The sequence below is a fragment of the Haloferax sp. DFSO52 genome, from assembly GCF_048158745.1.
Lineage (GTDB): Archaea > Halobacteriota > Halobacteria > Halobacteriales > Haloferacaceae > Haloferax.
The window spans coordinates 497201-724520 of the sequence record NZ_JBLOPB010000001.1; the positions used below are offsets into that span (position 1 = coordinate 497201).

At 59.4% G+C, this 227320-nt stretch carries 214 protein-coding genes, 8 tRNA genes and 2 pseudogenes (2 of these 224 cut by a window edge); 109 read left to right on the forward strand and 115 right to left on the reverse strand.

Going from position 1 to position 227320, the window contains the following annotated elements; translation table 11 throughout:
• Nucleotides 1-122, forward strand: partial view of a DUF99 family protein gene (locus tag ACK3SC_RS02620; protein ID WP_416838569.1) — the 3' portion only. It extends 520 nt beyond the left edge of the window; only the last 122 of its 642 coding nucleotides appear in the window; its start codon lies beyond the left edge, outside the window; its stop codon occupies nt 120-122.
• A 24-nt stretch (nt 123-146) separates the two neighbouring features.
• Entirely contained in the window at nt 147-743 is a 597-nt protein-coding gene (locus ACK3SC_RS02625; RefSeq protein ID WP_416838570.1) for a uracil-DNA glycosylase, read from the forward strand.
• Nucleotides 744-906: 163 nt separating this feature from the next.
• On the opposite strand, the gene phnE is transcribed toward ACK3SC_RS02625, so the two are convergent.
• The 3 genes from phnE to phnD form a co-directional block, all read right to left on the reverse strand.
• On the reverse strand, nt 907-1830 hold the full coding sequence (gene phnE, locus ACK3SC_RS02630; protein ID WP_416839928.1) for a phosphonate ABC transporter, permease protein PhnE: 924 nt from the start codon (nt 1828-1830) through the stop codon (nt 907-909).
• A 62-nt stretch (nt 1831-1892) separates the two neighbouring features.
• Nucleotides 1893-2648, reverse strand: coding sequence for a phosphonate ABC transporter ATP-binding protein (locus ACK3SC_RS02635; protein ID WP_416838571.1), 756 nt, complete (start codon nt 2646-2648; stop codon nt 1893-1895).
• Between the two features lie 85 nt (nt 2649-2733).
• Nucleotides 2734-3696 (reverse strand): phosphate/phosphite/phosphonate ABC transporter substrate-binding protein, encoded by a 963-nt coding sequence (gene phnD / locus ACK3SC_RS02640; protein ID WP_416838572.1) that lies wholly within the window; start codon nt 3694-3696, stop codon nt 2734-2736.
• A 185-nt stretch (nt 3697-3881) separates the two neighbouring features.
• Here phnD and hisH point away from each other — a divergent pair, with 185 nt between their 5' ends.
• From hisH to ACK3SC_RS02670, 6 genes are all read left to right on the forward strand, one after another.
• Nucleotides 3882-4541, forward strand: a complete 660-nt coding sequence (gene hisH / locus ACK3SC_RS02645) for an imidazole glycerol phosphate synthase subunit HisH (RefSeq protein WP_416838573.1) — start codon at nt 3882-3884, stop codon at nt 4539-4541.
• An 81-nt stretch (nt 4542-4622) separates the two neighbouring features.
• Nucleotides 4623-5429: a prephenate dehydratase gene (gene pheA / locus ACK3SC_RS02650; RefSeq protein WP_416838574.1), complete on the forward strand. Its 807-nt coding sequence runs from the start codon at nt 4623-4625 to the stop codon at nt 5427-5429.
• Nucleotides 5430-5540: 111 nt separating this feature from the next.
• Nucleotides 5541-5951, forward strand: coding sequence for an archaeal heat shock protein Hsp14 (gene hsp14 / locus ACK3SC_RS02655; protein WP_416838575.1), 411 nt, complete (start codon nt 5541-5543; stop codon nt 5949-5951).
• 115 nt (nt 5952-6066) lie between these two features.
• Nucleotides 6067-6513 carry an Hsp20/alpha crystallin family protein gene (locus ACK3SC_RS02660; RefSeq protein ID WP_416838576.1) on the forward strand — a complete coding sequence of 149 codons (447 nt, stop codon included), beginning with the start codon at nt 6067-6069 and terminating at the stop codon, nt 6511-6513.
• A gap of 191 nt (nt 6514-6704) precedes the next feature.
• Complete coding sequence (gene leuS, locus ACK3SC_RS02665) at nt 6705-9581, forward strand: leucine--tRNA ligase (RefSeq protein ID WP_416838577.1); 2877 nt, start codon at nt 6705-6707, stop codon at nt 9579-9581.
• 56 nt (nt 9582-9637) lie between these two features.
• On the forward strand, nt 9638-9856 hold the full coding sequence (locus tag ACK3SC_RS02670; protein WP_416838578.1) for a hypothetical protein: 219 nt from the start codon (nt 9638-9640) through the stop codon (nt 9854-9856).
• A gap of 46 nt (nt 9857-9902) precedes the next feature.
• Here ACK3SC_RS02670 and ACK3SC_RS02675 read toward each other — a convergent pair whose 3' ends face one another.
• From ACK3SC_RS02675 to citZ, 14 genes are all read right to left on the reverse strand, one after another.
• On the reverse strand, nt 9903-10901 hold the full coding sequence (locus ACK3SC_RS02675) for an ornithine cyclodeaminase family protein (RefSeq protein ID WP_416838579.1): 999 nt from the start codon (nt 10899-10901) through the stop codon (nt 9903-9905).
• 132 nt (nt 10902-11033) lie between these two features.
• Nucleotides 11034-11927, reverse strand: a complete 894-nt coding sequence (locus ACK3SC_RS02680) for a hypothetical protein (protein ID WP_416838580.1) — start codon at nt 11925-11927, stop codon at nt 11034-11036.
• Nucleotides 11928-12032: 105 nt separating this feature from the next.
• On the reverse strand, nt 12033-13670 hold the full coding sequence (thsB, locus tag ACK3SC_RS02685; RefSeq protein WP_416839929.1) for a thermosome subunit beta: 1638 nt from the start codon (nt 13668-13670) through the stop codon (nt 12033-12035).
• A 215-nt stretch (nt 13671-13885) separates the two neighbouring features.
• Nucleotides 13886-14278: a hypothetical protein gene (locus ACK3SC_RS02690; RefSeq protein WP_416838581.1), complete on the reverse strand. Its 393-nt coding sequence runs from the start codon at nt 14276-14278 to the stop codon at nt 13886-13888.
• A gap of 66 nt (nt 14279-14344) precedes the next feature.
• Entirely contained in the window at nt 14345-14515 is a 171-nt protein-coding gene (locus ACK3SC_RS02695; RefSeq protein ID WP_416838582.1) for a hypothetical protein, read from the reverse strand.
• Between the two features lie 377 nt (nt 14516-14892).
• Nucleotides 14893-15477, reverse strand: a complete 585-nt coding sequence (locus ACK3SC_RS02700) for a YdeI/OmpD-associated family protein (protein WP_416838583.1) — start codon at nt 15475-15477, stop codon at nt 14893-14895.
• 484 nt (nt 15478-15961) lie between these two features.
• A tRNA-Ser gene (locus ACK3SC_RS02705) sits at nt 15962-16042 on the reverse strand.
• Nucleotides 16043-16075: 33 nt separating this feature from the next.
• Entirely contained in the window at nt 16076-16282 is a 207-nt protein-coding gene (locus tag ACK3SC_RS02710) for a hypothetical protein (RefSeq protein WP_416838584.1), read from the reverse strand.
• Nucleotides 16279-16665, reverse strand: coding sequence for a RidA family protein (locus tag ACK3SC_RS02715; protein WP_416838585.1), 387 nt, complete (start codon nt 16663-16665; stop codon nt 16279-16281). Before ACK3SC_RS02715 ends, ACK3SC_RS02710 begins: the two co-directional genes overlap by 4 nt.
• A gap of 116 nt (nt 16666-16781) precedes the next feature.
• Nucleotides 16782-16988, reverse strand: a complete 207-nt coding sequence (locus ACK3SC_RS02720) for a hypothetical protein (protein WP_416838586.1) — start codon at nt 16986-16988, stop codon at nt 16782-16784.
• A gap of 23 nt (nt 16989-17011) precedes the next feature.
• Nucleotides 17012-18010 carry a cytochrome d ubiquinol oxidase subunit II gene (locus ACK3SC_RS02725; RefSeq protein WP_416838587.1) on the reverse strand — a complete coding sequence of 333 codons (999 nt, stop codon included), beginning with the start codon at nt 18008-18010 and terminating at the stop codon, nt 17012-17014.
• Nucleotides 18003-19424, reverse strand: a complete 1422-nt coding sequence (locus tag ACK3SC_RS02730) for a cytochrome ubiquinol oxidase subunit I (RefSeq protein ID WP_416838588.1) — start codon at nt 19422-19424, stop codon at nt 18003-18005. Before ACK3SC_RS02730 ends, ACK3SC_RS02725 begins: the two co-directional genes overlap by 8 nt.
• 202 nt (nt 19425-19626) lie before the next feature.
• Entirely contained in the window at nt 19627-20838 is a 1212-nt protein-coding gene (ilvA, locus tag ACK3SC_RS02735) for a threonine ammonia-lyase (RefSeq protein WP_416838589.1), read from the reverse strand.
• Between the two features lie 450 nt (nt 20839-21288).
• Nucleotides 21289-22428: a citrate synthase gene (gene citZ / locus ACK3SC_RS02740; protein WP_416838590.1), complete on the reverse strand. Its 1140-nt coding sequence runs from the start codon at nt 22426-22428 to the stop codon at nt 21289-21291.
• Nucleotides 22429-22726: 298 nt separating this feature from the next.
• On the opposite strand from citZ, the gene ACK3SC_RS02745 reads away from it, so the two are divergent.
• A complete protein-coding gene (locus tag ACK3SC_RS02745) occupies nt 22727-23935 on the forward strand; it encodes a potassium channel family protein (RefSeq protein ID WP_416838591.1) in 1209 nt (402 codons plus the stop codon).
• Here ACK3SC_RS02745 and ACK3SC_RS02750 read toward each other — a convergent pair whose 3' ends face one another.
• Nucleotides 23936-24226: a hypothetical protein gene (locus ACK3SC_RS02750; protein WP_416838592.1), complete on the reverse strand. Its 291-nt coding sequence runs from the start codon at nt 24224-24226 to the stop codon at nt 23936-23938.
• Between the two features lie 124 nt (nt 24227-24350).
• On the opposite strand from ACK3SC_RS02750, the gene ACK3SC_RS02755 reads away from it, so the two are divergent.
• The 3 genes from ACK3SC_RS02755 (at nt 24351) to ACK3SC_RS02765 (ending at nt 26708) form a co-directional block, all read left to right on the forward strand.
• On the forward strand, nt 24351-25307 hold the full coding sequence (locus tag ACK3SC_RS02755; protein ID WP_416838593.1) for a succinylglutamate desuccinylase/aspartoacylase family protein: 957 nt from the start codon (nt 24351-24353) through the stop codon (nt 25305-25307).
• A 6-nt stretch (nt 25308-25313) separates the two neighbouring features.
• A complete protein-coding gene (locus tag ACK3SC_RS02760; RefSeq protein WP_416838594.1) occupies nt 25314-26414 on the forward strand; it encodes a threonine synthase in 1101 nt (366 codons plus the stop codon).
• 90 nt (nt 26415-26504) lie between these two features.
• Nucleotides 26505-26708 (forward strand): hypothetical protein, encoded by a 204-nt coding sequence (locus tag ACK3SC_RS02765; RefSeq protein WP_416838595.1) that lies wholly within the window; start codon nt 26505-26507, stop codon nt 26706-26708.
• A gap of 33 nt (nt 26709-26741) precedes the next feature.
• Here ACK3SC_RS02765 and ACK3SC_RS02770 read toward each other — a convergent pair whose 3' ends face one another.
• The 3 genes from ACK3SC_RS02770 to ACK3SC_RS02780 form a co-directional block, all read right to left on the reverse strand.
• Nucleotides 26742-27476 carry a protein-L-isoaspartate O-methyltransferase family protein gene (locus ACK3SC_RS02770; protein ID WP_416838596.1) on the reverse strand — a complete coding sequence of 245 codons (735 nt, stop codon included), beginning with the start codon at nt 27474-27476 and terminating at the stop codon, nt 26742-26744.
• A gap of 21 nt (nt 27477-27497) precedes the next feature.
• Entirely contained in the window at nt 27498-28436 is a 939-nt protein-coding gene (locus tag ACK3SC_RS02775; RefSeq protein ID WP_416838597.1) for a class I SAM-dependent methyltransferase, read from the reverse strand.
• 66 nt (nt 28437-28502) lie between these two features.
• Nucleotides 28503-29159, reverse strand: coding sequence for an HVO_0476 family zinc finger protein (locus ACK3SC_RS02780; RefSeq protein ID WP_416838598.1), 657 nt, complete (start codon nt 29157-29159; stop codon nt 28503-28505).
• A gap of 129 nt (nt 29160-29288) precedes the next feature.
• Here ACK3SC_RS02780 and ACK3SC_RS02785 point away from each other — a divergent pair, with 129 nt between their 5' ends.
• Both ACK3SC_RS02785 and ACK3SC_RS02790 read left to right on the forward strand, forming a co-directional pair.
• Nucleotides 29289-30563, forward strand: a complete 1275-nt coding sequence (locus ACK3SC_RS02785; RefSeq protein WP_416838599.1) for a PQQ-binding-like beta-propeller repeat protein — start codon at nt 29289-29291, stop codon at nt 30561-30563.
• 57 nt (nt 30564-30620) lie between these two features.
• Nucleotides 30621-31352, forward strand: coding sequence for a hypothetical protein (locus tag ACK3SC_RS02790; RefSeq protein ID WP_416838600.1), 732 nt, complete (start codon nt 30621-30623; stop codon nt 31350-31352).
• A 42-nt stretch (nt 31353-31394) separates the two neighbouring features.
• Here the strand turns inward: ACK3SC_RS02790 and ACK3SC_RS02795 are convergent, their stop codons facing one another.
• Nucleotides 31395-32354 carry an aminopeptidase gene (locus tag ACK3SC_RS02795; protein ID WP_416838601.1) on the reverse strand — a complete coding sequence of 320 codons (960 nt, stop codon included), beginning with the start codon at nt 32352-32354 and terminating at the stop codon, nt 31395-31397.
• Between the two features lie 201 nt (nt 32355-32555).
• On the opposite strand from ACK3SC_RS02795, the gene ACK3SC_RS02800 reads away from it, so the two are divergent.
• Entirely contained in the window at nt 32556-33623 is a 1068-nt protein-coding gene (locus ACK3SC_RS02800; protein WP_416838602.1) for a type II glyceraldehyde-3-phosphate dehydrogenase, read from the forward strand.
• 146 nt (nt 33624-33769) lie between these two features.
• On the opposite strand, the gene ACK3SC_RS02805 is transcribed toward ACK3SC_RS02800, so the two are convergent.
• From ACK3SC_RS02805 to gap, 4 genes are all read right to left on the reverse strand, one after another.
• Nucleotides 33770-34258, reverse strand: a complete 489-nt coding sequence (locus ACK3SC_RS02805; RefSeq protein WP_416838603.1) for a metallophosphoesterase — start codon at nt 34256-34258, stop codon at nt 33770-33772.
• Nucleotides 34259-34346: 88 nt separating this feature from the next.
• Nucleotides 34347-35528 carry a thiolase family protein gene (locus tag ACK3SC_RS02810; protein WP_416838604.1) on the reverse strand — a complete coding sequence of 394 codons (1182 nt, stop codon included), beginning with the start codon at nt 35526-35528 and terminating at the stop codon, nt 34347-34349.
• 58 nt (nt 35529-35586) lie between these two features.
• Nucleotides 35587-36792: a phosphoglycerate kinase gene (locus ACK3SC_RS02815; protein ID WP_416838605.1), complete on the reverse strand. Its 1206-nt coding sequence runs from the start codon at nt 36790-36792 to the stop codon at nt 35587-35589.
• A gap of 135 nt (nt 36793-36927) precedes the next feature.
• Entirely contained in the window at nt 36928-37980 is a 1053-nt protein-coding gene (gap, locus tag ACK3SC_RS02820) for a type I glyceraldehyde-3-phosphate dehydrogenase (RefSeq protein ID WP_416838606.1), read from the reverse strand.
• A gap of 349 nt (nt 37981-38329) precedes the next feature.
• On the opposite strand from gap, the gene ACK3SC_RS02825 reads away from it, so the two are divergent.
• Entirely contained in the window at nt 38330-38692 is a 363-nt protein-coding gene (locus ACK3SC_RS02825; protein ID WP_416838607.1) for an Hsp20/alpha crystallin family protein, read from the forward strand.
• Between the two features lie 21 nt (nt 38693-38713).
• On the opposite strand, the gene ACK3SC_RS02830 is transcribed toward ACK3SC_RS02825, so the two are convergent.
• Both ACK3SC_RS02830 and ACK3SC_RS02835 read right to left on the reverse strand, forming a co-directional pair.
• Nucleotides 38714-39586 (reverse strand): ATP-grasp domain-containing protein, encoded by an 873-nt coding sequence (locus ACK3SC_RS02830; RefSeq protein ID WP_416838608.1) that lies wholly within the window; start codon nt 39584-39586, stop codon nt 38714-38716.
• A gap of 132 nt (nt 39587-39718) precedes the next feature.
• Nucleotides 39719-40249, reverse strand: a complete 531-nt coding sequence (locus tag ACK3SC_RS02835; protein WP_416838609.1) for a 50S ribosomal protein L16 — start codon at nt 40247-40249, stop codon at nt 39719-39721.
• A gap of 253 nt (nt 40250-40502) precedes the next feature.
• On the opposite strand from ACK3SC_RS02835, the gene ACK3SC_RS02840 reads away from it, so the two are divergent.
• Complete coding sequence (locus ACK3SC_RS02840) at nt 40503-41153, forward strand: type 1 glutamine amidotransferase (RefSeq protein WP_416838610.1); 651 nt, start codon at nt 40503-40505, stop codon at nt 41151-41153.
• A 45-nt stretch (nt 41154-41198) separates the two neighbouring features.
• Here the strand turns inward: ACK3SC_RS02840 and nucS are convergent, their stop codons facing one another.
• Entirely contained in the window at nt 41199-42017 is an 819-nt protein-coding gene (gene nucS, locus ACK3SC_RS02845; protein WP_416838611.1) for an endonuclease NucS, read from the reverse strand.
• Between the two features lie 107 nt (nt 42018-42124).
• On the opposite strand from nucS, the gene ACK3SC_RS02850 reads away from it, so the two are divergent.
• The 9 genes and pseudogenes from ACK3SC_RS02850 (at nt 42125) to ACK3SC_RS02890 (ending at nt 47931) form a co-directional block, all read left to right on the forward strand.
• Nucleotides 42125-42577, forward strand: a complete 453-nt coding sequence (locus tag ACK3SC_RS02850) for a pyridoxamine 5'-phosphate oxidase family protein (protein WP_416838612.1) — start codon at nt 42125-42127, stop codon at nt 42575-42577.
• Nucleotides 42578-42670: 93 nt separating this feature from the next.
• A complete protein-coding gene (locus ACK3SC_RS02855; protein WP_416838613.1) occupies nt 42671-43882 on the forward strand; it encodes an MFS transporter in 1212 nt (403 codons plus the stop codon).
• Between the two features lie 131 nt (nt 43883-44013).
• Nucleotides 44014-44855 (forward strand): annotated as a pseudogene (locus ACK3SC_RS02860) (DUF5995 family protein).
• Between the two features lie 184 nt (nt 44856-45039).
• A complete protein-coding gene (locus ACK3SC_RS02865) occupies nt 45040-45423 on the forward strand; it encodes a helix-turn-helix domain-containing protein (protein WP_416838614.1) in 384 nt (127 codons plus the stop codon).
• Between the two features lie 5 nt (nt 45424-45428).
• A complete protein-coding gene (locus ACK3SC_RS02870) occupies nt 45429-45635 on the forward strand; it encodes a hypothetical protein (protein WP_416838615.1) in 207 nt (68 codons plus the stop codon).
• A 354-nt stretch (nt 45636-45989) separates the two neighbouring features.
• Nucleotides 45990-46136 carry a hypothetical protein gene (locus tag ACK3SC_RS02875; protein WP_416838616.1) on the forward strand — a complete coding sequence of 49 codons (147 nt, stop codon included), beginning with the start codon at nt 45990-45992 and terminating at the stop codon, nt 46134-46136.
• A gap of 104 nt (nt 46137-46240) precedes the next feature.
• Nucleotides 46241-46702, forward strand: coding sequence for a pyridoxamine 5'-phosphate oxidase family protein (locus ACK3SC_RS02880; RefSeq protein WP_416838617.1), 462 nt, complete (start codon nt 46241-46243; stop codon nt 46700-46702).
• Nucleotides 46703-46801: 99 nt separating this feature from the next.
• Nucleotides 46802-47443, forward strand: a complete 642-nt coding sequence (locus ACK3SC_RS02885; protein WP_416838618.1) for a helix-turn-helix domain-containing protein — start codon at nt 46802-46804, stop codon at nt 47441-47443.
• A 92-nt stretch (nt 47444-47535) separates the two neighbouring features.
• A complete protein-coding gene (locus ACK3SC_RS02890; protein ID WP_416838619.1) occupies nt 47536-47931 on the forward strand; it encodes a helix-turn-helix domain-containing protein in 396 nt (131 codons plus the stop codon).
• Nucleotides 47932-48265: 334 nt separating this feature from the next.
• On the opposite strand, the gene ACK3SC_RS02895 is transcribed toward ACK3SC_RS02890, so the two are convergent.
• From ACK3SC_RS02895 to ACK3SC_RS02910, 4 genes are all read right to left on the reverse strand, one after another.
• Nucleotides 48266-48339, reverse strand: a tRNA-Phe gene (locus ACK3SC_RS02895).
• A gap of 154 nt (nt 48340-48493) precedes the next feature.
• Entirely contained in the window at nt 48494-48688 is a 195-nt protein-coding gene (locus ACK3SC_RS02900) for a cold-shock protein (RefSeq protein WP_151110584.1), read from the reverse strand.
• 161 nt (nt 48689-48849) lie between these two features.
• Nucleotides 48850-49044 carry a cold-shock protein gene (locus tag ACK3SC_RS02905; protein ID WP_004057907.1) on the reverse strand — a complete coding sequence of 65 codons (195 nt, stop codon included), beginning with the start codon at nt 49042-49044 and terminating at the stop codon, nt 48850-48852.
• A gap of 213 nt (nt 49045-49257) precedes the next feature.
• A complete protein-coding gene (locus ACK3SC_RS02910) occupies nt 49258-50550 on the reverse strand; it encodes a hypothetical protein (protein ID WP_416838620.1) in 1293 nt (430 codons plus the stop codon).
• Between the two features lie 267 nt (nt 50551-50817).
• Between ACK3SC_RS02910 and ACK3SC_RS02915 the strand changes: the two genes are divergently transcribed.
• Nucleotides 50818-53145, forward strand: a complete 2328-nt coding sequence (locus ACK3SC_RS02915; protein WP_416838621.1) for an aminotransferase class III-fold pyridoxal phosphate-dependent enzyme — start codon at nt 50818-50820, stop codon at nt 53143-53145.
• 196 nt (nt 53146-53341) lie between these two features.
• Here the strand turns inward: ACK3SC_RS02915 and ACK3SC_RS02920 are convergent.
• The 4 genes from ACK3SC_RS02920 to ACK3SC_RS02935 form a co-directional block, all read right to left on the reverse strand.
• Nucleotides 53342-53415: transfer RNA gene (locus ACK3SC_RS02920), tRNA-Phe, on the reverse strand.
• A gap of 61 nt (nt 53416-53476) precedes the next feature.
• Nucleotides 53477-54157 carry a hypothetical protein gene (locus tag ACK3SC_RS02925; protein WP_416838622.1) on the reverse strand — a complete coding sequence of 227 codons (681 nt, stop codon included), beginning with the start codon at nt 54155-54157 and terminating at the stop codon, nt 53477-53479.
• Nucleotides 54158-54201: 44 nt separating this feature from the next.
• Nucleotides 54202-54597 carry a VanZ family protein gene (locus tag ACK3SC_RS02930; protein WP_416838623.1) on the reverse strand — a complete coding sequence of 132 codons (396 nt, stop codon included), beginning with the start codon at nt 54595-54597 and terminating at the stop codon, nt 54202-54204.
• A gap of 204 nt (nt 54598-54801) precedes the next feature.
• Nucleotides 54802-54875, reverse strand: a tRNA-Val gene (locus tag ACK3SC_RS02935).
• A gap of 94 nt (nt 54876-54969) precedes the next feature.
• Between ACK3SC_RS02935 and ACK3SC_RS02940 the strand changes: the two genes are divergently transcribed.
• From ACK3SC_RS02940 to ACK3SC_RS02960, 5 genes are all read left to right on the forward strand, one after another.
• The gene (locus ACK3SC_RS02940) at nt 54970-55467 is read left to right on the forward strand and encodes a DUF192 domain-containing protein (protein ID WP_416838624.1); all 498 of its coding nucleotides are present in this window, start codon (nt 54970-54972) and stop codon (nt 55465-55467) included.
• 40 nt (nt 55468-55507) lie between these two features.
• Nucleotides 55508-55777 (forward strand): hypothetical protein, encoded by a 270-nt coding sequence (locus tag ACK3SC_RS02945; RefSeq protein ID WP_416838625.1) that lies wholly within the window; start codon nt 55508-55510, stop codon nt 55775-55777.
• Between the two features lie 427 nt (nt 55778-56204).
• Nucleotides 56205-56591: a DUF6713 family protein gene (locus tag ACK3SC_RS02950; protein WP_416838626.1), complete on the forward strand. Its 387-nt coding sequence runs from the start codon at nt 56205-56207 to the stop codon at nt 56589-56591.
• A gap of 68 nt (nt 56592-56659) precedes the next feature.
• Nucleotides 56660-58597, forward strand: coding sequence for an ABC transporter ATP-binding protein (locus ACK3SC_RS02955; protein WP_416838627.1), 1938 nt, complete (start codon nt 56660-56662; stop codon nt 58595-58597).
• Nucleotides 58598-58690: 93 nt separating this feature from the next.
• Nucleotides 58691-59413, forward strand: coding sequence for a creatininase family protein (locus tag ACK3SC_RS02960; RefSeq protein ID WP_416838628.1), 723 nt, complete (start codon nt 58691-58693; stop codon nt 59411-59413).
• Between the two features lie 63 nt (nt 59414-59476).
• Here ACK3SC_RS02960 and ACK3SC_RS02965 read toward each other — a convergent pair whose 3' ends face one another.
• The 3 genes from ACK3SC_RS02965 to ACK3SC_RS02975 all read right to left on the reverse strand — a co-directional run bounded on the left by ACK3SC_RS02965 (nt 59477) and on the right by ACK3SC_RS02975 (nt 60832).
• A complete protein-coding gene (locus ACK3SC_RS02965) occupies nt 59477-59944 on the reverse strand; it encodes a DUF5790 family protein (protein ID WP_416838629.1) in 468 nt (155 codons plus the stop codon).
• 88 nt (nt 59945-60032) lie between these two features.
• The gene (locus ACK3SC_RS02970; RefSeq protein WP_416838630.1) at nt 60033-60494 is read right to left on the reverse strand and encodes an NUDIX domain-containing protein; all 462 of its coding nucleotides are present in this window, start codon (nt 60492-60494) and stop codon (nt 60033-60035) included.
• Nucleotides 60491-60832 (reverse strand): dihydroneopterin aldolase family protein, encoded by a 342-nt coding sequence (locus ACK3SC_RS02975; protein WP_416838631.1) that lies wholly within the window; start codon nt 60830-60832, stop codon nt 60491-60493. The genes ACK3SC_RS02970 and ACK3SC_RS02975 overlap by 4 nt, the downstream gene beginning before the upstream one ends.
• Before the next feature lie 100 nt (nt 60833-60932).
• Between ACK3SC_RS02975 and azf the strand changes: the two genes are divergently transcribed.
• Nucleotides 60933-61721, forward strand: coding sequence for an NAD-dependent glucose-6-phosphate dehydrogenase (gene azf, locus ACK3SC_RS02980; protein ID WP_416838632.1), 789 nt, complete (start codon nt 60933-60935; stop codon nt 61719-61721).
• A 12-nt stretch (nt 61722-61733) separates the two neighbouring features.
• Here azf and ACK3SC_RS02985 read toward each other — a convergent pair whose 3' ends face one another.
• Nucleotides 61734-62351, reverse strand: a complete 618-nt coding sequence (locus ACK3SC_RS02985) for a DUF309 domain-containing protein (RefSeq protein WP_416838633.1) — start codon at nt 62349-62351, stop codon at nt 61734-61736.
• A gap of 805 nt (nt 62352-63156) precedes the next feature.
• Nucleotides 63157-63229 (reverse strand) — tRNA-Arg (locus ACK3SC_RS02990).
• A 181-nt stretch (nt 63230-63410) separates the two neighbouring features.
• On the opposite strand from ACK3SC_RS02990, the gene ACK3SC_RS02995 reads away from it, so the two are divergent.
• The 4 genes from ACK3SC_RS02995 to ACK3SC_RS03010 all read left to right on the forward strand — a co-directional run bounded on the left by ACK3SC_RS02995 (nt 63411) and on the right by ACK3SC_RS03010 (nt 67171).
• On the forward strand, nt 63411-63905 hold the full coding sequence (locus tag ACK3SC_RS02995; RefSeq protein ID WP_416838634.1) for a hypothetical protein: 495 nt from the start codon (nt 63411-63413) through the stop codon (nt 63903-63905).
• A 206-nt stretch (nt 63906-64111) separates the two neighbouring features.
• The gene (locus ACK3SC_RS03000) at nt 64112-65563 is read left to right on the forward strand and encodes a single-stranded DNA binding protein (RefSeq protein ID WP_416838635.1); all 1452 of its coding nucleotides are present in this window, start codon (nt 64112-64114) and stop codon (nt 65561-65563) included.
• 163 nt (nt 65564-65726) lie between these two features.
• A complete protein-coding gene (locus ACK3SC_RS03005) occupies nt 65727-66158 on the forward strand; it encodes a histone (protein WP_416838636.1) in 432 nt (143 codons plus the stop codon).
• A complete protein-coding gene (locus ACK3SC_RS03010; protein ID WP_416838637.1) occupies nt 66158-67171 on the forward strand; it encodes a histone deacetylase family protein in 1014 nt (337 codons plus the stop codon). Before ACK3SC_RS03005 ends, ACK3SC_RS03010 begins: the two co-directional genes overlap by 1 nt.
• Here ACK3SC_RS03010 and cca read toward each other — a convergent pair.
• A complete protein-coding gene (cca, locus tag ACK3SC_RS03015; protein ID WP_416838638.1) occupies nt 67150-68511 on the reverse strand; it encodes a CCA tRNA nucleotidyltransferase in 1362 nt (453 codons plus the stop codon). The two genes, ACK3SC_RS03010 and cca, sit on opposite strands and share 22 nt — an antisense overlap.
• Before the next feature lie 136 nt (nt 68512-68647).
• Here cca and ACK3SC_RS03020 point away from each other — a divergent pair.
• Nucleotides 68648-68751: transfer RNA gene (locus ACK3SC_RS03020), tRNA-Asn, on the forward strand.
• Between the two features lie 78 nt (nt 68752-68829).
• Here ACK3SC_RS03020 and ACK3SC_RS03025 read toward each other — a convergent pair.
• Nucleotides 68830-69126: a DUF6360 family protein gene (locus ACK3SC_RS03025; RefSeq protein WP_416838639.1), complete on the reverse strand. Its 297-nt coding sequence runs from the start codon at nt 69124-69126 to the stop codon at nt 68830-68832.
• 1 nt (nt 69127) lies between these two features.
• On the reverse strand, nt 69128-70891 hold the full coding sequence (locus ACK3SC_RS03030; protein ID WP_416838640.1) for a nitrite/sulfite reductase: 1764 nt from the start codon (nt 70889-70891) through the stop codon (nt 69128-69130).
• Nucleotides 70892-71387: 496 nt separating this feature from the next.
• Here ACK3SC_RS03030 and nasA (ACK3SC_RS03035) point away from each other — a divergent pair, with 496 nt between their 5' ends.
• The 7 genes from nasA (ACK3SC_RS03035) (at nt 71388) to ACK3SC_RS03065 (ending at nt 81240) form a co-directional block, all read left to right on the forward strand.
• The gene (nasA, locus tag ACK3SC_RS03035; RefSeq protein WP_416838641.1) at nt 71388-73502 is read left to right on the forward strand and encodes an assimilatory nitrate reductase NasA; all 2115 of its coding nucleotides are present in this window, start codon (nt 71388-71390) and stop codon (nt 73500-73502) included.
• Nucleotides 73503-73682: 180 nt separating this feature from the next.
• Nucleotides 73683-75776 (forward strand): assimilatory nitrate reductase NasA, encoded by a 2094-nt coding sequence (gene nasA / locus ACK3SC_RS03040; protein WP_416838642.1) that lies wholly within the window; start codon nt 73683-73685, stop codon nt 75774-75776.
• 498 nt (nt 75777-76274) lie between these two features.
• Nucleotides 76275-77573, forward strand: coding sequence for an MFS transporter (locus ACK3SC_RS03045; protein WP_416839930.1), 1299 nt, complete (start codon nt 76275-76277; stop codon nt 77571-77573).
• A 135-nt stretch (nt 77574-77708) separates the two neighbouring features.
• Nucleotides 77709-77783: transfer RNA gene (locus ACK3SC_RS03050), tRNA-Ile, on the forward strand.
• Between the two features lie 134 nt (nt 77784-77917).
• Complete coding sequence (locus tag ACK3SC_RS03055; protein WP_416838643.1) at nt 77918-78490, forward strand: class I SAM-dependent methyltransferase; 573 nt, start codon at nt 77918-77920, stop codon at nt 78488-78490.
• A gap of 196 nt (nt 78491-78686) precedes the next feature.
• Nucleotides 78687-79421 carry a DUF4396 domain-containing protein gene (locus tag ACK3SC_RS03060; protein WP_416838644.1) on the forward strand — a complete coding sequence of 245 codons (735 nt, stop codon included), beginning with the start codon at nt 78687-78689 and terminating at the stop codon, nt 79419-79421.
• Nucleotides 79422-79854: 433 nt separating this feature from the next.
• Nucleotides 79855-81240: an FAD-binding oxidoreductase gene (locus tag ACK3SC_RS03065; RefSeq protein ID WP_416838645.1), complete on the forward strand. Its 1386-nt coding sequence runs from the start codon at nt 79855-79857 to the stop codon at nt 81238-81240.
• Nucleotides 81241-81434: 194 nt separating this feature from the next.
• Here the strand turns inward: ACK3SC_RS03065 and ACK3SC_RS03070 are convergent, their stop codons facing one another.
• The gene (locus tag ACK3SC_RS03070; protein WP_416838646.1) at nt 81435-83456 is read right to left on the reverse strand and encodes a PA domain-containing protein; all 2022 of its coding nucleotides are present in this window, start codon (nt 83454-83456) and stop codon (nt 81435-81437) included.
• 395 nt (nt 83457-83851) lie between these two features.
• Here ACK3SC_RS03070 and ACK3SC_RS03075 point away from each other — a divergent pair, with 395 nt between their 5' ends.
• From ACK3SC_RS03075 to ACK3SC_RS03085, 3 genes are read left to right on the forward strand one after another with little or no spacing between them, the layout of a single operon-like run.
• Nucleotides 83852-85120 carry a multicopper oxidase domain-containing protein gene (locus tag ACK3SC_RS03075; RefSeq protein ID WP_416838647.1) on the forward strand — a complete coding sequence of 423 codons (1269 nt, stop codon included), beginning with the start codon at nt 83852-83854 and terminating at the stop codon, nt 85118-85120.
• Entirely contained in the window at nt 85121-86356 is a 1236-nt protein-coding gene (locus ACK3SC_RS03080; RefSeq protein ID WP_416838648.1) for a ZIP family metal transporter, read from the forward strand.
• Nucleotides 86357-86385: 29 nt separating this feature from the next.
• Nucleotides 86386-86796, forward strand: coding sequence for a plastocyanin/azurin family copper-binding protein (locus ACK3SC_RS03085; protein ID WP_416838649.1), 411 nt, complete (start codon nt 86386-86388; stop codon nt 86794-86796).
• 56 nt (nt 86797-86852) lie between these two features.
• Here ACK3SC_RS03085 and ACK3SC_RS03090 read toward each other — a convergent pair whose 3' ends face one another.
• Nucleotides 86853-87506: a PHP domain-containing protein gene (locus tag ACK3SC_RS03090; RefSeq protein ID WP_416838650.1), complete on the reverse strand. Its 654-nt coding sequence runs from the start codon at nt 87504-87506 to the stop codon at nt 86853-86855.
• Between the two features lie 100 nt (nt 87507-87606).
• On the opposite strand from ACK3SC_RS03090, the gene ACK3SC_RS03095 reads away from it, so the two are divergent.
• Both ACK3SC_RS03095 and ACK3SC_RS03100 read left to right on the forward strand, forming a co-directional pair.
• On the forward strand, nt 87607-88530 hold the full coding sequence (locus tag ACK3SC_RS03095) for a diacylglycerol/lipid kinase family protein (RefSeq protein WP_416838651.1): 924 nt from the start codon (nt 87607-87609) through the stop codon (nt 88528-88530).
• 221 nt (nt 88531-88751) lie between these two features.
• Nucleotides 88752-89924 (forward strand): M48 family metallopeptidase, encoded by a 1173-nt coding sequence (locus tag ACK3SC_RS03100; protein ID WP_416838652.1) that lies wholly within the window; start codon nt 88752-88754, stop codon nt 89922-89924.
• An 8-nt stretch (nt 89925-89932) separates the two neighbouring features.
• Here the strand turns inward: ACK3SC_RS03100 and ACK3SC_RS03105 are convergent, their stop codons facing one another.
• The 5 genes from ACK3SC_RS03105 to ACK3SC_RS03125 all read right to left on the reverse strand — a co-directional run bounded on the left by ACK3SC_RS03105 (nt 89933) and on the right by ACK3SC_RS03125 (nt 95575).
• Nucleotides 89933-90358 (reverse strand): DUF6069 family protein, encoded by a 426-nt coding sequence (locus tag ACK3SC_RS03105; protein WP_416838653.1) that lies wholly within the window; start codon nt 90356-90358, stop codon nt 89933-89935.
• A 114-nt stretch (nt 90359-90472) separates the two neighbouring features.
• Nucleotides 90473-93253, reverse strand: coding sequence for an aconitate hydratase AcnA (acnA, locus tag ACK3SC_RS03110; RefSeq protein WP_416838654.1), 2781 nt, complete (start codon nt 93251-93253; stop codon nt 90473-90475).
• 187 nt (nt 93254-93440) lie between these two features.
• Nucleotides 93441-93626: a hypothetical protein gene (locus ACK3SC_RS03115; RefSeq protein WP_416838656.1), complete on the reverse strand. Its 186-nt coding sequence runs from the start codon at nt 93624-93626 to the stop codon at nt 93441-93443.
• Nucleotides 93627-93638: 12 nt separating this feature from the next.
• Nucleotides 93639-94058, reverse strand: a complete 420-nt coding sequence (locus tag ACK3SC_RS03120; protein ID WP_416838657.1) for a hypothetical protein — start codon at nt 94056-94058, stop codon at nt 93639-93641.
• Nucleotides 94059-94147: 89 nt separating this feature from the next.
• Nucleotides 94148-95575 (reverse strand): RtcB family protein, encoded by a 1428-nt coding sequence (locus tag ACK3SC_RS03125; RefSeq protein ID WP_416838658.1) that lies wholly within the window; start codon nt 95573-95575, stop codon nt 94148-94150.
• Nucleotides 95576-95684: 109 nt separating this feature from the next.
• On the opposite strand from ACK3SC_RS03125, the gene ACK3SC_RS03130 reads away from it, so the two are divergent.
• Nucleotides 95685-96917 (forward strand): CBS domain-containing protein, encoded by a 1233-nt coding sequence (locus tag ACK3SC_RS03130; RefSeq protein WP_416838659.1) that lies wholly within the window; start codon nt 95685-95687, stop codon nt 96915-96917.
• Between the two features lie 21 nt (nt 96918-96938).
• Nucleotides 96939-98183: a lysylphosphatidylglycerol synthase transmembrane domain-containing protein gene (locus ACK3SC_RS03135; protein ID WP_416838660.1), complete on the forward strand. Its 1245-nt coding sequence runs from the start codon at nt 96939-96941 to the stop codon at nt 98181-98183.
• Between the two features lie 3 nt (nt 98184-98186).
• Here the strand turns inward: ACK3SC_RS03135 and ACK3SC_RS03140 are convergent, their stop codons facing one another.
• Nucleotides 98187-98447: a glutaredoxin family protein gene (locus ACK3SC_RS03140; RefSeq protein WP_416838661.1), complete on the reverse strand. Its 261-nt coding sequence runs from the start codon at nt 98445-98447 to the stop codon at nt 98187-98189.
• A 1-nt stretch (nt 98448) separates the two neighbouring features.
• Nucleotides 98449-98874, reverse strand: a complete 426-nt coding sequence (locus tag ACK3SC_RS03145) for a CopG family ribbon-helix-helix protein (protein ID WP_416838662.1) — start codon at nt 98872-98874, stop codon at nt 98449-98451.
• 245 nt (nt 98875-99119) lie between these two features.
• On the opposite strand from ACK3SC_RS03145, the gene ACK3SC_RS03150 reads away from it, so the two are divergent.
• Both ACK3SC_RS03150 and ACK3SC_RS03155 read left to right on the forward strand, forming a co-directional pair.
• On the forward strand, nt 99120-99617 hold the full coding sequence (locus tag ACK3SC_RS03150) for an ArsR family transcriptional regulator (RefSeq protein ID WP_416838663.1): 498 nt from the start codon (nt 99120-99122) through the stop codon (nt 99615-99617).
• Nucleotides 99618-99724: 107 nt separating this feature from the next.
• Nucleotides 99725-100693 (forward strand): C-terminal binding protein, encoded by a 969-nt coding sequence (locus ACK3SC_RS03155; RefSeq protein ID WP_416838664.1) that lies wholly within the window; start codon nt 99725-99727, stop codon nt 100691-100693.
• A 247-nt stretch (nt 100694-100940) separates the two neighbouring features.
• Here the strand turns inward: ACK3SC_RS03155 and ACK3SC_RS03160 are convergent, their stop codons facing one another.
• The 6 genes from ACK3SC_RS03160 to mutS all read right to left on the reverse strand — a co-directional run bounded on the left by ACK3SC_RS03160 (nt 100941) and on the right by mutS (nt 109317).
• Nucleotides 100941-101612: a DUF6663 family protein gene (locus tag ACK3SC_RS03160; protein WP_416838665.1), complete on the reverse strand. Its 672-nt coding sequence runs from the start codon at nt 101610-101612 to the stop codon at nt 100941-100943.
• Between the two features lie 118 nt (nt 101613-101730).
• Nucleotides 101731-102927, reverse strand: a complete 1197-nt coding sequence (locus tag ACK3SC_RS03165) for a PGF-CTERM sorting domain-containing protein (protein WP_416838666.1) — start codon at nt 102925-102927, stop codon at nt 101731-101733.
• A 133-nt stretch (nt 102928-103060) separates the two neighbouring features.
• On the reverse strand, nt 103061-104017 hold the full coding sequence (gene kdgK1, locus ACK3SC_RS03170; protein WP_416838667.1) for a bifunctional 2-dehydro-3-deoxygluconokinase/2-dehydro-3-deoxygalactonokinase: 957 nt from the start codon (nt 104015-104017) through the stop codon (nt 103061-103063).
• Nucleotides 104018-104143: 126 nt separating this feature from the next.
• Nucleotides 104144-104446, reverse strand: a complete 303-nt coding sequence (locus tag ACK3SC_RS03175) for a hypothetical protein (RefSeq protein WP_416838668.1) — start codon at nt 104444-104446, stop codon at nt 104144-104146.
• 27 nt (nt 104447-104473) lie between these two features.
• Nucleotides 104474-106597: a DNA mismatch repair endonuclease MutL gene (mutL, locus tag ACK3SC_RS03180; RefSeq protein ID WP_416838669.1), complete on the reverse strand. Its 2124-nt coding sequence runs from the start codon at nt 106595-106597 to the stop codon at nt 104474-104476.
• Complete coding sequence (mutS, locus tag ACK3SC_RS03185) at nt 106594-109317, reverse strand: DNA mismatch repair protein MutS (protein WP_416838670.1); 2724 nt, start codon at nt 109315-109317, stop codon at nt 106594-106596. The genes mutL and mutS overlap by 4 nt, the downstream gene beginning before the upstream one ends.
• A 281-nt stretch (nt 109318-109598) precedes the next feature.
• On the opposite strand from mutS, the gene ACK3SC_RS03190 reads away from it, so the two are divergent.
• The gene (locus ACK3SC_RS03190; RefSeq protein ID WP_416838671.1) at nt 109599-111296 is read left to right on the forward strand and encodes a methyl-accepting chemotaxis protein; all 1698 of its coding nucleotides are present in this window, start codon (nt 109599-109601) and stop codon (nt 111294-111296) included.
• Nucleotides 111297-111369: 73 nt separating this feature from the next.
• On the opposite strand, the gene ubaA is transcribed toward ACK3SC_RS03190, so the two are convergent.
• Nucleotides 111370-112182, reverse strand: coding sequence for an SAMP-activating enzyme E1 (ubaA, locus tag ACK3SC_RS03195; RefSeq protein ID WP_416838672.1), 813 nt, complete (start codon nt 112180-112182; stop codon nt 111370-111372).
• Nucleotides 112183-112331: 149 nt separating this feature from the next.
• On the opposite strand from ubaA, the gene ACK3SC_RS03200 reads away from it, so the two are divergent.
• Nucleotides 112332-112682, forward strand: a complete 351-nt coding sequence (locus tag ACK3SC_RS03200; protein WP_416839931.1) for a rhodanese-like domain-containing protein — start codon at nt 112332-112334, stop codon at nt 112680-112682.
• 44 nt (nt 112683-112726) lie between these two features.
• Here the strand turns inward: ACK3SC_RS03200 and ACK3SC_RS03205 are convergent, their stop codons facing one another.
• Together ACK3SC_RS03205 and ACK3SC_RS03210 are read right to left on the reverse strand one after the other, a co-directional pair.
• Nucleotides 112727-112960 carry a hypothetical protein gene (locus ACK3SC_RS03205; RefSeq protein ID WP_416838673.1) on the reverse strand — a complete coding sequence of 78 codons (234 nt, stop codon included), beginning with the start codon at nt 112958-112960 and terminating at the stop codon, nt 112727-112729.
• A 163-nt stretch (nt 112961-113123) separates the two neighbouring features.
• The gene (locus ACK3SC_RS03210; RefSeq protein WP_416838674.1) at nt 113124-113714 is read right to left on the reverse strand and encodes a 50S ribosomal protein L15e; all 591 of its coding nucleotides are present in this window, start codon (nt 113712-113714) and stop codon (nt 113124-113126) included.
• Nucleotides 113715-114161: 447 nt separating this feature from the next.
• Here ACK3SC_RS03210 and ACK3SC_RS03215 point away from each other — a divergent pair, with 447 nt between their 5' ends.
• Both ACK3SC_RS03215 and ACK3SC_RS03220 read left to right on the forward strand, forming a co-directional pair.
• A complete protein-coding gene (locus ACK3SC_RS03215) occupies nt 114162-114314 on the forward strand; it encodes a hypothetical protein (RefSeq protein ID WP_416838675.1) in 153 nt (50 codons plus the stop codon).
• A gap of 102 nt (nt 114315-114416) precedes the next feature.
• Nucleotides 114417-115610 carry a lycopene cyclase domain-containing protein gene (locus ACK3SC_RS03220; RefSeq protein WP_416838676.1) on the forward strand — a complete coding sequence of 398 codons (1194 nt, stop codon included), beginning with the start codon at nt 114417-114419 and terminating at the stop codon, nt 115608-115610.
• A 23-nt stretch (nt 115611-115633) separates the two neighbouring features.
• On the opposite strand, the gene ACK3SC_RS03225 is transcribed toward ACK3SC_RS03220, so the two are convergent.
• Entirely contained in the window at nt 115634-117892 is a 2259-nt protein-coding gene (locus tag ACK3SC_RS03225; protein WP_416838677.1) for a methyl-accepting chemotaxis protein, read from the reverse strand.
• Between the two features lie 195 nt (nt 117893-118087).
• On the opposite strand from ACK3SC_RS03225, the gene ACK3SC_RS03230 reads away from it, so the two are divergent.
• Nucleotides 118088-118948, forward strand: coding sequence for a YihY/virulence factor BrkB family protein (locus tag ACK3SC_RS03230; protein ID WP_416838678.1), 861 nt, complete (start codon nt 118088-118090; stop codon nt 118946-118948).
• Nucleotides 118949-119007: 59 nt separating this feature from the next.
• Here the strand turns inward: ACK3SC_RS03230 and ACK3SC_RS03235 are convergent, their stop codons facing one another.
• The 3 genes from ACK3SC_RS03235 to ACK3SC_RS03245 form a co-directional block, all read right to left on the reverse strand.
• Entirely contained in the window at nt 119008-119214 is a 207-nt protein-coding gene (locus tag ACK3SC_RS03235; protein ID WP_416838679.1) for a DUF1328 domain-containing protein, read from the reverse strand.
• A gap of 209 nt (nt 119215-119423) precedes the next feature.
• Entirely contained in the window at nt 119424-120278 is an 855-nt protein-coding gene (locus ACK3SC_RS03240) for a DUF502 domain-containing protein (protein ID WP_416838680.1), read from the reverse strand.
• Between the two features lie 9 nt (nt 120279-120287).
• Nucleotides 120288-120488 carry a hypothetical protein gene (locus tag ACK3SC_RS03245; RefSeq protein ID WP_416838681.1) on the reverse strand — a complete coding sequence of 67 codons (201 nt, stop codon included), beginning with the start codon at nt 120486-120488 and terminating at the stop codon, nt 120288-120290.
• A gap of 146 nt (nt 120489-120634) precedes the next feature.
• On the opposite strand from ACK3SC_RS03245, the gene ACK3SC_RS03250 reads away from it, so the two are divergent.
• Nucleotides 120635-121306: a helix-turn-helix domain-containing protein gene (locus tag ACK3SC_RS03250; RefSeq protein ID WP_416838682.1), complete on the forward strand. Its 672-nt coding sequence runs from the start codon at nt 120635-120637 to the stop codon at nt 121304-121306.
• A 270-nt stretch (nt 121307-121576) separates the two neighbouring features.
• On the opposite strand, the gene ACK3SC_RS03255 is transcribed toward ACK3SC_RS03250, so the two are convergent.
• Nucleotides 121577-122482, reverse strand: coding sequence for a serine/threonine-protein kinase RIO2 (locus tag ACK3SC_RS03255; protein ID WP_416838683.1), 906 nt, complete (start codon nt 122480-122482; stop codon nt 121577-121579).
• Nucleotides 122483-122751: 269 nt separating this feature from the next.
• Between ACK3SC_RS03255 and ACK3SC_RS03260 the strand changes: the two genes are divergently transcribed.
• The 3 genes from ACK3SC_RS03260 to ACK3SC_RS03270 all read left to right on the forward strand — a co-directional run bounded on the left by ACK3SC_RS03260 (nt 122752) and on the right by ACK3SC_RS03270 (nt 126409).
• Nucleotides 122752-123528, forward strand: coding sequence for a winged helix-turn-helix transcriptional regulator (locus tag ACK3SC_RS03260; protein ID WP_416838684.1), 777 nt, complete (start codon nt 122752-122754; stop codon nt 123526-123528).
• Nucleotides 123529-123691: 163 nt separating this feature from the next.
• A complete protein-coding gene (locus ACK3SC_RS03265; protein ID WP_416838685.1) occupies nt 123692-124147 on the forward strand; it encodes a universal stress protein in 456 nt (151 codons plus the stop codon).
• Nucleotides 124148-126409 (forward strand): amino acid permease, encoded by a 2262-nt coding sequence (locus tag ACK3SC_RS03270; protein ID WP_416838686.1) that lies wholly within the window; start codon nt 124148-124150, stop codon nt 126407-126409.
• Nucleotides 126410-126435: 26 nt separating this feature from the next.
• On the opposite strand, the gene ACK3SC_RS03275 is transcribed toward ACK3SC_RS03270, so the two are convergent.
• Nucleotides 126436-127083, reverse strand: a complete 648-nt coding sequence (locus ACK3SC_RS03275) for a VOC family protein (RefSeq protein ID WP_416838687.1) — start codon at nt 127081-127083, stop codon at nt 126436-126438.
• 125 nt (nt 127084-127208) lie between these two features.
• Between ACK3SC_RS03275 and ACK3SC_RS03280 the strand changes: the two genes are divergently transcribed.
• The 3 genes from ACK3SC_RS03280 to ACK3SC_RS03290 all read left to right on the forward strand — a co-directional run bounded on the left by ACK3SC_RS03280 (nt 127209) and on the right by ACK3SC_RS03290 (nt 129908).
• Entirely contained in the window at nt 127209-128030 is an 822-nt protein-coding gene (locus ACK3SC_RS03280; RefSeq protein WP_416838688.1) for a lipoate--protein ligase family protein, read from the forward strand.
• A gap of 79 nt (nt 128031-128109) precedes the next feature.
• The gene (locus ACK3SC_RS03285) at nt 128110-128991 is read left to right on the forward strand and encodes a deoxyribonuclease IV (protein ID WP_416838689.1); all 882 of its coding nucleotides are present in this window, start codon (nt 128110-128112) and stop codon (nt 128989-128991) included.
• Between the two features lie 116 nt (nt 128992-129107).
• Nucleotides 129108-129908 carry a class I SAM-dependent methyltransferase gene (locus ACK3SC_RS03290; RefSeq protein ID WP_416838690.1) on the forward strand — a complete coding sequence of 267 codons (801 nt, stop codon included), beginning with the start codon at nt 129108-129110 and terminating at the stop codon, nt 129906-129908.
• 80 nt (nt 129909-129988) lie between these two features.
• Here ACK3SC_RS03290 and ACK3SC_RS03295 read toward each other — a convergent pair whose 3' ends face one another.
• Nucleotides 129989-130204: a zinc ribbon domain-containing protein gene (locus ACK3SC_RS03295; protein WP_416838691.1), complete on the reverse strand. Its 216-nt coding sequence runs from the start codon at nt 130202-130204 to the stop codon at nt 129989-129991.
• A 74-nt stretch (nt 130205-130278) separates the two neighbouring features.
• On the opposite strand from ACK3SC_RS03295, the gene ACK3SC_RS03300 reads away from it, so the two are divergent.
• Nucleotides 130279-130461, forward strand: coding sequence for a hypothetical protein (locus tag ACK3SC_RS03300; RefSeq protein ID WP_416838692.1), 183 nt, complete (start codon nt 130279-130281; stop codon nt 130459-130461).
• Nucleotides 130462-130463: 2 nt separating this feature from the next.
• Here ACK3SC_RS03300 and ACK3SC_RS03305 read toward each other — a convergent pair whose 3' ends face one another.
• Nucleotides 130464-131108 (reverse strand): hypothetical protein, encoded by a 645-nt coding sequence (locus ACK3SC_RS03305; RefSeq protein WP_416838693.1) that lies wholly within the window; start codon nt 131106-131108, stop codon nt 130464-130466.
• A 101-nt stretch (nt 131109-131209) separates the two neighbouring features.
• Between ACK3SC_RS03305 and ncsA the strand changes: the two genes are divergently transcribed.
• Nucleotides 131210-132175: a tRNA 2-thiolation protein NcsA gene (gene ncsA / locus ACK3SC_RS03310; RefSeq protein WP_416838694.1), complete on the forward strand. Its 966-nt coding sequence runs from the start codon at nt 131210-131212 to the stop codon at nt 132173-132175.
• Nucleotides 132176-132403: 228 nt separating this feature from the next.
• Here the strand turns inward: ncsA and ftsZ are convergent, their stop codons facing one another.
• The 3 genes from ftsZ to ACK3SC_RS03325 all read right to left on the reverse strand — a co-directional run bounded on the left by ftsZ (nt 132404) and on the right by ACK3SC_RS03325 (nt 134584).
• Nucleotides 132404-133591: a cell division protein FtsZ gene (ftsZ, locus tag ACK3SC_RS03315; RefSeq protein WP_416838695.1), complete on the reverse strand. Its 1188-nt coding sequence runs from the start codon at nt 133589-133591 to the stop codon at nt 132404-132406.
• A gap of 3 nt (nt 133592-133594) precedes the next feature.
• A complete protein-coding gene (locus ACK3SC_RS03320; protein WP_004970382.1) occupies nt 133595-133780 on the reverse strand; it encodes a ribbon-helix-helix domain-containing protein in 186 nt (61 codons plus the stop codon).
• 216 nt (nt 133781-133996) lie between these two features.
• Nucleotides 133997-134584 (reverse strand): double zinc ribbon domain-containing protein, encoded by a 588-nt coding sequence (locus ACK3SC_RS03325; RefSeq protein WP_416838696.1) that lies wholly within the window; start codon nt 134582-134584, stop codon nt 133997-133999.
• A gap of 115 nt (nt 134585-134699) precedes the next feature.
• Between ACK3SC_RS03325 and ACK3SC_RS03330 the strand changes: the two genes are divergently transcribed.
• Both ACK3SC_RS03330 and ACK3SC_RS03335 read left to right on the forward strand, forming a co-directional pair.
• Nucleotides 134700-134773, forward strand: a tRNA-Tyr gene (locus ACK3SC_RS03330).
• Between the two features lie 227 nt (nt 134774-135000).
• The gene (locus ACK3SC_RS03335; protein ID WP_416838697.1) at nt 135001-135984 is read left to right on the forward strand and encodes an aldo/keto reductase; all 984 of its coding nucleotides are present in this window, start codon (nt 135001-135003) and stop codon (nt 135982-135984) included.
• 73 nt (nt 135985-136057) lie between these two features.
• Here the strand turns inward: ACK3SC_RS03335 and ACK3SC_RS03340 are convergent, their stop codons facing one another.
• Entirely contained in the window at nt 136058-136537 is a 480-nt protein-coding gene (locus ACK3SC_RS03340; RefSeq protein ID WP_416838698.1) for a peroxiredoxin family protein, read from the reverse strand.
• A 162-nt stretch (nt 136538-136699) separates the two neighbouring features.
• On the opposite strand from ACK3SC_RS03340, the gene ACK3SC_RS03345 reads away from it, so the two are divergent.
• The 11 genes from ACK3SC_RS03345 to ACK3SC_RS03395 all read left to right on the forward strand — a co-directional run bounded on the left by ACK3SC_RS03345 (nt 136700) and on the right by ACK3SC_RS03395 (nt 146159).
• Complete coding sequence (locus ACK3SC_RS03345; RefSeq protein ID WP_416838699.1) at nt 136700-137902, forward strand: M24 family metallopeptidase; 1203 nt, start codon at nt 136700-136702, stop codon at nt 137900-137902.
• A gap of 69 nt (nt 137903-137971) precedes the next feature.
• The gene (locus ACK3SC_RS03350) at nt 137972-138607 is read left to right on the forward strand and encodes an HAD family hydrolase (protein ID WP_416838700.1); all 636 of its coding nucleotides are present in this window, start codon (nt 137972-137974) and stop codon (nt 138605-138607) included.
• Nucleotides 138598-139500 carry a CobD/CbiB family cobalamin biosynthesis protein gene (locus tag ACK3SC_RS03355; RefSeq protein WP_416838701.1) on the forward strand — a complete coding sequence of 301 codons (903 nt, stop codon included), beginning with the start codon at nt 138598-138600 and terminating at the stop codon, nt 139498-139500. The genes ACK3SC_RS03350 and ACK3SC_RS03355 overlap by 10 nt, the downstream gene beginning before the upstream one ends.
• Complete coding sequence (gene cobS / locus ACK3SC_RS03360; RefSeq protein WP_416838702.1) at nt 139491-140276, forward strand: adenosylcobinamide-GDP ribazoletransferase; 786 nt, start codon at nt 139491-139493, stop codon at nt 140274-140276. The genes ACK3SC_RS03355 and cobS overlap by 10 nt, the downstream gene beginning before the upstream one ends.
• On the forward strand, nt 140276-140899 hold the full coding sequence (locus tag ACK3SC_RS03365; RefSeq protein ID WP_416839932.1) for an NTP transferase domain-containing protein: 624 nt from the start codon (nt 140276-140278) through the stop codon (nt 140897-140899). The genes cobS and ACK3SC_RS03365 overlap by 1 nt, the downstream gene beginning before the upstream one ends.
• A complete protein-coding gene (locus tag ACK3SC_RS03370) occupies nt 140890-141891 on the forward strand; it encodes a nicotinate-nucleotide--dimethylbenzimidazole phosphoribosyltransferase (RefSeq protein WP_416838703.1) in 1002 nt (333 codons plus the stop codon). Before ACK3SC_RS03365 ends, ACK3SC_RS03370 begins: the two co-directional genes overlap by 10 nt.
• Entirely contained in the window at nt 141881-142891 is a 1011-nt protein-coding gene (gene cobD, locus ACK3SC_RS03375) for a threonine-phosphate decarboxylase CobD (protein ID WP_416838704.1), read from the forward strand. The genes ACK3SC_RS03370 and cobD overlap by 11 nt, the downstream gene beginning before the upstream one ends.
• A complete protein-coding gene (locus ACK3SC_RS03380; protein WP_416838705.1) occupies nt 142884-143639 on the forward strand; it encodes an adenosylcobinamide amidohydrolase in 756 nt (251 codons plus the stop codon). Before cobD ends, ACK3SC_RS03380 begins: the two co-directional genes overlap by 8 nt.
• Before the next feature lie 92 nt (nt 143640-143731).
• Nucleotides 143732-144745, forward strand: coding sequence for a pyridoxal phosphate-dependent aminotransferase (locus ACK3SC_RS03385; RefSeq protein ID WP_416838706.1), 1014 nt, complete (start codon nt 143732-143734; stop codon nt 144743-144745).
• 89 nt (nt 144746-144834) lie between these two features.
• Nucleotides 144835-145608: a P-loop NTPase gene (locus tag ACK3SC_RS03390; protein WP_416838707.1), complete on the forward strand. Its 774-nt coding sequence runs from the start codon at nt 144835-144837 to the stop codon at nt 145606-145608.
• Nucleotides 145605-146159, forward strand: coding sequence for a hypothetical protein (locus tag ACK3SC_RS03395; RefSeq protein WP_416838708.1), 555 nt, complete (start codon nt 145605-145607; stop codon nt 146157-146159). Before ACK3SC_RS03390 ends, ACK3SC_RS03395 begins: the two co-directional genes overlap by 4 nt.
• A 15-nt stretch (nt 146160-146174) precedes the next feature.
• Here the strand turns inward: ACK3SC_RS03395 and ACK3SC_RS03400 are convergent, their stop codons facing one another.
• The 8 genes from ACK3SC_RS03400 to ACK3SC_RS03435 all read right to left on the reverse strand — a co-directional run bounded on the left by ACK3SC_RS03400 (nt 146175) and on the right by ACK3SC_RS03435 (nt 155920).
• Nucleotides 146175-146690: a chemotaxis protein CheD gene (locus ACK3SC_RS03400; protein ID WP_416838709.1), complete on the reverse strand. Its 516-nt coding sequence runs from the start codon at nt 146688-146690 to the stop codon at nt 146175-146177.
• Complete coding sequence (locus ACK3SC_RS03405; protein WP_416838710.1) at nt 146687-147985, reverse strand: chemotaxis protein CheC; 1299 nt, start codon at nt 147983-147985, stop codon at nt 146687-146689. The genes ACK3SC_RS03400 and ACK3SC_RS03405 overlap by 4 nt, the downstream gene beginning before the upstream one ends.
• On the reverse strand, nt 147982-148626 hold the full coding sequence (locus ACK3SC_RS03410; RefSeq protein WP_416838711.1) for a chemotaxis protein CheC: 645 nt from the start codon (nt 148624-148626) through the stop codon (nt 147982-147984). Before ACK3SC_RS03410 ends, ACK3SC_RS03405 begins: the two co-directional genes overlap by 4 nt.
• Nucleotides 148627-148631: 5 nt before the next feature.
• Nucleotides 148632-152099, reverse strand: a complete 3468-nt coding sequence (locus tag ACK3SC_RS03415; protein WP_416838712.1) for an ATP-binding protein — start codon at nt 152097-152099, stop codon at nt 148632-148634.
• Nucleotides 152100-152151: 52 nt separating this feature from the next.
• A complete protein-coding gene (locus tag ACK3SC_RS03420; RefSeq protein WP_416838713.1) occupies nt 152152-152547 on the reverse strand; it encodes a response regulator in 396 nt (131 codons plus the stop codon).
• Between the two features lie 71 nt (nt 152548-152618).
• Nucleotides 152619-153119 (reverse strand): chemotaxis protein CheW, encoded by a 501-nt coding sequence (locus ACK3SC_RS03425; protein WP_416838714.1) that lies wholly within the window; start codon nt 153117-153119, stop codon nt 152619-152621.
• Nucleotides 153120-153162: 43 nt separating this feature from the next.
• Nucleotides 153163-155172, reverse strand: coding sequence for a methyl-accepting chemotaxis protein (locus tag ACK3SC_RS03430; RefSeq protein ID WP_416838715.1), 2010 nt, complete (start codon nt 155170-155172; stop codon nt 153163-153165).
• Between the two features lie 199 nt (nt 155173-155371).
• Complete coding sequence (locus ACK3SC_RS03435; protein ID WP_416838716.1) at nt 155372-155920, reverse strand: heme NO-binding domain-containing protein; 549 nt, start codon at nt 155918-155920, stop codon at nt 155372-155374.
• A 250-nt stretch (nt 155921-156170) separates the two neighbouring features.
• Between ACK3SC_RS03435 and ACK3SC_RS03440 the strand changes: the two genes are divergently transcribed.
• Together ACK3SC_RS03440 and ACK3SC_RS03445 are read left to right on the forward strand one after the other, a co-directional pair.
• Nucleotides 156171-156536, forward strand: coding sequence for a group I truncated hemoglobin (locus tag ACK3SC_RS03440; protein WP_416838717.1), 366 nt, complete (start codon nt 156171-156173; stop codon nt 156534-156536).
• Between the two features lie 448 nt (nt 156537-156984).
• Nucleotides 156985-157449 (forward strand): MaoC family dehydratase, encoded by a 465-nt coding sequence (locus tag ACK3SC_RS03445; protein WP_416838718.1) that lies wholly within the window; start codon nt 156985-156987, stop codon nt 157447-157449.
• Nucleotides 157450-157488: 39 nt separating this feature from the next.
• Here the strand turns inward: ACK3SC_RS03445 and ACK3SC_RS03450 are convergent, their stop codons facing one another.
• Both ACK3SC_RS03450 and ACK3SC_RS03455 read right to left on the reverse strand, forming a co-directional pair.
• Complete coding sequence (locus tag ACK3SC_RS03450) at nt 157489-157935, reverse strand: ester cyclase (RefSeq protein WP_416838719.1); 447 nt, start codon at nt 157933-157935, stop codon at nt 157489-157491.
• A 148-nt stretch (nt 157936-158083) separates the two neighbouring features.
• Nucleotides 158084-158263 (reverse strand): annotated as a pseudogene (locus tag ACK3SC_RS03455) (hypothetical protein); the annotation flags it as partial.
• A gap of 697 nt (nt 158264-158960) precedes the next feature.
• Between ACK3SC_RS03455 and ACK3SC_RS03460 the strand changes: the two are divergent.
• Nucleotides 158961-160202: a hypothetical protein gene (locus ACK3SC_RS03460; RefSeq protein WP_416838720.1), complete on the forward strand. Its 1242-nt coding sequence runs from the start codon at nt 158961-158963 to the stop codon at nt 160200-160202.
• A 79-nt stretch (nt 160203-160281) separates the two neighbouring features.
• Here the strand turns inward: ACK3SC_RS03460 and ACK3SC_RS03465 are convergent, their stop codons facing one another.
• Both ACK3SC_RS03465 and ACK3SC_RS03470 read right to left on the reverse strand, forming a co-directional pair.
• Nucleotides 160282-160839, reverse strand: a complete 558-nt coding sequence (locus ACK3SC_RS03465) for a hypothetical protein (protein WP_416838721.1) — start codon at nt 160837-160839, stop codon at nt 160282-160284.
• Nucleotides 160836-161294: a hypothetical protein gene (locus ACK3SC_RS03470; protein WP_416838722.1), complete on the reverse strand. Its 459-nt coding sequence runs from the start codon at nt 161292-161294 to the stop codon at nt 160836-160838. Before ACK3SC_RS03470 ends, ACK3SC_RS03465 begins: the two co-directional genes overlap by 4 nt.
• Nucleotides 161295-161864: 570 nt before the next feature.
• On the opposite strand from ACK3SC_RS03470, the gene ACK3SC_RS03475 reads away from it, so the two are divergent.
• From ACK3SC_RS03475 to ACK3SC_RS03485, 3 genes are all read left to right on the forward strand, one after another.
• Nucleotides 161865-162878, forward strand: coding sequence for a zinc-binding dehydrogenase (locus tag ACK3SC_RS03475; RefSeq protein ID WP_416838723.1), 1014 nt, complete (start codon nt 161865-161867; stop codon nt 162876-162878).
• A 290-nt stretch (nt 162879-163168) separates the two neighbouring features.
• Complete coding sequence (locus ACK3SC_RS03480) at nt 163169-163696, forward strand: ArsR family transcriptional regulator (protein ID WP_416838724.1); 528 nt, start codon at nt 163169-163171, stop codon at nt 163694-163696.
• A 2-nt stretch (nt 163697-163698) separates the two neighbouring features.
• A complete protein-coding gene (locus ACK3SC_RS03485; protein WP_416838725.1) occupies nt 163699-164139 on the forward strand; it encodes a hypothetical protein in 441 nt (146 codons plus the stop codon).
• Nucleotides 164140-164151: 12 nt separating this feature from the next.
• Here the strand turns inward: ACK3SC_RS03485 and ACK3SC_RS03490 are convergent, their stop codons facing one another.
• On the reverse strand, nt 164152-167670 hold the full coding sequence (locus tag ACK3SC_RS03490) for an ATP-binding protein (RefSeq protein ID WP_416838726.1): 3519 nt from the start codon (nt 167668-167670) through the stop codon (nt 164152-164154).
• A gap of 416 nt (nt 167671-168086) precedes the next feature.
• On the opposite strand from ACK3SC_RS03490, the gene ACK3SC_RS03495 reads away from it, so the two are divergent.
• The 6 genes from ACK3SC_RS03495 (at nt 168087) to ACK3SC_RS03520 (ending at nt 173297) form a co-directional block, all read left to right on the forward strand.
• Nucleotides 168087-169031, forward strand: a complete 945-nt coding sequence (locus ACK3SC_RS03495) for a hypothetical protein (protein WP_416838727.1) — start codon at nt 168087-168089, stop codon at nt 169029-169031.
• A 383-nt stretch (nt 169032-169414) separates the two neighbouring features.
• Nucleotides 169415-170338 (forward strand): hypothetical protein, encoded by a 924-nt coding sequence (locus tag ACK3SC_RS03500; RefSeq protein ID WP_416838728.1) that lies wholly within the window; start codon nt 169415-169417, stop codon nt 170336-170338.
• A gap of 324 nt (nt 170339-170662) precedes the next feature.
• On the forward strand, nt 170663-170845 hold the full coding sequence (locus tag ACK3SC_RS03505) for a hypothetical protein (protein WP_416838729.1): 183 nt from the start codon (nt 170663-170665) through the stop codon (nt 170843-170845).
• A 344-nt stretch (nt 170846-171189) separates the two neighbouring features.
• Nucleotides 171190-171606 (forward strand): hypothetical protein, encoded by a 417-nt coding sequence (locus ACK3SC_RS03510; RefSeq protein WP_416838730.1) that lies wholly within the window; start codon nt 171190-171192, stop codon nt 171604-171606.
• Between the two features lie 65 nt (nt 171607-171671).
• Nucleotides 171672-172481: an aldo/keto reductase gene (locus tag ACK3SC_RS03515; RefSeq protein ID WP_416838731.1), complete on the forward strand. Its 810-nt coding sequence runs from the start codon at nt 171672-171674 to the stop codon at nt 172479-172481.
• Nucleotides 172482-172856: 375 nt separating this feature from the next.
• On the forward strand, nt 172857-173297 hold the full coding sequence (locus ACK3SC_RS03520; protein WP_416838732.1) for a hypothetical protein: 441 nt from the start codon (nt 172857-172859) through the stop codon (nt 173295-173297).
• A 6-nt stretch (nt 173298-173303) separates the two neighbouring features.
• Here the strand turns inward: ACK3SC_RS03520 and ACK3SC_RS03525 are convergent, their stop codons facing one another.
• Nucleotides 173304-173615: a hypothetical protein gene (locus tag ACK3SC_RS03525; RefSeq protein ID WP_416838733.1), complete on the reverse strand. Its 312-nt coding sequence runs from the start codon at nt 173613-173615 to the stop codon at nt 173304-173306.
• A 973-nt stretch (nt 173616-174588) separates the two neighbouring features.
• Between ACK3SC_RS03525 and thsA the strand changes: the two genes are divergently transcribed.
• The 4 genes from thsA to ACK3SC_RS03545 all read left to right on the forward strand — a co-directional run bounded on the left by thsA (nt 174589) and on the right by ACK3SC_RS03545 (nt 181050).
• The gene (thsA, locus tag ACK3SC_RS03530) at nt 174589-176793 is read left to right on the forward strand and encodes a thermosome subunit alpha (RefSeq protein WP_416839933.1); all 2205 of its coding nucleotides are present in this window, start codon (nt 174589-174591) and stop codon (nt 176791-176793) included.
• A gap of 695 nt (nt 176794-177488) precedes the next feature.
• Nucleotides 177489-178337, forward strand: coding sequence for a DNA-binding protein (locus ACK3SC_RS03535; protein ID WP_416838734.1), 849 nt, complete (start codon nt 177489-177491; stop codon nt 178335-178337).
• Nucleotides 178338-178567: 230 nt separating this feature from the next.
• Nucleotides 178568-179956, forward strand: coding sequence for an ATP-binding protein (locus ACK3SC_RS03540; RefSeq protein WP_416838735.1), 1389 nt, complete (start codon nt 178568-178570; stop codon nt 179954-179956).
• Nucleotides 179957-180039: 83 nt separating this feature from the next.
• Nucleotides 180040-181050, forward strand: a complete 1011-nt coding sequence (locus ACK3SC_RS03545) for a Cdc6/Cdc18 family protein (RefSeq protein WP_416838736.1) — start codon at nt 180040-180042, stop codon at nt 181048-181050.
• A gap of 167 nt (nt 181051-181217) precedes the next feature.
• On the opposite strand, the gene ACK3SC_RS03550 is transcribed toward ACK3SC_RS03545, so the two are convergent.
• The 7 genes from ACK3SC_RS03550 to ACK3SC_RS03580 all read right to left on the reverse strand — a co-directional run bounded on the left by ACK3SC_RS03550 (nt 181218) and on the right by ACK3SC_RS03580 (nt 189814).
• The gene (locus ACK3SC_RS03550; RefSeq protein ID WP_416838737.1) at nt 181218-181646 is read right to left on the reverse strand and encodes a hypothetical protein; all 429 of its coding nucleotides are present in this window, start codon (nt 181644-181646) and stop codon (nt 181218-181220) included.
• A gap of 239 nt (nt 181647-181885) precedes the next feature.
• Nucleotides 181886-183376, reverse strand: a complete 1491-nt coding sequence (locus ACK3SC_RS03555; protein ID WP_416838738.1) for a carboxylesterase/lipase family protein — start codon at nt 183374-183376, stop codon at nt 181886-181888.
• A 418-nt stretch (nt 183377-183794) separates the two neighbouring features.
• The gene (locus ACK3SC_RS03560; protein ID WP_416838739.1) at nt 183795-184454 is read right to left on the reverse strand and encodes a trimeric intracellular cation channel family protein; all 660 of its coding nucleotides are present in this window, start codon (nt 184452-184454) and stop codon (nt 183795-183797) included.
• 16 nt (nt 184455-184470) lie between these two features.
• Complete coding sequence (locus tag ACK3SC_RS03565) at nt 184471-185643, reverse strand: C45 family autoproteolytic acyltransferase/hydolase (RefSeq protein ID WP_416838740.1); 1173 nt, start codon at nt 185641-185643, stop codon at nt 184471-184473.
• A gap of 2 nt (nt 185644-185645) precedes the next feature.
• Entirely contained in the window at nt 185646-186923 is a 1278-nt protein-coding gene (locus ACK3SC_RS03570) for a serine hydrolase domain-containing protein (RefSeq protein ID WP_416838741.1), read from the reverse strand.
• Between the two features lie 23 nt (nt 186924-186946).
• On the reverse strand, nt 186947-188161 hold the full coding sequence (locus ACK3SC_RS03575) for a C45 family autoproteolytic acyltransferase/hydolase (protein ID WP_416838742.1): 1215 nt from the start codon (nt 188159-188161) through the stop codon (nt 186947-186949).
• Nucleotides 188162-188836: 675 nt separating this feature from the next.
• Nucleotides 188837-189814 (reverse strand): NAD-dependent epimerase/dehydratase family protein, encoded by a 978-nt coding sequence (locus ACK3SC_RS03580; RefSeq protein WP_416838743.1) that lies wholly within the window; start codon nt 189812-189814, stop codon nt 188837-188839.
• Nucleotides 189815-190004: 190 nt separating this feature from the next.
• Between ACK3SC_RS03580 and ACK3SC_RS03585 the strand changes: the two genes are divergently transcribed.
• From ACK3SC_RS03585 to ACK3SC_RS03595, 3 genes are read left to right on the forward strand one after another with little or no spacing between them, the layout of a single operon-like run.
• Nucleotides 190005-190772, forward strand: a complete 768-nt coding sequence (locus ACK3SC_RS03585; RefSeq protein WP_416838744.1) for a hypothetical protein — start codon at nt 190005-190007, stop codon at nt 190770-190772.
• Nucleotides 190759-191052 (forward strand): hypothetical protein, encoded by a 294-nt coding sequence (locus ACK3SC_RS03590; protein ID WP_416838745.1) that lies wholly within the window; start codon nt 190759-190761, stop codon nt 191050-191052. Before ACK3SC_RS03585 ends, ACK3SC_RS03590 begins: the two co-directional genes overlap by 14 nt.
• Before the next feature lie 2 nt (nt 191053-191054).
• Nucleotides 191055-193175, forward strand: a complete 2121-nt coding sequence (locus ACK3SC_RS03595; protein WP_416838746.1) for a type B DNA-directed DNA polymerase — start codon at nt 191055-191057, stop codon at nt 193173-193175.
• Nucleotides 193176-193339: 164 nt separating this feature from the next.
• Here ACK3SC_RS03595 and ACK3SC_RS03600 read toward each other — a convergent pair whose 3' ends face one another.
• Together ACK3SC_RS03600 and ACK3SC_RS03605 are read right to left on the reverse strand one after the other, a co-directional pair.
• Nucleotides 193340-194548 carry a homing endonuclease associated repeat-containing protein gene (locus tag ACK3SC_RS03600; RefSeq protein ID WP_416838747.1) on the reverse strand — a complete coding sequence of 403 codons (1209 nt, stop codon included), beginning with the start codon at nt 194546-194548 and terminating at the stop codon, nt 193340-193342.
• Nucleotides 194549-195227: 679 nt separating this feature from the next.
• Complete coding sequence (locus ACK3SC_RS03605; RefSeq protein ID WP_416838748.1) at nt 195228-196190, reverse strand: DNA adenine methylase; 963 nt, start codon at nt 196188-196190, stop codon at nt 195228-195230.
• A gap of 117 nt (nt 196191-196307) precedes the next feature.
• Here ACK3SC_RS03605 and ACK3SC_RS03610 point away from each other — a divergent pair, with 117 nt between their 5' ends.
• Both ACK3SC_RS03610 and ACK3SC_RS03615 read left to right on the forward strand, forming a co-directional pair.
• The gene (locus ACK3SC_RS03610) at nt 196308-197216 is read left to right on the forward strand and encodes a DNA adenine methylase (RefSeq protein ID WP_416838749.1); all 909 of its coding nucleotides are present in this window, start codon (nt 196308-196310) and stop codon (nt 197214-197216) included.
• Between the two features lie 77 nt (nt 197217-197293).
• A complete protein-coding gene (locus ACK3SC_RS03615; protein WP_416838750.1) occupies nt 197294-198256 on the forward strand; it encodes a DpnII family type II restriction endonuclease in 963 nt (320 codons plus the stop codon).
• Nucleotides 198257-198333: 77 nt separating this feature from the next.
• Here the strand turns inward: ACK3SC_RS03615 and ACK3SC_RS03620 are convergent, their stop codons facing one another.
• Both ACK3SC_RS03620 and ACK3SC_RS03625 read right to left on the reverse strand, forming a co-directional pair.
• Nucleotides 198334-198939, reverse strand: a complete 606-nt coding sequence (locus ACK3SC_RS03620; RefSeq protein ID WP_416838751.1) for a hypothetical protein — start codon at nt 198937-198939, stop codon at nt 198334-198336.
• 79 nt (nt 198940-199018) lie between these two features.
• The gene (locus ACK3SC_RS03625) at nt 199019-199702 is read right to left on the reverse strand and encodes a hypothetical protein (protein ID WP_416838752.1); all 684 of its coding nucleotides are present in this window, start codon (nt 199700-199702) and stop codon (nt 199019-199021) included.
• Between the two features lie 212 nt (nt 199703-199914).
• On the opposite strand from ACK3SC_RS03625, the gene ACK3SC_RS03630 reads away from it, so the two are divergent.
• From ACK3SC_RS03630 to ACK3SC_RS03645, 4 genes are all read left to right on the forward strand, one after another.
• On the forward strand, nt 199915-200793 hold the full coding sequence (locus ACK3SC_RS03630; RefSeq protein ID WP_416838753.1) for a hypothetical protein: 879 nt from the start codon (nt 199915-199917) through the stop codon (nt 200791-200793).
• Nucleotides 200793-201725, forward strand: coding sequence for a hypothetical protein (locus ACK3SC_RS03635; protein ID WP_416838754.1), 933 nt, complete (start codon nt 200793-200795; stop codon nt 201723-201725). The genes ACK3SC_RS03630 and ACK3SC_RS03635 overlap by 1 nt, the downstream gene beginning before the upstream one ends.
• A gap of 120 nt (nt 201726-201845) precedes the next feature.
• The gene (locus ACK3SC_RS03640) at nt 201846-202556 is read left to right on the forward strand and encodes a CBS domain-containing protein (RefSeq protein ID WP_416838755.1); all 711 of its coding nucleotides are present in this window, start codon (nt 201846-201848) and stop codon (nt 202554-202556) included.
• A gap of 95 nt (nt 202557-202651) precedes the next feature.
• Nucleotides 202652-204076, forward strand: coding sequence for an HNH endonuclease (locus ACK3SC_RS03645; RefSeq protein WP_416838756.1), 1425 nt, complete (start codon nt 202652-202654; stop codon nt 204074-204076).
• An 869-nt stretch (nt 204077-204945) separates the two neighbouring features.
• On the opposite strand, the gene ACK3SC_RS03650 is transcribed toward ACK3SC_RS03645, so the two are convergent.
• Together ACK3SC_RS03650 and ACK3SC_RS03655 are read right to left on the reverse strand one after the other, a co-directional pair.
• Nucleotides 204946-205719, reverse strand: coding sequence for a type II restriction enzyme (locus tag ACK3SC_RS03650; protein ID WP_416838757.1), 774 nt, complete (start codon nt 205717-205719; stop codon nt 204946-204948).
• Nucleotides 205720-205779: 60 nt separating this feature from the next.
• The gene (locus tag ACK3SC_RS03655) at nt 205780-206580 is read right to left on the reverse strand and encodes a hypothetical protein (protein ID WP_416838758.1); all 801 of its coding nucleotides are present in this window, start codon (nt 206578-206580) and stop codon (nt 205780-205782) included.
• 550 nt (nt 206581-207130) lie between these two features.
• Between ACK3SC_RS03655 and ACK3SC_RS03660 the strand changes: the two genes are divergently transcribed.
• Nucleotides 207131-208099 (forward strand): hypothetical protein, encoded by a 969-nt coding sequence (locus tag ACK3SC_RS03660; RefSeq protein ID WP_416838759.1) that lies wholly within the window; start codon nt 207131-207133, stop codon nt 208097-208099.
• 89 nt (nt 208100-208188) lie between these two features.
• Here ACK3SC_RS03660 and ACK3SC_RS03665 read toward each other — a convergent pair whose 3' ends face one another.
• The 4 genes from ACK3SC_RS03665 to ACK3SC_RS03680 all read right to left on the reverse strand — a co-directional run bounded on the left by ACK3SC_RS03665 (nt 208189) and on the right by ACK3SC_RS03680 (nt 217870).
• Nucleotides 208189-211656, reverse strand: a complete 3468-nt coding sequence (locus ACK3SC_RS03665; RefSeq protein WP_416838760.1) for an ATP-binding protein — start codon at nt 211654-211656, stop codon at nt 208189-208191.
• On the reverse strand, nt 211653-212951 hold the full coding sequence (locus tag ACK3SC_RS03670; RefSeq protein WP_416838761.1) for a metallophosphoesterase family protein: 1299 nt from the start codon (nt 212949-212951) through the stop codon (nt 211653-211655). Before ACK3SC_RS03670 ends, ACK3SC_RS03665 begins: the two co-directional genes overlap by 4 nt.
• Nucleotides 212952-213081: 130 nt before the next feature.
• The gene (locus tag ACK3SC_RS03675; protein WP_416838762.1) at nt 213082-215700 is read right to left on the reverse strand and encodes a DEAD/DEAH box helicase; all 2619 of its coding nucleotides are present in this window, start codon (nt 215698-215700) and stop codon (nt 213082-213084) included.
• 1234 nt (nt 215701-216934) lie between these two features.
• On the reverse strand, nt 216935-217870 hold the full coding sequence (locus tag ACK3SC_RS03680) for a hypothetical protein (RefSeq protein WP_416838763.1): 936 nt from the start codon (nt 217868-217870) through the stop codon (nt 216935-216937).
• 141 nt (nt 217871-218011) lie between these two features.
• On the opposite strand from ACK3SC_RS03680, the gene ACK3SC_RS03685 reads away from it, so the two are divergent.
• Nucleotides 218012-218233, forward strand: coding sequence for a restriction endonuclease (locus ACK3SC_RS03685; protein ID WP_416838764.1), 222 nt, complete (start codon nt 218012-218014; stop codon nt 218231-218233).
• A 226-nt stretch (nt 218234-218459) separates the two neighbouring features.
• A complete protein-coding gene (locus ACK3SC_RS03690; protein ID WP_416838765.1) occupies nt 218460-219365 on the forward strand; it encodes a MutH/Sau3AI family endonuclease in 906 nt (301 codons plus the stop codon).
• Between the two features lie 229 nt (nt 219366-219594).
• Here ACK3SC_RS03690 and ACK3SC_RS03695 read toward each other — a convergent pair whose 3' ends face one another.
• The 9 genes from ACK3SC_RS03695 to ACK3SC_RS03735 form a co-directional block, all read right to left on the reverse strand.
• Nucleotides 219595-220092: a hypothetical protein gene (locus tag ACK3SC_RS03695; RefSeq protein ID WP_416838766.1), complete on the reverse strand. Its 498-nt coding sequence runs from the start codon at nt 220090-220092 to the stop codon at nt 219595-219597.
• Nucleotides 220093-220094: 2 nt separating this feature from the next.
• Complete coding sequence (locus ACK3SC_RS03700; RefSeq protein ID WP_416838767.1) at nt 220095-222128, reverse strand: AAA family ATPase; 2034 nt, start codon at nt 222126-222128, stop codon at nt 220095-220097.
• Between the two features lie 7 nt (nt 222129-222135).
• A complete protein-coding gene (locus ACK3SC_RS03705) occupies nt 222136-222294 on the reverse strand; it encodes a hypothetical protein (RefSeq protein WP_416838768.1) in 159 nt (52 codons plus the stop codon).
• A 118-nt stretch (nt 222295-222412) separates the two neighbouring features.
• Nucleotides 222413-223837: a DEAD/DEAH box helicase family protein gene (locus tag ACK3SC_RS03710; RefSeq protein ID WP_416838769.1), complete on the reverse strand. Its 1425-nt coding sequence runs from the start codon at nt 223835-223837 to the stop codon at nt 222413-222415.
• 76 nt (nt 223838-223913) lie between these two features.
• Nucleotides 223914-224300: a hypothetical protein gene (locus tag ACK3SC_RS03715; protein WP_416838770.1), complete on the reverse strand. Its 387-nt coding sequence runs from the start codon at nt 224298-224300 to the stop codon at nt 223914-223916.
• The gene (locus ACK3SC_RS03720) at nt 224290-224604 is read right to left on the reverse strand and encodes a hypothetical protein (RefSeq protein ID WP_416838771.1); all 315 of its coding nucleotides are present in this window, start codon (nt 224602-224604) and stop codon (nt 224290-224292) included. Before ACK3SC_RS03720 ends, ACK3SC_RS03715 begins: the two co-directional genes overlap by 11 nt.
• 189 nt (nt 224605-224793) lie before the next feature.
• Nucleotides 224794-225594: a hypothetical protein gene (locus ACK3SC_RS03725; protein ID WP_416838772.1), complete on the reverse strand. Its 801-nt coding sequence runs from the start codon at nt 225592-225594 to the stop codon at nt 224794-224796.
• A gap of 5 nt (nt 225595-225599) precedes the next feature.
• Nucleotides 225600-227093: a hypothetical protein gene (locus ACK3SC_RS03730; protein ID WP_416838773.1), complete on the reverse strand. Its 1494-nt coding sequence runs from the start codon at nt 227091-227093 to the stop codon at nt 225600-225602.
• Nucleotides 227090-227320, reverse strand: the final stretch of a protein-coding gene (locus ACK3SC_RS03735; protein ID WP_416838774.1) for a hypothetical protein. It continues 3183 nt past the right edge of the window; the window shows 231 of its 3414 coding nt (coding positions 3184-3414); its start codon lies beyond the right edge, outside the window; it ends in the stop codon at nt 227090-227092. The genes ACK3SC_RS03730 and ACK3SC_RS03735 overlap by 4 nt, the downstream gene beginning before the upstream one ends.

Genomic DNA, 227320 nt, shown 5'->3' on the forward strand with positions numbered 1-227320 from the left:
GCTGCGACGACGACGAGGCGACTCGCGTGATTCGGGCGTTCACGCCGACCGGTGGACGCCCCGAACCGCTTCGCGTCGCACGGATGGCCGCTCGTGCGGCGCGGCGCTTCGTGGGGAATTAAGCCGTCGCCGTCCTCGAAGCGGATATGGAACAGATGGAGGGCCTCTGTGTGACCGCCTGCGAGAAGTGTCCCGAACTCGTGGCCTCACGAAGTCGTATCGTCAACGGGGTCGGACCCGAGGACGCCGACCTGCTCTTTCTCGGTGAGGCACCCGGAGCGAAAGAAGACGAGGGCGGCGAGCCGTTCGTCGGTCGGTCTGGATCTGTCCTCGACGACGCACTCCGGGAGGCCGGCCTCGCCCGCGCCGACGTTCGTATCACCAACTGCGTTCGGTGTCGCCCGCCGGACAATCGCGACCCGAAGGCAGAAGAACTGTCGAACTGCCGTGGCTATCTCGCCCGCGAGTTCGAACTGGTCGACCCAAAACTGGTCGTCACGCTCGGGAAAGTCCCCTCACAGCATCTCCTCGACCGGAGCGTCGCCATCACGAACGAGTCGGGGTCCGTCGTCGATGCCCGTCTCGGCGAGTCTTCGTATCGGGTGCTGCTCTCTGTCCACCCCGCCGCGACACTGTACGACCGAGGCCAGCGCGAGGGCTTCTTCGAGACCATCGCTCGGGCCGCTGACCTCTCCGGACTCGCCGATTCGTCCGACGGGCAGTCGAGTCTCGGCGACTTCTAACTACGACGACCCTCCAAGAATTTCTAACCACGACCACCCTCCAAGAACTTCTAACCACAACCACCCTCCAAAAAAGTGCCACGCACGAGTGTGGCGTCGATTGTGGGTTCGTGATGTGGTATCGGTGACGAGTTCGTGATGTGGCGTCGGCTGCGCGTCGTGATTACTCCCAGAGGGAGCGGGCCATCCGCTGTGGGAACTCGACGACGAGTTTGAGGAAACTCGTTCCCTCTTCTTCGCCACGGATGTACGACCGGACGCGTTGACTCACGAACTCGACGGAGACGACGAGCAGGAAGATGACGAGAATCGTCGCCATCATGTTCGTGTACTTGAACAGACTGCGCTGTGTCTGCAGGATGTAGCCGATACCGCCACCGCCGATGAGACCCATCGTGACTGCAATCCGCGTGTTGATTTCGAGGATGTACATCGTCCACGCGATGAACGGGGTGAACACCTGCGAGAGCATCCCGAAGACGACGGTCTGCCGGCGGTTCGCACCGGTCGATTCGATCGCCTCGATCGGCCCGTCTTCGACTTCTTCGAGCGCGTCGGTGAACAGTCGGCCGAGGTTCCCCATCGTGTCGGTCCCGATAGCGAGGGTGGCCGTAAACGGCGAGACACCGCCGAGCGGGATGTAGATGAGTGCCCAGACGAGTGCCGGGATGGCGCGGATGACGCTCATCGTCCCACGGAAGATGAAGTTGAACGGATAGGGAGTCACTCGTTCAGACCCGAGGACGCCGAGGAGGAGCGCGCCGGGGATGCCGAGAACGGTCCCGGCGAACCCCATCGCCAGCGTGACGATGGCCGCACCGAAGAGGTTCCGTTCCTGAATGAACTGCCAGTACGAGCCAAAGTCGACGAACGGAATCACGCCGAACAGCGACGCTTGCGGGAAGAACTCTCCGAGTGCGGTTTGGAACTCTGGCCAGTAGTAGAGGATTTCGGCCAGCGAGAAGCCGACTTCGTCCAGCGCCTGGAAGAAGAAGAACCCAAAGACCAGCGAGAGGATGAACGCCATCCCCCACTTGATTCGCTTCGTAATCGTGATGTCTCGGAGTGCGCCGTCGAGTCCGCTCATCGAGGTCCCACCGTCGGCGCGAGGATTCGACGTGTCCTGTGACGACGAGCCGTCTCGGTCGCTCATACGTGGGCCTCCGTCCCTTCGCGGATGTCCTGTGTCTGTACGTCGCCGTAGATGCGGTCGATGATGTCCACTGTCAGGTCTTCACGATAGCCGTCGAAGACGAGTTCTCCGTCTCGCAAGCCGAGGAACCGTTCGCCGAACTCGCGAGCGAGGTTGACCTGATGGAGACTCGCCAGCGTCGACAGGTCTCGTTCTTTGGCTGCGCTTCGGATGTAGCCCATCACCGTCTCGGCACTCGCCGGGTCGAGACTCGCAACGGGTTCGTCGGCGAGGAGGAGATTCGGACGCTGGACGAGCGCTCGCGCGATACCGACGCGCTGTTGTTGCCCACCGCTCATGTTCCGCGTCCGCTGGTTGGCTTTGTCCAGCAGGCCGACCGTTTCGAGCGCGCTGAGTGCCTCCATCTTGTCCTGACGGGAGTGCCACCCGACGAGGCTACGGAAGAACGGGGTCCGGTGGAGTGCACCGGTGAGCGCGTTCCCGTAGGCGCTGAGTTGCCCGAGAACGTAGTGTTGCTGGAAAATCATCGCCACGTCGTTGCGCGGTCCTTTGACCGGTTCGTCGTTGATTCGAATCTCACCCGACGTGGGGTTCGTGATACCATTCAGACAACGCAATAGCGTGGACTTGCCTGCGCCGGACTGCCCGAGCAGCACGGCGAACTCGCCATCCTCGATGGTAAAGGAGACGTCGTCCAACGCTCGAACGTCGCCGAACGTTTTCGTGAGGTTACGTACTTCGATGGTACTCATAGTGTGTCGGCGGAGTTCCCGCGTTCATCCGTCGTGTGTGCGGCACCGCCAAAATGATACTGCAATGGAATTATTTGTGTGGTGATTACTGCCCGAGCGTGATGCCCAGCGAGTCGATGACGTCCTTGATCGGTTGGTAGTCTTCGACCGTGCCGGGTTCGACACCAGTGAACCAGAGCTGTTCGTCTTCACCGAGGTCCTCGTTGATGAGGTCGTCCTGCGTGACGCTCGTGAGGGCGTCCGTGAGCGACGACTTCATCCCGTCTTCGAGTTCGGAGCGCACGATTATCGGTGCACGTGGGATGGGGTCAGACGTTGCAAGCAGGTTGAGTTGTGGGTCGGCGGTTCCGAGGTCGCCGTCGTTCTCGGCGGAGATGTCGAGGAACTCCTGTGGGAACTGGTCTTTCGGGACGTGTGGGGCGACGGAGAACGCGCCGGTCCCTGCGGCCACGACTTCGTCGCGGTTGACGAGCGTCTCGCGCGCCGTCGAATGATCGGACCACTGACCGGTGAAGTCGACTGGGTCGCCGTCGGGGGCGTTGCCCGTGTCGAGTCCGGCCTGCTGGAGCATGTACAGCGGGAAGAGCGACCCACTCGTCGAGAGTCGGTCTGCGAAGGCGACGGTCTTCCCCTCCAGGTCTGCGAGTTCTTCGATGCCGCTGTCCGGCGTCGTCGTCATGAGCGAGAAGTACTTCGCCGCACCGTAGGCGACGCGGATTCCCATAACTTCGGTCACGCCTTCGTTTCCGCCCTGAATCGCAATCGTCGGCGACGAGTCCGCGAGGTCGGCCTGTCCGGACTTGAACGCCTGATAGACTGCCGCGTAGTCCGCTGCGACTTTCGACTCGACCGTCACGTCGGCCTCGCTTTCGAGGTAGCCAAACAACGGTTGGTACTGTTGTTTGATGTCGACGTCCGACTCGGACGGCGTCAGAAGGAACGTCACCGCGTCTGAACCACCGATACTGCCGATACAGCCACTCAATCCTGCCATACCCAGTGCACCGACTGCACCTGTCTTTTTGAGGAAGTCTCGCCGTGAGGACATGTTGTTCATTACGACTCTCATACAGATTGACGTTAAATCTTCCTATTATTTCCTCGATAATGGGTTCAAATATAAACTCGCCGTGCTTGCACTACGAGTTTCTATAAAAATGTTGGTCTACGTAGTGACAACGTGGGTGTCGCCGGGACGGAAACTCACTTGGCTACGCTCCTCGAAAGACGAGTATGAGCACGACACAGGCGTCCGAGGAGACCCTCGCCGACGTGGTGATGGTCGACTACGGCCTTGGAAACCTCCGAAGCGCCATGCGTGGCCTCGAACGTGCAGGCGCGAACGTCGTTATCTCCGACGACCCGGCGGATTTCGAAGATGCAGACGGCATCGTCCTCCCCGGCGTCGGTGCCTTCTCTGAAGGAATGGAGAACGCCGGACCGTTCCGTGAACCACTCGCGGAGGCCGCAGACGCAGGCACGCCGATATTCGGTATCTGTCTCGGCATGCAGATGCTTCTCACCTCGTCGGAGGAAGCAGACCACGCGGGCGAAGGAGAAGTCGAAGGCCTCGACTTCATCCCCGGTCGAAACCTCCGCTTCGACGAGGGCCAGAAGGTCCCGCACATGGGATGGAACGAACTGCACGTCCAGCGCGACCACCCGCTCGTCGAGGGCGTCGACGGCGAGTACGCCTACTTCGTCCACTCGTACTACGCCGACCCAGACGACGAGAACGCCATCGTCGCCACGACGGACTACGGCGTCGAGTTCCCTGCGGTCGTCGCCAACGAGGACGGGACGATCTTCGGGACGCAGTTCCACCCCGAGAAGTCCGGCGAAACCGGACTGACTATCCTCCGCAACTTCGTCGAGTTCTGCGCGAACAGATAGGTCGAACCTCCGTTCTCCGAGGCCGTCGTCGAATCTGCCTCCCCCGACGGCCTTTTGTCGTCTGTCTGTGAAGGAGGCGGTATGCAGGCAGTCACGCTCGGCCCGGCGGGCACGTACTCGCATCGTGCCGCCCGTGCCGTCGCCGACGACGTCGCCTTCAGAGAATCGGTCACGTCCATCGTCGACGCGGTCGCTGACGGGTCGTTCGAACGAGGCGTCGTCCCCATCGAAAACAGTATCGAAGGAAGCGTCTCCGAGAGCCTCGACGCCGTGGCGAACTCTGACGTGAGCGTCGTCCAGGAGATTGTGACGCCCATCCGCCACGCCCTCTTGGCCCAGAGTGAGGAGTTCGACACCGTCGCGAGTCACTCGCAGGCGCTCGCGCAGTGTCGGTCGTACCTGGACGAGAACTACCCCGACGTGGCGCTCGAAGCGGTGGCCAGCACGGCACGTGGTGTCGAACGCGCCCGTCAGGACGCGTCAGTTGCGGGCATCGGCCATCCAGATAACGCGGGTGACGACCTGCAAATCATCGCCGAAGACATTCAGGACCGGTCGTCGAACGCGACGCGCTTCCTGGTCGTCGCACCCGAGTCCGCACGCTCGGACGCCGGCGGGAAAACGTCGCTCGTCGTCTACCCGAACGCGAACTACCCCGGTCTGCTCCTCGAACTCCTCGAAGCGTTCGCCGAACGCGACATCAACCTCTCGCGTATCGAGTCGCGCCCGAGTGGGAACCGCCTCGGCGACTACCTCTTCCACATCGACGCCGACGCCGGACTCTACGAAGAACGCATGCAAGCCGCCGTCAACGACGTCGAAGGAATCGCCCGCAACGGATGGGTTCGCGTCCTCGGGTCGTACGATACGCGACACGTTCTGTACTGAGTCTTCGACACCGGTTTTCTGACACGAAACTGGTTTTCTGACTGTCCACTGGCCCTCACGTGTGAGAATGGCCACATGTTTCTTTGAGATGCGCGTCGAATATCGGGGTGTATGCAACGAAATCCATTCGACGAGATCGAAGACCTGTTCGACCGGATGGGCCAGTCCTTCGAGGACGCTGGCCTCGCTCGCTTCCAGGACATCTCCCTGGACATGCTCGAGACGGACGACAGTATCGAAGTCGTCGCCGACCTGCCCGGATTCGAAAAAGAGGGCCTCAACGTGAGCGTTCGCGGCCGACAACTCTCGATTGCGGCCGAGAGTGAGGGTTCGACAGATATCGACGAAGAGAACTACATCCGACACGAGCGAAGTCACCGCTCGGTCTCTCGGACGGTGACGCTCCCGACCGAAGTCAAGCGCGACGAGGTGACCGCGCGGTACCAAAACGGCGTGCTCACCATCACGCTCCCGAAGGCAGAACCACTCGGCGAAGATAGCCGCAACATCGACATCGAGTAATCGACCACATTTTCCGAATATCGAAGAGAGAGACACTCTACTGTGCTATTTGCTACACTAGTTCCGGAAATCATTATCTCCTCAGACGGCGTCCATATCTCTCGGTGAATTACCGATGATGCGACGCACAAATCCATTCGACGACATCGAAGAACTGTTCGAACGACTCTCCCGACAATTCGACGAGATGGGCCACCAGTTCGACCGCTCGGGCATGATGCCGACGACCCGCCTGCACGACATGGCCGTCGACCTCTCTGACTACGACGACAAACTCGTGCTCTCTGCGGACCTCCCCGGCTACGAAAAAGAAGACATCTCCCTCTCGATTGCCAACCGGACGCTGACCATCGACGCGAAGCGCGAAGTGACCGAAGAGCACGGCGAGGGCGAATACCTCCGCCGCGAACGCCGCCAGCAATCCGCTCGCCGCACCCTCCGTCTCCCCGACGCAGTCGACGAAGAGAACGCGACGGCATCGTACCACAACGGCGTCCTCACCATCGAACTCCCCAAGATGGACGTCGAACCCGACGACTCCCACCGCATCGACATCGACTGAGTCGAGTCGGCCGCTTCGGCCCTCGTTCGTCTGAAGACTGAATTCGATTTTCTGTTGTCACTGTTCGGTTCGTCTAGCGGGCGCGTCAGCCGACGTTCTCGTGCTAATCAGTGACAATATCTGCCGCAATCAGACAGGCGGAGAAGTCGAGTATAGGAGTTATTTTAGGTCGGCGTGCCACTACCACGGATATGGACTACGACCCGCAGGAACTCGAGGCGCGTTGGCGGGAGCGCTGGGCCGAGTCTGGCCGATACGAGGCCGACCCGGACGCAGACGCTGAGGACGCGACGTTCGTCACGGTTCCGTATCCGTATCCGAGTGGTGGGATGCACATCGGGCACGCACGCACCTACACGGTTCCGGACGTGTACGCTCGATACCGACGCCAGCAGGGTGACAACGTGCTGTTCCCCATCGCCTGGCACGTCACCGGCACGCCGATTATCGGTGCCGTCGAGCGACTGAAGAAAGGCGAAGAAAAGCAACTGTCCGTCCTCACAGATACCTACAACGTCTCCGAAGACACACTCTCTGAACTGGAGACGCCGATGGGGTGGGCACGCTACTTCATCGAAGAACACTACAAGAAGGGGATGCAGTCGCTCGGGCTCTCCGTGGACTGGCGACGCGAGTTCACGACGAACGACGAGCGCTACTCGAAGTTCATCGAGTGGCAGTACCGGACGCTCCGCGAACGCGGCCGACTGGAGAAGGGTCTCCACCCCGTCAAGTTCTGTACGAACGAAGAGCAACCGGTCACGACCCACGACCTTCTCGAAGGCGAGAACGCCGAATTTCAGGAGTACACGCTCGTCCGCTTCGGCTGGGAACGCGACGGCGAGTCCGTCGTCGTCCCGATGGCGACGCTGCGCCCCGAGACGGTCCACGGCGTGACGAACGCCTACATCGACCCCGAAGCGACCTACGTCGTCGCCGACGTCGAAGGCGAGACGTGGTTCGTCTCCGAGTACGCCGCCGCGAAACTGGAGTATCAAGCGCACGACGTCGAGATTCTGGAGACGGTCGAAGGCTCCGAACTCGTCGGCCAGTTCGTCGAGAACCCCGTCACCGGCGACCACGTCCCGGTCCTGCCTGCCGGATTCGTCGACGCCGACAACGCGACTGGTGTCGTCATGTCCGTCCCGGCGCACAGCCCCGACGACTACGTCGCACTGCAAGAGGCGAAAGCCGACACCGACTACCTCGAATCGTTCGGCATCGACCCCGCCGACGTGGAGGCAATCGAGCCGATTCCAATCCTCGACATCGACAGCGAGGGCGACGAGTACGGCGAGATTCCCGCCAAATCGGCCGTCGAGAACCGCGGCATCGAGTCGTCGGACGACCCCGCCCTTGAGAAGGCCACGAAGGACCTCTACAACAAGGAGTTCCACGCTGGCCGCCTGAAGGAGTTCTACGGCGACTACGCCGGCGAACTCGTCGAGAAAGTCCGCGACGACTTCAAGGCTGACGGCATCGAGGCCGGTCAGTTCGACGTGATGCAGGAGTTCTCCGAGGAAGTCGTCTGTCGCTGTGGTGGCGACGTCGTCGTCGCCGAACAGGACACGTGGTTCCTGTCGTACGACGACGAAGACTGGAAGCAGATTGCGCACGACGTGGCCGACGGTCTGGACGCCATCCCGGACAACACTCGCGACGAGTACCACCACACCATCGACTGGCTGAACGGATGGCCGTGCATCCGCAACTACGGCCTCGGCACCCGCCTGCCGTGGGACGACCAGTTCGTCATCGAGCCATTGTCGGACTCGACGATCTACATGGCGTACTACACCATCGCCCACCGCCTGCAGGACATCCCGACGGAAGACCTGACACAGGAGTTCTTCGACACGCTGTTCTACGGCCCAGAAGCGGCCGATGAAACCGACGAACGCGCCCTCGAACTGCGCGAAGAGTGGGACTACTGGTACCCGGTCGACTACCGCTTCAGTGGGAACGACCTCATCACGAACCACCTGACGTTCTACCAGTTCCACCACGGCGAACTGTTCGACCAGCCACAGTGGCCACAGGGCATCGTCATCATGGGGATGGGCCTGCTCGAAGGCCAGAAGATGTCGTCGTCGAAGGGGAACGTCGTCCTCCCCGGCGAGGCCATCAGCGAGTACGGGGCCGACACCGTCCGCTTCTTCCTGCTCAACTCGGCCGAACCGTGGCAGGATTACGACTGGCGCTCCGAACTCGTCGGGTCAGTCCAGGACCAGCTCAACCGCTTCTGGAACCGCGCACAGGAGATTATCGCGGACCCCGGTCCAGAAGACCGACCAGAACTGGCGACCATCGACCGATGGCTCCTGTCGAAGCTTCAGGACACAGTCCGCGACGTGACCGACGCGATGGACGAATCCGAGACACGGTCGGCCAGTCAGGCCGCCTTCTACAACTTCGAAGAGGACCTGCGCTGGTACCGCCGCCGGACGGACCTCGACCGCCCCGCCGCGAAGTGGACGCTCCGAACCGTCCTCGAGACACGCCTGCGCCTGCTCGCTCCGTTCATCCCGTTCATGGCGAACGAACTCCACGAGCAGTTGACCGGCACGCCAGCCGAAGACGCGCCGTGGCCGGAACCGGACACGGAGTTCGAAGACGAGTCCGTCGAACTCGAAGAGACGCAGGTCGAACGCCTGACTGAAGACATCCGCGACATCATCGACGTGACGGATTCGGACCCAGACACGCTTCGTGTCTACGTCGCCGCCGACTGGAAACGCGACGTGTTCGAGACGGTCGTCGACAACGGCGACAACGTCGGTGCCATCATGGGACAGGTCATGCAGGACCCAGCCCTCCGTGAGAAAGGCAACGCCGTCAACGACCTCGTACAGGACCTCGTGAGCCAGACGCGCGGGCAGGACGAGGCGGCACTCCGCGCCAAACTCGAACTCGACGAAGCGTCGACCTACGAGCGTGCGGCCGACTTCCTCGCGCGTGAGTTCGACGCGGTGGTCGAGGTGTACGTCGAAGACGACGCAGACATCGTCGACCCGGCCGACCGCGCATCGAAGGCGATTCCGTTCCGTCCCGCAATCCACCTCGAATAACCGCGAGCACCTCGCTCGCCGGTCACCTTATCGTTTCGGCAAACGTACACGAATACATGAGTCAAGAGGAGTCACTCTCCCTTCCACAGAAGGCCTACCGAACCGTCACACCGCGGACAGGCATGCGACCCGACATGGAGATGGACTCCATCGGGTGGGTCATGTTTCTCATCCTCGTGATGCTCATGGTCCCACTCCTGCCGTTCATAGTCATCGTGTACGTGCTGTCGAAGGTGTTCGGCTACCTCGCCAATCAGCGCGGAACCGGTGAGTAACTGAGCGCAAAAACGCAGAAATAGACCCGCGAGTGTCGGTGTCGCGTTACTCGTCGGCGAGACCGAGCAGGTCGAACGCGTAGCCGTTGTCGTTCTCGTTCGCGTGTTCGTACGCGACGTGAGCTGCGGCAACGTCCTGAATCGCCAGTCCAGTCGAGTCGAAGACGGTGACGCCGTCTTCGTCTGTCCGACCGTCTTTGTTGCCGACGACGATTTCGCCGATGGCGCCGAAGATGTCGTCGTCACCGAGGACGCCCTCGTTGTACGGGACGTTGATTTCGCCCGAGTGGGTCGTCTGGGCGTGGTCGTCGATGACGAGTTTGGCGTTCAGGAGAATCTCGTCGTCGAGTTCGTGCTTGCCTTCGGCGTCGGCACCCATCGCGTTGATGTGGGTGTGCTCGCCGACGGCGTCGAGGGGGACGATGGGGCTTTCGACGGGCGTGACCGTCGAGAGAACGTCACACTGGGCGGCTTCTTCGATGGACCCGGCGCGGATGTCGAAGTCGGCTTCGAAAGCGTCGATGAAGTTGGCGACGCGTTCTTCGTCGAGGTCAGAGATGACGACTTCCTCGATGTCGCGGACCTCGCTGATAGCGCGGAGTTGCGTGTACGACTGGACGCCAGCGCCGATGATACCCATCGACGACGCGTCTTCGACGGCGAGGTAGTCGGTTGCGACGGCGGCGGCCGCACCCGTGCGAAGCATGGTCAGTTCCGTCCCGTCGAGCAGGGCGAGGGGGAATGCGTTTTCGGGGTCGGAGTAAATCATCGTCCCCATGACGGTCGGCAGCCCGAACTTGTCGCCGTTGTCTGGGTGGACGTTGACCCATTTGATACCTGCTGCGTCCCAGTCACCGGCGTCGAGATACGCGGGCATCGACCGGAAGTCACCGTTGTACTCCGGCAGGTCGATGTACGATTTCGGCGGCATCTGGGCGTCGCCGGTCTCATAGGCCGCGAAGGCGTCTTCGATGGCCGAAATGAGTTCCGACATCTGGACGTTCTCGTTGACGTCGTCTTTGTTCAGTAGCAGCGTCGTCGGCATAGTCACTCATTCCCGTACCCCCTACTTAGTTCGTTCTATTCCTGAACGCAACTACAACTCTAGACCTGAAAATGAGATAATCATCCAATTTCTTTAGAGTGCGACTAACTGACATTGTCGTTGTTCGGCGGTTTACTCGCCGACTGAAATCGACAGGCTGCGCCCAAAACCGGCCGTGCTGAGGTAACACTCGAATGAGTCTCCCACTTCGGAGACGTAGTTCGACGCCCTCAACTCGACTGTCGTCGTCGCTTCAGTCCCTGCATCGAGCGGCACACGTCGACGACGTGGTCGGCGCGTGTCGATGGGTCCGTTCGTGTTGACGCACGCACGAAATACGCCATCGACTGAACCGACGTTCTTCGCCGTAATCTCTACCTCGACGGTGCCATCGAATGGGACCGTCCTTGGTGCGTCGAACGAGACGAGTTCGAACCTCGGGAGCGGGTCGGAGAGGCGGTTCACATCCGCCGATGGGAGCGTCCATTCGACAATGTCTCCGTCAGATTCGATGTGCAGTGTTGCGTCGTCCGACCCCGAGTACTCACTCGGAACCACGAATCCGACCCATCCTGTGCGGTTCGAGTTCGGGTCGTACGGGAGTTGGGGGCTGATGAGGTGGTCGAGATAGACTTCTCTCGCCGGAACGTCGGCGAAGATTTCTCTCGCCACGAACACGTCGTCGCCCGCGACCAGCCGAATCGAGTCCAGCGGGATGCTGGCCGTCTCCGGGGTGTCGACGGCGAGTTCCACGAACACGACCCAGTGGCCTTCGACATGCTCGACTGCGCCCCAACTACTGTTGAGAACGCGATGGAAGGACTCCTGTACTTGCACAACCTGTGGTGTCACTCCCACCGACCCGAGAATCACGCGCTCGCCGAACGCGTGCGGCTCGGGCCGCGGTGTCGGTGTTCTCGTCTCTCGCACGGATTGCGTCGGCGGCCGAGCGCCGATGCAACCGGCGAGTCCGAGTGTCCCGAGGCTTCCACCGAAACCAGCGAGGTAGCTCCGTCTGGAGGGCATAGCCGCGGTTACTCGGGTCGTCGGGATAGTTTTTCTGTCTAAAATGAAGTGGTCTGTCGTGCGGTGCGAGCGTCGGTGTGAGTGGATGATGGCCTACCGGGGTGGTTACATCATGCCGCCCATGCCGCCCATGCCACCCATGCCGCCGCCGGGTGCGCCGCCTTCCTCGTCGTCGTCGCCGCCGGTCGAGAGGTCGCCGGCCGCGATGATGTCGTCGATCTTGAGGACGAGGTTTGCTGCTTCGGACGCAGAGGTGATGGCCTGCTCTTTGGCGTGGGCCGTCTCGACGACGCCTGCTTCGAATGCGTCTTCGACTTCGCCGGTGAAGACGTTCAGGCCAGCGCGGACCTGTCCGTCTTCGTGGGCCGCACGCAGGTCGACGAGCGTGTCGATGGAGTCGAGACCAGCGTTCTCGGCGAGGACGCGCGGGACGAGTTCGAGCGCGTCGGCGAACGCTTCGACGGCGAGCTGCTCGCGACCGGAGACGGAGTCAGCGTAGTCGCGGAGGCGCGAGGCGAGTTCGACTTCGATGGCACCGCCGCCCGCGAGGACGCGGCCGTCGGCAACCGTCGAGGCGACGACGTCGAGGGCGTCCTGCACACCGCGTTCGAGTTCGTCGACGACGTGGTCGGTCGAGCCACGGAGGAGGAGCGTGACACCGTGGACGTCCTCGCCGATGCCTTCGACGTAGAACAGGTCGTCGTCGTCGTCACGGCGGATGGACGCACGACCGAGGTCGGCGACTTCGATGGAGTCGAGGTCCGAGACGATGGACGCACCAGTGATGTTCTTGAGGAACTTCATGTCGGACTTCTTGGTGCGGCGGACTGCGAGGATGCCCTTCTTCGCGAGGAAGTGCTGGGCGAGGTCGTCGATGCCCTTCTGGCAGAAGACCACGTCAGCACCGGAGTCGACAATCTGGTCGACCTTCGCCTTCAGTTGTGCCTCTTCCTGGTCGAGGAACTTCTGAAGCTGGTCGGGGCTCTCGATGGAGACGTTCGTGTCGATGTCGGTCTCTTCGACCTCGATGGGTTCGTTGAGGAGGAGCACGTCGGCCTCGTCGAACTGGACCGGCATGTCGTCGTGGACGGGGTCCTTGTCGATGACAGCGCCGGTGAGGAGTTCGGACTCCGAGGCGGAGCGGCCGGTCTGCGTCTCGATGGCGATGTTTTCGAGGTCGACGACGTAGGAACCGTCGTCTGCTTCGACGGTGACCTGCTTGACGGCGCGGACGATGAGGTCCGCGAGAAGCTCCTTGTTGAGTTCGGAGCTCTTGCCAGTCATCGAGGTTTCGGCGACCTTCTTCAGCAGGTCTGTATCTTCGGGGTCGATGCGCTCTGCGATGTTGTCGACTTCCTCGCGTGCCTTCTCGGAGGCGAGGTTGAAGCCACGGATGATGGCCGTCGGGTGGATGTCCTGTTCGAGGAGGTCCTCGGCGTTCTTCAGGAGTTCACCCGCGATAGCGACTGCCGTCGTCGTGCCGTCGCCTGCTTCGTCTTCTTGCGTCTCGGCGACTTCGACGATCATCTCGGCCGTCGGGTTGTCGATGTCCATCTCTCTGAGGATGGTGACACCGTCGTTCGTGATGGTGACGTCGCCCATCGAATCGACGAGCATCTTGTCCATCCCTTTCGGGCCGAGTGTCGAGCGTACTGCTTCTGCAACCGCTCGGGCGGCGCGGATGTTGTACGCCTGTGCGTCGCGATCTTTGACGCGCTGGGAGTCTTCACCGAGAATGATCATCGGCTGACCCTGCTGCATTCGCTGGCTCATAGTCATCGCCTGATTGTTTGTGATTCTATATAAATGCTACGCCGACGATTCGGCGAGCGAATGTTGATAGAGCGGTGAGAGTTTCACGTAATTGGGAGACTGCGGCAACTTTTGGGCGGTTGTGGGTCATTGTGTGGCACGACACCATATGGCACAATGACCCTTCGATTGTCCGGCTTTATATACTATTTTTCGATAGGTTCCTTCCAGTGGACGGTTATCGTCCCGACGGCGAACGCATCGTCGGTCGATTCGTCGCGCACGACTCGAATGGTGTTCGTCCCCTCGACGAGTTCAGCGCCGACGACGGTATCGACCCAGTACTGCCAGCCATCACTCGGTGGGATGTCGAATCCAGAGAGGGCGTCGCCGTTTATCTGAATATCGTGGCCGTACTCGCCGACGTCGAACGCTTGAATGCCGAGGTAGGCTTCTTGCGGGTCGTCGGTCGGAACGTCGAACTCGAAGGGTTTCGTCTCGTTCCCGGCGTCGTCGGCCCAGTCGAGGTCGAGTGTCTCGTCCGGCGGATGCAGATGCGACCCGATAAACACGGTTGCGTAGTTCGCGCGATGTGGCACGCTCGAAGCGTACGGGAGCGTCGATAAAAAATCCGCGTGGCCAGCTATCGAGACTGGCGGGTCGTCTCAGGTTTCGTCAGGAAGTTCCTCGGCGATGAACTCACCCTCGATATCTTCGAGCTCGGGCTCGTCGTCTTCGCCATCTAACACCGACAGTTCTCGTTCATACAGCCGCTCAGTAAGCTGGGTCCGCTTGTTGAGGCCCTTCTTCTCACGGCCGGTCTTGGTGTCAGGCATTGTCAAACGTGGTATTGCTTCGCACGGTGATGAATGTTTTGGACGTTGTTCTGATACGGGACGCCTCGGAGGAGCCCGTAGACGCATAGTGGACAAATTGCAGTTGTGTTGGCTGCAGATGAACGTACGCCGCTTGGTGAAAAGAGGTCTCTGTGGGTTCTCGGTGGACGGGAATGGCAGTTGCGATTAGGTAGTTGTGGTGCGTCTTTGGCGGGTCTGGGTGTGGTCGGTGGGTCGGAAGAGTCGTGCTGAATACAGGGCGCGTACTGCACGACCATTCTCGGTGAGCAAAGCCGTAATCCCGTCCGCAATGGTGACGAGATGGAACACGAGAAAAAGAGATTTCCTGAGGGACGGTTGCCTCCGAAAAGGCCTCATCACAGCCGCCGTTTGTTGTTCTCGTCGTATGCTCGGAGGCCCTGCGCCGCGAGTTTGACCGTTCGTTCGATGCGCGTTTGCTTGGTCTCGTCCGTCTTAGCCTCCTCAACGGCCGCGATGAAAGCGTACTGGTCCGTGTTCGAGAAGTTCTGGAAGTTCTCCCAGGCGGTTTCGTCCGCACGCAGCGCCGCCTCAAGTTCGGCCGGAACTTCGTGGTCGTCGCCGAGGCGATAGGCAGCCGCCCACTCGCCTGTCTCCTTCGCCACTTCGACGAGTTCCATTCCGGCCGGGGTCATCTTTCCCGCCTGAATCATCGCCTCGACCCGCTCCTTGTTCGCCTTCGACCACTTGCTGTCGGGGCTTCTTGGCGTGAACCGACGGGTGTACGTCTCGTCGTCGATGCTCTTGACCAGGCCGTCGATCCACCCGAAGCAGAGCGCTTCCTCGACCGACTCGTCGTAGCCGATACCGACTCGCTTGGCGTCGGCCTTGTAGTAGCCGATCCACAGCTCTTCTGCCGTGTCGTGGTGCTCTTCCAGCCACGTGCGGAACTCGTTACGAGATTCGAAGAATATTGGGTTCATGGGTCAAGGAAGACATCGCGTGTCTATTATCCTCCTGTGAACGTAGGCAGTGGGGATTCTCAGAGGATTGGAGATGAGATCATGTCTTCGGTAACGCCGTCGCTTCTACTGACCGCTCCGAACACGTCTTGGAATCGCGGCCGCTCGTGCTGAATTCGCGCCCTGTATCGAACAACCCGACGGGTGCCAGAGTGATCCTTCGCTCGTGACCGACTTGCGCGCTGTATTCAGCACGGCATCGACAAACTATCAGAATCTGTCGAGTTCGAGAGAGCCGAATTTCTGAAACTGGTTGTCTCTCAGTGTTGGAGAGGGATTTGAACTCCACTCGCAACGCGACTCACGGCTTCGCCGTTCGTCTTTCTGCGACACTCCGTGTCGCACATTGCTCGCTAGTTCAAATCCCTCCTCGTCAACGTTCTCCCGAACTCGCCGTCTGCAACGCGACGAGACGCGTTGCTATGTGAGTTGAGTTCGGAAGAAGCGCCAGGAGAGGGATTTGAACCCCCGATCCCAGAGGGAACACGCTTTCCAGGCGTGCGCCTTACCGCTCGGCCATCCTGGCTGGCTTACACCGCAACGTTTCCGCCTGATTAATTTAAGCCCTTCCTTTCCGTTCGAGTCGCGGCTCGATGACGTATGTCACAGACGCGACGACGATGCCGGCGGCGACAGCGACCGCTGCGACCGCCCCAAACGACGCCTCGATACCGAGTCCGAAGAGCGCCGAACTCTGCGCGAGGACGCCAACGAGGAGGAGACTCACCGCCCCCCACGCGAGGGCGGAGCGAACGCGGCGGTTCACTCCTCGTCGACGACGGCGACGGCCTCGATCTCGACGCCGACGCCTTTCGGCAGGTTCGCCACCTCGACGGCCGACCGAGCCGGCGGTTCCTCGTCGAAGTACGTCGCGTACGTCTCGTTCATCTCGTCGAAATCACCGATATCCGCGAGGAAGACGGTGGTCTTCATCACGTCGGAGGCGTCTGCGCCTGCCTCGTCGAGGATGGCCATCACGTTGTCGAGCGACTGCTTCGTCTGCGTGGCGATGTCTTCGTCGTCGAGGAGTTCGCCGTCCGGCGTCAGCGGAATCTGGCCGGCGGTGAAGAGGAGCGACCCGTTCGTCGTCGCCTGACTGTACGCCCCGACTGCGGCCGGCGCTTCGTCCGTGTGGATGACTCGCTTCATATCCGGCAGATTTCGCCACGCGAGCATAAAATAGGTGGGAACGGTCGGGGAACGAAGGTCTGAACGGCCGGGGAACGATGTCGTTTGCGGGCCGTCGGTGAGCGCCAGTGGGTCGGTTAGACCGACTCACCGGAGAGACCGATACCGGCGGCGAGCGCACCGGAGACGAACAGCAGGCCCATCCCGAGAGCGGTGACGATATCGCCCTCGCTGAACGCGATGCCGGCGACGGCGAAACTCACCACGACCAGTGTGAGGCCGAGGAGGGTGAGCGGTTTCGTGAGCGATTCGACGGTTGGGTTGGTGTTGGGGAGGGTAACCATGGGTATTCAGTGTCGAGGGGTGGTTAAGCGTACGATTCTCCAGGTTCTGTGGGACCGCTGAACGTCGAGTAGAGGATGCCGAAGTACGCGAACACCAGCGGCAACAACAGGGCTGCCGTGACGGTCATGATGTTCAACGGGAGTGTCGAGATGATGGCATCCGAGACGGTCAGCCCGGCCACGGGGTCTACCATCGGGAACAGCAGTGCGGCGACGAGCGCGACGAACGCGAACACGAGTACCGGGACGGTCCCGAACGCGAGCGTGTAACGTTCGCGTCGGAGTGCGACCAGATACCCGCCGCTCGCGACGAGGGTGAGGACGACGAGTGCGAGGGGAATCGGTGCGAGAACACCGAGGTCCGGTCGCATCACGACGAGGTACCCGAGCGCGACGACGACGAGGGCCAGATACGCCGCGAGTGCGGGCAGGCCGTAGGCAGCGATGTCGCGCCGGAGTTCACCGCGCGTCTTCAGTCCGAGGAACCCCACGCCGGCGACGACGGTGAGTGCGACGACGGCGAGCGCGACGACGACGCCCGGAATCGACACCAGCGTCTCGACGCCGAGAAGCCAGTGCGCGGTGAAGAGACCGAGGAAGAACGGCGCACTCACGCTCCCGACGACGAAGGCGCGACCCCACCACCGCTGCCACGTCTCGTCGTGGCGCTGTTCGTACATCTCGGGGGCGAGACCACGGACGATGAGTGCGCCGAGGATGGCGAACATGAGCAGGTAGTGGCGACTGAACAGATTCGCGTACACCGCTGGGAAGGCGGCGAACAGCGCGCCGCCGAAGACGACCAACCACACTTCGTTGCCGTCCCAGAACGGGCCGATGGCGGCGAGGAGCACCTCGCGTTCTTCGTCGTCGTCACGGGTCGCAAACAGCGCGCCGACGCCGAAGTCGAACCCGTCGAGGAACAGGAACATGGCGAGAATGAAGAACACCAGTCCGAACCACAATTCCTGCAGTGGCAGGCCGAAGAGCGGGTCGGTGGCGAAGCTGCCGTACTCAGTCATCGACGGTCACCCCCTCGGACGGAGTCGATTGCGCAGGTTCGGCGCCGTCGATGGCCGGTGGTCCGTTTCGAATGATTCGCTGGACGACGTAGGTGTACAGCGCCAGAAGGCCAGTGTACACCACGACGAATCCGACGAGCGTGATGGTCGCTTCGAGACCACTCAAGCCGGCCGACACGCCCTCGCTCGTCTTGAGGACGCCCTGTATCACCCACGGTTGCCGTCCTACCTCAGTGACGATCCACCCGACTTCGACGGCGAAGATACCGAGGAGCGACGACACGACGAACGCCTTGTGTAACAGGTCGTCGTCGTACAACTCACCGGTCAACCAGCGGTACCCTGCCCAGAAGGCGAGCAGGACGAACCAGAACCCTGCGGCGACCATGAGGCGGAACGACCAGAACACGATGGCGACGGGTGGTGACTCCGTCTCGAACTCGTTCAGGCCTGTTATCTGGGCCTGTGGGTCGCCGCCGCTGGCTAACCACGAGGCTCCGCCGGGGATGCCGATGCCGAACAGTTCTTTGGCACGCGGGTCGGTCAAATCGTCGAGACTGGTCGGGATGGCGAAGATGTACTCGGGGACGTAACTGTCCGTCTCCCAGACTGCCTCCATGGCGGCGAATTTCTGCGGTTGCGTCTCGTAGACGTGGCGGCCGTAGGCGTCGCCGTGAATCACCTGCAACGGGGCAGTCACGAGGAGGACGACGATGGCGATTTTCAGTGTCTTCCGCCAGAATTCGGCGGACTGTCCACCGTCATCGGCACCGATACCACCGCGCCAGATGTGGTACGCCGCGACACCGGCCATGAACAGGGCAACTGAGAGCACCGCCGCGTTCTGCATGTGGACGAACATCCACGGGAATCGCGGGTTCGCGTACGCGGCGATTGGGTCCACGAGGAGGACGACGAGGTGTCCGCTCTCGCGTGCGAGTTCGTACCCGCGTGGCGTCTGCATCCACGAGTTGGCGACCAGAATCCAGACGGCCGAGAGCCATGTTCCCAGGCCGACGGCGACGGCAGAGACCATGTAGAGCGCGTCAGAGGCCTTCTCGCGTCCGAAGACGAACACACCGAGGAACGTGGCTTCGAGCATGAACGCCATCATCCCCTCGGTGGCGAGTGGCCCGCCAAACAACTCTCCGGCGGTGGTCGAAAACGCGGCGAAGTTGGTCCCGAACTCGAATTCGAGGACGATTCCGGTCACCGTCCCGACGACGAACGAGACGGCGAATATCTTGGTCCAAAAGCGGCGCAACTGCTCGTACACCGGGGCGTCAGACCGGATGTCTTTCCACGTGAAGTAGATGAGGAAGGGTGCGAGGCCCATGCTCATCACTGGGAAGATGATGTGGACGATGGTCGTGAGCGCGAACTGCAGTCGACTGGCGGAAACTGGGTCGAGCATGGTATGGGCGTGTCCGGGGCAGGGAGTCGGGGCGGCGGGGAGTGGCGGCAAACGGGATCGGAACCGCCCAAAAAAGCCCTTTGTTCTGAGGGATGGTCAACCACACGGCCAATTCCAAGAAACTGAAAATCATCACGGGTTGTCTCACCCTTTGGCTCTGTAGAATCGACGTTCGGCCCCCCTCTGGGGGACGACTTCGAGGTCAGTCGAGCACTTCGACTTCGTACCCTTCACTGCGGAGGGCAGACAGCAGCGAATCGACGTGGTCGGGGCCGCGCATTTCGAGGTCGATTTCGACTTCTGTCGCGTTCAGGGCAATCTTCCGCGAGGTCCGGTCGTGGCGGACGGCGTAGATGTTCGCTTTCTTGTCGGCGATAATCTGAATGAGGTTTTCGAGCGACCCCGGTCGGTCTTTGAGTTCGGTTCGAATCTTGAGGTAGCGCCCTGTCTCGACCAGTCCACGCATCACCACCGTGGTCAACGTGTTCATGTCGATGTTGCCTCCACAGAGCGCCGGGACGATTACTTCGTCCGCTTCGTAGTCGAACTTCTCGAAGATGAGTGCGGCCAGTGCAACCGCCCCCGCGCCTTCGACGAGCGTCTTCGACCGTTCGAGGAGGTAGGTGAGGGCGACGGCAATCTCTTCGTCGGAGACGGTGACGACTTCGTCGACACGTTCCTGGACGACTTCGAACGTCTTGTCGCCCATTCGACGGACGGCGATTCCGTCTGCGATGGTGTCCACTTCGTCGAGGGTCTGGACGGACCCTTTGATGAGTGAGTCTGCGGCACTGGACGCCTGGTCGGCTTGCACGCCGATGACGCGGACCTCCGGGTACTGTTCTTTGATGGCCGTCGAGATGCCGGAGATGAGACCACCACCGCCGATGGGGACGATGACGGTATCGAGGTCAGGGCAGTCTTCGACGATTTCGAGGCCAATCGTTCCCTGTCCCGCCATTACGTACTCGTCGTCGAAGGCGTGGACGTAGGTTCGACCCTCTTCGCGTTCGATTTCGTGGGCCTTCGCTTGTGCCGCGTCGTAGTCGTCACCGTAGAGGACGACGTCACCACCGTACCGCTCTGTCGCTTTTACCTTCGTGATGGGTGCGTACTCAGGCATCACGATTTTCGAGTCTACACCTGCCCGGGTGGCGGCGAGTGCGACGCCCTGTGCGTGATTGCCGGCACTCGCTGTCACCACGCCGGCGTCCTGTTCTGCGTCGGAGAGTGTGGTGATACGGTTCATCGCCCCCCGGATCTTGAACGACCCCGTTCGCTGGAAGTTCTCCAGTTTCAGGTGGACTTCGGCACCGGTCATATCCGAGAACGTGTGCGAGTATTCCAGCGGTGTGCGTCGGGCGACCGCTTCGACGCGCTCGCGGGCGTCTTGAATGTCGGAAAGGGAGAGCATGGTCACGAATCGCCGCCTTTCGTGTTTAATCGTTCGGGATAGTTTCCATTCGTTCACGTGTTGTCAACTCACACAGTGACCGACGGCACTGTCGCTGGCCGAGTAGAATGTGGGGGGAAAGGGGGAATGCACGCGTGTGACGTGCAACTTATTTTCTGGACCCTAGGTATATAAACGTCCCCCACCCGCGGCGAAAGTGTAATCGGTAGACAGCGGCGACTTGAAATCCGCGTATGACGCTCGTCATTCGAGTGTCGTGCCAGTGTCGATTGACTAACGTGAATAGCATCGACGCCCTGGTATCGCACTCTTTGACAGGAGACGAGACGAGACGAGGTACGAGTGGGGAAGGGGACGATTCGCTCGGACAATCGATACTCGACGCGTTGGTCGTCGTCGGAAAAGAACCCGTGCCGTGTTTCAGCGTCGTTATCCCGTGTCTCGTCGTCGTTACCGGTCGTCGAGTGCGGGGAACTCGAGTCCCTTGTCGCCGATGTATCGGGCACGCGGTCGGATGAGGCGGTTGTCCTCGTACTGTTCGAGGATGTGAGCGATCCATCCACCGACGCGAGAGACGGCGAAGATGGGGGTGTAGAGGTCGATCGGGATTCCCATCTGGTAGTACGTCGACGCGGAGTAGAAGTCCACGTTGGGTGCGAGGCCCTTCTCTTCGGCGATGTACTCCTCGATTTCGACGGACATCTCGTACCACTTCATGTCGCCTGCGGCCTCGCCGAGCGCTTCAGATTTCTCACCGAGAATCTTCGCGCGGGGGTCTTTGACGTTGTAGACGCGGTGACCGAATCCAGCGACGCGTTCGCCGCGTTCGAGGGCATCTTTGACCCACTCGGTCGGGTCCATGTGACTGTCGTCGACGTCTTTCAGCATCCGCATGACGTTCGCGTTCGCACCGCCGTGCAGCGACCCCGAGAGTGTACCAACTGCCGAGGTGACTGCGCTGTACATGTCCGAGAGCGTGGACGTCGTGACCATCGCGGAGAACGTCGAGGCGTTCAGGCCGTGGTCCGCATGCAGTACGAGGGCCATGTCGAACGTGTCGGCGAGAACCTCGTTCGGTTCCTCGCCGTTGAGCATGTAGAGGAAATTCGCAGCGTGATTCAGGTCGTCGTTCGGGGCGACGTAGTCGTCGCCACGTCGGAATCGCGCGTACGCAGCGAGGACAGACGGCGTCTTCGCCGTGATGCGCTTTGCCTTCTCGAGGTTGACCTCCCGGTTGGTCACGTCTTCGAAGTCTGCGTTCTCGTCGAACGCCGACATCGCCGAGACGAGCGTCCGGAGCGCCGCCATCGGCGACTCGTCCTGTTCGGCGAGTTCGCGTGCCACGTCGAGAATGCCGTCGCCGAGGTCACGGTGCGCCGCCAGTTCGTTCGAGAACGCGTCGAGTTCGTCCCGATTCGGAAGCTTCCCGTGCCAGAGGAGATACAGCACTTCCTCGTAACTCGCGTCGCGTGCGAGGTCGTCGATGTCGTAGCCACGATAGATGAGTTGTCCCGCATCGCCGTCGATGAAGCTAAGCTCCGACTCGGTGACCAGCACACCTTCCAGCCCCCGCTTCAGTTCGCCTGACATACCCTGAAGGTTGCTTACCATATCAAAAAAGCGTTATCGTTTCCCTTCATATGTTATCGACCGACATACACATACCAACGAAGTACAGTCGTGCGATTTTCCACCTGAGAGCCGACTAGACTCCCTATCGACATCTGTCGAGATTACTGGCCCCATTATATGCCCCCGTGTTCATGTGTGGCGCGAGACACGATGGCCTGCCGAGGTTCATATGCAATGACGACGTAGAGGACATCGAGAAACGGTGGCACCGATATTCCTGGCAAGTCTTTTCCCGTCACGTCGTGAAGGCGGGCGCATGAATCCGGAGGACGTCGAGTACGAACCTGTGAGTGTGAAGGCCGTACTCGCAGAGATGAAGGATACCGCAGAGTTACTCATCGACCTTTCGTACTCGTCTGTCCTCTTTGCGAACGACGAACTCGCGGCCGAGGTCTTAGCCCTCGAAGAGCGGATGGACATCCTCCAACTGCAAGCTCGCATGAGTCTGATGATGGCCGCGCGAAGCCCCGAAGACGCAGAAGAACTCGCGCCCGTCCTCGGCGTCGTCGGGGCCGCAGAGAAGATTTCTGACGCTGCGGGTGACATCGCGAAAGTCGTCATCGAAGATATCGGTCTTCCGGATGCGATTCGCGCTGCGCTTCCCGAGGCCGTCGAAACGACGATTCGGTGTGAACTCACCGCGACGTCGCCGTACGCCGGACAATCGCTCGGCGACATCAACATGGAGACTGAGACCGGTGTTCGTGTCGTTGCCCTCACTCGTGGCGGGATGTGGGTAACCAACCCGAACCACGAGACGACACTCCGCCCGGGTGACGTGTTGCTCCTCAGGGGCCGCGACGAGGGGCTTCGAACCGTCCACGAGGACGCAACTGGCGTCCCATACGACCCCCCAGCGGTCGAAGAACCGACGATCAAGGACCTCGAACGCGCCGTCGACTCCATCGTGCTGATGAAGGATATGAGCGAACTCGCCGTGGACCTCGCGTACGGTGCCGTGCTGTTCGACAGCGAGGGCGTCGCAGAAGAAGTCGAAGAACTCGAAGCAGAGGTTGACGCTCTGAAGTCGCGGTTCGAAGCGTGGACGCTCCGCGCGGCGAGTCGCGTCGAAGACCCAGTTTCGCTCCGTGGACTCGTCCAGATAGCCAGTGCGACGGAGATGATAAGCGACGCGGCACTCGAAATCGCCGAGGGTGTTCTCCGCGGCATCGACGCGCACCCCGTCGTCGCCGCCGCCGTCAAGGAGTCGGACGAGGTTATCATTCGCCTGCGCGTCGCCCCCGGAAGCACGCTCGCCAACTCGACGCTCGGCGACCGGCGGGTCAAGACCGAGACAGGGATGCGCGTCATCGCGGTCCGCCGCGCCGGTGGCCACGAATGGGTCGTCTCGCCCGGCTCGACCACGCGACTCAACGAAAACGACCTCATCATCGCCAAGGGGACGCGCGCCGGGGCCGAACGACTCGGCGAACTCGTCGGCGACGAGCGCGAATTCGACGAGTAGTTACAGCTGCTTACTGAGCTGATACGCCGACACGAGTGTCAACACCGTCGCCACGAGCAGTGCCGTCGCGGAAGCGAGGACGAACGCGAGGATGAGGAACCACCCTTCCGGTCCGAGTATCGGATACGCACGTGTGCCCGCGAAGGGGCCGAACAGTTCGAGGACGCGAAAGAGATAGGCACCGACGGCGAGACTCAAGCCGACGACGGCACCGATAGCGGCGTTTCGCGGCACGTCCAGCGCCTCGACGAGGCCGGCGGCAGGCGGGCGTTCGGGAACGTCGTCTGTCACAATCCGCAGTTACGACCCGGAGACCAAAGCGACACCGCTTTTTGCAGACGCTCTCGGGCGGCGATTCAGTGGTGGTACTCGCCGGACCGAACTCCTAAAGGGAGGTGGCTCCGAGTTTTTCGGTATGATTACCTTGGGAACGGCGAGCGCGGCCCCCGGGGAGATTGACGTGGGCCGCCTCGAGGTAGGTGAGTCCCGCGACGGCGGGACCGTCGGCCTGCCAGTCGCCGTCATCAACGGCGCGTCGGCAGGGAAGACGCTCTACATACAGGCTGCCTCAGACGGTGACGAACTCAACGGCGTCGGCGTCGTCCAGCGGGTCGTCCCACAACTCGACCCGGCAGAGCTCTCCGGCGATATTCTCGTCGTCGGCATCGTCAACTATCACGCGTTTCAGGTCGCACAGCACCGCAACCCCATCGACGACACCAAGATGAACCGTGCGTACCCCGGCGACGAACACGGCACCTCGTCGGAACGCATCGCAGCGGCGACGTTCGAGGCCGCCCGTGGTGCTGACCTCATCTTGGACCTCCATCAGGGGTCGACGAGTCGGATGATAAACGAGGCGCGCGTGCGCTGTGGCCGTCACCACCGCATGCACGCGAAGTGTCTTCGCCTCGCGAAGACGTTCGGCTGTGGCTACGTTCTCGACCAGAAGGGACCGGATGGCCAACTCGCCCGCGCCGGCCCGGATGCCGGCATTCCAACCATCGACCCTGAACTCGGTGGCTGTGTCGGATGGGACGAAGCGAGTATCCAGAAAGGCGTCGACGGCGTTTTCAACGTCCTCTACGGGTACGGCTTCCTCGACGGCGACGTCGAACTCGAGGCACAGACTCGCGCACGCGGCTTCGACCAGTACGGCTCACCCGTGGGTGGCCTCGTTCGGTTCAAACGTGACCTCGGCGAAGAGGTCTCTTCGGGGGACGTGCTCTTCGAAGTAACCGACGTGTTCGGCCAACTCAAAGCCCGTGTGACCGCCGACCACGGCGGCATCTTCTGGCGGTCCCGCCGACTCCCACAGGTCGCAAGCGGCGAGTACGTCTGTTCGGTCGGTATCGATATCGACATGTACTGAGTACCAATGACGACAACGCACCTCCCATCTCATCTCCGTCTCACCTGCACCGCCTGTGGCTCGTCGTTCGACGAGTGGCGCTGGCGCTGTACCTGTGGCGAACCGCTCGACTTCGCGACGAAGTTCACTCCGTCGGTCGCGACGCCCGCCGACGCCGAACTCGACTATCGCCGTGGTCTCTGGGCGTTCGACGAGTTCCTCCCGACCGACCCGCACGCGACGCTCGGTGAGGGGATGACGCCGCTCGTGGACGCCCCCGAGTGGGACGCCGCGTTCAAACTGGAGTACGTCTTCCCGACCGGGTCGTTCAAGGACCGTGGCGCGACGACCACGCTCTCAGTCGCGCACGAACTCGGCGTCGAACGCGTCGTCGAAGACTCCTCTGGCAACGCCGGTGCTGCCATCGCAACCTACGCTGCCCGCGCCGGTATCGACGCCGAAATCTACGTCCCGGCGTCGGTCAAACCCTCGAAACTCCGTGCCATCGAACGCGCCGGAGCGAAACCGATTCGCGTCGAAGGCGACAGACAGGCCGTCACCGACGCCTGTATCGAGTCGGTCGAAAACGAAGACGCGTGGTACGCGAGTCACGCGTGGAACCCGGCGTTCTTCGCGGGCACGGCAACGTTCGCCTTCGAAATCGCCGCACAGCGTGACTGGAACGTCCCCGATGCCATCGTCACACCACTCGGCCACGGGACGCTCTTCCTCGGCGCGTACCGCGGATTCACCGCCCTCTACGAGGCAGGATGGACCGACCGAATCCCACGCCTCTACGGTGCGCAGGCCGCCGGATACGCACCGATTGCCGAAGCACGCCACCGAACCCCAACCGAGGCAAACGACGTTGCGGACGGCATTCAGATTCGCAACCCCGTCCGCAAGATGGAGATTCACGAGGCACTCGACGAGACGGACGGCGACGCCGTCGCACTCTCGGCCGACGCAGTCGAAGACGAACTCGACAGACTCCACCGCCACGGGTTCTACACCGAACCGACGTGCGCCGTCGCACCCGCCGCGCTCCGCGAACTCCGCCTCTCGGGTGCAATCGGCGACGACGAAGACGTAGTCGTGCCACTCACTGGTAGCGGTCTCAAGACCTGAGTTTCGAAGCGCACGTCTCGAATCCGTGTCGCCGACAGAAACTGTTCTTCTGACGACACAATTATCTCTGCCGGGCCTGACCAGTACCGTATGTCCCGCCTCTCCTACGTCCTCCCCGGCGAAGACGAGCCAATCGGTCGGTTTCTCACGCTCACGCTGGTCATCTACCTCGTCGCGACCGGCATCTCCTCGGCAGGACTCCTGCTCGGGTCGGCGTTCGCCGGACTCGCAGTCTGGACGCTCGTGGTCTTGTTAAAAGGGCTCTGGGTCGGTTACCTCGAAGGAAGCGCGTAGTGTGCGACGAAAATCTCTCCGTACGGTTCCGAGTTACCGCTGTGCGCCCCAATCGATCCACTCTTGTTCCCAGCCATGTCCGGCGTGCCACCCGCGGCCTTCGTACTCTGGGTCCTCTCGCTTGGTTCGGTTGCGGACGATGCTCCCCGTCTGCTCGCCGTCGACGAGTAATGGTTTAAATGCGATCGGGCCGAACTTCTCGGCCACGTCGCCGTCTTCGACAGCGACGAGCGTCTGTTCGCCCACGCCCATCGGCATGACGAGTCGCCCGTCGTCGGCGAGTTGTGCGAGGAGTCGACGTGGCGGGTTGATTGCCGAGGCTTCGACGAGGATGCGGTCGAACGGCGCGTACTCAGGGAGGCCGTCCGCACCGTCGCGGCAGTCGACGAGGACGCCCTCGTAGCCCGCTCGTTCGAGGTTCTGTCGGGCCTCGTAGACGAGTGTCCGGGTGATGTCCACCGCGTGGACGTTCGAGTCGCCGACGACTTCGGCGAGGACGGCGGCCGTATAGCCGACGCCAGCGCCGACGACGAGAACCTCGTCGTCCGGTTCGACTGCGAGTGCCGACAGGAGACGACCGGCCGCCGACGGAGCGAGAATCGTCGTGTTCGTCTCGCGGTGCTCAGTCGGGCGATTCTGATACGGTCCGTCGGTGACGAACTCGTGTCGCGGGACACTGCGCATCGCGACGCTGATGGCGTCGGAGAACTGGTCGAGGGTTTCTTCTACCCCATCGACCATGTCGTGGCGCAGCACCGAGTTGTCCATAGTTAGATTCGGGGATGGTCACTAATCAACCGCACGTTCGGCGACGACCACCTGTACGTCGGTTCCGGGGACGTCTCGGACCGTCTCACGGGCGAATCCTGCCGCATCGGTCCACGACCGGACCGTCGATTCGTCGTAGAGGTCACCGCACCCGAGTGCGAGTGCGTCGACTGCCCGTCTGGTCGTCGCGGCTGCCGAGCATCGGCCGTGGAGTGCGTCGACGAAGACGGCAGTTCCGCCGGGTGCGAGCGCGTCGTACGCTCCGGCGACGAGCGACGCCGCGTCGTCGGAGGACAGGCCGTCGAACGCGTCACCGACGAAGACGAGGTCGAATCCGGAGACTGGTGGGTCGGTCGGGTCGCCCGCGACGAGGTCGACGCCGGCACGTGAGAGGAGCGGCCGGACGATTTCGACCGTCTCGGCGTCGTCGACGTACGTCACGTCGTACCCGCGTTCGAGAAACTCGCGGGCGAAGATTCCCGACCCACCGGCGAGTTCGAGGACGCGACTCGCGTCCGGTGATTCACGGACTGCGGCGGTCACGCAGGCCCGAACGACAGATTCGCCGGTGGCGTCTTCCGCACCGAGTCGGTTTCGGCGCCACTCGTCGGGCATGTCAGGACCGTCGCCAGTCGCCATCGTCTCGGGGAGGGCAGTGTACAGCGAGAAGTAATCCAGTGCGTGCGGGAGGCGGCCGATAGACCGAACGTCGCGCTTCGCGAGAAAGCCGAGCGCTCGGTTCGTAATCTCGTATTCGTCGCCGACGCGTTTGATGAACCCCATCGTGGCCAGTGCATCGACGGTGATTCTGGCCGCTCTGGGGTCGATGTCCGCAACGGCTGCGACTTTCTCGGCGGTTCCCGCAGTAGACGTGAGCGCGTCGATGACGCCGCTCTCGCGGGCGGCCCAGAGGAGTGCGAGTGATTCGACCGACGCGTGCGACCGGTCGCGAGTAGGCATATCCCCACTGACGGTGTGGGAGAAGAAAATTCGTTCCGTGTGCGTCGTTCGTGTCGTTGGAGGCGACTACCAGGCAGACCACGCCGACGACGACTGGTCACGGGTGTAGACGCGCTTTGCGTCTTTGGCGTAGACCATGTCGCCGGGGTGGTCGAGTTTGCCGTGGCGGTACTCGGGGGCGTCGGCGCGGACGACGAGGCCCTCGATTTTCACTTCTTCGTCACCGAACGACTCCGTCTCGCCGACGACGAACTCGTAGTCGCCGGGGACGTTGACGGTGATGCTGCGCGTCTCTTCGCGCTTTCCGTCTTTCGGGTGGATGGTGACGTTCACCGAGACGTTGTCGACGACGCGGGTCCAGACCGTCTGGATGTCTTTCACGAGCGCTTCGTCGACGCGTTCGTCGGGGCCGACTTCGATGCCCGTGATGCGAACGAGTTGAATCGCTTCGGGCGTGTCGACGATGAACTCGTCGCCGAGTTCGATATCTGCTTCTTTGGGTGCAGAGACAGTCGTCGAGACGGACGACCCGTCCTGTGAGACGACGACGTCCATGTCGATTTCGTCGGGAATCTCTACTTTCTCTTTGTGGACCTGACCGCACTCGGTACAGCGGACGGTCGACTGACCGCCGGGTTTCAGCACCTCGTGGACGGTGGGTTCGTCGGGCGAACACGACGGACAGGAGAGAGGGACGCGTTCGCCGGCGTCGGGTAGGCTCATGAGGGTCGCTACCCCTTCAGGCCGTAAAAAGCCGCCTTTCTCGTCGTCCGCGTGGGAGTCGGTGTCGGGGACCACTCTCCGGGGGACGAAGTGCGATGTTTTTCCTGTCTCCCGACCAACGTCTTGGACGTGTCTCTTCCCACCCGCCGCCAGTTCCTCACCGCAGTCGGAGCGTCTGCGCTGTCGGCGACCGCCGGGTGTCTCTCCGGCGGTGACGCACCAACCTACGAGGGGACGTGGTCTCGGTGGGGGTTCGACGACGCCCGAACGGGGTTCTCACCTGCGAGTGGCCCGGTCGGTGACCTCACTGTCGCGTGGCGAACTGACGTGTTCGATGGCTACCCGACGAGTTCGCCCGTCGTGGCGGACGAGACGGTCTTCCACTTGCATACACGTGGCGGGTACGACCGGCGGCACGAATCGGTCGTCTCCGCGTTCTCGGCCGAGACGGGCGAGGAACTGTGGCGGACCACGGTCTCGGAAACCGAATCCGACCAACTCGATTACCATCACGATTCGGTGGTCGTCGCCGACGGGCGCATCTACGCTCGGACCTTCGAGGGGCTTCACGCGCTCTTGACCGATGGCGAACTCTTGTGGACGCACCCGGTCCCGACGACTGAGCAACCGTATCCGCATATTGCACCACCAATCGTCTCGAATGGCATGGCCGTGACTGCGACGTACGGCGAACGAACTCCGCCAGTGGCAGTCGTCGCGGTGGATGCCGAGTCTGGTAGACCACGGTGGCAGGCAGGATTCAACTCACGTCGGATGCCGTGGACACTGTCGGCCGCCGATGGGATAGTGTATGTCCCCTTCTTGGACGGTGATTCGAGCATCGTCGCGCTCGACATCGAGACGGGCAAACGGCAGTGGTCGCTTTCACTGCCGGTCGATGGCCCCGTCACCGTCGCTGGCGACACACTACTCGTCCCACTCGATGGCGACCCGGAGTCGATTGCGGCCATCGACCGCCGGTCCGGTGACATCGTCTGGCGAAAACCGGCACTTCGACGCACTGAGACGGGAATCACTGTCGCGGGCGAACTCGTCTACTACTGTGCAGACGGGTTGCTCGTGGCGCGACGACTCGATACCGGCGCACTCGTCTGGTCGTTCGGCCCGAGACCACTCGTCTCGTCCAGTTGGACGCCAGCAGTCGCCGGAATGACGGTCTACACCGTCGCCGAGCGACCGAACGAAGAACAGACGCCGAACTATCTCTACGCACTCGATGCGGCGACTGGGGAGGTTCGTGGGTCGGGACAGATATCGGTGGCGTCGATGCCGTCTGGACTGGCTGTCGTCGACGGCGCGGCCTACCTCGCACTCGGCCGGGGTGAACTGCTCGGTCTCGAGTCCTGTGGATTCTCGGTTGGTGGTCGGTGTCTCAGCGGGTGAACAGTCCCGGCCGAACCTGACAGTAGAGTTAACTCTCGACCGTCCGACAGACGAGTGATGCGACTCGAATTCAGGTGGTGGCACCTCATCTGCGCCTCGGTGTTCTCCGGATTCTACGCCGTCCCGATTCTCGGATTCGTCCTTTACTACGTCTCGCTCGTCTTCTCGATAACGGCCCAGTCGAGAGCACCGTCATCCACCGACCCCGGTGTCGTGTTCATCTTGGTTCTGTTTGGTGTGGCGCTCGTGATTGCGATTCCCGGACTCGCACTCGCGCTCTCCCGAGACGCACGCGACTCTGCTGCCGACGAATGGCAACCGAGCCCTCGTCGGTATGGTGTGCTCGGACTGCTCTACCCGATCTCTCTCGTGGTGGCCGGACTCTACCTCTATCGACGATACGACGCTGTTGGCATCGGGAACCTTCCTGTCGAGACGCCGCTCTCTCGCGGCGAACTCGTCACCTCGCGCTGGTGGTATTCGCTCGCTATCGGACCGCTATTGTTCCTCGCGGGATTCAGCATGTTCGTGGTTCCGTTCGGGGCCACGCTGACGTTTGTAGAACACAACGCCCTCCGAATCGCTGGCTTCAGCCTGCTCACCGGAACGGGGGTTGTGCTGTTCACGTTCGGTCTCGCAGCGGACCTCAAGGCAGTTAGAGGAAGCACGCTCGAATGGACGCCGGGAACTCGCAGATACGTCTTGCCGTCAATCCTCGTTTTGGGCCTCGTGCCCGTCGTCGCGGCTATCTACCTGTTCAACCGGCACCGGCACGTCGGCGTGCCGTGAGTGCAAACGTGATGAATGAGCGCGAACGCGTGTCGTGCCAGCTTACGGCTGTGGCAGGTCGACTTCCGCGCCGTCGGCGTACACCGTCGGGTTCCGGATGATGCCGTCGAGGTGGAGCGGTGCGTCGGTGTCGCCGCCGATACCCGCGTCGTCGCCGATGGCGATGTGGACTGTGCCGGCGGCTTTCTCGTCTAAGAGGACAGAGCCAACGAGGTCGGTCACACCGACGTTCGTGCCGATGCCGATTTCTGCGAGGTTGAACGCGTCCTGGCCGACTTCCTCGGCCGCGGTTTCGACCTGTTCGCGGATGTCGTCGTCGGAGATGTGAGTGACGTAGCCGTCTTCGACTTCGAACCGAAGGTCCTGCCCCTCGTCTAACAGGCCGTGGGGCATCATCGTGCCATCGACGACGTAGGTGCCGGTGGCGGATTCGGGACTGAGGAAGATTTCGCCTGCGGGGAGGTTCGAAAAGGACCCGGAGTCGGAGATGTCTCCCGTGTCTGCGAGCCATTCGCGGTCACCGCGGACGAAGGTGATGTCCGTGCCTTTCTCGGTGGTCACGCGAACTTCGTCGGCGTCACCGACGGCCTCCAGCATCGCCTTACTGTGGTGATAAATGGCGTCGTAGTCGGCGTCGAGGCCGGTGACGAACACGGCTTCGGTGATGCCGGGGAGCGTCGCACCGCGGGCACCTGCATCGCACGCGTTGCCGCGGGCGCGGGTGTGACTGAGGCTCTTCGTCGTCGGCGCGAGGAAGGCGTCGGCGTCGGCCATCGCCGCCGCGACGGGAGCGGGTGGTTCTTCGCCGTGTTGGTTGCCCGGCGGGTAGCGAATGATGGAGGCGTCGTCTGTCACTTCGCAGGCAACCTCGTAGAGGGCTTCACCGATACGTTCGCGCTTGTCGTCCGTCACGACGAGCAGTGATTCGTCGGCCTGGAGGTCGAGACACTGAAAAATCGCCGTCTCGCTCGCGGCGCGGAGGTCGGAGTCGTCCGTCGTCATGGTCGGTCCTGTGTCGCCGGGCGGGTTAGGCGTTCCCATGTGGCCCCCCTCGCTCGATTCGTCGTCGTCACTGTTGAGAAATTCTCTCCGAACACAACTTCACTCGACTCAGAGATAATTCGGGGACTCACTCGCCTTGGAGTTAATTTCTTGCCATTAACCATCGAAATAACTATGGTCACTTGCGGTCGTCTGTCTCCTATGATACGAGTGGGTGTCAACGGCTACGGAACAATCGGAAAGCGCGTCGCCGACGCGGTCGAGGCGCAACCTGATATGGAAATCATTGGCGTAGCCAAGACGCAACCCAACTTCGAAGCGCACACCGCTGTCAAGCGTGGTTACCCGATGTACGCCGCCATCCCCGAACGTGCCCCGTTGTTCGCCGAGGCCGGCATCGACCTCGCTGGCGAAGTGGACGAACTGGTCGCGGAAGCGGACATCATCGTCGACTGTACGCCCTCTGGAATCGGCGCGAAGAACCGGAAACTGTACGAGACGCACCACACGCCCGCAATCTTCCAGGGCGGAGAGAGCGCGGACGTCGCCGACGTGAGTTTCAACGCACGAGCGAACTACGACGCCGCCCGCGACGCCGACTACGTCCGCGTCGTCTCGTGTAACACGACCGGTCTCTCGCGCGTCATCGCACCGCTCGAAGAGGAGTACGGTGTCGAGAAGGTCCGCGCGACGCTCGTCCGTCGTGGTGGCGACCCGGGACAGAACTCTCGCGGCCCCATCAACGACATTCTGCCGGACCCGATCAAGGTCCCGTCGCACCACGGCCCCGACGTGAAGACCATCTTCCCGGACCTCCAAATCGACACGCTCGGTCTGAAGGTGCCGGCGACGCTGATGCACGTGCACGCGCTCAACGTCACGCTCAAAGACGACGTGACGGGTGCCCACGTCCGCCAACTGCTCGAAGGCGAAGACCGCATCTACGTCATTCCGGAGGGCCTCGGCATCGACGGTGCTGGCAAACTCAAGGACCTCGCACTCGACGCCGAACGCCCACGCGGTGACCTCTGGGAGAACTGTGTCTGGGGCGAATCCATCGGCGTCAACGGCCGTGACCTCTACCTCTTCCAGGCCATCCACCAGGAGTCCGACGTGATTCCCGAGAACGTCGACGCGATTCGCGCGATGTTCGAACTCGAAGACCAGAAGACGAGTATGGAACTGACCGACCGCAAACTCGGTGTCGGTATCTCCGGCGACCCTTCTGGGTTCTCTGAACAGGCGCGTGCGGAGTTCGCCGACGACTAATCAGCGAATCGTCTGTTCAGCCCTCTTTTCTCACTCGTTCCGTTCGTCTCGCGTCCCCTGTCACAATCTGTTCGTCTCGCGTCCCCTGTTACAGCGGCGTAAACGAGATGTCCCCTGTTACAGCGGCGTGAACGAGACGTCCCCTGTTACAGCGGCGTGAACGAGACGTCTCCCGTTTCGAGGTCTATCACAGCAACGTGGAACAACTCGTCGGCCCCCGAGATCGGGAGACCACCGGGGTTGATGTGAACCGTTCCGTTTCGCTGTTCGAACGTCCGGCGGTGCGTGTGTCCCCGAAGGACGTAGTCGTAGCTTCCCGATTCGACGAGCGCGTCCACGAGGCCCGCTTCGGTGCCGTGATAGACGGCGACGTCGGTGCCGCCGAGCGTCAGATGTGCGAAGTCGTCGTGATACGTTCCGAACGACTCGACTATCTCGCGGAGTTTCCACTCACCGTCGTTGTTGCCGCGGACGGCGTGAAAGTCGAAATCGGCGTCGAACGGCGTCGCGGAGAAGGGCGCGACGATGTCGCCGCAGTGAACGACGACGTCCGCGTCCTCTGCTTCGAAGTGCGATACCGCCGCCTCGACGTAGTCGAGGTTGTCGTGCGTGTCAGAGACGACGCCGAGTTTCATACGCTCTGATTCGACGGCATCTGGTTTCAAACTACGTCAGAACTCGGTGCCATCGGCCGTGGGGAGCCATCGGCCGTCAGTGGTCGCTTCAGACTCGCTCGACGAGCGTCGCGATTCCCTGTCCGAAGCCGATACACATTGTACACAGACCGTACTTCCCGCCGCACTCTTCGAGTTGATACGGGAGTTTGCCGAGGAGTGCCGCACCGGTCGCACCGAGTGGGTGGCCGTGGGCGATTGCCCCGCCCCAGACGTTCGTCTTCTCCCAGTCCGCGCCCGTTTCTTCGAGCCACACACCGATGACCGACGCGAACGCTTCGTTCACTTCGAACCGGTCGATGTCGTCGATGGTGAGGTCGGTTTTCGCGAGTAACTCGTTCGTCGCTGGGATCGGCCCCGTCAACATCGTCTTCGGGTCGACGCCGACGACGTGGGTATCGACGATACGGGCTTTCGGTTCCCAGCCGTACTCTTCGCACGCGTCACCGGATGCGACGACTGTCGCCGCCGCGCCATCGACGATTCCTGATGCGTTGCCCGGATGGATGACGCCGTCTCCTTCCTCGCGGAAGGCGAGCGGGAGAGTTCCGAGTGTCTCCATATCCGTGCCCGGACGTGGATGTTCGTCCTGTTCGACCACGCGTGTCTCGCCATCGACTTCGACTTCGACCGGGACGACCTGTTCGTCGTACTTTCCCGCCTCGGCGGCACGCCCCCAGCGCGACTGCGAATCCACTGCAATCTCGTCGACAGCTGCACGCGAGAGGCCCCACTGTTCGGCGATTCGCTCGGCACCTTCGCCCTGTGAGGTGAGTTCGTCGAAGTGGTCGAAGTACGTCTCGGTCACGTTCGAGGCGTCTGCGAACGTCAATCGGTCGACGGCGGAGTCCGACGCCATCGGGACGCGCGTCATGTGTTCGACGCCGCCAGCGACGAGCACGTCGGCCATTCCACCACGAATCTGGCCTGCCGCGAAGTTGATGGCCTGCTGGCCGGACCCGCACATCCGGTTCAGTTGGACGCCGGGAATGCCGTCGCCCCATCCGGCGACCATGGGTGCCAGTCGGCCGATGTTCATCCCCTGTTCACCGACGGGCGTGACACAGCCATAGATGACGTCTTCTGGGTCTTCGGACCCGTCGAAGCCGAGTCGCGCTTCGAGTGCGAGCAACGGTTTCGCAGCGAGGTCCTGTGGATGAAGGCCGCTGAACGACCCCTTTCGCTTCCCGAAGGGTGTCCGGACGGCGTCGACGATGTAGGCGTCCTGCATACTACCCTGCTCGGCGGGGCGGTCAATATTGTTTGTGTACGGACAGGCTGGTCGGTTCTCAGTCCTGCTTCAGCACTTCGATACCGGCCAGTGGCGCACCGGTCAGCGCGCGGATGTACGCGCCGCCGGCGATGGAGACGTGGCCGAAGTCCGATTCGTCCATGCCGTACATCTCGATGGCGCGCGAGGTGTCGCCGCCACCGACGACGGAGAAACAGTCGGTCTGCGAGATGGCCTCGAGGACGCCGACGGTGCCGACGGCGAAGCGTTCGTCTTCGAACAGGCCGAGTGCACCCTTGACGAAGACGGCCTCGGAGTCACGGATGATTGGGTCGTACTGGTCGACGGTCATCGACCCAACGTCGAGGTAGGCACGGTCTTTCTCGGTGATGTTGGCGACGGCGATTTCACCGCGTTCGTCGTTCGCGTCCTCGTAGGCGAGGTCGACTGCGAGTTTGATCTGGTCGCCGCGCTCGTCGAGGAGGGACTCGATGGTCTCTCGGTTGGCCTCCCACTGGTCGTCGAAGAAGTCCATGCCGTCGAGGTCGAATCCAACGTCGTTGCCGGCGGCGCGGAGGAACAGTTCGCCGGCGATGCCGCCGAGCAAGAACTGGTCGACTTTCTCACCGAGGTTGTTCATCACGTCGATGACGTCGGTCGCTTTGGTGCCGCCGACGACCATCGTCACCTGTCCGTCGAACTCACGAGTCGCGATAGACGAGTTCGCCTCGTACTCGGATTGCATCACGCGCCCGGCGTACGCAGGCAGTTCGAGTGCGAACCCGACGAGGGAGGCGTGCGAGCGGTGGGCCGCCGAGTAGGCGTCGTTGATGTAGGCGTCGAAGTGAGGGGCGAGCGTCTGGACGAACTCGGTTTCGGCCTTGACTTCTGGGGCTTCTTCGGGGAGTTCCTCGTCACACATTCGGGTGTTTTCGAGGAGGAGAACCTCGCCCGGTTCGAGGGATTCGATGGCGTCGATAGCCTCGTCGCCGTAGGTGTCGGCGACGAACTGCACGTTTCGGCCGATGTGCGAAGCGAGGATGTCGGCGTGTTGTTCGAGCGAGACGAAGTCGTCGCCGCCGGGGCGACCCTGGTGGGCCATGAGGACGACTCTGTCCCCACGTTCGGCGAGTTCCTTCACCGTCGTCGCGTGTCGGTCGAAGCGTCGGTTGTCCTGTACCTCGCCGTCTTCGACGGGGGAGTTGAGGTCGAGACGGACGAGGACGCGCTGTTCGGGTTCGAGGTCGTCGAGCGTTTTGAACATGGTCGGAAGAACGGAGAGGTGCTACTTAGTGGTGGTCGAGTCAGTCCGGAGTCGGAGTCGATTCGAAGGGTGTCGGGCGGTCCAAACGTACGAGGTGTATCGGAGCGTGTGTGCGGTTTCGGAGCGTGTGTGCGATTACTGGTGCGTGATGAAGTGGGCGACGTCGAGCATGCGGTTGGAGAAGCCGTACTCGTTGTCGTACCACGTCAGAATCTTGTAGAGGCCACCGTCGTTGACTTCGTTCGTGGAGTTGAGGTCGACGGTGCTGGAGAACGGCAGACCGAGGATGTCACGGGAGGTGACTTCGTCGTCAGTGTAGCCGAGGACGCCGGCGAGCGGCCCCGAATCGGCGGCCGCACGGAAGGCGTCGTTGAGTTCCTCGACAGACGGTTTCTCGTCGAGTTGGACGACGAGTTCGGTGAGCGAGCCGTTCGGCACGGGGACGCGAATCGCCATCCCGTCGAGTTTGCCGTCGAGCTGGGGCAGGATTTCGGTGGTCGCTTGTGCGGCACCGGTCGTCGTCGGGACGATGTTCTCGGCGGCAGCACGGCCACGGCGCTGTTTCGAGTGCGGACTGTCGATGAGGTTCTGGCTTCCCGTGTAGGCGTGAACCGTCGTCAGCAGGCCGTTCTGGATGCCGAACTCGTCGTCGAGCACCTTCGCGACTGGCGTGACGGAGTTCGTCGTACAGGAGGCGTTCGAGACGATGTCCTCTCCTGCGTACTCGTCGTGGTTGACGCCGTAGACGATCTGTTTGACGGGTTCGTCGCCTTTCGGCGGTGCGGAGATGACGACTTTGTCTGCGCCCGCGTCGAGGTGTGCCGAGGCATCTTCTTTCGTGCGGAAGATACCGGTACATTCGAGCGCCACGTCGACGTCGAGTCCGCCCCACGGCAGTTCTGCTGGCGACTGGACGTTGTAGAGGCCGACCGACGTGCCACCGATGGTGAGCACGTCGCCGTCGCGTTCGACGCCGTCGAGGCGGCCCATGACGGAGTCGTACTTTGCGAGGTACGCCATATCGTCGAAGTCCATGACGTCGTTGATGGCGACGAGTTCGACCTTCGGGTTGTCGAGGACGGCACGGAAGATATTTCGGCCGATTCGACCGAACCCGTTGAGTGCCACCCGAACCACGTCCGACTCATCCACGTTTTCGCCCGCGTTGAGGTAGGATTTTTCACTCATATTCGAGTAGTTCCTACCAACACATCATCGTGCCAGTAGTATATCTGTTTCGGTAAACCCGACCGAATCGAACGTTACCTTTCATAGAAAATCATAGAATAGGCAAAAACAATCAAATCTGTTCACTCTCGCATGCGATTTCTGAGTTCCTCAGAACGGACAGAACGGACCTCTCACTACCTCAGAACGGACAGAACGGCCATCTTACCCCCTCGGGACGTACAGAATTGATATCTCACACCCTCAGGACGTATAGAACGGACAATCTCACAGCCGAATCGTAGCGATTCGTTGCCACGTGACTGTCACAGGCAGAAACGTTTTATCCTCCGATTTCATAGCGGCCCCCATGGTCAGAGACGACCGTGACGACCCGTTCGATAACATCTTCGATGAAATCGAACGGATGATGAATGATATGACCGGAGGAGACGCTGGGTTCACCTCCGAAACCCACATCGACGTATACGATGAGGGTTCTACACTTCGACTCGTCGCGGACCTCCCAGGCGTCGATAAAGACGCGATTGACCTCAAGTGCGATGGCGAAACGCTGACGATTAGCGCCGCCGGTGACCGCCGCGAGTTCGACGAACGCATCCGCCTCCCGGCACGCGTCGACGAACACTCTGCGAAGGCCACCTTCAACAACGGCGTTCTACAGGTCACGTTCGACCGCGCTGAGGATTCTGCCGCCATCGACGTCGAGTAATCGGCGACCGAGACGGCAGCACTACGAGTTTTTCGCGACCCGTTCGATGAGCGCCGCCAGTCGCTCGAAGAAGTCGTCGTCGTACTTCGTATCGTCGTCGATGGTCGGCCGGGCGTTCGTCTCGGAGACGACGACTCGGCCATCGGACTCGAGGAGGTCCACACCGAGATAGCGAATGCCGAGTTCCTCGGCGACAGTTTCTACGAGGCGTCGATGTCGCGCCGGGAGGTCCACGCCGACTGCCTCGGCACCTCGGTGGACGTTGTGTTTCCATCTCCCGTCCGCACGCGCGCGCTCGGACAGGCGGCGCTCGACCGCTCCCACGACGGTGCCATCGACGACCATCGCCCGGTAGTCACGGGCGTCTGGAAGCCACTCCTGGACGAGATAGGATTTGTCGCCCGTCGCGCGATAGTCGTGGATGAGATTGAGGTGGTCGACCAGTCCCGACAGTGAATCTGGGTCGTGGGCCTTCGCGATGCCCACGCCGCGAGTCGTCGAGTTCGGTTTGACGACGACCGGATAGTCGAGTCCCGCCTGTTCGATTGCATCTGCGAGTGACGCTTCGTCGGTCGGATTCGAGACGTAGACGCTCCGTAACACGGGGATGCCGGCCCGTGAGAGTGTGGCGACGATTCCCGCCTTGTTCCGCGACGAGAGGATATCTTCACGCGTGTTCACCCACGGGATGTCGTGTCTCGCGGCGACGACGCCGCCTTCCATCGCCCGAGTTGGATAGACGAACCCCACGTCGAACTCGTCCGTCGGCGGTGTCGAGAGGTCGAGGGCGAACTCTTTGGCACGAAGGTGTCCCACCTCGATACCGTGTGCGGCGAGCGGCTCTCGCATTCGCTCGAACGTCTCACTACTGGTCGTCACCGCCAGCCGAAGCATACGCTATTTGGTGGTGGCCTCGGGCAAAAGTGAGGTGGTTCGCGGAAACGCGTGCGAACGGGCGCTTACGCGACGAGCAGTTCCTCGTTGCGTTCGTTGAACGCAACGGAGAGTCGCTGTGCGAACGGACGTTTACGCGACGAGCAGTTCTTCGCCGCGTTCGACATCGATGCTGCACGGTGGCGACATCTTGTTGTAGGCGCGGCGGAAGGCGTCCTTCGCGATTGCAGCGTCCTCGACGTCGCAGTAGATGGTGAAGACGGCCTCGCCCTTCGGGATGCGAGCGGCGGTGCCGACGACCTTACCGAACGACTGGCGCATTCCGTCAGAAACACGGTCTGCACCTGCACCGGTTGCCTGCTTGTTCTCGCGGATGACGTGGTGCGGGAACTTGCGCAGGATCATCTTGTACTGCTTCTCACCGGCGTTCTTGAGCATGAGACGGTTGGCCGAGAGGCGTGCGGATTCGAGCGAACCGTGTCGAATCTGAACGTCTTCTTCGACGCGCAGGGTGATCTGGACCGGGTAGTCCTCGGGGTCCGCCTGCAGGTCGCCCATGTTGTGCTGTGCGATCTTGGAACCGGGAATTCCCGTGATGTACTCGCGTCGCGTGTACGCCGGGTTCTTGATTTCCCGGTACATAGAGGCGGGTTTGTCTGACATAGTTACTTGTGAAACCGAAGGGTTAGGCGGGCTAAAAACGCTTCGAAGATTCACCGTCTAACGGGCCGTGTGAGCGTCTCACACGGAAAATACCCCTCTCACGCGGAGACGACGACTCTGACATCGACTCTGAAATCCCCCGACAGCGTGGACGAGGCGCCCTCGCCTGCGACATTCGGCGACGAGGGCGGAACGCACAAACGTGCGTCGCATTACCACACGCTTATCAGAGACCACCACTTCGATTCGGCCGATGTTGCTCGTCTGCGATACGATGCCCCCCGACGGGCCGGGATACTTCACCGACACACTCGCGTCACTCGCGCTCGATGGCCGCGAGGGGCGTGTCCACTCACTCCCCCGAGATGGACTCCCGACGCTCTCGAACGTCGATGCAGTCATCGTCACCGGAAGTACTGCGGGCGTCTACGAGACAGACGAGCGGTCGTGGATCGAAGACGGCCATCGCCTCGTCCGCGAACTCGTCGCGCGCGAGATACCGACACTCGGTGTCTGCTTTGGCCACCAACTCGTCAACGACGCACTCGGTGGGACTGTCGAAGCGGGCGACCAGACACGCGGTATCGTGAACGTCGAACTCGTCGACGACCCGGTGTTCGAGGATGTTTCGAACCAGATTCCGATGGTCCACGGCGACTACGTGGTCGAACCCGGCGAGCGAATGGAAACCATCGCCAGTGCCGACTACTACGACCACCTCGCCACGCGTCACGAGTCCGCACCCGTCTGGACGACTCAGTATCATCCCGAGTTCACCGAGGCGCTCCTCGACCGCATCGCAGACGACTTCGGATGGCCCGACGACGACGAACACCGTGACTTCGGCGACGTGACGGCCGTGAAAACGTTCGATAACTTCGCGTCGCTCGCCGGTCTCGACTGATTCTTGGTCGTCCTCAACTGGTTCCCGGTCGCCCTCGACTGCGTCTCACTCGCCGTTTTCGTCTACGTCTACACTGCCTTCGATTACGTGTTCACTGCCTCCGTCTACATCTTCGCCATCTTCGACATCTTCGACCGGTGGTTCGCCCGTCTCGGGGTCGAGCGCGACGAACTCCAGTCCCTCGCGTTCGAGCAAGCCGGCCGCCCGGTCGGTGAGCGAGGGCGCGACGAGAATACCACGAATCCGTTCGTCGTCGCCGAATTCTCGATGGAGGGCGTCTACGTATCGCCGGAGTTGACTCGCCGCGGAGGGGCCGACCCGCCGACGTTTCAACTCCACGACGACGGGACTTCCATCGGCGTCTTCACCGAAGATGTCGATCGGGCCGGCGTCGCTCTGGCGCTCGGTTTCGAGGGGGTCGAATCCTGATTCGAGAATCGACGGATTCGCGAGGATGTGTTGGCGCAGGTCTTCTTCGCTGCCGGTGAGTTCCAGGTCGCTTCGGTCGGTGACTCCGTAGACCGAACACTGCTCGACCCGCTCGAAAAACACGTCGAGTCGTTCGTCCGGATTCGACCGCGTACTTCGGATGCGGAGCCGTCCATCGCAGACGCTCGCAGCGTGCGTACACCCCGGCGGTTGCCAGTTGACTGGCGTGCGCTTTTCGTCGGTGTGGACGAGGATGGAGCCGTCAGGTTTCAGCAGTACCAGTCGGTCTCCGGGGCCGAGTTTGCTCGTCGCTCGACCGTCGTAATCGACGGTACACCGCCCGAATACGGTGCACATCTCGCCGTTCTCGAACGCCGATTCGAGGTGGACGAGGGCGTCGCGGTGGGCCGGTCGGTGGAGTGTGTTCACCGTCATCCGAGTGTTGGCGGTGATTGGTGGTCGCCGGGCATAAGCCCCGCGTCGTCGCCGGAAACGTTCCGGTTCGCTGGCATACTTATCTCCTTTCCGTGCGTACTGGTAACATGGCCCCTGAATTCGCGGAGACCAACCGTATCGTAATGCCGGACGAAGAGATTGACCGGATACTCCGCGAGGAGGGCGTCGGCGTCCTCTCCCTCGCCGACGACGGTGTCGCCTACGGGCTCCCGCTGTCGTTCGGCTACGACGCCGAGCGAAACCGACTCTACTTCGTCTTCCTCCGCCCCGGTGAGACGTCACGGAAGACAGCGTTCGCAGCACGGACGGCACGAGCGAGTTTCACTGTGTGGCAGTTCCCGTCGCGAGACGAGTGGCAGAGCGTCATCGTCGATGGCGAACTCCACCTCATCGAAGATCAAGAGTGGCACCACGTCTGCGACATTCTCGAAGACAACGCGAAGTACCCAAGTCTCTTTTCGGAGACTGAATCGATGCAGGATCTCCTCGGGTGGGAACTTCGCATCGACCACCGGACGGGTATCCAGCGCCACCACTGAGTATCCAGCGCCACCACTGATGTGTCTCGGGTCTGCGCACTCCGGTCGCACTGCCACCGTTCATCTTTTATCTTCCCTGTCGTCACAACACCTGTGATTGCGTCGAAGTGGCGAGTCCTCGGAACGCTCGCCGTGGCCGAACTGTTCGCGATGTCGCTGTGGTTTAGCGCCAGCGCCGTCGCTCCGCAACTCGCGACGGTGTGGGGGTTGGCCCCCGAACAGGCCGGGTTGTTGACGACCACCGTCCAGTTCGGGTTCGTCGTCGGCGCGCTCGCCTCCGCGGCCCTGACGCTGTCGGACGTGCTTCCTCCACGATACCTCGTCGCCGGGTCGGCACTCGTCGGCGCGGCAGCGACGGTGACGCTCGCAACTGTCGTGACCTCCCCAACCGCAGCACTGACACTCAGATTCGTCACGGGCGTCGCGCTCGCTGGCGTCTACCCACCGGGGATGAAACTCGTCGCCGGATGGTTCCGCGAAGAACGTGGACTCGCCATCGGGACGCTCATCGGTGCGCTCACCGTTGGCTCTGCGCTTCCACACCTTCTGCGCGCTGTCGGCGGCATCGACCGCCCGCGACTCGTCCTCCTCGGTGCTGCGGCGCTCGCAACCGTCGGTGGTGTCGTGGTGCTCGGCGTCCGCCCCGGTCCGTATCAGTCCCCTGCCGCCCCCTTCGACCCTGCAGCAGTTCGGCGCATCCTCCGCGACCCACCGACGCTCCTCGCCAACACTGGCTACTTCGGTCACATGTGGGAACTCTACGCCGTCTGGACGTGGCTTCCGGTCTTTCTCACCCTCGCGTACGATGCCTCAGAGAACCCACTCGCGACCCCCGAAGCGGCCGCGTTGACCGCGTTCGGTGCCATCGCTATCGGTGGACTGGGCGCGCTGGTCGCCGGACGTGCGTCCGACATCTGGGGGCGAACAACCGTCACTGCCGCGAGTATGGTTCTGAGTGGCCTCGCGAGTCTCCTCGTTGGCCTCGTCTACGGTGCCTCCCCGCTGGTCGTCGTCCCCTTCGTCCTCGGATGGGGATTCGTCATCGTCGCGGACTCCGCGCAGTTCTCTGCGGCCGTGACCGAACTCGCAGATGCCAGTTACGTCGGCACTGCGCTCACGCTCCAGACCGCCTTCGGGTTCCTGTTGACTGTCGTCTCCATCCAACTCACGCCCATCGTCGCTGACGCCATCGGCTGGCAGTGGGCGTTCGCACCGCTTGCACTCGGACCTGCTGTCGGAACGCTCGCGATGTGGCGACTTCGAGGCCATCCCAGTGCGACGAAGCTGGCCGGCGGGCGCGGGTGACACCTTCGTCACTTCGGTGACCGCCAGCGGACAGCATCACCAGTCGTCGATACTGTCGCCGTCCTGATTGTCCCAGCGACAGCACTGTTAACCTCCTCTCGCACGTATCGGTACCCTATCGTATGCGCCGGATGACGCTGGGCGAAGGTCGGAAACTCGTGACGGCAGTGCGAACGCCGAATCCGTCACTTTCGGAACCTCGTCCTGACGCGTCGTCCGAGGTGCTCCGACTCGTCGAAGCGCCATTCCGTGACGTTGCTGACGCCCACGAACGACTCGCTGCGCTCGAAGCGCTCCTCTACGAAAGTGGCGACCGACGGGCGGTGTTTCTGACCATCTACGCTCGGGTGACTGCCGAAGTCGATGCCGGACTCGAACACGGTGAGTTCACCGACCCCGCGTGGGTTGCAGACTACCTCGTCACCTTCGCTGACCACTATCGGCGGGCGTTCTCGCCTTCGAACGCGGCAGGTTCGAGATGGTACCCGACCCCTGGCGGCTCTCGTTCGAAACGTCTCTCAGCGGGGAATCGCTCGTGACACAGGATATCCTCCTCGGTATCAACGCGCACGTGAACTACGACCTTGCGCTCGCGCTCGCTGAGGTCGGTATCGACCCACAGCGACACGCGAAGTACGACGACCACCGACGAATCAATCGCGTCCTGCGCCGCCTCGTCGACGAAGAACAGGACCTCATCGCTGCCCGCTACGCCGACGGAATCGCCGACATCGACGAATCATTCGGGAGACTCGACGAGACGCTCTCGTTTTTCACGCTTCGCGAGGGGCGGCGCAACGCGTGGCGCGGCGCAGTTGCCTTGACCGATGGTCGGTACGAACCGGTCAAACGTGCTGTCCGGTGGTGTCTCAGAAGCGTCACCATGGGCGCGGGCCACTTCATTCTCGCACCGACAGCGAACACCACCCTCCGCGACAGATTAGAACGGGTCGAAAACGGCGGGCGCGACTAGACGGCCTCGAAGCCCACATAGAGACGGGAGTGCGAGTCGACGAAGAGGACATGTTGCTCGAAGCTGACCCCCCAACAAGTACCTGACCGACGCCCGATTTTCGTGGCAGTTCTCCGAGGGGTACTTAAACTCCCCCGGATAGCGCGGTGATAGATACCTCCGGGTAACGGTCGTTTCTTTGGGTATGAACTCATCCACGACGCTCACTGCCAACGGTGCGCTCGGTTTCGGCGCTCGCGACCACCACACTCCAGACCCGTCTGCCGTCCTCTCGGCCCTCAACGACGGCGACAGCCGTCGCATTCTCGCTGTCTGCGACGACCAACCACGAACCGCACAGGAGTGCGCGAACCTGTGTGATATCCCGCTTTCGAGCGTCTACCGAAAACTCGACCTGCTGTCCGACGCGGCACTCCTCGAAGAAGGCCGGCGGATTCAACCCGACGCACACCACCCTCGAGAGTTCTCGACCCACTTCGACGCACTCTCGCTTTCGTTCGACGCGGGCGTCTCGGTCAACTTCCGACAGGTCGCGACCGACGGTGGTGAAGACACCACGGAGCGCTGAGTCCGATGTCTACCCACCGCCCACCGGCACGAGATTTCGGTAAGTTGTTCGTCGAACTCACAGGACAGACGACGCTGACCCACCCGCAGGATATGGTCGCCAGTCGAGCTGCCGAACTCCGAGACGAAGATATCGAAGTCGCGAAGGACGTCGCCTCGACCGTTCTCGAGACCGGGATGGAAGACGCGCTCGAATCACCAGAGGTGGACTGATGATGGCCGGGTCGACAGCAAACGAGTACGTATTCGAGTGTCCGCAGTGTGGAGAGCAGTTCGAAGTCAACGATGGGATGCGAGATGCGCTCCTCGAACGCGGGTGTCCGATATGCACGTCGACGGTCTCGGAAACCGCGTTCTCAGCTGTTTCGCCTGAATAGCTGGGTGCTCTGTCTCTCCCCTCTCTCTTCCCTGTCTCTCCCCTGTCTCTCTGCTATCTCCCCATTATTTCGACAACAACGGCCGTTTTCGTTCGGATTTCCTGCCCATCTCTGTTCTTCCTTTGGAAGAAACAGTCGTCTGGAAGAAACAGTAGGCTACATATACACGTGAACCACGAGTATGAGTTACATGCCTGACGGCACAGACTACACCTTCGTCTGCCCCGAGTGCGGGGAGTCCATGGTGGTAAACGGGTCGATGCGTGATGCGCTCATCGAAAACGGATGTGTCGTCTGCACGTCGTCAGTTTCGAGCCAGTCGTTTTCTCGAGCCTGAATTCCCGATTACAGTGCGGAGTGTGCTGGGCACGCCGGTTTATACGTCTCCGCGCCGAGAAGTAACAATGATAACATCCCCCGCGAGTCAGTGCATACGAACCGATGTCCTTGGACCAACAGACTAACCTCTCACCCGACGAGATCGACGGGATATTAGCTCGTCACGAGGCGGGAGTGCTGTCACTGGCGAGAGCAGACGAGCCATACGCGATCCCTATCTCTTACGGGTACGACACCGTCGATGGCCGTTTCTACCTTCGACTCGTCTCGACTCCCAAGAGCGAAAAACGCGAGTTCCTCACGTCGTCGCCGAAAGCACGCCTCGTCGTCCACGAATCTGTCGACGACGTATACCGAAGCGTCATCGCGAAGGGAACACTCGAACGGGTTCCGACGAGTGAACTCACTCCCGAACGCATTGCACAGTACGGCGACGCCAAACGTCCACTGTTCGAAATCTGGGCGGAATCGAAGCGTGACCTCGACATCCAACTCTTCGAACTCGTCCCCGAGTCGATTAGTGGCCGTGAAGTTCGCGTCGACCCGGACGAGGACACCCAATGAGCGTTCACCGTCACGGTCGCATTCGACCCCGACTTACTGCCACTGTGACGGGCCCGTCTGCGTCCACCGTCGTCCACCAGCGACTCGCGTAAGTTACTCATGCCCTCCGGAATTCGCGCAACTATCGAATTCGATACACCTGTCTGCCAAATCGCCTCGATTGCCTCCGCGACTGACTCCATCGTCAGTTCCGTCTCGACGAGTGTTGCGTCGCTCCCTGACTCGCCGAGCGTCACCGAGTTCGTCGTCGATACCGAAGACGCAACGAGCGTCGACCTGGACCCTGTCTTCTCCTACGGGACGAAACACGTCTTTCGAATCGTCCACGACGGGTCTGTCGGGTGCCCGTGTGAATGTCTCGGTGAGTTCGGGTGTCCAATCGACCGCTACTTCACCCAGAACGGAACGCTGACGCTCGTCTTTTACGCTGCCGACTACGACCAACTCCAGACGGCTATCGGCGAACTCCGCGAGCGATTCCCCAATCTCGATATCAAACGACTCGTGCGGTCACCGACTGGTGATTCGCCGAAAGACAACATCTTCGTCGACCGGGCGAAGCTCACGGCTCGACAACTCGAAGTGATTCAGATGGCCTACAAGATGGGCTATTTCGAGCGTCCACGACGTGCGAACGCAACCGAAGTCGCTGCCGAACTCGACATCAGCCAGTCGACATTCTCTGAACACCTCGCGGCCGCACAGACGAAACTTCTCGGGGATATCCTCGAAGAAGGATAACAGGCCGTCCGGCCCGCACAGAGCGAGGGTATATAAACGTCCCCGGATATCGTGGCTGTCTGTTGGTCTCTATACGGCGACTCTACAGAGGTATGAGTCAGGCCGTGCCCCCGAAGTCCATCCGTTCTCACACTCGCAACTCTCACGACGAGACAGTCGTCGACGACCAGGAGACGATGAACGCGCTCTTCGACATGCTCGACGACGAGGGCTCTCGCTCTATCCTCGAAGCGACTGATGGAACTGCGCTCTCAGCGAGCGAAATTTCGGATGCGTGTGACCTCCCGCTTTCGACCACCTACCGAAAACTCGAACCCCTCACCGAAACTGGCCTCCTGTCGAAGCGCCTGCGCATCTCGCGGTCCGGAAAGCACACCGCCGAGTACGAACGCGCCGTCGAAGACGTGACCGTGACTGTCTCGCCGTCCGGCGTGGAGGTGCACATCACGCACGTCGATGGTGTGCAAAAACCGACTGTGACTGCCTGAATCGGTCGCGTACTTGGACTCGCTCTGTGATGGTCTCCTTCTTGCGGACAGTTTCCTTGTTACTGTGTGGTCGTACGTACTACTCGTGAACGTGCTCGAAGGAGTCAGCGCGTACCGACAGACGTTCACCGTTAGCTGAGTTGCCTGATTCAGGGCTCAGGCCCTCGACGTGATTCACTCCTCACGAAGTTCGTAGGAACATGCCGCCTCCCGGATTTGAACTTTGGTCACTTCGCTCGCTGCGCTCGCTTCGCTCCCGAGTTCAGAATCCGCTCGGGTCGCATTCTGGATTTCACCGCGACTCGCTCCGCTCGTCGGGTTGAAATCACAGAAATGCCGCCTCCCGGATTTGAACCGGGGACAGCTCGATCTTCAGTCGAGTGCTCTCCCAGTCTGAGCTAAGGCGGCGCATTTCGGTAGACGCACAGGGGAGAAAAAACCATTTCGGATTGCTGCGCTGTGATTCGTCGGATTTGCTCCTCGACTCGACTCAGCGCTGCCGCTCGTCGGTGTGTAAAATAGTTTTTAGTAATCGATTCGTCTGCGTGGTGTACGTTGACGGTTACAGTCGCTTGACGTTGATTGCGCGGGGGCCCTTCGGGGCGTCTTCGATGTCGAACTCGACTTCTTGGCCCTCTTCGAGGTCTGGGCCGCCGACGTCTTCCATGTGGAAGAACACGTCGTCGTCCGCGTCGTCAGTGGAAATGAAACCGTAACCGCCGGTGTCGTTGAAGAAATCAACCTTACCTTTCGCCATTGCCTTTGTATAACGACCCTGTGAACGGTTAACCCTTCCGCCCACCTCATCGGCCACGCAGAATCAGGTGTCCGTCTCTCGAACGCAGTCGCTCACGGAGGGTGAAAAACGGAAGAAAGTTCGTCAGTGTGTGAAGTTACCGGCGTTGAACGAAAACCTGCTTAGAGGCGGGTGACGTTCGTCGCGCGGGGACCCTTGGGGGCCTGTTCGATGTCGAATTCGATTTCCTGACCCTCTTCGAGGTCCGGGCCGCCAACGTCTTCCATGTGGAAGAACACGTCGTCGTCCGCGTCGTCAGTAGAGATGAAACCGTAACCGCCAGTGTCGTTGAAGAAATCAACCTTACCTTTCGCCATTGCCTTTGGATACCCGGGCGTCGCACGGATAAGTCTTGTGAACACGAAAAGAAGCAGTGAGAGCTACGATATGGTTGTTCTTGGCCCCTCTCCGCACAGTTCTCCGATGCTGGTGTTCACCCACCGCCACGTTCGGATGGACCGATTCGACAGACTGACTGTGTTCTCGACGGACGGGTCGATGACGAGATTCAGCCGAGTTTCCCAGATGCCTTAGTCGTCGTCATCCCGGTCGTCGTCATCGTCATCCCGGTCGTCGTCATCGTCATCGTCATCCCGGTCGTCGTCATCGTCATCGTCATCCCGGTCGTCGTCATCGTCGTCGTCGTCGCGTTTTCCTCTGCGCTTGTTCTTCCGCTTGTCTTTGTCCTTGGATTTCTTCTTCCGTTCTTCCTTGTCGTCATCGTCGTCCTCGTCGTCGTCGTCGTCCTTCGATTTCTTCTTGGCCTTGTCCTTCGATTTGTCGCGCTTTTCCTGCCACTCGTCACGCTTTTTCTTTCGTTCCTCACGTGCTTCGTCGCGGTCTTCTTTCCAGTCGTCGTCACCCTCGTCACGTTTTTCCTGCCACTCGTCTCGGTCTTCTTTCCACTCCTCGCGTGCCTCGTCTCGGTCTTCTTTCCACTCCGGTTTGTCTTTCTCTTCGTCGACCGGTTCCGCAGGTTCTTCCTCAGTTGGCTCTGGCGTCTCTTCTTCTGCTGGTTCCTCGGTTGGTTCGGGAGATGTCGGTTCCTCGGGTCCGCCGAGCGTTTCACAGGTAATCGTCACCGGGTCTGTGAGGTTCAACGACTGGCGGGTCAGGTTGGACCACGTTCCGGTCAACACCTGCCACGACGTGACGTTTCCTTCGTAGTACTCTCCGTAGAGCGTGGCGGCCTCGTTGTACGCCGGGTCGATGGTGAGCGCGAAGTCTCCATCGAGATATCCGATGACTCCGCCGTCCGACTGGCTATTTCGCCACGTCCAGTCGACGACGTGGACACTACCACTCACGTTCCACTTGTCGTTGTTCGAACGTGCGAGTTCCCCTGTGTCCGAGTAGGTGTACAAGTCGTCTTTCACCAGCCATTTCGCCGTGTTCGGGACGCCAGTGACGCGCCACGTGACGTTGCCTTCGCTGTTTCCGCCACCGTGAACTGCGACGAGACTGATGCCATCGGGACCGTGGTACAGGAACATCACCGTCGACGACCCTTCTAACAGGTACGTGAGTCCAACCGACTCGTAGTACGGCCCCTCTCCGGGGTCCGTCGCACCGTTGTCGCCTCCGTAGTAGCTCGGAATTCGAAGGTCGTAGAGCTCACGCACGGGCTTGTCACCGACGAGGAGGTCGATTTCGAACTCACGACTTCCCTGTTTCACTCGATACACTCGCTGTGAGTCATCTTGGCCGTGAATCGCACCGGCCTGTCCACCGAGTGCGCTTGCGAGGAGGAATCCACCTGTCAATTTGAGCGCGGACCGTCTGTTCAGCGGCCAGTCGCCGTCAGAACTCGAAGGGTCGTTCATCGGTTTTAGTTGACAAGAATGTTGTATTGTTATGCGTAGCTTACAGTGACATTTGGGATACTAACGGTTGTTTGATGAGGAAAACCGGACGTTACACCCAGGAAATGCTGAACGTGGTTTCGCTCCGCACGGGCTGCTACCAGTCGAACAGGCCGTCGCGAGAATCACCATCTGGATACTCGGAGGCGGCCGGTGACAAATATTAAGTTGCGATTACCCCGTCAGTTGAGTAATGATAGCAGGACGCACGGTGGCAGGGGACGGACGATGACCGACGCTCCACCGGGGCTCGAACCACTCGTCGTCGAGCCACCATCGCTCTGTTCGTCGAGGGCCGCAACTATCGTCGAAGAAGAATTCGGCAAACGTGGCACGGCGACCGAACTCAGTAGCGAACGAGACCAGAACTTCCACGTCGAAACCGAAGACGGTGAGGAGTTCGTTCTCAAGATATCTAGCCCGGCGGACGACGCTGCCGCACTCGGTTTACAGACACAGGTGCTTGCTCACGTCCACGATACCGCGGCCGACCTGCCGGTGATGCGGACCGTCTACACGACGGATGGAAGGCCATGGACGTCGGTCGAGGCCAACGGCGTCACGTATCTCGTTCGGCTGTTCACGCACCTTCCGGGCGGATCGGTCACTATCCAAGACCTGGACACAGAGGCGCTGTTCGAGTATGGCGAAACCGTCGCGAGGCTCGGCGAAGCCCTCCGTGGATTCTTCCATCCCGACGCCCGGTACGACATCCTGTGGGACCTGCGCCACACTCCGACACTCCGTTCGCTCCTCGATAGCGTCACCACCGACCGCCGACGCGACCTCGCCGAACGCGTCCTCGACCGGTACGACGACCGTGTCGATCCGGTGTTCGAGACGCTCCGAGCGCAAGTCATCCACAACGACCTCACGCTGGACAACGTCCTGTTGAACGACGATGGGCACGTGAGCGGTATCGTCGACTTTGGCGACCTCACGCACACGGCGCTCGTCTGCGACCTCGTCATGGCGCTCGCGAGCGTGATGTATCGCCGGAACGACCCAGTTGAGGCCGCAGAAGAGGTCGTCCGCGGATACGTGAGTGTTACCCCGCTCGAAGTGGAGGAAGCGCGCCTTTTGGCTGACCTCGTAGCGGCACGACTCGTCACCTGGGGGGTCATCGTCGCGTGGCGTGTCGAACACCACCCGGAGAAGACCGACCACACTGTCGACGGTGTCGACGACGGCTGGGCGCTACTGGAAGAACTCGACGACATAGGATTGGATGCTGTCCAGCGACGCTTGCAGACTGCCGCCCTCGGGAGCGTCGTCCCCTATCCCCGGATGGAGACCGACGACGTGCTGGCCCGGCGACGCCAGGTACTTGGCGAATCTCCGCTCTCGTACGACGACCCGATTCACCTCGTCGCCGGAGACGGTGCATGGCTGTTCGACCCGGAGGGACGACGGTACCTCGACGGCTACAACAACGTGCAGGTGGTGGGCCACGCACACCCCGACGTCGCGGCCGCAATCGGCGGACAGGCACGAAAGCTGGCGACCAACACGCGCTACCTGCACGAGTCTGTCGTCACGCTCTCGGAACGGATTCTGGATACGATGCCCGATGAATTAGACCGGATTTTCTTCGTCAATTCGGGGAGCGAGGCAGTCGACCTCGCGTGGCGACTGGCGACTGCTGTGACAGGCCACGATGGTGCGGTCGTGACGCCTCACGCCTACCACGGTATCACCGACGTGTCTGCCGCGCTGTCTCCGGAAATCTGGCCGGAGGAGGACCGCCCCGACTACGTCGAGACCGTCTCCCCACCAGTCGAGACGAGCAGTCACCACGCTTCGACTGGCACAGCCCCCACCGAAGAGATGGCTGACGCACTGGACACGCTCGAAACGAATAATTTCGGTGTCGCCGCGTTCGTCTTCGACTCGATGTTCACCAGCGATGGCATCCTCCCGCCCGACAGTGAAGTGCTCGGGCGAATGGCCGACCGAGTCAGGGATGCAGGTGGTCTCGTCGTCGCCGACGAGGTGCAGGCCGGGTTTGGCCGAACTGGCACTGCTATGTGGGGGTTCGAGGCTGCAGACATCGTTCCCGACATCGTCACGCTGGGCAAACCGATGGGCAACGGCCACCCCGTCGCTGCCGTCGTGACGCGTTCAGATATCGCCTCGACGCTCATGGAGCGGACGGGGATGTTCAGTACGTTCGGCGGCAATCCAGTGTCTGCCACCGCTGCGCTCGCAGTACTCGACGCCATCGAAGGGGACGACCTGTTGTCACACACCGCCGACGTCGGTGCATACCTGGAGGCCGGACTCGCAGAACTGGCTGCGACGTACGATATCGTTGGTGAGATTCGCCGCCAAGGACTCATGGTCGGTGTCGAACTCGTTCACGACGACGAGACGTGGGCCCCGGCCGCTGACGAGACGGCGGCGGTGGTCGAGAAGATGCGGCAGCGACGAGTCCTCATCGGGTCGACCGGCATGCACGGGAACGTCCTGAAGATACGGCCGCCGCTCGTGTTCGACCACGACCACGCGGACCACCTTCTGTCGGCGCTCGAGGCGAGTCTCGCCGAGCTCGAGTGAGTTGGTGACGCCGAGCGGCGTGATAGTTCAGTCGAGCATCGTCGAGAGAGTGTGTGTTGCCTCCCGGATTTGAACCGAGTCGAGACGGACCGCTCACTTCGTTCGCGGTTGCGACTCGCCGGGTTCAGAATCCGCTCGGGTCGCATTCTGGATTTCACCGCGACTCGCTCCGCTCGTCGGGTTGAAATCACAGAAATGCCGCCTCCCGGATTTGAACCGGGGACAGCTCGATCTTCAGTCGAGTGCTCTCCCAGTCTGAGCTAAGGCGGCTCGCATTCTTCCGAAGCCGGAGGTAACGAAAAAGGCTTTCGAATCGACTGTCAGCGGTGGGTCATCGCCGTCGACCTTCGGTCGCACTCGCCCGGGCCCGCTCGGCCCGCTCGCGGATTCCGATCAGCATCTTTCGCTCCATGGCGAACTGCACGGGTTCGACGACAAGTCGATTCACGACACGAGCTCGAAGTGACGGTGACTGCCCACGGAACCGAACGACGAGTCTCGTCGCACCGGGTGAGAGTTCGTGCAACGCGAACGTCCACGTCGCCGTGCTGGCACCGAGTTCCCACCCCGGTGCGCTCAGAACGAGCGTCCGACCGGGGTCCATCAACGCGACGTGAAATGACGGTGCGTTCGACCCCGGTGGCCCGAGTCGAATCTCGTCTCCGATACCGAGGTGCTGGTGCTCGGAGAGGATGTTGTCGGCGTCGTGAATCTGGAGACCGAAGAAGTTCTCCAGTCGCTCGTAACTGTAGAATCCCCCACGACCCTGTCCTAACTTCACCAGCCACGGCCAGACGCTCCGCGCAGACGCTGCGATAGTAATCGCTCGCGTAGACACCACGTCGGCGTCACCGACGAAGTCATCACCCGGAAGCGCGCCCGTCGCCTCACCGTCAGTCGTGCCCCACTGCCTGTGCCACGGACGCAGTGCGAAGAGGTACGCCCCGGTGAGCGCCACCCCGACGACACCGAGTACCCGTCCAATTGCCCGAAGTAAACGTTTCATGCCCATGTGCCTCACTTCTCGGCTTGTGTTCGGCAAGGGGTGTCATAATGCTACTTGCCGTTTTGTAATCTGGTAACACCGTACCAGAGGACGCCGCCGACGAGTGCACCGAGGACGTTCGCACCCATATCCCACAGGCTGAACGTCCGATACGAGAGCCCCGCTTGCACGACTTCGATACACGCGCCGAAGACGCCAGCCGCGACCACAGCTGTTCCAATCTCTCTCCCATCTCGTGCGTGACTGGCGTACGCGACACCGAATCCGAGGCCCGCGTATCCGACGGCGTGAATCCACTTGTCCAGTCCGACGACACCGAACGGACCAGTCGGTGCGAGGCCGCCCGGCGGTGTCGGGAGGACTGACGCGACGAAGATGACCAGCGCGTATCCGAGAACGACGAGGGCCTGTTGTGGGTGTTCGCGGAGTCTGTCGACGAGGGTCACTGCTCTGGAGTGGGTGCGTTCTGGGTTAAAAGGGTTCGTGTGGTGGGTGGGTTTCGTCGGTGAGGGAGCGGGCGGATTGGAATTGGGGGTTGTAGGCTCGGGCGGATTCGAACCACTTCGTCAACCTCGCTACGCTCGGTTGCCGCAAGGTTCGACCGCCCTCGGTTCACGAATTCGTGCTCGCTGTCGCTCGCACAGAATTAGTGGGCTCGGGCGGATTCGAACCACCGACCTCAGCCTTGTAAAGGCCGCGTCATAACCAACTAGACCACGAGCCCTGCAATTCATTCGAACCGGTTCGCGCAAATAACGGTTTTTGTTTCGTCCGGCCCCCGGAACCCTTAGACGCATTGCGAACGTATCTCGCACCGAATGACCTCTCGCGCACGAACGGTCCTCTTCGTCACGGCAGTCCTCGTCGTCGTCGCCAGCGTCGCCTACCTCTCGAATCCGGCAATCGCACCGGGTGCCACCGACGACTACGAGCGAACCACGCTCACAATCGTGGACGACGAGACGGGTGACACACTCGCAACTGTCGACGCCCGTGTCGCCGACACCTACGCCAAGCGGTACACTGGATTGAGTGACACCGAGTCACTCGCAACAGACGAGGGGATGTGGTTCGTCCACGACTCGACTGGGAGCTACGCCTACGTGATGCGCGACATGGACTTCCCAATCGACATCGTCTTCGTCGCCGAAAACGGCACGATTACGCGAATTCACCACGCCGAACTCGACCCCGAAGGGACGAGTGATTCCGACCTCACCCGCTACCGTGGCACCGGAAAGTACGTCCTCGAACTCCCCTACGGCTACACGAACGAACACTGCATCGACGAAGGCGACCGAATCCTCCTCGACTGAAAGCGAAACGACCGAAGGGGTGGCCGTTGTGTCTGCTCACATGGGCGACCACGTTGACGCGCTTTCCGACCTCGAAGGCTGGTTCGCTGAGGAGTTTGCTGCACGCGTCCACTACCGCGGGGGCGGCGACGCGTACAGCATCGAGTACTACGAACCATCGAACTGCGTCCTCTACTGGAAAGTAAAAGGCGACGGCGAGACTGCGGTTCCAGTCGGACGCGACACGGTTCCAGACCCGCTTCGAACCCGCATCCGAGAGGATTTGGCCGAATCGGGACTCGACCCCGAGATAGAGTCTCGCGTCTTGTAGGATTACACCAACCTCGACTGCGGCCACTGTCGTTCCAGTTCGTCGATACGGAGAACGCTGGAAAGCCAACACGCTCGGCTATCTGACCATCCGCACGCTCTCGACTGAACCGACAGCGACAAAAATGTGAGGGGGAACACCCCTCTGTCACCGTCTCCGGACCGGGCACCCCGGAGCGGTGACGGTGCTGGTGTCTTCAGAGGCACCCCAGCGTGAGAGAGTTCGCTCACACCCTATTCAACCTATTGCCTGCTCCAAATTTATTGGATTTATCTGAGTTAAACCACAAACAAATTTTATTAAGTTGATTTTCGATTGGAGGGCCGAGTCCTATCGAGTACTATCGGTTGGTCTCGACCGGTATCCGGAAACTGTAGGTGAGTCTTCATCTCGATTGCCGGCCATCTCTCACGTGAGGGGAAGCCAAGTGGACAACCATGTGTGGGCGGTTCGACTGTACGTCCTTAATCTGGCGGTGCTGATTACGCACGAGATCGACTCCGCGTACTGGGAAGAGTGGAACCTCTTCGGTATCCCCGGCGGGATACAGGTGTTCGACCTGTTCAATCTCGTCGTCGTCCTCGTCTTCTTGGAGGGTCTCCGTCGGCTCGCCAGCGGTGACCGGACTGGCTATCAGTTCTCGCTCCTCCTCGTCGGGGTCGGATTGTTCGCCGTCGTCGCGCACGGCTACTTCCTCGCCATCGGCCGTCCCGAGTTTCGACTCCCCGTTTCGCTCGCACTCATCGCGGCCACGTTCGCTCTCTCCGTCGCACAGGGTGTCGTCACCGTGCGGGCGCTCCGACCCTCGAGCTGAGTTACTGAGAACCGGCGGGGCCTCCCGCATCCGAGAGCTTTACTGCGAGCGCCCCCTGAGCCGTTGTCGTGCCTCCTGATACAGACGACGACCCGTTCGAAGACCAGAAAGAGCGGGTCGAAAACCCGATGCGACGTCTCTTCGCCGAATACGGGCGTGAGAACACGTCGCAGTTCGTCGTGGGGTTACTCGCGAGCATCGCCGCTCGCGTCCTGGATTTGGTCCCGCCGGTCATCCTCGGCCTCTCCATCGACGCCATCATCCGACAAGACAAGTCGTTTGCTGCCGCATTTCCCGTCTTCCCGGAAGCGTGGATTGCACCGTTCGTCCCCGCGACACGAAGCGGGCAGTTCTTCTTCGCAGTCGGATTCATCGTCTTCAGTTTCACCGGCGGTGCGGTGTTTCACTGGCTTCGAAACTGGGGATGGAACTCCTACGCGCAGAACATCCAGCACGCCATCCGCGTCGACACCTACGACCGGATGCAACTGCTCAACATGGACTTCTTCGCCGACAAGCAGACCGGCGAGATGATGTCCGTCCTCTCGAACGACGTGAACCGACTCGAACGGTTCCTCAACGACGGGATGAACTCGTTCTTCAGACTGTCTGTGATGGTCCTCGCCATCGCCGTCGTCTTGCTCTCGTACAACTGGCAACTGGCGCTCGTCGCCCTCTTGCCGGTTCCGCTCATCGCCCTGTTCACGTGGAAGTTCGTGGATATCATCCAACCGAAGTACGCCGAAGTTCGCTCGTCTGTCGGCAAACTCAACTCCCGGTTGGAGAACAACCTCGGCGGCATCCAGGTCATCAAGACGTTCAACGCCGAGTCACACGAATCCGACCGCGTCGACGGCGTCTCGATGGACTACTTCGACGCAAACTGGGACGCTATCAACACCCGAATCAAGTTCTTCCCCGCGCTGCGCATCCTCGCCGGCATCGGGTTCACACTGACCTTCGTCGTCGGTGGGCTCTGGGTAATCAACGGTGAAGGCCCCGGACCGTTCACCGGCACGCTCGCAGTCGGTGAGTTCGTCACGTTCATCCTCCTCACCCAGCAGTTCGTCTGGCCACTCGCCCAGTTCGGCCAGATTATCAACATGTACCAGCGCGCACACGCCTCCAGTGCCCGTATCTTCGGGTTGATGGATGAACCCGCTCGCCTCGCAGAGAAGACCGACGCGCCTGACCTCACTGTCTCTGAGGGCCGTGTCGAATACGACCACGTCACCTTCGGCTACGACGACGGCGAGACTATCATCGACGACATCTCGTTCGAGGTCGGCGGCGGTGAGACGCTCGCACTCGTCGGTCCGACTGGCGCTGGCAAATCGACCGTCCTCAAACTCCTGATGCGGATGTACGATGTGGACGACGGGGCAGTCAGTATCGACGGACAGGACGTCCGCGACGTGGCACTGTCGAGTCTCCGCGAGTCGATAGCCTACGTCAGCCAGGAGACGTTCCTGTTCTACGGAACCGTCGAAGAGAACATCGCCTACGGAACGTTCGACGCCGACCACGAGGATATCGTCGCGGCCGCAAAGGCCGCCGAGGCACACGAGTTCATCTCGAACCTCCCGGATGGCTACGACACGAAAGTTGGCGAACGTGGTGTGAAACTCTCCGGTGGCCAACGCCAGCGCGTCTCCATCGCCCGTGCAATCCTCAAAGACCCCGAAATCCTCGTCCTCGACGAGGCGACGTCGGACGTGGACACCGAGACGGAGATGCTCATCCAGCGCTCGCTCGACAAACTCACGGCCGACCGAACGACGTTCAGTATCGCCCACCGCCTCTCGACGATCAAGGACGCAGACCAGATCGTCGTCCTCGAAGATGGCCGTATCGTCGAACGCGGCACCCACGACGACCTGCTGACTGCAGACGGTCTCTACGCACATCTCTGGGGCGTTCAAGCAGGCGAAATCGACCAACTCCCGGACGAGTTCGTCGAACGCGCTGCCCGCCGACAGGCCGAAGTCGACGCCAGTAACGACTGAAGCGCGCTTCCGAGTCGACGCGCTGACGCTTCACCTCCGCGGCTCCCTCTCGAAAGCGCCTACCACTAAGACGACGCCACGCAATCTCCCACTATGCGACTCTCCGAGGCCACCTGGACCGACGTCGCCGACCTCGACACCGACCTCGCGGTCCTCCCCGTCGGGAGCACCGAACAACACGGGCCGCACGCACCGCTCGGCACGGACTTTTTCAACGCCGAATCTATCGCAGAAGCGGGCGTCGAAGCCTTCGACGGAGATGTCGTCGTCGCCCCCACGATTCCAATCGGAATCGCCGAAGAACACCGTGCCTTCGACGGGACGCTCTGGGTCTCTCCGGACACCTTCCGCGCGTACGTCGGCGAGACCATCGAGTCGCTGGCGTTCCACGGATTCGACCGCGTCGTCGTCGTCAACGGCCACGGCGGCAACGTCGAGGCGCTCGCAGAAGTCTGTCGGCGAGTTTCACGAACTGGCGACGCCTACGCCGTCGCGTTCACGTGGTTCGACGCCGTCGGCGAACAGTCGAAAAACATGGGCCACGCCGGACCGCTCGAAACCGGACTCCTCCGACACACCCATCCCGAACTCGTCCGCGAGGATAGAATCGAGGAGGCCCGTGAGGGCGCGGCAGACCGCTGGGGAGAGTGGGTTTCGGGGGTCAACCTCGCGCACGATTCAGACGAATTCACCGACAACGGCGTCGTCGGCGACCCGGCCGACGGCGACGCAACGCGTGGAGAAGAACTGGAGTCGCTCGCAGCAGACGCGCTGGCGTCACTCCTCGATGCAGTCGAGACGCGAACCCGCGAGTGAGACGGCGACCGTTCGACACGGACACGTGCTGTTCTGTCTGTCCTGCCCGGCCCGCGTGTTGTGTTATTCTTCTTCTTCCTCTTCCTCTTCTTCCTCTTCCTCTTCTTCCTCTTCCTCTTCTTCCTCTTCCTCATCGGCCGCTTCCGCCGCATCGGCGAGTGCGCCACGAAGTTGCGGCATCGTGTTCGTGAGTTCGCCGACGAGTTCGTGAGCCTCTTCGAGCATTTCGAGGAGTTCTTCGAGGTCTTCGATGGCTTCTTCGAGGTCTTCTGCGTCGTCGAACGCGTCGGCACGTTCACCGATGACGTACCACTTTTTGGCCTGTCGGAGATGCTCGCTGGCGTCTCCGACGTTCAGCGAGGACCGAAGGCCGTTGAGGACGCCGAGCACGTTGTCGGCGTCGGCGTTCCACACGTCGTCTGCGTCCGGGAGAACCGCACGCGCTTCGTCGAGATGTTCCTCGACGTCGGCGCGCATCTCCGCTGCTGCCTCTCCGAACAGGTCGTCGTCACCGAGTGTCGCTTGACTCATGGCAACACATTCGGCACGCGGGGGTTTAAAAACGACCCCGAAAGTGAAAGTGAAATCGTGCGACTCGGTGGGACTCGTGGCCGATTTCTCAGGGAATGTCTCCCACGTATCGTGCCTCTCGATTCCCACGTGTCACCTGCTCGTGTAGCGGGCCGACGAGTTCTCGTGGGAAAAACCACGATTCGTCGAGTTCGTCCACCGAGAGCCACTCGACACCCACTTGCTTTGAGTCTTCTATCGTCGGCGCTGTTGGCTCGTCGTCCACGAGTTCGCACCAGAAGAAGTGGTCGACGCGGTGGGCGTCGTCGCTGCCGTCTTCGACGTGGTTCGACGGGACGAAGTCTCTCACGAACGCGAGCGACTCGACGGCGACATCGTACCCGGTCTCTTCGGACACTTCGCGACGAACCGTCTCAGAGAGCGGTTCGCCCAGTTCCTGTCTCCCACCGGGTGTTAGATACCAGTTTTCGTCGCCATCTCCGTACTGCACAGTCAAGAGGTGGTCGTCGTCGACGACGAGTGCGCGGGCCGAGATTCGCGCCCCCGTCATTCGACGGAGACGAGTTTCATCAGTGGGTAACCGTCTTCCATCTCCATTCGCGTGCGGACTGTGACGCCCTCGTACTCGATTCGCATCTCGACCTCCATGAACCGACCCGTGAGTTCGGTGTACTCGGCCGTCGAGTCTGCGAGTTCGGCTTCGAGTTCGTCGTCGAGGATCTCGACCGAGACGGACTCACAGAACGGCTGGTTCTCGATTGCTTCTGCCATCGCGCGTTCGAGACTTCGCGCGCTTGCGGGCGACACTGGCGTCCCGGCGAACTGGTGGTAGAGCGTGCCGAACTTGATGCCCGCTTCGAAGCACGCAGTCTGTGGGTCGGTGACCATGCCGGGAGGTATGTCGGTCGTGGCTAAAGTTCGCCGGTTGGATGCGGTTGCAGGCACGAACCGGTCCTTACTTAGCCTCCCTCGCCGGACGTTGAACCGAATGGACCAGCCGGTTTTGCTTACGGGGGCTGGCGGGCGCGTCGGCCAGGCGATACTGGGTCACATCGGCGACGCCTACGACTGGCGGCTGCTGGACCGCGAGCCATTACCCGACGAGAAGATTCCCGAATCCGTCGACCCGACGGACGTGTACGTGGCGGACATCACCGACGAGACTGCCGTGAAAAACGCGATTGAGGACGTTTACGCGGTTATCCACCTCGCTGGCGACCCTCGTCCAGAGGCACCGTGGAACAGCGTGCTCCGAAACAACATCGACGGCACCCAGAAGATGTACGAGGCGGCCGTCGAGGCGGGCGTCGAGAAGTTCGCCTTCGCGTCGTCGAACCACGCTGTCGGCGCGTACGAGACCGAAGAGCGCACCCCGGACATGTACCGCTCAGACCACGAATTCCGTCTGAACGGGACCGAACTCCCTCGGCCGAGCAACCTCTACGGGGTGAGTAAGGCGACCGGTGAGACGCTCGGTCGCTACTACCACGACCACCACGGCATCTCTGTCGTCAACGTGCGTATCGGCAACCTCACCCAGCACCACCCGCCCCGAGAGTACGAACGTGGGCAGGCGATGTGGCTCTCGTACCGCGACTGCGCGCATCTCTTCGAGTGCTGTGTCGAGGCCGACTACGACTTCGAAATCGTCTACGGTATCTCCGACAACGACCGCAAGTACTACTCCATCGACCGCGCTCGCGAGGTACTCGGCTACGCCCCGACCGACAACTCCGCCGAGTACAACTTCAAGGGCGAACCGCTCGACGACGGCTGAGTCGCCCCGAGCTTATTCGAACAGCCCACTCACATCGTCTTCGCGGCGTCGTTTCAGTCGAACGTGTTCTGCCAGTCGCTGATAGACGAGTCCGCGCTGCACGTCGTTCTGGACGAAGTCGAACACCATCGCCGTGAACTGCGTCTGTTCACCCGTCGAGACTTCTTCGCGAGCGTACGCAATCGCGTCCGCGACGATTGATTCGTCGTAGCCGTCGAGTTCCTCTGCGAGCACGTCGGCGGCGACGACGATCGCATCGAAATCGAGTTCTTCAGGCGTCACGACGTCGCCGTCGAGACGGAGTTCGAGTGGGTCGTCGCGGACGGCCACGTCGGGGTCAGATTCGAGACGCGCGAGGTACGCCCGAACGTCGTCGAGGTTGATGCCGCGATAGTCGCCCGCGAGGCCATCGAGATACTGCTGGGCGCTCTGGGCCAGTCCAGTCGCTCCGGAGTGATTTCCCTCGTGGGCGTGGTGGACGGCGGCGGTGAACTGGATGAGCCCGTGGAGAAATCGCTCGTCGTCACTGCCGTCTTCGAGGTCCAACCACGTCGCTTCCCACGCACCGTGGGCCGCCCGATACGCCCCGGCGTTGTAGATCGCGACACCGGCCCGAAGCGAATCGTCCATGGGCGTAGTGGGCCGTTGTTGCGTAAAAATATCCGCATCGGCCGCGCCAGCGCGTCAAGAACTGCGGGGTGACTTCACTCAAAAACAGGTACTCTCCGTGTTCATGTCGATTCATGGATATAATTTACGTGGCCACTTCCACTCTGTGTCACTATTTGGTCATCTCTGCGGGTATGTGGTTAGTGTGCTGATAACTCTGTGTCAAATGGGGGCGACCCTGCAAATAGAGGTCATACTTATTCTCCTTGACGACATATGAGGTATGATAGCACATGAACGCCCACGTAGTCCTCGACCGAGGGTCCGAACGATGATCCACTCACCGGTGTGCATCCGCTGTGGTGACACCTACATGTTCACCCGGATGTACAAGGGCAATTACTGTCCAGATTGCCACGAAGCATGGTCTCTCACACCTCGGTCAGAGGTCCCACCTCGTCCCCGCCCACGGAGCGCCCGAACGCCGTCGTCTCTCTCCCAACAGGACGACGACGTCTTTGGGCCTGAACCTCCGTACGACGAGGCGTAAGTCATCATTTTCTCTGTGGTCCAGAGCGACGGCACCGGTCGGAGGCTGATTTTTAGTCGTTAGCCGCCGATGATACTGGTTTTCAGGGGGTGAGAATCGAGCGACTGCGACGTGAGGGGGGAACACGTCGAGGGCGAATGAAGTGAGCATTCCGACGGAGATTTGAACTCGTTCGCAGCAAAACTGCTCCCTGTTCAAATCTCCTCGGAGTACGTACACGTACAGAACGAATCGAGAGACACAGTGGTCTCTCGAAGGTTTGGTTCTGAAGAGAAACGTCCTGACGGAGATTTGAACTCCGGTCCCTGGCTCCGCAAGCCAGGAGGATAGTCCACTACCCTATCAGGACTGTCTTGCTGCACTCACAGGTACTGGGTGGTTACTTAAGACGGTTACGATGTGGTCGCTCAGTGAACCGCGGGACCACGGCACGAGGACAGGCTCAGAGCCCGGCAGACGAGTCGCTGCCATCCACGACGAGTGACCACCTCGACGCAAGGACTTTTTGCTGACGTGATGTACGTCCGACAGTGCATCGACGTACTGTGCTCGCTGGCGTAACCGGTGTGTGCGCCTCGCTCGCGGGATGTTCATCTGATGGTGACGACTCAGCTGGTGAGGAGACGACGACAGCGGCGACGACGACGCCGACACCGACGCCGAGTGACCCCGTGTTAGTCGACCGGTCGCTCTCCCCGAAATCGGCCGACGACTGCCCACCTGACGGACAGGCGACCATCACCGGTCCGACCGACGGTGTCGTCTCTATCGATGGCTGTCTCTGGGGCCCAACCGGCTGTTCGGTGGTCCGACTGGCCGCTGCCGACTACGATGTCGACTCCGGCACTGCCCGGGTAGCCATCGAGACCGTCGAAGACAGAGCCACAGACGAGGCGTGCACACAGGCGCTCGTCGCGCTCGGCTACCAAGTGCAACTTCGATTCGACTACGGTGTCCCCCGACGTGTCGTCGTCGTCCACGACGACGCGAACGGGAACCGGACCGTTGCAGAACGCGACCTGTGAGTCGTGAGTGTTCTGTGAGCCTCCGTAGATTCATACCCGAAGGCGTGGCCACCACTCGGTATGTCGACCGTTTCGTGCTACCGCTCGGCCGTGCAAACCACGAGGAAAACAACGCTTAAGCGCCGGCCTTCCCTGTTCGTCCATAGAATGAGTACGACGTGTGGTCTGTCGCGACGTGCGCGATTTGGACAGGGAGGTGACGCCTGATGGGCGTCATAGAAGAGGTGTACGAGGATCTCGAGACCGAGGTCGAGTTCGAGAAGTTCGAGGCCGCGGTGAAAGACAAAGTCGAACAGATGGGCGGCCTCGCGGACGAAGAGACGGCGGCGATGCTCATCGCCCACGAACTACGCGACGAGGAAGTCAACGGTATCGCCGACATCGAACCCGGGATGGAGGACGTGAAGTTCCTCGCCAAGGTCGTCAGCATCGGCGAGGTTCGGACGTTCGAACGCGACGGTGAAGACGAAGACGGACGCGTCCTCAACATCGAAGTCGCAGACGAGACGGGTCGGATTCGCGTCTCGCTGTGGGACCAGATGGCCGCCGGTGCCGAAGAGAATCTCGAAGTCGGGACGGTCCTTCGAATCGGTGGCCGGCCGAAAGACGGCTACAACGGCGTCGAAGTCAGCGCCAGCAAGGTCGAAGAGGACATCGAAGCCGAAGTCGACGTGCAGATTCTCGATAGCTACCGCGTCGAAGACCTCGCGCTGGGGCTGTCGGACGTGAACCTCAAGGGGAAGCTTCTCGACACGGGCGAGGTTCGGACGTTCGACCGCGACGACGGGACCGAAGGACGCGTCTCGAATCTCTCTATCGGTGACCCCACGGGTCGCATCCGCGTCACGCTGTGGGACGAACGAGCGGACCTCGTCGACGAACTCGAATCCGGCCAGTCCGTCGAAGTCGTCGATGGATACGTCCGCGAACGCGATGGCTCCCTCGAACTCCACGTCGGGTCGCGGGGTGCCGTCGAAGTCATCGACGAATCCATCGAGTACGTCCCCGAGACGACGGATATCGGCGCGCTGGAAATCGGCCAGACGGTCGATATCGCCGGTGGCGTCATCGAATCCGACGGCAAACGAACCTTCGACCGCGACGACGGCTCGCAAGGGCAGGTCCGAAACATCCGCGTGAAAGACGACACCGGCGACATCCGCGTCGCGCTCTGGGGGGAGAAAGCTGACACCGACGTCGACCTCGCCGACTACGTCGTCATCACCGACGTTCAAATCAAAGATGGGTGGCAAGACGACCTCGAGGCCTCTGCTGGGTGGCGCTCGTCTGTCACGGTCATGGACGACGCACCTGATGGCGCGAGCGGAAGCGGCAGCAGCGACCAGAACGCGGCCGCAACGAGCGACCAGGGTCTGGGAGCGTTCTCGGGCGACAACGCATCGTCTGGCGGTGCGTCCAGTGGTTCGACTACGGACACGACCACGGCCGCGACGAGCGCAGACGGCGAAGCAGTCGAGTTCACGGGGACGGTCGTTCAGGCCGGCAACCCGGTCATCCTCGACGACGGCACACAGACGAAGACGGTCGAAACCGACGCCGACCTCGGACTCGGCGACGAAGTGACCGTCAATGGAACCGAAACTGACGGCCGTATCACCGCCGACTCCGTCGAAGTACACACCGGCGCGAAGCGGTAAGGCGAGCCTCGGTAGACGAGGACGCACGCAATCGGCGTCCGCTCGGTTGCCAGTGCGGTCGCTCGACGGCCAATGACGGTCGTCCGCTGACCCGTGGGTGAATAAAATCCAGAAGCCGCCGCGACGGAAAGGATTATACGCCGGACGGACCCGATATGTGGGTATGAGTGTCGAGCTACCGTTCGCCCCGGTAGACGCGATTATCCGGCAGAACGCAGGTGAGCTCCGCGTGAGTGCGGGCGCTGCGGAGGAACTCGCTCGCCGGATTCAGGACCACGGTGCCGAGTTGGCGATTGACGCCGCCGAGCGGGCGACGGCGGACGGTCGCAAGACGTTGATGGCCGAAGATTTCGGCGTTCAGCAAGTCGTCGACCGAGACGACCTCTATCTCCCCGTTGCGCCCATCGACCGTATCGCACGTCTCCAGATCGACGACCGTTACCGCGTCGCGATGGATGCGCGAATCGCGCTGGCCGATATCCTCGAAGACTACGCCAACAACGTGGCGAGTGCAGCGGTGAAACTCGCTCACCACGCCGACCGACGGACGGTCCAGGCCGAGGATATCGAGACCTACTTCTCCCTGTTCGAATAATGCGATTCGGCTACAGCGAAACGTGTCTCGACCACGATACTGGACCACGACATCCTGAGACTGCGGACCGTCTCCGTGCCATCCGACGAGGGCTGGCGAAGCGCCACGGCGTCGAATATGTTGACGCACCCCCTGCCGACAAATCGACAGTCGCTGCCGTCCACGACGCCGACTACGTCGACGAGTTCGAATCGTTCTGCGCAGGTGGCGGCGGAAACTGGGACCCCGACACCGTCGCAGTCGAGGCGTCGTGGGACGCCGCGCTCACCTCTGCTGGCATCGCTGAGTGGGCCGCCCGCTCGGCGCTCGACGGCGCGACTGGTCGCGACACACCCTTCTCACTCGGCCGACCACCGGGACACCACGCTGTCGAAGACGACGCGATGGGATTTTGCTTCTTCAACAACGCCGCCGTCGCCGCGCAGGCGGTCATCGACGACGGACTCGCCGAACGCGTCGCCATCTTCGACTGGGACGTTCACCACGGAAACGGCACCCAGGACATCTTCTACGACCGCGAAGACGTGTTCTACGCGTCTATCCACGAAGACGGCCTCTACCCCGGAACCGGCGAAGTCGAAGAAACCGGTGCAGGCGATGCCGAGGGAACGAACCTCAACGTGCCACTTCGTGCGGGTGCGGGCGACGCCGACTACGCCCTCTCGTTCGACGAGGCGATCGGCCCGGCGGTCGAACGGTTCGACCCCGACCTGTTCATCGTGAGTGCCGGATTCGACGCCCACCGACACGACCCAATCTCACGGATGCGGGTCTCGACGGAGGGGTATGCGATGCTCACCGAACGCGTCCGCGACGTCTGTGAGAACACGGATGCCGCGCTGTCGTTCGTCCTCGAAGGTGGCTACGGCCTCGATACGCTCTCAGAAGGTGTTGCAATCGTCCACGAGACGTTCGACGGCCGACTCGCGATGTCTCCCGACGAAGACCCCGACCAGAAGAACGCCGAACTCGTCGACACGGTTCGCGACGTTCACGGTCTCGGGTCGAAGTAGCGACCCAACTCGCGTCCGAACGTTTCTGCCAGTGTCGTGACTTCGTCTCCGACCAGAACCTCGTAGCCGTCTTCTCGCAGCATCGACTCGACGTGTTTGCCGAGTGCAACGTCGAACAGCGCGTCGCTCGTGAGGAACGCTGTCGGTGTGGTGAACTCTCGCTCTCGTTCGACCACGAATCGGTCGCCATCGAGAAACGGGCCGTAGTGGTCGGTACCGTCCGCGTACGCATCGTAGAACCCTTCGGCGTGGGTTCGGACGTGGACCGGTGGGCCGTCGTGACGCTCGACGCGGGGTCGTTCTGCGACCGAGAGTTCGACGAACAACACTGCGTCGGTGGCCGCGAACGTCGTTTTCCTGAACACGTCGAACCCGCGACGGTCCAGTCCATCTGCGACGCCGTCGAGTGATTTTCGCAGTTGTGGGTAGAGTTGGTCGTCGACGAGGTCCGGCGCGGTGAAGACGATTGCGACGGGCGTCGTCCCGCGCCGTTCGAGATGCTCGTGAACACCATCGGCATCCAGCGCCGGCGGGTCGGGAAGGAAAAAGAGGTCTTCCCGTGGGTTCGCGAGTAGACTGCGGGCGTAATGCTGGAGGCGCGCGACGTTCTCTGCCGAGCAGACGGCGGCGACGTTTCGCTCTGGGTCGGTCGGGTCGATGACGACCAGTGGGTCCGAGAAGGTCCGCGTTCCGTGGTCTTCGGGGTCATACTCGACCTGTGGCTTCCAGTCGGCGGCGGCGCGAAGCAGTGGTTCGAATCCGCCGTATTCGAGGACGAGCAGTTCGGCGAGATACCCGGAGAACCCCTCCGTTCGCAGGTCGCTCCCGTAGGCACCGATTCCTTTCAGGAAGCGTTTGAACACGCGCACGTCGGCCGCGAGGTCGTCGTCGAGGCGTTCGGTGAGGTAGGTGTTGTGGAACGGCGTGCGGTCGACTGCCGAGCGAATATCGGGCGCTGTGGGCACGTCGTAGCAGGGGACGAGGTCCACGTCGAAGCCCTCGTAGTCACCTTTCACGTACGGGTGTTCGGCGTACTCTTCGTGGCCGTCGGGAAGGACGGCGTGGCCGACGGCGAGTCCGTACTCCGCTAACTTCTCGCGCGAGAGGTCCTCGGGAAACCGAACGAAGAGGTCGATATCGCGGTCGCCGGAGAGCCACGTCCCACGAGCGGTGCTGCCGACCTGCAACACGTCGGCATCGACGGGCAGGTCCGCGAGGGCGTCGTGGACGCGGGACTCGAGTTCTGCTGCCGCGTCGGCGAGCGCCCGACGTTCCGCCTCGTCGGGGTCGATACGCTCGCGGACCGCGGCGACGACCGAGTCGAGGTCCGAGTGTGTCATGGAGAGTGGTTCCGCGCCTGCCGGCGAAAACGTGACGGTGCTACGGCGTCTTCGTCAGTCGCTGTCATCTGCCAGCCGTCGGGTGAAAACGAAAGCCCTATCAAGAAACGTCGAATACGAAGCAATGCAGACGAAAGCCGCCGTAGCTCAGTTGGTAGAGCACCTCGCTGTTATGGATTGCAGTCTCGGCTGCTGTCCGCAGACACGAGGTGGTCCCAGGTTCGAGTCCTGGCGGCGGCGCTTCTCTCTTCACTCACTCGGTGAGCGACTCGTGTGATGTGAGTGCTGACAGCGAGTGCTTCGTCGCTGGCGACCGACTCACCCCGACAGTCTGCGTGGTCGGTCACTGCCGTCGGAATCGAGTTCCTCGTCCAGCGCGTCGCGAAGTGCACGCGATTGCTCGCGCGTCAACACGACTGCATCGGCGTGGGATTCGACCCGGTCGGTCGTCGTGGGGTCGAGTTCGAACTCGACGACGACAGAGTCGGGGTCGTCTTTCGGCGTGTAGACATCGAGGATACCGACACCCTCTCGCTCCCAGTCGACGCCACGGACTGAGACTTCGACGTAGTCGAGTGTGGTGTGAGACGTCACGTCGAGCACTCTTCCAGACATCTCAATCCCCCGAAATCGACGTTCCATCCGCACGGGTCGGTGCCGGCGTCTCGCCATCGTCGAAGGGGTACCACGACTGTTTGGCATCGGTGAGACACGGGTCGTCGTATCCGTCGACTTCCTCGGGTTCGGCGAGTTCGATGAGCGTCTCGTGGCCCGTGGCGTCGACCCACTCGCGGAACGGCTGTCCCTCCTCGCGGAGCGCGGCGTAAGCCTCCACGAGGTTGCGAATCATCCCGGGAGCTTCGTCGGCGGGAACACGCTGGCGGACCCACTCGATGAACGAGGGGTTCTCGCCCATGCCACCGCCGACGCCGATGTCGAGCGCTTCGACCATCTCGCCGTCCTTGCGACCTCGCATTCCCTGAATCCCGATATCTGCCGTCATCGCCTGCCCGCAGTCTGCCGTACAACCCGAGTAGTGCATCTTGATTCGAGCGACGTCGTCTGGGAGGTCGACGTTCGCTCCGAGCCAGCGGAGCATCCGGGCCATCCGCGCTTTCGTCTCCGTGAGGGCGAGCGAGCAGAACTCGGTGCCGGTGCAGGCCATGGCTCCCTGGACGAAGGGATTGGGCTCTGGCTGGTACGTTTCGAGCAGCGGTTCGGTGAGCAGATTCGAGAGGTTGCCGTCCGGAACGTCCATGACGAGAGGGTTTTGCCGGCGGCTCAGTCGAATCTCGCCGGACCCGTAGGCCGCCGCCAGTTCGGCGAGTTCGATAGCGTCGTCAGCGGGCATTCGTCCCACCGGTACCGAGAGGCCAACGTAGTTCGCCCCGTCTTTCTGGTCGTAAACTCCGACGTGGTCGTGGGAGCCCCGTTCGACCGGCTTGCCCGCGTTGTAGGTGTATCCGCCGCGGAAGTCGGTGCCGGCCCGTTCGAGTTCGAAGTCGAGGCGTTCGTCGAGATGCTCGCGAATCTTGTCGGTCCCCCAGTCGTCGACGAAAAAGCGGGCACGGTTCTTCGCCCGATTCGTCCGATTGCCCGATTCGTGATAGAGTTCGACGAACGCACGCACCGTCTCTGTGGCCTGTTCGCGGGTTACGAAGAGGTCGAGTGACCGTGCCCGACGGGGTTGCCGCCCACCGAGGCCGCCACCCACACGGACGTTGAACCCCTTCACCTCGTCGCCATCGATGAACTTGTGTGCGGGTTCGAGGCCGATATCGTTTATCGAGTCCTGTGCACAGCCTTGCCGACACCCCGAGACAGAGATGTTGAACTTCCGTGGCATATTGCACAGGTCGTCGTCGTCGCGAATCTCGGATTGAATCTCGTCTAACAGGGCACGGCTTTCGACGTACTCCGTCGCTTTCCCCGCAACCGGACACCCCGAGATGTTGCGCATCGTGTCGCCCCCGGCCGACCGAGAGGAGACGCCCACGCTCTCTAACTGCTCCCAAATCTCGGGGATGTCTTTGAGTTTGAGCCAGTGTAACTGTATCGACTGTCGAGTCGTGAAGTCGACCCAGGCGTCACCGAATTCGGGGTTCTCGACCGGTCCCGTGGCGTAGTCGCGGGCGACTTCGCCGATGGCCTTCAACTGGCCGGGTTCGAGCACGCCACCGCAGTTGGTGAGGCGCATCATAAAGTACGACTCTTGTCCACCGCGATGGTGGAAGACGCCCCAGAACTTGAACCGAGAGAACCACTCGTCGCGCTCTGCTTCGGGAATCGCTTCCCAGCCTCGCTCGGCGAACTCTTCTATCTTCTCTCGGACCGCGTCACCGTACAGCTCTGTTTTCCACGCTTCTTTCTTGTGGGCCATCGGTCACAACCTCCACATCGCAAACTGGAACCTATTCAGACATATCGTGGTCGATTGATTCATTTCTACGGGCAAAAGTTTTCACAGGTACACAAAATGGTTCCCATTTAACAAATACGAAATTTCGGACGAGAACAAGACGGACGCACAGCCCCGGTTCGAAACAGAATAAATTTCATCGAGTACAGACGGAATGTATGTTTGTCTCACGATTCTCCCGACAACTGCACAATTCGGTACAGAACTCCCGATATGGGTTCTGGCCCCTCCCCACGTCTCTCGTGCACGCGTGAACGTACACATGGACATAATTTACGTGATAAAATTAAAATTGTCCACATCGAAACGATTATGGTGGATATTCTTAAAGTGTTTCTCGGATGAAAGCGCACAAACACAGTCGTGGTCTCCCGCAAGCAACGGGGTGTGGGAGGGTATCCGCAACCGGTCGGAGAGACGCCTCAGTGTGTTTCGGTATACAGCGGTGTTCGAAGCGATGAGCGAGTGGACGCCAACGACGTGTATGCGGTGTGCTGTCGGCTGTGGACACCTCCAGCAGGGCGTCGATTCCGGCTACGGACTCGATACCGTCCGTGGCGATGCGACGCACCCCGTCAATCAGGGGCTCGCCTGTCAACGCGGCGTCAACGAGACTGCCGACCCCAACGGCGAATGGCTGACTCGCCCGCTCGTTCGAGAGGGCGGCGAACTCGTCGCGACCAGTTGGGACACGGCACTCGACGTCGTCGTCTCTGGATTCGAAGAGGCGCTCGCCCAGACACGCGACGGTATCGCCGTGTTGGGGAGTGGCCAGCAGACGAACGAGGCGGCGTACGCACTGGGAAAAGTTGCCCGTGGTGGGTTCGGGACGAGATATTACGACGCGAACACGACGCTCTGTATGGCGTCGGCGGTCACTGCATACTATCAGGCCTTCGGGAGCGACGCACCGCCGCCGACGTACGACGACATTCCAAAAGCTGACACGCACCTCGTGTGGGGGGCGAACCCCGCTGTCGCCCATCCAGTCATGTACCGCTGGATAGTCGACAGCGCCAGCGATGCCGACAGCGAACTGCTCGTCGTCGACCCAATCGAAAGTGAGACTGTCGACGACGCCGACTGCCACGTCCAACTCGACCCGGGCACCGACCTCGCCTTCGCACGGGCCGTCCTCGCCTCTCTCGTCGAGAACGACTCCCTCGACCGTTCGTTCATCGAATCGTCGACGACCGGATTCGAATCGATGGTCGCGTCACTCCCGTCGGTGGAGACGGCTGCCGATGTCGCTGGCGTGTCCACAGCCACCGTCGAACGCGTTGCGGACGCGTTTGCCGACCCGACACTCGTCTACTGGGGGATGGGGGTCAACCAGAGCGTTCAGGGGACGAAGACGGCGCGAGCACTCATCGACCTCTGTCTGGCGACGGGTAATCTCGGCCCCGGAAGCGGCCCCTTTTCGTTGACTGGACAGGCCAACTCGATGGGGACTCGCGTCTGTTCGTCGAAGGGAACGTGGCCCGGCCACCGGGAGTTCACTGACGCTGACCACCGTGAGGTCGTCGCAGAGACGTGGGACGTGCCGGTCGACCGCCTCCCGGACGACGCTGGTCCCGGTCCGGTCGGTATCGTCGACGCAATCGCAGACCGAGAGGTATCGGCGTGCTGGGCGGTGGCAACCAATCCGGTCGCCGGGATGCCGGACGCCGACCGTGTCCGAGAGGCACTCGAAGAGACGTTCCTCGTCGTTCAGGACACCTTCCGGACCGAAACTGCAGAAGTGGCAGATGTCGTGCTTCCGGCGGCGACGTGGGGCGAATCGGAGGGGACTGTGATGAACATGGAGCGACGGGTATCGCGAGTGCGCGCAGCGACAGACATCCCTCCGAAGATCAAACAGGACCTCGATATCATCGCCACCATCGGCAACCGGTTCGAAGCGAAACTGTTCGACCACCCATCGGTTGACCCGCAGGCGGTGTTCGACGAACTCCGGACGCTGACGGCCGGGACACCTGCAGACCTCTCGGGTATCACCTACGACCGACTCGACGCAGCGGGAGCGGTCCGTTGGCCGGCACCGGAGCCAGATAGTCGCGGTGGCTACCGATACAGGACTGACGAAGGCTGGACTTTTCCGACCTCGTCGGCGCGGGCACGGTTCTCGACGGGGTCGCACGACGGCCTCGCAGAACCGACCGACGAAGCGTACCCACTCACCCTGACGACCGCCCGCCAGCCCGATGCGTACAACACCGGTGTTCGGACCCGTGGAGACGAGACGACCGAGTTCCCCGTTGCGCGAATCAACCCGGAGACGACGCTCGAATACATCGAGGCACTCGACCGTGGGCTGACAGTCGTCACCTCGCGCCGTGCGTCGGTCACGGTCCGCGTCCGGCCCGACGACGGTGTGCCGGAGGGGATGATTTGGCTCTCTATTCACCACCCGGCGGTCAACGCGCTCACGCTACCGACCGTCGACCCGCAATCAGACGAACCGAACTTCAAGCAGTGTGCCGTCAGTGTGCAGGCACCCCGACCGGAGAGCCCGCTTTCCTATCAGGGGATTTCGAGTGCAGACGACAGCATCCCGGTCGGTGACGACTGACCCACCGCTCCGACAGATGGCATATTATCGAATATTAAGACAGAGTACAATGTAATAATAGCAGTTATTGGCAGGGAGTAGAACTCGAATAGCAACCGTGGCGAAACGTCCCCGAACTAGTGACAAATGAGACAGTGACGATGCTCGAACTACCAGTAATACCAGATTTTGGAAAACGAAATGACTGATTGGGAACCGACGACGTGTATGCGGTGTGCGGTTGGGTGTGGCTACCTCCAGCGGACCACAGACGACGACCACGGCCTCTTGGACGTGTGTGGCGACCCGAATCACCCGACGAGCAACGGCTTGAAATGTCGGCGTGGTGTCCAGGAGACGGTTGCACCCGAGGGCAAGCGCCTGACGCAGCCGCTTTTACGTCGTGGCGGAACGCTCCAGCCGACAGACTGGGATACCGCACTCGGTGTCGTGGCGGCACGACTCATCGAGGCACTCCGCATCGGCAACGACAACGTCGCCGTGTTGGGGAGTGGTCAGCAGACGAACGAGGCGGCGTACGCACTGGGAAAGGTCGCCCGTGGTGGGTTCGGGACGAGGTACTACGACGCGAACACGACGCTCTGTATGGCGTCGGCTGTGACGGCGTACTACCAGGCCTTCGGGAGCGACGCACCGCCACCGACGTACGACGATATTCCAAAAGCCGACACGCACCTCGTGTGGGGAGCGAACCCCGCTGTCGCCCATCCGGTGTTGTACCGCTGGATTACGGATAGCTCGTGCGACGCCGACAGCGAACTGCTCGTCGTCGACCCCGTCGAGACCGAGACTGCCAGGGGCGCCGACGTTCACGTCCAGCCCGAACCGGGGACCGACCTCGCTCTCGCACGGGCGGTCCTCGCCGCTGTCGTCGAAGACAGCAACGTCGACACGACGTTCGTCGAGGCCCACACTGAGGGCTTCGACGCGATGGTCGAGTCTCTCCCGGACGTCGAGTCGGGAGCAGCGACAGCGGGGGTACCCGTCGAACAGGTCGAGGCGGTCGCGTCAGCGCTCGACGCCCCCACGATTCTGTACTGGGGGATGGGGGTCAACCAGAGCGTTCAGGGGACGGCCTCGGCGCGGGCACTCATCGACCTCTGTCTGGCGACGGGCAATCTCGGCCCCGGAAGCGGCCCCTTTTCGTTGACCGGGCAGGCCAACTCGATGGGAAACCGCGTGTGCGCTTCGAAGGGGACGTGGCCCGGCCATCGCGAGTTCACCTCGCTGACTCATCGGGAGACTGTCGCAGAGGCGTGGGACGTGCCGCTCAGCCGGCTTCCGGACGACCCCGGTCCCGGTTTCGTCCGCATCGTCGACAAACTCGCGCAGGGGAGTATCGACGTCTGCTGGACTGTCGCGACCAACCCGGTCGCCGGGATGCCGGACGCGAGCCACGTCAAGCGCGCGCTCGAGGATACGTTCCTCGTCGTTCAGGACGCGTTCTACTCGGACACCGTCGAGTGTGCTGACGTGGTGCTTCCGGCAGCGACGTGGGGCGAATCGGAGGGCACAGCCATGAACATGGAGCGGCGAGTATCCCGTGTCACCGCCGCGTCCGACCCGCCGGCGTCCGTTCGACAAGACATCGATATCATCGCAGCGATCGGGAACCGGATAGACCCCGACCTGTTCGACTCGCCGCCGCTAGACCCCGAGTCGACGTTCGACGAAATTCGCGAGTTAACTACCGGAACGACAGCAGACCTCGGTGGAATCACCTACGACCGGTTGGCCGACGAACTCGCAGTCAGGTGGCCAGCACCGGACGAACAGAGTCAGGGTGGATACCGATACTACGACGACAGTTCCTGGTCGTTCCACACCGAGTCGGGGCGAGCCCAGTTCTCGACGGTCAGCCACCAGAGCGTCCCCGAACCGATAGACGAGGAGTATCCACTCACTCTGACGACGGGTCGGCTCTCGGGCGTGTACAACACTGGCGTCCGGACGCGTACCGACGAGACGGTGGACCGACCGACTGCGCGGATTCACCCGGAGACTATCGTGGAATATCTGAACGTCCTCAACTACGGTCGGACAGTCGTCGAATCTCGTCGCTCCAGTGTGGCTGTCGACGTCGCACCCACCGACAGCGTCCCACCCGGCGTCGTCTGGCTTCCGATTCACAACTCGGCGGCCAACGAACTGACGCTCTCTGAAGTCGACCCGAACTCGGCCGAGCCAAACTTCAAACAGTGTGCCGTCGGTCTCCGCCGCCCCGAGACATCCAAGTCCGAGGGGGATGACATCGTGGTGTTGCCATCGTCGTGAATGCACGGCCGGCCAGAGAGGGCCGACTGACGCACTGTTTCTCTCCTGTTTCTGTCGCTCGCTGCCCACACCGTTTTGTCGCGACGACGAGCCATCTCGCCGCAAAAATCCTTAATGTTCTATGAATATGAACCAACATTGTAGACATTCGAACGACTCTGGCGAGATAAATATACACAATTTAAATTCTATCCCATTGACTTGGAAATTAACACTGATGGAGATAGTTTTGAACAGTGTAAACCTGAATAGCTCAAATTTGGCCATTTGTCAATCGAATATCTTATTTACTACTGTTCTATATGCCAAAACAGTGCTAAACTGCAATAATCCAAAATCAAACGGTCGTATCGTGGATGAATGGAATCCTGAATCGGGTCAGGAGTGGTCGAACGGGAACTTCTCGGTCGAGACGCGTGTGCTCAACGCCGCCACGCACCGCTCACCCTGTGAAATCCGCCAGACGGGTGGTGTCGCGTCATGAAGAGTCCGATACAGATGACGAAGTACCGGACGCTCTTGCTGGCGACAGTCGGGTTCAACTTCTCGTTCCTGATCTGGTTCTCCTTCGCGCCCTTCACCGGACCGATGGCAGCGGAGTTCGGACTCTCGCTCGCAGATATCGGGATTCTCGCCAGCGCAGCCATCTGGCTCGCACCGTTCGGTCGGATGTTGACCGGCTGGCTCTCGGACAAGTTCGGCGCACCGGTCGTCTTCGCGATCGTCCTCGCGTACGTCGGCGTCTTCTCGATCTGGAGCGCCTTCGCCGAGTCCTACACCGTCTTCTTCATCACTCGTCTCATCGTCGCGACGGCGGGCATTACGTTCGTCATCGGGATTCAACACGTCTCCGAGTGGTTCGAAACGGAAGAACTCGGCACGGCAGAGGGAGTCTACGCCGGTATCGGCAACGCGGGTGCGGCGGGTGGTGCGCTCGTTCTGCCACGCGTGTTCTCCAGTGGATGGAGTGGCCCGCTGTTCAACGTCAACTGGCGAGCCGCGTTCTTCTACACCGGTGTCGTCTCGATTCTGCTCGCAGTCGTCTACTACGTCTTCGGCGAGGCGGCCAAATCGACCGAAAAGCGGCAGGCGACGAAAGAAAGCGCGACTGCCAAGGAGTGGTTCTTCACCGCGACTCGGTACGGGACCGTCGTTCTTGCACTTGCGTACGTCATGACCTTCGGTCTCGAACTGTCGATGAACGGGTGGCTTGCGACCTACTACCGTGAAGGATTCAATACGCAGAACCTCGTGTTGGCCTCCACGTTCGCGGCGACGTTCTCCATCGCCGCTGGCCTGTTACGCCCCATCGGTGGCTACGTGAGCGACGTCGTGGCGCGGACCGAGACGAACATCCTACCGTTCTTCACCGGACGGTACCGCGAACAGTGGACGTTCGCCGCGCTGTGTTTCGTCGTCGTGGCGATGTTCGGGATGACTCTCGCTGGACAGACCGGCGAGGTGATGCTCGCAGTCGGTATCGGATTCCTCGTCGGGATGGGCTGTGCGTTCGCCGAAGGCGCGATCTTCGCACAGGTTCCCGCCATGTTCCCCAACAGTTCTGGCGCGGTGGCCGGTGTCGTCGGCGGCATCGGGACGGTTGGTGGCATCGTCTACCCGCTCGTCTACGCCGCGCCGTTCCTGCCGAATCTTCACGTTGGCTACGCTGTCGTGGCCGCCTCGATGATTCCAATCCTCCTGTTGACCTCGTGGGTATTCCAGCCACACGTCGCAAAACGCGCGACTGACGACGGGTTCATCGCCAAGCGCGACACGGTCGTCTCCGCCGACGACTGAGCGCTGTCGGGGAACGACGTCGTCTCTTTTTTGCGTTTCGTCCGTCTCGGCCACTGTGACAGGCGACGGTTCGACTCCCCGACGGCGACTGCTTCTGATAAGACATAAGAGGGCGGCCGGAAAAGAATCGACCGAGGGCCCTTAGCTCAGTCTGGTCAGAGCGCTCGGCTCATAACCGGGTGGTCATGGGTTCGAACCCCATAGGGCCCATGATATCCTACGAGCGTCAGTGAGCAGTGGAATCTGCGCCGCCATGACGGTTCGAATCAGGGAGCAACTCGTTGCGACCGTGGTTCGACCCCAGTGTAGAAAGATTGACAACACGACTACGTGAAGCGTGGCGCATGGACGAAGTGTCTCGTACGACAGCAGTGTACGAGAGTGATGCAGACGCATTCGTCGACAAGTACCTCACCGAGTCGATTGCCGCGCGGTTCGGCGACGACTTCTTTGACGCCCTCTCAGGCCCCCGGGTACTGGACGTGGGATGTGGCCCCGGCATCGACTCGGCGACGTTTTCCGACGCCGGACACGACGTGGTCGGATTCGACCTCACACCGTCGTTCGTGGCCGTCGCCCGAGAGAAGGTCCCCGACGCACGATTCGTTAGAGGGGATATGCGACAGTTGCCGTTTCGGGACGGCGCGTTCGACGGCGTCTGGGCGTGTGCATCGTTCCTCCACGTGCCACGGCGGGATGCACCCGACACACTCCGGGAGTTCGGGCGTGTCCTCGACGACGACGGCGTCGTCTCCCTCTCTGTGAAGCGTGGCGAGGAGAGCGGATACGACACCGCCGGCAGGTATTTCGAAACGTATCTCCCCGGAGAGATTCGTTCGCTCTTCGACGACGCGGGGTTCCACACGGTTCGAATCGAGGAGGGAGAGGGCTGGATACGGACGCTCGCCAGCACGTGATACGTCGAAGACGACACATCACGCGGTACCCGAATCTAGTGCGTCGTGTCTCGGTAGCCGACACCCGTCGTCCGGAGCGGGGTGGAACAGTAGCCACAACTGCAAAAAACGATGATGCCCTACTAGATACTGAACTGGTTCGTTGAACGGCGTGAAGATATTCGAGCGATGTGTCCCTCAGGACACTGAACCACTCATGCCACTCCAGACAACTCTCACCCAGGTCGAACAAGCACTGGCCCCGGTTCGTCACGTGATGAAACCGATTCTGTCGAACCCCACCGTGATGGGCGTCTGGGCGGCGCTGGTAATCGCGTCCGTCGGCACCCTCTGGTGGGACATCCGTGAGCGCAACCAGGCACTGCCGTCACTGATGAAAGGCGTGTGGGCGCTCGTCGTCCTCTACTCGGGGCCATTCGGTCTCACAGTGTACTGGTACGCCGGGCGGACGCAGATCAGCACTGACTCACTCTGGCGGCGGGGGTTCCGGTCGACCGCCCACTGTTACTCTGGGTGTGGTGCCGGTGAAGTCCTCGGCTTCGTGCTCCTCGCCGGCCTGCTCGCTGTCCAGAGCAGCCTCGTCGTCACCGCGGGGACGTTTTCCCTCGCCTATCTGTTCGGCTACGCACTCACCGTCGGTCCACTGATGCAGGAGGGCGTCGGCTTCGGCGAGGCGATGCTCGATGCACTGTACAGTGAGACGCCGAGCATCACTGTCATGGAGATTACCGCCATCGGAACGGACCTGCTGATCGCCAGTCAGGCCCACGTGAGCGACCTCCTCTTCTGGGGCGCGCTCGTCTTCTCGCTCTCTGTGGGGTTCGTCTTCGCGTTCCCAGTCAACGCCGCGCTGGTCCACCTCGGCGTGAAAGAGGGGATGGCTAATCCGGCCGAGATGGGACAGCGCACGCAGGCACAGGCCGCAGACTAACGAGCAAGCCGACCCCGAACTGCTACGAGGAGGCTGGGCCATTGGGCTGAAGTGTGGGTAGTGCCGGGCGGCATCGATTCGACTCTTCCCTGTTCGACACCCTCACCCTCAGTGCGCCTCGCCGCCTCGTACTCTGCGATCAAGTGAGCGACGTGGCGATTGCACACGTGCGAGAGTACGAACCGAGAGAGAAAACTCTGTGACGAACCGTGTCAAGAACGTCCCCCGTGCTACCCCGTTCGATGTCTCTCCACACGACTCTCTGGAACTGTTGAAGTACGTGTTGAGAAGGGCTTTTGTTCTGCCACCGCAGCGATACATGAACACAGTGCCAAATGGTAACGAATAACGCTTCATAACGTGTACTAGAGCTAGCGTACTTTCCGCAGTCGGAGGACAAGCAAGCGGTGTTTGTGGTGCGCGTGAGGCAACAATGGCTACAGCAAGAGACGATGCAACGATACCCGGCGAGCTTCGGGACTCGTTCCGGGGCAACCTGATACGCCCCGGCGACCCGGAGTACGACGACGAACGAGCGATATATAACGCGATGATAGACAAACAGCCGCGACTCATCGCCAAGTGTACAGACGTCGCGGACGTTATCGCAGCGGTAAACTACGGCCGCGAAACCGGACTCGAGACGGGCGTTCGAAGCGGCGGCCACAACGGACCGGGACTGTCGCTGGTCGACGACGGACTGGTTATCGACCTCTCGGAGATGAACGGAATCAGAGTCGACACCGACGAGCAGACCGTTTCCGTCGAAGCCGGTTGCACGTGGGGCGACGTCGACCACGCCACCCACGCGTTCGGCATGGCCACGGTCAGCGGAATCATCTCGACGACTGGCGTCGGTGGACTGACGCTCGGTGGAGGACACGGATACCTGACCCGCAAGTACGGCCTGACCATCGACAACCTGGTCGGTGCCGACGTGGTGTTGGCCGACGGGCGGATGGTCCGCGCGAGCGAAGACGAGAACGAAGACCTGTTCTGGGCGATTCGCGGCGGCGGCGGCAACTTCGGCGTCGTCACATCGTTCGAATTCGCGCTCCATCCAGTGGACACCGTTATCGCTGGACCGATGTTCTGGCCGCTCTCGGAACTCGAGACGACCATGCGGTGGTACCGCGATTGGATGACAGAGGCTCCGAGAGACGTGTACGCCTTCTATCTCGTCGCCGAGGTGCCGGGCGACCCGTTCCCCGAAGAGATTCACGGCGAGAAGGTCTGTGGACTGATGTGGTGCTGCCTGGGAAGCGAAGAGCAGGCCGAATCGATGCTCCAGACTGCCCGCGCCGTGGCCGAACCGATGTTCGAACTCGTCGGAGAGATGCCGTACCCTGCACTGCAGGGAATGTTCGACGGCCTCTATCCGGAAGGTCACCAGTGGTACTGGAAAGGTGACTTCGTACGCGAACTGAGCGACGAAGCAATCGACGCACACCGGCGCTTCGCGGAAGTGCCGACGCCACAGTCGTCGATGCACCTTTACCCAATCGACGGTGCCGTCCACGACGTGGGGAGCGACGAGACGGCGTGGTCCGCCCGCGACGCGAACTGGTCGATGGTCATCGTCGGTGTCGACCCCGACCCGGCGAAAACCGACGTGATAACCGAGTGGGCCACGGGCTACTGGGACGCAGTCCACCCGCACACCCTCGGTAGGTCGTACATCAACTTCATGATGGAAGAAGGCGAGGACCGGATTCGTGCCACGTACGGCGACAACTTCGAACGGTTACAGGAGATCAAGGCGAAATACGACCCTGAGAACTTCTTCCACGTGAACCAGAACATCGAACCCGCAACGTAGCGGCACGTGAACACTGGTTCTCATTTTTTTACCGGATTCGACTGACGACTGTACACGTTTTCCGTGACGTACTGCGCGAGGAGATACTCCGAAAAATCCCCGTCTCGTTCGACGGGTATCCGAAGACGAGATAATCCGTCTTCGGGGGTTTCAATCAGTGTGTTCAGGTTACGGTACCGTGTCGGTGGGTGTCGTTATCGGTTTCGCTTTTCCGACCCGGAGCCGAGTTCCTTCAGGACGTAGAGGCCGCCGTTGCGGTCGGAGGCGTAAATCCACGGGCTATTCTTCTCTTTGTCGATGCCCCACACGTCCTGAATGCCGCCGTTCTGGGCTTCGAAGTCGTCGCCGCTGGGACTGTACCGAGCGACTTCGACGGGGTTGTAGGGGTCGCTGATGTCGAGGATGAGCACGCCATCGGAGTACCACGAGACGTACACCATGTCGTCTTCGACGATGATGTTGTGGACCGAGTAGGTGCCACGTGGGTCGCAGTCGTCGATTGGTTCGGAGGCGGCGCTGCAGACCGTGTCAAACTCGCTGGCGAGGACCGGTTCCGATTCGTCGGAGTAGTCCCAGATGCGGATGCCGCCCCACGGCGAGTTTTCGTTGTTGTTCGCGATGACAATCGCGTCCGCACCGATGTCCGCGGCGTTGAAGTTCTTCTCACGGAACGTGCACGCACCTCGGCGCACCACTGCGATGCCACCGTCCACGAGTTCTCCCGCGTTCAGGAGTGCGTCGCTGTCGCAGGCGCGTCCGATCCAGACAATCTTGCCGCTGATTGGGCCTGTGCTCGAGAACTTTGGCTGGTCCCCGGCTAGTTCGATTGCTGAGTACGTGTTCCCGGCCAGCGGGCCCGACTCCACGACGAGGCTGTTCCCATTGACGGTCCCGACGTTGCCCGTCTGGTTCGCTTCGAAGTCGTCGCCGACGTCAGTGGAGACGGCCGTCCCCGGGAGTGGTGCCTCGGGGGTCCCCTCGCCGAAGGTCAGGTTGCCCGGTGGATTGGACTCCACCCAGGCGCTGAAGTCCTCTTCTGTTTCGACGACGACGCTGCCGTCTGCGTTCGGGAACGCCTGGTGACTGTTGACTTCGCCGTCACCCGCACTTGGTTCGAGTGCCTGCGAGACGAACTGTGGGTTCGCCGGGTCCGAGATGTCGAGGAGAACCAGTCCGGCGTCCCAGTTGGCGAGGTACGCGTGGCTGCCGTCTTCGTTGATGGTCACATCGTGCAGGAAGCGGTTCTGCGAGGTTCCGTAGCCACTGAACAGGTAGGCGTCTGCGTCGAGTATGAGGCCGAAATCAGTCGTCGAAGCCCAATCGACGTCGGGGTACACGATGCTCTCGGCACCCCACGCGCTCACGAGCGTTGGATTTTCCGGGTCCGTGATATCGAATATCTGGAAGTTGCCGAACTCGCTCTCGACGACGGCGGCGATGTAGTCCTTCGCACCTTGCGTGAAGAACCAAAGGTTGTGGACGCCGAAGTCGACGAAGCCGAAGTTGTCACGCAGGAATGGATTGATATCGTCGGTCTGGACGTGTGCGAGGTGCTGCGGTGCCGTGGGGTCGTCGACGTTGTAGAGTTCGAACCCACCCGGTCCGCCGTCACAGGCCTCGTTGGAGTGCGCGAGGACGCACCCGGAGTTCATGGTGGCGACCTTTACGTCGTTGGTGCGACTGCCGGCAACGGACGGGATGCTACCGACGTACTTCGGCTTCGTGGGGTTGTGGACGTCGAAGACAGCGATGCCGGGACCGAGTAGGTCGTCTACGAGTTTGCCACTTCCGAACCCGGCACCCGTCCCACAGGGCGTGTTGAACGTCCCGATATAGGCATAGCCATCGTGTGCCCACACGTCGGTCGTTCCGTTTGGAAGGAGGCGTTCACCGCGTCCGGCGAGTGCGAGATTCTTGACGACGGAAGCGGATGGACCGCTGCTGACGACGCCAGCGACTGCGGCGTCGTGGCCCATGAGCGGTTGACTCGGGTCGGGTGCACCGTGTCCGGTCAGGCCGCGGTGGACCTCGTGTTCGTCCGACTCGGATGGGTCGTCGGTAACGCCACCCGGGTGTGCACCGGCCACTCCTGAGAGTACACCGACGGCCCCGAGGCCGCTGACACCGAGCATGGAGAGTATCGAGCGACGGGACACGGACGTTCGCGGGAGGGATGAGGGCGATTCAGGCTTGTTGTTGGGTTGTTTGTTTGACATGTATCTCAACACAGTTGTCGACTTCCTTCCGTTTCAGAGGACCAACTCGTGCTGTGGACAAACCATTGTCACGAATTTATTTATAATCATCGTTAATGTATGATTTGTAATATACTCTCTAGTTGCTCCTCAGACGCCCTATCGCCAAATTCACGGTTCGTAAATACTCACGATACTGTCTCGCAGGCTAGAACGTTCGGTGTGTGAGTGAAGACAGATGTATCTTCCTTACAATCCACTAGTTTGGCAAACCTTTTATTTAGACGCATCTAAATCTCGTCTATGAATACCCAAAATATATCGGGGAGTCACGGGACGACCCGACATCGGACGCTGTCGGGTCACTCCTCGGCAGCGGTCGAATCGAGTATCGGGACCGTTGCGGGGTGGTCTCGATGCCATCGTTAGATTACGGCCGGGCAAAGGAACTCTCCGAGCAACTGGAGAATCAGCTAGTCAATTCGCTCGACACGGATTTCAAAGTCAGTCGGCGGTCAGTTCTCGGTGGGCTCGGACTCGCAGGGAGTGCGGCACTCGCGGGCGTTGGCCGCGCAGACGGCAGTTCCCACGACGCAGGCGCTCACGGCGGCGACTCACACGGCAACTTCGGCGCCGTCGGGGAGTACCGCGACCTCGACTTCGACCCACACGAGTATCTTCACCAGTTCAACACGGGTCGTGGCGAACAGGAGAACGTCCCACAGGACATCTACGAAGAAGACGGGCGAACGGTTCGGGAGTTCGAATTCCAGGCCGTCGATACGACCGTCACCATCGCTCCGGGAATCGAGTTCCCGGCGTGGGCCTACAACGGGCAGGTCCCCGGACCGACGATTCGAGCCGTCGAAGGTGACCTCATCCGAGTGAAGTTCACCAACCTCGGACGGCACGCACACACGATTCACCCGCACCTGCGGAACCTCAACCCTGCGATGGACGGCGTTCCGACCAACGGGCCGGGCGTCCTCAACACGGACGAATCGTACACCTACGAGTGGATTGCACAACCCGCGGGCGTCCACTTCTACCACTGTCACTCGCTCCCGCTGAAAGAGCACATCCACCGCGGGCTCTACGGCGCAATCGTCATCGACCCGGACCCAGAACGCGTCGCCGAACGTCCCGAGGAGTACTGTGACTTCCACCCCTCGCAGATAACCGACGAACTCCGTGCGGAACTCGTTGAGGAAGCCAAGACACGGAATCACGAGTACCCCGAGAACGACGACGTCAACGAGATGGTGATGGTGATGAACGGGTTCGACACGAACTTCGACGGCGGCAACGAGGTGTACGCCGTCAACACTCGTGCGTTCGCCTACGGTGTCGGCGAAACCGACGGTCAAGGCAACTGGAAGGCCGGAGAGACGAAACGCCCTATCCAACTGGACAAGAACCAGCGACACAGGGTATACCTCATCAACGCCATCGAGTTCGACCTCATCAACTCGTTCCACACTCACTCGCAGTTCTTCGACTACTACGACCACGGAACGACGCTCAGACCAACTCTCAAAACGGTCGACACGGTCATGCAGTGTCAGGCACAGCGCGGTATCATCGAACTGGACTACTCCAACCACGACCCGGGACTGTACATGTTCCACGCCCACCAGTCCGAGTTCGCCGAACTTGGCTGGATGAGCTTCTTCGAGGTGGTCTAAATGAGCAAACCAAACACCGACGGCGGAACGAACGTCAGTCACGCAGAGCGCCCACTCGGCCTTCCACGCTGGGTCGCCGCACTGCTCCCGATTATCCTTCTGGGACTCATCGCGGGCGGATTCTTCGCAGCGACGCCGTTCGCGTCACTCGACACTGGCGGCGAACCCCTCCCCGACGTGTCGATAACGCACACGACGCTTCCGAACGACGAAACCGTCGTCGTCCACGTCACGAACAACGGCCCCAACGAGGTGACTATCTCGCAAGTTCTCGTCGCTGAAGCGTACTGGAACTTCGAAGTTCAGGGTGCGGGCGGGGACAACACGCTCGCACCGCGCGAGAGCGCACAGGTCGTCATTCCGTATCACTGGAACCCCGGCTGGGACCTCGAAGTGGCGTTGCTGCTCTCCGACGGAAGCACGGCCCACCACACGATTGTCGCACCGAGCGAGTCGCCCGGTCTGACGACTGACCTCCTCGTGACGATGGTCGTCATCGGCCTCTTCGTCGGCGTCATCCCCGTCGCACTCGGGATGCTCTGGTTCCCGTTCTTACAGACGATGAGCGACCGATGGCTTCACGCAATCTTGGCCTTCTCGGCAGGGATTCTCGCGTTCCTCGCCGTCGATGCAGGGTTCGAAGCGTTCGAACTCGGTGGACAGGTTCCCGGCGCGTTCGAGGGGCCTGCGCTCGTCGTCCTCGGCATGCTCGGGTCGCTCCTGTTGGTACAGGCGGTCAGCGCATGGCGAAAAGGAAGGGCAGAAGCGGGCGACGCCCGCGCCCAGAGCGGACTCTGGGTCGCCTACCTCGTCGCGCTCGGTATCGGCCTGCACAACCTCGCCGAAGGGCTGGCTATCGGGAGTTCGTTCGCACTCGGACGCGTCTCGCTCGGTGCCTTCCTCGTCATCGGCTTCATGTTACACAACGTGACTGAGGGGCCTGCCGTCGTCGCCCCCGTCGCACGTGGTGAACGGCCGAGTGCCTGGCATTTCCTCGGACTCGGTGCACTCGCCGGTGCACCAGTCATCCTCGGTGGCTGGCTCGGTAGTCTGGCTTTCTCTCCGACACTCGGCGCGCTCTTCCTCGCTGTCGGTGTGGGTGCAATCCTGCAGGTCATCTGGGAACTGCGCGGAATGGTCAGTCGTAACGGACGGGTCGGGTCGGCGTTGAACCTCGTGACGTTCCTCGTTGGTCTCGTCGTGATGTACGTCACCGACCTCTTCGTCGCACTCTAATCACTGCAGTTCTATTTCCCTCGTACGAAATGAACCGAAGACAACTTCTCCGGCTCGGTGGCGCGACGTTCGTCGCGACGCTCTCTGCGGGTTGTTCGTCCGGCGGCGATTCCGGCGGGGCGAAACGCGTCTCGATGACCGATGGGTTCGACTACGACCCGAAACGGCTCACTATCAGCGCCGGCACGACGGTCAGATGGGTCAACGACAGCAACGTCGGCCACACGGTGACGGCCTACGAAGACGAGATACCCGCCGACGCCGACTACTTCGCGAGCGGTGGATTCGACTCCGAGCGTGCCGCGCGAAACGACGTGACTGGTGGGTTGTTCGGCCCGGGAGAGACGTACGAACACACGTTCGAGGTGCCCGGAACCTACGAGTACTACTGCATCCCGCACGAGAGTTCGGAGATGGTCGGCACAGTGGTCGTCGAATAGGTGTTCGGGGAGGCTGTTTTTCTCTTTCAGCCGTCCTCTCTGTCGTCCCAGTGTGATTAGTTGCTGTGTCCTTTCAGCTGGTGAATCTTCGAATAGACGGCTCCCAGACCCCGCAAGAGGGGGCCGTCACGAAACTGCGGTTGGACGCGCCCGGCCATAATCGCGTCGACGACGGCTTCGGGCGTGAACGAATCGATGTCCAACCGGGTGGAGATACGACCGACTTCGAACGGGAAGTGGGCGTCGCTGCCACCGACGACCGGAATACCCCGGTCTCGGGCGATTGTTTCGATTCGACGCCTGTGTTCTGGGTGTTTCCCGTTAATCTCGATTGCGTCGAAATCGGCGTCGCTCTCTCGGAGTGTGCTGTTCCGGAACGGGTGTGCGATAATCGCGGCACAGTCGTGCTCGTGTGCAAGGTCGACCGCCTGGGTCGGTGTGAGTTCTCCGGGACGTGTTCGCGTCGGGGGCGTCGGACCGACGACGAGCAGATGCCCCGCTGTCGTGGAAATTTCGATACCTGGAAGGCAGTTCGGACTGACGACTGTCTCCTTCTCGAAGTAGTCGTGATTCGTGACTGCGATACCGTCTAGTCCTCTGCGTCGGGCGACTTCGAGTGTGAGACGAGTGCCGAACGGGTCGTACCTCGCGGCAACCTCCGGTTCGAAGTGAAAAAATCTACTGTGAGTGTGGAGGTCACAATCGAACATAGATAGCCGTCACAGACAATCGGTATAAATCGGTTGACGTCAGAAGTTGGCGGTTCACGCCGTCGGCATTCCTTTCTACCTCTAGCACAAGTTCCTGACAGTGAGCACAAGGACACCGATACTCGTCCGAAACCCGAACAGTGGCGACGGGAAGCGGTCGAAACGGGCCCGAGAAATCGCTCTCAAGCGCGGCTACGAAGTCCTCGACAGCGAGGGTGGGAGTCACACCGTCGAACTCGCGGAGGAAGCAGCAGCGCGAACTGACACGGTCGTTGCCTGTGGCGGTGATGGCACGCTGAACAAGACAATCCAGGGAGTACTCGCGTCTGACCGCCTCGACGACGTCTCGTTGGGCGTCATTCCAGCGGGAACGGGGAACGATTTTGCAGACAACATCGGGATCCGTGGTGTCGAAAACGCATTCGAGGTCATCGAAAACGGGAGAGAACGACGGTTAGACCTCGGCATGGCAAACGACCGTCCGTTCCTCAACTCCTGTGTCGGTGGGTTGACCAGCGAGTCGAGCGCACGAACGTCACGAGCACTCAAACGGCGACTCGGTGTGATGGCGTACGTACTCACGACGCTCTCGGTCTCTCGGACGTTCGAGGCACCCGAACTCAACGTCTCTGTGGGCCCCGACCGCGAACCGGTCTGGTCGGGTGACGCGCTGATGGTACTCGTCGGAAACGGCCGGCGATTCCCCGGTGAACGAATGCGGCAGGCGAACATGGAAGACGGGTTGTTGAACGTCGTCATCATCGAGGACGCGCCGACGCTGGACTATCTTTCGAAGGGTGCTGCGGACCGATTACTCCGACGCGGAGCGAGCCATCTCACCCGGGTCAAGACGTCGCACCTCCACGTCGCGCTCACCGAAGCGCACGCGCAGTTCAGTCTCGACGGTGAGATGATAGAGACGGCCGAGCTCACTGCCGACAGCCGTCCGGGCTCGATGCGCTTTTTTGTTGGGTCGGGCTACGACCCAACTCCGACCGAATGGTCCCGGACGACGCCGAAATAATCCACACGAATCCGCACGCGAATCGACTCGCGTGAGCCTCTCGGGAACAGAGCGCCAGCCGAATTACAAACCAAGGCGAATGGGATTGCTGACGAATCGATGCGCCGTGGTTACTCGCGTTCCGACGCCAGTTTCTCGGACGTGGCGAGAACCGGTTGCAGTTGCACTGTTTTCACACATCCAACATGTATATTTACAACGAGGAATGAGAGAGTGAGTTCATGGAACTGCGACTTCGTCTCTCACTTCTCGCCCGAATGGCGCTTGCGGCGAGCATCCTCTTGTCGCTCTCGCTGGTTCTCGCTGTGTTCGCCGTGATATTCGGGTTTCTGTTCGCCGCCATGGTACTCGGGTTTCTCATCATGCCGCTCGAATTCGCGTTCGACGCACCTCGCCTCTCGACTGCGCTCGGCGTCTCACCGTGGCTTCTGTCCATCGGGTCGCTCGCCGCTCTCACGATCGTCTACTACTATTCATCACGCATCGTCGCGCGCGCTTCGGCAGACCACCTGATTCCGCCGTCAGACTTCGTGTCGGCAGGCTCCCTCGTCGTGGTGCTCGTCTGCCTGTACGAACTGGTGATCGAAACCGGTGCAGCCCTCTACACCGTCGTCACGGGGGCGTTGGGAACCGAATGGGGGTTCTTCGGTGTCATCGCCGTCACCATCGTGCTCTCACTTTGGGCGTTCGTCGTCGCCCTCCGCGACCAGATTCGGACACTCGAAGACCGGACGGTTGGTCTGGCGAATGCCACTCGCTACTCGAACGTTGACCTCTCGGGCGTTGTGGGACGACTCGCTCGACAGGTGGGCGTTCCGGAACCGACTGTTCTCATTAGCTCGCACGACCGCCCAACGGCGTTCACCGTCGGGTCGGGGACGACTGCGAAGATTGTCGTCTCGACGGGACTCGTCGACCTGCTCTCAGACGCCGAACTCGAAGCGGTACTCGCCCACGAAGTGAGCCATCTCGCCAATGGCGACAGCAGAATCATGGCTGCTGCACTCGCACCGGTGGTGTTCGCAGAAGACCTCGTCGACGACTCACCCGACGATATCGGTGATTGGGTGTTCTGGGTTGGAGAGATGCTCTTACTTCGGTATGGTCAGTTCGGAGCCGCAGTACTCTCTCGGGGGCGCGAGTGGGCAGCAGATTCGGGTGCGGCGGCGCTCACCGGGTCGCCAGCAGCGCTCGCGAGTGCACTCGCCAGACTCGACGACGAACGGGGTGTTCCGTCTGAGGACCTCCGAGAGTGGTCGGAAGCCTTCGTCGCGCTCGACGTGTTACCGACATTGTCTCCCGAGGGGACCGAGTGGCCCTTCAGGACCCACCCATCGACAGCAGAGCGAATCGCCCGACTCCAGCGACTCGAAGCAAAACAAGAACGAGAATAAGACGTTTCTCAGGCCGGGGTCGATTCTCGCCCAATCTTCGTCAGCGTCCCGACACACACGCTGGCGACGATGACGTGCATCGCCATCAACACGAGGACGCCCGGAACCGTCGCCTGTGGGTCGCCAATCAACAGGCCAAAGTCTGGGAGGAACGACACGACCAGTACCGCCAGTGCGACGCGGAGGAACGTTCGGTCTGGATTCTCGACGCGCATCGTGAGATAGCCGTAGACGAGCGTCGCACCGACTGCTCCTGCCCCAGAGAGAAACAGTACCGACGGGTACGAGAGTGGGGCGAACGGCTGGACTGCCCCACTCGCGAGGACGAGCGTCAGGACGAGCGCATTCGCGACGACCGAGAGTACGACGGCAGTGAGTCCCCGCCGCGCGAGTACCGACCGAGTTGGGCGAGCAGTGGATGTGACTGTTGACATGACCACGAGAAGTACGTCGCCACACTGAATGAACCTATGTGTCACACGACCTGAGCGCCCAAAAATAGACGATACCCAAGTTGAACGAGTCGGTGAGACCCGCCGCACCCCTGTTCAGTTCTGCGTCAGCAGACGGCGCAGGACGAAGTGGAGGATGCCACCGTTTTCGACGTACTTCACTGCGGCGGGCGTGCCGACCTGTGCGGTCACGTCGAACTCGATTTCCGTTCCGTCGTCTTTCGTCGCGACGATGTGGAGTTCGTCGTTGACTTCGAGGCCATCGTCGAGGCCCTGAATGTCGAAGTACTCGGAGCCATCGAGGCCGAGCGACTTCCACGAATCACCGTCTTCGAACTGCAGTGGCAAGACGCCCATGCCGACGAGATTGTCGCGGTAGATACGCTCGTAACTCTCTGCGATGGTCGCCCGGACGCCGAGGAGGTCGGTTCCTTTGGCCGCCCAGTCACGACTCGAGCCGGTCCCGAACTCGACGCCCGAGAGGACGACGAGCGGGGTTCCTTCGTCGCGGTAGCGTCCGCTCGCTTCGAAGACAGTCGTCTCTTCGCCTGTTGGGTGGTGGATGGTGTAGCCACCTTCCACGTCGTCGAGCATCTGGTTCTCGATGCGGACGTTTGCGAACGTCCCGCGCATCATGACTTCGTGGTTGCCGCGGCGAGAGCCGTAGGTGTTGAAATCGACAGGGTCGACGCCGTGGTCCATGAGCCACTGGCCTGCCGGGAGTCTGGACCCGAACGGTCCTGCGGGACTGATGTGGTCGGTCGTCACGGTGTCGCCGAGTGTCAGGAGACAGCGGGCGTCTTCGATGTCCGAGACACCGGGTTCGTCCAGCGGGAAGTCCTTGAAGAACGGCGGTTCGCGGATGTAGGTTGACTCGTCGTCCCACTCGTAGACGTCGCCAGTCGGGGCTTCGAGCGCTTCCCAGCGCTCGTCGCCTTCGAACACGGAGGCGTACTTCTCGCGGAACATCGACGGTTCGACGCTGTCGTGGATGGTCTGTTTGATTTCGTCGGTGTCCGGCCAGATATCTGCGAGGTAGACGGGTTCGCCGTTCTTGTCGGTTCCGAGCGGGTCGTTCTCGAGGTCGATATCCATCCGTCCGGCGAGGCCGTACGCCACGACGAGTGGCGGACTCGCGAGGTAGTTTGCGCGAATCTTCGGGTGGATGCGCGCCTCGAAGTTGCGGTTCCCACTGAGGACGCTCGTCGTCCACAGATTGTGTTCGTCGATGGCGTTCTCGATGGGTTCGGGAAGCGGGCCGGCGTTGCCGATACAGGTCGTACAGCCGTATCCGACGACGTCGTAGCCGAGGTCTTCGAGGTACGGGAGGAGTTCGGCTTTCTTCAGGTACTCCGTGACGACTCGGCTACCCGGTGCGAGACTCGTCTTGACGTAGTCGGGGACGTCGAGACCCTTCTCGACTGCGTTGCGTGCGAGGAGACCTGCCGCAAGCATCACCGACGGATTCGACGTGTTCGTACAACTCGTGATGGCGCTGACGACGACGCTTCCGTGGCCGATTTTGGCTTCGGTTCCGTCGTCCATCTTGACGGTGACGCGCTTCGTCAGCGGGTTGAGGTTGGCGTTTTCTGTGACAGCAGCAGTGCCGCCGTCGGTGTGTCCACCTTCGCCCAACCACTGCTGGAGTTCGTATTCGTCGTAGTCGTCAAGGTGGTCTTCGAACTCGCCGTGGACGAGTCCGCGGAAGTGCGTCTTCATGTCACCCATCGGGACGCGGTCCTGCGGACGCTTGGGGCCGGCGAGACTCGGTTCGACGACGGAGAGGTCGACTTCGACTGTCTCTGTGTACTCGGGGTGTTGCTCGCCGAACAGTCCCTGCGATTCGAGATACTCGCGGACGAGTTCGATGTGGTCCGGGTCGCGGCCGGTGAGTTCGAGATAGTCGAGTGTCGCCTCGTCGACCGGGAACATACTGATGGTCGACCCCTGTTCGGGTGCCATGTTGGAGATGGTCGCCCGGTCGGGCACCGAGAGGTTCTGAACCCCGGGGCCGAAGAACTCGACGAAGCGGTCGACCACGCCGACTTCGCGGAGTTGTTCGGTGACGTGGAGAACGAGGTCAGTCGCCGTCGCACCTTCTGGGAGGTCGCCTTCGAGTTTGACGCCGACGACTTCGGGGAGTTTCATCGTAATCGGCTGGCCGAGCATCGCTGCTTCGGCTTCGATACCACCGACGCCCCACCCGACGACGCCGATACCGCCAATCATGGGCGTGTGGCTGTCGGTTCCGACGAGTGTGTCGGGTAAGAGCCACTGGTCGTCGCGCCACTGTCGGTCGTGGACGACCCGTCCGAGGTGTTCGAGGTTCACCTGGTGGACGATGCCCGTCCCCGGCGGCACGACGCTGAAGTTGTCGAAGGCGTTCTGTGCCCACTTGAGCGCTTTATACCGCTCGGAGTTGCGCTCGTACTCGAGTTCGACGTTCTTCTCGTAGGCGTCGCCGGTCCCGAAGTAGTCGACCTGCACGCTGTGGTCGATGACGAGGTCACACGGCACTTCGGGTTCGACGACTTTGGGGTCTTTTCCTGCTCTGTTTGCCGCAGACCGAAGTGCGGCGAGGTCGACGACTGCTGGCACGCCGGTCAAGTCCTGTAACACGACGCGAGACGGCGTGAACGGAACTTCGACGTTCGGCACGTCGGGTTCCCACGACGCCGCGTTCCGCACGTCGTCTTCGGTGATGATGTCGCCGTCGACGTTTCTGAGGACGGATTCGAGGAGGATTCGAATGCTCACCGGGAGTTTGTCGAGTTCACAGAGTCCCTGTTCTTCGAGGACGGTCAGGTCCGCCATCTTGTAGGTGGTATCTCCGCGTTCGAGTTCTCGGATCGCACCGAATGGATCGGAATCTACCATTGTTTTCCCTTACGAACTCATTGGCCTTGAATCGGTGACCTCAGAAATGGGGGCAAGTCGGTGAGCTACGAGGCCCTGCCGGTGGGACAGTTTCACGAGGTTCGACGGGCAAAGAAACACCCATTTGATATGTATCTGAACAACACCTGATATATACTAGCTCCGTATCCCCCGGGTGCGATTTCGACTACGACTGCCGCCGACGCCGCCGAGCGCTGAGGTCTCCGGCGACGATGAGGCCGCCGTGTTCCAGAAGAGCAGCAGAGCAGTCCCAGCAACTGTACCACATCTCGTGGCCCCGGGCGACCACGACGTTCGACCGCTCACCACACTGGTAACAGGGGCGTCGTTCTGGTGGGTGAATGACGCGCATCGGGCTGACAGTTTACTCTTCGGGGACGCTCGCGACGCCCACGAACTCGTTTACTTCGTCCTGGATGTGTCGTCGGACGCGTTCGCAGTAGTCCCACAGCAGGTCGTTGAACTGTTCTCGCTCCGCTTCGGTCAGACTCTCCTCTCCGCGTGACCACTCCACTGGAATCTGGGGATGGCGGGTGCAGACGACAGACAACGGGTGGTTTTTCGGGTGACCCATGACGATATCGTACTCGTCGACACCCCAGATACCGTCGTCGCCTTCGCTGGCGAGTTCTTCGTCGATGTGGTCGAGAAGGTGACGCTCCTCGCTCGTGACGACGGCGCTGTCGCCATTGAACAGTTCACGGTACGTCCGGTCACGCGCCGTGTAGGTCCACCCGTCGAGTTGCTCTCGGGCCTGTTTGAGGAGTTGTCTGTCAGCTTCCATGGGTGTATACTCGTGCGCCGAGGTGATATGAGTACGCCCACAAATCGGGTCGAATCCGTACACCCGCGCGAGTCGCCGTCTGATTTTGCTCACCCTTTGATGTTTGCAATCGGAGCGGTTCGAGCCACTTTCGTCCCGATTCCCAGCGCGTCGCTGACGCGGGCGACTTCGTCGATGTCTTTGTACGCACCCGGAGCCTCTTCTGTCAGGGTGCCACCAGAGTGTGCACGGACGTAGATTCCGCGGGCACGGAGCGCCTTCTGGAGTTCTCCGGCGGTGTACTCGGATTTCGCTTGCGTCCTCGACTTCAGCCGCCCGGCACCGTGGGCAGTCGACCCGAAACTCAGGTCCAGTGAGCGGTGCCCACCGGCCAGCACGTACGAGTGAGACCCCATACTCCCCGGGATGAAGACGGGTTGGCCGACGTCTCGGTACGCCTCCGGAACGTCTGGGTGACCTGCAGGGAACGCGCGTGTCGCTCCTTTTCGGTGCACGAGGAGTGATTTCTCCCGCCCGCGGACGGTGTGTCGCTCTTCTTTGGCGATGTTGTGGCAGACGTCGTAGACGACTTCGACGTCCGTCTCCTCGAAGAGCGCCTCGAACACCTCGCGGACCGCCTGCGTCATCGCCTGTCGATTCGCCCACGCGAAGTTGGCGGCGGCGTTCATCGCTCGCCAGTATGTCTCCGCGAGCGGGTCACCGAGTGGGGCGTAGACGAGTTGTTTGTCCGGGAGCGACGCCACGAGGTCCGAATACTCACGCTCGAACTGCCGGATGAAGTGCGAACACGTCTGGTGACCGAGTCCTCGCGACCCAGAGTGAATCATGACGACGATGTCATCGGTGTCGATCCCGAACGCCGCCGCAGTCTCCGAGTCGTACACGTCGGTGACGCGCTGAACTTCGAGGAAGTGGTTGCCGGACCCGAGCGACCCCACTTGATTGACACCGCGCTTGAGCGCCTCGGTTGGAACCGCGTTCGGGTTTCCCGGGAGTGAGCCGTTTTCTTCGCAGTGTTCCATATCGGCTTCCGTCGCGTGGCCGTGGTCGACCATCCACTCCATCCCCGATTCGAGGATGCCGCGCACGTCGGAGATGTCCGTCCGGAGATAGCCACCCTTGCCGAGACCTGTCGGTATCGTTTGATACAGTCTGTCGGCGAGAATCGACGCCTCGCCCGCGATATCTTTGTACGACAGGCCAGTTCTGAGGAGTCGGACGCCGCAGTTGATGTCGAACCCGATTCCACCCGGACTGATGACACCGTCGTCGATATCCACCGCGGCAACGCCGCCGATGGGAAATCCGTATCCCTGATGCCCGTCGGGTAAGACGAGCGCGAATCGCTGGATACCCGGCAACGTCGCCACGTTCCGAACCTGCGAGAGCGTGAGGTCACCCTCTTCTAGCATCTCCTCGATGAGCGTCTCGGACCCGTAGACACGCGCGGGGACGTTCATCGGCCCTGTTCGTTCGATTTCGTACACGTTCTCTTCGAGTTTGACGAGTTCCACCATCGACCACCACTGGATAGAACTATGATAACAAGTCGCATAAGTCCGTCCAATAGGACACTCACCTTACTGTACTGACAACATTCAACATCTCATCCGGCGTAGGATGGACATGGACATCTCGAATCTCGTCGAGAGAGATTTTCCGACAGTCAGCCCTGAGACGCGTGTTTCTAAGCTTCAGGGAATGTTCCAAGAGACGGGCACGAAGGCCATCGTGGTCGTCGACGACGACGAGTATCTCGGTATGGTTACGCTGCGCCAGATGAACGTCACCCACCGCGACCCGGACGCAAAGGCACGGAGCATCCTCTGGCACCCCGCAACGGTCGAGCGTGACGAGGACGTTCGGCGTGTCGCACGTCTCATCCTCGCCAGCCGGAGCGAGGTGCTTCCTGTCTTCGACGGCGACGACCTGTACGGAACCGTCTCCACAGACCGAATCTTAGAGGAGGTGACGAAGTTCCTCGGCGTCCTCACTGTCGAAGACGTCTACTCCGACTCGCTCGTCAGCGTCGGCCGCGAGGCGACGTTCGGTGAGGCGCTCAACACGTTCCGCGAACACGGAATCACACACCTTCCAGTCGTCGAAAACGACTCCGTGGTCGGTGTCGTCAGCCTGTACGATATCCTCGATTTCACGACCCGAACGGTGAGCAAACCGTCCGGTGGGTCATCGGGTGGGTTCGACGTTTCAAGCGGCGACGCCGGCCCCGGATTTCGGTCGCCCGGTGGGATGGGAGACAGAGCGGGTGAACTCGAACGAATGCTCGACTTGCCCGTCGTCGACGTGATGAGCGAACCTGTCGCGACGGCCCTCCCGAACGAGGGACTCGACCACGCCGTCGAACGGATGCTGGCCGAAGGCGTCTCCTCGCTCATCGTCCTCCGAGAAGACGAGCCATCGGGTATCGTCACGAAGACAGACGTGCTCGAATCGTTGACGTGGACCGGTGAGTCGAGACTGCCGGTTCAGATTACTAACGTCGATCTGCTGGACGACATCTCGCGTGAGGAAGTCGTGGAGATGGTCGAAGGGTTCGCCGACAAGTACGGCGGTCTCACGATACTCGAAGCACACGTCTACCTGCACAAACACGACGAGAAACTCCGTGGCACGCCGCTCATCATGGCCAGAATTCGGCTGTTCACCGACAAGGGCCACTTCGTCGGAACGGGCGAGGGATACGGTGCATCACACGCGCTCCATCTCGCGCGGAACATCGTCGAACGCCAGTTGCTCGAAGGGAAGACACACGACGAAACCAAGAAACCGCCATCCGACCCCGACGAATACTGGTCGAAAGTGTTCGGCTGGTGGCTCACTGCACCGCCGCGTCGCTGACACCGAGAACTGGCCCGGCAGATGAGTTCGAACTCGGTTCAGACGCGGAACGCGTGGCGCACTGCGACCGGCATCGTTCTCGCACTCGGTGGGTTTGGCATCTACCTCTGGGTCGTCGGCGTGAGCGACGTCGTCGACGCCGTCCGGTCTGTTTCGCCGCAACACCTCGCCTCGCTGGTCGTACTCGGCCTCGTTCCGATAGTCCTCTGGGGTGCGGGACTCTGGCTGATACTGCGTCGAATCGGCGTTCAGGTCGGATTCTGGCGGGCGACACTCCTCTTCGCAGCGACGGGGTTCGTCAACGCCGTCACGCCGTTCGGTCAGTCCGGAGGGACACCAGTGAGTAGCCTCCTCGTCGCGTGGGACGCTGATATCGACTACGAGAGCGCCTTTGCGGCCGTCGGCAGCCTCAACGTCTTCGTGCGCCTCGCGTCACTCACGCTGGGGGTGCTGGCGGCCGTCGGGTACACTGCACGCCTCGTCTCCGACGAGGGAGTTCGAGAGATGGGTCTCGTCGTCGCGGCCGCCACAGTGGTCTTTCTCGGTGGAGGTGCGATTCTCTGGGTCGCACGACACGACCTCGAACCGATTGTCGGGAACGCACTCGAACGACTCGCCGCCGGTGTTGGTCGGGTGATTCCGGGAATCTCGTCGCCGCCACCCGGAACCGTCGCGAAGCGAGTCGAGCGGTTCGTCGCCACTGTGGACGTACTGGCGGGGGACCGCTGGCGACTCGCTGCCGTCTTCGCACTCGCAGTGTTCGGGCAAATCTCGGTGGCAGCGGCGCTCTGGACTGCGCTGGACGCCCTCGGCACCGCGCAACCGCTGGTGCTCGTGCTCGTCGTCATTCCGCTGGCCACGGTGAGCGGACTCGTTCCGACGCCGGGCGGAATCGGAAGCGCTGAAGTCGTCTTGTCGTGGCTCCTCGTGGCGGTGATGGGTGTCTCGTGGCCGCTCGCAACCGGGACGGCACTCATCTACCGTGGAACCGTGTACTGGATACCGACCGCACTCGGTGCAGTCGCTACCGGTGGATTCCTCTTTTCTACGCACGGCGCTGCCGACCCCCGACGGACACGGCAAGCGACAGTCGCCGCGTTCGTCCTCGCCGGCAGTATCTCGGTCGCGCTCATCGTCGTCGTTCACACGCGAGCGCTCTTCGTCGAACCCACAGACGCTGTCGTCCACCTCGCCCAGGATGTAGGACTCGGTGTGCTCGGATTCGCGGTGCTCTGGGCAATCTTCACGATAGCAGCGAATCGCTGACGCTCAGGGCGACGCTGCGGCCAACTTCGCTCGTAACTGGTCGGGGTCGACGCGGAATTTGAACGCTGGTCGGCCATCGACGTAGACGTAGGGGACCCGCTCACCGTACTGGTCGCGGAGTTCGTCGTCCGTATCCACGTCTACGAGTTCGATATCTACAGGAACGTCCTCGTCTGCGGCCACCTCGCGGATGGTCGCTTCTGCCTCGTCGCAGAGGTGACACTGCGCTCTAGTGTAGACGACGATGGAGACGGGGGCGCTCACGCTACTCCTCGACGATTCCCGTGAACTCGTCGATGGGCATCACGGAGTAGTCGACACTGAGCGTGTCGCGCGTCGCCCGAATCTTCCCGACGAACGTCGAGATGTCGGTCAGTTGCCCTTCGAGGACGAACAGTTCCATGCAGTAGTGGTTGCCGACGTGGTTGTGGAAGTTGGACTTGACGAGTCCTTCGTACTCGTGGCGAAGTCCCATCATCCGCTCTTCGACGCTCGTCGTCTCGTAGTCGAAGATGACGGTGACGACGGCCATCAACTCCCGGTCTTCGAGTCGCTTGTCTTCGAACTCTCCGAGGAGATTTCGCGATGCCTCCCTGACGACTTCGCTTCGCCCGGTGTAGCCGTGCTCTCCGGCGAACGAGTCGATGCGCTCCAGCAGTTCCTCCGGCATGGAGACGCTGACGACGGTCATATATTAAATCGGGTATCACAAATTAATAAAGATTGGCATCGTCCGCCAATCACGCGTCGAGTGATGCAGCATCTTCTTGTCAATGGGTCGTCTCCTTTTGTCGTAGAGAGACTATTGCACCTGTACAGCATGCCTCCTACCCTGTTATCAGTGACTCGGCATCTATGACCGTTTTCACCAGAGATAACAGAGGCGAACTGTTGATATAGGAGAAGCGACCAGTCACGAAACAATCGACACCTCGTATGGCGACATCACCTGACACCGAACTATCCGAAACGCGAATTCACGAGGTACTGAGTAACGACCGCCGCCGGATGGCGATCGAGTTCCTCCAAGATGGCAACATGACCCTCCGTGAACTCGCCGAGCGAATCGCAGAAGCAGAGACCGGTGAGTCGCCACCACCACGAAACATCCGACAGAGCGCGTACGTCTCACTCCAGCAGACACACATCCCGAAACTCGACGAACTCGACATCGTCGAGTACGACGAACAGTCCAAGGAGGTGTCGCTGGCGGAAGCGGGCGACGTCACCGTCTACATGGAAGTCGTCCCCGAGGGCGAACTCTCGTGGAGTGAGTTCTACGCGACGCTCTCGGCACTCGGCCTCGTCCTCATGGTTGCTGTCGCCGTCGACGTTCCCCTCATCTCTTCTGTGGGCGCCTCCATCCTCGCTGCACTCGTCTTCGCTATCATCGGTGGGTCGAGTCTCTACCAGCGGTGGTCCCAAGAGCGATAGTCCACGCGAAGTAGCCGAGAGCGCATCTCTCATCGTCGTTCAGCGTCGTTGCCCACTGGGAATCCGGGACACAGTCAAGTAGCTCCGTCAGAATCGTTTACCCGAATATGAGTTATTCTGTCGTCGTGAGCGACTTTCATATGGTGGACCCCGACCACCAGCGACGTGTGCTCGGGGACGTCGCCGAGATACACGTCGCATGCCTCGGCTCCGAAGAAGCACTCGTCGAGGCCTGTGAGCTGGCCGACGCGGACGCCGTCGTCACCGACATCAACACACCGGTCACCGCCGAGGCGCTCTCTCGACTCGACCTGTCTGTCGTCGCGCGTGCTGCCGTCGGATACGACAACATCGACGTCGAAGCGGCCACAGACCACGGCGTCACCGTCACGAACGTCCCGTCGTACTGCACCGACGAAGTCGCGACGCACAGCGTTGCCCTCCTCCTCTCGTGTATCAGAGCGACGCCCACGTACGACCGGACAGTGCGGGCAGGAGAGTGGCCAGCGACACCCGGTCGTGACCTCCACCGAATGAAGGGTCGAACGCTCGGATTCCTCTCGTTCGGGGCGATTGCCCAGCGCACCGCAGCACTCTGTCGTGGATTCGGCCTCGAACTGGTCGCGTACGACCCGTACGTCGACGACGAACTCCTCGACGACCTCGGTATCGAACGCGTCACACTCGACGAACTGTACGCTCGCTCGGACTACCTCTCGGTGAACGCTCCTGCCACGCCCGAGACACGCGGGATGGTCGACGCCGACGCCTTCGACGCCCTGTCCGACGACGCAATCGTGGTGAACACAGGACGCGGCGAGGTCATCGACGAAGCTGCGCTCGTCGAGGCGCTTCGCGCGGGCGACATCGCATCGGCCGGACTCGACGTGTTCGAAGAAGAACCCCTCTCGGCAGACTCGCCGCTTCGCGAACTGGACACCGTCGTCCTCTCACCACACGCTGCGTGGTGTTCGGTCGAAGCGAAAGCCGAGGTGAACGAACAGACTGCGTCCGATATCAAGCGCGTCTTCGCGGGTGAGGAACCGACTGCGCGCGTCGAACCGAGTTGGAACTGAGCGGTCGACCCAGAGCGCCGCGTGCTGTGGGCGGGCAGACACTTAGGTCACCCCCGACACAACTCCAGTCATGGTCGAATCCGACGATTTGCCGTCGGTCTGTCCCGAGTGCGGCGCGAGAAACTCCGTTCGGCGACGATACGAAACCGGTGGTGGCTGGCGGGTAGTCTATCGGTGTGCTGAATGTGGGTCGCGAGTGTCGAGAGAAGCCGATTCCACGTGACGCGAGAGCGAGCGCCACACCGACTCAACAGTACGTCTCGCGCATCGTCTGCGCGAACAGGCCGTCTCGGTCGAACGCGATGGCGACGAGGACGAACGCTTCGTCGAGCGGGCGAATCACGAACACTTCGCGGGGTGCGTCAGGAATCGTACCCTCACCCGCTGCTTCTGCACCCTCCGTTTCGTCTGCGAGACGACCGAGTAGTGGGTCGAGCGGCAAGACGCCGTCTGAGAACTCTTCGAACAGGTCGCGCGCGCCGGGTTGCTTCGCGAAGACGTAGAGGACGGCGTTCGGGTCGCCATCGGTGCCGTATGTGACTCGCGACCCGATTGCGTCGCCGTCGGGAATCGCGCGCCACGTCTCGCGTGCGGCCTCGAACAAACCGGTTGCCGCCCCGACGAACCGGAACCGAGTCCGGTCGACGACCGACACCGTGGCGAATCGCGGGGTGCCGTCGTCCCACGTCAACGTCGCCTCGATTTCGTTCCCCGGTTCGAGCGCCGAGACTGACTCTGCGAGCGACCCGTCGTACCCGGTCTGCTGGACGTAGGTCGGAGAGAACGCGTCGTCCGCCATCGTCGCTGCCGCCGGGTCGGTCCAATCGACGGCCTCGTCGGGGCGTTCGAGTAAGAGCAACTCGTCTTGCTCCCGTGGACTGCGATAGACGCGGAATCGGCCGGCCGTCGTGACCTCCATACCGTCGGCTACTGGGTGGACGAAAATACACCTGCCGGTCGAACAATCGGCACCACGAAAATGGGGGTCGCTGCCATCTGCTCAGTCCATCACGATGAGACTGAGCGGCGGCAGGGTGTTAGGCTCGACGACGGGCGATGAGGGCCGCGCCAGCGAGTGCGACGACTGTCAGTCCGGCACCGAATCCGGGCGCACTCGTCGACGACGTCGTCGTGTCTGCTGCTTCCTCACCGGACGTCGTCTCGTCCGATTCGGTTGCGTCCGTGTCGCTTTCCGTCTCGGAAGACTCACCCGACGTGGACGACGAATCGTCACCCGACATCGTGACCTGCCGCTCGGAGAAGTGGTTCACGGCGACGAGGACGTTCGCCTCACCCTCGGCGCTCGTCTCCTGGACGAGATACTTCGAGGTGTCACCGCCGTTCGCGGCGGACTGGAGTTCGGTGTAGCTCTCGGCTTTCATCGCGGCCTCACCGTCGACCATCACCGAGAGGTTGTCAGTCGCTTCGAGTGCTTCCTCGGAGACGGAGGTCACGACGACAGTTCCCTGATTGACCGACCGGTCGATGGTCACGGTGACCGTCTCTTCGGTCTGTTCGGTCATCTCGACGGTGGTGTTTTCGCCGTAGTGGACGGCGTCCATCGTCGTCTCGCCGCCTTCCTGCATCACGTACACTTCAGCGGCCGCCTCACCGCTGGCGATGAGTTCCTCGGTCTGTTTGTCGTCGTCAGTTCGCTCACCGGAGTAACTGCGGAAGACGAGACGAGCGTCTTCGCTCAGGTCTGCGGTGACGTTTCCATCGTCGTTGACGGTCACAGACCCGTCGCCGACGACGATGAACGCGCCCTGCCGACCGTCGTTCTCGACGACCACGCGCGAGTCGCCTTCCTGTTCGGCCGACGCGTCTGCGCTCAGGTTCGCGGTCACGTACTGCGACTCGTCACCGGCGGCGACGACGAGCGTCCCTTTCGGGTTGTCGTGAGCGCGGAGGGTCGCACCGCTTTCGGCCGACACTGTGGCGTTCGTCTCACTCGTCGAGCTGAGTGAGAGTCCACTCGCGTCGATGTCGGTGACGGCAGAGAGCGCCACGTCGAGGCCGACGCTGGCGTCAGCCTTCGACGACGTCTCGACCGACTCGACGACGGTCGTGCCGTCGACCGTGTAGTTCGTCAGGGCGTTCGCCTCGGTGTCGAACGAGACGTGCGTTCCTGCGTACGCCGATGCGTCTGTGTTAGACTGCTGGGCGGTGACCGACCCGACCGGGACGGCCGCCGTCACCAACAGTACTGCGAGGACCACTGCAATTCGCTTCATTGCACTTGTGCCGCAAGTTCACACTCTATTGAATATCTTTTGGTTGTTGCATGGTACCACAGTCCTCCAATCCGGGAATAATGGGCGAAAATCGCGGAAACAGTTGTGTGCGGTTGTCGTAATATTGAATCGGTCACCGAGAGATGCCGTCACCTTCGTCTGCGACGACACGTTCGATGTCGTCGGGCGTCACGACTGCGACGTCACCCTCGATCGTTCGCTTGAACGACGCCGTGGCGGCGGCCCACCGGAGCGACTCGGCAACGTCGCCGCCGTCGAGTCGCTTCGCGAGGAATCCGCCGACGAACGCGTCACCAGTTCCGATGGCATCGTGGGTTTCGGCCTCGTAGACGCCCTGTTCGTACACTTCGCCGTCGGTGAATGCCAGCGACCCCGCCACGCCACGAGTGACGACGACCGTCTCGAAGTCGAAGTCGGCGGCGAGTCCGCGGGCGATAGATTCGGCGTCGCCGTCGCGCCCGAGCACCGTTTCGGCGTCTCGTTTGGCCGCAAACAGCACGTCGATGGAGCCGAACAGGTCGCGGTAGGCGTCGGCCGCGTCTTCGGGCGTCCAGAGTTTCGACCGATAGTTCAGGTCGAACGCCGTCGTTGTCCCGGCCTCTTGCGCCGCGGCGAGTACGTCGATGGTGGTCTCTCGAAGCGTCTCCGAGAGTGCGGGTGTGATTCCGCTCGTGTAGCAGATTTCCGCGTCGCGAACCGCGTCGAGGTCGGTTTCGCTCGTCTCGAGCGTCGTCACCGCGGCATCTGCCCGGTCGTAGACGACGTTCGTCGGTCGAGGGGAGACACCGTGTTCGAGATAGTAGAGGCCCTGTCGGTGCTCGTCGTCCCAGACGACGCCGTCGGTGTCGACGCCGTGACTCTGGAGTTCGCCGACGACGCGGCGACCGAGTGGGGAGTTCGGAAGCTTCGAGAACCACGCAGTGTCGTGGCCGAGTCGCGCTGCCGCGACGGCGACGTTACTCTCTGCGCCGCCCGCCTGCACTTCGAGTTCGCGCGCGGTTTCGAGTCGCTCGCCACGCGGCGGCGATAGGCGAAGCATCGTCTCACCGAAGGTCACGAGGGCTGTCATGGACGGGGGTTCGTCGGCGCGGTATAAACCTCCGGCGTTGGTGTCGAATGACGCGACTGCTCACCGGTCAGTGGCTGACTGCACACTGACGGGTCGTCGTCTCTCGGGACGCACGGGTTCCGACTCTCAGACCGACGTGAATCGCTGGACGAGATAGATAACTGCGATGGGGACGCTCAGGAACGGCACGGCCACGAGGTAATAAATAGGAGAAGGCACCCAGTCGTCGTGTCGAGCGAGCGTGAGTCGGTCGAGATGGAGCGCGACCGGCCCGACGACGACTGCCAGCGCCGTCCCGTAGAGTCGAATCGTGCTACCGGCCATGTCTGCCCACGGGGGAACGCCCGGCCCAGTCGCCGCTGTAAGGAGATACGAAACCACGAGAACGAGGGGCCCGAAGAGGATGCCCAAGAAGACGAGTGGGTTCATCGCTACCCACCTCTCTGTGTTCCGACTTTAATCCTCTGCGCGTCGGCCACCGTGACCGGGATAGTCGCGTTCGAATCGCGCTTCTATCTCCTCGCGGTCGAACTCGATGATGACCGGTCGGCCGTGCGGGCAGGCGTAGGGGTTGTCGCAGTCGTCGAGCGCCGAGAGCAGGTCGAGGACCGAGCCTTCGCGGAGCGACGTGTTGCCGGTGATCGAGGGATAGCACGCGAGGTCTGCCAGCAGGTCGTCAGCGACGGCGTCGACTGTCTGCTGGCCGCCGTCGGCTTCTTCGCGGACGAACGCCGTCAGCGCATCGCGGACGAGTCCCGGGTCGAGCGCGGCGTCGAAGACGGCTGGAACGGTCCGAACAGAGACGGTTCGGTCGTCCGTCCGCCCTGCGTGGAACCCGACTTGCGCCAGCGCTTCGCGGTACTCTTCGAACAGCGCCGCCTCGCGCGCCGTCAGTTCGAGTTCGACAGGGTCCGCCAGCGCCTGCGTCGGTGTGTCGCCTTCGACCTCACCTTTCAGTCGTTCGTAGTTCACACGCTCGTCGGCGGCGTGCTGGTCGACGAGGACCAGTCCCGCACTCGTCTCGGCGACGATGTAGGTGTCGAGGAGTTGGCCCAGGATTCGCATCGACGGCAACGAGTCGAAATCGGGAGTCAGCGACGCTTCGTCGCCCGAAAGGTCACGCTGTGTCGTCGGGGCGGCGATGCGTCGCGGTGACTCGGTGGTACTGTCGTCACCCGTGGCAGTTGGTGTGGAAGCGCTCGACGACGCGCCGTCAGGCGAACCAGTGGCATCGCTGTCACCGTCAAACGACGACTGTTCTGTCGTCTCCGGACCCGGCGCGAGGTCGTATTCGCGCGGCGGCGTCGGTGGGGTCGAGGTTGGTGCGGACGACGCCGAGGTTGACGACCGCGGAGGTGACGACTGCGACGAATCGGACTGCGACGAGTGAGAGTCGCTCGAATCGGCGGCGACGTGTCGGTCCTCACGGGTCGATTGCACGTCTCGCACCGTCGGTCGGTCGAACCCGCCTTCGGTATCGCCAGCAACCTCACGCACGTCGTGCGGGTCAGACTCCTCAGTATCGCCGGGCGTGACCGGCGTCTCGTCGGCTTTCGAGAGGCCACGGGGGGCCGACGAGCGAACGAGACCGTTGTTCAAAAGGGCTTCTTCGACGGCCTCAGTCACGTCTCGTTTGACCTGCGACTCTTCGTCCCACCGGACCTCCATCTTGCGCGGGTGGACGTTCACGTCCACGGCGTCGGGTGCGACGTCCACGAAGAGGACGGCGAAGGGGTAGCGGTCGGCGTCGAGTTGCCCGCCGTAGGCGTCGAGAACGGCCTCTCGAAGCGTTCGGTCGGTGACGTAGCGACCGTTGACGAACGTCGAGAGATAGTCGCGAGTGCTTCGGGTCGTCTCGGGGTGGCTGACGAGGCCGCTGACCGAGATTCCTGCGGCGTCGTGTTCGACAGGCACCATCGACTCGGCGACTTCGCGACCGTACACCGAGAGGACGGTCGATTGGAGGTCGCCGCGGCCCTCGGTGGCGAACACCTCTCTGTCGTCGTGGTCGAGCGAGACGGCGATATCCGGGTTGGCCAGTGCGTAGTGGGTGACGACGGTGTTGACGTGGTCGAACTCCGTCGCCGTCGTCTTCAGGAACTTCCGGCGAGCGGGTGTGTTATAGAACAGGTCGTCGACTTCGACGACAGTTCCTTCGGGACAGCCAGCGGGGCGAACATCTTCAACCTCGCCGCCTTCGTAGCGGAGTTCGGTTCCCACGTCGCCGCCGCGGGGTTTCGACCGGATGGTCATCCGCGAGACGGCACCGATGGTGTGGAGCGCCTCGCCCCGGAATCCGAGCGTCCCGATACCCGCTTCGAGGTCCTCGATGTCGCTAATCTTGCTCGTCGTGTGCTCGCGGACGCAGAGTTCGAGTTCTTCGTCGGTCATGCCCACGCCGTCGTCGCGGATGCGGATGCCTTCGGTGCCGCCGGATTCGACGGCGACAGAGACGCGCGTCGCGTCCGCGTCGAGACTGTTCTCGAACAGTTCTTTGACCACCGATGCGGGACGTTCGACGACCTCGCCGGCAGCGATGCGGTCGATTGTCTTCGCGTCGAGTTGCGTGATGTTCGTCATCGGTTACCCTCCGACTGACTGCCTTCCAGTTTTCCACCGTCCAACTTCGACTGCCACGCCTGCACCTTCGCCATCAGGTCTATCGGCGAGGTTGCGTTCACGTCGGTCGATTTGAGTTCGTCGAGAACGGCCTCCATTTCGGGGTCGAGTGCTGGTTCTGGGTCTGGGTTGGAACCGGTGTCGGCCTCGCCGTTTTTGGCCGTGCCGTCCTGGGCCGTACCGTTCGCGGGACTCCCACTGTCTCCGCCGGTTGCGACGTTCATCTGGCCGCTTCCAACGTCGAAGACTGCTTGGACCGGTTCGGACGACCCGGAGCCTCTGGCCTCGATTGCCTTCTCGTCGCGGAGTCGGTCGAGCACATCTGAAGCGCGGTCCACGACGGGTCGCGGAACGCCCGCGAGGTCGGCGACGTGAATCCCGTAACTTCGGTCGGTCGGGCCATCGACGACGGTCCGAAGGAAGGTCACGTCGCCGTCTCGCTCGTCCGCCGCGACGTGGACGTTCGCCACTCTGTCGAGGTGGTCGGCGAGACCTGTGAGTTCGTGGTAGTGGGTCGCGAAGAGCGTCTTCGCGCGCACCTCGTTGTGGAGATATTCGGTGGCCGCCCACGCGATGGAGATGCCGTCGTAGGTGGCGGTTCCGCGGCCGACTTCGTCGAGGATGACGAGCGAATCTTCGGTGGCAGAGTGGAGGATGTTCGAGAGTTCCTGCATCTCGACCATGAACGTCGAACGGCCCTGTGCGAGTTCGTCCAGTGCGCCGACGCGGGTGTAGATGCCGTCGACGACGCCGATGGTTGCCGACTGCGCGGGGACGAAACTCCCCACCTGTGCGAGGAGGGTAATGAGCGCGGCCTGCCGCATGTACGTCGATTTCCCCGACATGTTCGGGCCGGTGACGATGAGGAATCCACGCTCGCGGTCCATGTGCAAGTCATTCGGGACGAAGTCGGTGGTGCGCTCGACGACAGGGTGGCGACCCGCCTCGATGTGCAGCGGTCCCGGTTCGGTGAGTTCCGGACGCGTCCACCCGTTTCCGGCCGCGTGGGTCGCGAGCGACGCGAGCGTGTCGACCTCTGCGATGGTCCGCCCAACGTCTTGGAGGAGTTCAGCGTGGGTCGCAACGCGCTCGCGGAGGTCCTGAAACAGGTCGTATTCGAGGTCGCCACGGGCCTCTTCGAGTCGAAGCACGTCGCGTTCTTTCGTTTCTAGCTCTTCGGTGACGAACCGCTTGGAGTTCTTGAGCGTCTTTATCTGCCGGTAGTGGTCGGGAACCTGGTCGGCGACGGATTTGCCGACCTGAATGTAGTAGCCGTCGGTCTTGTTCCGGTCGACCGTGACGTGCGAGAGGCCGTGTTGGCGCTTTTCACGCTGGGCGAGCGTGTCGAGCCACGATTTCACGTCGTCGTGTCGCTCGATGAGTTCGTCGAGTTCGTCGTCGTAGCCTTTCTGGAACAGGCCGCCTTGCGTGACCGTCTTCGGCGGGTCGTCAGCGAGTGCATCGGCGAGTTCTGCGTGCAGCGACGCCGCGGCCTCTCTGTCAGGTCGCGAAACGACGTCGGCCAGTGGGGAACTGGCCAGTTCCGTGCCTTCGATGGCGTCTGTGAGCGCGGGAAGGATCTCGAGTGTGTCGCGGACAGAAAGCAGGTCGGACGCGCCGGCAGTGCCCGACGCGGCACGAGAGGCGAGTCGTTCGAGGTCGTAGGCTCCATCGAGTACTTCGCGGACGCGTTCGCGAGCGAGAGCGGCGGACGCGAGCGCTTCGACGGCGTCCAGTCGGTGTGAGAGTCTGGTGTGGTCACGTCGCGGGCGAGTCAACCACTCTCGCAGGAGACGGCCACCGGGCGATGTCATCGTGTGGTCGATAGTGTCGAAGAGCGACCCCGAGCGGTCGCCGTGCATCGTCTCGGTGAGTTCGAGATTTCGCTGCGTGGTCGCGTCGAGTTCGAGCAAATCGCTCGGGTGGTAGACGCGGAGGCGCGTCATCGACCGCAGGACGCCAGCGCCCGTCTCTTCGACGTACGCGAGGATGCCGCCCGCCGCCTGTGTCGCCAGTTCGGAGTCGAGGCCGACGCTCTCGACGGTGGATTTCCCAAACTGCTCGCGAACTGCGTGCCGGGCACGACCCGGTGCGAACGCCTCCGCAGAGAACAACGAGAACGAGGCGTCAGTCGCTTCGCGGAGCCGCGAGAGTGTCTCGTCGTCCGCGCGGAGGTCCGGCCCGGGGAGCACTTCGACCGGTGCGAAGCGGTAGAGTTCGGCCGCGGCGTCCTCGACGGTCGCGGACTCAGTGACGAGGAACTGCCCGGTGGTGATATCTGCGAACGCGAGGCCGACGCCGTCTGCCCCGGTCACGACGGCGGCGAGGAACTGTGCGTCAGCCCGTGAGGTTTCGAGGAGCGTCCCCGGTGTGACGACGCGCGTGATGCGTCGGCCGAACTCACCCGATTCCGTCTCGTACTGGTCGGCGACGGCGACCCGATAGCCGTGTTCGACCAGCGCCTTGAGGTAGGGCGTCAGGTCGTTCAACGGCACGCCCGCCATCGGGTACGACGACCCGTGCGAGGACTTCTGGGACACCTTGAGGTCGAGTTCGCGCCCGACCGTCTCGGCGTCGTCACCGAAAAACTCGTAGAAGTCACCGCACTGCATGGCGAGCAGGTCGGCGTCGGTCTCCTCTTTTAACGAGAGGAACTGGCCGACGATTCCCTGAGTAGTCATGTGCGCACGTGGGAGGGCGGGCGGATAAAACGCTACGATGGTACTTGCGCGGACGCCCCGGTGACACGGAGACCAGACGTTGCAACGATGCGGAGTCTGTGGTCTATCACTCTCGACAACCGTCTTCTATGGTGTCGTTGCGGTGGATATCGACTCCCGATATCTCGATTGATACGCATCTGCGACACACTCTCCTGAACCCCTCAGTTGATAGTTTACAGATATCAATCGTGATACTCTGTGCAGTAGGGTTATGAACTCCTTGTTCGAGAAACCCATACATGGACCTGCTTTCGCGACTCGCGGCGCTGGTCCCGGGGACCGGGGCTCGGGCACGTGCTGATGGCGGCGTACAGACAGACGAGAGTGCAACAGTTGCTGCTACTGCAGCACGACAGCTTCACGTCGGTGACTTACTCGATGGCGTTGGGACACCGGTGTTCGTCCTCGACGCCGACCACCGAGTCACCGCGTGGAACGCACCGATTACCAAATTGACGGGCGCGTCGCCGGACGAGGCGCTCGGGTCTGAACACGTGAGCGAACTGTTCTACCCCGACGGCCGTCGGGCGAAGACCCTCGCAGACAAAGTGCTCGATTCGCCACGCACTGCCGCGGAGAAACACGGCCTCGACGTCGTCGACGCCGAACGCTATCTCTACCGTGATACGAGCACGATGACCGACCGAAACGGTCTCGACCGGCACATCGCGTTCACCGCACAACCGCTCTTCGACGGTGACGAACTCGTTGGTGTCGTCGAGACAGTCCACGACCAAACCGACGTCGTGGCCGAACAACAGGCGTCTGCGGAACTCGTCGACGAAGTGTCGAGGACGGTTTCTGGGCTGACGAACGGCGACCTCTCGGTCCGTGCCGAGTTTGCCGACCAGGGCATCCTCACCGACGAGACGCGGTCTGTCGTCACCGACCTCAATCAGATGGCAGAGCGGTTCGAACGGCTCGCAACCGAAGTCGACGGGTCGACGGCGGACCTCGGAAACTCGATTCGGCGCGCGGCGACTGCCGCAGACGACATCGAGTCGCAGGTCACAGAGCAAGCGGAGTTGCTCTCGAAAGGGTCCGAAGAGATGCAAGACCTCTCGGCGAGTATGGAAGAGATTGCGGCCACCTCAGACGAGGTTGCGTCGGCGGCGGGCCAGGCACAGACGGCCGCAGAGAACGGCCGTGAGGCGGGCCAGAGCATCCGAACGGCGACCGACCACGTCATCGACATCTCCGACGAGTTGCTCGACAGCGTGATGGAACTCCAACAGCGGATGGGCGCGATCGAAGAAGTCGTCGAAGTCATCGCGGAAGTCGCAGACCGAACGAACTTGCTCGCGCTCAACGCGAACATCGAAGCGGCCCGTGCAGGCGAAGCGGGTGAAGGCTTCTCGGTCGTCGCCAACGAGGTCAAACAACTCGCCAATCAGACCCACGAGCACACAGAAGAGATTGCAGACAGCATCGACGAGATTCAAGAGCAGGCAGACGAGACGGTGACGGCCTCCGAGCAGTCCCACGAGCAGATTCAGGTCGCCTCCGGCGAGATTTCGGACGTCCTCTCGTCGCTGACCGAAATCGCCGACGCGGCCGACTCGGCGGCCAACGGCATCACGGAAGTCGCACGCGCGACTGACTCGCAGGCGACGAACATCGAAGAAGTCACGACGACGATTCAACTCGCACAGGACCACGCTCGCTCTGCGGAGGAAGCGACGGCCGAGATTACCGACGCCACGTCCGAACAGACCGTGGCACTCGACGCCCTCGCAGGACAGGTCGACGAACTCGTCGGCGGCGAAGCGAGCGCAGTCGACGAACTGGAGCAGTTGGACCAACTCCACGCGGCGACTGACGGTGGGGAGCAGTCACCTGGCGGTGAACCACGGACCGACGGCGGTTCCTCGCTCCCCCGCGACTCGATTGTCGAGCGCGATGGCGACACAGACGGTGGCTTTCGCTTCGGCCGCTAACGACGACATCGCTCCACAGTAGGTCCCTCTCCTCTCGAAAGTTCGAGTTCCGTTCTCAGTTACACTGTCCGCGTCACTCGATACTGATGGCGCAACTTTCGACGTAGTCGATGTCGGCGATGGAGTCCACGCCACCCTCGCCACAGACCGGACAGGAGGGATTCTGACGGTACGGAACCGTCTCGAAGGTCATGTCCATCGCGTCGTAGAACATGAGTCGGCCGTCGAGGACTTTCCCCACGTCGAGGACGACTTTCACCGCCTCGGTCGCCTGAATACACCCGACAGTTCCGGGGAGGACGCCGATGACACCCGTCGTCGCACAGTCCGGAACCGTCCCCGGTTCGGGTGCTTCGGGGAACAGACACCGGTAACACGGTCCGTCTGGCAGGAGTGTCGTCACCTGTCCTTCGAACTTGTATATCGCCCCGTGGACGAGCGGGATTCCCTCGAATCGACAGGTGTCGTTGAGGAGATATCGCGTCGGGAAGTTGTCCGAGGCGTCGACAACCACGTCCGCCCCGTCGACGAGTTCGTGAACGTTCGACTTGTCGACGCGTGCTTGGACTGCGTCGACGTGAACGTCTGGATTGAGGTTGTGGACGAAGTCTGCGGCACTTTCGGCTTTCGGGACACCCACATCGCCGTCGTGGTGGATGACCTGTCGCTGGAGGTTGCTCCGCTCGACGACGTCGTCGTCGACGACGACCAGCTCACCGACACCGACGGCGGCGAGATACTGGATGACTGGTGACCCGAGGCCGCCCGCACCGACGACGACGACGCGCGAAGAGAGCAGTCGCTCTTGGCCTTCTGGACCGACTTCGTCCATGATGATGTGTCTCGAATACCGGTCGAGTTGGGTGGCGTCGAGTGCGAGTGTCATATCCCGACGTTAGCGTTGCCACCGAATAAACCCGCGGCACAGCGGTCAGTGACGCCGCCAGTACGTCCACAGTGGCGACGAACCGCTCGGTGTCTACATCGTCTCTCGAAAGCGACGAACACTTGCCGCTTGGGCCCACGAACACCGATATGGTCGTCGAGACGACGCCGGACGAACTGCGCGAGAAACTGGCCGACGACGAGTGCGAGATTGCGCTCGTCGATATCAGAGACCCATCGTCGTACGCATCGGGTCACATCCCCGGGTCGGAGAACCTCCCGTCTGCGACGCTCGGTCCGGAGATATTCGAGCGGACGTGGCCCGACGAAGTTGTCGTCTCCTGCTACGTCGGAGAGAGTTCGCGACGCGTCGCTGCCATCCTCGACGAGAACGTCGACGCAGACGTGACCAGTCTCCGCGGCGGGTTCGATGGGTGGTCTGGCGAGGTCGAACGCGGAATCGGAGGCGACGCTGACCTCGGGCCGTCGTCGCCGTTCTGACTCCCACACGAGCGGACGACTGATTCTGTTTGAGTTCTCTGTTGCTACGTCTCGGGAGCGGAGACTGGGTATCCTCGTCGTCGATTCCGATTGCGGAAGTAGAATGCCAGCACGGCGATTCCGCCGAGAAGTGGGAGGAGGACGAATCCGATGAAAAAGCCGACAGCCCACATGTCTGCGGTGTCCATCTCACGCCGTTTCGCATCGCGGTAGACCCAGAGCGCACCCAGCAGTGCGACACCGAAGAACAGAACTGCCGGGTCTGGTTGATACACCATCAGTTATACCCGGATATTGCCGTCCGGGTAAAAAATGTCTGTCGAGTGAGCAGTCGCGTCGAACAGGCATGTGGTAGGTGTGGTCCGTGCGGTGACTCATCGATTCGCCAGCACCGCCGCTCAGCAGTCGATAAAGAGAGAAGATTGTGCGGTGCGCGGGGCGTTACTTGCCGCGGCGGTTACCGGCGTTGATGGAGGGACGGACGTGTTCCGTACCCTTGCCACGGTTCTGGAGGCCGCGGTTCTTCTTGCCCGCGTTGGTCAGACCGCGGAAGGCGCGGCCGTCGTGGACGTCGTCGCAGATCCAGTTGAGGTCGTCGTCGTTCTGGATTGCGGGGTGCTCGGGGTCGATGAGGATGACTTCCTGCCACTTCTGGGAGCCGTCCTGTCCGACGCCGTAGGAGTTCAGCACACGCATGTTGGGGTACTTGCGCGAGGCGCGTTCCTCTGCGATGCGTGGGATGGACTTGCGGCGGCCGATGCGGTTGACACCCTGGCGCTTCGAACGGCGGCCAGCCTTGTGTCGCTGCTTGCGTGCGCCACCCTTGCGGACGGAGACGCGAACCACGACGATGCCTTGCTTGGCCTTGTAGCCGAGTTCACGCGCCTTGTCGAGGCGGGTGGGTCGCTCGATGCGCTCGATTGCGCCCTGGTTGCGCCACTCCTGTTTGCGCTGCCACTGGAGTTCGGCCAGTTTGCCTTCCTTCGGGTTCTTCCACGCTTCCTTGATGTGGGAATAGAAGCTTCGTGCCATTGTATATCACCGCGGGCGCTTGCGATTCAGTCGTGCGGGAGATTTCCCGGAGACCACATTTCGTCCCGTTCGTGACGGGTGCCCACTGGCGGGCCCGCGTGCCAGCGAGTTGGCGGAACTACCAACAGGGGAGGGTTAAGAACTTCGGATTGTGAGCGGGTGTGTGGACGGGACACACGGCTTCTCTCACAGGCGACTGCCGCTCGACCCGTGTCCGGGCCGATAGCTGTCTGGCACGGATATTGACATGTGTTAGCAATGGTTATGTTTTGAATCGACGTACTGTACTCCTGACCGAGTGTGCTTTCTTCGATGCACGCAGTGAGTTCGCTCCGGAGTGCATCGGCCGGGTGAAAGCCAATCGTTCAGTCGAGTCGGAATTCGTCTCCTCTCGGTACGAACACGATTCGAGTCACAACCAGTGTTTGCCCAGCATCAGGAGTACACATGAAAACAGTCCAAACGTCCGTCTGCAAGCGGTGTGGTGAGCCAACCGGTCCCCGCGAACTCGTCGTACGCAACTCTCTCGCTGACCCGTTACAGGTCTCAGAGTGTGGTCACTGCGGAGCAATCGTCGATATCGGTGGCCATCTCTGGTAACGAGACGAGACCCCGACTGCGAATTTTTGGTGTCTTCGCGTCAGTCAGCGTGGTCGTGGTCGCCGCTGTGCCTTTTTGGTCGCGACCGTCGTATGGTTCTACATGTCTATCTCGCGTCACAACACTGGCGTCAGCGCAGCACTCGGTGCACTCGCTTCACAGGTGCATCCGGTGTTCATGCTTCCGCCCGTGGCGGCGTCGTGGTTCGGTGCTATCCTCGTCGGCGAGTTTACCCTCCTCCCCGGAATCCTCTTTTCTGCAACGGTGTTTTTCGGGGTGTACACCGCGCACGTCAAGGACGGATACGTGGACTTCTATCTCCGAGGTGAAGACGACGACCACCCGATGACCCGGCGTGGATGTCACCTCTGTATCGCTGGTGCGACGCTCGGATTCGTCCTCTGCACAGTGGCACTCGTCGGCCTCGTCGACGCCACCGTCCTCGTGTTCACCATCCCCGGATGGATGCTGGGCTACTTCCACGCCCCACAGTTGGACATGAACCCCGTGACGACGACGCTGGGATACCCGCTCGGCATCGCACTCAGCATTCTCGGCGGCTATTACGTCCAGACGGGTGTTCTCACGGCGACACCGCTCGCGTTCGCGGGCGTCTTAGTGTTCGTCCTCGCCGGCATCAAAATCATCGACGACGCGAAAGACTACGACTACGACCGGTCTATCGACAAACGAACCGTCTCGGTCACGCTCGGACCGGACGCCGCGTTTCGACTCGCGTACGCACTCATCGGTGCCGGACTCTTCTTCGTCGTCGCCGGGTCGATTACCGGGGTCTTTCCGCCCTTCGCCGCCGTCGCCGCGGTCCCGTTCGCACTCGTCGTCGTTCTCGCTAGAGCGACGCCGCCACGACATGCGACGATGATGCTCGTCCGCGGGTCGTACGTCTTTCTCGCGCTTCTCGTCGTCGCGGTGGCGTTTCGCCCGCTGTCCGGCATTCCCCTCCCGGATATCGGCGTCTTCGGCCCGTACACCTATCTCGTGACCGAGGTTCTCTTTGGGACTGTCGCCGCTGTCGTTCTCTTCAGGGCGGGACGTGACGCGATTCGTCGGACGGTTCGAACGATTGCTGTCGTCTATCCCGTCGCGTACGTCTGGGACTGGTACACCCTCGAAGTCGGCGTCTTCGAGATTCCGCTGCGGACGGGCGTCGAACTCATCGGAATCCCACTCGAAGAACACATCTTCATGGTCGTCGTCCCCGCGTTCGTCCTCGCAATCCACGAGACGCTCGGTAGTGACGAACGTCCACCATCGACCGAAACGGAAACCGAGTAATCGATGCAGGCGAGGTCGCTCGCCTACTGGTCTGTTCCGCCGTCGCTGACCGCTGGTGACGACGCGCCGTAGTTGACGTTCGACCCGACGACTGAATCGACACGCGCTGGTTCTTCTTGCGTGCCGCGCTGCGTGTCGACGTCGAACTGGTCCAAGAGCGCGTGTAAGTCCTCGGCGTTCGATGCCAGCGTCTGCGCACTCGACGTGACCTGATTGAGTGAAGCGGCCTGTTCTTCTGCCGCCGCCGACACCGTCTCCGCTTCGGCAGTGGTCTCTTCGCTGACGCTCGCGACTTCCTGCACCATCGCCGTCACGTCCTCCGTCGAAGTCGCCTGTGCGTCCGTCGCGGAGGTGACTTCGTGGACGTTCGTGTTGTTCTCTTCGACGCGTTCGGTGATGTCGTCGAGTGCGTCGATAGCCGTCTCGACGGACTCGGATTCCTCGGTGACGCGTTCGCTCATCTGTTCGACACCGGAGACGACGACTTCACGCTGTGACTGGATGTCTTCGATGAGCGTCTCGACTTCGGCGGCAGACTCTCCCGTCGCTTCGGCGAGTTGTTTGACTTCGTTTGCGACGACGGCGAAGCCTTCGCCTGCTTCACCCGCACGCGCTGCTTCGATGTTCGCGTTGAGCGCGAGCAAGTTCGTCTGTTCGGCGATGTCGCCGATGACGCCGACGATATCTCCGACTTCGTCGGTCAGTGCGCCGAACTCAGCGACCTCTTCGACTGTCGATTGCGTCTCGGACCGAATCGAGTCCATTCCGTTAAGCGCGCCTTCTGCGGCGACCTGTCCGTCTGCGCCGAGTTCGGCGGCCTCGGCCGAGTTCTCAGCTAACTGGTCTGCCGCAGTCGCAATCTCTTCGACGGCGGCCGAGAGCGTGTCCATCTCCTGAGAGACGGACGTGAGTCGCCCGGCCTGTTCGTCTGCGCCGTGAGATATCTGTTCGACCGACTGCGCGACCTGTTCGCTCGCAGTGTTGACCTCTCGGGCACCCTGTGCGACCTGGTCACTTCGTATCTGAACCTCGTCTGCGAACTCCATGACCGAACCGACGGCCGTTTCGAGTTCGTCTACCATCGCGTTGAACGACGTTGCGATGGTTCGCATGTCGTCGGAGTTGCTGTCGGTGTTCATCCGAGCGGTGAGGTCACCGTCTGCGGCAGTCTGCATCACGGCGCTGTACACCTCGGCATCGTGACGCTGGTCGAGCAGGTCGCCTCGAAGCGAGTCGACGGCACCGAGGACAGAGCCGAATTCGTCTCGGCGGTCCGTTTCGAGGTCCACGTCGAGGTCGCCGCCGCGGAGGCGAGACAACACTGCTTCGAGGTCATCGAGCGGGTCGAGCATGCTGCGTTTGAGTGTCACAGCAATACCGCCGATGCCGAGAAGCAACACTACGAGGAGAATTCCGATGTCGGTGATGACCGTCTGTTGGAGGTGGTAGGCGGAACTCGTCGGCGCGTGTATGACGACGACGAGGTCTTCTGCGCCCGCGTACGCGACGACGTGTCGTTCGTCGAACGCACCGTTTGCCGCCGCTTCGTAGGCACCGGACCCACCGCTGAGGCCGTCTGTGAGCGCCTGCACGTCTTGTTCGGGGTAGGCCTCTCCACTCGAGATGTCGCGCTCGTCGAACTCGACGACGCCTTCACTGTCGATGATTTGGACGAACGACCCGTCGAACGGTGCATGGAAGACTTCGCGAAGGTGGGCCGCAGAGGAGACGAGAACGATTGCTCGGTTCTCGGCACCAGAGACCGGACTCACGAACGAGATGTGTGTCTCACCACCCTGTTGGTACATCTCGGTGATTGCGACGTCGTTGTCGTTCGAGAAGTCTGTCGACCCGTGGATGTACGCTTTGTCGGCCACGACTGCAGTCTCCCCGATTTGTGCTTCTGAAGAACTCGCGAGAACTTCGTTCGACGTCGTATCGATGTAGTGGAGAGCGACGAAGTCGTCGGGGAGGTTCGCCAGCTCACTCTCGAGGAATGCCGATATCGCTGTTGGGTCTTTGCTGTCGAGAATCGTGAACGTCGACAGCATTCGCGTAATCTGCGTTCGCTCTTCTAGCCAGACAGAGAGTTCGTCTGCCTGTAGTTTGGCGGTGTTCGTCAACTCTTCGTGAACCGACTCGTGGAGTTCTTCGGAGACGGTGAAGTAGGTGTACGCTCCGACACCCGACGTGAGGATGACGAGGACGCTCAGCATCGCCGCGAGTTTGTACAAGTACTGTTCGTGAAATCGGTCCGGGAGAACCCGGGAGAGTGATTGCATCACGGACGAACCTGTGCCACAGACCACATAACGACGGGGTTCAAATTATCACGTCGGGTAAGCAGCCTGTACGCTCCCTTTCGTGGACAAGCCGAACGTCGTTCGGGGTTGTGGGCCTCCACGACGAACCCCGACTGCAGACACAGTGTTCGACGCCCGCACTGACCTTTTATCTCGGCCTCTCCTTGCACGGGTATGGGCAGCGACGGACCCCGTCGGCTCGTTGCGACGATGCTCGCAGTCACGCGTGAGAAGAACGTCACGGTGACGGCCGCGAGCATCGCGTACTACGCGTTCAACTCGCTCGTCCCGCTTTCGCTTCTCCTGTTCGTCCTCGTCACGACGTACGGACGGGTCGAGTCGATTCTTCCGACGTTCGAGTTACTCGTCGGCGTCGACCTCTCGCAGTTCGAGTCCGTTCTCAGAACGGTGAGCGGACAGACGTCTGGTCGCTTGCGGGCGGTGGCACTCGCCTTCGCCATCTTCGTCTGGAGTTCACTCCGGTTGTTTCGAGGGATGGACAGCGTCTTCAGTCAGATCTACGGCACGCGTAAGGAGATGGGCACAGTCAGGCGCCTGTTCAACAGCGTCCTCGTCATGGCGACGGTGGCAGTCGGCGTCGGCGTCATCACCGCTGCCGGTCTCGTGGTCTCGTTTCGAATCCAGGCCGTGTTGTGGTCGGTAGTCGCTCCGTTCGTCCTCTGGGGCGTCCTCAGCGTGCTCTTCGTCCCGATGTACTACCTGTTTCCCGCAGAGGCGGTGTCCCTCCGCGAGTCGATTCCGGGGGCGGCGCTCGCGGCGTTCGGATGGACCGCCTCACTGCAGGTCCTCCGCGTGTACTTTCGTGTCTCTCAGAGCGTCGAACTCTACGGTATCGCAGGCGGCGTCCTGCTCGTCCTGACGTGGCTGTACGTCGGGTCGCTCGTCTTGATTCTCGGCGTCGTCGTCAACGCGGTGCTCGCAAACCGAGTCGACGCCGACGCCGAGTGGTACCTCGGGAGCGACGTACTCCTCCCTCGGGGTCGCGACGAAGGCCCATCGGACGAAGACCAGTGAGGTAACGACTGGGTTCTCAGAACGACCGACTTCGAAAACAGTGACGGGGTACTCGCCGCCTAGAGGAGCAGCGTGACGACGGCCAGTACCAGGAAGATGACGACCAGGATGCGCGCGATTCCCATCGAGAGGCCGGCGATGCCGCGGAAGCCAGCGAGTCCGGCGACGATGGCGAGGACGAAGAACACGACGCCGTAGTAGAGGAATCCACCGCCGCCAGCCTGCAAGGGTGCGAGGGCGGCCGCTCCGAGTGATGCGGGAATCATCGTCCAGCGGAGAACTCACAGTTCCCCTGTGTCACCCCCGTGGTTGGGCCGGCGGTTAGTCGCGGATTCGCGGCGTCACCGAAGCCTGCGTCGTTTTCTGGTGTGCGTCTCATCACAGGTGAGAGTTCGAACCTCACGTCCAATGGGTTCGTCCCTTGCACATGCAGGCTTCGTCGGCGACAGTCGCTCGCTTCGGCCTCCACCGAGTCTCACTCGCGGGCATCGTCGTCCGTGTGGTCGCGCACGCTATTCGGAGCGACTGCCGACCGAAGCGACTCGACGTCGCGGAGACGGCGTAATTCGTCAATCGACACGTCGTCGATACTCTCGGCACGCCCGCCACTCGCGACGCCGCTCGTGAGGATGCTTCGAACCCCCTCTTCGATGGTCATATCCACGTCCACCAGCTGACTTCGCGGGACGTGGGTAAGGAAGCCACCGGTGACCGGATTCGGTGCCATCGGGAGGAATACCGTCACCATCTCCTCACCGGTCGCTTCGCACACGCTCTCCGGCGAGTCTCCTGTCTCGAACCCGAGGACGTAGGTGCCGTCACCCAGAAAGTCGACGAGTGTTATCTCGTCGAAGTTCTCCACGTCGGTGTCGAGCATCACGTCACCCATCCGTCGGAAACTCTGGTAGACCGTTCCGACGGCCGGAATCGACGCGATGGCACCGTCGATGGTTCCGATGAGGAACTCCCCGTATCGGTTGCGTCCCACCGAACCGACGACGACGATGACACCGAAGAGAACGGTGAGGGCAACGAGCTCGGAGAACACGTCGACGACGAGTGCGTAGACTCCCACGTCCGCGAGGAACCCGACGAACGCGTTCAGTTCGTCCCAGCGGCGAAAGCCAAGCCACTCTAGCAGGCCGACGAACGGCCCGAGTGCCTCGGTGACCACACCGAGCGCCACGTCGAGGATGTAGACGGTGACGACGATTGGAACGATAATCGCCAGTCCCGTGAGAACGACGTCGAGGAGGCCCTTGTATATTGACCGCCCCGCCGCTCGCGAGGGAGACGCTCGTGGTTCGTCACCGCTCGTCATGTCCGCCATTCAACCCGTTCATCGACGGTTGAGCCCCTCAACGGCGAGCTGTGCGACGAACCCGATGCCACTCCACTGGAGGGAGAGCATCCCGGCACCGAGCAGCAACAGTCCCTGTTTGGTCCGCCCTCCTGCTATCGCTCGAAAGCCCGACAGGATGGTCGTCAGTACACTCAGCCCCTTGGCCGCCCGTGAGTTCAGCAGTTGGAATCCATTCACGTGAGAACCGTATCGCTACAGCCCGGTAAGCGACGAGGCTGCACACGCAACCGACGGCCGACTCGACTGATGGACGGCCGAGACAGTCACTCGAACGAACGTTTCGGCCCCTAAACACATGTGCTTCGACGGAATACTCCCCACTCGTGGCGACTATCGTCAGAGGGTCCGTCCCGACCCAAGAGTTCGCGTTGAATCACACGCTCGCGGCACTCCCGAACGCCGAAGTCGAGTGTGAGCGTATCATCGAAAGCGGCGCTAACACCGTCATGCCCCTCCTCTGGGTCCGATACGCTGACCGGGCGGACGTCGACGCTGCGCTCGACGAGGACCAGTCGGTCGATAGCGTCTCCTGTCTCTCCGAGTTCGACGAGGAGTGTCTCTACCGCATGGAGTGGGTCGACCACGTCCAACTGCTCTTGCAGATGGTGACGAACTCCGACGCGACGGTTCTGGACGCCTACGGCCGGAAGGACCGGTGGAAACTCCGCGTCCTCTATCCGACCCGCGACGAGTTCGCGAAGACTCACGACTTCGCAGAAGACCACGGCCTCAACTTCGACGTGGAGTCGATTCGTGAGATGGACGGCGAACCCGCCGGCCGATTCGGTCTCTCGGAAGACCAGTTCCGCTCGCTCGTGTTGGCGGCCCAACGCGGGTACTACGAGGTTCCTCGACGGACCTCGCTGACTGAACTGGCCGACGAGATGGACATCTCACATCAGGCACTCTCAGAACGACTCAGGCGCGGGATGGAAGCACTCGTCGAAGACACGCTCCTCGTGGGGGCTGTCCCCGAGGACTTACAAGAGCGATAGTCGACGACGACGTTCCCGGTTCCACTCTGCGTTTCGCGTCTCTTTCTCGGCCACACAGCCTCTCCACATCACTTTCGAATGTCTGCGTCTCGCTCAGGGTGTCTTGCGAATCTTGTGTCTTCCACCATCCCCACGCTAGCGTCAGTTCTCCCTTTCGTATCGTCGTATGTGATTTATCTCACCTCATAGATGGGACTCCCGTCGAGTCTACCCAGTGGTTCGAGGCCAGAGACAGTGGAAGACGGGGGTGTCGGCGCGAGAAGAGTCAGCCTAGACGTTTGCGAGCGTCTCGAACTCGTTTCGAGCAATCGCGTCGGAGAGGGCGTCGAAGTCGATATCGTCGGGCATCTCGGACGGGTACTTTCGGCGGAAGTAGCTCACGATGTTCTTCACGTCGCGCGCGAGGAGTTCGCGCGCATTTTCGTGGTCGGTCGGGACGGCCTGTGGCCAGTCGAAGATGGTGATTCCTTTCTCACTGACGGCGACGTTGTACTCGGACATGTCGGCGTGGACGAACCCGGCGTCGTACGCCGAGGCCATCTCGTCGAGGATCAATTCGAGGACGCCAACGACCTGTTCGGAATCCAGTCTGGCCTTCCCGAGTTCGACGCCGTCGAGTTTCGACATGATGATTGCGTGGCGGTTGTGGTCCACCGGTCGTGGGACAGACACCTTCGGGAAGAGCGTCTCCAGTGCCTCGTACTCGCGTTCGGCGGCCTTGCGCGCGGTGTAGAGCCACGAGACGTGGTGGTTGTCGGAGGTGTAATCCCGTTCGCGGCGAACCTCGCGGAAGTTCGTATAGCCTTCGCGGTGGAACTTCAGCGCCATCGGTTTGTACGATTGCACCTCGAACACGTCGCTTTCTTTGCCGACGCCGAGTGGCGCGCCGAACCCCTGAATCGTATCTCGCTGGGCGAAGGTTCGCAAGGCGAGTGCGTCGTAGCCTCCGACCGTGAGTTTGTACCCCTCGTACTGGATGGTCTTGCGCTCGATGAGGTCGCGGGTCATACAGCGGTCGATTCGATAGTCGACCTCCTCGGCGGTCATCCCCGAGTTCTTCGGGAGTTTCTCGCGATTGACCCACTCGCTGAAGCGCATGCCCTGCTCGACGCCCGAGAGGAGATAGAAGTCCTCGGACTCGAGTTCGGCCATCACGCCGGCGACGTTCCGTGCCATGCCTCTCTGTCCGCGGGCGAGGCGTAAAAGGGCCGCGAGTCGCAAAATGATGGCTGATAAATCGAATACGACGATACGAAATAGGTGTCAACCACGTCTACTGGGTCGTTTGGGTCGCGGGTGGGGGACAGAGCAGTGAGTGAACCGTCAACGACGGGACTGCCAGATGAACTGGCTCACACGACGAAAATTATACCCCCTTCTCGCAATCATTAAGTCAATTTGCACCGTCTTTATTTTTGTAATGCGAATGCAGAATGTGAATTGACATGACTAACACCAATTCAAATCATCGTCTCGACGACATCGACCGTCGCATCCTGTACGCACTCATGCAGGACGGGCGAAACACGACTTCATCATCGATTGCGGAGACGGTCAACGTCTCGGGGGCGACTGTCCGTAACCGGATACACAGGCTCGAAGAACGAGGTATCATTCGCGGATACCCCGCCCACATCGACTTCGAACGGGCGGGCGGAAACCTGACGAACCTGTACCTGTGTAACGTCCCGGTTCCAGAACGTGAAGCGCTCGCTCACAGGGCGCGCGCGATTCCGGGCGTCGTCAACGTTCGAACGCTGATGACCGGGCGGCGCAATCTCCACGTCGTCGCCATCGGTGAGACGACGTCCGACCTCCAGCGAATCGCACGAAATCTCTCACAACTCGGTATCGAGATAGAAGACGAGGATTTGGTCGAAGACGAGTTCTTCAGCCCTTACGCGCCGTTCAATCCCGACGACAGTCGGTCTGAGACACCGAACGACGTTATCAGTCTCACTGGGGAGGCGACTATCATCCAACTCACTGTTCGGGACGCAGCCCCCATCGTGAACTACACCCTCGAAGAAGCGAGTCGACAGGGCATTCTCGACGAGACTATCCTCGTCATCGGTATCGAACGAGACGACACGGAACTCACTCCTCACGGTGACACTGTCATCCAACCTGACGACATCGTCACCATCCTCTCGCGGAATTACACCGATGACGCGGAACTCGACGTGTTTCGTGGGCCTCGAACAGAGGCGGTCAACCAGTAACACCCCGACCATGCTCTCTCTCGTTTCGTTCCTTCGATCGTGGCTTGCCCCCGAGGAGATACACGTCGAGTGTCGTGACTGCGGAACCACGCTCGACCCCGTCGTCGAACCGTGTCCACAGTGTGGTTCCACGCAGCGTTCCCGGTATCAGGTGATGTAAGATATGACATACTCGTTCACAGAATCCATCGTCGTCCCGGTTGCAGACCAAGCAGACGCGCGGAAGACTGCGACTGCACTCGAAACGTACGACGTCGGGGACGTGACCGTCCTGCACGTCGTCGAGAAGGGAGAGGGTGTCCCGGACAAGACGCCCATCGTCCAGTCAGAAGAGATTGCAGCGGAGTCGTTCGAAGCGTTCCACGAGTCGTTTCCCGAGGCAGAGACACAAATAGTCTACCGGCGAGACGTGGTCGCAGGGATTACCGAGGTGGCGCAAGAACTCGATGCGAGCGCCATCGTGTTTCGGCCACGTGGCGGTGGCCGAATCCTTCAATTCCTCTCCGGCGACCGGTCGCTTCGACTCATCACAGCGGCCAGACGGCCGGTCATCGCCCTCACCGAGACGGAAGACGACGAATCGATCACCGAAGACGCTGACGAATCAGCGGTGGTGTAAATGTCGTCCGGAGACGAAGAACTCGCCAAAGACCTCGGTCTACTGTCGGCGCTGACCATCGGTGTCGGAACGATGATTGGCGCGGGCATCTTCGTCCTCCCGGGACAGGCCGCGGCGGCGGCAGGCCCAGCAGTCGCCCTCTCGTTCGTCGTCGGTGGTGTCATCTCGCTTTTCACCGCGCTCTCGGCGTCCGAACTCGGGACTGCCATGCCGAAGGCGGGCGGCAGTTATTACTACGTGAACCACGCCCTCGGACCGCTCTTCGGGTCCGTCGCTGGATGGGGCAACTGGATGGGGTTAGCCTTCGCCAGTGCGTTCTACACCCTCGGCTTCGGTGAGTACCTCGCCTCGTTCCTCCCCTTGCCCGCACTCTCGCTCGGCCCGTTTGGGCTCACGTCGTACCAGATTGGGGCGTTGTTGGCCGGGACAGCCTTCATCGCAATCAACTACATCGGTGCGAAAGAGACCGGACGTATCCAGATAGTCATCGTCACGCTGCTGGTCGGTATCCTCACCATCTTCTCTATCCTCGGCTTCCTTCAGGCGGATATCACGACGCTCCGCCCGTTCTTCCCCGCTGAAACCGGCGGTGCGGCCGCAGTTCTCCCCGCGACGGGCCTCGTCTTCGTCTCCTTCCTTGGATTCGCGAAGATTACGACCGTCGCAGAAGAGTTGAAAAATCCCGGTCGAAACCTCCCGTTGGCCGTCGTCGGGAGCGTCGTCATCGTCACCGTCATGTACGCCATCATCATGGTGGTGCTGATGGGTGTGATCAACTGGCGCCAACTCGCTCCAGAGTTCACCCAGACGCCCGTCTTGGACGTGGCGGAGATTGCGTTCGGGACCATCGGCCTCGCCGGGGTTGGCGTCGCGCTTCTGACGTTCGCGGGCCTTCTCGCCACCGCGTCGAGTGCGAACGCGAGTATTCTGGCGTCTTCGCGAATCAATTTCGCGATGGGGCGTGACAAACTCGTCTCGGACAAACTCAACGCCATCCATCCGTCGTTTGCGACGCCCTATCGGAGTATCGCCGTCACCGGAGCCCTCATCCTCGCGTTCATCGTCGTCGGCGACGTTAAGACGCTCGCCAAGGCTGGCAGCGTCCTCCACCTCATCGTCTACGGGATGCTCAACATCGCGCTCATCGTGATGCGACAGGCCAACGTCGAGGAGTATCAACCGGCGTTCGAAGTGCCACTCTACCCGATTACGCCAATTCTCGGCGCTGTGACCTCGTTCGGTCTCATCGCGTTCATGGAACCACTCGAAATCCTCCTGTCTGTCGGCTTCGTCGCCGGCGGACTCGTCTGGTATCTGGCGTACGCGCGCGGCGAGGCCACGAAACAGGGGATTCTGACGCAGTACATCCTCTCGCGGGCCGACGAGATGCCGGCAGCGGCGGTGTCCGCCGCAAGTTCGGTCCAGCCCGACGGTGGTGAGTACACGGTGATGGTTCCACTGGCAAACCCCGAACACGAACACGACCTCATCGCCCTCGCGAGCGTCATCGCGAAACAACGAGGCGGACGAGTCGACGCCGTTCACATCGTGACGGTCCCGTACCAAACAGCCCTGCAGTACGGTGCCGACCACGTCGACGACCTCGACGCGGAGTCACAGGCCCTCCTCGAACGCGCCAGTCGCCACGCCACGACGTTCGGCGTCGACGTCGAGACACACACGGTCGTCTCTCACCAGTCGTTCGAGGAAATCTTCGACGTGGCTGAGGACCACGACGCCGACCTCGTCGTCATGGGTTGGGGCCCCGATTCCCACGGCGCACCGGGGCGAGCAGAGGGGAGGTTCGACGAACTGACCGAGGATATTCCGTGTGACTTCCTCGTCCTCAGGGACCGGGGGTTCGACCCGAGCGAGGTGCTCGTCCCCACGGCCGGTGGCCCCGATTCCGACCTCTCGGCCGAAGTTGCCACGGTGCTTCGGTCGGAGTACGATTCGAACGTGACGCTCCTCCACGTCGCCGACTCGGTCGAAGAAGGAGAGGTGTTCCTCGAAGAGTGGGCAGAGAGCCACGGTCTGGGCGACGCGACACTGCAGGTCGAGACTGGCGACGTGGAGACCGCAATCGAGCGGGCGGCAGTCGGCAAGTCGATGGTGATTCTCGGCGCGACGGAGCGCGGGTTACTCACCCGACTGGTCCGCGGGACTATCGCGGAGGACGTCGTCGACGACATCGAGGGCTCGGTCCTGCTTGCGGAGCGAGCGCGCCACAGAGGGTTTCTCGAAAGACTCTTCGGCGACTGAGTTCTCGCCGCGACACTCGTGGCCCGTTACTGTTCGACGTTCACCCGATACGGCAGTCCCTTGGGGTTGAACGTCCCATCGGCGTCGCACTGGACCGACACCGGGTCGAGGGCTGCGTTTCTGTCTGTCGGATACCATGGCCGACCCTCGGCCGCGACGACGAATCGGCCTGTCCTGTCGCCGACGAACACGACCGTTCCCCCGCCGAACTCGCTCATAACCTCCACGTCGACTGCGTCCGTCAGGTCTGAGACGAACGCTTGGACGTCGGGGACGGCCATCCCGACTTCCGTCACGCCCACGATGTCTGTCTTCGGGTCGAAGGCTCCCGACGACTGCCCGTCGTAACAGATGTACTCGATGATGTTCCCTTCCGGGTCTTCGAAGTAGACGGAGTCGCAGCCAAGAAAGTCGAATCGGATGCTCGGTCCCTCGTCGGTTTCGAGGACGCCAACGTGTTCGTCGACCCACGCGACGACCGAGTCCACGTCGGCATCGACGGTAAAGGCGAGGTGGTCGGCGTCGGTGTCTCCGAGTTCGAACCAGAGTGTCGTTTCGCCGGCGGTCACGGAGCGTTGTGACCCCGGAACGGCACCGAACCCGAGCGTCTCGACGTAGAACTCACACAGCGAGATGGGGTCGGTCGCGGCGATGGCGACGCGGTGGAAGTGCATACGCTAGCCAACTGTGCCGGGCGGTGTAAACGAATCGCTCGTTCTGTGTGCGTGGGTTTGCAGAGAGACGTGCAGCTGCGGGTCTGCGCCGAAATCGCTTTCTCGCGCGTTGCCGAAACCCGACTATGAACGACTCGCAGGGCGCGCTTTCCGACCGAGAGTGGCGGTTGATTCGCGAGGATATCCGCCCCGGCGCGATGCAGATGGCGCTCGACGAAGTCGCAGGCGAGACTGCTGCGTCGGGCGGCCCACGAACGGTTCGCGTCTACTCGTGGGAACCGAGCTGCCTCTCGCTCGGATACGGCGAAGACCCCGAGACGGTCGATTGGGAGTTCTGCGAACGCGAGGGAATCGACGTGACGCGCCGTCCGACCGGGGGCGGCGGTATCTATCACGACCGATACGGCGACGTCGCGTACTCTATCGTCGCGCCGAAAGCGGAACTGCCGGGTGACCTCATCGACTGCTATCACCTCCTGTGCGAACCGATTTTAGACGCGATTCGGTCAGTCGGCGTCGACGTGGGTTTCGTGGACGAAGATGTCCCGGTCATCTGGCATCCAGCATGCTATCTCCGGGCGCTCCACCCCGCCCACGACATGGTCGCCGAAGGGCGGAAAGTCGCCGGCAACGCCCAGTACCGCCGACGCGACGCGGTCATCCAACATGGCTCGCTCACCTACTCGGTCGATGCCGAGACGCACCTCGGCGTGTTCGACGGCCACGACGTGACGCCCGAGGAGTTCAGAGAACGCGTCGCTGGCATCGACGAACTCGCAGACGTGTCCCGCGAGGAGTTCGTCGAGGCGGTGACCGACTCGCTGGCCGACTTCGTCGACGCCGAGGAGGGGTCGTGGACCGACGAGGAACTCGATGCGGCGCGAGCAAAGGTCGAAGAGAAGTACGACACCGACGACTGGGTGCGCAGACGGCCCGGGTCACGGTGACACTGTTTTCGACCTGATTCCCTCTTCGTCGTTGGCCGACTCCGAAGTCCCTTTGTTCGGGTACGCCGTGGGGGTTCGCATGCAAGTGGGCGCACACGTCTCGATGTCTAGTTCGAAGACTTCCTCCGACGAGGAGACGCCACCGCACGGCAACGTCGCGAACGCCGTCTTCCGGCAGGTCGCCGTCGGCGGCAACTGCGGGCAGATATTCACCACCTCGCCGCAGGTGTGGCGAGACCCCGATATCTCCGACGAAGAGGCCGAACTCTTCCGCGAGGAAACCGCGGACAATCTCGAGGGACCGTGGGTCATCCACACCTCGTATCTCGTCAACCTCTGTACGCCGAAAGACGGCCTTCGCCAGAAGTCACTCGACTCGATGCAGACGGAAGTCGATATGGCCGACAAACTCGGGATTCCGTACGTAAACGTCCACCTCGGCGCGCACACCGGCGCGGGGGAACAACAGGGCCTCGACAACGCCGTCTCCGTCCTCGACGACATCGACGTTCCCGACGGCGTCACCATCCTCATCGAATCCGACGCCGGGTCGGGCACGAAGATGGGTGACGACTTCGCCCATCTGGGATACGTCCTCGAACACTCCGAACAGGATCTTGACATCTGTCTCGACACTGCCCACGCGTTCGCCGCAGGCTACGACCTCTCGACGGCCGAAGGCGTCGACGAGACGTTCGAGCAACTCGACGACGAAGTCGGTCTGGAACACCTCAAGTGCGTCCACCTGAACGACTCGAAACACGGGTGCGGCACGAACAAAGACGAACACGCCCACATCGGCGAGGGACTCATCGGCGAAGAGGGTATGCGCGCGTTCATCAACCACCCCGCAATCGTCAACAACGACGTGCCGCTCGTCCTGGAGACGCCGACCGAAGACGGGAAGAGTTACGCCTGGAACATCGAACGCGTCCGCCAGTACCGCGCCGACGCGAACTGATACTGGGCCGGATTCGACTGGCTACACCAACTGACTACACCAACTGACTACACCAACTAGCCACACCAACTGACCACACCGACTGACTTTTGGTTTCGCGGAACTCGACTGCGAGTGTGCGACGGTTCTCGGAATCGTATCTTCAGCGGACGCGACAGGGGATGTGGGACGACTCACGGACTGCCCTCACCGACCTCTCTCTCGATAGTCGAACCCGTATCCTCGACGTTGGGTGCGGAACGGGCGAGTTCACGCGCGTCCTCGCCGAGGAGTCAGACGCCCGCGTCGTCGGTGTCGATGCCGACGAATCGCTGCTGTCGGTCGCTGCCGGCCGCCCCGAAATCGAGGTGGTCGCCGGCGACGCCACACGACTCCCGTTTGCCGACGACGCGTTCGACCTCGTGGTCTGTCAGGCGCTGCTCGTGAACCTCCCGGACCCGGTGGCCGCGCTACGCGAGTTCGCGCGCGTCTCGTCGGACCTCGTGGCGACGGTCGAACCAGACAACGCCGCCGTCGGCGTCGATTCGACCGTCGACGCCGAAGTATCCCTCGAACGCCGGGTGAGAGCAGCGTTCCTCTCGGGCGTGCAAACGGACGTTGCCCTTGGTGACCGTGTCCCAGAACTGTTCGACGACGCCGGACTCTCGGTCGTCGGAACCCGACGCTACCACCACCGAAAGCTGACCGAACCTCCGTACGACGAGTACGACGTACAGAGTGCGGCACAGAAAGCGACCGGTGAGGGACTTGACCGCCACGAAGCAGACCTCAGGCGCGGACTCGACGCGGACGTGTCTTACGAGTCGACTCGGCGAGAGTGGCGGCAGATGGGCCGCGACGTAGTCGAACAGATTCGAGACGGGACGTATCGGCGGGCCGAAGTCGTCCCGTTCGACGTGACGACTGGTCGTGTCTGACGGGCGAGTTTACCGGCCGAGTCTGACGGCTGTGTCTAACACGTCCGACGAGTTTCACGCGGTTGGGGGTGGGCTCGTCGTTATCCCAAAAAGAGGTCTATCATGTTTCCGCTGGAGCGACCGCGATAGAGTTCAGAGAAGCCGCAGTTCGTACACGAGACGACCGTGAACTGGCGATTCTGAATGTCGAACATCTTCGTCAGTCCGCTTCCCGACGTCGCAATCGTGTCCGTCTCGGCTTCGGTGTGGCCACACTTCGGACAGCCTTCTCGGTCGTGGTCTGCTGGAGGGCTCATACGCAACGGTGCTCCCGAAGATGACATAAATTTGATGCCCAAACAACTACGACCATCCCGTTCGACGAACGTGTATGGCCGCCGAAGGATTCGTCTTCGTGCTCTTTTTCGCTCTCGCGATTGGCGTCCCGCTCGTCCTCTACTGGGCGATGCAACAGGAGACCGAGAACCTCCCGACGATGGATCGAGAAGAAGCGGAACGTCGAGCCAAAGACGAAGGGGCCCGATACAACCAGTCGTCACGTCGGAGAGAGTGACGTCAGACCACGTCGCCGCGAACGGTCGTCCCCGTCTGTTCGGCACGGTACGTCCGCATCGCTTCGACTGCCGTCTCAGCCTCGTCGCCCGCTAACCCCAGCATCTCCAACGCGGCGGTGAGCGTCGGGAACGCGAACTCACCGTTTCGGAGTTTCTCCATCGCACTCGGTGAGCGCTGGCCGTCGGCGTAGAGACAGACACCACGCGGGTCGAGAATCTGTTCGTACGCCTCGCGGGCCATCGCTCCTTTCAGTCGCTGGGTGACGTTGTCTTCGAACGAGGCGTTACACACTTCGAGGTGGACCGGTTCGTCGTCGGGGAGAAGGTGTGCTGCGAGACATTTCTCGGGAGCGGCGTAGCCGTTCGAATTCGCCCGAATCAGGTCGGGATGTTCGCGTGCCCACTCGGCGCGGATGCTCTTCCCGACGCCCTTCACGCCGTGCGATGCTTCGAATTCGTCGGCCGCGTCGGGGTCGCCCCGGAGAAGGATGTCTTTCGTCACGTACACGTCGAGTCGGTCAAGTGGGTCGAGGCCGAGGGCCACGTCGCCGTAGACCCACACCTCGCGGACCGGAACCGGGAGTGTGTCTGATTCGACGGCATCGACCACGCGCTCGACTCGGTCGAGGGCGGCGTCTCGTTCCATTGGGTGTCTGTGAGAGTCGAACGGTCAAACCGGTTGCGACCAGCGACCACGCCCGTCGCGAGGCGAAACCCGTATCCCTCCTGCCAAGCAATCGACCGGCAATGGAGTGCGACAAGTGCAGTCGGGACGCGGTGATGCACGCGGCTTACTCTGGGGCACATCTCTGTGACGAACACTTCTGTGCCTCGGTCGAAAAACGCGTGCGCCGCCGTATCCGCGAAGACAACATGCTCCCGCGGGACGCGACGCCCGAGGACCCCCAGACGTGGGTTATCGGTCTCTCCGGCGGGAAAGACAGCGTCGTCCTCACGCACATTCTCGACGAGACGTTCGGCCGCGACCCACGAATCGAACTCGTCGCGTTGACCATCCACGAGGGAATCGAAGGCTACCGCGACAAATCCGTCGACGCCTGTGTCGAACTCGCGGAAGCCCTCGACATCCACCACGAAGTCGTCTCGTACGAAGACGAGTTCGGCGTGCAGATGGATGACGTCGTCGAGAAAGACCCCGAAAACATGGCCGCGTGTGCGTACTGCGGTGTGTTCAGACGCGACCTCCTCGAACGCTTCGCCGACGAACTCGGCGCGGACAAACTGTTCACGGGCCACAACCTCGACGACGAAGCACAGACCGCGTTGATGAACTTCTTCGAGGGCGACCTCCGGCAGGTCGCGAAACACTTCGACGCCAGCATCGGTGACTTCGAGAAACGCCGGGAGTCCGGCGACTTCATCCCACGCGCCAAACCACTCCGCGACGTTCCCGAGAAGGAAGTCGCACTCTACGCCCACTTGAAAGACCTCCCGGCACACATCACCGAGTGCCCACACTCGTCGGAGGCCTACCGCGGTGAGATTCAGCAACTACTGTTGAAACTCGAAGAGAATCACCCGGGGACGCGGCACTCGATTATGGCTGGATACGAAGAACTCGCCGGGCTAGTCGCAGACGAGTACCGGGGCGACGGACAGGTCGACCTCAACGACTGTGATCGCTGTGGGTCGAAGACGGCGGGCGATATCTGTCGGAAGTGCCGCCTCATCGAGTCGATAGAAGCAGTGTAAGACGCCGGATTCCTCCCATATTTTCGTACGTACTCGTGCTGTCGCTCACGAGTCGAAGATATGTCGTCGAAACGGGTTCGGAAGGAACCCACTGACAAGAAAAACTGCGTGCCGAACGGACACAGTGGAGTCCAAACGGATCTGGTGGAATCCGAGTGGACCGAATAACCTGTACGGATCTGGTGGAATCCGTACGGATTTGGTGGTGTCCGGACGGGTCTTGCTCGGTTACCGGATGACGTCGAGACCGTTGTTCTGTTCGGACTCGTCGCGTCCGCCGTCAGACCACGTTCCGCTCTGTGGCGTTTGAGCTCGCTGCGAACTGTCGAATTCCGAGCGTTGTTGTTGCCGTCCTTCGATGCTCTGGCGGGATTTGTCGGCCTGCTTTTGCGTCGTTGGACCGAGAACTTGCGCCGATTGGACGCCGGTCATGATGGCCATGACACGGACCTTCCCTTTGTACTCGTCCTGGATGCGAGCGCCCCAGATGACGTTCGCCGCCGCTTCGAGTCGTTCGGTGATGCTACTCGCGATTCCCTCGGCCTCCTTGAGTGTGAGGTCAGGGCCGCCCGTGATGTGAACGAGGCCACCGGATGCGCCACGGTAGTCGACGTCCAAGAGCGGGTGGTTCATCGCGTCGTTGACCACCTCTTGGGTCTTGTTCTTGTCTTGCGTCTCACCGACGAGCATCACCGCGACGCCGCCCTGATTCATGATGGTAGACATGTCGGCGTAGTCGAGGTTGATGAGCGACGGTTGGGTGATGGTCTCCGAGATGCCCTTGACGGTTTCGGCGATAATCTGGTCCATGACCGAGAACGCCTTGCCGATAGGCAGGTTCGGGACGTAATCGAGGAGTCGGTTGTTGTCCAGCACGATGATCGAGTCGGCCTCGTTGCGGAGGTTTTCGAGTCCCTCCTCGGCCTTCACCGTCCGGGCACGCTCGACGTTGAACGGGGTCGAGACCATGCCGACGACGATTGCGCCTTGCTCTTTTGCAATCTTGGAGACGACGGGTGCTGCACCGGTACCGGTGCCACCGCCCATCCCCGCAGTGACGAACACGAGGTCGGCGTCACCGAGAACGTCTTTGACGGTTCCCTGTGCCATTTCGGTGGCGCGTTCCCCCATCGAGGGGTCGCCACCAGCACCGAGACCCTGCGTCAGGGATTTCCCGACGAGAATCTTCGTGTCCGCTTCGATCATCTTCAGGTGCTGCTTGTCGGTGTTGATCGCAACCGTGTCGGCACCTTCGACGCCGATGTTGTAGAGCCGGTTGATCGTGTTGTTGCCAGCACCACCACAGCCGACGATGACGATACGAGGGTCACCGAACTGGTCGTCATCGGTGTCTTCGAGCTTCGTCTTGCGCTCGGCCTCGTCTCGCTCCATCGCCTCGCGAACGATATCTTGCATCGGTTACACCTTCGCCCAGCCGCGCTTGCTGGTAGATTCGCGCTGGCGTTTGTCGGTAGTCTGTTCGTTGAGCATCTCGCGGACGGCAGAACGAATGGCTTCAGATCGATTCGGGAACTCACCCGTCTCGACCATTCGCTCGACCTCCTCGATTTGCTGCTTCGGAATTCGTAGTGTCACACGCTCCATATTTTCATTCCCCCGGTAAGACGGTGCGCCGCACACATGTGCGAATGTCTTACACGCCAGAATCAACGGACGACGCCGGGGTACGGGTCGTCGTTGGGTGGCTGTAAGACAACCGTCTTACGCGTAAGTCACCACAGAGCGATAGGATATAAATGTAACGCCGTTTGTAAGACAATGCCTGAATTGCCCGTATACGGCTCTTAATCGGTGATTATGCTATTCGAGGACGTCGGCAGCAGGTGTCCGACGGCCACATTCGGGGCAGAACGCCCAGTCTGAGCGAAGTTCGTCGCCACACTCACAGAATACTCGGTGAGACGCCTTCTCGCCACAGTTCGGGCAGTAGACGTGGGTCGAGTCGACCGCTTCGCCGCACTGGTTGCACGTCGATTCTGTCTCGGGCGCTGGTTTCTCCGCTGTGTGTTCCGGTGTCTTACGCCCTCCGGGGGTGGCGACAGCTGGGCCGTACTCCGCGTTTACGTCCGACTCAGCGGCCGTACCGTCCACGTTGATGTTGACGTTCACTTCGGAGGACTCACGGTTGGCAGTGCGCGTCGCGACCGCGTCGTCGACGAGGGACGGGAGTCGTTCGTCGAGTTGTGCTTCGACGATGTCTTCGACCCGAGCAGACAGCGCCGCGTCGAGTTCGCTTTCGTTGTGGTGCGCCGGCGCGTCGGCGTCATCACGTTCCATCTGGTCGAGGTACTGGCGGAGCGCCTCACGCATCGCCTCGCTCTTCGAGGTGTCGAGGCCATCCAGTCGCTCGACGAGGTCGTCGTCGGCGCGGAACGTGATCTTCGTCATCTATCCGGCAATCAGTGTGTTGCCATATCAATGTTCGCCTCTGTCTGACAGAAGTCACACGCCGGGCGGGTCGAATGATAATCGTTAAAACCGTCGACCGGATAGAAATCAGTGACCGCTCTTAGCTCAGCCTGGCAGAGCAGCCGACTGTAGATCGGCTTGTCCCCCGTTCAAATCGGGGAGAGCGGACTTTTCCTGCGAACAACGTGAGCAGTGAAACGTCCCCCTCGACCCGAGTTGAGCAGCGAGCAAATCGCAGATTTGCGAGTGAGTTCAAATCGGGGAACAGAGAGAGATCCGAGAGCGGACGTTTCCGGCGAACAACGTGAGCAGTGAAACGTCCGCTTCGACTTGAGTACTGAACGACGACTGCCGCGACCCAATCCATTTACTGACAACGTTCTGTACCTCCTCCCATGGACACCAGACCACTCGGTACGACTGGATACGACGTCTCAGAGATCGGACTCGGAACGTGGCAACTCGGCGGTGACTGGGGCCCCGTCTCCGACGAAGACGCCTCCGCGGCAATCGAAGCCGCACTGGACGCGGGTATCTCTTTCCTCGACACTGCGGACGTGTACGGCGACGGCGACAGTGAGCGGCGAATCAGGTCGGCTCTCGACGACCGCGACGACGATGTGATCATCGCAACCAAAGCAGGCCGCCGCCTCGACCCCCACGACGCGGACAGATACACCTACGAGAACCTCGACCAGTTCGTCGACCGAAGTCGGGCGAATCTCGACGTCGAGTCACTCGACCTGCTCCAACTCCATTGTCCGCCACGCGAGGCCTACTACCGTCCCGAAGTGTTCGACGCCCTCGCAGACCTCCGAGACGCCGGAAAGATAGACCACTACGGCGTGAGCGTCGAGAAAGTCGAAGACGCGCTGAAAGCAATCGAGTACGACGGCGTCGAGACAGTCCAGATAATCTTCAACCCACTTCGACAGCGACCCGCCGAGCTGTTCTTCCGTGAGGCACAGCGCCGGAACGTGGGCGTCATCGTTCGCGTCCCGCTCGCATCCGGACTGCTCACCGGTGCGCTCTCGGAAGACACCGAGTTCGGAGAAGACGACCACCGCAACTACAATCGCCACGGAGAAGCGTTCGACGTTGGCGAGACGTTCTCGGGAATCCCGTTCGAAGACGGACTCGCCGCCGCCGACTCGCTCGAAACCGTCGTCCCCGACGGCGTCTCACTCGCGCAGTTCACGCTCCGCTGGATTCTCTCGTTCGACGCCGTGAGCACCATCATCCCGGGGTCGAAGACACCCGAACACATCCGTGACAACGTCGCCGCCGCGTCGCTCCCGCCGCTGTCGGCCGACCAGTTCCAGCACGTCGAAGAGGTGTACGACACGTACGCACGGCAGCACGTCCACCACCACTGGTGAGTGCTGGGTAGCCGTCGGCTGGTGACGTATCGATCAGGCGCAGGAAAAGGACGACTGGTCAGTCTGTGTGCGCCTACGCGAAGATGTCTTTGTAGCCTTTGCGGATGAAGTAGCGGGTCCAGTTCCCGTAGGTCCGGTCGGCGGGGTGGTCGGCAACCTGTTCGTACTGGACGATTCCGTCTTCGTCGACGATGTACGTCCCAGCGATGCCCGTCACGCCGTGGCTGGTCTCTTCGGTTCCGCTGTACTGGTCTGCGACGACGCCGTCAGGGTCTGCAGCGAGTTGGAAGTCGAGGTCGAAACGGTCGCGCATCTCGGTGAGGTCGCCGAGTTCGCTCGTGACGACGGGCAGCACGTCGACGCCGTCGTTGAACCAGAGGTCGTACGCGACTTCGTCGAAGGTTTGGAGCTGTTCGGCACAGAACGAACACCAGTGGCCGCGATTGACGAGGACGACAGTTGGACCGCTCTCCAGCGTCTCCGAGAGGGTTACTTCGTCGCCGGCGGTGCGTTCGAGTGTAAAGTCGGGGGCTTCAGTTCCCAGCAGACTCATCGCCCGAGTCGAAGAACTGCGCGTATCTATACCCGGGGCAGTCGGGTAGCGTTCGCGCATAACCTCTTCTGTCGCAGTGATTCTCGAAAACAGGAGCGTTGGGTACACTGAGTCGCACATTCGAGCACGTCACTTATGCGCACACGACATGATAGTACAGTTATGTCTTCACGTCTTCCATCGAGTGAGTTCGCTGCGCGTCTCGATGCGATCCGTGGGAGTCTCATGGACACCACCGCGGATGCCGCGCTCTGGTTCGATGCGCAGAATATCGAGTATCTCTCGGGATTCAACCACGTCCAGACGGAACGCCCGGTCGCACTCGTCGTCACCGACGACCACGTCGAACTCGTCGTCCCGCGACTCGAATACGAACGTGCGTCCGAGATTCCACGACTCGACAGCGTTCGGTCGTACTTCGACTACCCCGGCGGGAATCCGATGAAAACCGTCGTCGAGGCGCTTCGTGAACTCGGTGTCATCACTGTTGCGGCCGACATGGACGGTGCACCGGGAACGATGGGCTACCACGGCCCGCCGCTCTCGGCATCGGTCGACGTTATCGAGCAGTCGTGGGCCGACCGGATGCGCTGGGAGAAGACGGACGCAGAGGTCACGTGTATTCGCGAGTCGGTCCGGTGGGCCAATCTCGGCCATCAGTATCTCGTCGACTTCACGGAGGTGGGTGCCCACCCGATCACCGTCTCACAGCAGGCGTCGATGGAGGCGTCACGGGCCATGCTCGACACGCTCGGAGACAGATACGCAGTCCGAACCCGTGGCTCCGGGCCGGTCCACGCGGGCTACATCTCCGGGGGACAAACCGCCCGCCCACACGGGTTCACACCCAACGAACGTCTCTCGGAGGGAGATGTCATCATCACGGGTGCGACAGCAAACGTCGACGGCTATCACTCCGAACTCGAACGGACGATGTTCCTCGGAGACCCATCGGGCGAAGACCAGTATTACTTCGAACTCGTGTGCGAAGCACAGGAGCTTGCCATCGACGCACTCGGCCCCGACGTCCCCGTCGATTACGTCGACCACGTCGTCTGGGAGTACTTCGAAGAACACGGCGTCACCCACCTGGCACAACACCACGTCGGCCACAACATCGGTCTCGGGGCCCACGAACCGCCGTATCTCGACCGCGGGTGGGCCGACCACTGTGCCGACCCGATCACGGACCACACCGAATCTGACGCCGATATCGGTGTCGGACAGGTCTACACTATCGAACCGGGTCTCTACACCGAGACGGCGGGCTACCGACACTCCGACACGGTTCTCGTCACCGAGTCGGGCACGGAGACGCTCACGTACTTCCCCAGAGATATCGAGTCGAACACCATCCGTGTGTAACGGTCCGGAAACCCGCGACCGTCTTCGTCCTTCGCTATATTCAAGTAGAGTTTCACCAATGCAATTGTAGTGGCAGTCACGTTCGACCTCTTCGGCACGCTCGTCGATGCCGAGTATCCGGAAGACCCCGGAAAGGCAGTCGCGGACAAACTCCGGGAGTACGGTATCGATGTTCCAGACGATTGGGACGTCGCCTACCGCGAGGTCCACATCGACGCCCCCGACGGAGCAGAGGTTCCGCTCCCTGCGCACGTCGCGGCGACACTCCGTTCTCGTGGCGTCGAGACGCCCAACAACGCTGCTCGGCGGGCAGTCGTCGCGGCGTTCGACCCGGAAGTGACCACGCGTCCCGGTGCAGTCGAGGCAGTCGAAGCGGCCAGAGACGCTGGCCCTGTCGGCATCCTCTCGAACTGTTCGGTTCCGGAACTCGTCGCACGGACGCTCATCAGGTCTGACCTCGACTGGCGTGAGTTCGACGCTATCACGAGTAGCGTCGCCTGTGGGTGGCGAAAACCGCATCCGGAGGCGTTCGAAGCGGTGGCACGAAACCTCGATGTCGACCCATCCGCGCTGGTGCACGTCGGTGACGACCCGGCGTCGGACGGGGGTGTCGAGGACGTAGGCGGCACGTTCGTCACTCTCGAAACGACGACACTCGAGGAGTTCGCGAGCGACCTTCGAGACGGGAGATACTCGTGCCCGTGACTGCGACAACTGCCGTCGTCGTCGCCGCGATACTCGACCGATTGGTCGCAGAACCACCGACACGCATCCACCCAGTTGCTCTGTTCGGGCAGGCCGTTGCACCGTTCGACCGCGAATGGTCACACCCGGTTGCAGTTGGTGCAGTGGTCGCAGTCGTACTCCCGATACTTGCGGCAGGTGTCGTCGCGGGCGCAACGTGGAGTGGGACACTCGTCTCTCCGTGGGTTGGGGCCGGCATCGCGGCACTCGCACTCTTTTCGACGACGAGTCTGCGGATGCTCCTCGACGCGACAGCGACAGTCGTCTCCGCGACGGCAACCGATATCGAGACGGCCCGAACTGAACTCCGGGCGCTGGCCGGCCGCGACTCGTCGTCGCTCTCGGCGGGCGAGATTCGAAGCGCTGCCGTCGAAAGTGCGGCCGAGAATCTCGCTGACGGACTCGTCGCACCGCTCCTCGCGTTTGCGCTCTTCGCACCCGTCTCGCTCCCGCTCGGAGCAGGGGCGGCGGCGTGGGTCAAAGCAGTAAACACGCTCGACTCCATGCTCGGCTATCGCCACAAACCGGTCGGGAGCGTTCCCGCACACCTCGACGATGCGGTGATGTGGCTTCCGGCCCGACTCTCCGCACTCTTGTTGGCTCTCGCTGCCGGGTCGCCCCGTGTTCTTCCACGAGTCGGGTCGCTCGCTCGCCGACCGGCCTCCCCGAACTCCGGGTGGCCGATGGCAACGCTGGCAACACTGCTCGGCACCCGACTGGAGAAACCGGACCACTATCTGTTAGACGCCGGGCCCGACTTCCCCGACGCAGCAGTAGCGACACGTGCTGTCAGTCTCGTCTCTCGTGCCGGACTCGCGGCCTTCGCCCTCACGGGGGTGGTCGTGTGGTTCTGAACGCGGTCCGCGGTGGACTCGGATTCCTCACGCGACTCCCTGTCGGCGGTGGCGAACCCGCGTGGAATGCCTTCAGACGTACGCCAGTCGCGTTCCCGCTGGTTGGCTACGTGGTCGGCGGACTCGCCGCGCTCCCGTTCTTGCTCCCGCTTCCGATTCCGACTGCTGCGGCGCTCTACCTCGTGACGCTTTACCTCGTGACGGGCGTCACCCACGCCGACGGACTCGCTGACCTCGGTGATGCGGCCGTCGTTCACGGTGACGCCGAACGTCGCCGCTCGGTACTGAAAGACTCGCAAACGGGCGTTGGCGGCCTCCTCGCACTCGGGGTGACGCTGGTCGTTCTCGCGCTTGGTGCATTCGGCCTCGCCGATTTCGGTTGGCGTCTCGGCCTCACGGCGAGCGGTCTCTCACTCACGGCGGGGTTCGTCATCGCACTCGCCGCCGAAGTGGGCGCAAAAGCGGGGATGGCCACACTCGTCTGCCTCGGAACGCCCGCACACGACGGCCTCGGGTCGGCACTCGTCGGTGAGAACGGCCCGTCGGGTCTGCTCGGCGTCGCCGTTATGTGCCTTCCACTCGTCGCACTCGCACCGGCGACTGGTGCCCTTGCCGTCGTCGCCGCACTCCTCTGTGGCCCGCTCGTCGCCCTGCTCCTCCGGTCGTGGGGTCGGACCCACCTCGGCGGCGTCTCGGGTGACCTCATCGGGGCAACGAACGAACTCGCGCGGGCGACGGCGATTCACGTGGGGGTGGTGACGTGGACGCTCTTGTGATGTGTGGTGGCCGCGGCACTCGTCTCGACGCGCCGGTCGAAAAACCGCTCGTCGAAGTCTGTGGCCGACCGATGCTCGACCGTATCGTCGAAGCACTCCGCGATTCCCGGGTGGACACCATCCACGCGGTCACGTCTCCGTACACACCCGACACTCGCGCGCACGCGAGCAAACTCGGTGTCGACTGCATCGACGCTCCCGGAGAGGGATACGTCTCTGACCTTGGATTCGCACTCGACCGTGTCTCGCGACCGGTCGTCACCGTCGTTGCCGACCTTCCGTTGCTGACTCCTGACCACGTCGATGCCGTCATCGAAGCGGCCGAGGGGAGGTCGCTCACGGCGTGCGTCCCGCTCAGACAGAAACGCACGATTGGCAGCAGTATCGACGACGCACTCGTCTTCGACTACCGAGGCGAAGCAGTCTGTCCGACCGGACTCGGTGTCGTCGGCCCGGAGACCGAAGACGCACTGAACAGCGACACGAACGAACACTCCGAACACAGCGAACACTCCGACCCAGAAGACACAGATTCGACCGTGTACCTCACTACCGACTCCAGATTGGCACTCAACGTGAACCGCCCGACAGATATCGCGCTCGCGGAGGACCGATGCGAGTAGTCCTCGTCGCCGGAACGACCGAAACAGCGAAGATACCCGGCATCAGCGCCGCTGGGGCGGACCCGACACTCGTCGGTCACACCCCGAGCGCCGACGCCGAGATTATCGAATACGGTGATACGGTTCGGTCGCCCGTGACGCCCGTGAGTCCGACGGGCTGTCCGACGCCCGCCGCAATCACGCGTGCAGTCCGCGAACTCACTGGCTTCGACGTACTGACGGTCGATGCCGGCCTCGCCAAACCGTCTGCTGCACCGACCATCGACGTCGGTGCGCGACCCGGACGCGACATCCGCGAACCCGAACCGGTGCCGACCGCACCCGGCGCGTTCGAAGCGGCCCGACGGATGGGGTTGGCCCTCCCGGAGGACGAACTCGTCATCGGTGAGACGGTTCCCGGCGGCACGACCACAGCGCTCGCAGTGTTCCGCGCGCTCGGGGAGACGTTCCCCGTCTCGTCGTCGCTCCCGGAGAACCCAACCGAACTCAAAGAAGATGTCGTCACCGAAGCACTGGAGTCGGGTGGGTTTTCACCCGGCGATGCGGCGCACAAACCACGACGTGCCGCACGCTACGTCGGCGACCCGGTCCTTCCCGTCGTCGCCGGACTCACCGTCGGAGCGCTCGAAGCAGGCATCGACGTGACACTCGGCGGAGGGACCCAACTGCTCGCGGCGGCGGCGCTCGTCAGACACGCTGGCGGGGCAGGTGACCTGACGCTTGCGACCACATCGTACCTCGCCAGCGACGTCCCCGAACTCGAAGCTGCGGCGGCCGAACTCGACGTCGACCTCGTCGTCACCGACCCCGGATTCGAGTCGCGACCACTGGACCGATACGCCGCCGGCGAAGCCAAAGAGGGCGCGTGCATGGGTGGTGCGCTCATGCTCGCCGACCGAATGGGCGTTCTCGACGACGTCGAGGCGGCGACCCTCGACGTGCTGTCACGGCTCGACCCGCAGGCCGTCGACGGAGTCGACGATGGACCCTGACGCTGTCGCCCGGGCAACACGCGTCCCCCACGGCGGGACGACCGATTCGACGGTGCTCGATTTCAGCGCGAACACCAACCCCATTCGGCCCGACGGTGTCGAAGACGTGTACGTCGAGGCGTTTTCGGCGGCGACCCGCTATCCGGACGACGACTATCCCACGTTCCGAGCGGCCGCCGCCGACTACGTCGACTGCGACGCGGAGTCGGTGATTCCGACCGCTGGTGGGCTCGAAGCACTCCGACTCGCGTTCGAAGTAACGCTCGGACCGGGTGATTCCGCGCTCGTCCCGCAACCGAGTTTCGGTGAGTACGACCGAGAGATTCGGCTTCAGGGGGCCGATCCAGTCGCCGTCGCCGTCGCTGACATTCTCGACACCGACCCCGCTCCGTACGAGGTTGCAGTCGTCTGTACGCCGAACAATCCAACCGGCGAACTCGCTGCCTCCGACCGTCTCCGTTCCTTTGCCGACCGGTGTCGAGAGTCGGAGACGGTGCTCGTCGTCGACGAGGCGTTTCTCGACTTCACCGACGCGCCGAGCCTCGCGGGCGAACCGGGTGTCATCGTCGCTCGGTCGTTGACCAAGCTGTTCGGACTGCCGGGCATCCGCGCCGGATTCGCCGTCGCGACGGGCGAACTCGGCGACCGACTCGCCGTCGCTCGTCGGTCATGGTCGCTGTCGACACCGGCGGCCGACGTCGGGTCGTACTGCATGCGACAGACCGAGTTCGTCGACGCGACACGGAGACGAGTCGCGAGCGAGCGCGAGCGACTGGCTGACGCGCTCTCGGCACAGTTCGAGGTCTTCCCGTCAGATGCGCCGTTTCTCTTGCTCGATGTCGGTGAGCGAGACGTAGGCTCCGTGGTCGAGACGGCCCGCAACCGCGGCGTCGCTATCCGCGATGCGACCACCTTCCCCACGCTCGACTCACACGTCCGCGTCGCCGTGAAACGCCCCGACGAAAACGACGAGTTACTCCGCGCACTTGCCGATGTTTGAGGCGACTCGTCGCGACGGCGTCTGCCAACTGTTCCGCCCCGAGACACGGTGGCTCTCGACCGGGTACGCTGGCGGGGAGTCTCGTGGGTCCGCCGCCTACAACGTCACCGTCCCCGAAGGATGGCCGAAGACTGACCTCGATAGCTACGTCGAGCACCGACTCGCCGACGCCGGATTCGACGCAGACGGACCAGCGCTGTTGACTGGAGTGGACCAGCGTCACGCCCGACGTGCTCGATACGGGCCAGTCGAGGTCGTCGCCACTGCAGGCGTGTCGAATCCGGCAGCGTTGCCGGTCTCGTTCGCAGACGACGCAGAGGAGGGCCGCGACGGGACTGACGAATACGACGCCGAATCGGACACCGACGCCGATTCGGACACCGACGCCGGCCACGTCGGAACCGTAAACGTGTTCGTCGGGACGACCCACTCGCTGGAACCGGGTGCGCTGGCCAACCTCGTCGCGGTCGCTGCGGAAGCAAAGGCTGCGACGCTGTTGGCTCGATGTGGGTCGCCGGGGACGACGACAGACGCGGTCGTCGCCGCGTGCGACCCGACTGGTGACACAGAGACGTTCTCCGGGAGTGCGACGCCGGTCGGCCACGCGACACGAATCTGCGTTCGAGACGCGGTTCTGGCGAGTCTCGGCTCTCGGTACGAGACTGAGTCGATGCCACAGAGCGTCGAATCGGCACCGTACGGCGTCGTGGCCGACGATAGAGCCACCGTCTCCATCGTTCGGAACTGAAGGTAAACCGCCAATTGTGGCAATAAATCGTTAGCAGTAGTTATACGGCTCATTAAGAAGAATTGATTACTCTTCGCATCTAGCAACGGTATATGGACCCAGGTTCTGTCTCCGACGTCGACCCCGTCACACACGGCGGGACCGCAGACCACTCTCTCGTCGACTTCAGCCTCGGGTCGAATCCGGAACGACCCTCCGGACTCGCTGGTATCTACGAATCGGCATTTTCCACCTCGGGTCGGTATTCGTTAGACGACTACGCTGAGTTTCGCGTTGCAGCGGCCGACTACGTCGGGTGTAACCCGAGTGAAGTCGTGCCGGCGGCAGGCGTCGTCGAAGCACTCCGTCTCGCACTCGGTGTGACTGTCTCGCCCGGTGACTCGGTTGCGATTCCCAAACCATGTTGTGGCGAGTACGCCCGCGAGGTGCGGTTGCAGGGCGGCGAACCGACGCACGTCCCGTACGACCGAATCCTGGAGGATGTCGACCCTGCCGAACACGCTGCAGTGGTCGTTAGTCACCCGAGTAATCCGATGGGGATGGCGTACTCGACTGATCGCATTCGAGCGTTCGTCGAGGTGTGCCGAGAGGCAGAGACACCGCTCATCGTCGACGAGTCGTTCCTCGGCTTTACCCGTCTGCCGAGTACCGCCGGCCTCGACGGCGTCATCACACTTCACTCGGTGACGAACGTCTTCGGCGTGCCATCGTTGCGTGCTGGATTCGCCGCAGCGACCGGCGAACTCTACGAGAAACTCAACCGCGCCCGCTGCACGTGGGTGTTGTCGGCACCTGCTGTCGAGGCGGCGACGTTTTGCCTCAAACAGGACGACTTCCTCGAAACGACCCGCGACCGAATCGAACGAGAGCGCGAGCTAATGGTGAACAGACTGGATTCGGCCGGCTACGAGGTCTATCCCGCCGACAGCTCGCTCATCCTGTTCGAAGCGGACGACGTCGATGCCGTCCTCCACGAGACGCGAAAGCGTGGATTCGCGATTCGAGATGCGCGAGACTACAGGGGCCTCGACTCACACGTCCGCATCAACGTCCGTCGGCCACACGAAAACGAGGCACTTCTCGACGCCCTCGTCAACGCAGTCTAATCCGGCTCGTTGACTGAACTCATGTCACCGGTCGAACTGCGTCTCTCACCCTTCCGAACACTTATCAAAAATCACTGACGACGTGGGGCATGGTTGAGGCGTTCGCCGTCGCCAGCGGGAAGGGCGGCACGGGAAAGACGACGAGTACGCTCGCGCTGGGGATGGCGCTCGCCGAGGAATACGACGTGACCGTCATCGACGCCGACACGGGGATGGCGAACCTGTTGTTCCACGCCGGTCTAGACGACGCCGACGTGACGCTCCACGACTTACTCATCGACGAGCGAGACGCCCGCGTCGAAGACGCCGTCTACGAGCGGTTCGGCATGTCGGTCGTCCCCTGCGGAACGAGTCTGGCGTCGTTCGAAGCGGCCGACCCGGGCCGACTGCGCGACGTCGTCGCGGAACTCGCGAGTGACACGGACGTGCTCTTGCTCGACTCGCCCGCCGCACTCGGGTCGAAGAGCGCTGTCTTACCAATCGTCCTCGCCGACCGCATCGTCGTCGTCTTACAACCGACGGTGCCGTCGCTCTCTGACGGTCTGAAGGTCCAAGAGTACGCACACTCCTACGGCACCGACACGGCGGGTGTGGTGTTCAATCGCGTCCGCCCCGACGAGAACGTCGACGCGATCGCCGAACAGGCCGGTCGGTACTTCGGTGGCCAGACACTCGCGTCGGTTCCGGAGAGTGACGCGGTTCGCGCCGCCCGACGTGCGGGTGAACCGCTCTTGGCCCACGCCCCGGACGACTCGGCAGCAGACGCCTTTCGTGAGGCGGCCGCCCGGTTAGACGTGCGTGATGGCGACGGCCGAGACGTCGCAGAGCGGTTCAAAAGCGCTGTCGTCCCGGACCGCGTATGAGGATTCCACGCGGCGCACTCCTTCGGTCACGGGTCGTCGACGACCCGAGCGACGTGCTTCGGAGCGTCCTCGACGAGGAACTCACCGGGTACGTCGTCTTCGAACCGCAGGACGCGATTCTCCTCGGCGAGGCGACGCGCGGCGTCGTCACCTTCGAAGACGGCATTCCGGTCCTCGCGTACGACACCGAACAGGAACAGGGCGGTCGAGACGGACTCGAGGGGTTCGCCGTCACCGGGCCGAACCGCGTCGCAGTGCACGCGGTCGATGCTGCGGCACTTTCGGACGCACACGAGACGATGGAGTTTCGCGTCCCGCCGGGCGAACCGGCACGGGTGCTGGCCGGCGACGAACAACTGGCCGCGGAAACGACCGACGCAGCACCCGAATCCCGTCGTGAAGAGGGACGCAGTCAAAGCGCCGTCGAGGCGTTCCTCGCCGACGAAGCGGCTATCGACGCGATTCGCTCCGAAGCAAGAGACGAAGCCCGGGCCCGCGCGGCAGCGTGGGGACTCGACGATGTGCTCGAAGATAGCGGTCAAGAAACCTAAGCGAACGGAGAACCGTTACAACACTTCGATGTCGTTCGAGTGAGCAGTCGAGACTTCGATTCGCCCCGTCGAGGTGTCGAATTCGACGGTCCGCCCGTGTTCGCCGCCCGTCGATTCGGCGACGATGGGAACGTCGAGCCGGTCGAGTTCTTCGCGTGCGACGGCGGCGTTCTTCGAGCCGACACCTTTACCGAGTGCCTTCAGTTCGAAGATATCCGCCCCGCCGACGAGTCGCGCTTCGATCGTCGAATAACCTGCACCCGCTTCGACCATCTCGCGAAGCATCGTCTGAATCGCGGCATCGACGTACTTCCCCGACGAGGAACCGTGGCCCGATTCCTGTCGCGGGAGCAGCGTGTGCGCGAGCGCGCCGACACTACTGTCTGTATCCCAGAGCGCGATGGCGACGCACGCGCCGAGCCCGTAGGCGACGAGTGTCTCACCCTCGTTCGTGACGTGGTATCCCGAGACGCCGACGAGGCGCTCTTCTCGGGGCTCTTCGACCTCGTCGCCGAAATCGAACGTTTTCATAGGTCTTCGACCTCCTCGAACGTCCCCGCCGCAATCTCTTCGACCAGGTCGGCGTCGAACTCTTCGGGGACGAATTCGGTCTCTTCGACGTCGTGTTCGAGCGATTCGTCGATGCGGCGTTCGTCGAGTCGGTCCAGTGCCGCCTCGAGGTCGGTCTCGTCAGGAATCGCGTAGATATCCACGTCGAACTCTCTGTCGACGGCGTGAATTCGGGTGTCGAAGACGAACGCGAACTCCTGGACTTCGCTCAGGCCGACGATGAGTGGGTCGACGACTGCCGCACCCATGTCGTGTGAGTACGCGGGCGTCGAGTGGTCGATGGTCGCGTCGAGCATGTTCGCCCACCCGTCGAGGAGGCCACTCGTCATGACGTTGCTCAACTCCTTGATGGCGTCCTGTTCGAACGCGCCGAAGCCACCGTTGGGTGAGTCACCGACGGTCGCGGCGACGAGTTCGTTCGCCGACTGGGGTTCGAACAGAAACAGGAGATAGCCGCCGAGCGTCCCGCTGAAACTGAACGCGACGCTGACGAGGGGTTCGTTCGGAACCGTCTCGGGGATGGCGTCGAGCGAGATGAAGTTGATGCGGCGGATATCGACGTCCATCTCGATGTTCGTCATCCGACTCAGGTTCTCGGCGACGCGGGTCGCACCGTGCTGTGCCATCTGGTCGAAGCCAGCGAGTTTGTCGTACTCGATTCCCTCGTCGTCCGACTGCGTCTCGAACAGCCGGGCAATCGACTCGTGTTCGGGGATGAGATAGTGTTCGAATCCGAACTCGGCGCCGGTCGTCTCGATTTGACTCTGGAAGACGAGCGCCAACTCTTCGTGAATCTTCTCGAACTCGTCTTCGTCGATGAACGCGGTGGCGGTGTCGCCGATGACGTACTCCGGGGCGGACACGTCGATTTCCGCCTGCAGCACGTCGGCCCATCCGTCGACGAACCCACTGTTCATGATGTGACAGAGTTCGACGATGGCGCTCGTCGCGAGTTCGTTCGTCGGTTCTTCGTTCACGTCTTCGACGAGCGTGCCGACGACCGACCGGGCGCTCTCGTGGTCGAACAACAGCAACGACGACCCGGCCAGTTCGCCGTCTAACGACACGCGAATCCCGACTTTCTCGGACCCGTCGTCGAGTTGGTTTCGAATCTCCGAGCGGTGGGTGAAATGGAGTCGCGTCACTTTCACGCGACTGTCGAGTTCGGACATCGAGTTCAGCCGAGTCGCGGCGAGGCCAGCGCCCTCACGTGCCATCTCGTAGAACGTGCCGAGTGCGTTGACGTTTAACTTCACGTGTCGACCCCCGAACTCACCGTCTCCATGTCGAGACGGTTCAGAATCTCGACGAAGACCTCGTTCTCCGGGAACAAGTAGAGTTCGACGTCGATGTCGTGACTCGTGATGTGGAACTTGGTTTCGAGGTAGATGCCTCTGTCTTCTTCGTCGGTGATTGCTCGCTCGATAACCTGTGGGAGTTGGCTATTTCGCGTGACTGGCGGCCACGTCGCGATGTGCTGGTCGAACGTATCTGCCAGTGCGTCGAGGAAGCCGTTCGCGACCATGCCGCCGAGTTCGACGATGGAACTGACCGCCATATCGTTCGACACCTCCGCGACATCCTCGTTCGTGTCTGCGAGCATCATTCGAACGGCGCGTTTCGCACTCGTGGGCGGGAACAACACGAGCATACACCCGTGTGGGACGCCGTTGAGGCCGACTCTGACGCCGAGTCGCTTCTCGTCAGGGAACGTCAGGCCGACGGTCGACTCGTCGACGTAGCCGTTTTTGACGACTTCTGACTGGACGGCAGTCGGTTTGCCAGCCAGTTTGCCGAGTCGAGATTCGACACCGGAGACGCCCAACTCACCGAGATAGTTGAGGACGCCGAGCTTTTCGATGTCGATTCGGTGTGCCGCTTCCGTTGATTGGTCCATTTCCGTCATAGTGTTGTTACGTCGATGATGTTCACCAGCGTTCCATCTCCGCTCATCGTCGCCCCACTGATTCCGGGCACGCCTCCGAGCAGTTTCTCGTACGGTTTGACGACGACTTCGCGGGCGTCGTCGACCTCGTCACAGACGAGTGCGAAGTCGTGTGTGTCTGGGTCTAACCGAACGAGGACTCGCTTGCCGGCGGGAATCCCACCGGCATCGTGTTCGTCAGCCGTGCCTCCGCTGAGGGTCCACTCACTGTCGCCGGTCGGAGTGTCGCCGCTCTTGTCCACCGTGGCGGATTCGCTCGCGGTGTCTACGCCCAGTGCCTCGCTGAGGCGACGGTACTGGACGCGGTCCGGCGAATCGTCCACCGCTTCGGTCCGGTCGACTGCGACGGTCCCATCGGAGTCGAGGTCGGAGTCGTCGATGAGTTCGATATCTGCGACGGCGCTCGCCGGAATCGCGTACTGTTCGTGGCCGACGCCGACGAACAGCATCTTCGAGACGGCGACAGAGACGGGCAGGCGCAATCGAACGGTGGTTCCTGATCCCGGTTCGCTGTCGAGTTCGACTGTTCCGTCGAGTGAGTTGACCGTCCGCCTGACGGCGTCCATCCCGACGCCACGACCACTCACGTCGGTCACCTCTTCGGCGGTCGAAAAGCCGGGTTCGAAGACGAGGTCGTACACCTCGTCGAACGACATCTGTTCGGCCCGCGTTCGAGAGATGATGTCGTAGTCGATCGCCTGCTGGCGGATCCGCTCGGCGCTGATACCGCGGCCATCGTCTTCGACTTCGATGACGACGCGTTCGCGGTCACGCCACGCGCGGAGTTCGATGGTCCCTTCGGGCGGTTTGCCCTGCTTTTGACGCTCTTCGGGCGGTTCGATGCCGTGGTCCACGGCGTTGCGGACGAGGTGAACGAGTGGGTCGCCGAGTTTCTCGACGATACTTCGGTCGAGGTTGACACCCTCGTCGGACACCTCGAAGGCGACTTCTTTGTCCTGTTTGCGGGCGATGTCGCGGACGACACGTGGAAGTCCGTCGATTGCCGTCGAAAGCGGCATCAGACGAAGACTCATCACTGCTCGACGAAGTTCGCCCGTCACCGAATCCATCACCGAGAGGTGGTCGTCGATATCGCCGTCGTCGGACTGTTTGATTCGCAGTTGCGTCAGCGACAGTTCTTCGACGAGGTTCAAGAGGGAGTCTGCGTTCTCGACGTCGACAGTGAGCGATTGAATTCGGTCGCTCTCGCGCGTCTCTCCAAAGTCGAGTGGGTACTCTTCGGTTCCGCTGGATTGGTATCTCGCGGCGTCGAGACGACTTTCTTCGATCGTCGCCGACGCCATCTGAACGAGCTGGATTTTGTCGTCGCCGACACTCCCGCCGAAGCGTTCGGCGAACCGAGATTCGAACGCCATCGTATGCTCGTCACGCTCGAACGACACGCCGCCCGTGTCGTCGTCGGAGAGGGAAATCCCACTCAGGTCGTCGACGTCCGGCAAGTCGATATCTGGGAGGTCGGTGTCGTCGATATCGTCTTCGGTGGCGAGGTCACTCTCGTCGGCCGACGCCGCTGCGTCGGCTGCGCTTCCCACGTCGAGACTCCCGCTGAGGAAGTCCTGGGGAAGGTCGAGACCATCGTCGAACGCTTCCGGAATCGTCTCTGAGACGTCTTCGTCGGGCGTTTCGTCGACGGATTCAGCGTCCGCATCGACGGATTCAGCGTCCGCATCGACGGATTCAGCGTCCGCATCGACGGATTCCGCTGCGAACTCGTCGTCGAATTCGTCGTCCGAGAGGTCGATATCGTCGCCCGGCAGGTCGGTCGAGAGGTCAGCCTCGGCATCTTCTGTCGGGAAGTCGATTTCGTCCGCGTCGAACTCGTCTGCGATGTCGTCATCGCCGAACTCGTCGGGGAAGTCGTCACCCTCCTCGAATCCGTCGACTGGGCCGCCATCGTCGTCTTCGAACGTCTCGGCGAAGTCCGGTGCCTCTGCGGTGGCCGTCTCTGGAGGACTGTCGGGAGTGGATGTCTCTTCGGTGGTCGTCTCAGGAGAACTGTCGGCAGTGGGAGTTTCTGCGGTAGCCGTCTCGGAAGGACTGTCGGCAGTGGGAGTCTCTGTAGAGGGAGTCTCTGCAGCGGGTTCGTCGGTGGAGTCATCCACACGTTCCGATTCGTATTCGTCGCCCACAGGGTCGAACGACTCACCGTCTGGGAACGAGATATCCGGGACCTCGTCCTCGTCTGTGTCGGCCGTGACCGACACATCGTCCGCCGTGCTGTCAGCCGCAACCGACGAGACGTAGTCTGCGCCCGACTCGTCGTCGGAATCGACGATGTCGATGCCTTCGAACGGAACCGAGTCGTCGGGCTCTGCGGCACCTGACGCCGTTACCTCGTCGACGCCCGAACTCCCGTGTTCGTCGGCACTCGCAGTGTCGTCTGGTGTCGATGGGACGGCGGACTCGTAGCCGAAGTCCTCGGGACGAATCGCGTCGTCTGCAGTCGTCGTGTCGGCGGTGGCCGGTGAACGCTCCGGGTGGTCGTCGGCGACGGTGTCGCCTTCTTCGACCTCTTCGACCTCTTCGACGGCTTCGTCCGAGAGGTCTGCGTCGGCTACCTCGCCGTCGATGAGGTCTTGAATCGAGAGGTCGTCGTCGTGGTCGAACTCACCGAACTCAATCTCTGCGAGTTCGTGGTCGAGCGACGAGACGTCGTCGCGGTGGACGTCGCTCTTGATGGCGTCGAACTCGTTCATCGCCCCCGACGACTCGATTTTTCCCGACTCACGGCCCCCGTCGGACTCGTCGCTCGCGTCTCGCTGGTCAACGTCTGCGTCGCCACTGGGTGTCGACGAGTCTCGGTTGTCGAACGTCCCCCAGCGCGCCTGCTCGTCGGGTTCGTCGTCGCCGTCCGCGGGGTCGTCCATCTCTGCCAATAACCCTTCGAGGTCGTCGAACCCGCTCGCAGAGTCGAGGGCATCGACGACGGTCTGGTCGAGTTCGTCGGTTGAGTCGTCTAACACGTCGCTCGCCGATGCCGACCCATCGCCGGAAGCGGATTGCAGTCCGCTCCCCGTCCCCGATTCGTCTCGGTATCGGTCCATCTCTGCGCGAAGCGTCGCCATCGACGACTCGGGGTCGGTCGTCGCGTCGCTTTCGTCGTGCCACGCCTGGATGAGCGCGTCGATGTCGTCGACCGCTGCAAGCGCAGCGTCTATCAGGTCTGGGTTCGGCCTCACTGAGCCGTCACGAAGACTGCTCAGGAACTCCTCGACTTCGTGGGCGAGGCGACTTGCACTGTCGAGTCCCGCCATGCTGCAGTTGCCTTTCAGCGTGTGTGCCGTCCGGAACAACTCGTCGACGTGTTCACGACTAGTGCCGTGACGTTCGAGTTCGACGAGACCGTTCGTCAACTGCCGGACTGACCCACGCGTCTCGCGGACGAATTCGTCGTCTCGGCTCACGGTGGCCTCCCTCGACCGCTGACGATAGTCGTTGGCGGTGCCCCTGGATGTCTCATGATTCGACTTCGTCTTCCTCTCTGTCCGCGAGGATACTCTCTATCGCTTTGACGATCTCGTCGTCGTCGAACGGTTTCGTGATGTAGCCGTCTGCGCCTGCCCGCGCAGCGAGTTCCATCTTCTTGCGCTGTCCGACACTCGTACACATGATGACACGGGCGTCCTTGTCGAGATGCTTGATGGCCGCGGTGGCTTTCACACCGTTCGCCTTCCGCATCACGATGTCCATCAATACGATGTCGATGTCGTCACCGTGTTCTTTGTACTTCTGGACCGCCCAGGCACCGTTCTGTGCTTCCTCGATGATTTCGTACGTGTCTTCGTCGAGCGCGCTCTTCAGCCTACTTCGCATGTAGCTTGAGTCGTCGACGATTAGAATCCCGATTGACATGTGTGCGTCCTACGTTAACCTCGGTTTGGTTGTGTTCATCTGTCGTTTGTCTGTGGTTCGTGCGTCTGTTCTCATGCGTCGACTGGGTGGAGCGCCGCGATGAGTTGGTGGCTGTCGAAGACGTGGATGTCGGTGTCGTCGCCATCCGTGATGGCGGCCCGAAACCAGCGGTCGTCCAGCGGTGCGCTTCCCTCGGTCGGTGGTGAGACCGACTCGACGTGATGCCGTTCGATACCATCGACTGCCTCGACGAGGAGGCCGATGGGTTGTGGCGTCTCGCTCCTGTCGAGAAACACGAGGTAAGCGTCTGTTGGGTCAGAAAACGGACGGTCGCATCCGACGACGGCGTACGTATCGACGGCGACGGCGACGTCGCCTTCGACCGATGCTGACCCGTAGATACCCTCCGGGGCGTTCGGGACACGAGTTATCGGCGGTTTTCGTATGACTTGGCCGACTCGGCCCAACTCCAGCGCGTACCGGTTCCCGTCGAGTCGGAACTCCAGGAACTCGATGACCGACTCCGGCGAGAGGTCCTCACCGTCGTCGGTTTCGACCGATTGCTCGCTCATCGTGCCCCCCTCACTGAGCAGCGGTACGCGGTCTTCGGTTGCATCATCGCTCTGCTGAGTTGTCTACGGTCGATTCGTGGCTCTCACCATCTCGTTCGTCGTCCGATTCAGTCGCCGTCTCGTCGTCGCCCGATTCGTCGTCGTCGACGTCGTCGAAGTCGATTGGGTCGTTCGCATCGCCATCGAAACTGAACGTCGACTCGTCGGCGTCAGGGGCGTCATCGAGTGGTTCAGCGTCCGGTTCGTCGGCCAGTGGGGCTGCGTCTGCCTCCTCGTCCGCTGGCTCGTCGGAATCAGTGGGTTCAACGGGGTCTACCGAGTCGGCCGTTTTCGACTCGGCAGGTGGACCTGTGAATTCGACAGCTGACTCGTCCAGCATGTCGGCATCGGAGCTACCGCCCTCGGTCGAGTCGTCGTCGTTGGCCATCGAAATCGACATCTCCGTCTTGAACTGGTCGAACGTGTCGTTCAGGTTGTTTGCCTGTTCTGCAAGCGCACTCGAACGCTTCGACACCGCGCTCAGTGCACGAGTCTGCTCTTCGGCACCCTTCGCGGCCTCCGACGCCCCTTCGACCGTCTCGGCGCTGATTTCCGTCGCATCGTCGACCGAAGCGAGGACCTCCTGCGTCGCCTCGGCCTGTTCGCTCGTCACCCGGCTAATCTCCTGGACACCGGTGTTGGTTTCCTGTGCGTTCTCGGCAATCTGGTTGAGTGCGTCTGCAGCGTTTTGCACGGAGTCAGTGTGATGGGCGATCTGCTCACGCGTATCGCGCACCTCTTCGACTGTATGGGAGGTTTGCGACTGAATCTCTTCGAGGCGAGTTTCGATGTCCGTCGCGGCCTCTTTGGTCCCTTCTGCGAGTTCCTTGATTTCGCGGGCGACGACGGCGAACCCTTGCCCGGATTCACCAGCACGCGACGCTTCGATGTTGGCGTTCAACGCCAGCATGTTCGTCTGCTCTGCAATCTCGCGGATGAAGTCGATGAGGTCGTCGATCTGTTGGACTTCGGATTCGAGTCGTTCGATCTCTTCGACCGTATCGACCGACTCCTGTTCGATATTTTTCATCCCCGAAATCGCTTCGGTGGCGGCCTCTCGGCCCTCACGTCCGGTTTCGACTGTCTGCTGAGCGAGGTCTGCAACGTCGCTCGACGAGTCGTCGATTTCCTCGACAGTCGCAGAGAGGTTGCTCATGTCGTTTGCGACCAGCTCGAGGCTTTCGTACTGTGTCTCTGCAACGTCGGAAATGCTGTGCAGACTGCCAGAGACCTGTTCGCTCCCTTCGCGAACTTCGGTCGCGCTCACAGTGACTTCGTTACTCAGCGTCGCGACTTCTTTCGCGAAGTTCTCGGCGCGAACGGTCGTCCGTTCGAACCGGGACATCATCTCGTTGAACTGGGCAGCGAACTGGGCCGCAACCTGATTCTCGACGTCTTCGTCCATCCGTTGCGAGAGGTCGCCCTCGGCGCACTTTTCGAGAACCTTGGCGTACTCTCGCGCCATCATCTTCAACTGATTATTTTCCACTTCCAGTCGGTCGCGCTGCGACTGAAGTTGCGTAAGTTCGTCCTGGAGTCTGCCGACCTCTTCGCGGGCTTCCTCGAGATTCTCGCGTTGGCTGTCCGCAGTCACCTGGAGTTCGCGGTGTTTCGCTTCGAGTTGTTCCTTGTCGGAGGTGATCTGGTCGAGACGATCTGAAACGGTGTCGCGGAATCCCGCGACTGACGCCGACAATCGACCGACTGCGTCGATGCGGTTCTGTTCGATGTCGACGTCCATATTTCCGTCACGCAGTTCGTCTGTGCTCGCACGGACGGTGTCAACCGACTTCATCGTGCTTCGCACCATCAACGCGCCGAGGATTCCGCTGACGACGATGCCGCCTGCCGCAGCAGCAGCGACGTCCGTCGGAACCGGGTACGCTGTTGTTCGCCCAACTCCCAGTGCCACACCACCGATGGCAACGCCGAGAGTGCCCAGCACCACTCCGAATCGAAGTGCATACCGTCGGCGTATGAACCTCGGTAGAAGGAGACCGAGTATATCTACCATATGGCAGGAATGTCTCATCTGATACTATAAACCTTCGCACAATGTTGACAATCTGTTAGAAAAACATTTCTGCCATTATATGGCCGGTTAAGTGACGATAAACGAGGGGTTTGACCGTCGGCGGTGCGCGATGGCCAAACGTCGGTACCGCCACTCACTTGGTCGAAAAAACGCTGACGACGACCCCATCGCAGGATCGTCAGGCGTGTTTGTCGGGGGTCACGAGGAATTCACAGTAGTCGTCTCCATCGTGCATGCACGTCGGTTCGGTGACCTCGTACGGCTCGTCGAAGTGGTCGCTGACGCCGAAGATGAGCCCTCGCGCGAGGTGGCAAAACTGCCGTTCGGACCGATAGATGACGCTCACTGTTTCGTTGTCTCGCCACCCAGTCTCCACCTTCGGCGTATCGTACGTCGAGATGGCTTTCTCCCGCAACGCGAGGTGAAACGCCTTGATGTTGGCGATGAGTTCGATTCCCGTCCAGTCACGTTCGATGTGGACGCTGTACGTTTCGAGCAGCGGCGGGACCAGAAACTCGCCGAACGCTTCGAGGAGTTCGGGAACCGAATTGTCGGTGAGCTCGGATGCCGCATCGAGGAGTGCGATTAGTTCCTCGTCTGGATACTCCTCGACGGGGACGTAGAGTCGGCCGGGCAGGCCAGCCTCCCGTTGCAACGTCGCCCACGTATCGCGGTCGTAGGTCTCGACGACGAAGTCTTTCAGTTGGTTTAGTACGATACCGTGCACAACTCATCGCCTCCTGAGTCGCCGCGCGGTAACGGGTGGTGCCCGGGCAGTTCTTTTGGGGGTGCGTACCGTGTTTGTAGCGTCTCCGGAAATGGACGGCAACAGCCGCCGTCGTTCGACCAGCGACACAGTGGATGTGGTCGTTGTCACACGTAGAGGATAATATGTTACGTAATCGTATAAAATATTTTCAATCAGTAAATTTACATTCCAAGATAAACTTATCACTTAGTGATTTAATATCCTGTTTATGTCGGGCACCCAATCACTCTACGAGCGTCTCGGCGGGAAAGACGCGATCAAAGCAGTTGTCGAAGAGTTCTACGACCGGATGTTGTCGGACGAACGGGTCGCACACTACTTCGACGATGTCGATATGGCTAGGCAAAAAGCACACCAGACGCAGTTTATCAGTTCTGTCACTGGTGGGCCTGTCGAGTACACGGGTGCGGATATGCGCGAAGCACACGACCATCTCGGACTCTCACGAACGGATTTCGAGGTGACTGCCGGACATCTCCAGGCAACGCTCGAATCGTTCGACATTCCAGAAGACGATATCGAGGAAGTGATGACTGCAGTCGCAGGGTTAGAAGAAGATATCGTCACGGCTTGACTCCAGTCGGTCGAAGGGTCTCTCGTTTTGTGACAAATTCGGTCTCGACGACGTGCAGGGTTCGGCGTTGTGCGAATTGCATACACGTTCCATATGACATTTGAAAAATGTTTTAACCTCTGAGAATGTACAGAATTATTGCAGGTAGATACCTGCACTTGGGTTGCGTATACCGGGGATCTTTCCCCAGTGTCCGTGGAGCGAGGGCGGGTGCCCGGTCGCCCTCGTTCTTACTTCTCTCGACGTTATCCGTGAGCGATTGGTCTCTGTGACGAGCGGTCTGTGTGGCGTCTGCTCGGTTGGCGCGAACCTGTCAGGGGTTCTCCAAATGTGGGTGTACGTTCATCAGATGACCATCGAGCTGAACTAATCCGCGTTCGTCTCCCTCTCCCCGAATCTGGTGTTCACTCCCGCACGGCTATCGTCTCAGCAACCCAATCAATCTCGTATGGACGACGCCGACACCTCTGCACCAGACACAGTCTGGCCACGTGGCCCGCCGCGAGTTGGAGAGTACGCCGAGCGCTCGCGGACCATCGAACCGGAGTACATCGAACTGTTCTCAGAACTGAGTGGTGACTACAACCCGCTTCACTACGACGAAGCCGTTGCCAAGGCGTCACAGTTCGGCGAAATCGTCGTGCAAGGCGGCGTCACGAGCGCACTTCTCAACGCTATCGTCGCCGAGGACCTGCCCGGCCCCGGAACCGTCTTCCTCAACGTCGACTGGGATTTCACGGCCCCGGTCCGCCCCGGCGACACGATTACCGGGTGGGTCGAGGTGACGAAGGTTCGCGAGGACAAGCCGATTACCGAACTCGAAACGGAGATTACGCGCGACGACGGCACAGTCGTTCTGACGGGGACTGCCGTCTGTTATACGATGCCGATTTCGGGCGATACTACCGACTGAACCGACAGAAAACGCTGAAAAAGTGGTCGTTCCGTGCGACTACATCGAGGGCAGTTCGACGATACCGAGTTGGGTGAGCATTCCCATCATGTCCGGGATGACCCACCGCTCGGCGATCATGCCGTCTTCGACGCGCGTGAACACCATGTTCGACACTTCGAACGTGTTCCCGGTCGGTTCGGCGCCCATGAACTCGCCTTTGTGCATCCCTCGCAGCGTGACGCGCATGGCGACCATGTCGCCTTCCGTCACGACGTCTTCGACTGTCGCCGAGAAGTCGCCGAACGCATCACGAAGCATTCGAATCTGCGCTTTCTGTTCTTCATGCCCTTTGATTTCTCCGAGTGGGCTGTGGTCGAGGACATCCTCGGTGCAGATTTCGTCGATGAGGTCGAGTTTCCCCTCTGTTGCGATTTCTTCTGGGTATCGCCGTGCGACCAGTTCGGCCGCTCCGGGGGTGCGTGTCGGTGTACTTGCTGATGCCATGCTAATTTCTCCATCGTGCCGCCACCTCGTGGGCGCTGCTTGCGTCTCCACTCGGCGCGGACACTAGGTAGTCATACGCCTTGTGGGGCGTTAACTATTGTCAATAGTTTATCGGTGGGGAACCGTTGGTTGAATGTGTAACGTTCAGTCATTCCGGTCGGAAGACGAGTGTCAGGTCCGTCTTCGTCTCCGGCGTGGCGACGACCACGTCGATTGCGACGGCGACGATGGCCGTCTCTCCTGCTCGTTCCTGGACGACGACGCCGTCGTCTGCGACACACTGGCCGAAGTCTCGGGCGGGACCGTCTGGGCAGTTTCTGAGTGCCCACTCCTGTGGTAACACCCAACCCTTGTTTCGACTGGAGTACACCCGTGGAATCTCCCGCAACAACACCCTTGGGAGCCATCGCGAAGCCACACCCGGGAGCCATCGAACAACCATGGCGCAAAAGCAATCGAAACAGACCATCGCTTCTCGTCGAGACGAATGTGGGAAACCGGGAGTGAGCGTCGTCAACGTGGGGGTGTGGGCAGCAATCGCGAAGGGAGAATGGGGGCAACGAACAGTGGAATCGCGGCATCGACGAAGGGGGAACACAGGCAAAATGCCGAAATCCCAAACAGGCGATACACCCCACTAACGAGAGGGTGTACCGGGTTTGAGGGGTGTGAACCGGGTGTCGAGAGCGGCGCAACTGAGGAAGACGAGGGGACGAACACACGGTGCGGCGACGTTGGAAAACCCACGTACGAGGGCACAGACGTCCAGAATCCAGGGAATCGTGGAACGTGTATCTCCCACAAACGCCAACAAAGAGAGTGTGGTCGTACACCCATGACGCGTCCAGAACGAGTACACCCTTGCGGGAAACAGGCGTGGGTGTACACCCCTGAACTGTGAGGGTGTAGCGGGTGAGACGAAGGCGCATAAATACGCACAAGGGTGTAGAAAACAGGGCAAAATGCGCATGGGTGTAGCGGCGCGAAACACCTAGTAGGCCTCCCACGAGACACCCAGACGAGCAATGACGCCACCACTCCCCACACGGACAGCACTCCCAGACGAACTCTGTGAACGAGCCCAGTGGGTGGGGTGGCGAACACAGACGCGAGGTGGAGATGAAACGAAGGTTCCACTGGACGTGAGCGGGGGGTATGCGTCGGCGACCGACAGGGCGACGTGGACAACGTTCGACGAGGCACTGGCGTACGCCGAAGACGGAACCGCGGACGGAGTGGGGTTCGTGTTCACCGACGACGACCCGTACGTCGGCATCGACCTGGACAAGTGCCGCGACAGCGAGACAGGCGAACCCGAGGAGTGGGCGCAGATGATCATCGAGCGGCTGGACTCGTACACCGAAGTGAGTCCCTCGGGGACGGGCTATCACGTCATCGTCAAAGGGGACCTTCCCCCAGACGGGAACCGAACGGGAAATCTCGAACTCTACGCGCATTCACGCTTCTTCACCGTGACGGGCGACCGCGTGGACGGCACGCCGACCGAGGTTGCAGCCCGGACGGACGAACTCACTGCAATTCATGCAGCGTACTTCGACACACACGCGGCTGACACGGCAGCAGACGCAGCGACGACTGTCGGCTACCAATCCACAGGAGGCGTCGAAGCGGGGGGAAACGACCTGACCGATGAAGATGTCATCCAGCGCGCACAGAACGCCGCGAACGGGCTGAAATTCAGTCGCCTGTACGACGGCGACACGAGCGCGTACGACAGTCACTCAGAAGCGGACATGGCGCTGTGTTCGATGCTGGCGTTCTGGACAGGTTGCGACGCCCAGCAGATGGACCGCTTGGTACGTGACTCGAGGCTGTATCGAGCAAAATGGGACGAGGTGCACTTTGCGGACGGCTCGACCTATGGTGAAAAGACAATCGAACGGGCAATCGCGGGGACGACCGAGTATTACGACCCGTCTGGATTCACAAGTGCGGTGCGCCGGTCGACGACACGGACGCGGACAGACACAACCAACACGCGTGTAAACACTCACGACGACGATGCTGCCGCAGGAGCGACGGCAGAGATGGGCGAAAACGGAGCACCCCCAACACGTGAGACAGAACATCTCGAACGTCTCAAAGAACTCCAGATGCACCTCGAATCGGTGCTCGAAGCAAACGAGCGATTGCAGGAGGAGTTAGAAAACGAGCGCGAACGGCGACGTGGGTTAGAAGCCGAGCTTGCAGCGGGTGAACAGGAGGACGAAGAGAGTGGGTGGTCGCTGTTTGGGTGGTTCAAGTAAGACGTGACGTGAGCACGCACGCTCGGAAAGGATAACCAAATGACTGACTGAGGCTATTGACTCCTGCTGTCAACGTTGATTACTCATCTGGGGACACCGCATATTCACCACCGAACGCAGCGAAATGTTTGACGAGGGTGTCCGCAGCAGCTTCGATCTCTGCAGCTGAGCTAACGTGGCGATAGAAAACCATATTCTTGTCATACGGATTCCTGGACACCTCTACATCCCAGTCATTGGCCTGCGTCTGTTCCACAACCCGGGTATCGATGCCTGTGTCAGCATGCTTGATCTTGTAGCCAAATGCACGGACTGTGCCGTCGATATCAGTCCGACCGTACTTTTTCGGCGGCATCCAGTACAGATGGACGTTCAGGAGATTCCTGTTCCCTTCAGTCGGTGCCAGCGGGCCCTCCATCGGGTAATTGACTCGATGAAATGCGAGCGCAGCCTGACTTTCTTGCGACGTCACGTTCGGGTCGATATCCGAGTCGAACAACTCGGGGTGTTTCTCGACCATCCGCTGGCCGCACTCACACAGTCGCGCTTCGATTTCACTCTCGAATTGGGTGACCAGCTGGAGTGCCTTCACATAGCGATCCCCTTCGAGACCCATCGTGAGGAATTCATCCGTCATGGGAACACACTCTCGCGCAGATATGTTAGTTGTTCGTCGAGAATGTGTGCAATCCGAACCGGACGGACTGTGTCGATGACGGTTGCGGGGGAAGCCAGTTGTTCAACCATTGGCTGCGGCTGGAAATCCAAGAGTTGTTGCTCAGCGACCGCACAGAACAGATACGCGTTCGCCGCCCAGTGATCGTCGACGATGTCGGCCTGGTACAGGAGCGTTCGAATCGCGGCGGTGACGTCGCGCCAGTGTAACACGGTGATTGGGCCAGGGTCGTTCCACGCAATCTCTGTTCGACCATTGGGCAATTCGGTACGTGGCGGTTCGACGAGTGTGTCAAGACGACCCATCTTTCGCTTTGGGAGGAGGAGATAGTGCGACCACTCGAGGTCGTCGTAATACTCTTCGACGAGTTTCGCTGCCTCAGCTGTCTTTTCGTAGTTCTCATCATCGAGCTTCACCTCGATCGAGACGCCACAGTCCTCATAGAAGACCAGGATGTCCGGCCTCCTGAACGACCCATCCGGTTTCGGTAGCTTATCCTCTAAGATGACTTCTCTTGGGGCCTGGGCTCCTGGGCGGTCAAACAGTTCAGAACTAAGGGCTGCAGAGGGGCGCAACACCTGCGCAAGCCACCGTGACCACCCGACTTCCGTCCTCGGCTGCAGCGGGCCTCTGCGTAGCTGGTCTCGTCTGAGGTCTACAGCTAATGGGTCAGTATCGAACGGAGCGGCAGCGGTGCTCCAGTCTCGATTGCACTGCTCAAGGAGTTCAGCGAGGTGGACCGCTGTGTCAGTCCCTGTTTCGGAGTAGTTGTCCCACCACGGGTCAAGACATAGCCACTCGCTCGGCTCTATGCTTTTGTTCATACCACTGACAACTCAGACACAGTATTAAATTGCTATGCGGATTTGGAGGTCGTTGGTATCTCGGTGGTTGCGCAGCGACCGTCAGAATACTGTTTGAAAATCCCACCCGGTTTTGTGAGGCCGTCACTACTCATATTGCAGTGGTTCCCGAATACCAGCCCGATGCGTGCCGCAGCCTTCACCGACCTCATCGGCCCTGACGGAGTCTCACTTATCGACCAACCAACTCCCGAACCCGGGCCGACCGAAGCGGTCGTCGACGTCGAAGCGGCCTCGATCAATCGACATGACCTGTGGATTCTCGAGGGCGACTCTGCGATGGTCACCGCAGATACCCTGCCATTTGTGAGTGGGCTGGACCTCGCTGGTGAGGTACGTGCGGTCGGTGACGACGTCACGTCAGTCACCCCGGGCGACCGTGTGCTCCTCTGTCCAAACGAGACCTGTGGTGTCTGTCGATTCTGTCGCGAGGGGCCTGAGAATCTTTGTGAATCGTACTCACTGTATCACGGAGGCCTCGCAGAGGCCGCCTGTGTTGGGGCAGCCCGTCTCGTCACCCTTCCCGAGACTGTCGAGATGACAGAGGCTGCCGCACTTCCAACGGCGTACATGACTGCATATCATATGCTCCGCCGGGCTCACGTCGGGCCAACCGACCTTGTATTCATCCCGGGTGCGACCGGCGGAGTGGGTGTTGCTGGCGTCCAACTCGCGAGCATATTCGGTGCTCGAACGATCGGGACGTCATCATCTCACGAAAAACTCGACCAGATGGAACGCCTCGGCCTCGACCATGCTATTCAGGGCACGGACCCGGACGACCTCCGGGAGTCAGTTCAGGCCATCGGAACGCCGGATGCAGTGTTGAACCACCTCGGTGGTGCGTACACCGGACTCGGACTCGATGTGCTTCGACGCGGTGGGCGGATGGTGGTCTGTGGTCGCACTGCGGGCCAGACCTCCGATGTGGACATCGCAGACCTGTTCCTCGGACACAAACGACTGATTGGCAGTACGATGGGGACGCAGACGGACCTCGAAACGCTCGTCGAACTGGTTGCCGAGGGGACGTTGACACCGGTACTCGACGACACCTACCCGCTGGAACAGACTGGTGATGCCTTCGCTGCCATGCAAAACCGCGAGAGCGTCGGAAAACTTGTGATTACCACCTAACGAGGTCTGTGAATCACAGCCACGTGGTTTCAGGACTCGTCTCTTTCTGGTCGGCTTCGCGTCGAATCCATGAGTTCCTGCAGCGTGTGCATCTCCGAAAGCCCCCGCAGGCGACGACTCCCGCGGCGGCGCGCGCTCCTCGGCCGTCGGCCTGCGGTGCTCACGCCACCGGGGTTCGTCCTCGCCTGCGGCCCCTTTCAATCCCACCCGATTTCGTTCCCATCGGCGTATCGTGCTCACTATCCTGCGTGAACAGTAATTATATTGCGCACTCACACGTAGTGATGCGCATGACTGACGAGCGTCGACGAGGCCCACCGCCAGAAGACTTCTCTCGCTCACTGAGAGACCGTCTTGAAAACGCCCCTGCGGACGAGCGAGTCTATCGAGTTGCACTCGAACTCACTGGCCCGACGCGTGTGTCCGACATTGCGACGCGAGCAGACTGTTCAAAGAATGCTGCACGACGACATCTCAAGCGACTCACCGACATCGGTGTGTTGACGCAGGTAACAGAGAACCCCGCAACGTTCGAGCGGAACGAGTCGTACTTCGAATGGCGTCGGAAGAACCGGCTCGCAGAACTCAGTGAGAACGAGTACACGCAACGACTCAGTGAACTCCTCTCCGAAGACAAGGAGTATCGAGCGCGGTATGGCGTCGATGACCCTGACGCGCTTGACCCACTCGAGTTTCACGACTATGGCGACCCAGAACAGGTCTGGTTGGATATCACAACTTGGGAGGCGATTCGGAAGGAGATACGAGCGCTTCGCCAGGCACAGCAGGACAACTCGGGCGAAGAAGGTCTCGTCTAAGCGTGGACACCGACCGCACAAAGCGAACACCAAACCGTGCGCTACTGCGAGAACTGGCTGCAGTCCTCGGTGCTGAACCGTGGGTGGATAGCGTCTCAGTGTTTCCGTCGAACAACCCTGATTCGCTTGTCGTTGTTCTTCTCGATGAACACTATCCAGCAGACGAGGTTTCCGAGGCGTATATCGAACTGCAATCGTACACCAATGGCGACTTCCACATCTCGTACATTGAATCACGCCATGGTGACCCGTGGATGTGTCGCTGGGACAGACACGATAGCGATGACTACTCCCGAGACCACTTCCACGAGCCACCAGCTGCAGCCCACGGCGATGGTGTGAACTGGGAGTATCCCACCGACTTGATGCGTGTACTCTCGGATATCGTTGCGCCGTGGGTCTACGAGCGGATGGGCGACATCTGGGATGAATACAACGACTGAGGAGGGCTGCTCTCACTCACCCAACGTCGAATCCATGAGTTCCTGCAGCGTGTGCATCTCCGTAAACCCAGGCTGGTGAATCTGGAACGTTGACGGCGGAGAGTTCGTACTATACGTCTTCTCCACGCGCGGCGCTCCCTCGTTCGGTTCGTTGAGCGCGCGCAACACCTCGTGTGCATCACTGCGGTTCTTGACGACCCACACAGCGGCTTCGGGGTCGCAAGCGGCCATCTTATCGTAGTCCTCAGGAACTGCAGTGAGGATGTCGTGATTTGCTCGCTCGGCTTCGAGCGTCACAACAACCTCGCCAGCTTCGTCGAGACAGACCGCATCGAGACGCGCCCGCGAATCCTCGTGTTCGAAGTACGAGACCGCCTCGACAGCAGTTGACTCATCACTCTCGACGAACGTCTGTTCGAGATAACGCCGGCCGAGTTCGACCATGACGACGTGAAGACTGGACTCACTCACGTCACCGCGACCGTCGCCATGTGCAACGCCCTCGCGGTGGCGGACGGCAATCGCACGGCGGCCTTTCGGCGTGACTGTGTAGAGTTTGTGTGGATAGGTACAGTCGAGTGCGAGCGACTCGCCATCGATGAGTTCGCGGACTTCCTTGTGTGAGACGCCCGTGTACTCCTGGAGGCGAACCATACTGTCGCACAAGAGGTCGTACTCGAAGTCGGGGTCGAACCGACGCTGGTGTGCCGAGTAGACCGCCTGCAGGAAGCGAAGCTGTGCGTCGGTGAACGCACTACTCCCGCGTTCGACTGCTGAGAGTTTGAGCGAGAGCTGCGAGATCGGGATGTCGTCACGGTCGACCGCATCGAGACTGTGACAGCACTCGATGGCGTTTCGGATACCCGGGAGTGCAGGATCATATCGTGTCGAACACTCGTCGCACACGACTGCATGGGCCTCAGGGTCGTATACGACCATCGGTGGGAGACGCGTTGTATACGGGAGTGCCGAGTTGATACGTGCATCAGGCGCTGGTGCGTTGCGGTCTGGATACGGGTCTGCTGGTGACCGAGACGCTGTTCGCGATGCATCACTGGATGGCCGGGATGACGACGAGGACGTCTCAGCCGGTGCTGACTCTCGGTGGCCCAGTGGGGTGTGCGACCGCCAAGGTGTGGAGCGACTGCCAATATTCGAGATATCGAGGCCAAACGCATCGTCTGTCCGGGCCGTGAGGAGGTCACGCGCAGCGGCGTAGGCAGTCTCCCGTGCGGGTGTGAACGCTGCCTCACTGTCAGGGTGGCCAGGCGGGAGGGGTGCACTCTGAAGGACGAACGGCTGTGGCTCTGGCTGCCCGAATCCTGCCGGGAGTGTGGCAAGCCACTGGCCACGACGAAGCGCGCGCAGTCGGGTCTGGACCTCGCCTGTGGGTACCTCAGCGGTTGCAAACCGCCGACTGAACTGCGGGTCGACCGCAACGTTCCCAGTGACGATTGTCGAGACGTTATTCAGGACTTCGCGATAGGCTTCGGGGTTGGCCTCTCGAAGTTGCGCGGGGAACTGCATCGCCAGCGTGACCGAGAGTCCAAACGATCGCGACTGGGCGAGGAGGTTCGAAAGCAACGACGACGTCGACAACTGCGAGGCTTCTTCGAGATACAGGTTGACGAGCGGGTGGTCGGTGTCGCCATCGCCATCCGTGGCTTCCTGTTGGGTTCGACGCCGAAGCGCAGTCCACAACGCAGAGAGGATGACGAGCGTGATGACACGACGAGAGGCTGGTCGGAGTCCACCGGTGTCGATGATGATGACGGCATCCTCGTCGATGAGTGCGCGCAGGTCGAAGTGTGGACTACTCCCCTCCTCATCTGGGACGTGATTAAATAACTGTGCGAGTCGCGCATCGAGTGGGACTTTCTCGATACGATTTGCAACGCCTTGCATGAGTTCGTCGAACGAGCGCTTCGAGTTGGCAGCGACGCCAGCGAGCAGCGCCTGGAGGTCTTCGTCAACGACCGGTGGTGGGTCGCGCGTCTCGTGCAATCTGGCGACGGCCATCTGGAACTCGCGATGCGTGAATGCATTCGACCCGTGTATCGGGTCGAACATTGCCTTGAGAACGTAGCGAATGATATCCGGCGAGCGAACGGCCTGTTCGAAGCGGTCGCGCCCCATGATACCGATGAGGATGTCGACGTAGTGGTCGACAACGTCTTCGACGGCAGTGGTTCGGTCGACGCCCGAGTCAAGTTGGTCGCGAATATCGAAAAACGACAGCGCGGGAAGGCTCTCGGTGCAGTCGAAGTAGTAGACATCGTCGAGCGAGCCGTGTCGCGCGTAGTGGGCGCGAAGATAGTCATCGGCCATGCCGTCTCCCTTCGGGTCGATGAGGATGTCCGCCCCATCGGTGGCGTCGTGATTATCGAGGATACCCGTAACGAGACTCGTCGACTTCCCCGAGCCAGTGCGACCGAACCACCCAACGTGGAGTGGTTGGAGTGAAGGTGGGAGTGAAATGGGCGTGGCTTCAGCATCGCCATCTGCGGTCTGCGCGTGCCCAAGTGTGAGCCCCTCCGTTCGGTACCGTTCGAGGCGGTCACGTGACGGTCTGGGAAGTCCGTGTTCGTCGGTTGGTGTGGGGGCGAGCGCGCGGTGAGCATCAGGTGGGAGCGCACCCGCATCGAGCAGGCAGAGCGCAGGGAGTTCGCGCCCATCCATGACGAGTGCGCGACGCTCGTTGGAGGCCCACGGGAGTTTCGTGGAGAGACTCGTGTTCTCGGGGTCGATAGCGACGCGATTTCGGATGTCATCGTACACCTCGTAGGCGTGTTTGCCATCGTACTCGCGCCCCTCGATACGGTAGTGGTCGCCGCTGAGTGGGGTGAACGTGGTTGCAAGCGAGGCGAGTTCGGGGATGGTTGCGTCGGGCTCGGTCGTAATCACGATGCCGCGTGCCGTGACCGAAAACGAACGGCGAGCGTCTTTCGCGTCGAGTGCGTCGAGACGCGAGCGGACTGCAGGGTCGCTCGTGTTCTTCGCGGTGTTCGTCGAGGCAATCCAGTCATCGACGAGACGCTGCGAGAGCGTATCGCGACCCTCGGTGAGTCGGCGGCGTCGGTCGCGTGCGTGATGACGCCAGTCGGCGTGGGGCGTGACCAAGAGCTGGACGGCCATCGGGACGATCGATGCGGCGAGTGTACTGACGACTGTCGTGAGTGGTGGCCGCGTGTCTGTGTCGATGAAGGCGTCGTACGGGGTGAGCGTAGTCTGCCAGTCATCGCGGCGGTCTGGCTGGCCGACGAACTCGACGGCGCGAGCGCGTGGTGGCGAATAGCGTTCAAGGGCTTCGTCAGCGGGGTCGGCATCTGGCTCGGCGGGAGAGAGGCGTGTCAGCGGGTCCGTGGTCGAGGTCCGAAGTTCGAACGAGTCAGGAACGAGTTCGCGACACCAGGCTTCGATAGCGGGTGCAAACGCGGTCTCGACACTGAGTGTGTAGTCGATTGTACTCGACTGCGACCCATCTGTGACGAGCAGCCATTCGAGTGTGGGTGGGTCGTCTGTGTCCAGCAAGTCAAACAATCGAGTGAACTGTGCGGTGACAGTTGCCGGGTCGAACGCGTCGGCTGTCGGCGAGATGTGAATAAATGACCGTGGTGACGGAGACTGAATAATGACCTTTCGTCACCGTCACTAGACATAATTCCTTCTCTACCTGTGGGTGTGATAACAGGACTGTGTGGGGTTTGAGCTGGTCACTTCGTCTAGTCTCGTGAAGTCGCACACACGACTCCCGTGGTTCTCTCTACCACTGGTTGTCGTCTGCAGGTGACCATTCGCGGTTGGCGTACCGACGGTCACCTTGAGGCCCAAAAATTGTGGACGAAACAGGTATTGAATACTGATTAAGATTGGGACTGTCAAGTTAGTGGCGCAATGATATTCCTAATTTCAATTATTTCTGTATAATATCCATACATGTTTATCATATGACGAAACGTAATATAATTGTCATGCCAGTGGCTTCGTACGCACCAATTTTCCACGAACTGGGGGGAAATACCGGGACTCAAGATGGACCATACGTCGATGCGTGGGGCTGGCCCTACCACGTTAAACATTATCAGTGGGTTGATGTACAATTTCGGGGATCCCACCCTCATGGGTTTGTATCGTACGGCGCTGTGGATCAAGGCCAGTATAATAATTACTCAGGAAGCACACTTGGGCTGCTCCCGATTACCCTCCCAGATGGTGCGAAACCCAATTCGCTCACTGTTATCGGATACTGCACTGGCAGCGTGAGGTTCGAACTCTTCAGTCAATCGCTCACGTATTTATCATCTGGCTGGGACGGGGGATTCTCACCAAGCGAAGGGACTGCCGAACTCGCACGCATTCGCGCAGGGTGGGCCGAGTTCCACAGTACTGAGGATCGACGGTTTGAGAGAAGTGGACCAAACTTTACCAGAACTGTACGGATCCGTACTGTTGATTCAGGGGTCATCGATAATTCTGCGAATTGGTATGGATTGTATGCGGAGGCCACGAGCGGTCGTTGCTACCTGACGGGTGTGAAAATCACCTACGACGAAGATGACTCAAAACCGCTCCCTCCCGTCTTGGAGAGTGAACGAGAAGTCGATCGAATACCCGATGAGTGGAGGACGCCGATTGAGTTAGAACTGGATACTGTTCTCGATGTCAGTGCAGCGAGGTATTCGTTCATCGGTATTGCACAGGATGGTGAGCTACTCGAGTTCGAACAGGCAACAGATGGTCCGAGTACGTTCATACTCCCACCAGGAGCGTACGAGGTCTGGACTGATGGCGACAGTACTGAGGTTACAGAATGGCCGCTACTCCCAGATTCGAGACTCCAGCCCTCTCGTCGGGATACAGAACCCAGAGGGAAAGGTCCCACGTCTGAATAATGTCGGCGCTGCGGGTCTGTCGTGGTGGTCGTGAGTTCGACCGAGTCAGGGAGGAGTTCGCGACACCAGGCTTCGATAGTGGGTGCGCGGGGTGTCTTGACGCTGAGCGTGTAGTCGATGGTACTCTCTTGTGACCCGTCAGTGATGAGCAGCCATTCGAGGGTTGGTCGGTCCCCCCTCGTGTTCAGAAGGCCGAACAACCGCGAGAACTGAGCGGTGACCGTCACCGAGTCGAACGCATCTTATTGTGGACGACATTGTGCGCTAATTAGTACACTGGTGTGTGAATGTCCATATATCGGGACAATATGACTCGATAATTCACGTACTATTGCACATTAGAAGTACATGTTTATCGTGTGTTGAAGCGTTATATAATTGTCATGCCTGTTGCATCGTACGCACCGATATTCCACGAACAAGGAGATGGGATTGGAAAAGTAGTCGAGCCAATGGCCTATTACAATGGTCATCATTGGCCCTCCGGGTTTGAAAATTGGGGCGATGTGCAATTTATGGACACCAATCCATTTGGATTCGCAGCAAGTTGGACTGGGGACGAGACCCCGGAAGAATACGGCTACCAAGGCTCGTTGGGGTTGCTCCCGACTCCCCTGCCAGATGGTGCGAAACCAAATTCGCTCACTATTGTTGGACACTCCGGAGGCAGCGTCGTGTTCGAACTGTTCAGTCAATCGCACATGTATCTCCCCCCGAACTGGAATTATCCCGATGAAGTCGGCGGAGAGGTCACGTCACTCGCACGACTGCATGCTGGATGGGCCAATTTCCACAGCACCGAGGCACGAACGTTTGAGAGAAGTGGCCCTCATTTCATCAGAACCGTTCCGATACGGAATGTCAATGGCGGTGTGATCGATAATTATTCGAACTGGTATGGATTGTATGCGAATGCAATCGACGATCAGTGCTACATCACGGGCGTGAAAATCATCTACGACGAAGATGATTCAGAACCGCTTCGCCCCGTCTTGGAGAGAGAGGTCGAAATTGACCGGATCCCCGACGACTTCAAGAAGTCTATTGAGTTAGACCGTGAGACGATTCTTGATGTTGATGCAGTTGGATACACCTTCATCGGTGTTGCGCAAGATGGGGAGCTCATCGAACTCGAACAATCAGTAAATGGCCCGAGTACGTTTGTTCTCCCACCAGGAGCGTACGAAGTCTGGACTGATGGACACAGTACTGAGATTACCGAGTGGCCATATCGCCCAAACCGGGGGTACCAGCCGTCCCCCAGAAATACGGACTCAATGGGGGACGATCCCAACTCTGCAGTCTGATGACTACGCTCCTCTCTCGTAAGATTCTGCATTGACTCTCTGCAACTCGCACGGCAGCTCGGTTCTTCGGTTTGATTTGACCAGTGCAGTCTTCTTCGAAGGCCCCCACAGCCTCGCGGCCTGCGCAGGCGTGTGCCTTGGGCTCGGCTCGCGACGCTGCGGCCCCCTCCACTCCCACCCTGTGTATGTTTGGACGTCGTCGAGCGTGTTCGAGACCGTGTACGAATGTCTGTTCTATTGCGCGCCTGCAGGGGTGCAGGCGCGTGTACTGGCCTGCGTTGATTCACAATGAATGCTGACTCAGACTCCGAGACTGCACAGAAGATGGAATTCGAACTTTACGCCTGGCTTCGACTGTACGCTGACAAGGGTATCGACCCCGAGCAGTTGATTCGGATGCTCATGAAGACGGCTGTCGTCGTCGACGAGTTGAATGCGGTACCACGGACGCCACCAGGACGGGATGCTGGGGTGTACAAACAGGCGGTTGAACTGCCGGAGTTGTAGCGAGGGTGGTGAACGTCCAAAAGGACTTAGGTACGTACGTACCTACATACTCCTACTATGGGGACGATAAAATTCGATGTGCCAGATGAGATGGAAGACAGGTTCAGAGAGTGGGCAATGAAGCGGTTTGGCCATAAGCGAGGGTCGCTCGGGAAAGCAGGACAAGAGGCACTGTCTGTGTGGGTTGCAGAACAGGATATCGAACTCGATCTCAAGCCAGCACACAGTCCACTCACAACCAAGCGTGGCTCACTCAGCCACGTTGAATTGTCGAGTACCGAGCTCAAGCATTCAGTCGGTGAGACCCTGCTTGACCAGCACAGAGGCGACCGAGACGAGAATAAATGATAGTCGACCAAGGAATCTTTCTCGAATATTACCTCGACGACGAGTATGCAGATGCCTGTGAGCAGATCCTTTCAGACCTCGAAGACGGCTCGATAGACGGCCATCTCACTGATTTTCATCTCCATGGCATCTGTGCGATTTTCAATACGTATTTCACTGACCGTGCGCCGGATGAAATCCAAGACCTCGTCTACTCAGTCGCTGCAGCAAAAGGACTCTCACTGTACCGGCTCTCCTTAGGCGATAAAATCGAAATCTGTGACCTCCAACGGACAACCGATCTTGATTTTGATGACGCAACGCTCGTTCACGTCGCGTCTGTCCTCGAAGAAGAGACGATTGTTTCTCTGGATCGGCACCTCAAACACGACGGGGAGTTTGACTACGAGCGACTCCATCCGCGTGAGTATTGAGGAACTCTCTCGAATACCGGCCTACTGCTAGCATCTTCTTGATTCTGCCCCTCTAAGTGTAACCCATGGAATACGTCACCGCCAGCGGTGTGGACGTGCCGGCTCTTGGCTTCGGGACGTGGCCGATGAAGGGAGCGACCTGTCGGACCGCCGTCGAACACGCACTCGACGCTGGGTATCGACATCTCGATACGGCGCAGATGTACAACAACGAGGACGCTGTCGGACAGGCAATAGCCGACTCCGCAGTGCCAAGAGAGGACGTGTTTCTCGTCACGAAAATCTTCCGGCAGAATCTGTCCCACGATAAGGTCCTGAGCTCGGTTGAACAGAGTGTACAGCGGTTGGGAACCGAAATCGATCTGCTGTTGATTCACTCGCCCAGTCGGAGCGTGCCCATCGAAGCGTCGATCAGCGCGATGAACGACCTCCAGGAGCGTGGACTCGTCGAGCATATCGGTGTCAGTAACTTCTCCGTCGAGCAGATGCGACAGGCGATTGCAGCCTCCGAGACTCCGATCCTGACGAACCAGGTGGAGTACCACCCGTTCAAGAGTCAACCCGAGCTACTCGAATTCTGTATCGAGAACAAAATCATTCTAACCGCATACAGTCCACTGGCCCAGGGGAGGGTCATCGGTAACGCGGTCCTCGAAGAGATCGGAACGCAGTACGGAAAGACAGACGCTCAGGTTGCACTCCGTTGGTTGATTCAGCAAGAGATGGTCGCAGCGATTCCCAAAGCTTCGAGTCAGACCCATATCGAGGAGAACTTCGATGTCTTCGATTTCGAACTCAGCGACACGGAGATGGAACGTATCTTCGACCTGCAGGGCGGACTCTTCTCTCGCCTTCGGTCACTTCTCGGACTCTGAGTGGTTCATGGGTACGATGTCTCGGTAACACTGTTCGCTCTCGTATCGGCACGCCCCGCTCGCCGCCCTGTGCCCTCCGTGCTCACTCCTCGCTCCGCTCTGCTCCACTCGTCGTTCGCGACGAGCTGCTCCTTGCAGTCGCGCTCGCATCGCTCGCTACGGGCCAAGGTCACGTGGGCAACTCACTGCGTTCGCGCCTGTGACTCATCTCACTCCATTCGGTGAGTGGTGCTGGTTGTGTCCCCATCGCAGAGCCCACGCCTTCCGCGCCCTGCGGGACGTCGTGTACTCGAAACCAAACATAGTGTCTCTCAAAAGAAAGTACCACAAACGATTAGACCGTGCGCGCTCTATAATGCGTGATACGAGTTGACGATGAATCCGATTCCCGAGGACCGATTTCTGCAAAACAGTTCTTACTATCGGAAGCTCCTCACTTTGTCTGAAGTAGCCAATATGAAGCCAGAGACAATTGTAAACTGGATGGGTGAACCAGTATCAAAGTCTCCGTCGCAGGTCGAGACAGATATCAGGCAACTCAAACAGACGATTGACGAAGGCCGATTACCAGAAGGATGTGCAGATGATTTCAATGAAATCATCGGTATGCGTAATCAACTTGAGAACAACCCCAATGCCATTGCTTCAGCGAACTTCGACTGGGACGAACTCCCCAGCAAAACACAACAGCTGGTGAACCATCAAGTTGAATCCAGTCTCGGCGTCGATCAAGAGTTAGAGTATCCGACGGACGAAGCTACAGAGTGGTTCTACCGACGATTGTACAGCGCACGTTTCGAACGGGATCGCCGATAACTCTTCTCAGTTGCCGTTTTCAGCTTCTTTGAGTGCAGCAATTCGCGCTCTTCGTCGGCCTTTCTCGCCTGATGGCTCGATACGCCAATCGTTCTCGCATCGGGTTTTGAAGTCACCGTTTGACCGATAGATGTGGAATGTCGCCACCTCTACACAGTCCATCCACTGGCCCGGTTCGATATCCTCGAAATCATTGTTAATCATTTCTGCTTCTTTGATAATCCGCTCATGTACTCGTTGTGTCGCATAGCGCGATAGGCTGAGACGGCTGTAATCGTCCCGTTGAGATCCACTCATGAGCTTCATTCCTGAGACCATTATTGAGTTCACACTCAACATGTGGGCAATGTATTAAAAATCCAGTGACGAGTAGACAAACCTACGCTAGTGCGATTTGGCGACCGTCCGGTGACCAGCCCAAACAGCGAGCGAGAGTACCAAATAGAGGCCCACAATAAACCATTCGCTGACATAGTTTGTCGAGATTATGAGCATCACCCATACAACTATGAGTGGGAGTACTATGGTAATGATTTGACCCCGTGGCAATGGAGGCAGGCGTTCTCGCCGGATGAGACCAAATATAACGACTGCCATGCCGGGAGCTAGAAGCACGACCAGAGAGGCGGTCGATAAGAGGCCCTTTAGAGCTAGTACCGAGACACCCAACAGGAGGAGTGTAACGCCTGTAGTGGTGTATACATTCCAAATAGCAGGCCCAATCCCCCCCGACACCGAATTGGAGTGTCGAATTTTTCGTTTGATCCACTCGTCAAGACGAGTAACCCATTTGAACGTATCTGTCAAAATGACGAACGCGCCAAGGAATAGATTCCCCACTACCAACAGAACGAATGAAGCCCCAAGTGCGTATCCCGACAGTTTGGCATGCGACGAGACTACGTCTAATTCCAGACCAAGTAACCAGAGCGTGCTCATCCCAGCGATAACGAATGATCCAGAGAGGACAATCCCACTAAAGAAGAATATCCACGCTTCAGGGACTGCTCTGTACTCAAGATTGTGGTATTTATCGAACACAAACACTAACACGACGACGTAGATCGACGTGACTGTGGCGCTTATTGGTAAAAGACTATCAACAAGTTGGCTATTCACAGACACACCACAACGATCAGTAGATAGTTTTCTTCGCCTAAGATTTAAATTGATTGGCATACGTCGGTAGTACGATTATGACTGATTCGTACTGGTACCGGATGCAATTCCAACCAGCTCTTTTCTCTCGGTGTCTCTGACGATGTCACAACGATCTCTACAGAACCAACCGATGATCATCCTGGGGGAAGATTCACAGCGCGTCAAGGACCGCGACGCGCAGACGTACAACATTCGAGCCGCACGTGCAGTCGCAGAAGCAGTACGCTCCACACTCGGACCCAAAGGAATGGACAAGATGCTCGTCGACTCCTCAGGTGACGTCATCATCACGAATGATGGCGTTACCATCCTCAGGGAGATGGATATCGACAACCCAACAGCCAACATGGTCGTCGAAATCGCGGAAACACAGGAGACCGAGGTCGGAGACGGTACGACGACGGCCGTCATCATTGCAGGAGAACTCCTTGACCAAGCCGAAGACCTCATCGAGTCCGACATCCACCCGACGACGATCGTACAGGGCTACCGGCTGGCCGCCGAGAAAGCTAAAGGGATTCTCAAGGAAATTGCACTCAAGCTCACCGAGAACGACCGAGAAACGCTCCTAGAGATTGCCACCACGGCAATGACGGGCAAGGGCGCAGAGTCCGCAAAGGACCTCCTTGCCGGACTCGTCGTCGACGCTGTCCTTGCAATACAGGACGACGAGGGCATCGACACCGACAACATTTCCGTCGAGAAGGTCGTCGGCGGTTCGATCAACAACTCCGAACTCGTCGAAGGCGTCATCGTCGACAAGACGCGCGTGGACGAGAACATGCCGTACGCCGTCGAAGACGCCAACGTCGCGCTGTTAGCCGACGCGTTGGAGGTTCAAGAAACGAAAATCGACGCTGAAGTCAATGTCACGGACCCCGACCAGTTTCAGCAGTTCCTCGACCAGGAAGAAAAGCAGCTGAAAGAGATGGTCGACAAGCTCGTCGAAGTCGGCGCCGATGTCGTCTTCGTCGGTGACGGCATCAACGACATGGCCCAGCACTACCTCGCAAAGGAGGGCATTCTCGCGGTTCATCATGTCACGTCCGCCGACCTCAAACATCTCGCCCGCGCCACGGGTGGCCGCGTCGTCTCCAACCTTGACGACATCGAGGAAGACGACCTCGGCTTCGCCGGCTCTGTTGCCGAGAAGGACGTCGGTGGCGACGAGCGCATCTTCGTCGAGGGCGTCGAAGACGCCAAGTCTGTCACCCTTATCCTCCGCGGGAGTACTCAACATGTCGTCGACGAACTCGAGCGTGCAATCGAGGACGCTCTCGGCGTCGTCCGTACGACACTTGAGGACGGTGAGGTGCTACCTGGGGGCGGCGCTGCAGAGATTGAACTCTCCATCCGCCTGCGCGAGTTCGCGAACTCTGTCGGTGGCCGCGAGCAACTCGCCATCGAAGCGTTCGCCGACGCGCTCGACGTCATCCCACGAACCCTTGCCAAGAATGCCGGTCTCGACCCTATCGACACCATCGTCGACCTCCGCACTCACCACACAGGAGTGAAAGCAGAGAGGAAAGACGCAAGTCCAACAGTCTCTCCTACAGAAATTATGCAGGACGTCGAGTACTTCGAGTCGATATTCGTGCTGGGTGAAATCGCCGGCTTGCCGCCCTCTGAGATCCAGTCTCACGTTGATGCTGCGGCGGCGAAATCACCAGCCCAAATCCAAGAAGAGCTCGGCAGCATCGATTACTATCTGACGAACGGAGAGCTCAACCCGGAGACAGAACAGTTGTTCCGTGAAATTGTCGATGTAAAGATGCATTTGGTGGAGTATTGTTCGACAATAACTGACTCACCAGATTCAATCGAACAACTCGATGAGACACTCTCTGAAGATGAATTCGAATCAGGAGTAGCGGAGTATGTCAAAAAGGCATCATCTATCGACAGGGAGTTGGGATACGATGTCGACCAAGTTACTAAATGGTTCTATCGGAGAAAACAGGAATGCTATCTACAGCAACGATATCAAGTGGAAATCGATCAAGAACAGCTCCCAGGCTTTGATCCGAGTCAACCGAACCGAGACTATCACGAAATGTTCGGTCGAAAACTATCTCTCACGACCGAATCACAATCGAAATTTTATGCAGGCATTGATGCACATTCAGCAGGTGTTGGCGACATGGTCGCGAAGGGTATCATCGAACCCTTGCGATTAAAAACGCAGGCAATCGACTCGGCGACGGAAGCGGCTGTGATGATTCTTCGTATTGATGACGTAATCTCCGCTGGTGACCTCTCTGTTAGTCAGACCGGTGACGATGGTGACGAGATAGGAGGTATGGGTGGAATGGGCGGTATGGGTGGCGCAATGTAGACGAGACTCACGCACACTGAACGATATTGTCGGATTCCTCTACGGCTGAAGCCGTGGGCTTCCTCCTTGCATGTGATGTTGTGGAGACTCTGTAGATGCCACCTAGTCGTCATACAGAAGCAAGCAACCACGTGGACGAATGTACTAGCAATGATGCAGTTCGTATCATAGCGAAGACATCGGATGCAAAGGCAACAATACCGTTTCATACGGCCCAGCGATCAGTTTCAAGACGGTGGCTTACCGCTAGCGTGAGTAGTGTGTCCCCTTTGGGATCCCTGGTTTACTATCCGTTGGACTCTGTTGACGGCACGCCCCGCTCGCCGCCCTGTGCCCTCCATGCTCACTCCTCGCTCCGCTCTGCTCCACTCGTCGTTCGCGACGAGCTGCTCCTTGCAGTCGCGCTCGCATCGCTCGTACCCTCCCGGTACGCCAGCATTATGCGCGTTTTCGGTTGCGCCCCTGCGGGCCGGACACGAGAAACGGCATAAAGCTGGCCGCTCGCTACGGGCAGTTCGGTCGCGCGGTGCTGGTTGTGTCCCCGTCGTCGAGCGCACGCCTTCCGCGCCCTGCGGGCGCTCGTGAAGGCGCGAAAGGCGTGCGCAGAATGAGTTGGTCGAGGTCAGTGAGAGAGCTGCGGCTGGAGAGTCGTGGTGTCGGAAAAAGACGCTGAGTAGGCGCCTTCGGAGTCTACAATGAGTACTAAGAAGCAAATCGGTAATGAAGTTTGGGACGTTGAACAGCCGGCAGTCGTCGACGATGTGGTCGATGAGACGCCAGCGCTGCGACCCACGGTTGAACTCGAAATTCAAGCAAAGGTTGACCTGAACAATCCGGAAGCCCAAGGACGGGGCCTGACCCTCGCAGAAGAAGAGCGGATGGAAGCACGAGAGTGGGAAATCGAGCAAACGCGTGAGCGGTGGGACCGGAGACAGACGTCGAGCCGTGAGGCGCGGACGGCGACTGCGGCGGAACAGATGAGCGTCGAAGCAACGCGGGAGTTCAAGAAGCGTGCCGGGTGTGTGAATCGGTGGGCAGATCCCGAAGAGGCAGACCCGCGTGAGCAACTGACGGTGGCACAACTGGGCGAGGTGAACCGGGAGGCGGCCCGGTTACAGACGAAACTCGATGGGTGGTCGCGATCGGCGATTAGTCGGCGGTTGGCCGAGCAGGTCGCAGATGGGAAATCGATGATGAGCGCAGTGGTGAGCGTGTTCGAAGAGTTGCAGCGGGCGCCAGGACGGGTGATTCCGATTGCGGCGGTCAGTGAGGTGAGTCGTCGAGAGGTGTCCATCTCTGGAAGAGTGACGCAGTTGTGGGAGTCGTCGAATCAGGCGATTCAACAGGTGGGACTCATCGAGGATGAAACTGGACGAACTAAGTTTACCATTTGGGCTAAAAGTCGCAAGACGATGGTCAGAGAAGGCGAACGAGTGACGATGCGGAACGTCGCGAAGAGTTGGTACGACGGGCGTGTCTCGGTGGCTGTGACGGTGTGGTCTGAGATGTCGTTCCCAGAGCGCGAGGCGTGGTGGGCTGAATAGGCGTCGGACTCAGTGTTTTCTTTTTACGATTCCTCCAGCCCTGGCCCCACCTCCCCACCCACCGCTCCGTGCTCGCTCCTGCGGAGCTGTGCGCGCAGCCACAACCTCTCTCACCCAGGGGTTCTATGAGGAAGACAGATTAATAAAATCACGATTAGTAAAATCACGATTAGTAAAATCACAATTTAGATATTCGGAACTCCTATCTGCCACGCTATCCAAGACAGCCCATGGAACAGCCGAGGTTCGTCGACCGTGACGAGGAAACCGAACTGTTGACGTCACGGTTCGACCGCGACACGGCAGAGTTACTCGTCGTGTACGGTCGACGTCGACTTGGAAAGAGTGCACTCGTTCGAGAATCCATCCGTGATCGAGACGACGCAGTGTACTGGCAGGCGACGGAGGAAACGCCGGAAGTGCAACTTTCGAGTTTCGTCGAAACAGCCCGCGAAGAATTCCCAGTCGTTGCAGATATCAAGCGAGATTGGGAGACACTGCTGAAAACGCTCGGTCAACAAAACGCAGTTGTCGTCATCGACGAGTTCCCATACCTGATTGAGTCGGACGATGCCCTCCCGTCGAAGATTCAGCGTGTGTGGGATCTCCACCTCGAAGAGACGGAGATGTCTCTGGTTCTCGTTGGGTCGTCGATTAGCGTCATGGAAGAGAAAGTCCTCAGTGGTGGGAGTCCCCTATACGGTCGTCGTACGGGCACGATTGACCTCCCTCCGCTGGAATTAACCGACGCACAAGAACTCTACCCAGACACAGACCCAGAGACCGTCATCGAGACGTGGAGTGTGTTTGGTGGCACGCCGTACTACCTCCGTGCACTCACACCATCGGCATCTCTCGTCGATAACATTCAGACACACGTCCTCTCCGAACACGGTGTCCTCCACAACGAGCCGGAGTTCTTACTCCGGACAGAGTTCGGGATTCGAGAGCCACAGACCTACTACACAGTCCTCCGCGCGATTGCGACGGGGAAGCGCGAGGCGAACGAGATAGCAAACTTCGCTGGTATCGACTCAAACGCACTGGGTTCGTACCTCGCGAAGCTCCGTCGACTTCGTCTGGTTACGCGAGATATCCCTGTGACGGCAAACCCCAACGCGACTCGAAAGAGCCGGTATCGACTGAACGAACCGCTGTTTCGGTTCTGGTTCCGCTACGTGTACGGTCAAGAAAGCAAGCTTGCCCAACTCGGCGACAATGCCTTCGAAGAGCTAATCGAGCCATCGTTCTCGGACTACATGGGTCCGATGTTCGAAATCGTCTGCCAGAATGCACTCCCATCGTTGGTTCCCAAGACCTACCACGGGGTTGGATATTGGTGGTACAAACACCACGAACTGGACGTCGTCGGTCTCGCGAGTGACGGCACACTCGTTGCTGGCGAGTGCAAGTACACGACGCGACAGATGAACGAAGGTGATCTTGCAGACCTAGAGCGGAGCGCTGCGCAGGTCGATTGGACGCCACCGGAGGGTGGCGAACCGACGTACCAGTACTGCTGTTTCGCTCGTTCAGGGTTCTCTGAGGGGCTGCAAGAGGTTGCCGAAGAGCGCGCTGACGTCTCTTTGTTCACGCCTGACGATATCGTGAACGGCTGAGCCTGGTCGTCAAATTTCTGCGGTCAATGACTACTTCCAGCCCACGCCGGACGATTATACCGTCTCACACCAACCACCCCACAATGATTCGGGACGCCGAGGTGCTCGATGAAGGGTTCGTCCCAAATGACCTCCAACACCGAGACGCCGAACTCACCCATTTAGAATCCACTCTCCGCCCATTCGCAGACGGTGCACCGGGCCAATCAATCATCATCACCGGGCCAACAGGCGCAGGAAAAACAGTCACGTCGAAGTACGTCACTGGACAACTCACTGACGCAGTCCCAAATATCCAGACCGTCCACCTGAATTGCTGGCGGAGCCACACACAGTTTCGAGCATTCTACAGCATCCTCGACGAACTCGGTCTTGCAACCGATATCCACCGCGGGTCGACACCACACGACGAACTCATCTCTCGACTCGAAGCCTACGACGGTGACCCGGTAGTCGTCATCCTCGACGAAGCCGACCAACTCGACTCGACGGATATCTTCTACGACCTCCACTCGCTCCCGAAATTCGCCCAACTCATCGTCGCCAATGAACGTGACCAACTGTTCGGCCGACTCAACTCACGCCTCCAGAGTCGGCTCCAGAGTAGCGAACACGTCCCGATGTCGCGATACACACCGGAAGAACTCGTTTCGATTCTGGAAGTCCGGGTTCGATGGGGATTCGAAGAAGAGACAGTCTCACCGGACGTCATCGAACGAATCGCAGATGCCGCAGCAGGTGACGCACGTGTCGCTCTCGGGATGCTCCGACGGGCCGCCAACTACGCGATTCGCGAGGGCCACGACGAGATTACGTTTGACGTGCTTGAAGCGGCCATGCCAGACGCACGCGAGCAGATTCGACAGCGGAACGTTGACGCGCTCAATGACCACCAACGAACGGTCTTTGATATCATCAGGGCGTATGGACCGCTCAGCCCACAGGATATCTACGAGCATTATGAGGCGAAGATGTCCGATCCAAACCAACTGCGGACGGTGAAGTCGTATCTATCCAAACTGACCGAGTACCGGCTCATCGAGGCAGAGGGGTCGACGAGAGACCGGACGTATCGAGCGGTGCAGTCGCAATAATCAGGCGCGACACCGCTGAGAGGTAAAAATGGCTCTTCTTCGAGGGCTCTGTCGAAAACCCATAATTTCTGACAAATTGTTGGGGTCGTGCTGAATAGAGGGCGCGAGTCGGTCACAAAGTTGAACCCGATTCTCCACTCCCTGAGACCTCACTACCGAAGCATAATCTACGAATCATCTGGGTTATATGGGATTGAACCAACCCGACCCACATCCAGAATAAAAATAATGATGCCGAAATGCTCAGAACCCTTCTTGAGAAATGTGCGGTCAATTTTATCGAAATCCGTCTCCCCCACCGTTTCCCACTCCGCTGAGATGTGTTTCCAGAGTTTTTCAATCGCTGTCCCTTCCCCATTGAAATCGTGGCACCGGTTGATGCTCCCCTTACGAATTGCGTCGTCAACCGTGTTTTGTACGGCGGAACTCAGGTTACTGTAGTCGATAGTAATCGACGTTTCAGGTTCAGGATTTGGAAGAGACTCCAGCGTTAGCTTATCGTAATTGCCATCAATCCGGCATTTCACTGCGCTACAGCCGGCAAGACTAATCAGAACTGCTGGAACGACACTTTGGATGAGCGTTCTTCGCTTCATCCAGATGATTCTAACTCCACTATCATTTCGTCTGATACCGTCTCATGAGTATCTTTTGACTACAGGGCCGATAACGAAACGCGCATTGACACCACCGCCGCTGTGCTGAACTCACCCTCTGCGTCGGTCACGACGTTCCTGACACAATCCGAGTAGTTCGAATAGCTCGTGCTGCATAGAGGGCGCGTATCTCGTGGCATCGATGCGACGGACCTGGGAGACACTGCACCTTTCACGAGCTACCGAACGTCCTCCCAGATAGCTCGCTCGCCTGACAGGGGGTCGTCAACGACGGTCGTCGTCGTATCGAAGCGCATCGTTGCTCTGCGGCCGGGGTCATACGGTGGCCAGTCGCAGTCCCCGCTCGTCGCAAAGTCGACCCACGCCTCGTGCATCGTATCCGCGAGCGTGTGCGGTGGGGTGGTTCCCCAGAGCGCCTCGGTTTGGTTGTCGAGTGTGTCGAAGACGAACGGTATCTCGAGGGCGTGGCACGCGCCGAGTCGCCCGTCGAACTGGGGGGACTTCCAGGCGAACTCGTACATGTAGGTGTCGGCCGAGTTCTTCGCGTGAGCGTCGGCCAGGCGGACGGCGGGAATGCGCCAGAACCAGTCGGTCTGGATAGCAGCAAGCAGGTCACCGGAACTGCCGCCGGGATGGAGATTACGATAGGCCTCGATGGTCTCTTCGACTGGCAGTCCGTACCCGGCCACGGTGCCGGCCAACGCCTCCTCGGTGACCTGGTCGATGACACCGCCAGTCACCAAGAACAGCCGATGCTCGTCGATGTTCGTGCCGACCAAAAGGTCGACGTCCACGCTGTCGCCGGATTCGATTCGTTCTAGCGGGTGCGCAGGGAGGAGGTCTCCATCGATTACCGGCTGCCAAGGCATGAAAGTGCTAACCACTTCCCCACCCCAGCGCTCCGGGTCGGGGTTCGATTGGAGGTCGGCTCTCAACTCGTTCTGGGCATCTATCACACGCTCGACGGGTACGTCGGCGATCGCCTCCCGGCTCGCTTCGACGCCGAGTTTCTCGGCGAGGAGTTGGCCGATTCGCTGACCGGTTTCGGGCGACAACACGTGGTGGGCTGCGCCACTCTGGGCGATGGCGTGTTGGAACAGCCCCTCCGCTCGTGGGACGGCGAGTAGCGTCCCGACGCTCATCGCGCCGGCCGACTCGCCAAAGATGGTCACGTTACCTGGGTCGCCACCGAAGGCGGCGATGTTCTCTCGTACCCATTCGAGTGCCGCGATCTGATCGAGCAGGCCAAGGTTCGCGATATCGTCACCGAGATAGAGGAAGCCATCGGCCCCAACCCGGTAACTGATCGTCACACAGACCACGCCGTCGCGGGCGAACCGACTACCGTCGTACCAGGGTGAGGCGCCCGTTCCGTGGAATTCGTACACGCCTCCTGGAATCCAGACCATCACCGGCAGACCGGTGGAGTCCGGGTCGGGTGTCCATATGTTGAGCGTGAGACAATCCTCACCAGGGCCGGTGAGCTCGGGAAGGACGAGTTCTACCTCCGGCGGATACTCCGGTTGAGGTGACTTCGGGCCGTAGGTGAGCGCGTCCCGAACGCCGCTCCACGGCTCGACGGGCTGAGGAGGCTGAAGTCGATTGTCACCGTACGGTGACGCTGCAAAAGGAACGCCCTTGAACGCATGGACGCCATCGGCCTCGCTGCCGCGAACCGCGCCCGATTGGGTATTGACTGTGACACGCATAGACGGGAATCACCCAACCTAAGAGTATCACACCTGCACGCTTAGCACTTTACTCGGGGGGCATCGCTGACTGCTCGACGGGGAGGCGAACCGACTGGCGGTGATGGATACGCCCTCTGTATGTGTCACGCCATTACTGACAGCGTTCGGTGAGGTTTCTGTGGTCGTGCTGAATACAGAGCGCGTATCTTTCAGACTGGCCCAGCCTATACTGTGTTCGTCAGAAAACATATTATCGGGGGTTAAGCAGAGCGCCAACACCAGTAACGGCGGTCGCTTTGGGTCATCTTGGATGAGCGTCGCGCTCACCATCATCGCAGTCGCGGCGATTCGGAAATCTACAGATGAGCAAGGCGAGTGCCTTGGGGCTTGACCCCGAGGCAGTTCACCAGCGGACTGTTTGCGTCGGAAGCCACGACTACCCTCCCTCGTCATCGTCTTGAACCTTGAATCGAGGAACACTCCAATTGCGCCGAATCGCGAGTAACCGGATACCGAAGATGACGGCGACCGGGACCCAGAGTGCGGTCAGTTGTGAGAAGCCAGCCTGCGAGAGGGCCACGTGTAGGAGTCCACCGATGAACGCGGCGGTGGCGTAAATCTCCCCACTGTTGAGTAGATACGGTATCTTGTTGGCCAGAACGTCACGGATGATGCCGCCGGCGATTCCGGTGACGACACCAATCACGACTGCAGATAACCAGTCTGCGCCCACCGAAAGGGCCGTCGACGTCCCGGACACGACGAACAATGCCATGCCGGCGGCGTCGAAGATGGTCACGAGTCTGTGTCGTTCGATGACCTTGATAGCACCAACATTGGTGAGTGGGATGGTTGCTAACGCCACGACAGCGGCGAAGAGAACGAACACCGGGTTACCAACCCAGACGACCGGATTAATCCCGAGCAAGAGGTCACGGATGGTTCCCCCGCCGACAGCGACGAGTACACCGAGGACCACGACACCACCAAGGTCCATATGCTTGCGACCAGCGAGCAACGCTCCTGAGATTGCGAACGCAGCGGTCCCTACAAACTCGAGAATCAGCTGAATAGTCGTAAAGTCAACAGCGGGCATGAGGTGGGCCGTACAGCTATGCGTGGCCCTCGTTGAACAGCACACTCAGATCGACGTGACGCCACTCAGTCCGCAGCGGAATCTTCACCCAGATGTCGAGGCCGTTCAGGTCGGTCACAATCTGGTGAGTCGTGAGGTCGGCATCTTGCTTGGTGGGTTTGGTCGCCCCCCCGTGTTCTCTGAACGTCCCGTCTTCGTTGAACAGCGGGGTGTCGAAGATTTCCATCATCTTCTCGGAGTCGATTTCGCCGTGCGAGTCCTGTGCTCGTTCTGTGAGGTTCTTGTACCGCGTCAGGGAGTTACTCACAGTGTCGCGCTTGTGGAGTCCCCAGTCTGGATTCATGAACGTGTTGACCGTGACGAACGTCGAATCGTCCGGGTCCCGGCGGCGGTGTTCGTAGAGCGTCGTCTCGTACGAGAAGCACTCGCCGCTCTTGTCAGCAATCAACCAGATGATGGGAGCGTCCGTCAGAGTGCCGTTGAAGCGATAACTCATCGCCTCAGCAGTCGAGCAATCCGCCACGAAATCCATCATCTCGAGGAGGAACGACGGTCGGTCGATGGCCACGACTGCGCCACCCATCGAGGTTCCGTCGTGAACGTCGGCGTAGACACCTTTGTCGTTGATTAGGGTCGAAGCGCAAATCCATCCGGCATAGCTCAGATTCGCGAACGAGTTGGAGCCATCGGTGGGGTTGTACACTGTCAAGACCACCGGGATGTCGAGGAAATGCTCGTTCCAGTCCAAATTCCGCCCGAGATACGTCCCTGCGTCCGGGGTCGCGTCGTGCCGAGCGCACATCGACGAACACCCTGCAAAGGAGTGTAGTTTGCCCTGATAGATGTTCATGATGTTCCCCTGGTCGAGGAGAACGACCTTGTCCACGGGCCACTCCAGGCCGTCGGCAACGCCCCGGTAGAGCGCCTTCATGCGCTCGGATGCGGCTTCGTAGACTCGTTTCCCGAAGAGTTCGCGGGCTTCGTCTTCCGTCGTCCACCCTTTATCGAGATTGGACTGGATTACGACGTTCCAGAGGGGGTCTACCTTGTCTTTCATCAACTCACCGTACTGCTGGCCCATCTCGTACCAGCTTCCCGAAAGCTGGAGGACGTAAATTTGTTCGTCACCGGTATCGTAGAGTTTCCCCGCTCCAGATTCCTGGAGCAGATTGAGTTCGTCTGAAGTCATGATTATTCACTCCGTAGCTGCTGAACGATTGCTCGTGCCAGTGCGGCGGTGATGGGTTCGTCGTCCTGCGACCCCGTGGAGAACCACGCCACTACGGCGTCCGTCGACGGCGAGACGTAGAGTCCCTGTGCACCGACCCCTGACTTGTAGAAGTCGCCATCGGGGAAGACGACGTCCCACTGGTAGCGATTGGTGAGCCCTGTGACGTCCGGAAAGCCTTCTTGGAACTGTTGTCCTATCGCACCCTCCAGATATATCTCGGGTCGGCCGCCGGTCTGGATTTTCTCGATGACGCTCTGTGGGATGATACGCTCACGAGAGATATTCCCCCAGCTCGGTGTGAAGAGCGTTCCCCAGCGTCCCAGGTCCCGAAGCCCGGAGCTCGTGAACCCCCATGACATATTCAGCCCGTTCCTGGTCAGGCCGATGTAGCCATCGTTCTCCATCCCAGCCTTGCGCCAGACCCGGTCGCCGAAGACCTCGGCGACGGATTTTCCGGTGACGTTGTTGACGATCCGTTCGAGCACGAACGTGTTTATCGAGTTGTACTCGAAGGCGGTGTAGGCCGGCTTGTCACGCTTCATGCTCCGGAGCACGTCGTACGGAGACTGGTTCGTCCCCTGCTCGTCGTAGAACAGACCAATGCTGACGGCCCACTTGTACCAGCCGCGTTCGGGATTGGTCCTGGCGTCTGGGACCTCGTGTTCGGTCGAGTCGAGGCCGGTCGCCATGTCCATTGTCTCCTCGACCGTTACATCGTCCCAGGCGGAGTCCTTGAGTTCTGGAACGTAGTCGGACACCGACTTCTTGACATCGACCTCCCCGTCGTGCTCCAACAGGGCCACCATCATACCGGCGATGGTCTTGCCGCAGGAGAACCAGTTGTGCTTGTCGAAGGGACGCATCGTCTTGTATTTCTCGAACACGATGTCACCCCCGTGAATCACGAGCAGCGCATCCATGACGCCCGAGTCGAACTGTTCGCCGACAGTCTCCTGGGTTCCGTCGACGCTGAAGACGATATTGCCGATGTCCGGGTCGATTCGTTCGGGGAGTTCGCTGATAGGACCGGCACGCAAAATTTGCTCGGTCTCCTTGAACTCGGACATGTGCTGCCACGCGTAGAAGGTCCTGTCGTTGGCGAACTGGAGTTCGGGAGCGTGTGTCGGGTCGTCGAAGTACGAGTGAATCTCTTGGATCGTTTTGCGGTCAGTCTCGGACGTTTTTCGCTCAGGTCGGGTCTGTTCTCGGGTTGTATCGGCCGGTGATTTTGAAGCCATTGGTGTTCGATTGAATCGATTTTTTAGTTGTCTCTGAAGTATTCGTTCAGGTCGATCTCCATCCAGCTACTCACCGTCGGGATACGCCACCATACCTTCAGGTCGGCCGGCTTCGTCACGACCTGCCACACGGTTACCTCGTCAGTACCGGGGATGGAAGATTGGTTGAACGCGGAGCCGTCGGACATCTCGCCGTCGACGAACAAGTCTCGGCTGAGATACGCTCGGAGCGCGGCGTCGTCGTTCGTCGATGGGTCCTCGTTCAGGAAGTCGATGAAGTGTTGTCGCCGCGACGGGGAGTACGACGCAGCGGGGTCAGGCAGCGGCTTGATACCCCAGGCAGGGTCGAGCGCCTGGTTTGCGCGCGCCGTCAGTCCCTCCTGTTGCGGCGTGGTCCGAATGCCACGTTCGTGAGAAACCTCGTAGTAGCGAGCACCCTCGGGGGTCGCAGTGAGGACGTTGAATGCGTTGCTGGCGTGGAGTAATGGTATCGTCTTGTCGAGTTCGTCGTGCGTGCTGTAGTCCAACGCGAGGTTACAGATGTCGTTGAGGAGAGACCCGGAATCGGAGTACATGTACATACCCAACGAGGCCGCCGCGTTGTTCATCTGCATATAAAGCCCGCCGCTGTTTATCACGTCCACGAACGCCGAACCCATGCCAATCGTTGCGGGGGCTGCGATGCTGTAGTCGGAACCGGCGGGATTCATGACGATAAATACACCCAGTTCGGACAATCGATCGCGCCAGGCGACCCCGAAATCGTGATTTCGCCCGGTGTACGTGGCTCCATCTCGGCTCATCTCACCCCACACGGCTGCGCTGGTGCACAAACCACCAGTTCCGCTCGCCCGCATAATACCCTCAACACTGACCATCTCGTCGATGGTGGCCAGTTCCATGAGGTCTATATCGGTCGTCTCGGCGAGCCCTGCAAGCAATTCTTTGTGGCGTCGGGGCTTTGCCAAGTAGTACGGCTCTCCGACTGTGGTCTTGAGTACGTCGTAGGTGAGTTCCCCCGGCGCGAGGTACTCCTCAACCAAGCTTTCACGTACCTGCTTGATTTCGTCTCCCAACAACAGGCCGTACTGTCGACCCATCTCTCGGTAGTCGCCATTCAAAACGAGGAGGTAGGCGTTCTCCATCCGATAGAGTTCGCCACCCTCGGCTTCTTCAACTAACTCAGCCTTTGTCGAGACCGTATCCCATTCTTCGTTCCACTGTGAATTTTCAACCATTGTTACCCCAGGAAATACGGCCAGCGACGCTCTCTCGAACGGACACCGACGGTCATTCCCGGTCTTATCAGAGGGCCAACGAGATGTTTGTTATAGTTAGTCGACAAACAGACGTTCGTACCATATACCCAGTTAATAATAGGTTATGCCAACATTCACAGGTGAAAGTTCAATTTGACCATCCATTGTTCCACGTCACCTACAAATAGAAGTCGACGTACGCCGGCCCACCGAAACCAATTATCACCGACAAGAAGGTCCGAAGTAGCATGATATTAAACCGGCTGAAGCGGGACGTAACGGAGCTGCTTGTCCCCCACCCGGAAGAGACTGAGGGGGTCGTCAGACTCTTTTGTTGTACCTCACCTCTCTCCCATATTCTGCACAGCCGACACCCTACCGAAGTACGTCACCAATCGTTGCCACTGGGCTACACGTGAGGCAGCCACGGACGCTGAGCAGACAGCAGGTGCACATCAATCGGCGGTTGCAGACATACTCACATCGTGTCGGTCATCGAAACGGGCAGAAGGCCACCGGTACGGATCCAAACTCTGGCTGAACTCACGTATGACCGACTCACCCTCTCTATTCAGCACGCCACTTCTGTCATACGCTGAGTGTTACAGCTAAACTTCTTCGAGAAGTATCTCAGGTTTTCAACCCGAGTCTATGCTATCTCACCAACTGCGACTGCTCGTAGGCGACCGTCTCTTCGAGTCCCTCTCTGAGCGGTCGATGTTCGAGTCCGAGTTCATCTTTGGCTTTGCTGTTGTCTCCGATGTAGGTCGCACCGGCCAACACGCGGAGACTCTCTGCGCGGTAGTCCTTCGGAAGCGTGACGACACGTTCGAGGAGTCCGGCCACTGGGGCGAGGGCAGCGAAGAGTGAAGGTGAGACCGCTCGGGGAGGCTTCCGACCAGCACTGTCTGCAATGATATCGAAGATGTCGATGAGTGATATCGGCTCACCACAAATGATGTATTCCTCACCCGGTGTTCCATGCTCCATCGCCAGAATGTGTGCACGGGCGATGTCCTCGACGTGGCCAGGAGCGTAGGCAACCTCACGAGGGAGCATCAGCAAGTCGCCGCGGAGATAGTCCCGAAGCGCGTCTCCGAAGACGCTCGTATCTCCCGGGCCGTAGACGACACCTGGAAGTACCGTCACGAGGGGGAGCCCATCATCAACCATCGGCTCGGCTACCTTGTAATGGGCTTCCCACTTCGTGCGGTCGTACGCCGTCAAGTGCGGTCCAAGGTAGTGGTACCCCTCGTCCACAACCTGTCCATGAGTGTCAGAATTCACTGCTAGCGTACTCGTATACACACCCTTCGGTATCTCCAACTCGGCCATCACCTCCAGCACGTTGCGCGTCCCGTCGACGTTGATTCGGTCTCCGAGCGAGGGGTCGGTCACCCCGACATCGTACCACCCTGCGATGTGGAAGACTCCGTCGACCCCTTCCATCGGCTCTCGAAGCGTCTCTTTCTTCGTGATGTCACCTTCGACGACTGTCGCCCCGGCAGATTCTAACTCGGTTGCCTTGGAGGGGGTCCGGGCAAGTGCGACGACGTCGTGCCCGTCGTCCAGTAACTGCTGGGCGACGTGCCCACCGACGAATCCTGTTGCCCCGGTGACGAAATACTTCATTCATAGCTATACTGCGTCCACTGTGAAAATTGGTGTCGTCTGAGTTGTCTCTCGGTTCTTTCGTGCAGTTCGCAAATTGCACGAAATCGACCCCAGCGCAGTCTATCGATTAACAGTCACATTTGCATGATTCGTGAACTCGTGTACCGACCCGATTTCGCTTATCCGAACTCCCAGCGAATGGATAGGTATGCAACCCCACCAGTTTCATCAGCGCCGCACAGACGCGGCGACTGATACTGCACGTGCAGACCCAAACGAAAGCCCTCCAGAACTCCCCTCACTCGATGGTGTCTCACAGCGTCTCGTCGTCGAGGACGAACGCCGTCCAACCAGAATCCTGCAAGCACTCGTCTTGGACCACGCACTCACGACGAGCGGCGAGGTTGTCTGGGTTGATGCCGCAAACCATGCAAACGCAGCCTCACTGACGCGGCTCTCACCGAGTCGTCGTATCCTCAGGCGAATCCACGTCGCACGGGCGTTTACCCCGTATCAGCACTTCGAATTGGCGACGACACTTCGCGAGAATATAGCCAGTCTCGGTATCGAACCTTCACTCATCGTGTGTCCAGTACTTGACGCTCTCTACGATACTGATGAAGTGTCAGACAAAGTGGGGCCGACGCTCCTTGCACGTTCGGTGGCTACGGTCAAACAGGTTGCCCGAGAGTACGATGCAAGCGTGCTCGTCACGCACCTGGGTGACCCCCAATCGAGTGAGTACGCGGATCTCGTCGCCTCGGCTATCCCAACGACACTCCACTGTGAACAAACGCGATTCGGGCCTCGATTCACGGGCGAGGAGTTCGAGACACTCGTCTACCCGGACGCAACGGGAATGCAGACGACGCTCGCGTTCTGGCGACAGGTGCTCGCGCATCGAGCGACGATGGCGGGCGTCGCCGTCGAGCCAGCGACACCGATGCAGGGGGTGATGGCGAATGGGCCGCAGTAGTCCGACCTATCGTGACCTCCTCCGACAAATCGAACACGAATGGGACGATTTCGAGCGTGCGCTTCGGCGTCGCGACAAAGGCCCATACAGCCGTCTGTGGGGGAACGCAACGCGCTATGCAGATGCTGCAGGCCACCAGAACCCGAGCGAGCCGATGGACGCGGTGTTTCTGTCGATGCTCTTGGCCCACCAACGAGCACTCGAGCAGTTGAAAGCCGAGATTCCGGTCGACGTCGATGCTGCGGTGAGCGAGGACCCGTCCAACGACCGCCTCGATTGACGATGTGGTATACGTTCGACTTCATCGATGGCGACGTGTATCGATGGTCGCCAGCAGGCACCGACGGGAGCGCGACCTACGACGTTGATGAGACCTACCAGCCAGTGTTCTACGTCCGTGGCTCACAGTCGAACCGAGACGCGTACGCGGACGCAATCGAGCCACATCCATCCGTTGCACGACTCGAAACTGTCGACCGTCGACCCACATTCGGCAGCGACTACGAACCCGTCCTCGCTGTCGAGACGACATCGGTGGAGTCGATTACGTCGCTTGCACGCCAGACTAACCAGGTCGCACTCCCGGGAGAGCTTCGGTGCTACAATGTCGACTTCTCTCCGGAGTTTCGCTACTGTCTCGAACGCGATATTGACCCGACACCGACGAACGAACTCTCCACGCTCGACCTTTCGATTCCACGTGACATCGGACCGGATGACCCGTTGTCGTCGCTCACACTCGACGGAGACGAGGTGACTGGAACCCCACTCGACATTCTCGAGGCGCTCTCGACGCGGATCGCAGATGAGGATCCGGATGTCCTCCTCGTCAATAGCGCCGCAGTCATCCCACGGCTCTACGAGACCGCACACCAGTCCGATTACACGCTCAAACTTGGCCGAGGACCGTACGCAGACACGTACCAACAGCTCGCTGGCGAATCGACATATCACTCCTATGGGCGTGTCGGCCATTCGCCAGCGCGATACAACGTCCCTGGCCGTGTCGTCATCAACCGCTCGTACTCGTTCTTCCTGAAAGAGGCCAATCTGTCGGGCTGTCTTGATCTCGTCGAACGGTCGCGAAAGCCACTCCAGGAGCAGGCGTGGGCATCGATGGGAAACATCTTGACCGCGATGCAGATCCGTGAAGCCCACCATCGGGACGTCATCGTTCAGTGGCGAGCATGGCGACCGGAGTCGTGGAAAACGATGGAGACGCTGTACGCAGCAGACCGCGGTGGATACACGTTTGCGCCAGACGTTGGTGTCCACACTGACGTCCACGAGGTGGACTTCTCGAGTCTGTATCCGAATATCATCATCACCCGAAACGTGAGCCCGGATACGATTCGGTGTGACTGCTGTTCGACTAACGACGTGCCTGGACTTGGCTACTCTATCTGTGAGCGAGAGGGGTATCTCGCGGATGTTCTCAGCCCACTGGTTTCGGACCGTGACGAGATCAAACAACGACTCCGTGAGACGGACGACTCAGACGAACGTGCAGCACTCAGTGGGAAGTCTTCAGCGTTGAAATGGGTGCTCGTGTCGTGTTTTGGCTACCAGGGCTTCTCGAACGCTAAGTTCGGTCGTATCGAGTGCCACGAAGCAATCAACGCCTTCGCTCGTGAGATTCTCCTCGATGCGAAAGACGAATTGGAACGGGCTGGGTGGGACGTCGTCCACGGAATCGTCGATAGTCTCTGGGTGACGCCTGCACCTGACTGTGAGCAGGTCCCCCTCGAAGACGTGTGTCGAACCATCACCGACCAGGTCGGGATTCGGTTAGAGTACGAAGGAGCGTTCGACTGGGTGGCATTCGTTCCACAGCGGGACTCGGAGAGAGGTGCGCTCACGAAGTACTTCGGCAAGTATTCGGAGCCAACTGCTGACGGCGAGGTGTACAAATACCGGGGAATTGAGTGTCGCCAACGGAGTACGCCGACCTTCATTGCCGAGGCACAACAGGGACTCATCGAAACGTTCGACCAGTATCGTGACCCCGAGCCAGTCGTCGACAAACTCGCGTCGTACATCGATTCGCTTCATGCCAACGAAGTTGACCCAACGGACCTCGTCATCAAAAACCGCATCTCGAAATCACTCGATGCGTACACCCACGAGACACGGACGGTCGCGGCTCTCCAACGAGCGGCGGACTCACGTGTTGGTGGCCCGCCTGCTGGCGGAAATATCGAGTACGTCGTCGTTGACGACGACAAACGTGGTCGCGAGCGTGTCGCGCTCGTCACCGAAGAAATTGATGGATACGACCCAGAGTTCTATACAACAGAGTTGGTTCGCGCGGCGACGAGTGTGTTGGCTCCGTGTAGATGGACAGAAGGTCGGATCGAACGAGCGCTTGCGGAGACGAGCGAGACGACGTTGGCTCGGTGGTAGTGATGGTCGATTACCGTTGTCGTTCCCAGAGGGAGAGGCGTGGTGTGTTGATTCGATGTCTTGAACAGCTTTGTGTGAACCCATCTGACCCAGGCTCCTCCTCCCCCACTCACCGCTCCGTGCTCACTATGTTGCGCGCGCAGTCACGACCTCGTGATGTGTTGTCATTCGGAAACTTCGAATCCAGCTTCTTTGACTGCCTTGAGAATACTCCCGAATTCATCTCGGTACTCAAGATAACCGAAGTCTGTATACTCGTCTAGGTCTTCCGCCGTCGGAAGACGACCGAGACGCTGAACGGTCCCGGTTAATTGCATGAGCATCTGTTGGGTGTTCCGTCCACTACTCGCCCTTTCGGTATTGGAAGGTTCCTTAGAGTAAGGTTGAGGGACAGCTGTCCAGTCAACACCTGTATCACCCTCGCAAATACTCTCAATATTCTCTTTGACGACTTGGTGTTCTTCCTGTGCCTCTTTCGGAGTCGGAAGCGTGCCGTCACTACTGAACTGCGCACACGATGGACAAACTTTGAGTTGAGCATTCCCGTCGATACCCCAGTACAAGAGTTTCTGCTCGAACCGGCCGTGGCAGACGTCACATACAGTTGGATCGTCGGTTGGTTCGTCGAAGATAAAGTTTTGAAATAGTTCCTCGATCGACTCGTAGCACTGGCTTGCTGCGGTGTATTGCTCCACAGCCCTTTCGAAATCATCCTGTTTGAACGACCGGTCGCCTTCGGAAGCGTACTCACGGGCCATCATGACAAGCTCACGAAGTTCTTTGTGTTGACCAGACAAATCTATGCTCTGTTGGAGCAATCGAACTCGTCGGAGTCGGCGTTGGATTTCAGGGATTCGGTCGGGGACGACTGTCTCTGCTTTTGTGAGCGCTTTTCGCAGTGTATCAATGGAGCGTCTATACGTTTCGGCTGCTGAACTAGGATCAAACTTGAGCCCTGTCGGGTTGGCCTCCTCCGAGGTGAGTTCTGCTTCGTCAAGGAGGTCGTCCACTTCCTGAATCTGTACATCCTGTTTGACTTCGTCGATCGTAGAGTGTACAGCCCTGCACTTCTTCTTGAGAGGCATTTTGCTTTCTGGCGAAACTAATCTCGCCTGTTGGTAGTGCCAAATTGCACGCTCTAACTGATCGATAGCGCTCTCGAACTCGCCAACATCATGCTTTTCATTTCCCAGTCTCTCCAACTGCTCTCCTATTTGAAGATGTGCTTTTAGCCGGAACTCGTCACTGTTCTCGTACCCGAGAGATTCCCAGGAGTGGTCCTCACTATGAGCTTCCTCTACGTGAGAGACGATGTCGCTAACCGAGGCTGCAAACGAACAATCGGACACCGGACAGGATGTTGTTTCAGGCATTGAGCTTTTTTGGATACGTCTTACTACACTGACAGACAATCTCGATCGATAAATAGTGACGCCTCACTGTACTGCCTTTCTCTCGACTCTGTCGGCGATAGAGTCACGCCCAATGTCTGTGGATATCTGGTGTTTCAGTGGTGGCAACAGACCTCTGAGTGGTCCAAGTCGATGAGTTCTTGATGTGTTATGCAGAAAGTAATTAAAGTCTGACAATGCGTAGCTGAGGGTAGTAATTCACCGTTGGTCTCCAATCGGTTAAGTGAAAAGAGGGCTCCAAAGAACTTGGCTCGATTCCGGGAACCTACCTTGCGCTCGTTTCCGAAGCGCAATAGCAAGTATCGGAGGTGTGGTTTCCACATGCCACTCATGGGATGTCGGGTGCTCAACGCACCGCGACATGAGGGGACGGAAAATACAGTCTCCTCAATTCCTCCTCGGCTACATAGCCTAGTGGCTGAGGGTAGACGGCTTGGGACAAGATGCGCTCCTAGAGGCGGTTGCCCGGAGAAGGCTAGGGCAACAAAAACCGAATTAAAGCAGAGGTGGGTTCGATTCCCACTCCGTCTATACATTTCGAATATTACCGGTTGACTTTCGGGTTCAGTCAATTCGGTAGTAATGCTCTCTCGAGGTCGACCGGGTGAAGGGGTAGAAACCCAGATGATAGCGGAGAATCTCAGAAATCGGTTATCGATGCCTGTTCGGGTTTTTCAGGCTCGTGTTCTGGGGATTGTCGGCGCTCGGCCTTTGGGACGTTCGTTGCGATGATCTCGTCAACTTCTCCACGGGCAGTCTCATCACTGTTGATACTTCGCGTCGCACCCTCGCGTTCCACGAAGAATCCTGCTTCATCGTACAATTCGTACATCACTCCGCTGTTCGACAACACCACGAAAACACCACGGCTATCGAGTTCCTTTGCTGTCTTCAGTAGGCGCTTTTGGTCGTCCTTGTCGAAGCCCTCTGCACTGTAATCGGTGAAATACGCGGTCGTGCTCATCGGCTTGTACGGCGGGTCGAAATACACCAGGTCGCCCTCGGTTGCCTCGTCGAGAACATATTCAAAGTCCTCGTTTCGGATATCTGCTCCCGCAAGGATACGGCTCGCATTCCTGATACGGTCGGCCATTACCCAATCTGGGTTTGCGTAGCGTCCAATTGGAACATTAAACCCACCCTTGCGATTCTCGCGGAAGAGCCCATTATAGCACGTGCGATTGAGATAGAAGAGTAAAGCGGCCTCTTCGATACGCTCTTCATCGGTTACCGGCCATTCCTCATCGTCGTACGGTCGACGATTAAAGCGGGCTCGCTGTTGGTAGAAGTATTGGTCAATTTCGTTTTCTTTCTGGTCCTGGTCAGCGTACTTGAGTTCCGGGTCAGGGTTGTCTTCTGGGTGTTCAAACTCTCGAAGACGTGTAAGCAATTCGCTCGGGTTATCGCGAACCACTCGGTAAAAATTGATGAGTCTCGTGTTGGTGTCGTTGATTGTACCGTCTTTTGGCTCGAGGTCGAAAAACACGGCACCACCACCGAAGAACGGTTCGTGGTAGCGATTGTACTCGGTGGGGAAGCGGGAATATATCTCGTCGAGCAGTTGTGATTTGCCCCCGGCCCACTTCAACACGGGTTTCGCCATTACGGAATACAGATGGATTCTCGTTACTAAAGATCTTACTGTCTACTGTTGTCTTGTATTGTCGTTTCGCTCGCTGAATACTCAAGTTTATAAACGAGTTGGAGGCAACACCATCGTATGGGTGACCCTGTATTGAAATGGGCCGGCGGGAAGCGCCAACTCCTCGATGAGATTTATACTCGCTTTCCAGATGCCGTTTCGTTTGCCAACGCGCGATATCACGAGCCGTTTCTCGGTGGGGGAGCGGTATTCTTTGATTTAGAACCTGAACGTGCAACGATAAACGATACAAACGTGCGACTGATGAACTTCTACCGGCAGGTTCGAGAGCGCCCCGAAGAGATAATCGAGGTCTGTGAGAACTTCAACGACCCCGAGTCTGACCCAGTTGAAGCTCGTGACTTTTCGGATACGAACCGCCGAGGAAGAGACGTCGAGCAATATTACTACCAACAGCGAGAGATTTTCAACAATCGGCCATACGATGACGAGTTTGATAAGCTGGAAGAAGCGGCTCTCTTACTGTATCTGAACAGAACGTGCTTCAACGGCCTCTACCGTGAGAATAATAGCGGTGGATTCAACGTTCCGATCGGACGGTACGCGAATCCTGATTACGTCCAAGCAGAACGCCTTCGCGAGGTTAGTGAAGTACTTCGCGGTGGTGATATTACGCTAAAATCCAGAGATTTCGAGTACGTTCTCGACGAAGCGACTGAGGGCGACATCGTCTATTTCGACCCACCGTACAAGCCGATGAGTGCGACGGCATACTTCACCGATTACAGCGCGGATGGGTTCGGCAAGGACGACCAGGAACGGCTCCTCAATGTCGCACAGGAACTCGATAGTAACGGGGTCACGGTTGTGTTGAGCAACAGTGGTGTCATGGCCGACCTGTACAAAGAAGCAGGCTTCGATGTCGGCATCGAAGGTGCGCGCCGGGTTATCAACTCTGACGCGACGTCACGAGGAGAGGTTGATGAAATCATCGCGACAAATGCTACAAAGATACCCGCGCAGTAGATAGTGGGTTCTGACTAGTCCTAACTTCTCATCTTCAGTACCCAAGGCTTCATACGGTGGGAATATGACAGAGGCGTATGCCAATCCGACGTCATCGTCCTACTATTTCTGAGTTTGTCGACGAGTTCCAAGAATCGGTGATTCCGTCAGCAATCCCCACAAGTGAGTTCATCGACTGGGAACGAATCGAACGGGAGCTTGAGGCATACCGCGTCCAGATTGATGCGCTCGAATCACTCCGGGATGTCTCAGAAGCTGAATTTGTCTCTGGACTCGCTGACGCGTTGATGGATGCAGACGATACACGTGAGTGGATTGATTTCTATTTCGAGTTGCTCGGTCACTCTGATACAAAATACGCGGCCTTCGAGGGCCTCTGGAAGTTCTATCCGATTCAGCTGGATATCGACAAAGGTCAGCGAGACGTTGCGGAGGACCTCGCAGGTGTTCTTCGCGATATTGGTCTACAGCAACTCGTCGATGTGACTGATGATATTGACGCCCACTTCCGTGGCATGAAAGTCGGGATGGAGACTCACAAACGGAAGAACAGGCAGGGATTTTGCTTCGAGAACCTGGTCTACGAACGATTAGAGAATCTTGCAGAGCAACTACGGTCTGAGGGTGTCCACGTCGAAGTTATCGAGCAGTACACGACGAAGTACCAAGACGAGTCTGGCCAATCTAAGGTGGTTGATTTTGCACTCCTCCAAAATGGAGAGACTCGGATCGTATTCGAGGCGAACTGTTACAAAGCAGGTGGGAGCAAGCCCAGTGAAATCAAACGCTCTTACGACCGAGTTTCGACCCGGATGCGAGAAGATGGTGTCGAGTTCGTTTGGATTACCGACGGCCAAGCATGGGCCAAGAGCCTCACCAACGTGCTCCGAGAGGGTTACAAAGATATTGTCGACGTGTACAATATGGAGATGGTCGACTCATACCTGACTGATGATGTTCGGTCGTTCTTTGAAAACGGTGCAGCCGTCAGTGAAGACGAGGTCGATGTCGAACCTCAGCAGTCACTCGATTCTTACTGATGCGACTGTTTCGTAGTCGAATTTCTAGTTCACTGGCTGAAATGTATTCGTCTTTATTCTTCACCAGCACCCTTGGGTCATTTAAGCCGGTATGCAACCTCGTTGGCTGTCTCCCAGAATGCCCCTGAGTGCGATTCCTCATTGAGTTCGTGGTAAGACAGTACGTACCCTGAATCATACCTCTCGAACAACTCTCTTGAGATACGGTATTCACGCTCTTCGGTGAACTTCAGTTCATCGTCCGCCTTTGAACGAACGGTAGCGTTTGAGACCGTAATGCCGGGGTAGGCGGTTTGGTAATATGTGGTTTCTGTATCGAGACCTTTTACCGGCGTGTGTGGGTCCGGTCGGTCGAGATGCCAACCAGACTCATCATGAAGCAGGAATTCGACGATGCGCCCCTCACTTCGTTGCGAACGGACATCGGGCTCACTGCTGTCTTCGGACCACACGCGTCGAATCACAGTATGCTGAAACGACTGTGGCTCCGACTTGAGTGGGCTATCCTCGATAGCAAACCGCTTGACAACGGGGTCAATTTTGTCTTCTGGCCCACGGGCTTGCGTTATCTCGATTCTGTCGGACGAACGAGTCACCGAAAACTGCCATGGGAAAGAAGTATCACCCATGTATGAGGCGATGTCGAGCTGTTCTTGCGTTCCTAATTCATCTTTCTGAGACATATTTGAGTAACGACACTATTACGTTTCCAATCCGATACTGTATACTGCCGGTTCTGTCAGTTTAATACGAACAGCAAACTCAAACGAACAACGGCTCTAGCCGTTCGCGTGCATGAGCGATGCTTTCGTGGAAAGATTCGGTATTGTTTGGATTCTGTTTTGGAGCTGACCAATGTACGGTAGGAAGCATCATCGGTGAGGTATCGTACAGACTTGGGTCCCAATATTTTCTGTCCGTTATTCTATCCCCAGTCGGGGCAGCGCCACCAAGTAATGCCTTTGCCGTTGCGTTTGTTGCGACTTCTCCTGCACAAATGACTACCTGTGGGTCAACGATTCGAATTTCAGCTTCGAGGATATCTAGATACCTCTCTTCGATAATTTGTGGAATCTCGCTTTTCTTTTCTTTCGTCTTGCATGCACAGGTTTCGTACGCAACGTCTAACCACTGGTCAGATGGGACGCCCCATGTTCCTGGTGCTATAGCAGATGGTAAGAACAGATATCTGAAATAATCCTTGAATAGTCCAAATCGGTGAAACATATCCTTGCGGTGTTTCACTTCACAAATTTGTTCATACCTCTCAGGCTCGATTCCAGGTTTCAACTCAGAAAAGACGTTGAAATGGCTTGGGAAGTACGTGATGACCATAACTGTTGGATTCTCGGAGTTCCCAAATTTGTAATGGATATGTTCATTTCCTACTCGTTGGCGAAGTTCGGCGTACAGTTCGCTCATCTCGTCAAAATTCTGAACAACCATGAAATGGATAAATGGGAGAAGAGATAATAATTCTAGCCGAGTACTGTAGTATCCACTTCTAACCTCAATAACCACTCTCCATCTCAACTGGAGTTTTTGGTAGTAGCCCGTCGAACTAGCGATTCCACAGAGTGTTAAAATACTAACACCTCGTAATACTATTTGTCATATGTTTAATCAAGATTTGAATATCACCGTTGCTGGAGGGTGTGATGTCCGCTGAACACCTCTCACCAGGAGATGAATGGCCGTACCACTATCGAGGCTACAAACTTCACACTAATGTGAATGATGAGGTGTGGTGGCAGCTCTACAATTGGACTGACCGCCTCTATCTCGACCCCGTTCCAACAGAACTCCTCGACACTCTTCTCACTCTCAATATCCCAGGTGGGAGCGTTCGGATTACCGAAAGTGCCGATGTCATCACGAAAATCCATGACGAGGACACAGACGAGTTCATCCCGATTTACCTTGGGACGCTCTCACTCGACGGCTCACTTGTTCCCAAAGCCGACCCAACAGTTTCAGTATCTGTTCGACCCACTGGACTTTCACCTGGTGACCTTTGGCCGAGTGTGTACGATGGCGCAAAGTACCGATTCAGCGACCGTGACCACTTTTGGTGGCATGACCCTGAGTCAAAACTTCGACATCCTGTTGAAACCGTTCTTCCAACAGACCTTATTCGAGAATTACATTGGTACAAGCCTGAAGGAGGGTCGTTCAGAATCACGCCTTGGGGTGACGTAATCACGCTCATTCTGGCCCATCCAACTCCCCAAACTGTGCGTGACCAATTCGATGACCTTCCTCTTGTTATTCGAAACATCATCAAACTCCGCAAGGAACGGGGCGTCGAAATGCTGCCAATCTACGTTGGCACGCTCACTGATACGCCACTCAAACTCGGTGAGCCCATTTCACTTACGACTGATCTCTCTCCCGAAGAGCAATCTACCCTTGAGGGTTGGGCGGCTTCTCTCGGGGCGACATCATCGCTCTCGCCAGACTCACACCGAGTCAACTCAGACGACGACGCCGATGATGATGACTTCGATGACGACCCAACTGATTGGGGGTTAGAGTGATGAGTCTCGCCACGAACAACGCACGACTTGAGGAAGTTCCCACAACAGTGCCAATTGCGGGGCGACAAGAAGTAACCATCAATCCTGGAAAGCCCTGGCCATCTCCGTATCGAGGGTCCAAATACAGTATCGTTCACTCACATAAATTCAACCAGCTCGTGATGCGTTGGCAGCACCGACATGAAATTCAGGTATATAACGAGCCACCAGAAGGTCTAGTTGAGGCACTTGGTCGACTTGGAAAGACAGCTGGACGTGGAACTGGGCAGTTTCGAGTCACGGCGTCGCGAGAAATACTCACGAAGGTACACGCCAGTGAGTATGACCATGCTGACGAGGCGCCGTTTGCAAAAGGGTACATTCCGGTATACGTCGGTAAGCTGGCGGGAAACATAGAATTCCTCGAGTTCGATATTGATCCATCACCACCGGCCCCTGGAACCGCCAATATCTGGGATGGGCTGTCATTTACACACGGTGAAAGCTGGAGTGTCAGTCCAAATGGGAGTCTCAAATGGAAGTGGCAGGGGTTCGAATTCGAGTCTGCATTTGACCACCCCGAACTGGTTGCTACGTATCTCGAGTACAGACCAACTGGCGGTCTGGTCTACATAACGGAGTTTGGTCACGTCTGGGGTAACTTCTCGTATCGGCACGCTCCTGATGCCAAGAAAGTCCAGCTCAATAGAAAATTCAAGGAATGGCGGCGAACTGCAACGAGCAGTCAAAAACGACTCGTACAACGTCGATTGCTCTACACGAAATCGCAAGGTGAAGTAGATGGTCTACTCCCGATACATCTGGGTCACCTCAGTTCGTTCGACAATGGCGTCGTTCCGAAACCGGTTGTCGAAGACCTCTCGTACTTCATGATGGTTTCCGAAGATACAGGTGGTGGTGAGTATGGTAATTCTCCCAGTGCAGCTGTGTAGATTCTAATGGCTGCTTTATTATTATTTGATTGAGAAAATACATTTATGGATGACCAATTTGCGTGTACAGCTCGAGCAATTGCCAACCCAAACCCCAAATCCCGAGTAGTGACGGATACTGTGGAAGAAACAACCCAGTGGCTGGAAACAAATGATTTCAACTCTGCACCAGTGTACAATGCTGGACAGCCGGTCGGGTACATCACCGATGCTATACTCGAAGACGCTGATGATGATCTAACCCTCGCGGACGTCTGTGTGCCTCTCCGAGTAGATGTGATAATCGCGAGTGACGCTCAGTTCGACGTTCTGCTTGATGCTCTGTATGAACGCCGATTCTACTATCTTGCAGACCGAAATCAAGTGACAGGTGTACTCACTCGCGCTGATTTGAACACAGAACCTGTGTACCAACATCTCTATACACTTCTTTCACGCCTCGAACACAAATTCCGCAATTCTATCACCAAACATGCACCTGACTGGCAGGACACGACGAACCTGCACCCAGATACATTGGATGGTATCAACGACCGGCATGACAAAGCGAAGGAAGCTGATGTTGCTTTGGCACCGATACACTATGCACAGTTCTCGACGCTCAAGAAGGTCATTTCATCTCACGAAGACTGCTGGAAACAGTTCGGATTTGATTCGAGTCACCAGGCGAGTAGTCGACTCGCGAAGATAGTGGACCTACGAAATGATGTTGCACATAGCACGCCAATCATCCAAAATACGAAGCGGGGGATTGGGGAAGCCGGTCGCACCATCACCGCACTGCAAGAACAATATGAACTGATTACAGACCTCTTGGAGATGCCCGAGTAGTTCTTACTCTGTAATCACTGAGTTGGGTTATATTCTGTTCAGCAATCTCAATTTCTCCCCCAAACTGAAAAGCAACCCCTCATCCACATCCGTGTATGAAGGTCCCTCCCACAGGGTTGCATGAGGGCGACAAGTTCTCCCAGGAAGATATTGAGGAACTCTTCGAAACAGGGTTTGGATACCAAATCACCGGAATCAATCCCCGAACAGACGACAGTGGTCAGAAATACGTTCTCCTCTTTGCGAAAGAAGACGGCCCATACGACGATTCAGTTCAGAGTGGCAGGTTTACGTATATCGGTGAAGGACTGACCGGCGACCAGACTGAAAAGTCACCCGGGAACGCGAATTTACTACAAGCTGCTACCGAGACTGTCCCAATTTTCTTTTTCTACAAGGGCACAGGAGACCGGAAGTGGCGATACCAAGGAGTCGTTGACGTTGAAGACTACGACTACGTCGAGCGAGGTGGCCGGATGGTCTACGAGTTTGAGATGAGATATGTTGACCATCGAGACCACGGAAACGTCACCAGTCCCGGTCTCTATCTAATTCCAATCAGTAGCGACTGGGTCGACCATTTTACACAGACTGTTTCGACTCCGGTCGACACCACTGAATATGGACAACTTCCTGCAGAGCTAACCGGTATTGACAACGTACGAATCTGGGGAGCGACGACAACAGACTCAGCAAAGAAGCAAAACGCATTGGACCAGCTACACACGGGTGACTATCTGTTGTTCTACCACGATGGCGAGTTCATTGCAGGTGGCCGTATCGGCCGTGTTGTTACCGGCTCTAGTGCAGGTGAAGCGCTCTGGGGTGAACCGCTGAGCCAGTACGTATTCACGGTTACTCAGTATACATCTGCTGTCCGCCCGATCAGTGAAATTTGGAGTGCACTCGGGTATTCTGGACGGGAAGTTGTCCAAGGGTTCACACGTGTTGCGGACAAACGTGTGACCTCTCTTCGAGCCGGAAAACAGAGTCTCAGGCAGGTACTCTTCACTTGTGACACTGAAGAAAACCTCTCTCGTGAAGAACTCGACCACGAGAGACAGGCTATTAAAGAACAGGCACACAGCGCACCGCAGTTGTTAGAGGATGTTGAGTATACAAAGAGCGAACGTGTAGCCCGAGACCGAGCGTTCTCTGAGGCGGTGAAGACCGCCTACGAAAACCGCTGTGCAGTCTGTGGAGCAAAGCGAAAGTCACCTGCAGGGAATCCCGAGGTCGAAGCTGCACACATTTACCCACGAAGTGAAGGTGGGAGAGACGATATTCGGAACGGCATCGCACTGTGTAAACTCCATCACTGGGCATTCGATACAGGGTGGTTCACAATCACGGATGAGCACGAAATCTTTGTTCTCGACGCTCATGACCTCGATGGGTATGAGGAATTCTCGAAATACCATGGAGAACAGCTGAAGTTACCTGATACTGAAGAAGAGCGTCCACACGAGGTATATCTCAAAGCGAGCCGTGACTACTACGGATTCGATATCGACGAATAGGACTGCCTGTCAACAACTACTGGCGAAGCTAACTCGCTTCGGTGAGTTGAATCTATTCCCCGTTATCTTGAACTGAGTTATACAAATTAGGCTGATTGTCAGCACAAATTTGATTACATATTGAGGTTATTAGTGGCCATGGCAAACAACCACATTTGCAAAAAGTGTGATAGGACCTTTGACGCGAACAAAAACCCAGCCAGCAAACGAGCTGCAACTCTTGCAGGAGCTGGTGCAGGTGCTTACTTTGGATCAGGGACCGGGCTTGCGCTTGGACCGGCTGGAGCGATCGCAGGAACTGTGCCTGGTGCAATCGCGGGAGGCCTCACTGGGGCGTTATTCGACAAGAGTTTCATTCGCTGCCCTCATTGCGAGAAGGTACAGAAGGCCTGAGCCCTGATAGCACTGGAAATCTGGAAATAAATGTTGGCGTGTATTCTTTGGTTACTCTGACTTCCCGAGCCAAAATAAGACAAATAGTACTACGAATATGGTGATTGCAGCATCGGCACTGAAAATGTCTGCTTGTACAGCCCGACTGAGGGCACTGCGAATTATTGATGTGTCATCTAAAACCCGGAGGCCATCACCTGTGACTCTTGCTGCCTCGTCAATTGACTTGAATAATATTCCAGCACCCCCCACAATGATAGCCCAGAAACTCCATTTAGACATAATATATGAAACTGTATCAGTTTGAAATATAACTTCCGCTGCATGTTATCTTATGTCGTAAGAATTCGTATTCAGAAGGCTTTGTTGAACTCGCGATGTGAAATCGGTAGCTGAGACCGTGTTGAATACATAGCGAATATCAGCAGCAGAAAGTACAGATTGGGAGACTACTCTCTTTCTGATTCGTCACGCTACTAGAACTCGCTCAGATTGGACTGCGGATCGTCGATTCGGTACTTACCACTACGTTCCACGAAGAGACTGGTATAGTCATGCGGGTCATCAAAACTGTATTCCCAAAGGAAGTGGACACCCGCGCTCTCGTCGTAAATGTAAAACACGGTTCGAACTGTCTTGTCGTGTTCCGTTGCGTAGTGACGGTACGGATAGTAGAGTTGACGGGTGATGAAATCGTCACGGCTCCCCGCTTTCGCTTCCACGATGACAATATCGTTTTCCCCCTCGAAAAGACCGTCAACCTGGAACTGAACGCCATCAACGGAGATGGTTTTGCTGTCTCCTACACGAAATTTGAAGGCGGTAGAGTAGCGCCGTCCAGCTGTCGTTTGGTACAGTTCGTCTATCCCCAAAAAGTTCGAAAGAAGTCCTGTATTGTAAGCGTGGAGAAGATGGGGGTCTTCACCTTCACCACCATGTCGCGTGACTAAGTCGAATGCTATCTTATTGTTCCATGATGTGGGTGCCCCGTCAATAAATGGCAGTTCTTCGTAGCCCTTCCCCTGGACAAGTCGATAGACGCCATTTCGAACGGGTAAAACAAAGAGGTCGTCATTTTTCAGTACTGGCGGTACCGAGGAGCGTGAGTCCATTGAACAGACAAGACGTGGCTCACGGTCACCAGTTGCGTATTTAATATCTACTGAGTCGAATGTGGAACTTACGCCGTTCTCAAACGTTAGGTCAAGATGATCCAAGATCGCCTGCCAATCGTCCTGCTTCTTAGTCATTGAAATACCCTAATTCTGATGAAAGTGCTACACTAATAATCAGTTTCGGTGAGGTGGTATTTATTCAAGCTCTGAATAGACGCTGTTCAGATAGGACTGCCCCCACTCTGACCAATACTTTTCAATCAACCAAAACGGCTGGTCTGCACGGACCGAATACGTCGAAGTCCTAGAACAGATTTCAAACCAACGGTTACGGATATCAGCGTCCGTGATGTCGGCGGTTGGTTTATCAAATTCAAATATCCGCTTCGACAACGGCCTGATTCGGCTGTCGACCGGAATCGGAACTTCTTCAATCTCTTCGAGGGGATGGACCTCCTCGTGTATTAGGCGGACCCACAATGAACCGATTTTCTTGCCTTTGATGTATGGAAATTGGCGCCCGTGCTTACGCATGAATTCGAGCGTTTCTGGTGCATTCCATTCGTGGTCGGCAAAGAGATTCTGCGGGTCACTTCCATAGTCACGCTGGAACGTCATGGCATTTCGGTACCAGATGTGAGCATCACGCCATGCCATTATTGGCTCTTTTTCAAAGGTGTCTACGAGTTCGTGATAGGGGTGTTCTTTAACGACTGCTGTTGGTTCGAATATCCATTGCTTGTCTTTCCACAGCCTCTTCATCACCTGCCATAGTCCGTCTTCACCTGCGGTCTCCTTTCGGTAGTCGATCATTGCGGTGAAGGTCAAGAACAGTGCTCTCTCTCGAGTTGCGCTCGAGGGGCCAATAGCATCTATGACCAGAGACTCCGGGAGATGTGTGGGTTCGAAGACGTCGCGTGTTTGTTCGAAATCATTGACAACACGCTGGACAACTTGGGCACCGTCTTCAGTCGTCAACGGGAACGGAGAGGTCACAGCTACCGATACAATAGGCCACCTAATAATAATGAACTGACATTCTCAGAGAGAGAGAGATGTGGACGCTAATTAAAGAACCGAGTAACACACCGGGTGTAGTATCCACAAAAAATTAGACCCAATTGACCCATGGTCTAACCTCCGGTAATTATATACAGAATCATGTCTTGATTCAAATAATTCACTCAGAATGACTTCGGGTATGGATTATCCAATTTCACTATTACGCGACGGCCCATTGTTCAAAGATGAACTCGTAAGACAACCACAGATAGGCACTCATGACATCGACTTCGAGAGTCTACGACTTGTTCCATCGAAGTCTGCCGCAAGCGGTGTGTACACGATATACTTCGCCCCAGAACATCGGGAGTGGGCGTTGGTCAGACTCGCGAGACGATACCGAGCATTGTTCGAAATACAGCTTCACCGTGGGATGTCCGGGGAGCATCAATTACTCCGGCAAGGCTTCACGTCTGCAGACATCGAGTTCCTTCAGGATATCATTCCTCAACCACCGACACCCTACAGTACCATCGCGTATGATATGCTCTGGCTCATCGCGATGGCTGAGGAGTACTTGTTGTTAGCCAAGGCACTTGCCAATAGACGCCGGTTTATCCCGAGTGAAGTGCTTCAATCGACAGACGGTCTATCTGTGTCAGATGCAAGCTTCTTCAAACGGTTTCTCCGGAGCCACATTATTCGCCCGCACGTCGACACGCCAAGACACAGCCATCGTCGGTCAAATCCTGGAAAAGGTGGACGGTCTATTGACCTTCATACCGAATACGAGGTAACGAAAGACGGGATTGAGGCGTTGGAAGGTATTGTCTCAGAATACGACCGGATTTTTGAACAACAGACCTTCGAACCTCTGCTGATTAACCCGAGTCTTGACCCACGGAAACATATCAAGACATTCGAAGCTGAGAGTGAAAGTTCAGCCCCAACCGCCTCATTTGACGAACTCCGTGCAGAATCAGGTATTCTCGGAGATATTGCAGATGCTTTCTCATCGGTCGATGACGACCTACTCGACCCAGCGGAGTCTCCAGCCTCGACGACCAACTCCGGTAAGTCGACAACCTCCAAAAGAATAGAGCGACCTGAAGATGAGGAACTGGGTGAGCAGGAGGTTATTGACCCCGCTGAAGATTCGGCTTCGTCGGTCCAGGTCGCTACCGAGGACAGTGGTCAGGTTTCCGAATCGGGTGTTCATACTGATAACCAAGATAACGAACAAGATAGTCAGGTTGAATCAGAACATCAATTTGGTGCATTTTCGAGAGATGAGATAGTTGATGCGTCAGCGGCTGCAGCTCGAGTGGTTTCAGCTCAATCGCTCGTTTCAACAGTCGATGTCAAAGCTGCAGCGTGGGGTGCGGTTAACCTGTCGGACCGCAGTCGAGGAGAGCTTTGGGAACAGGTCCTTGGAGTACTCATGCAAATGGACAGTGTTCATGGGCGTCCTGGCAGCCGCTTGTGGGCAGCAAGTCGGTTCAATCACACGTAGACGTCGTCAGCTCAGGGTGAGCGACTCATTGTGAGGTTCTCCAGAGATAGGTGGTCGAGATAGTGCGGGTGATGTAAACTCGACTGATTTTATGACCGTGATTGAAGTCGGATGAACAACTCACGGCCTCTTTCCCTTGCTTCCTCTTGCTGTAACCCGGCGGAAGCCAACCGAGTGACTACCCGTACTCTGATCGTATCAGCGTCGAGTGTCTCTTGTTCTTCTATGTACCCGTTTTGTTCAAAGAACTCTTCAAGCTCGTCTATCTTCCGAGTTCTGAACCTGTTGACTTTGCCATCCTGTAGGCCTGAGATGATTTGCATTGCATTACCATCGACTTCTTCTGCAAGTTCACTCACTTGGTCGATGAACGATTCAGTCACAGCACCTGTTTTCTCGAGGGCACTCCTATCAACACGCTTCCCGCGACCCACTCTCCACGACTTAACGAACTCTTCGAGTGCTATACCGTTCAGTTGAATAGCTTCTAACTGTTCGTCATCGTCGATTACTGCTGTGCCGTTGTTTTGATTGAGTAGTGTTTTCAGCTGCCCCCAGTGTTCGATTCCCATCTCGAGAAGGTGATACAGAAGGTCAGTGTCCTCAACGAGGTACCAGAGATGTGCTGAGCCGGCACCTTGCCTTGGTGAGAACGGTGGCACATCGAGAACCGAACCATACTGGGCATGGCTCTCTCCGTTGGCCGCGGGAACCGCTTTGGTCGTCCCCAGGATACCGAAGTCGGGGATTTCTACGTTGTTGGTTGCACCTTGTATCGCTCCGAGGTCGATAATCTCATGGTCGACTCTATCATCGTTGTCGAGTGCTTGCTTCCATTTCGAGACCTCACTTCCCTGAGCAGTGAAGTAGAAGATTTGGCGACCATCCCGGGCTAGTTCAATCATTGAATCAATCACTGCCTCGGCACGTTCATCATCAGTATTTGCAAGCGTTTCATCGAGAAGAATCGGGAGTTTTGCACCCTGTTCTTGTTGTTGGATGAATGCAACACGGACAGAGAGAAGCACCTGTAGTCTGGTAGCACTAGATAGCTCGTCGAGTGCAAAGCCACGTTCTTTCACGGTGTCGTAAGCAAAGAACGACTCATTGTCGACATCGAGTTTGTACCGCCCATTGGTTATCCGAGTGAGGATAGCCTGTGCATCCTCAAAGACTGCAGGACGGTTGGAGTCCTCTGTGGCAGCGCTAACGTGGTCAACAAGAACGTCACCGACCATCGCTTCAGCATCCTCTTTGAGCCGGTCTGCAAGGGCATCTAACGCCCGCTGTTTGTTCGCCACCGCCTCTTCGAACCCCGAGTCTCCCTCTGCACCCTCTATCTTGGTCTCTATCTCCGTGATTTCATGCTGGAGGTCTTCTTTTTTCGACGCTATTTCTTCAGCATCCGATTTTCGCGTCTCAAGCTCTGTGATAGAGTGCTCTTTCAACGTGGGGTCGTAGGATGGGTATGACTCCAATTCACTAGCTTCCTTCTCTAACAGGCTTTGATGCTTATCTACGGCTTGCTTTGCCTCAGCATATTCCTCCACTTGCTCACAGAGTCTTCGAAGTTCATCTGCTTCACCAACACTGAGTCCGCAGGTAGTGTAGATATCTTCTCGTTCCCGTCTGAGTTCGGTCAGCTCTTCACGAGCAGCTTCAATATCTTCTTTTGCGCGTTCGAGTTCGTTAGTCGCCTCTCGATGAGACTGCTGTCGACTCTCTAAATTACGAATACTCTTTGTCGCTGTCGCGGAATCATCCACTGATTCATACCCATACGGTTCGAGTTCGTTACTGAGCTTTTCACACGTTGATTCGATCTGTTCAATGACGGACTCTAGCTCTGCCTGCGCCCCTGATACATCATCATTCGCATCCTGCCACCGCCGTATACTATCGGTGATTGCTGCTAATTCGGCATCAGTTTCTGGGCTAATCCCAATACGATTTCGCAGTTCAGCACGTTTTGTTTCGAGGTCTGCTTCTTGTTCTTCGAGCGTTGCGCGGTCGGATGTGAGTGCTTTTCGACGTTCTTTCCGTTGTTCTGCGAGCTGGGCATCCGCAAGCGCTTGATATAACTCAGTCAGTCGACTGCGGACCTCATCAGATTCCCAGCTAGCAGGGGGTTCGAGAGAAAGGCGAGCGAATGACTCCTTGTACGTCTGTTTGGCGTTCGTTGAGTCATCTCCGTTGTCCCGGCTCCGATATCCGAAGTAGAACAGACCGGTGGCGACGAGAAGAAGAGAAAAGAATACTGGGTTAACAAGGACTCCTAAGAGGACACTAGATGCACCAACTATCACAGCCGACACAGCAGCCACTCTGAATGCAGTTTTACCACTCGCCTCAGAGGCAGGTGTGGGCGTCGACAACCAATTTTCGAGTGCTTGACGGCCTTGTCGCAAGGATTCGGTGTCTTGCTCAGGTTGTTCTACATCAGCAAGCCATTTGTCGACCGCGTCGTAGGCTTCTCGTTTAGCGTGCACTCGTTGGGCGGCTTTCAGAAACTCAGAGATTTCTCTCCACGTTGCCGGGTCTACCGAAGAGAGGTCTTCGCCACCGATATCTGCAGGGATGTCATTGACCGCCTTTTGTCGTCGTTCTTGAGCGCTCGCAAGCGTTCGCTCGTGGTTTTCTTTTTCTTGCTCAAGTGAATCCAGCTTATCTCGACGTGACTTGAGGCCCTCAATCAACCCTTCAGAAAGCCCTGAGTCTGGAAGCCCGACTTCTGAAAGGGTTTCCTTCGCTTGGTCTCTCTGCCGCCTCTGAGAGTCAACTACCCGTTGCTGCTCCTCTATAGAAGACTCAATTTCGTCGACTCTATCAACCTCTGTTCCACGAATATCCTCCAAAATGGCCGGGAAGTCTTCGAGGTGAGCTTCCGCCTCTTGGAGGTCGTTCCGTGCCTCTGCATACTCTATCGCTTGTCCTAGAAGCTCAACTTTAGATTCTGCTTGCTTAGCTTCCTCAAGGTCGACGTTGAGCATCGGCAGGCGTTCTTTTTCTTTTTGTAATTGTTGACTCCCTCTCTTGGCTTGTTGCCATGCTTTTTGTGCCTTGTCCGCTCTCTTGTACTCTGTGAGATTTCGGTTGCCCGGCGAATTTTTGAACGCGAGAGAATCGTACGCTTCACCCAGGTCATACCCACCAATCGACTCCTGTTGGATCTGCTTTGCAAAGGATTTGTTTTGAGTATTTGACTGTAGAAGGTGATGGAGAGATAGCTGGTACCGGTTTCGTTGGTCGATTGGGGGGAGGTTTGGTCCATTTGCAGGCTTCCCATTCAATTGGAATGATGCCGATTGGGCCGCCATGTCAACTCGCCAATCCTCGTCGCCGATGGAATACTGACCAATCAACGATGTTTGCTCATTTGCTGACCGTGGCCACAACAGCGCTCGAATAGAGTTGGCTAGTGTTGTCTTCCCAGACGCATTTGGACCGTGGATGATATTGATCTCTGGAGAAAAATCACCAGCAGAGAACCCACCATCGTCGAATCCGGGAGCTCGTCGGATATCTATCTCTTCGAGTTGGAGGCTACTGTCGGTCATACACGCCCCTCTGTTTGTGTGAGCAGCTCATGGAGGAGGAGACGTCCTTGCCGTTGCACAAGCTCAATCGCATCATCTTCATCAACTGTGTTGATTTGCCCCTCACGTCTGAGGGGGCTATAGGCACCACCTGCTTTGGCTTCACGAATCGACTCGGACGCGTCGCTAATCAATTCTTCATATTCACCGTCCGGGTCTCCATGTTCTAATGTTAGCAGCATCTCAGCAAGATAGCCAACAGGGCTGGACTCTTTCGCCCGCTCTTCAAGGTCTACCGCTGGTTCAGTATCAACTTCTACCGAATCGATGTGTACTGGGAGCGACCCAATTTTGAATTGTAACTGGTCCTCGATTGTTTCTCTTTCAAGTGCAATTTCTCTGTGTGCAGGTGTACGCCCGACTAATTTGACGCGAGCCACCAATAATTCGAGATGCGTGGTGTCAACGTTATTGACCACATGCTCCTCGATATGAGTATTGATGAGTGGAGGGATTTCTTTCGTACTCTCGGCTTGGTCAACCGCAACTTCGATTTGGTCATACCGGACCGAAGCAAGCGGAAGCTGTTCGAGGCCTGTTTCCGAGCCATTTATTGACAGAAGCCATGGCCCATGGGGACCCGGTTCGCCTGGGTCGAGCGCTTGTGGTGACCCAGGGTAGAAAACCGTCGGCGAAGATTCGACGTGGATGCTCGGTGCGTGTATGTGACCAAGAAGCCACGCCTCAACTGGTTCAGCCTCAAGGTCGTGCTGTTCGACGGGAGCATAGTCACTGTCAGCCGACGTTATGTCTGCATGTAGAAGGCCAATAACAGGAACATCAGAATCCGCCATACTGTATTGGCTGAGCGGTGATTTGAGCACATGTTCTTGGGGGAACGACCACCCATCGACGTGTAGAATTGGTTGGTCGTCTTCGGAGATAGTATGCCGCTCCCACGAACCATCAGTCCCAATTAGAGTGAGGTTGTCTAAATCAAGTCCAGAGACCAACTGAGGGAGGGAATTATAATCGTGGTTCCCAGAGACAACGATGGTTGGAATATCTGCTTCATCAAGACGCTCAGCCCCACCTTTGAATGCCCCAAAGGCCTCAAAATATTGGTTTTCACGGTCGATGACATCGCCAGATATCAAAACTCCATCAACGTCCTGTTGAATAGCTTGCTCTACTATTGCGTGCCAAATTGATCTTGGAGATACGTTGGGGCTATCGAGTTCTTGGGGGACACGGGTAGGACGCCGGCCCAAATGCAAATCGCCGGTACAAAGGAGTGAAATATCGGGTGAACTCATGGAGAATCTATCTTATTTGATGAAATGACGATTGCAATGATATAACTATTCGCTGAAATGGTTCACATCCGCACCGACATTCATTGAACAAACTCTCCAGGTGAGTTCGACAGTTCAGGAGTCATCGGAATCACCTAAAGATGTCGTCAAAGTTTCCGGGGTCGTCTGTCAGGCTTTGTTTAGTCGAGGACCTTGTTTTACTTTGCTCGGTGTTACCGTCCTCCTCGGACTCGTTGTCGAGTGGTTCGAACACTTCAGGATTGTCAACCGTGCCGAGAAATACCGGACCGTCTTTCAACATGGTGATGACGTGATTGTGTTCATTGATGAGAATCGTACCTCCACCTTTCTTCCTGAACACGAAGGAAACGATGTCCTCGAACTGTGGTGCCTTGATATATCGTCTTCCAGTACGTGTTTTTTCGAATAGCTGTCCTCGACTATCTACACTCACCTGACGTATCGGGTCACGAGGACCTTGATACGGATCACCCAACTCTAATTCATCTGGGTCTGGGATTTCTGGCGGTTCCGGGCGGTCCGGTTTTTCCTCCTCTGTTGCTGGTCGTCTCTGACCTGTGTGATAGGTCTCTTCGGATTCAAAATCCCATATTGAATGTTCGACACGTGCACTCGCGAGTTCCTCTTTCCAATCGTATTCGTGGAAGATGCGTTCATCTACCGTATCACGGGCGTACAGCACGTACAATGTGGACTCTGCGGCGTTCTCTCCTGTCCGGAGAATTCGCCCAAGTGTCTGGATTCGTTGGCGAATACTGCTGCTTGAGACTCGAACGATTCCAACGTCAGCACTCGGAACGTCAACCCCCTCGATGAGGGCTTTCACGCTGAACATTACGTTCGCCATGTTGTCTTCGCGGAACCAATCCATCGAAAACTCATTCCAAACTTGGCGCGAGTGACCGGAGTGGTACATCACTGGCCACACATCGGTCTCAGCAAAGAACTTCTCAATTTCTTCGTCAGCTTGTTCGAGACCCTCATATCTCGAGTATAGTTCTTGTCGGGTCCCTTCGGCTGTTTTCCCAGCCTCTCCCGTCCGACTGATACGACCCAATGTTTCGTGAGGTGCAATCAGTTTGTTCAGTTGGTCGATCCGCTCTTGAAACACGATTGTTTTCTGGTCGGCGCGAATCGCATCTCGCATGATGTCGAGTGTGATAGCCTGGCGTGCAACAGCATTGTCCACTAATTCACGTCGCTCCTGCGTATAGCGGAAATAGTCACTAATCTCGGGCGTGGGACCCTCGGTCGAGTTCCGAATCGCATTCAGTTTCTGTGCAAAACTTCCGGATAGCTCCGTGAGCCGGTAGTCGTGGCGTTGGCGGATGTCTTTGATTGCATCAGAAACCTTCCTGGAGAGTGCGTCGTATTCTCGCTGTTCTTGTGGGGCAAGGTCGAATCCGACGTACTCAATCGTGAATTCTGGAATCAGACCACGAGTAATTGCTTCATCGTATGTGAGTTCGTAGTAGATGTCTCCAAGCTCGCCGAGTAGGAGTTTGTCGCTTTCTGTGAGCCCATCCGTTGCTTGCGAGATTGGAGTTGCAGACAGCCCTAACGACGCAGCTCTCGGATACTCAAAGACATTCGAGAACGTCTCACCAGTATATCGATGACATTCATCTGCAATCAGTAGATGATCCCCAACATCACCAGAAGTGAGTGCCTGTTTGAGGAAGTCATTTTTCACCGCACTATTGATGATGCTCACTATAACGCGGCAATCATCGAAATCATCTTTGTGGCCACCACCGGCCCATCCGATATCTGACAGTGGGATATTGAGGGTCGAGACGAGCTCAGTGAGCCATTGGCGCATGAGGACGTTGGTTGGCACGAGAACTGTTACAACACGGTCTGCATCTGCATGCAACCATTGTCGAATCACTTCCAACGCCATGACTGTCTTCCCAGCTCCGGTGACAACTTGCGCGATGCCCTCATTGGGTGCTCGTTTGTCACCTCCCTCGAACCACTGCATTGCAGCTTCTGCTTGCCAATCGTACAGACTGAACCCCTTCGGGAATGTGTAGGCCTCCCGGGTCGTATCCGAGAGTAATTCGAGGTCTGCCCGTGAAATACCACTCCCCGCAGAGATTCTGATACGATGGGCTTCTTCTTCAGACGAAGCAGCCGACATTCGTTCGAGAACGCCCGCAGACAATCCTCTCAAATCTTCGGATTCGAAATCGTCGTATTTGTCGAGTATCGTGTCTCTCAGGTCCCGTTTCCGGTTTCGTGCTTTCCGATAGCTCTCTTTCTTCCGGAGCTCTGACCCCGTTTCGCCTTTCCGCGTGACGGGTTGGAGATAATCACGCCAAAACGTTCTGTACCACTGACGACGCTTACTCCACCCACCCGCCTCACGATACATGTAATATTTCATCAGGTCCCGCTTTGCCGTATCGCTCGGTGGGGTCACAGTCGAGCCTTCTCGATTGAGCCTAGATTCTAATATCCGAAAAATGTCGGCTTTTCGGAAGCGGCGTTTATACCGCTTAACAACGCGGGGGTCAGCCAGTCGATAGGAATGTCCTTCTTTCTGTATCACACCTAGAAGCTGGAGGATATCTGGGTATCCACGGATACCTTCGTTATTAAACACATACCCAGCGTTCTCGGAGAGATGAGTTTCGATCTCTCCTTTCTGCATTGCTGATGATGTTGATTCGAGTGTCTGAAGAATCTCATGGAGCGCTTCGATACCCTCCGGTTTTGTTTGCATCGCGACCCAGCTTCGCTTGAGTGACTGCCAAATAAAATCAGAGAACGGGAGATCACCGTCTAACCACTCAGAAGCAAATGGGGAGGGACGAATAGTTCCATTCTCTTCTTCGAGAACACCGATTTCGATATAACTTGAGAAAATCCGCCTGAGATATGACTCAGAGTATGGTTCGTCTGAATCTGGCTTCCTGAGCTGCTGTTGACACTGGTCGAGGTAAGTCTCCCTCTCGTAGGGTGTGTCTGATTCTGTCGCTATTCGGATGAGAGTCTCATAACGTCCTTGCTCCGTCGGAACTCCAATAATTGGCGTCGGAAAGCGTCTTCCCATATGTGATTAGTATGACGTGAGTGACTCGCCGCGTGCAGTGGCCACGTAGTATGATTCATCAGTGACGACCGGTTTCGGGAGAGAGCCATCGTCGAATTGGTTCAGGTGCCCAAGATACAACGGGAGATGCCCTTGTTGAGGGTTTCCGTCACCTGTAACCTTGAGTCTACGGGTGACAAGATGCAATGCTGCAGTATCACCTTGCCGTTCGCGCTCGTCTTGCCAATTAGTATACAACGACGCGATTTCATCTTCCCGGTCACTCGGAAGCTCATCTCGTGGGACATTCCCGAATACGTGGCCTCGTTCGTTAATATACAATCTGCCCGCAGCACGTCGGTATTGCTTATATCTGTCGACGAGGTCTGGATGGTCAAACGCAGAGTAGAATCTGTAGTCCTTCCATTTCCAAACAAGACGCCCATCGTGACTTACTGCCCATCGCTCTCCGTGATTAAACGAAAATCCACCCCAGACATTGACATTTTCATTCGGTGGACGTGGGTCATTATCGACATCGAACCCGAGACTTCTGTCGAGTTTCCCGAGATAGACGGGTATCCACCCCGAGCTTACAGGAGCTTGGCTTACACGGGTGTAATTGTCACTGTGAATCTTGGTGAGAACCTCTCCGTCAGCAGTAATTCGAATACTCCCTTTGCCTGATTCCCGCGACTTTCCGAGGGCTTGCAACTGCGTGAGCAGCCCAGATGGGGGCTCAATTTGAGCAATCAAATCGTTGTACTGCCATCTCAGAACAGGTTTATCATGTCGTCGAGAATGGACAATACTATACTTTGAACCTCTGTATGCTGACGGCCACGGCTGTCCAGGTTCGATAATAACGTCCTGGTTGTCTGGCAACGGCACCACTGCAGAATCGTTCGTGAGCGTGGCAGACATCCTATTTCTCGTTTAATTCGATGTCGTTTTTGATCCAGTCTAGTGGGTCATCGTCAAACCGAATAGCATCATCATCTGATTCTGCTTCTTCAGAATCATCGTCGACAGCGGGTGTCGATACTTTGTGTGCGCTCGTTGAGCGTGGTTCTGTTCGGCCCAGGTTTTCTGCCCATGACGATAACGTCGCCTCTTCTTCTGGCGAGAGGGAGTCGGTCAACGACGTCGGTTCGGAAACGGTTAGAGACGACCCATTCATGTTCCCGATATACACGGGGAGCATCTCGACGCCGCGTTCCCTCCGGAACTTGATGATGTTTTTCACAATGAGACTCAGTTTGTCGAATTGCTCTGCGACGTCTCCGGGTGACGGGTGGATCGAAATGAGGGTAATTACGTCACCCCACGGTGTGATGCGGAAGGACCCTCCTTGGGGTTTGTATTGTCTCAATGTTGAGAGAATATGGTCCGGTAGCCCAGCGTCTACGGGGTGCCGGGTATGAGTTGCTCCGTTGTGCCACCAAATTCGCTCACCTGCAAACGAGTAGCGGCTCCCGTCGTAGATACTCGGCCATAAATCGCCTGGTGAGAGTCCCTCTGGACGGAGTTGGAGGGAGTAGTCTGGGTCATCCTCAGGAATGAGTTCACCGTAGAGGTCGACGGTTCCAACGTACACCTCATTGTAGGAGTCATCGTCAGTCGCGTCGTCTTCGATTTTCGTAAGCACGTCGCCGTGTTCTGTGATGTGGATTCGACCCCCGATTCGCTTGAGTTCGAGTAAGGTGTCGACGATGTCCTCTGGCGGCGGTGTGAGTCGGAGACGAGGTTTATCATTGTAAAGTTGCCACCACACACTCCGGTCTGGACTCACACTGAGTGTTAACCCACGGTAGTGCTCAGGCCATTCATCGCCCGGTGAAACAGTGTCGCTAGTCATCATTAATGGAAGATAGGTCACATTCCCATATATCAATTCCCCCGAATATTGGATGTGGTAATTTCAATACACAATTTCAATTGGTGAGGCGCCCGAGAGATGAAGCCGTAGACAATGACGAGTCCCCCCTCGTAGCATACGGAAATGGAAACTGAAGTAGAGGAAATCGTTTCGTACCTTGTTGCTAATACACCCTTCGACTTAGAGGAATTCGTAGCTGGGCTTCACCGTGCTATGGATTACAGCACGCAGATAACCAGCGATGGCGCAGACCATGGTGTGGACGAAATCGCACACCCTGATGCTCTCGGAGAGGAATTTATAGAGTTACTTTCAGAAACAATCTCATTAATACTGAATTTTTGATGTCGCACTCAGTGTAGAAGCATGCGCATTAGTTCAAAACTCTGTTACTTCCAGCACACACTGTGGTAACTTGCAGTTACGCGTGTGAAATCAAGTGCAACCCCCTAGATATGGATTAGTGAGATATTCACTGATGCCCCTGCTACAATACTGGTTATATATTGTCAATTTGTGGGCGACATGTGGGCAGGAAAGACATATGTTACTATAATCGAATGATTACTGAATGGCTGATGTCTTCGCTATCGGTCCCAATGCTCCTTGGTCCCAAATAGAACGGGCTTTAGACGCACTCCTCGGTAAGAGATTTGAAGAAATCGCCGATGACTCACGGGACTTTTGTACGTCAATTATGCGTTCCAAGAGCCTCTTAGGGGATATCATTCAGGAGGATTATTTTCGGATAGCGAAGAATTCCCGAGAAGGTCCGGACTTCACCGCGGAAGCAATTGAGGTGAAAGTGACGCCACTTAAGTTGGTTAACGGAGGGAAAGAAATTAAACAAAAAGAGGCACTGAGTCTTTCGCAAATTGACTATTATGAGATGTGCAGGGAAGAAAACTGGCAGGACGTAACAAAGCTGACGAATAAACTCGGGAGAACACTCATCATTTGGTATCTCTATCTTGACAAGAAGGAGATGAACAATTTCCCAGATGTCTCTACGAAAGCGGAATTACGGGCAAAATATCCTGTCGTCTGGTGGCATCTTTGGGAGCCGCTAGCGAACCCACCACCCCAACTTCAGGAGGATTACTCGCTGCTCAGAGACACTGCCCGAGATGGAAAGCACTTGAGTCGAAGTCTAACGACATATCTTTCGGCGATACCGAAACATAGTGGTAGTTACTGCAAGGAAGAGCCATCTCATTCAGACCAACAAGCACTTTCTGAGCACCCGTATCTCAACTATGCTCGGAAGTTAGGCTACTATATCGATGATGGACTAATTGAAATTCTCGCTGAGTCTGCAGATATTCCACTCCTGTCTAACCAATATGGCGAGAAAATCCCTCGTGTTTGGAAAGCTGACCTGTTCAAAGCAATGTCTGCGAAAGCAACCGGCGAAACGCTTGACACACGAAATAATTACCGTATTACAGACTTTTCGACTAGTCTGGACAATACGTAAAGGCGTGAAACGGGTTCGGTATGGGTGGCAGTACAACCAGCAAGTCTGTGGGATTTACGAAAATTATCCTCCGTGGTTATCCTGACACTTTCATGCGGTCTATTGATTCCTTGATTTCCCAATGAACGTGGACTGTAAGGTGACGTCACAAAATAACCTCAAATAACCGTCATATACTGCTAATAAAACCCAGAGCCGGTCGTCTACTTACTCAAGTAAGACGTCTACCTCAGTCCCCGATCATATTCTGGTCGAAACTCTCGACGATACTGCCGAGGACATCTTCTTGTTCTGGCTCACCGCTCGGTTGTTCGTTCTCGATGAATGATATGAGCCCATCTCTCGGCGTGCTCGCAGAGTTTCCGAACTCTTCCTCAAGTCGCTCGATACCTCCTCGGGCATACCGAGCGAGCACTTCAAGTTGGATTTTCGGGTCGACCAATGCTTCGGGGTCGCCCGAGTGCTGGTAGGCTATCGAGGCTGCAACGGCCCGATAGGTCGTCTTATTCGAGAGGTGCATCCAAAGCATCTCTCCTTGGGTACTACCTTCCCCTGCATACTCACTCTTGGTATAGCCTGCAGCGGTCGTCCGGTCGATAGTCGCATACCCGACACACGCTGCAAAGACAAAAAAGTCAACGTAGGTGTTGAATAGGTCCCATTCTTCGACCATTTTGTCGTACAGCGAATGTCGGTAGTAGTTCTGTCGGATAGTTGATTCAGACATTGTTAGGTCTCCGTAACTGCAGTTTCGTCTTCGATCGTCGTCTGTGGGAACGTCTCTATTCGGTCACCAGAGTCAAACTCGAGTCGATACTGTCGCCCAGCGATTTCCGAGAGTTCGCTCGCGACAGGCCCCCGCCATTGGGAGTCCGTCACGAGAACGACAACCTGCTCGGCCATCGTTGGGACGACTCGGCTCACCTGTCGGCGGTGGTCGTCGTCAAGTGCGCCGAATGGTGAATCCATCACGACTGGATAGATTCCGCCGCTGAAGTACTCCGTGTCGTCGTTCGACTCATATCGCTCTCGAGCGATCTGGACGAGACTACCGATAAAGGTAAGGCTAGCAATCTGGCGCTCACCGCGCGACTTCTCGACTTCAAGATACTCGTTTTGAATCTGGTCTTTGATGCGGAGTTCAAACTCGTCTGTTATCTCTGCGTGATAGCCCTTGGTAGCGATCTCCTCGAAGGTCTCTTCAACGAGTTTGTTTGACCAGTTTCTGACCCGTTTTTGGAGATTATTAAACGACGTCTCAAGCTGACGGCGAACTGCTTCCGCAGCACGCATCCGCTTTCGCGCGAGTTGGGCCTCATTTTTATCCTGTCGCGCTTCGTCGATCTCGGTATTCACCACAGTCAACTGTTCTTCTAACTCTTCGATCTTGATTTCGTGGCGTAAGATGTCGCTTTCCGTCTCCTTGAGCTGGGACGCCTTCGAGTCTCTTGCTGCCTCCAGTTCAGATGGGGTCTCTCCAGTCTTTGGGTCTACGACGTCTATCTTCTCAAGTTGGGCACTGATCTCACTCAACTGTTCTGCGATCTCCTGTTCTCTGTCACGGAGTGTCGAACGGCGTTCAAGTAACTCCGAGATACGGTCAAAGTACTCGTTTTGCTCAGATTCCAATTGGGTTAAATGTGTGACAATTCGTATCGCAGCTTGGTCGAACCCCTCAGTTACGTCCTCGGATTTGTACGCCGCAACGTTTGAATATGGACCCGTCCCCTCTTCGAGAGGGCGGCCACAGAGACACTCCCCATCGGTTAGTAACCTATCAATCAGCTGATTAGAAACTTCAGAAGGGATCACACCTTGATCGCGAAGCCGATCGAGGTCCTTCGCCGTCGCCTTGACCGCCGGCATGGCAAAGGGGAGATGCCCTTTGGTGCTGATTGTGTCTTCGATGTCGTCGTTGATGTTGTCAATATCAGATTCAACTCGGTCGAGCTCTGCTTCGAGTTGGGTGCGCTCTTCTTCTAACTCGGACGAATCGTCAATCTGTTCGAGTTTGCGCTTGATCTCGTTGATTTCTTTGTTCAACCGATCTTTGGTGTCCTCGGCTGCTCCTAATGCTTGCTCGTGGTCTTCCTTCTTTTCACGTAGCGCTACGCGTTGGTCCATCAGGGATTTGAGTTCTGAACTCGCGAACTCCTGGAGTTCGTCTTCGAAGCGTCCCTCGACGGCCTCAAGGTGAGTAATCGAGCGTTCGATGATCTTCAGCCCCATAATGTTCTGGATGGCGTTCCTGATCTCGTCTTGACTGCGCGTCTCTGAGAGGTGTGTGATGTACTCACCGTCGAAGAAGAACAGCGAGCTCAATCGTGTGGGGAGTATCTGCTCGATGGAATCTTGAGGGTTGTTTCGTGTCCCTCGTGTTCCATCAGGCTTCGAGAACGTCAGAGAGAGACCATCATCGATGACCTCACCTTCGTAGTCGTTCGACGACTGTTTTTGATAATCGACCCATCGGGTGAGCTCGTACTCGGTATCTTCGTCTTCGAACTCGAGGACAGCCTCGACGTGGACGGTGTCACCGTCGTCGGCCTCGGCGAACGCTCCTTGGCTGGCGAGTTTGGTGGGTCGGAGGGTGAAGTCCACCTCATCATACAACACCCACGTGAGAGCGTTTTTCAGAGTTGTTTTACCTGAACCGTTCTGGCCGTGGATGACGGTGACATTCTTCTCGCCGTCTTGGGCGAATGTTATTGTACCCGTCCGAAACTGTCTGAAGTTTGTGAGGTGGAGGCGGTGTAATCGCATGCGTAGATTACTCCGGAATTTCCTCTTCGATTATCTCCTTAATCTCAGGAATAATGTTGTGTGTTTTGCGCATATGCAACTGTTTCTTTTCTGCTCGAAGCGTGCGCTCGCGGATTCGCGCGAGCGTCTCGGAACCGACCTCCTCTGCAACATCAGAGTCGCTCATATGCCACCACCTGATTGCCGACGAACATTAAGTAGTATGTCGTACTGTACACAGTTTCTGCCAGGTCTATTCATCGTACGGTAACTTGTAGTTGGGTGGGTAAATTGGTTCATGGATATCACATCTGGCGTAGGTTGAACTCACGTTTGAGTTCGCCGATGGCTCCAGCATCGGTCGGAATGCCTGCGATCTCAGCATCCGGGTGGTTTCGTGCCGATTCAGCGAACAGTGAGACCCTTTCGAGTTCACGTCTGACGAGATTGCGCTCGGTCGTGAATAGCGACTCGTCGCGGGTGGCGTGTTCGCGAATTTCTGGAGGAGGCGCCACGACAAAATCGTGGATCACAGCGTGATGTTTCCCTGGATGGGTTCGGAGAATACGACCCCGTCGCTGGACGAACTGTCGGGGGTTCGACGAACTCGCGAGCATGTACGCCGTCTGTGTCGCTGGAACGTCCACTCCTTCATCGAGACAACGGATAGCGACGAGTGCTTGTATCTCCCCTTCGTCGAAACGCTCTAACAGTGTCTGGCGTTCACTTCGCGACTCTTCGGCTGTAAATCGCTCGGCGCGCAAGCCAAGTTGCCCCCGAAGTCTCGAGACGGCAGCGTCGACATGGCGTCGTGTTCGGGACGTGATTTCTCCTTCGACGGTCCCATCCCCGCAATAGACGAGCGTGTGTTTCGTCTGTTCGTCATGTTCGAGTAACTCGACGAGGCGGTCGAGTTTACGTTCCGCCGTCCCGACCAGTCGTGCACGCTTGAATAGCGCAAACTGAAGGTTCTTGTTTGCCTGGAGGTCTGCATCACCGAGGCTACCGCCCGCTCGGTTGATGAGGCGGGCTATCTTTCGCGACAGCTCGAGGTACTCGTCGGCTTCGTCTTCGGTTAACTCGACCACGTGCGGTACGTAGTAATATTCACAGAGTGCACCGCTCTTGATCGCCGCAGCGAGGCTGTATTCGTAGACGACTCCGCCAAAGTATGCCATGAGATCCTCGGTTCCTTCCTCGTCGTAGAACCGCTCTGGTGTTGCCGAGAGGCCGAGACGGAGCGGAATCTCCACTGGCAATGACGCTTTGAGGTGCGGGGCACCGAAGTGGTGGACTTCGTCAGCGATCAGCATGAAGCGCTGGCGATTAACTCGACGCAACACTCGCTGGAACGTCTCGGAGGCGAACGTAACGTGGGTGGTGATAACGACGAGACTCTCACGCACTCCTAAGTCGAACTCTGCGAGTTCACCTTCGAGGCGTTCTTGCCACTGGCGGCGATTCTCGTATGCAAGGATCGGCGTGCCACCAAAGTCCCGGACGTCATCTGCCCACTGGTCGACGAGGTGTTGGTACGGGACGGCGATGACCAACGCCACTCTGCCGTCCATCCGCTCGGCGACATGTGCAGCGGTCAGCAGGGAGGTGACTGTCTTGCCGGTCCCAGTCGCCATCTGGAGGACGCCACGACAGCCAGCGTCGGCCCATTGTTTTACGGCCTCTTGTTGATATTCACGAGGCTCGACCCACTCCGGGCGCTCTAAGACCATCGCACTGACCTCAGCAGTCGGACATACACAGTCGCAAATTCTTCCAGAGGTCGGTCAGAGTTTCCCGTAAATACAGTCATTCGTCGTCGCCCCCATCGTCTTCGCTCGGCGTCTCTGGAGCACGGACCTCGGCTTCGATGTCCTGGAGAACGGAGCCGAAGGAGGAACCGACGTCTTCGCGTTCAATATGGGCGTTGAGCCTCTCTGGCACTGCATCAACGTTGAGTTCCCGGACCCGTTTTGCAAACTCTTCGACATCAACATCTAGTACATTGACGACCGACTCGAAGTCGACATCGTCGCTGGTCGCAACCAGCGCGGCCGTGCGTTCGATATCGTCCGTGAAGTATGCCCTGAGGACGAGTCGGATCGCTGCACTCCGACTCGAGAACTCTCCGGCTGCGACTGCCCCGTCCAACAACCGTTTCTGGTCGTCAGAGATAGTGAGTGCCTCATGTTTCATTCGAGTCCACCTCGTTGTTGACGCCAGTGTTACTGCGGAGAACCTCCTGTAATTCTTCTGAGAACGCAGACGGTGGATGACCAGTCAAGCGAACGGCATCACCGAGGGTCAGTGTGTTACCGTCTGCATCTTTCTCACTCGCCAGTGCACGGACGGCTGCTATCGCGACCTCTGGGTTGTGGTCGAAGTACGTACGAAGCGCGGTCCGCGCCGTGTCACTTTTTCCGCGAAAGAGCCCGCATTCGCCGCTCGCTTCTAGGAGTGCTGCGAGTTCTGACGGGAGTTTTGCGTCTATTCGTGTCATCGGATGTTACTCAATCGTATCGTCAGATAGCGGTGGTCTGGCTTTAGTGGTGTGGGTTCACTAACCGCTCTGTCAGCGCGAACCGAGACATGACGGTTCGATAGATAGTCGTGATTGCGGGAGTTGAGGCACCACAGCGATTGGACTCGCAAACGAGCTCGGGTGACGGAGAGACTCCAATAGACTAACTCACGCATCGTGAAGTACCTCTCTTTCCAAGGCGACGGTGACATTCGCAGGACTCAGATACGGGAGACGAACGCCTGTCTCGAGCTGCATGTCGTCTCTGTAAGCGCCGGGTGCGCCGTCGATAACGGCGGCCATCGGCAAAGACACCGGTTCCAATACCTCCCGAAGAACTCCCCCGAGGTCAGTGCCCGCTCTGACGATGAACGGAACACTGACGGTGCCAGCACCTCCAGGGAGACACCAGTCGACAGTCCAGAAGACGATCTCAGTCCGCCCGACCATCTCGATCCGGGCATCCGACTCGAACCCTGGTGGTGATACGGACTGCAATCGTGATCGCGTAAACGGCCGTTTGAGTGCCTGATAGAGTTCCGCGTCACTGGTGGCTCGCTCTCCAGTGACCGTCGAAGAGGGAATAGAGTACACGTTGTATGTCACTGGGACGGTCATCGGAGCCGGTGCCTTCGTGAAGTGCTGGGCACCCACATCTCGCCCCGTCCAACTCCGGTCCAGTATCGGAAAATTGAGATGATACTGGAACCCGTCTTTGTCGGGACGGACAGTGGGGTCGTGGCGTTTTGCGAACGCGCGGACGTCCTGCTTACTCGAGTGGTAGTTACCCGCACCTTCGAGTTCGACGAGGAGAGGGACGAGTCTCCCCACGGCAAGCCCACTCGGACGGAGCCAGAACATGGAGTCAGGTCGTCCCGGCCACGGGTCGCGGCCACGGCGCTCTGACTCGACGACGATGGCCGCCGATTTCAGGCGATCTCGAAGTCCCCGTGCGAGATGGGATGCCATAACGTTCAGGACTCCTCTGCCGGGCTGTCTGTGAGTTCGAGTATCAGCACATCGCCGAACAACTCCACGAGCGTCTCGAACACGTCGGGTTCGATATCGGCGGCCGAGATATTCTCGCCACGGACCAACGCGAGAAGATGAGTGATGTTCACTCCACCCTCTCCGAGACCTTGGCCTCGGAGCGCGTCGACCCATGCGACGTAACGCTGGTGGAACAGCACGGCCGAGACGGGTCGCTTGACGACCTGTTCAGCAGAGGGGCCGTCGTCGTCCCACACCCACTCGTAGTCACATTGTTCTGTTTCTACTGCGTCTGCAGTCTCGTCGTCTTCGTCTCCATCCACAACGTGACTGGTCGACTCAACCGCATCGAAGGACGGAGGGTCGGTGAGATAGTGTTTGACCGCGTTGATAGCGACCACGTCGCGGGTGAGTTGTTGTGCGTAAGCCGACGCCCACTCGTCGTAGGCCTCGTTGAGCGACAGGAGTTTCGTACTGAGTCTCTTCACCGGTTCTTCGCCACGGTCCTGTTCGAACACGTTGGTGACTGCTTCGAGGCACTCGGTGACCTCCTCGGCGCCGTGTTCGGAGGGGTTCTCTACGTACCCCACGAGGGCGTTCGCATCCACGAACACTTGTTCATGACCGGCACATCTCGTGACACCGCGAGAGAGCCCCTCGAAGAGGTCGACGAGATTAGTTGGTTCCGAGACAGGCAGGCCGCGCTCCAGGTGGGTGTGGGTGAGGGCTGCTAAGTCGAGGGCGTCCGTATCGGCGAGTCGGTCGTCCACGGTTTCGACATATTCGACGATTTGGTCGGCGGCGACGCAGTCGTTGTCTGGACCATAGTAGTCGACCATTGCGGTGAGTTCAGTGTCTGGCCCCCACTCCGACTCGACGAATGCGTCGTCGATAGTCTCGAGTGAGTCGACCTGACGTTCGACGGTCGTGACAAGTGTGTCGAGTTTCGAGTCCGGGGCCGACAGGTACCCGTAGACGTCCGTCGCAACAGTCAGGCCTACCGCGGTCTGGGCTGCCTCCGGACAGGTTGTTAGCCGCTTTGTGACGTCGTCGAACGATGCCGCCATATCGCGAAGCTCGTCTGGATCGCGACGTTGGAGTACATCGTTCAGCGACTCCAGCGTCTCATCTTCGATCTCCGACTCGATGCCGATGGCTTTACACAGCGTCGATTGCGCTCGCTTGACTGCCTGGCGGTACGGCGCCGCGATGACCTCGGCGACGTGGTTTTTCGTCGTTTCGAGGTCGTCGATAGTGCTGACACTGGCGAAATCGTGTTGGACCTCTCGCATCTCTTCTGCGACCGTCTTTCGACTGTCCGTGTCCAGTTCAGCGGCGTCCGCGTAGAGGCCGTCCACTTCGTCAGACAGCGTCTCCAAACGGCCGAGTGCAGCTTTCTGGGCACCGATCCGTGACTCGAGGTCGGCGAATGCGGTGGGTTCGTCGACGCGATACTCCGTGTTGCTGGTCGTGCTCATGCTGTCTCCTCCGTGTCTGTGTTTGCGTTCGTGTCTGTCTGGTCAGCGCCGCTCGCTCTCTGTTCCTCGCCAGTATCTCCCGCGTCGCCTTGTCCGTCAGCGAGCGGTATCTCCGACGCCTCCGTTTCGTCCTCGATATCAACTTCAGGCTTCGTGAGGAGCGTCACCAGCGCCTTCAACTCACGACGTGCCGACTTCGACTCCTTGCTGACGCGCTGTTGGAGGCC

Excerpts from the sequence above, each read along its gene's own strand:
- ACK3SC_RS02625 (WP_416838570.1), top strand. The coding sequence starts at position 147 with ATGGAACAGATGGAGGGCCTCTGTGTGACCGCCTGCGAGAAGTGTCCC.
- phnE (WP_416839928.1), bottom strand. The coding sequence starts at position 1,830 with ATGAGCGGACTCGACGGCGCACTCCGAGACATCACGATTACGAAGCGA.
- ACK3SC_RS02635 (WP_416838571.1), bottom strand. The coding sequence starts at position 2,648 with ATGAGTACCATCGAAGTACGTAACCTCACGAAAACGTTCGGCGACGTT.
- phnD (WP_416838572.1), bottom strand. The coding sequence starts at position 3,696 with ATGTCCTCACGGCGAGACTTCCTCAAAAAGACAGGTGCAGTCGGTGCA.
- hisH (WP_416838573.1), top strand. The coding sequence starts at position 3,882 with ATGAGCACGACACAGGCGTCCGAGGAGACCCTCGCCGACGTGGTGATG.
- pheA (WP_416838574.1), top strand. The coding sequence starts at position 4,623 with ATGCAGGCAGTCACGCTCGGCCCGGCGGGCACGTACTCGCATCGTGCC.
- hsp14 (WP_416838575.1), top strand. The coding sequence starts at position 5,541 with ATGCAACGAAATCCATTCGACGAGATCGAAGACCTGTTCGACCGGATG.
- ACK3SC_RS02660 (WP_416838576.1), top strand. The coding sequence starts at position 6,067 with ATGATGCGACGCACAAATCCATTCGACGACATCGAAGAACTGTTCGAA.
- leuS (WP_416838577.1), top strand. The coding sequence starts at position 6,705 with ATGGACTACGACCCGCAGGAACTCGAGGCGCGTTGGCGGGAGCGCTGG.
- ACK3SC_RS02670 (WP_416838578.1), top strand. The coding sequence starts at position 9,638 with ATGAGTCAAGAGGAGTCACTCTCCCTTCCACAGAAGGCCTACCGAACC.
- ACK3SC_RS02675 (WP_416838579.1), bottom strand. The coding sequence starts at position 10,901 with ATGCCGACGACGCTGCTACTGAACAAAGACGACGTCAACGAGAACGTC.
- ACK3SC_RS02680 (WP_416838580.1), bottom strand. The coding sequence starts at position 11,927 with ATGCCCTCCAGACGGAGCTACCTCGCTGGTTTCGGTGGAAGCCTCGGG.
- thsB (WP_416839929.1), bottom strand. The coding sequence starts at position 13,670 with ATGATCATTCTCGGTGAAGACTCCCAGCGCGTCAAAGATCGCGACGCA.
- ACK3SC_RS02695 (WP_416838582.1), bottom strand. The coding sequence starts at position 14,515 with ATGCCTGACACCAAGACCGGCCGTGAGAAGAAGGGCCTCAACAAGCGG.
- ACK3SC_RS02700 (WP_416838583.1), bottom strand. The coding sequence starts at position 15,477 with ATGAACCCAATATTCTTCGAATCTCGTAACGAGTTCCGCACGTGGCTG.
- ACK3SC_RS02715 (WP_416838585.1), bottom strand. The coding sequence starts at position 16,665 with ATGAAGCGAGTCATCCACACGGACGAAGCGCCGGCCGCAGTCGGGGCG.
- ACK3SC_RS02720 (WP_416838586.1), bottom strand. The coding sequence starts at position 16,988 with ATGGTTACCCTCCCCAACACCAACCCAACCGTCGAATCGCTCACGAAA.
- ACK3SC_RS02725 (WP_416838587.1), bottom strand. The coding sequence starts at position 18,010 with ATGACTGAGTACGGCAGCTTCGCCACCGACCCGCTCTTCGGCCTGCCA.
- ACK3SC_RS02730 (WP_416838588.1), bottom strand. The coding sequence starts at position 19,424 with ATGCTCGACCCAGTTTCCGCCAGTCGACTGCAGTTCGCGCTCACGACC.
- ilvA (WP_416838589.1), bottom strand. The coding sequence starts at position 20,838 with ATGCTCTCCCTTTCCGACATTCAAGACGCCCGCGAGCGCGTCGAAGCG.
- citZ (WP_416838590.1), bottom strand. The coding sequence starts at position 22,428 with ATGTCAGGCGAACTGAAGCGGGGGCTGGAAGGTGTGCTGGTCACCGAG.
- ACK3SC_RS02745 (WP_416838591.1), top strand. The coding sequence starts at position 22,727 with ATGAATCCGGAGGACGTCGAGTACGAACCTGTGAGTGTGAAGGCCGTA.
- ACK3SC_RS02755 (WP_416838593.1), top strand. The coding sequence starts at position 24,351 with ATGATTACCTTGGGAACGGCGAGCGCGGCCCCCGGGGAGATTGACGTG.
- ACK3SC_RS02760 (WP_416838594.1), top strand. The coding sequence starts at position 25,314 with ATGACGACAACGCACCTCCCATCTCATCTCCGTCTCACCTGCACCGCC.
- ACK3SC_RS02765 (WP_416838595.1), top strand. The coding sequence starts at position 26,505 with ATGTCCCGCCTCTCCTACGTCCTCCCCGGCGAAGACGAGCCAATCGGT.
- ACK3SC_RS02770 (WP_416838596.1), bottom strand. The coding sequence starts at position 27,476 with ATGGACAACTCGGTGCTGCGCCACGACATGGTCGATGGGGTAGAAGAA.
- ACK3SC_RS02775 (WP_416838597.1), bottom strand. The coding sequence starts at position 28,436 with ATGCCTACTCGCGACCGGTCGCACGCGTCGGTCGAATCACTCGCACTC.
- ACK3SC_RS02780 (WP_416838598.1), bottom strand. The coding sequence starts at position 29,159 with ATGAGCCTACCCGACGCCGGCGAACGCGTCCCTCTCTCCTGTCCGTCG.
- ACK3SC_RS02790 (WP_416838600.1), top strand. The coding sequence starts at position 30,621 with ATGCGACTCGAATTCAGGTGGTGGCACCTCATCTGCGCCTCGGTGTTC.
- ACK3SC_RS02795 (WP_416838601.1), bottom strand. The coding sequence starts at position 32,354 with ATGACGACGGACGACTCCGACCTCCGCGCCGCGAGCGAGACGGCGATT.
- ACK3SC_RS02800 (WP_416838602.1), top strand. The coding sequence starts at position 32,556 with ATGATACGAGTGGGTGTCAACGGCTACGGAACAATCGGAAAGCGCGTC.
- ACK3SC_RS02805 (WP_416838603.1), bottom strand. The coding sequence starts at position 34,258 with ATGAAACTCGGCGTCGTCTCTGACACGCACGACAACCTCGACTACGTC.
- ACK3SC_RS02810 (WP_416838604.1), bottom strand. The coding sequence starts at position 35,528 with ATGCAGGACGCCTACATCGTCGACGCCGTCCGGACACCCTTCGGGAAG.
- ACK3SC_RS02815 (WP_416838605.1), bottom strand. The coding sequence starts at position 36,792 with ATGTTCAAAACGCTCGACGACCTCGAACCCGAACAGCGCGTCCTCGTC.
- gap (WP_416838606.1), bottom strand. The coding sequence starts at position 37,980 with ATGAGTGAAAAATCCTACCTCAACGCGGGCGAAAACGTGGATGAGTCG.
- ACK3SC_RS02825 (WP_416838607.1), top strand. The coding sequence starts at position 38,330 with ATGGTCAGAGACGACCGTGACGACCCGTTCGATAACATCTTCGATGAA.
- ACK3SC_RS02830 (WP_416838608.1), bottom strand. The coding sequence starts at position 39,586 with ATGCTTCGGCTGGCGGTGACGACCAGTAGTGAGACGTTCGAGCGAATG.
- ACK3SC_RS02835 (WP_416838609.1), bottom strand. The coding sequence starts at position 40,249 with ATGTCAGACAAACCCGCCTCTATGTACCGGGAAATCAAGAACCCGGCG.
- ACK3SC_RS02840 (WP_416838610.1), top strand. The coding sequence starts at position 40,503 with ATGTTGCTCGTCTGCGATACGATGCCCCCCGACGGGCCGGGATACTTC.
- nucS (WP_416838611.1), bottom strand. The coding sequence starts at position 42,017 with ATGACGGTGAACACACTCCACCGACCGGCCCACCGCGACGCCCTCGTC.
- ACK3SC_RS02850 (WP_416838612.1), top strand. The coding sequence starts at position 42,125 with ATGGCCCCTGAATTCGCGGAGACCAACCGTATCGTAATGCCGGACGAA.
- ACK3SC_RS02865 (WP_416838614.1), top strand. The coding sequence starts at position 45,040 with ATGAACTCATCCACGACGCTCACTGCCAACGGTGCGCTCGGTTTCGGC.
- ACK3SC_RS02870 (WP_416838615.1), top strand. The coding sequence starts at position 45,429 with ATGTCTACCCACCGCCCACCGGCACGAGATTTCGGTAAGTTGTTCGTC.
- ACK3SC_RS02875 (WP_416838616.1), top strand. The coding sequence starts at position 45,990 with ATGCCTGACGGCACAGACTACACCTTCGTCTGCCCCGAGTGCGGGGAG.
- ACK3SC_RS02880 (WP_416838617.1), top strand. The coding sequence starts at position 46,241 with ATGTCCTTGGACCAACAGACTAACCTCTCACCCGACGAGATCGACGGG.
- ACK3SC_RS02885 (WP_416838618.1), top strand. The coding sequence starts at position 46,802 with ATGCCCTCCGGAATTCGCGCAACTATCGAATTCGATACACCTGTCTGC.
- ACK3SC_RS02890 (WP_416838619.1), top strand. The coding sequence starts at position 47,536 with ATGAGTCAGGCCGTGCCCCCGAAGTCCATCCGTTCTCACACTCGCAAC.
- ACK3SC_RS02900 (WP_151110584.1), bottom strand. The coding sequence starts at position 48,688 with ATGGCGAAAGGTAAGGTTGATTTCTTCAACGACACCGGCGGTTACGGT.
- ACK3SC_RS02905 (WP_004057907.1), bottom strand. The coding sequence starts at position 49,044 with ATGGCGAAAGGTAAGGTTGATTTCTTCAACGACACTGGCGGTTACGGT.
- ACK3SC_RS02910 (WP_416838620.1), bottom strand. The coding sequence starts at position 50,550 with ATGAACGACCCTTCGAGTTCTGACGGCGACTGGCCGCTGAACAGACGG.
- ACK3SC_RS02915 (WP_416838621.1), top strand. The coding sequence starts at position 50,818 with ATGACCGACGCTCCACCGGGGCTCGAACCACTCGTCGTCGAGCCACCA.
- ACK3SC_RS02925 (WP_416838622.1), bottom strand. The coding sequence starts at position 54,157 with ATGGGCATGAAACGTTTACTTCGGGCAATTGGACGGGTACTCGGTGTC.
- ACK3SC_RS02940 (WP_416838624.1), top strand. The coding sequence starts at position 54,970 with ATGACCTCTCGCGCACGAACGGTCCTCTTCGTCACGGCAGTCCTCGTC.
- ACK3SC_RS02945 (WP_416838625.1), top strand. The coding sequence starts at position 55,508 with ATGGGCGACCACGTTGACGCGCTTTCCGACCTCGAAGGCTGGTTCGCT.
- ACK3SC_RS02960 (WP_416838628.1), top strand. The coding sequence starts at position 58,691 with ATGCGACTCTCCGAGGCCACCTGGACCGACGTCGCCGACCTCGACACC.
- ACK3SC_RS02965 (WP_416838629.1), bottom strand. The coding sequence starts at position 59,944 with ATGAGTCAAGCGACACTCGGTGACGACGACCTGTTCGGAGAGGCAGCA.
- ACK3SC_RS02970 (WP_416838630.1), bottom strand. The coding sequence starts at position 60,494 with ATGACGGGGGCGCGAATCTCGGCCCGCGCACTCGTCGTCGACGACGAC.
- ACK3SC_RS02975 (WP_416838631.1), bottom strand. The coding sequence starts at position 60,832 with ATGGTCACCGACCCACAGACTGCGTGCTTCGAAGCGGGCATCAAGTTC.
- azf (WP_416838632.1), top strand. The coding sequence starts at position 60,933 with ATGGACCAGCCGGTTTTGCTTACGGGGGCTGGCGGGCGCGTCGGCCAG.
- ACK3SC_RS02985 (WP_416838633.1), bottom strand. The coding sequence starts at position 62,351 with ATGGACGATTCGCTTCGGGCCGGTGTCGCGATCTACAACGCCGGGGCG.
- ACK3SC_RS03000 (WP_416838635.1), top strand. The coding sequence starts at position 64,112 with ATGGGCGTCATAGAAGAGGTGTACGAGGATCTCGAGACCGAGGTCGAG.
- ACK3SC_RS03005 (WP_416838636.1), top strand. The coding sequence starts at position 65,727 with ATGAGTGTCGAGCTACCGTTCGCCCCGGTAGACGCGATTATCCGGCAG.
- ACK3SC_RS03010 (WP_416838637.1), top strand. The coding sequence starts at position 66,158 with ATGCGATTCGGCTACAGCGAAACGTGTCTCGACCACGATACTGGACCA.
- cca (WP_416838638.1), bottom strand. The coding sequence starts at position 68,511 with ATGACACACTCGGACCTCGACTCGGTCGTCGCCGCGGTCCGCGAGCGT.
- ACK3SC_RS03025 (WP_416838639.1), bottom strand. The coding sequence starts at position 69,126 with ATGTCTGGAAGAGTGCTCGACGTGACGTCTCACACCACACTCGACTAC.
- ACK3SC_RS03030 (WP_416838640.1), bottom strand. The coding sequence starts at position 70,891 with ATGGCCCACAAGAAAGAAGCGTGGAAAACAGAGCTGTACGGTGACGCG.
- nasA (WP_416838641.1), top strand. The coding sequence starts at position 71,388 with ATGAGCGAGTGGACGCCAACGACGTGTATGCGGTGTGCTGTCGGCTGT.
- nasA (WP_416838642.1), top strand. The coding sequence starts at position 73,683 with ATGACTGATTGGGAACCGACGACGTGTATGCGGTGTGCGGTTGGGTGT.
- ACK3SC_RS03045 (WP_416839930.1), top strand. The coding sequence starts at position 76,275 with ATGACGAAGTACCGGACGCTCTTGCTGGCGACAGTCGGGTTCAACTTC.
- ACK3SC_RS03055 (WP_416838643.1), top strand. The coding sequence starts at position 77,918 with ATGGACGAAGTGTCTCGTACGACAGCAGTGTACGAGAGTGATGCAGAC.
- ACK3SC_RS03060 (WP_416838644.1), top strand. The coding sequence starts at position 78,687 with ATGCCACTCCAGACAACTCTCACCCAGGTCGAACAAGCACTGGCCCCG.
- ACK3SC_RS03065 (WP_416838645.1), top strand. The coding sequence starts at position 79,855 with ATGGCTACAGCAAGAGACGATGCAACGATACCCGGCGAGCTTCGGGAC.
- ACK3SC_RS03070 (WP_416838646.1), bottom strand. The coding sequence starts at position 83,456 with ATGTCAAACAAACAACCCAACAACAAGCCTGAATCGCCCTCATCCCTC.
- ACK3SC_RS03075 (WP_416838647.1), top strand. The coding sequence starts at position 83,852 with ATGCCATCGTTAGATTACGGCCGGGCAAAGGAACTCTCCGAGCAACTG.
- ACK3SC_RS03080 (WP_416838648.1), top strand. The coding sequence starts at position 85,121 with ATGAGCAAACCAAACACCGACGGCGGAACGAACGTCAGTCACGCAGAG.
- ACK3SC_RS03085 (WP_416838649.1), top strand. The coding sequence starts at position 86,386 with ATGAACCGAAGACAACTTCTCCGGCTCGGTGGCGCGACGTTCGTCGCG.
- ACK3SC_RS03090 (WP_416838650.1), bottom strand. The coding sequence starts at position 87,506 with ATGTTCGATTGTGACCTCCACACTCACAGTAGATTTTTTCACTTCGAA.
- ACK3SC_RS03100 (WP_416838652.1), top strand. The coding sequence starts at position 88,752 with ATGGAACTGCGACTTCGTCTCTCACTTCTCGCCCGAATGGCGCTTGCG.
- ACK3SC_RS03105 (WP_416838653.1), bottom strand. The coding sequence starts at position 90,358 with ATGTCAACAGTCACATCCACTGCTCGCCCAACTCGGTCGGTACTCGCG.
- acnA (WP_416838654.1), bottom strand. The coding sequence starts at position 93,253 with ATGGTAGATTCCGATCCATTCGGTGCGATCCGAGAACTCGAACGCGGA.
- ACK3SC_RS03115 (WP_416838656.1), bottom strand. The coding sequence starts at position 93,626 with ATGCGCGTCATTCACCCACCAGAACGACGCCCCTGTTACCAGTGTGGT.
- ACK3SC_RS03120 (WP_416838657.1), bottom strand. The coding sequence starts at position 94,058 with ATGGAAGCTGACAGACAACTCCTCAAACAGGCCCGAGAGCAACTCGAC.
- ACK3SC_RS03125 (WP_416838658.1), bottom strand. The coding sequence starts at position 95,575 with ATGGTGGAACTCGTCAAACTCGAAGAGAACGTGTACGAAATCGAACGA.
- ACK3SC_RS03130 (WP_416838659.1), top strand. The coding sequence starts at position 95,685 with ATGGACATCTCGAATCTCGTCGAGAGAGATTTTCCGACAGTCAGCCCT.
- ACK3SC_RS03135 (WP_416838660.1), top strand. The coding sequence starts at position 96,939 with ATGAGTTCGAACTCGGTTCAGACGCGGAACGCGTGGCGCACTGCGACC.
- ACK3SC_RS03145 (WP_416838662.1), bottom strand. The coding sequence starts at position 98,874 with ATGACCGTCGTCAGCGTCTCCATGCCGGAGGAACTGCTGGAGCGCATC.
- ACK3SC_RS03150 (WP_416838663.1), top strand. The coding sequence starts at position 99,120 with ATGGCGACATCACCTGACACCGAACTATCCGAAACGCGAATTCACGAG.
- ACK3SC_RS03155 (WP_416838664.1), top strand. The coding sequence starts at position 99,725 with ATGAGTTATTCTGTCGTCGTGAGCGACTTTCATATGGTGGACCCCGAC.
- ACK3SC_RS03160 (WP_416838665.1), bottom strand. The coding sequence starts at position 101,612 with ATGGAGGTCACGACGGCCGGCCGATTCCGCGTCTATCGCAGTCCACGG.
- ACK3SC_RS03165 (WP_416838666.1), bottom strand. The coding sequence starts at position 102,927 with ATGAAGCGAATTGCAGTGGTCCTCGCAGTACTGTTGGTGACGGCGGCC.
- kdgK1 (WP_416838667.1), bottom strand. The coding sequence starts at position 104,017 with ATGACAGCCCTCGTGACCTTCGGTGAGACGATGCTTCGCCTATCGCCG.
- ACK3SC_RS03175 (WP_416838668.1), bottom strand. The coding sequence starts at position 104,446 with ATGAACCCACTCGTCTTCTTGGGCATCCTCTTCGGGCCCCTCGTTCTC.
- mutL (WP_416838669.1), bottom strand. The coding sequence starts at position 106,597 with ATGACGAACATCACGCAACTCGACGCGAAGACAATCGACCGCATCGCT.
- mutS (WP_416838670.1), bottom strand. The coding sequence starts at position 109,317 with ATGACTACTCAGGGAATCGTCGGCCAGTTCCTCTCGTTAAAAGAGGAG.
- ACK3SC_RS03190 (WP_416838671.1), top strand. The coding sequence starts at position 109,599 with ATGGACCTGCTTTCGCGACTCGCGGCGCTGGTCCCGGGGACCGGGGCT.
- ubaA (WP_416838672.1), bottom strand. The coding sequence starts at position 112,182 with ATGACACTCGCACTCGACGCCACCCAACTCGACCGGTATTCGAGACAC.
- ACK3SC_RS03200 (WP_416839931.1), top strand. The coding sequence starts at position 112,332 with ATGGTCGTCGAGACGACGCCGGACGAACTGCGCGAGAAACTGGCCGAC.
- ACK3SC_RS03205 (WP_416838673.1), bottom strand. The coding sequence starts at position 112,960 with ATGGTGTATCAACCAGACCCGGCAGTTCTGTTCTTCGGTGTCGCACTG.
- ACK3SC_RS03210 (WP_416838674.1), bottom strand. The coding sequence starts at position 113,714 with ATGGCACGAAGCTTCTATTCCCACATCAAGGAAGCGTGGAAGAACCCG.
- ACK3SC_RS03215 (WP_416838675.1), top strand. The coding sequence starts at position 114,162 with ATGAAAACAGTCCAAACGTCCGTCTGCAAGCGGTGTGGTGAGCCAACC.
- ACK3SC_RS03220 (WP_416838676.1), top strand. The coding sequence starts at position 114,417 with ATGTCTATCTCGCGTCACAACACTGGCGTCAGCGCAGCACTCGGTGCA.
- ACK3SC_RS03225 (WP_416838677.1), bottom strand. The coding sequence starts at position 117,892 with ATGCAATCACTCTCCCGGGTTCTCCCGGACCGATTTCACGAACAGTAC.
- ACK3SC_RS03230 (WP_416838678.1), top strand. The coding sequence starts at position 118,088 with ATGGGCAGCGACGGACCCCGTCGGCTCGTTGCGACGATGCTCGCAGTC.
- ACK3SC_RS03235 (WP_416838679.1), bottom strand. The coding sequence starts at position 119,214 with ATGATTCCCGCATCACTCGGAGCGGCCGCCCTCGCACCCTTGCAGGCT.
- ACK3SC_RS03240 (WP_416838680.1), bottom strand. The coding sequence starts at position 120,278 with ATGGCGGACATGACGAGCGGTGACGAACCACGAGCGTCTCCCTCGCGA.
- ACK3SC_RS03255 (WP_416838683.1), bottom strand. The coding sequence starts at position 122,482 with ATGGCACGGAACGTCGCCGGCGTGATGGCCGAACTCGAGTCCGAGGAC.
- ACK3SC_RS03260 (WP_416838684.1), top strand. The coding sequence starts at position 122,752 with ATGACTAACACCAATTCAAATCATCGTCTCGACGACATCGACCGTCGC.
- ACK3SC_RS03265 (WP_416838685.1), top strand. The coding sequence starts at position 123,692 with ATGACATACTCGTTCACAGAATCCATCGTCGTCCCGGTTGCAGACCAA.
- ACK3SC_RS03270 (WP_416838686.1), top strand. The coding sequence starts at position 124,148 with ATGTCGTCCGGAGACGAAGAACTCGCCAAAGACCTCGGTCTACTGTCG.
- ACK3SC_RS03275 (WP_416838687.1), bottom strand. The coding sequence starts at position 127,083 with ATGCACTTCCACCGCGTCGCCATCGCCGCGACCGACCCCATCTCGCTG.
- ACK3SC_RS03280 (WP_416838688.1), top strand. The coding sequence starts at position 127,209 with ATGAACGACTCGCAGGGCGCGCTTTCCGACCGAGAGTGGCGGTTGATT.
- ACK3SC_RS03285 (WP_416838689.1), top strand. The coding sequence starts at position 128,110 with ATGCAAGTGGGCGCACACGTCTCGATGTCTAGTTCGAAGACTTCCTCC.
- ACK3SC_RS03295 (WP_416838691.1), bottom strand. The coding sequence starts at position 130,204 with ATGAGCCCTCCAGCAGACCACGACCGAGAAGGCTGTCCGAAGTGTGGC.
- ACK3SC_RS03300 (WP_416838692.1), top strand. The coding sequence starts at position 130,279 with ATGGCCGCCGAAGGATTCGTCTTCGTGCTCTTTTTCGCTCTCGCGATT.
- ACK3SC_RS03305 (WP_416838693.1), bottom strand. The coding sequence starts at position 131,108 with ATGGAACGAGACGCCGCCCTCGACCGAGTCGAGCGCGTGGTCGATGCC.
- ncsA (WP_416838694.1), top strand. The coding sequence starts at position 131,210 with ATGGAGTGCGACAAGTGCAGTCGGGACGCGGTGATGCACGCGGCTTAC.
- ftsZ (WP_416838695.1), bottom strand. The coding sequence starts at position 133,591 with ATGCAAGATATCGTTCGCGAGGCGATGGAGCGAGACGAGGCCGAGCGC.
- ACK3SC_RS03320 (WP_004970382.1), bottom strand. The coding sequence starts at position 133,780 with ATGGAGCGTGTGACACTACGAATTCCGAAGCAGCAAATCGAGGAGGTC.
- ACK3SC_RS03325 (WP_416838696.1), bottom strand. The coding sequence starts at position 134,584 with ATGACGAAGATCACGTTCCGCGCCGACGACGACCTCGTCGAGCGACTG.
- ACK3SC_RS03335 (WP_416838697.1), top strand. The coding sequence starts at position 135,001 with ATGGACACCAGACCACTCGGTACGACTGGATACGACGTCTCAGAGATC.
- ACK3SC_RS03340 (WP_416838698.1), bottom strand. The coding sequence starts at position 136,537 with ATGAGTCTGCTGGGAACTGAAGCCCCCGACTTTACACTCGAACGCACC.
- ACK3SC_RS03345 (WP_416838699.1), top strand. The coding sequence starts at position 136,700 with ATGTCTTCACGTCTTCCATCGAGTGAGTTCGCTGCGCGTCTCGATGCG.
- ACK3SC_RS03365 (WP_416839932.1), top strand. The coding sequence starts at position 140,276 with ATGTGTGGTGGCCGCGGCACTCGTCTCGACGCGCCGGTCGAAAAACCG.
- ACK3SC_RS03370 (WP_416838703.1), top strand. The coding sequence starts at position 140,890 with ATGCGAGTAGTCCTCGTCGCCGGAACGACCGAAACAGCGAAGATACCC.
- cobD (WP_416838704.1), top strand. The coding sequence starts at position 141,881 with ATGGACCCTGACGCTGTCGCCCGGGCAACACGCGTCCCCCACGGCGGG.
- ACK3SC_RS03380 (WP_416838705.1), top strand. The coding sequence starts at position 142,884 with ATGTTTGAGGCGACTCGTCGCGACGGCGTCTGCCAACTGTTCCGCCCC.
- ACK3SC_RS03385 (WP_416838706.1), top strand. The coding sequence starts at position 143,732 with ATGGACCCAGGTTCTGTCTCCGACGTCGACCCCGTCACACACGGCGGG.
- ACK3SC_RS03390 (WP_416838707.1), top strand. The coding sequence starts at position 144,835 with ATGGTTGAGGCGTTCGCCGTCGCCAGCGGGAAGGGCGGCACGGGAAAG.
- ACK3SC_RS03395 (WP_416838708.1), top strand. The coding sequence starts at position 145,605 with ATGAGGATTCCACGCGGCGCACTCCTTCGGTCACGGGTCGTCGACGAC.
- ACK3SC_RS03400 (WP_416838709.1), bottom strand. The coding sequence starts at position 146,690 with ATGAAAACGTTCGATTTCGGCGACGAGGTCGAAGAGCCCCGAGAAGAG.
- ACK3SC_RS03410 (WP_416838711.1), bottom strand. The coding sequence starts at position 148,626 with ATGGACCAATCAACGGAAGCGGCACACCGAATCGACATCGAAAAGCTC.
- ACK3SC_RS03420 (WP_416838713.1), bottom strand. The coding sequence starts at position 152,547 with ATGTCAATCGGGATTCTAATCGTCGACGACTCAAGCTACATGCGAAGT.
- ACK3SC_RS03425 (WP_416838714.1), bottom strand. The coding sequence starts at position 153,119 with ATGAGCGAGCAATCGGTCGAAACCGACGACGGTGAGGACCTCTCGCCG.
- ACK3SC_RS03430 (WP_416838715.1), bottom strand. The coding sequence starts at position 155,172 with ATGGTAGATATACTCGGTCTCCTTCTACCGAGGTTCATACGCCGACGG.
- ACK3SC_RS03440 (WP_416838717.1), top strand. The coding sequence starts at position 156,171 with ATGTCGGGCACCCAATCACTCTACGAGCGTCTCGGCGGGAAAGACGCG.
- ACK3SC_RS03445 (WP_416838718.1), top strand. The coding sequence starts at position 156,985 with ATGGACGACGCCGACACCTCTGCACCAGACACAGTCTGGCCACGTGGC.
- ACK3SC_RS03450 (WP_416838719.1), bottom strand. The coding sequence starts at position 157,935 with ATGGCATCAGCAAGTACACCGACACGCACCCCCGGAGCGGCCGAACTG.
- ACK3SC_RS03460 (WP_416838720.1), top strand. The coding sequence starts at position 158,961 with ATGACGCCACCACTCCCCACACGGACAGCACTCCCAGACGAACTCTGT.
- ACK3SC_RS03465 (WP_416838721.1), bottom strand. The coding sequence starts at position 160,839 with ATGACGGATGAATTCCTCACGATGGGTCTCGAAGGGGATCGCTATGTG.
- ACK3SC_RS03475 (WP_416838723.1), top strand. The coding sequence starts at position 161,865 with ATGCGTGCCGCAGCCTTCACCGACCTCATCGGCCCTGACGGAGTCTCA.
- ACK3SC_RS03480 (WP_416838724.1), top strand. The coding sequence starts at position 163,169 with ATGACTGACGAGCGTCGACGAGGCCCACCGCCAGAAGACTTCTCTCGC.
- ACK3SC_RS03495 (WP_416838727.1), top strand. The coding sequence starts at position 168,087 with ATGACGAAACGTAATATAATTGTCATGCCAGTGGCTTCGTACGCACCA.
- ACK3SC_RS03500 (WP_416838728.1), top strand. The coding sequence starts at position 169,415 with ATGCCTGTTGCATCGTACGCACCGATATTCCACGAACAAGGAGATGGG.
- ACK3SC_RS03505 (WP_416838729.1), top strand. The coding sequence starts at position 170,663 with ATGGAATTCGAACTTTACGCCTGGCTTCGACTGTACGCTGACAAGGGT.
- ACK3SC_RS03510 (WP_416838730.1), top strand. The coding sequence starts at position 171,190 with ATGATAGTCGACCAAGGAATCTTTCTCGAATATTACCTCGACGACGAG.
- ACK3SC_RS03515 (WP_416838731.1), top strand. The coding sequence starts at position 171,672 with ATGGAATACGTCACCGCCAGCGGTGTGGACGTGCCGGCTCTTGGCTTC.
- ACK3SC_RS03520 (WP_416838732.1), top strand. The coding sequence starts at position 172,857 with ATGAATCCGATTCCCGAGGACCGATTTCTGCAAAACAGTTCTTACTAT.
- ACK3SC_RS03525 (WP_416838733.1), bottom strand. The coding sequence starts at position 173,615 with ATGGTCTCAGGAATGAAGCTCATGAGTGGATCTCAACGGGACGATTAC.
- thsA (WP_416839933.1), top strand. The coding sequence starts at position 174,589 with ATGATCATCCTGGGGGAAGATTCACAGCGCGTCAAGGACCGCGACGCG.
- ACK3SC_RS03535 (WP_416838734.1), top strand. The coding sequence starts at position 177,489 with ATGAGTACTAAGAAGCAAATCGGTAATGAAGTTTGGGACGTTGAACAG.
- ACK3SC_RS03540 (WP_416838735.1), top strand. The coding sequence starts at position 178,568 with ATGGAACAGCCGAGGTTCGTCGACCGTGACGAGGAAACCGAACTGTTG.
- ACK3SC_RS03545 (WP_416838736.1), top strand. The coding sequence starts at position 180,040 with ATGATTCGGGACGCCGAGGTGCTCGATGAAGGGTTCGTCCCAAATGAC.
- ACK3SC_RS03550 (WP_416838737.1), bottom strand. The coding sequence starts at position 181,646 with ATGAAGCGAAGAACGCTCATCCAAAGTGTCGTTCCAGCAGTTCTGATT.
- ACK3SC_RS03555 (WP_416838738.1), bottom strand. The coding sequence starts at position 183,376 with ATGCGTGTCACAGTCAATACCCAATCGGGCGCGGTTCGCGGCAGCGAG.
- ACK3SC_RS03560 (WP_416838739.1), bottom strand. The coding sequence starts at position 184,454 with ATGCCCGCTGTTGACTTTACGACTATTCAGCTGATTCTCGAGTTTGTA.
- ACK3SC_RS03565 (WP_416838740.1), bottom strand. The coding sequence starts at position 185,643 with ATGACTTCAGACGAACTCAATCTGCTCCAGGAATCTGGAGCGGGGAAA.
- ACK3SC_RS03570 (WP_416838741.1), bottom strand. The coding sequence starts at position 186,923 with ATGGCTTCAAAATCACCGGCCGATACAACCCGAGAACAGACCCGACCT.
- ACK3SC_RS03575 (WP_416838742.1), bottom strand. The coding sequence starts at position 188,161 with ATGGTTGAAAATTCACAGTGGAACGAAGAATGGGATACGGTCTCGACA.
- ACK3SC_RS03580 (WP_416838743.1), bottom strand. The coding sequence starts at position 189,814 with ATGAAGTATTTCGTCACCGGGGCAACAGGATTCGTCGGTGGGCACGTC.
- ACK3SC_RS03585 (WP_416838744.1), top strand. The coding sequence starts at position 190,005 with ATGCAACCCCACCAGTTTCATCAGCGCCGCACAGACGCGGCGACTGAT.
- ACK3SC_RS03590 (WP_416838745.1), top strand. The coding sequence starts at position 190,759 with ATGGGCCGCAGTAGTCCGACCTATCGTGACCTCCTCCGACAAATCGAA.
- ACK3SC_RS03595 (WP_416838746.1), top strand. The coding sequence starts at position 191,055 with ATGTGGTATACGTTCGACTTCATCGATGGCGACGTGTATCGATGGTCG.
- ACK3SC_RS03600 (WP_416838747.1), bottom strand. The coding sequence starts at position 194,548 with ATGCCTGAAACAACATCCTGTCCGGTGTCCGATTGTTCGTTTGCAGCC.
- ACK3SC_RS03605 (WP_416838748.1), bottom strand. The coding sequence starts at position 196,190 with ATGGCGAAACCCGTGTTGAAGTGGGCCGGGGGCAAATCACAACTGCTC.
- ACK3SC_RS03610 (WP_416838749.1), top strand. The coding sequence starts at position 196,308 with ATGGGTGACCCTGTATTGAAATGGGCCGGCGGGAAGCGCCAACTCCTC.
- ACK3SC_RS03615 (WP_416838750.1), top strand. The coding sequence starts at position 197,294 with ATGCCAATCCGACGTCATCGTCCTACTATTTCTGAGTTTGTCGACGAG.
- ACK3SC_RS03620 (WP_416838751.1), bottom strand. The coding sequence starts at position 198,939 with ATGTCTCAGAAAGATGAATTAGGAACGCAAGAACAGCTCGACATCGCC.
- ACK3SC_RS03625 (WP_416838752.1), bottom strand. The coding sequence starts at position 199,702 with ATGGTTGTTCAGAATTTTGACGAGATGAGCGAACTGTACGCCGAACTT.
- ACK3SC_RS03630 (WP_416838753.1), top strand. The coding sequence starts at position 199,915 with ATGTCCGCTGAACACCTCTCACCAGGAGATGAATGGCCGTACCACTAT.
- ACK3SC_RS03635 (WP_416838754.1), top strand. The coding sequence starts at position 200,793 with ATGAGTCTCGCCACGAACAACGCACGACTTGAGGAAGTTCCCACAACA.
- ACK3SC_RS03645 (WP_416838756.1), top strand. The coding sequence starts at position 202,652 with ATGAAGGTCCCTCCCACAGGGTTGCATGAGGGCGACAAGTTCTCCCAG.
- ACK3SC_RS03650 (WP_416838757.1), bottom strand. The coding sequence starts at position 205,719 with ATGACTAAGAAGCAGGACGATTGGCAGGCGATCTTGGATCATCTTGAC.
- ACK3SC_RS03660 (WP_416838759.1), top strand. The coding sequence starts at position 207,131 with ATGCTCTGGCTCATCGCGATGGCTGAGGAGTACTTGTTGTTAGCCAAG.
- ACK3SC_RS03665 (WP_416838760.1), bottom strand. The coding sequence starts at position 211,656 with ATGACCGACAGTAGCCTCCAACTCGAAGAGATAGATATCCGACGAGCT.
- ACK3SC_RS03670 (WP_416838761.1), bottom strand. The coding sequence starts at position 212,951 with ATGAGTTCACCCGATATTTCACTCCTTTGTACCGGCGATTTGCATTTG.
- ACK3SC_RS03675 (WP_416838762.1), bottom strand. The coding sequence starts at position 215,700 with ATGCAAACAAAACCGGAGGGTATCGAAGCGCTCCATGAGATTCTTCAG.
- ACK3SC_RS03680 (WP_416838763.1), bottom strand. The coding sequence starts at position 217,870 with ATGATGACTAGCGACACTGTTTCACCGGGCGATGAATGGCCTGAGCAC.
- ACK3SC_RS03685 (WP_416838764.1), top strand. The coding sequence starts at position 218,012 with ATGGAAACTGAAGTAGAGGAAATCGTTTCGTACCTTGTTGCTAATACA.
- ACK3SC_RS03690 (WP_416838765.1), top strand. The coding sequence starts at position 218,460 with ATGGCTGATGTCTTCGCTATCGGTCCCAATGCTCCTTGGTCCCAAATA.
- ACK3SC_RS03695 (WP_416838766.1), bottom strand. The coding sequence starts at position 220,092 with ATGTCTGAATCAACTATCCGACAGAACTACTACCGACATTCGCTGTAC.
- ACK3SC_RS03700 (WP_416838767.1), bottom strand. The coding sequence starts at position 222,128 with ATGCGATTACACCGCCTCCACCTCACAAACTTCAGACAGTTTCGGACG.
- ACK3SC_RS03705 (WP_416838768.1), bottom strand. The coding sequence starts at position 222,294 with ATGAGCGACTCTGATGTTGCAGAGGAGGTCGGTTCCGAGACGCTCGCG.
- ACK3SC_RS03710 (WP_416838769.1), bottom strand. The coding sequence starts at position 223,837 with ATGGTCTTAGAGCGCCCGGAGTGGGTCGAGCCTCGTGAATATCAACAA.
- ACK3SC_RS03715 (WP_416838770.1), bottom strand. The coding sequence starts at position 224,300 with ATGAAACATGAGGCACTCACTATCTCTGACGACCAGAAACGGTTGTTG.
- ACK3SC_RS03720 (WP_416838771.1), bottom strand. The coding sequence starts at position 224,604 with ATGACACGAATAGACGCAAAACTCCCGTCAGAACTCGCAGCACTCCTA.
- ACK3SC_RS03725 (WP_416838772.1), bottom strand. The coding sequence starts at position 225,594 with ATGGCATCCCATCTCGCACGGGGACTTCGAGATCGCCTGAAATCGGCG.
- ACK3SC_RS03730 (WP_416838773.1), bottom strand. The coding sequence starts at position 227,093 with ATGAGCACGACCAGCAACACGGAGTATCGCGTCGACGAACCCACCGCA.